The organism is Curtobacterium sp. NPDC090217, from assembly GCF_044746705.1.
Classification (GTDB): domain Bacteria; phylum Actinomycetota; class Actinomycetes; order Actinomycetales; family Microbacteriaceae; genus Curtobacterium.
Genome location: NZ_JBIVCR010000002.1, coordinates 285542 through 510862, shown reverse-complemented (window position 1 = coordinate 510862; position 225321 = coordinate 285542). Strand labels below are relative to the sequence as shown.

At 71.3% G+C, this 225321-nt stretch carries 217 protein-coding genes, 5 tRNA genes, 1 other RNA gene and 1 pseudogene (2 of these 224 only partly in view); 91 read left to right on the top strand and 133 right to left on the bottom strand.

Annotated elements, in window-relative coordinates; translation table 11 throughout:
* Positions 1 to 783: the 3' portion of a universal stress protein gene (locus tag ACIPJ2_RS10140; protein ID WP_402728716.1), read on the top strand. It extends 78 nt beyond the left edge of the window; 783 of the gene's 861 nt are visible here — the last part of the coding sequence; its start codon lies off the left edge, out of view; the stop codon is at positions 781 to 783.
* Positions 784 to 787: 4 nt separating this feature from the next.
* Here ACIPJ2_RS10140 and ACIPJ2_RS10135 read toward each other — a convergent pair whose 3' ends face one another.
* The 3 genes from ACIPJ2_RS10135 to ACIPJ2_RS10125 all read right to left on the bottom strand — a co-directional run bounded on the left by ACIPJ2_RS10135 (position 788) and on the right by ACIPJ2_RS10125 (position 3284).
* Entirely contained in the window at positions 788 to 1789 is a 1002-nt protein-coding gene (locus ACIPJ2_RS10135) for an SGNH/GDSL hydrolase family protein (RefSeq protein ID WP_402728715.1), read from the bottom strand.
* Positions 1790 to 1899: 110 nt separating this feature from the next.
* Positions 1900 to 2256 carry a PRC-barrel domain-containing protein gene (locus tag ACIPJ2_RS10130; protein ID WP_281264536.1) on the bottom strand — a complete coding sequence of 119 codons (357 nt, stop codon included), beginning with the start codon at positions 2254 to 2256 and terminating at the stop codon, positions 1900 to 1902.
* A 47-nt stretch (positions 2257 to 2303) separates the two neighbouring features.
* Positions 2304 to 3284 carry a glycosyltransferase family 9 protein gene (locus tag ACIPJ2_RS10125; protein ID WP_402728714.1) on the bottom strand — a complete coding sequence of 327 codons (981 nt, stop codon included), beginning with the start codon at positions 3282 to 3284 and terminating at the stop codon, positions 2304 to 2306.
* Positions 3285 to 3383: 99 nt separating this feature from the next.
* Here ACIPJ2_RS10125 and ACIPJ2_RS10120 point away from each other — a divergent pair, with 99 nt between their 5' ends.
* The 7 genes from ACIPJ2_RS10120 to ACIPJ2_RS10090 all read left to right on the top strand — a co-directional run bounded on the left by ACIPJ2_RS10120 (position 3384) and on the right by ACIPJ2_RS10090 (position 10167).
* Positions 3384 to 3932: a D-glycero-alpha-D-manno-heptose-1,7-bisphosphate 7-phosphatase gene (locus ACIPJ2_RS10120; protein ID WP_402728713.1), complete on the top strand. Its 549-nt coding sequence runs from the start codon at positions 3384 to 3386 to the stop codon at positions 3930 to 3932.
* 23 nt (positions 3933 to 3955) lie between these two features.
* Positions 3956 to 4999: a glycosyltransferase family 9 protein gene (locus tag ACIPJ2_RS10115; protein ID WP_402728712.1), complete on the top strand. Its 1044-nt coding sequence runs from the start codon at positions 3956 to 3958 to the stop codon at positions 4997 to 4999.
* Between the two features lie 129 nt (positions 5000 to 5128).
* The gene (locus ACIPJ2_RS10110) at positions 5129 to 6130 is read left to right on the top strand and encodes a glycosyltransferase (protein WP_402728711.1); all 1002 of its coding nucleotides are present in this window, start codon (positions 5129 to 5131) and stop codon (positions 6128 to 6130) included.
* Complete coding sequence (locus ACIPJ2_RS10105; protein WP_402728710.1) at positions 6127 to 7419, top strand: glycosyltransferase; 1293 nt, start codon at positions 6127 to 6129, stop codon at positions 7417 to 7419. The genes ACIPJ2_RS10110 and ACIPJ2_RS10105 overlap by 4 nt, the downstream gene beginning before the upstream one ends.
* The gene (locus ACIPJ2_RS10100; protein ID WP_402728709.1) at positions 7416 to 8039 is read left to right on the top strand and encodes an SIS domain-containing protein; all 624 of its coding nucleotides are present in this window, start codon (positions 7416 to 7418) and stop codon (positions 8037 to 8039) included. Before ACIPJ2_RS10105 ends, ACIPJ2_RS10100 begins: the two co-directional genes overlap by 4 nt.
* Positions 8036 to 9442 carry a PfkB family carbohydrate kinase gene (locus ACIPJ2_RS10095; RefSeq protein WP_402728708.1) on the top strand — a complete coding sequence of 469 codons (1407 nt, stop codon included), beginning with the start codon at positions 8036 to 8038 and terminating at the stop codon, positions 9440 to 9442. Before ACIPJ2_RS10100 ends, ACIPJ2_RS10095 begins: the two co-directional genes overlap by 4 nt.
* A 20-nt stretch (positions 9443 to 9462) precedes the next feature.
* A complete protein-coding gene (locus tag ACIPJ2_RS10090) occupies positions 9463 to 10167 on the top strand; it encodes an SDR family oxidoreductase (protein WP_281264528.1) in 705 nt (234 codons plus the stop codon).
* 18 nt (positions 10168 to 10185) lie between these two features.
* Here the strand turns inward: ACIPJ2_RS10090 and ACIPJ2_RS10085 are convergent, their stop codons facing one another.
* Positions 10186 to 11271, bottom strand: a complete 1086-nt coding sequence (locus tag ACIPJ2_RS10085) for a glycosyltransferase family 9 protein (protein WP_402728707.1) — start codon at positions 11269 to 11271, stop codon at positions 10186 to 10188.
* Between the two features lie 150 nt (positions 11272 to 11421).
* Here ACIPJ2_RS10085 and ACIPJ2_RS10080 point away from each other — a divergent pair, with 150 nt between their 5' ends.
* The 3 genes and pseudogenes from ACIPJ2_RS10080 to ACIPJ2_RS10070 all read left to right on the top strand — a co-directional run.
* Positions 11422 to 12897, top strand: a complete 1476-nt coding sequence (locus tag ACIPJ2_RS10080) for an aldehyde dehydrogenase family protein (protein WP_402728706.1) — start codon at positions 11422 to 11424, stop codon at positions 12895 to 12897.
* Positions 12894 to 14375, top strand: a complete 1482-nt coding sequence (gene rfaE2, locus ACIPJ2_RS10075; protein ID WP_402728705.1) for a D-glycero-beta-D-manno-heptose 1-phosphate adenylyltransferase — start codon at positions 12894 to 12896, stop codon at positions 14373 to 14375. Before ACIPJ2_RS10080 ends, rfaE2 begins: the two co-directional genes overlap by 4 nt.
* A gap of 3 nt (positions 14376 to 14378) precedes the next feature.
* Positions 14379 to 14561, top strand: a pseudogene (locus ACIPJ2_RS10070) (response regulator transcription factor); the annotation flags it as partial.
* A 38-nt stretch (positions 14562 to 14599) separates the two neighbouring features.
* On the opposite strand, the gene phoA reads toward ACIPJ2_RS10070, so the two are convergent.
* The 9 genes from phoA to ACIPJ2_RS10025 form a co-directional block, all read right to left on the bottom strand.
* Entirely contained in the window at positions 14600 to 16288 is a 1689-nt protein-coding gene (gene phoA, locus ACIPJ2_RS10065; RefSeq protein ID WP_402728704.1) for an alkaline phosphatase, read from the bottom strand.
* A 172-nt stretch (positions 16289 to 16460) separates the two neighbouring features.
* Positions 16461 to 16958: a Dps family protein gene (locus tag ACIPJ2_RS10060; protein WP_281264520.1), complete on the bottom strand. Its 498-nt coding sequence runs from the start codon at positions 16956 to 16958 to the stop codon at positions 16461 to 16463.
* A gap of 110 nt (positions 16959 to 17068) precedes the next feature.
* A complete protein-coding gene (locus ACIPJ2_RS10055; RefSeq protein WP_402728703.1) occupies positions 17069 to 17491 on the bottom strand; it encodes an SIP domain-containing protein in 423 nt (140 codons plus the stop codon).
* 22 nt (positions 17492 to 17513) lie between these two features.
* Positions 17514 to 18170: a TetR/AcrR family transcriptional regulator gene (locus ACIPJ2_RS10050; RefSeq protein WP_402728702.1), complete on the bottom strand. Its 657-nt coding sequence runs from the start codon at positions 18168 to 18170 to the stop codon at positions 17514 to 17516.
* Entirely contained in the window at positions 18167 to 20215 is a 2049-nt protein-coding gene (locus tag ACIPJ2_RS10045) for a CocE/NonD family hydrolase (RefSeq protein ID WP_402728701.1), read from the bottom strand. Before ACIPJ2_RS10045 ends, ACIPJ2_RS10050 begins: the two co-directional genes overlap by 4 nt.
* On the bottom strand, positions 20212 to 21978 hold the full coding sequence (locus ACIPJ2_RS10040) for a dipeptide ABC transporter ATP-binding protein (RefSeq protein ID WP_402728700.1): 1767 nt from the start codon (positions 21976 to 21978) through the stop codon (positions 20212 to 20214). The genes ACIPJ2_RS10045 and ACIPJ2_RS10040 overlap by 4 nt, the downstream gene beginning before the upstream one ends.
* Complete coding sequence (locus tag ACIPJ2_RS10035; RefSeq protein ID WP_402728699.1) at positions 21975 to 22856, bottom strand: ABC transporter permease; 882 nt, start codon at positions 22854 to 22856, stop codon at positions 21975 to 21977. Before ACIPJ2_RS10035 ends, ACIPJ2_RS10040 begins: the two co-directional genes overlap by 4 nt.
* Positions 22853 to 23884 carry an ABC transporter permease gene (locus ACIPJ2_RS10030; protein ID WP_402728698.1) on the bottom strand — a complete coding sequence of 344 codons (1032 nt, stop codon included), beginning with the start codon at positions 23882 to 23884 and terminating at the stop codon, positions 22853 to 22855. The genes ACIPJ2_RS10035 and ACIPJ2_RS10030 overlap by 4 nt, the downstream gene beginning before the upstream one ends.
* Entirely contained in the window at positions 23881 to 25494 is a 1614-nt protein-coding gene (locus ACIPJ2_RS10025) for an ABC transporter substrate-binding protein (RefSeq protein ID WP_402728697.1), read from the bottom strand. Before ACIPJ2_RS10025 ends, ACIPJ2_RS10030 begins: the two co-directional genes overlap by 4 nt.
* Positions 25495 to 25710: 216 nt before the next feature.
* Between ACIPJ2_RS10025 and ACIPJ2_RS10020 the strand changes: the two genes are divergently transcribed.
* The 3 genes from ACIPJ2_RS10020 to ACIPJ2_RS10010 are packed head-to-tail and all read left to right on the top strand — an operon-like array spanning position 25711 to position 27328.
* Positions 25711 to 26301 (top strand): molybdopterin-dependent oxidoreductase, encoded by a 591-nt coding sequence (locus ACIPJ2_RS10020; RefSeq protein WP_402728696.1) that lies wholly within the window; start codon positions 25711 to 25713, stop codon positions 26299 to 26301.
* Positions 26298 to 27083 (top strand): FAD-binding oxidoreductase, encoded by a 786-nt coding sequence (locus ACIPJ2_RS10015; RefSeq protein ID WP_402728695.1) that lies wholly within the window; start codon positions 26298 to 26300, stop codon positions 27081 to 27083. Before ACIPJ2_RS10020 ends, ACIPJ2_RS10015 begins: the two co-directional genes overlap by 4 nt.
* Positions 27080 to 27328, top strand: a complete 249-nt coding sequence (locus ACIPJ2_RS10010; protein WP_402728694.1) for a DUF6510 family protein — start codon at positions 27080 to 27082, stop codon at positions 27326 to 27328. The genes ACIPJ2_RS10015 and ACIPJ2_RS10010 overlap by 4 nt, the downstream gene beginning before the upstream one ends.
* A 126-nt stretch (positions 27329 to 27454) precedes the next feature.
* Here ACIPJ2_RS10010 and ACIPJ2_RS10005 read toward each other — a convergent pair.
* Positions 27455 to 27526: transfer RNA gene (locus ACIPJ2_RS10005), tRNA-Gly, on the bottom strand.
* Between the two features lie 97 nt (positions 27527 to 27623).
* Between ACIPJ2_RS10005 and ACIPJ2_RS10000 the strand changes: the two genes are divergently transcribed.
* Positions 27624 to 27839 (top strand): hypothetical protein, encoded by a 216-nt coding sequence (locus tag ACIPJ2_RS10000; protein ID WP_402728693.1) that lies wholly within the window; start codon positions 27624 to 27626, stop codon positions 27837 to 27839.
* A gap of 23 nt (positions 27840 to 27862) precedes the next feature.
* Here the strand turns inward: ACIPJ2_RS10000 and ACIPJ2_RS09995 are convergent, their stop codons facing one another.
* The 4 genes from ACIPJ2_RS09995 to ACIPJ2_RS09980 are packed head-to-tail and all read right to left on the bottom strand — an operon-like array spanning position 27863 to position 31604.
* The gene (locus tag ACIPJ2_RS09995) at positions 27863 to 28660 is read right to left on the bottom strand and encodes a hypothetical protein (RefSeq protein WP_402728692.1); all 798 of its coding nucleotides are present in this window, start codon (positions 28658 to 28660) and stop codon (positions 27863 to 27865) included.
* Positions 28657 to 29343, bottom strand: a complete 687-nt coding sequence (locus tag ACIPJ2_RS09990) for a hypothetical protein (RefSeq protein ID WP_402728691.1) — start codon at positions 29341 to 29343, stop codon at positions 28657 to 28659. Before ACIPJ2_RS09990 ends, ACIPJ2_RS09995 begins: the two co-directional genes overlap by 4 nt.
* A gap of 51 nt (positions 29344 to 29394) precedes the next feature.
* The gene (locus tag ACIPJ2_RS09985) at positions 29395 to 30930 is read right to left on the bottom strand and encodes a sensor histidine kinase (RefSeq protein ID WP_402728690.1); all 1536 of its coding nucleotides are present in this window, start codon (positions 30928 to 30930) and stop codon (positions 29395 to 29397) included.
* Positions 30927 to 31604 (bottom strand): response regulator transcription factor, encoded by a 678-nt coding sequence (locus ACIPJ2_RS09980; RefSeq protein ID WP_281264495.1) that lies wholly within the window; start codon positions 31602 to 31604, stop codon positions 30927 to 30929. Before ACIPJ2_RS09980 ends, ACIPJ2_RS09985 begins: the two co-directional genes overlap by 4 nt.
* Before the next feature lie 152 nt (positions 31605 to 31756).
* On the opposite strand from ACIPJ2_RS09980, the gene ACIPJ2_RS09975 reads away from it, so the two are divergent.
* Positions 31757 to 32338, top strand: a complete 582-nt coding sequence (locus ACIPJ2_RS09975) for a hypothetical protein (RefSeq protein ID WP_402728689.1) — start codon at positions 31757 to 31759, stop codon at positions 32336 to 32338.
* 61 nt (positions 32339 to 32399) lie between these two features.
* Here ACIPJ2_RS09975 and ACIPJ2_RS09970 read toward each other — a convergent pair whose 3' ends face one another.
* The 7 genes from ACIPJ2_RS09970 to ACIPJ2_RS09940 all read right to left on the bottom strand — a co-directional run bounded on the left by ACIPJ2_RS09970 (position 32400) and on the right by ACIPJ2_RS09940 (position 39213).
* The gene (locus ACIPJ2_RS09970) at positions 32400 to 33146 is read right to left on the bottom strand and encodes an FAD:protein FMN transferase (RefSeq protein WP_402728688.1); all 747 of its coding nucleotides are present in this window, start codon (positions 33144 to 33146) and stop codon (positions 32400 to 32402) included.
* Entirely contained in the window at positions 33143 to 33613 is a 471-nt protein-coding gene (locus ACIPJ2_RS09965) for an FMN-binding protein (protein WP_402728687.1), read from the bottom strand. The genes ACIPJ2_RS09970 and ACIPJ2_RS09965 overlap by 4 nt, the downstream gene beginning before the upstream one ends.
* Entirely contained in the window at positions 33610 to 35046 is a 1437-nt protein-coding gene (locus ACIPJ2_RS09960; RefSeq protein WP_402728686.1) for a ferric reductase-like transmembrane domain-containing protein, read from the bottom strand. The genes ACIPJ2_RS09965 and ACIPJ2_RS09960 overlap by 4 nt, the downstream gene beginning before the upstream one ends.
* A 105-nt stretch (positions 35047 to 35151) precedes the next feature.
* Positions 35152 to 36549 carry an ATP-binding protein gene (locus ACIPJ2_RS09955; protein ID WP_402728685.1) on the bottom strand — a complete coding sequence of 466 codons (1398 nt, stop codon included), beginning with the start codon at positions 36547 to 36549 and terminating at the stop codon, positions 35152 to 35154.
* Positions 36549 to 37229 carry a response regulator transcription factor gene (locus ACIPJ2_RS09950; protein WP_281264489.1) on the bottom strand — a complete coding sequence of 227 codons (681 nt, stop codon included), beginning with the start codon at positions 37227 to 37229 and terminating at the stop codon, positions 36549 to 36551. Before ACIPJ2_RS09950 ends, ACIPJ2_RS09955 begins: the two co-directional genes overlap by 1 nt.
* Positions 37230 to 37393: 164 nt before the next feature.
* On the bottom strand, positions 37394 to 38647 hold the full coding sequence (locus tag ACIPJ2_RS09945) for an MFS transporter (RefSeq protein ID WP_402728684.1): 1254 nt from the start codon (positions 38645 to 38647) through the stop codon (positions 37394 to 37396).
* The gene (locus ACIPJ2_RS09940; RefSeq protein ID WP_402728683.1) at positions 38644 to 39213 is read right to left on the bottom strand and encodes a winged helix-turn-helix domain-containing protein; all 570 of its coding nucleotides are present in this window, start codon (positions 39211 to 39213) and stop codon (positions 38644 to 38646) included. The genes ACIPJ2_RS09945 and ACIPJ2_RS09940 overlap by 4 nt, the downstream gene beginning before the upstream one ends.
* A gap of 160 nt (positions 39214 to 39373) precedes the next feature.
* Between ACIPJ2_RS09940 and ACIPJ2_RS09935 the strand changes: the two genes are divergently transcribed.
* Together ACIPJ2_RS09935 and ACIPJ2_RS09930 are read left to right on the top strand one after the other, a co-directional pair.
* Positions 39374 to 39676, top strand: coding sequence for a hypothetical protein (locus ACIPJ2_RS09935; RefSeq protein ID WP_402728682.1), 303 nt, complete (start codon positions 39374 to 39376; stop codon positions 39674 to 39676).
* A gap of 113 nt (positions 39677 to 39789) precedes the next feature.
* Positions 39790 to 40203, top strand: a complete 414-nt coding sequence (locus ACIPJ2_RS09930; protein ID WP_402728681.1) for a hypothetical protein — start codon at positions 39790 to 39792, stop codon at positions 40201 to 40203.
* A gap of 41 nt (positions 40204 to 40244) precedes the next feature.
* Here the strand turns inward: ACIPJ2_RS09930 and ACIPJ2_RS09925 are convergent.
* The 3 genes from ACIPJ2_RS09925 to ACIPJ2_RS09915 all read right to left on the bottom strand — a co-directional run bounded on the left by ACIPJ2_RS09925 (position 40245) and on the right by ACIPJ2_RS09915 (position 40563).
* Positions 40245 to 40319: transfer RNA gene (locus ACIPJ2_RS09925), tRNA-Val, on the bottom strand.
* A 16-nt stretch (positions 40320 to 40335) separates the two neighbouring features.
* Positions 40336 to 40409: transfer RNA gene (locus ACIPJ2_RS09920), tRNA-Cys, on the bottom strand.
* 82 nt (positions 40410 to 40491) lie between these two features.
* Positions 40492 to 40563: transfer RNA gene (locus tag ACIPJ2_RS09915), tRNA-Gly, on the bottom strand.
* A gap of 212 nt (positions 40564 to 40775) precedes the next feature.
* Here ACIPJ2_RS09915 and ACIPJ2_RS09910 point away from each other — a divergent pair.
* The 5 genes from ACIPJ2_RS09910 (at position 40776) to ACIPJ2_RS09890 (ending at position 47109) form a co-directional block, all read left to right on the top strand.
* Positions 40776 to 40848: transfer RNA gene (locus ACIPJ2_RS09910), tRNA-Val, on the top strand.
* Positions 40849 to 40930: 82 nt separating this feature from the next.
* Positions 40931 to 42445, top strand: coding sequence for a DUF3375 family protein (locus tag ACIPJ2_RS09905; protein WP_402728680.1), 1515 nt, complete (start codon positions 40931 to 40933; stop codon positions 42443 to 42445).
* A complete protein-coding gene (locus tag ACIPJ2_RS09900; protein ID WP_402728679.1) occupies positions 42442 to 43197 on the top strand; it encodes a DUF4194 domain-containing protein in 756 nt (251 codons plus the stop codon). The genes ACIPJ2_RS09905 and ACIPJ2_RS09900 overlap by 4 nt, the downstream gene beginning before the upstream one ends.
* Positions 43194 to 46571 carry an ATP-binding protein gene (locus tag ACIPJ2_RS09895; RefSeq protein ID WP_402728678.1) on the top strand — a complete coding sequence of 1126 codons (3378 nt, stop codon included), beginning with the start codon at positions 43194 to 43196 and terminating at the stop codon, positions 46569 to 46571. Before ACIPJ2_RS09900 ends, ACIPJ2_RS09895 begins: the two co-directional genes overlap by 4 nt.
* A gap of 220 nt (positions 46572 to 46791) precedes the next feature.
* Complete coding sequence (locus ACIPJ2_RS09890) at positions 46792 to 47109, top strand: hypothetical protein (RefSeq protein ID WP_281264481.1); 318 nt, start codon at positions 46792 to 46794, stop codon at positions 47107 to 47109.
* A gap of 162 nt (positions 47110 to 47271) precedes the next feature.
* Here the strand turns inward: ACIPJ2_RS09890 and ACIPJ2_RS09885 are convergent, their stop codons facing one another.
* Positions 47272 to 48741, bottom strand: a complete 1470-nt coding sequence (locus tag ACIPJ2_RS09885) for a peptide MFS transporter (RefSeq protein WP_402728677.1) — start codon at positions 48739 to 48741, stop codon at positions 47272 to 47274.
* Between the two features lie 222 nt (positions 48742 to 48963).
* Between ACIPJ2_RS09885 and ACIPJ2_RS09880 the strand changes: the two genes are divergently transcribed.
* From ACIPJ2_RS09880 to ACIPJ2_RS09870, 3 genes are all read left to right on the top strand, one after another.
* Positions 48964 to 51090, top strand: coding sequence for an acyl-CoA dehydrogenase (locus tag ACIPJ2_RS09880; protein WP_402728676.1), 2127 nt, complete (start codon positions 48964 to 48966; stop codon positions 51088 to 51090).
* 61 nt (positions 51091 to 51151) lie between these two features.
* Positions 51152 to 51751 carry a DNA-binding protein gene (locus ACIPJ2_RS09875; RefSeq protein ID WP_402728675.1) on the top strand — a complete coding sequence of 200 codons (600 nt, stop codon included), beginning with the start codon at positions 51152 to 51154 and terminating at the stop codon, positions 51749 to 51751.
* Positions 51748 to 52341: a hypothetical protein gene (locus tag ACIPJ2_RS09870; RefSeq protein WP_402728674.1), complete on the top strand. Its 594-nt coding sequence runs from the start codon at positions 51748 to 51750 to the stop codon at positions 52339 to 52341. Before ACIPJ2_RS09875 ends, ACIPJ2_RS09870 begins: the two co-directional genes overlap by 4 nt.
* Positions 52342 to 52395: 54 nt before the next feature.
* Here the strand turns inward: ACIPJ2_RS09870 and csrA are convergent, their stop codons facing one another.
* The 13 genes from csrA to ACIPJ2_RS09805 all read right to left on the bottom strand — a co-directional run bounded on the left by csrA (position 52396) and on the right by ACIPJ2_RS09805 (position 62928).
* A complete protein-coding gene (csrA, locus tag ACIPJ2_RS09865; protein ID WP_402728673.1) occupies positions 52396 to 52656 on the bottom strand; it encodes a carbon storage regulator CsrA in 261 nt (86 codons plus the stop codon).
* Between the two features lie 33 nt (positions 52657 to 52689).
* Positions 52690 to 53595, bottom strand: coding sequence for a hypothetical protein (locus ACIPJ2_RS09860; protein WP_402728672.1), 906 nt, complete (start codon positions 53593 to 53595; stop codon positions 52690 to 52692).
* The gene (locus tag ACIPJ2_RS09855; protein WP_402728671.1) at positions 53570 to 55624 is read right to left on the bottom strand and encodes a flagellar biosynthesis protein FlhA; all 2055 of its coding nucleotides are present in this window, start codon (positions 55622 to 55624) and stop codon (positions 53570 to 53572) included. Before ACIPJ2_RS09855 ends, ACIPJ2_RS09860 begins: the two co-directional genes overlap by 26 nt.
* Positions 55621 to 56811 (bottom strand): flagellar biosynthesis protein FlhB, encoded by a 1191-nt coding sequence (locus tag ACIPJ2_RS09850; protein WP_402728670.1) that lies wholly within the window; start codon positions 56809 to 56811, stop codon positions 55621 to 55623. Before ACIPJ2_RS09850 ends, ACIPJ2_RS09855 begins: the two co-directional genes overlap by 4 nt.
* A gap of 2 nt (positions 56812 to 56813) precedes the next feature.
* Positions 56814 to 57575, bottom strand: coding sequence for a flagellar biosynthetic protein FliR (locus ACIPJ2_RS09845; protein ID WP_402728669.1), 762 nt, complete (start codon positions 57573 to 57575; stop codon positions 56814 to 56816).
* Positions 57575 to 57850 carry a flagellar biosynthesis protein FliQ gene (gene fliQ, locus ACIPJ2_RS09840; RefSeq protein WP_402728668.1) on the bottom strand — a complete coding sequence of 92 codons (276 nt, stop codon included), beginning with the start codon at positions 57848 to 57850 and terminating at the stop codon, positions 57575 to 57577. Before fliQ ends, ACIPJ2_RS09845 begins: the two co-directional genes overlap by 1 nt.
* Entirely contained in the window at positions 57850 to 58626 is a 777-nt protein-coding gene (gene fliP, locus ACIPJ2_RS09835) for a flagellar type III secretion system pore protein FliP (protein WP_281267578.1), read from the bottom strand. The genes fliQ and fliP overlap by 1 nt, the downstream gene beginning before the upstream one ends.
* A 50-nt stretch (positions 58627 to 58676) precedes the next feature.
* A complete protein-coding gene (locus ACIPJ2_RS09830) occupies positions 58677 to 59213 on the bottom strand; it encodes a FliO/MopB family protein (RefSeq protein ID WP_402728667.1) in 537 nt (178 codons plus the stop codon).
* A gap of 6 nt (positions 59214 to 59219) precedes the next feature.
* Complete coding sequence (gene fliN / locus ACIPJ2_RS09825) at positions 59220 to 59930, bottom strand: flagellar motor switch protein FliN (RefSeq protein WP_402728666.1); 711 nt, start codon at positions 59928 to 59930, stop codon at positions 59220 to 59222.
* Positions 59927 to 60805 carry a flagellar motor switch protein FliM gene (locus tag ACIPJ2_RS09820; protein WP_402728665.1) on the bottom strand — a complete coding sequence of 293 codons (879 nt, stop codon included), beginning with the start codon at positions 60803 to 60805 and terminating at the stop codon, positions 59927 to 59929. The genes fliN and ACIPJ2_RS09820 overlap by 4 nt, the downstream gene beginning before the upstream one ends.
* Positions 60806 to 60873: 68 nt before the next feature.
* Positions 60874 to 61815 (bottom strand): flagellar motor protein MotB, encoded by a 942-nt coding sequence (locus ACIPJ2_RS09815; protein WP_402728664.1) that lies wholly within the window; start codon positions 61813 to 61815, stop codon positions 60874 to 60876.
* A 2-nt stretch (positions 61816 to 61817) separates the two neighbouring features.
* Positions 61818 to 62645 (bottom strand): motility protein A, encoded by an 828-nt coding sequence (locus ACIPJ2_RS09810; RefSeq protein ID WP_402728663.1) that lies wholly within the window; start codon positions 62643 to 62645, stop codon positions 61818 to 61820.
* 1 nt (position 62646) lies between these two features.
* Positions 62647 to 62928 carry a flagellar FlbD family protein gene (locus ACIPJ2_RS09805; protein WP_402728662.1) on the bottom strand — a complete coding sequence of 94 codons (282 nt, stop codon included), beginning with the start codon at positions 62926 to 62928 and terminating at the stop codon, positions 62647 to 62649.
* 235 nt (positions 62929 to 63163) lie between these two features.
* Between ACIPJ2_RS09805 and ACIPJ2_RS09800 the strand changes: the two genes are divergently transcribed.
* Both ACIPJ2_RS09800 and ACIPJ2_RS09795 read left to right on the top strand, forming a co-directional pair.
* Complete coding sequence (locus ACIPJ2_RS09800) at positions 63164 to 64279, top strand: DUF475 domain-containing protein (protein ID WP_402728661.1); 1116 nt, start codon at positions 63164 to 63166, stop codon at positions 64277 to 64279.
* On the top strand, positions 64276 to 65475 hold the full coding sequence (locus ACIPJ2_RS09795) for an MFS transporter (protein ID WP_402728660.1): 1200 nt from the start codon (positions 64276 to 64278) through the stop codon (positions 65473 to 65475). The genes ACIPJ2_RS09800 and ACIPJ2_RS09795 overlap by 4 nt, the downstream gene beginning before the upstream one ends.
* 69 nt (positions 65476 to 65544) lie before the next feature.
* On the opposite strand, the gene ACIPJ2_RS09790 is transcribed toward ACIPJ2_RS09795, so the two are convergent.
* Positions 65545 to 67134: a Na+/H+ antiporter gene (locus ACIPJ2_RS09790; RefSeq protein ID WP_402728659.1), complete on the bottom strand. Its 1590-nt coding sequence runs from the start codon at positions 67132 to 67134 to the stop codon at positions 65545 to 65547.
* Between the two features lie 169 nt (positions 67135 to 67303).
* Between ACIPJ2_RS09790 and ACIPJ2_RS09785 the strand changes: the two genes are divergently transcribed.
* Positions 67304 to 68059 (top strand): carboxymuconolactone decarboxylase family protein, encoded by a 756-nt coding sequence (locus tag ACIPJ2_RS09785; protein ID WP_402728658.1) that lies wholly within the window; start codon positions 67304 to 67306, stop codon positions 68057 to 68059.
* 19 nt (positions 68060 to 68078) lie between these two features.
* Here ACIPJ2_RS09785 and ACIPJ2_RS09780 read toward each other — a convergent pair whose 3' ends face one another.
* Positions 68079 to 68828: an ABC transporter permease gene (locus ACIPJ2_RS09780; protein WP_402728657.1), complete on the bottom strand. Its 750-nt coding sequence runs from the start codon at positions 68826 to 68828 to the stop codon at positions 68079 to 68081.
* 82 nt (positions 68829 to 68910) lie between these two features.
* Between ACIPJ2_RS09780 and ACIPJ2_RS09775 the strand changes: the two genes are divergently transcribed.
* The 3 genes from ACIPJ2_RS09775 (at position 68911) to ACIPJ2_RS09765 (ending at position 71438) form a co-directional block, all read left to right on the top strand.
* The gene (locus ACIPJ2_RS09775) at positions 68911 to 69573 is read left to right on the top strand and encodes a response regulator transcription factor (protein WP_402728656.1); all 663 of its coding nucleotides are present in this window, start codon (positions 68911 to 68913) and stop codon (positions 69571 to 69573) included.
* Positions 69570 to 70631, top strand: a complete 1062-nt coding sequence (locus tag ACIPJ2_RS09770) for a sensor histidine kinase (RefSeq protein ID WP_402728655.1) — start codon at positions 69570 to 69572, stop codon at positions 70629 to 70631. Before ACIPJ2_RS09775 ends, ACIPJ2_RS09770 begins: the two co-directional genes overlap by 4 nt.
* A gap of 111 nt (positions 70632 to 70742) precedes the next feature.
* A complete protein-coding gene (locus ACIPJ2_RS09765) occupies positions 70743 to 71438 on the top strand; it encodes a phosphatase PAP2 family protein (protein ID WP_402728654.1) in 696 nt (231 codons plus the stop codon).
* 103 nt (positions 71439 to 71541) lie between these two features.
* Here ACIPJ2_RS09765 and ACIPJ2_RS09760 read toward each other — a convergent pair whose 3' ends face one another.
* The 3 genes from ACIPJ2_RS09760 to ACIPJ2_RS09750 all read right to left on the bottom strand — a co-directional run bounded on the left by ACIPJ2_RS09760 (position 71542) and on the right by ACIPJ2_RS09750 (position 73777).
* The gene (locus ACIPJ2_RS09760) at positions 71542 to 72207 is read right to left on the bottom strand and encodes a DedA family protein (RefSeq protein WP_402728981.1); all 666 of its coding nucleotides are present in this window, start codon (positions 72205 to 72207) and stop codon (positions 71542 to 71544) included.
* A 100-nt stretch (positions 72208 to 72307) separates the two neighbouring features.
* Complete coding sequence (locus ACIPJ2_RS09755; protein WP_402728653.1) at positions 72308 to 72970, bottom strand: dihydrofolate reductase family protein; 663 nt, start codon at positions 72968 to 72970, stop codon at positions 72308 to 72310.
* A gap of 15 nt (positions 72971 to 72985) precedes the next feature.
* Entirely contained in the window at positions 72986 to 73777 is a 792-nt protein-coding gene (locus ACIPJ2_RS09750; RefSeq protein WP_402728652.1) for an SDR family NAD(P)-dependent oxidoreductase, read from the bottom strand.
* 75 nt (positions 73778 to 73852) lie between these two features.
* Between ACIPJ2_RS09750 and ACIPJ2_RS09745 the strand changes: the two genes are divergently transcribed.
* Complete coding sequence (locus ACIPJ2_RS09745) at positions 73853 to 74329, top strand: MarR family winged helix-turn-helix transcriptional regulator (RefSeq protein ID WP_402728651.1); 477 nt, start codon at positions 73853 to 73855, stop codon at positions 74327 to 74329.
* A 77-nt stretch (positions 74330 to 74406) separates the two neighbouring features.
* Here the strand turns inward: ACIPJ2_RS09745 and ACIPJ2_RS09740 are convergent, their stop codons facing one another.
* A complete protein-coding gene (locus tag ACIPJ2_RS09740; protein ID WP_402728650.1) occupies positions 74407 to 74916 on the bottom strand; it encodes a tetratricopeptide repeat protein in 510 nt (169 codons plus the stop codon).
* A gap of 9 nt (positions 74917 to 74925) precedes the next feature.
* Positions 74926 to 75621, bottom strand: coding sequence for an alpha/beta fold hydrolase (locus ACIPJ2_RS09735; protein WP_402728649.1), 696 nt, complete (start codon positions 75619 to 75621; stop codon positions 74926 to 74928).
* 45 nt (positions 75622 to 75666) lie between these two features.
* Between ACIPJ2_RS09735 and ACIPJ2_RS09730 the strand changes: the two genes are divergently transcribed.
* Positions 75667 to 76080, top strand: a complete 414-nt coding sequence (locus ACIPJ2_RS09730; protein ID WP_402728648.1) for an NUDIX hydrolase — start codon at positions 75667 to 75669, stop codon at positions 76078 to 76080.
* On the opposite strand, the gene ACIPJ2_RS09725 is transcribed toward ACIPJ2_RS09730, so the two are convergent.
* The 5 genes from ACIPJ2_RS09725 to ACIPJ2_RS09705 all read right to left on the bottom strand — a co-directional run bounded on the left by ACIPJ2_RS09725 (position 76072) and on the right by ACIPJ2_RS09705 (position 81054).
* Positions 76072 to 76410 (bottom strand): DUF402 domain-containing protein, encoded by a 339-nt coding sequence (locus ACIPJ2_RS09725; RefSeq protein ID WP_402728647.1) that lies wholly within the window; start codon positions 76408 to 76410, stop codon positions 76072 to 76074. The genes ACIPJ2_RS09730 and ACIPJ2_RS09725 overlap by 9 nt on opposite strands.
* 187 nt (positions 76411 to 76597) lie before the next feature.
* A complete protein-coding gene (locus tag ACIPJ2_RS09720; RefSeq protein WP_402728646.1) occupies positions 76598 to 77953 on the bottom strand; it encodes an MFS transporter in 1356 nt (451 codons plus the stop codon).
* Between the two features lie 76 nt (positions 77954 to 78029).
* Positions 78030 to 79826, bottom strand: coding sequence for a sulfatase (locus ACIPJ2_RS09715; RefSeq protein ID WP_402728645.1), 1797 nt, complete (start codon positions 79824 to 79826; stop codon positions 78030 to 78032).
* A 33-nt stretch (positions 79827 to 79859) separates the two neighbouring features.
* On the bottom strand, positions 79860 to 80471 hold the full coding sequence (locus ACIPJ2_RS09710) for a TetR/AcrR family transcriptional regulator (RefSeq protein WP_402728644.1): 612 nt from the start codon (positions 80469 to 80471) through the stop codon (positions 79860 to 79862).
* A gap of 55 nt (positions 80472 to 80526) precedes the next feature.
* A complete protein-coding gene (locus ACIPJ2_RS09705; protein WP_402728643.1) occupies positions 80527 to 81054 on the bottom strand; it encodes a hypothetical protein in 528 nt (175 codons plus the stop codon).
* A 26-nt stretch (positions 81055 to 81080) separates the two neighbouring features.
* Between ACIPJ2_RS09705 and ACIPJ2_RS09700 the strand changes: the two genes are divergently transcribed.
* Positions 81081 to 81770, top strand: coding sequence for a DUF402 domain-containing protein (locus ACIPJ2_RS09700; RefSeq protein WP_402728642.1), 690 nt, complete (start codon positions 81081 to 81083; stop codon positions 81768 to 81770).
* Positions 81767 to 82333 carry a GrpB family protein gene (locus tag ACIPJ2_RS09695; RefSeq protein WP_402728641.1) on the top strand — a complete coding sequence of 189 codons (567 nt, stop codon included), beginning with the start codon at positions 81767 to 81769 and terminating at the stop codon, positions 82331 to 82333. Before ACIPJ2_RS09700 ends, ACIPJ2_RS09695 begins: the two co-directional genes overlap by 4 nt.
* On the opposite strand, the gene ACIPJ2_RS09690 is transcribed toward ACIPJ2_RS09695, so the two are convergent.
* The 3 genes from ACIPJ2_RS09690 to ACIPJ2_RS09680 form a co-directional block, all read right to left on the bottom strand.
* Positions 82334 to 82975: a hypothetical protein gene (locus ACIPJ2_RS09690; RefSeq protein ID WP_402728640.1), complete on the bottom strand. Its 642-nt coding sequence runs from the start codon at positions 82973 to 82975 to the stop codon at positions 82334 to 82336.
* A gap of 117 nt (positions 82976 to 83092) precedes the next feature.
* The gene (locus ACIPJ2_RS09685) at positions 83093 to 84106 is read right to left on the bottom strand and encodes a family 16 glycosylhydrolase (RefSeq protein ID WP_402728639.1); all 1014 of its coding nucleotides are present in this window, start codon (positions 84104 to 84106) and stop codon (positions 83093 to 83095) included.
* Positions 84107 to 84318: 212 nt separating this feature from the next.
* Positions 84319 to 84954 carry a hypothetical protein gene (locus tag ACIPJ2_RS09680; RefSeq protein ID WP_402728638.1) on the bottom strand — a complete coding sequence of 212 codons (636 nt, stop codon included), beginning with the start codon at positions 84952 to 84954 and terminating at the stop codon, positions 84319 to 84321.
* On the opposite strand from ACIPJ2_RS09680, the gene ACIPJ2_RS09675 reads away from it, so the two are divergent.
* Positions 84953 to 85219, top strand: a complete 267-nt coding sequence (locus tag ACIPJ2_RS09675; RefSeq protein ID WP_402728637.1) for a hypothetical protein — start codon at positions 84953 to 84955, stop codon at positions 85217 to 85219. The two genes, ACIPJ2_RS09680 and ACIPJ2_RS09675, sit on opposite strands and share 2 nt — an antisense overlap.
* Before the next feature lie 130 nt (positions 85220 to 85349).
* Here the strand turns inward: ACIPJ2_RS09675 and ACIPJ2_RS09670 are convergent, their stop codons facing one another.
* The 17 genes from ACIPJ2_RS09670 to ACIPJ2_RS09590 all read right to left on the bottom strand — a co-directional run bounded on the left by ACIPJ2_RS09670 (position 85350) and on the right by ACIPJ2_RS09590 (position 99868).
* Positions 85350 to 86525 carry a flagellar hook protein FlgE gene (locus ACIPJ2_RS09670; protein WP_281264436.1) on the bottom strand — a complete coding sequence of 392 codons (1176 nt, stop codon included), beginning with the start codon at positions 86523 to 86525 and terminating at the stop codon, positions 85350 to 85352.
* A gap of 48 nt (positions 86526 to 86573) precedes the next feature.
* A complete protein-coding gene (locus tag ACIPJ2_RS09665) occupies positions 86574 to 87005 on the bottom strand; it encodes a flagellar hook assembly protein FlgD (protein WP_402728636.1) in 432 nt (143 codons plus the stop codon).
* 24 nt (positions 87006 to 87029) lie between these two features.
* Complete coding sequence (locus tag ACIPJ2_RS09660; RefSeq protein ID WP_402728635.1) at positions 87030 to 88493, bottom strand: flagellar hook-length control protein FliK; 1464 nt, start codon at positions 88491 to 88493, stop codon at positions 87030 to 87032.
* Positions 88490 to 89197, bottom strand: a complete 708-nt coding sequence (locus tag ACIPJ2_RS09655) for a C40 family peptidase (protein ID WP_402728634.1) — start codon at positions 89195 to 89197, stop codon at positions 88490 to 88492. Before ACIPJ2_RS09655 ends, ACIPJ2_RS09660 begins: the two co-directional genes overlap by 4 nt.
* The gene (locus tag ACIPJ2_RS09650) at positions 89194 to 89634 is read right to left on the bottom strand and encodes a flagellar export protein FliJ (protein WP_402728633.1); all 441 of its coding nucleotides are present in this window, start codon (positions 89632 to 89634) and stop codon (positions 89194 to 89196) included. The genes ACIPJ2_RS09655 and ACIPJ2_RS09650 overlap by 4 nt, the downstream gene beginning before the upstream one ends.
* A complete protein-coding gene (locus ACIPJ2_RS09645; protein ID WP_402728632.1) occupies positions 89634 to 90962 on the bottom strand; it encodes a FliI/YscN family ATPase in 1329 nt (442 codons plus the stop codon). The genes ACIPJ2_RS09650 and ACIPJ2_RS09645 overlap by 1 nt, the downstream gene beginning before the upstream one ends.
* Complete coding sequence (locus ACIPJ2_RS09640) at positions 90959 to 91576, bottom strand: hypothetical protein (protein WP_402728631.1); 618 nt, start codon at positions 91574 to 91576, stop codon at positions 90959 to 90961. Before ACIPJ2_RS09640 ends, ACIPJ2_RS09645 begins: the two co-directional genes overlap by 4 nt.
* Complete coding sequence (gene fliG / locus ACIPJ2_RS09635; RefSeq protein ID WP_402728630.1) at positions 91569 to 92603, bottom strand: flagellar motor switch protein FliG; 1035 nt, start codon at positions 92601 to 92603, stop codon at positions 91569 to 91571. Before fliG ends, ACIPJ2_RS09640 begins: the two co-directional genes overlap by 8 nt.
* Positions 92600 to 94270 (bottom strand): flagellar basal-body MS-ring/collar protein FliF, encoded by a 1671-nt coding sequence (gene fliF / locus ACIPJ2_RS09630; RefSeq protein ID WP_402728629.1) that lies wholly within the window; start codon positions 94268 to 94270, stop codon positions 92600 to 92602. The genes fliG and fliF overlap by 4 nt, the downstream gene beginning before the upstream one ends.
* Complete coding sequence (gene fliE / locus ACIPJ2_RS09625; RefSeq protein ID WP_281264427.1) at positions 94270 to 94599, bottom strand: flagellar hook-basal body complex protein FliE; 330 nt, start codon at positions 94597 to 94599, stop codon at positions 94270 to 94272. Before fliE ends, fliF begins: the two co-directional genes overlap by 1 nt.
* On the bottom strand, positions 94599 to 94994 hold the full coding sequence (locus ACIPJ2_RS09620) for a flagellar basal body rod protein FlgC (protein WP_194625857.1): 396 nt from the start codon (positions 94992 to 94994) through the stop codon (positions 94599 to 94601). Before ACIPJ2_RS09620 ends, fliE begins: the two co-directional genes overlap by 1 nt.
* The gene (locus ACIPJ2_RS09615; protein ID WP_402728628.1) at positions 94991 to 95335 is read right to left on the bottom strand and encodes a flagellar basal body protein; all 345 of its coding nucleotides are present in this window, start codon (positions 95333 to 95335) and stop codon (positions 94991 to 94993) included. Before ACIPJ2_RS09615 ends, ACIPJ2_RS09620 begins: the two co-directional genes overlap by 4 nt.
* A gap of 151 nt (positions 95336 to 95486) precedes the next feature.
* On the bottom strand, positions 95487 to 95819 hold the full coding sequence (locus ACIPJ2_RS09610; RefSeq protein WP_402728627.1) for a hypothetical protein: 333 nt from the start codon (positions 95817 to 95819) through the stop codon (positions 95487 to 95489).
* Entirely contained in the window at positions 95809 to 96243 is a 435-nt protein-coding gene (gene fliS / locus ACIPJ2_RS09605; RefSeq protein ID WP_402728626.1) for a flagellar export chaperone FliS, read from the bottom strand. Before fliS ends, ACIPJ2_RS09610 begins: the two co-directional genes overlap by 11 nt.
* Before the next feature lie 13 nt (positions 96244 to 96256).
* Positions 96257 to 97642, bottom strand: a complete 1386-nt coding sequence (gene fliD / locus ACIPJ2_RS09600; protein WP_402728625.1) for a flagellar filament capping protein FliD — start codon at positions 97640 to 97642, stop codon at positions 96257 to 96259.
* Positions 97643 to 97766: 124 nt separating this feature from the next.
* Positions 97767 to 98924, bottom strand: a complete 1158-nt coding sequence (locus ACIPJ2_RS09595; RefSeq protein ID WP_402728624.1) for a flagellin — start codon at positions 98922 to 98924, stop codon at positions 97767 to 97769.
* A gap of 125 nt (positions 98925 to 99049) precedes the next feature.
* Positions 99050 to 99868 carry a sigma-70 family RNA polymerase sigma factor gene (locus ACIPJ2_RS09590; protein WP_402728623.1) on the bottom strand — a complete coding sequence of 273 codons (819 nt, stop codon included), beginning with the start codon at positions 99866 to 99868 and terminating at the stop codon, positions 99050 to 99052.
* 428 nt (positions 99869 to 100296) lie between these two features.
* Here ACIPJ2_RS09590 and ACIPJ2_RS09585 point away from each other — a divergent pair, with 428 nt between their 5' ends.
* From ACIPJ2_RS09585 to ACIPJ2_RS09565, 5 genes are all read left to right on the top strand, one after another.
* Positions 100297 to 100782 (top strand): flagellar protein FlgN, encoded by a 486-nt coding sequence (locus ACIPJ2_RS09585; RefSeq protein WP_402728980.1) that lies wholly within the window; start codon positions 100297 to 100299, stop codon positions 100780 to 100782.
* A gap of 3 nt (positions 100783 to 100785) precedes the next feature.
* Complete coding sequence (flgK, locus tag ACIPJ2_RS09580) at positions 100786 to 102207, top strand: flagellar hook-associated protein FlgK (protein WP_402728622.1); 1422 nt, start codon at positions 100786 to 100788, stop codon at positions 102205 to 102207.
* A 2-nt stretch (positions 102208 to 102209) separates the two neighbouring features.
* Positions 102210 to 103091 (top strand): flagellar hook-associated protein FlgL, encoded by an 882-nt coding sequence (flgL, locus tag ACIPJ2_RS09575; RefSeq protein ID WP_402728621.1) that lies wholly within the window; start codon positions 102210 to 102212, stop codon positions 103089 to 103091.
* Positions 103088 to 103480, top strand: a complete 393-nt coding sequence (fliW, locus tag ACIPJ2_RS09570; protein WP_402728620.1) for a flagellar assembly protein FliW — start codon at positions 103088 to 103090, stop codon at positions 103478 to 103480. The genes flgL and fliW overlap by 4 nt, the downstream gene beginning before the upstream one ends.
* A 293-nt stretch (positions 103481 to 103773) precedes the next feature.
* Positions 103774 to 104703, top strand: a complete 930-nt coding sequence (locus tag ACIPJ2_RS09565; protein ID WP_402728619.1) for a hypothetical protein — start codon at positions 103774 to 103776, stop codon at positions 104701 to 104703.
* Here the strand turns inward: ACIPJ2_RS09565 and ppsA are convergent.
* On the bottom strand, positions 104675 to 107098 hold the full coding sequence (ppsA, locus tag ACIPJ2_RS09560; protein WP_402728618.1) for a phosphoenolpyruvate synthase: 2424 nt from the start codon (positions 107096 to 107098) through the stop codon (positions 104675 to 104677). The genes ACIPJ2_RS09565 and ppsA overlap by 29 nt on opposite strands.
* 156 nt (positions 107099 to 107254) lie before the next feature.
* On the opposite strand from ppsA, the gene ACIPJ2_RS09555 reads away from it, so the two are divergent.
* Positions 107255 to 108697 (top strand): helix-turn-helix domain-containing protein, encoded by a 1443-nt coding sequence (locus ACIPJ2_RS09555; protein ID WP_402728617.1) that lies wholly within the window; start codon positions 107255 to 107257, stop codon positions 108695 to 108697.
* On the opposite strand, the gene ACIPJ2_RS09550 is transcribed toward ACIPJ2_RS09555, so the two are convergent.
* Complete coding sequence (locus ACIPJ2_RS09550) at positions 108664 to 109461, bottom strand: hypothetical protein (RefSeq protein WP_402728616.1); 798 nt, start codon at positions 109459 to 109461, stop codon at positions 108664 to 108666. The genes ACIPJ2_RS09555 and ACIPJ2_RS09550 overlap by 34 nt on opposite strands.
* Before the next feature lie 39 nt (positions 109462 to 109500).
* On the opposite strand from ACIPJ2_RS09550, the gene ACIPJ2_RS09545 reads away from it, so the two are divergent.
* A complete protein-coding gene (locus tag ACIPJ2_RS09545) occupies positions 109501 to 110382 on the top strand; it encodes a hypothetical protein (protein WP_402728615.1) in 882 nt (293 codons plus the stop codon).
* A 99-nt stretch (positions 110383 to 110481) separates the two neighbouring features.
* Here the strand turns inward: ACIPJ2_RS09545 and ACIPJ2_RS09540 are convergent, their stop codons facing one another.
* Positions 110482 to 111450: a beta-ketoacyl-ACP synthase III gene (locus ACIPJ2_RS09540; protein ID WP_402728614.1), complete on the bottom strand. Its 969-nt coding sequence runs from the start codon at positions 111448 to 111450 to the stop codon at positions 110482 to 110484.
* Between the two features lie 133 nt (positions 111451 to 111583).
* Here ACIPJ2_RS09540 and ACIPJ2_RS09535 point away from each other — a divergent pair, with 133 nt between their 5' ends.
* Positions 111584 to 112555: an aldo/keto reductase gene (locus tag ACIPJ2_RS09535; RefSeq protein ID WP_402728613.1), complete on the top strand. Its 972-nt coding sequence runs from the start codon at positions 111584 to 111586 to the stop codon at positions 112553 to 112555.
* A 68-nt stretch (positions 112556 to 112623) separates the two neighbouring features.
* Here ACIPJ2_RS09535 and ACIPJ2_RS09530 read toward each other — a convergent pair whose 3' ends face one another.
* The 3 genes from ACIPJ2_RS09530 to zapE form a co-directional block, all read right to left on the bottom strand.
* Positions 112624 to 113274, bottom strand: coding sequence for a tyrosine-protein phosphatase (locus ACIPJ2_RS09530; RefSeq protein WP_402728612.1), 651 nt, complete (start codon positions 113272 to 113274; stop codon positions 112624 to 112626).
* Positions 113275 to 113593: 319 nt separating this feature from the next.
* On the bottom strand, positions 113594 to 114868 hold the full coding sequence (locus ACIPJ2_RS09525; protein WP_402728611.1) for an ammonium transporter: 1275 nt from the start codon (positions 114866 to 114868) through the stop codon (positions 113594 to 113596).
* 306 nt (positions 114869 to 115174) lie between these two features.
* Entirely contained in the window at positions 115175 to 116182 is a 1008-nt protein-coding gene (gene zapE / locus ACIPJ2_RS09520) for a cell division protein ZapE (protein ID WP_402728610.1), read from the bottom strand.
* 130 nt (positions 116183 to 116312) lie between these two features.
* On the opposite strand from zapE, the gene ACIPJ2_RS09515 reads away from it, so the two are divergent.
* Both ACIPJ2_RS09515 and ACIPJ2_RS09510 read left to right on the top strand, forming a co-directional pair.
* Positions 116313 to 117218 (top strand): sulfurtransferase, encoded by a 906-nt coding sequence (locus ACIPJ2_RS09515; RefSeq protein WP_402728609.1) that lies wholly within the window; start codon positions 116313 to 116315, stop codon positions 117216 to 117218.
* The gene (locus ACIPJ2_RS09510; RefSeq protein ID WP_402728608.1) at positions 117215 to 117682 is read left to right on the top strand and encodes a SufE family protein; all 468 of its coding nucleotides are present in this window, start codon (positions 117215 to 117217) and stop codon (positions 117680 to 117682) included. The genes ACIPJ2_RS09515 and ACIPJ2_RS09510 overlap by 4 nt, the downstream gene beginning before the upstream one ends.
* A gap of 67 nt (positions 117683 to 117749) precedes the next feature.
* Here the strand turns inward: ACIPJ2_RS09510 and ACIPJ2_RS09505 are convergent, their stop codons facing one another.
* Positions 117750 to 118973, bottom strand: a complete 1224-nt coding sequence (locus ACIPJ2_RS09505) for an alpha/beta fold hydrolase (protein ID WP_402728607.1) — start codon at positions 118971 to 118973, stop codon at positions 117750 to 117752.
* Positions 118974 to 118996: 23 nt separating this feature from the next.
* Between ACIPJ2_RS09505 and ACIPJ2_RS09500 the strand changes: the two genes are divergently transcribed.
* The 5 genes from ACIPJ2_RS09500 (at position 118997) to ACIPJ2_RS09480 (ending at position 124798) form a co-directional block, all read left to right on the top strand.
* Positions 118997 to 119593, top strand: coding sequence for a DUF3000 domain-containing protein (locus ACIPJ2_RS09500; RefSeq protein WP_402728606.1), 597 nt, complete (start codon positions 118997 to 118999; stop codon positions 119591 to 119593).
* Positions 119590 to 120837 carry an HRDC domain-containing protein gene (locus ACIPJ2_RS09495; RefSeq protein ID WP_402728605.1) on the top strand — a complete coding sequence of 416 codons (1248 nt, stop codon included), beginning with the start codon at positions 119590 to 119592 and terminating at the stop codon, positions 120835 to 120837. The genes ACIPJ2_RS09500 and ACIPJ2_RS09495 overlap by 4 nt, the downstream gene beginning before the upstream one ends.
* 108 nt (positions 120838 to 120945) lie before the next feature.
* Positions 120946 to 122181 carry a thiolase family protein gene (locus tag ACIPJ2_RS09490; protein WP_402728604.1) on the top strand — a complete coding sequence of 412 codons (1236 nt, stop codon included), beginning with the start codon at positions 120946 to 120948 and terminating at the stop codon, positions 122179 to 122181.
* On the top strand, positions 122178 to 124322 hold the full coding sequence (locus ACIPJ2_RS09485; RefSeq protein WP_402728603.1) for a 3-hydroxyacyl-CoA dehydrogenase NAD-binding domain-containing protein: 2145 nt from the start codon (positions 122178 to 122180) through the stop codon (positions 124320 to 124322). Before ACIPJ2_RS09490 ends, ACIPJ2_RS09485 begins: the two co-directional genes overlap by 4 nt.
* A 137-nt stretch (positions 124323 to 124459) precedes the next feature.
* On the top strand, positions 124460 to 124798 hold the full coding sequence (locus ACIPJ2_RS09480) for a hypothetical protein (RefSeq protein WP_402728602.1): 339 nt from the start codon (positions 124460 to 124462) through the stop codon (positions 124796 to 124798).
* Between the two features lie 109 nt (positions 124799 to 124907).
* On the opposite strand, the gene dxs is transcribed toward ACIPJ2_RS09480, so the two are convergent.
* The 5 genes from dxs to dut form a co-directional block, all read right to left on the bottom strand.
* Positions 124908 to 126836, bottom strand: a complete 1929-nt coding sequence (gene dxs, locus ACIPJ2_RS09475; protein ID WP_402728601.1) for a 1-deoxy-D-xylulose-5-phosphate synthase — start codon at positions 126834 to 126836, stop codon at positions 124908 to 124910.
* Positions 126837 to 127031: 195 nt separating this feature from the next.
* A complete protein-coding gene (acnA, locus tag ACIPJ2_RS09470) occupies positions 127032 to 129848 on the bottom strand; it encodes an aconitate hydratase AcnA (protein ID WP_402728600.1) in 2817 nt (938 codons plus the stop codon).
* A 128-nt stretch (positions 129849 to 129976) separates the two neighbouring features.
* Positions 129977 to 130747 carry a DUF3159 domain-containing protein gene (locus ACIPJ2_RS09465; RefSeq protein WP_402728599.1) on the bottom strand — a complete coding sequence of 257 codons (771 nt, stop codon included), beginning with the start codon at positions 130745 to 130747 and terminating at the stop codon, positions 129977 to 129979.
* A gap of 12 nt (positions 130748 to 130759) precedes the next feature.
* Positions 130760 to 131482, bottom strand: coding sequence for a DUF3710 domain-containing protein (locus ACIPJ2_RS09460; protein ID WP_402728598.1), 723 nt, complete (start codon positions 131480 to 131482; stop codon positions 130760 to 130762).
* Positions 131479 to 131943 (bottom strand): dUTP diphosphatase, encoded by a 465-nt coding sequence (dut, locus tag ACIPJ2_RS09455; RefSeq protein ID WP_281264396.1) that lies wholly within the window; start codon positions 131941 to 131943, stop codon positions 131479 to 131481. Before dut ends, ACIPJ2_RS09460 begins: the two co-directional genes overlap by 4 nt.
* A 65-nt stretch (positions 131944 to 132008) precedes the next feature.
* Between dut and ACIPJ2_RS09450 the strand changes: the two genes are divergently transcribed.
* On the top strand, positions 132009 to 132440 hold the full coding sequence (locus ACIPJ2_RS09450; protein ID WP_402728597.1) for a DUF3093 domain-containing protein: 432 nt from the start codon (positions 132009 to 132011) through the stop codon (positions 132438 to 132440).
* A 300-nt stretch (positions 132441 to 132740) separates the two neighbouring features.
* Here ACIPJ2_RS09450 and ACIPJ2_RS09445 read toward each other — a convergent pair whose 3' ends face one another.
* The gene (locus tag ACIPJ2_RS09445; protein WP_031263038.1) at positions 132741 to 133040 is read right to left on the bottom strand and encodes a DUF4193 domain-containing protein; all 300 of its coding nucleotides are present in this window, start codon (positions 133038 to 133040) and stop codon (positions 132741 to 132743) included.
* A 275-nt stretch (positions 133041 to 133315) separates the two neighbouring features.
* Between ACIPJ2_RS09445 and sepH the strand changes: the two genes are divergently transcribed.
* Positions 133316 to 134335 (top strand): septation protein SepH, encoded by a 1020-nt coding sequence (gene sepH / locus ACIPJ2_RS09440; protein WP_402728596.1) that lies wholly within the window; start codon positions 133316 to 133318, stop codon positions 134333 to 134335.
* A 19-nt stretch (positions 134336 to 134354) separates the two neighbouring features.
* Here the strand turns inward: sepH and ACIPJ2_RS09435 are convergent, their stop codons facing one another.
* On the bottom strand, positions 134355 to 135506 hold the full coding sequence (locus ACIPJ2_RS09435) for an alkaline phosphatase family protein (RefSeq protein WP_402728595.1): 1152 nt from the start codon (positions 135504 to 135506) through the stop codon (positions 134355 to 134357).
* Between the two features lie 25 nt (positions 135507 to 135531).
* On the opposite strand from ACIPJ2_RS09435, the gene ACIPJ2_RS09430 reads away from it, so the two are divergent.
* Complete coding sequence (locus ACIPJ2_RS09430) at positions 135532 to 138018, top strand: DNA topoisomerase (ATP-hydrolyzing) subunit A (protein WP_402728594.1); 2487 nt, start codon at positions 135532 to 135534, stop codon at positions 138016 to 138018.
* Between the two features lie 191 nt (positions 138019 to 138209).
* Here the strand turns inward: ACIPJ2_RS09430 and ACIPJ2_RS09425 are convergent, their stop codons facing one another.
* The gene (locus ACIPJ2_RS09425; protein ID WP_281264390.1) at positions 138210 to 140336 is read right to left on the bottom strand and encodes a type IIA DNA topoisomerase subunit B; all 2127 of its coding nucleotides are present in this window, start codon (positions 140334 to 140336) and stop codon (positions 138210 to 138212) included.
* 169 nt (positions 140337 to 140505) lie between these two features.
* Between ACIPJ2_RS09425 and ACIPJ2_RS09420 the strand changes: the two genes are divergently transcribed.
* Positions 140506 to 140730, top strand: a complete 225-nt coding sequence (locus tag ACIPJ2_RS09420) for a hypothetical protein (protein ID WP_281264389.1) — start codon at positions 140506 to 140508, stop codon at positions 140728 to 140730.
* 81 nt (positions 140731 to 140811) lie between these two features.
* Here the strand turns inward: ACIPJ2_RS09420 and ACIPJ2_RS09415 are convergent, their stop codons facing one another.
* From ACIPJ2_RS09415 to ACIPJ2_RS09390, 6 genes are all read right to left on the bottom strand, one after another.
* Complete coding sequence (locus ACIPJ2_RS09415; protein WP_402728593.1) at positions 140812 to 141240, bottom strand: hypothetical protein; 429 nt, start codon at positions 141238 to 141240, stop codon at positions 140812 to 140814.
* 68 nt (positions 141241 to 141308) lie between these two features.
* Positions 141309 to 142082 carry a type 1 glutamine amidotransferase gene (locus ACIPJ2_RS09410; RefSeq protein WP_402728592.1) on the bottom strand — a complete coding sequence of 258 codons (774 nt, stop codon included), beginning with the start codon at positions 142080 to 142082 and terminating at the stop codon, positions 141309 to 141311.
* Entirely contained in the window at positions 142079 to 143338 is a 1260-nt protein-coding gene (locus tag ACIPJ2_RS09405; protein ID WP_402728591.1) for a MurT ligase domain-containing protein, read from the bottom strand. The genes ACIPJ2_RS09410 and ACIPJ2_RS09405 overlap by 4 nt, the downstream gene beginning before the upstream one ends.
* An 8-nt stretch (positions 143339 to 143346) precedes the next feature.
* Positions 143347 to 144621: an RNA polymerase sigma factor gene (locus tag ACIPJ2_RS09400; protein ID WP_402728590.1), complete on the bottom strand. Its 1275-nt coding sequence runs from the start codon at positions 144619 to 144621 to the stop codon at positions 143347 to 143349.
* A gap of 210 nt (positions 144622 to 144831) precedes the next feature.
* Complete coding sequence (locus ACIPJ2_RS09395) at positions 144832 to 146151, bottom strand: nitrate/nitrite transporter (protein WP_402728589.1); 1320 nt, start codon at positions 146149 to 146151, stop codon at positions 144832 to 144834.
* Between the two features lie 146 nt (positions 146152 to 146297).
* On the bottom strand, positions 146298 to 147230 hold the full coding sequence (locus ACIPJ2_RS09390) for a proteasome assembly chaperone family protein (RefSeq protein WP_281264383.1): 933 nt from the start codon (positions 147228 to 147230) through the stop codon (positions 146298 to 146300).
* 75 nt (positions 147231 to 147305) lie between these two features.
* Between ACIPJ2_RS09390 and ACIPJ2_RS09385 the strand changes: the two genes are divergently transcribed.
* From ACIPJ2_RS09385 to sucB, 3 genes are all read left to right on the top strand, one after another.
* On the top strand, positions 147306 to 148784 hold the full coding sequence (locus ACIPJ2_RS09385) for a leucyl aminopeptidase (protein WP_402728588.1): 1479 nt from the start codon (positions 147306 to 147308) through the stop codon (positions 148782 to 148784).
* A 173-nt stretch (positions 148785 to 148957) separates the two neighbouring features.
* Positions 148958 to 150331 carry a dihydrolipoyl dehydrogenase gene (gene lpdA, locus ACIPJ2_RS09380; protein ID WP_402728587.1) on the top strand — a complete coding sequence of 458 codons (1374 nt, stop codon included), beginning with the start codon at positions 148958 to 148960 and terminating at the stop codon, positions 150329 to 150331.
* A 64-nt stretch (positions 150332 to 150395) separates the two neighbouring features.
* Complete coding sequence (gene sucB, locus ACIPJ2_RS09375) at positions 150396 to 151898, top strand: 2-oxoglutarate dehydrogenase, E2 component, dihydrolipoamide succinyltransferase (protein WP_402728586.1); 1503 nt, start codon at positions 150396 to 150398, stop codon at positions 151896 to 151898.
* 92 nt (positions 151899 to 151990) lie between these two features.
* On the opposite strand, the gene ACIPJ2_RS09370 is transcribed toward sucB, so the two are convergent.
* Positions 151991 to 152773 (bottom strand): hypothetical protein, encoded by a 783-nt coding sequence (locus ACIPJ2_RS09370; RefSeq protein ID WP_402728585.1) that lies wholly within the window; start codon positions 152771 to 152773, stop codon positions 151991 to 151993.
* Between the two features lie 127 nt (positions 152774 to 152900).
* Here ACIPJ2_RS09370 and ACIPJ2_RS09365 point away from each other — a divergent pair, with 127 nt between their 5' ends.
* Positions 152901 to 153614: a DUF4191 domain-containing protein gene (locus ACIPJ2_RS09365; RefSeq protein ID WP_281264379.1), complete on the top strand. Its 714-nt coding sequence runs from the start codon at positions 152901 to 152903 to the stop codon at positions 153612 to 153614.
* 424 nt (positions 153615 to 154038) lie between these two features.
* On the opposite strand, the gene ACIPJ2_RS09360 is transcribed toward ACIPJ2_RS09365, so the two are convergent.
* Positions 154039 to 154476, bottom strand: coding sequence for an RDD family protein (locus ACIPJ2_RS09360; RefSeq protein WP_402728584.1), 438 nt, complete (start codon positions 154474 to 154476; stop codon positions 154039 to 154041).
* Positions 154477 to 154617: 141 nt separating this feature from the next.
* Here ACIPJ2_RS09360 and glnA (ACIPJ2_RS09355) point away from each other — a divergent pair, with 141 nt between their 5' ends.
* Positions 154618 to 156042 (top strand): type I glutamate--ammonia ligase, encoded by a 1425-nt coding sequence (glnA, locus tag ACIPJ2_RS09355; protein ID WP_281264377.1) that lies wholly within the window; start codon positions 154618 to 154620, stop codon positions 156040 to 156042.
* A gap of 369 nt (positions 156043 to 156411) precedes the next feature.
* On the opposite strand, the gene ACIPJ2_RS09350 is transcribed toward glnA (ACIPJ2_RS09355), so the two are convergent.
* From ACIPJ2_RS09350 to glnA (ACIPJ2_RS09330), 5 genes are all read right to left on the bottom strand, one after another.
* Positions 156412 to 157830 carry a UDP-glucose/GDP-mannose dehydrogenase family protein gene (locus ACIPJ2_RS09350; protein ID WP_281264376.1) on the bottom strand — a complete coding sequence of 473 codons (1419 nt, stop codon included), beginning with the start codon at positions 157828 to 157830 and terminating at the stop codon, positions 156412 to 156414.
* Positions 157827 to 159347, bottom strand: a complete 1521-nt coding sequence (locus ACIPJ2_RS09345) for a glycosyl hydrolase (protein ID WP_402728583.1) — start codon at positions 159345 to 159347, stop codon at positions 157827 to 157829. The genes ACIPJ2_RS09350 and ACIPJ2_RS09345 overlap by 4 nt, the downstream gene beginning before the upstream one ends.
* A complete protein-coding gene (locus ACIPJ2_RS09340) occupies positions 159340 to 160983 on the bottom strand; it encodes a glycosyltransferase family 2 protein (RefSeq protein WP_402728582.1) in 1644 nt (547 codons plus the stop codon). Before ACIPJ2_RS09340 ends, ACIPJ2_RS09345 begins: the two co-directional genes overlap by 8 nt.
* Before the next feature lie 506 nt (positions 160984 to 161489).
* Positions 161490 to 164441, bottom strand: coding sequence for a bifunctional [glutamine synthetase] adenylyltransferase/[glutamine synthetase]-adenylyl-L-tyrosine phosphorylase (locus tag ACIPJ2_RS09335; protein ID WP_402728581.1), 2952 nt, complete (start codon positions 164439 to 164441; stop codon positions 161490 to 161492).
* A gap of 6 nt (positions 164442 to 164447) precedes the next feature.
* Positions 164448 to 165785 carry a type I glutamate--ammonia ligase gene (glnA, locus tag ACIPJ2_RS09330; protein ID WP_402728580.1) on the bottom strand — a complete coding sequence of 446 codons (1338 nt, stop codon included), beginning with the start codon at positions 165783 to 165785 and terminating at the stop codon, positions 164448 to 164450.
* A 61-nt stretch (positions 165786 to 165846) separates the two neighbouring features.
* Between glnA (ACIPJ2_RS09330) and ACIPJ2_RS09325 the strand changes: the two genes are divergently transcribed.
* On the top strand, positions 165847 to 167589 hold the full coding sequence (locus ACIPJ2_RS09325; RefSeq protein ID WP_402728579.1) for an NAD+ synthase: 1743 nt from the start codon (positions 165847 to 165849) through the stop codon (positions 167587 to 167589).
* 102 nt (positions 167590 to 167691) lie between these two features.
* Here ACIPJ2_RS09325 and ACIPJ2_RS09320 read toward each other — a convergent pair whose 3' ends face one another.
* Positions 167692 to 167871, bottom strand: coding sequence for an SPOR domain-containing protein (locus tag ACIPJ2_RS09320; RefSeq protein WP_281264370.1), 180 nt, complete (start codon positions 167869 to 167871; stop codon positions 167692 to 167694).
* Between the two features lie 74 nt (positions 167872 to 167945).
* Between ACIPJ2_RS09320 and map the strand changes: the two genes are divergently transcribed.
* The 3 genes from map to rnpB all read left to right on the top strand — a co-directional run bounded on the left by map (position 167946) and on the right by rnpB (position 170098).
* The gene (gene map / locus ACIPJ2_RS09315; protein WP_281264369.1) at positions 167946 to 168809 is read left to right on the top strand and encodes a type I methionyl aminopeptidase; all 864 of its coding nucleotides are present in this window, start codon (positions 167946 to 167948) and stop codon (positions 168807 to 168809) included.
* 16 nt (positions 168810 to 168825) lie between these two features.
* The gene (ppgK, locus tag ACIPJ2_RS09310) at positions 168826 to 169575 is read left to right on the top strand and encodes a polyphosphate--glucose phosphotransferase (protein ID WP_281264368.1); all 750 of its coding nucleotides are present in this window, start codon (positions 168826 to 168828) and stop codon (positions 169573 to 169575) included.
* A gap of 166 nt (positions 169576 to 169741) precedes the next feature.
* An RNA gene (rnpB, locus tag ACIPJ2_RS09305) (RNase P RNA component class A) lies at positions 169742 to 170098 on the top strand.
* Positions 170099 to 170165: 67 nt separating this feature from the next.
* Here rnpB and ACIPJ2_RS09300 read toward each other — a convergent pair.
* The 9 genes from ACIPJ2_RS09300 to ACIPJ2_RS09260 all read right to left on the bottom strand — a co-directional run bounded on the left by ACIPJ2_RS09300 (position 170166) and on the right by ACIPJ2_RS09260 (position 179538).
* Entirely contained in the window at positions 170166 to 170900 is a 735-nt protein-coding gene (locus tag ACIPJ2_RS09300) for a zinc ribbon domain-containing protein (protein WP_281264367.1), read from the bottom strand.
* Between the two features lie 2 nt (positions 170901 to 170902).
* On the bottom strand, positions 170903 to 171757 hold the full coding sequence (locus ACIPJ2_RS09295; protein ID WP_402728578.1) for a Nif3-like dinuclear metal center hexameric protein: 855 nt from the start codon (positions 171755 to 171757) through the stop codon (positions 170903 to 170905).
* A 36-nt stretch (positions 171758 to 171793) separates the two neighbouring features.
* Positions 171794 to 172816, bottom strand: a complete 1023-nt coding sequence (locus ACIPJ2_RS09290) for a hypothetical protein (RefSeq protein WP_402728577.1) — start codon at positions 172814 to 172816, stop codon at positions 171794 to 171796.
* Positions 172817 to 172945: 129 nt separating this feature from the next.
* The gene (locus tag ACIPJ2_RS09285) at positions 172946 to 173491 is read right to left on the bottom strand and encodes an RBBP9/YdeN family alpha/beta hydrolase (protein WP_402728576.1); all 546 of its coding nucleotides are present in this window, start codon (positions 173489 to 173491) and stop codon (positions 172946 to 172948) included.
* 35 nt (positions 173492 to 173526) lie between these two features.
* Positions 173527 to 174486: an AraC family transcriptional regulator gene (locus ACIPJ2_RS09280; RefSeq protein ID WP_402728575.1), complete on the bottom strand. Its 960-nt coding sequence runs from the start codon at positions 174484 to 174486 to the stop codon at positions 173527 to 173529.
* A 90-nt stretch (positions 174487 to 174576) separates the two neighbouring features.
* Positions 174577 to 175005 carry an ATP-binding protein gene (locus ACIPJ2_RS09275; protein WP_402728574.1) on the bottom strand — a complete coding sequence of 143 codons (429 nt, stop codon included), beginning with the start codon at positions 175003 to 175005 and terminating at the stop codon, positions 174577 to 174579.
* Positions 175002 to 175340 (bottom strand): STAS domain-containing protein, encoded by a 339-nt coding sequence (locus tag ACIPJ2_RS09270; protein WP_281264361.1) that lies wholly within the window; start codon positions 175338 to 175340, stop codon positions 175002 to 175004. The genes ACIPJ2_RS09275 and ACIPJ2_RS09270 overlap by 4 nt, the downstream gene beginning before the upstream one ends.
* Before the next feature lie 75 nt (positions 175341 to 175415).
* Entirely contained in the window at positions 175416 to 176618 is a 1203-nt protein-coding gene (locus ACIPJ2_RS09265; RefSeq protein ID WP_402728573.1) for a multidrug effflux MFS transporter, read from the bottom strand.
* A 262-nt stretch (positions 176619 to 176880) separates the two neighbouring features.
* Positions 176881 to 179538 carry a phosphoenolpyruvate carboxylase gene (locus ACIPJ2_RS09260; RefSeq protein WP_402728572.1) on the bottom strand — a complete coding sequence of 886 codons (2658 nt, stop codon included), beginning with the start codon at positions 179536 to 179538 and terminating at the stop codon, positions 176881 to 176883.
* Between the two features lie 284 nt (positions 179539 to 179822).
* Between ACIPJ2_RS09260 and ACIPJ2_RS09255 the strand changes: the two genes are divergently transcribed.
* Positions 179823 to 181427 carry a BCCT family transporter gene (locus ACIPJ2_RS09255; RefSeq protein WP_402728979.1) on the top strand — a complete coding sequence of 535 codons (1605 nt, stop codon included), beginning with the start codon at positions 179823 to 179825 and terminating at the stop codon, positions 181425 to 181427.
* 124 nt (positions 181428 to 181551) lie between these two features.
* Here the strand turns inward: ACIPJ2_RS09255 and ACIPJ2_RS09250 are convergent, their stop codons facing one another.
* Positions 181552 to 181857, bottom strand: coding sequence for a DUF2470 domain-containing protein (locus ACIPJ2_RS09250; RefSeq protein ID WP_402728571.1), 306 nt, complete (start codon positions 181855 to 181857; stop codon positions 181552 to 181554).
* Complete coding sequence (locus ACIPJ2_RS09245; protein WP_402728570.1) at positions 181854 to 182519, bottom strand: heme oxygenase (biliverdin-producing); 666 nt, start codon at positions 182517 to 182519, stop codon at positions 181854 to 181856. Before ACIPJ2_RS09245 ends, ACIPJ2_RS09250 begins: the two co-directional genes overlap by 4 nt.
* Positions 182520 to 182608: 89 nt before the next feature.
* Between ACIPJ2_RS09245 and ACIPJ2_RS09240 the strand changes: the two genes are divergently transcribed.
* The 3 genes from ACIPJ2_RS09240 to ACIPJ2_RS09230 are packed head-to-tail and all read left to right on the top strand — an operon-like array spanning position 182609 to position 185528.
* Positions 182609 to 183448, top strand: a complete 840-nt coding sequence (locus tag ACIPJ2_RS09240; protein WP_402728569.1) for a siderophore-interacting protein — start codon at positions 182609 to 182611, stop codon at positions 183446 to 183448.
* A gap of 53 nt (positions 183449 to 183501) precedes the next feature.
* A complete protein-coding gene (locus ACIPJ2_RS09235) occupies positions 183502 to 184908 on the top strand; it encodes an MFS transporter (RefSeq protein WP_402728568.1) in 1407 nt (468 codons plus the stop codon).
* Positions 184909 to 184967: 59 nt separating this feature from the next.
* Complete coding sequence (locus ACIPJ2_RS09230; protein ID WP_402728567.1) at positions 184968 to 185528, top strand: GIY-YIG nuclease family protein; 561 nt, start codon at positions 184968 to 184970, stop codon at positions 185526 to 185528.
* 124 nt (positions 185529 to 185652) lie between these two features.
* On the opposite strand, the gene ACIPJ2_RS09225 is transcribed toward ACIPJ2_RS09230, so the two are convergent.
* A complete protein-coding gene (locus ACIPJ2_RS09225; protein WP_402728566.1) occupies positions 185653 to 186660 on the bottom strand; it encodes a hypothetical protein in 1008 nt (335 codons plus the stop codon).
* A 113-nt stretch (positions 186661 to 186773) separates the two neighbouring features.
* Between ACIPJ2_RS09225 and ACIPJ2_RS09220 the strand changes: the two genes are divergently transcribed.
* Positions 186774 to 187064 (top strand): metal-sensitive transcriptional regulator, encoded by a 291-nt coding sequence (locus tag ACIPJ2_RS09220; protein WP_281264352.1) that lies wholly within the window; start codon positions 186774 to 186776, stop codon positions 187062 to 187064.
* Positions 187065 to 187115: 51 nt separating this feature from the next.
* Complete coding sequence (locus ACIPJ2_RS09215; RefSeq protein ID WP_402728565.1) at positions 187116 to 188084, top strand: acetylxylan esterase; 969 nt, start codon at positions 187116 to 187118, stop codon at positions 188082 to 188084.
* On the opposite strand, the gene ACIPJ2_RS09210 is transcribed toward ACIPJ2_RS09215, so the two are convergent.
* Positions 188077 to 188325 (bottom strand): DUF4287 domain-containing protein, encoded by a 249-nt coding sequence (locus ACIPJ2_RS09210; RefSeq protein WP_281264351.1) that lies wholly within the window; start codon positions 188323 to 188325, stop codon positions 188077 to 188079. The two genes, ACIPJ2_RS09215 and ACIPJ2_RS09210, sit on opposite strands and share 8 nt — an antisense overlap.
* Positions 188326 to 188468: 143 nt before the next feature.
* Between ACIPJ2_RS09210 and ACIPJ2_RS09205 the strand changes: the two genes are divergently transcribed.
* The 3 genes from ACIPJ2_RS09205 to ACIPJ2_RS09195 are packed head-to-tail and all read left to right on the top strand — an operon-like array spanning position 188469 to position 191879.
* Positions 188469 to 190055, top strand: a complete 1587-nt coding sequence (locus ACIPJ2_RS09205) for a GNAT family N-acetyltransferase (protein ID WP_402728564.1) — start codon at positions 188469 to 188471, stop codon at positions 190053 to 190055.
* Positions 190052 to 190816, top strand: a complete 765-nt coding sequence (locus ACIPJ2_RS09200; RefSeq protein ID WP_402728563.1) for an amino acid ABC transporter ATP-binding protein — start codon at positions 190052 to 190054, stop codon at positions 190814 to 190816. The genes ACIPJ2_RS09205 and ACIPJ2_RS09200 overlap by 4 nt, the downstream gene beginning before the upstream one ends.
* Positions 190817 to 190859: 43 nt before the next feature.
* Positions 190860 to 191879: an ABC transporter substrate-binding protein gene (locus ACIPJ2_RS09195; protein WP_402728562.1), complete on the top strand. Its 1020-nt coding sequence runs from the start codon at positions 190860 to 190862 to the stop codon at positions 191877 to 191879.
* Positions 191880 to 192866: 987 nt separating this feature from the next.
* On the opposite strand, the gene ACIPJ2_RS09190 is transcribed toward ACIPJ2_RS09195, so the two are convergent.
* From ACIPJ2_RS09190 to ACIPJ2_RS09160, 7 genes are all read right to left on the bottom strand, one after another.
* Entirely contained in the window at positions 192867 to 194009 is a 1143-nt protein-coding gene (locus ACIPJ2_RS09190; protein ID WP_402728561.1) for an LLM class flavin-dependent oxidoreductase, read from the bottom strand.
* Complete coding sequence (locus ACIPJ2_RS09185; RefSeq protein WP_402728560.1) at positions 194006 to 195367, bottom strand: NtaA/DmoA family FMN-dependent monooxygenase; 1362 nt, start codon at positions 195365 to 195367, stop codon at positions 194006 to 194008. Before ACIPJ2_RS09185 ends, ACIPJ2_RS09190 begins: the two co-directional genes overlap by 4 nt.
* Positions 195364 to 196575 carry an LLM class flavin-dependent oxidoreductase gene (locus tag ACIPJ2_RS09180; protein ID WP_402728559.1) on the bottom strand — a complete coding sequence of 404 codons (1212 nt, stop codon included), beginning with the start codon at positions 196573 to 196575 and terminating at the stop codon, positions 195364 to 195366. Before ACIPJ2_RS09180 ends, ACIPJ2_RS09185 begins: the two co-directional genes overlap by 4 nt.
* A 13-nt stretch (positions 196576 to 196588) precedes the next feature.
* Complete coding sequence (locus tag ACIPJ2_RS09175; protein WP_402728558.1) at positions 196589 to 196942, bottom strand: carboxymuconolactone decarboxylase family protein; 354 nt, start codon at positions 196940 to 196942, stop codon at positions 196589 to 196591.
* 396 nt (positions 196943 to 197338) lie between these two features.
* Positions 197339 to 198613 carry an NtaA/DmoA family FMN-dependent monooxygenase gene (locus tag ACIPJ2_RS09170; RefSeq protein WP_402728557.1) on the bottom strand — a complete coding sequence of 425 codons (1275 nt, stop codon included), beginning with the start codon at positions 198611 to 198613 and terminating at the stop codon, positions 197339 to 197341.
* Positions 198610 to 199341: an LLM class flavin-dependent oxidoreductase gene (locus ACIPJ2_RS09165; protein ID WP_402728556.1), complete on the bottom strand. Its 732-nt coding sequence runs from the start codon at positions 199339 to 199341 to the stop codon at positions 198610 to 198612. Before ACIPJ2_RS09165 ends, ACIPJ2_RS09170 begins: the two co-directional genes overlap by 4 nt.
* 169 nt (positions 199342 to 199510) lie before the next feature.
* Positions 199511 to 200782 (bottom strand): acyl-CoA dehydrogenase family protein, encoded by a 1272-nt coding sequence (locus ACIPJ2_RS09160; protein WP_402728555.1) that lies wholly within the window; start codon positions 200780 to 200782, stop codon positions 199511 to 199513.
* 184 nt (positions 200783 to 200966) lie between these two features.
* Here ACIPJ2_RS09160 and ACIPJ2_RS09155 point away from each other — a divergent pair, with 184 nt between their 5' ends.
* The 3 genes from ACIPJ2_RS09155 to ACIPJ2_RS09145 are packed head-to-tail and all read left to right on the top strand — an operon-like array spanning position 200967 to position 203284.
* Positions 200967 to 201194 (top strand): helix-turn-helix domain-containing protein, encoded by a 228-nt coding sequence (locus ACIPJ2_RS09155; protein WP_402728554.1) that lies wholly within the window; start codon positions 200967 to 200969, stop codon positions 201192 to 201194.
* Positions 201187 to 202557, top strand: coding sequence for a type II toxin-antitoxin system HipA family toxin (locus ACIPJ2_RS09150; RefSeq protein ID WP_402728553.1), 1371 nt, complete (start codon positions 201187 to 201189; stop codon positions 202555 to 202557). Before ACIPJ2_RS09155 ends, ACIPJ2_RS09150 begins: the two co-directional genes overlap by 8 nt.
* Before the next feature lie 10 nt (positions 202558 to 202567).
* Positions 202568 to 203284 (top strand): MgtC/SapB family protein, encoded by a 717-nt coding sequence (locus ACIPJ2_RS09145; protein WP_402728552.1) that lies wholly within the window; start codon positions 202568 to 202570, stop codon positions 203282 to 203284.
* Between the two features lie 15 nt (positions 203285 to 203299).
* Here the strand turns inward: ACIPJ2_RS09145 and ACIPJ2_RS09140 are convergent, their stop codons facing one another.
* The gene (locus tag ACIPJ2_RS09140; RefSeq protein WP_402728551.1) at positions 203300 to 204784 is read right to left on the bottom strand and encodes a reverse transcriptase family protein; all 1485 of its coding nucleotides are present in this window, start codon (positions 204782 to 204784) and stop codon (positions 203300 to 203302) included.
* Between the two features lie 38 nt (positions 204785 to 204822).
* On the opposite strand from ACIPJ2_RS09140, the gene ACIPJ2_RS09135 reads away from it, so the two are divergent.
* The gene (locus ACIPJ2_RS09135) at positions 204823 to 205383 is read left to right on the top strand and encodes a histidine phosphatase family protein (protein ID WP_402728550.1); all 561 of its coding nucleotides are present in this window, start codon (positions 204823 to 204825) and stop codon (positions 205381 to 205383) included.
* Positions 205384 to 205556: 173 nt separating this feature from the next.
* On the opposite strand, the gene ACIPJ2_RS09130 is transcribed toward ACIPJ2_RS09135, so the two are convergent.
* Together ACIPJ2_RS09130 and ACIPJ2_RS09125 are read right to left on the bottom strand one after the other, a co-directional pair.
* Positions 205557 to 206360 carry a DUF1684 domain-containing protein gene (locus ACIPJ2_RS09130; RefSeq protein ID WP_402728549.1) on the bottom strand — a complete coding sequence of 268 codons (804 nt, stop codon included), beginning with the start codon at positions 206358 to 206360 and terminating at the stop codon, positions 205557 to 205559.
* Positions 206361 to 206414: 54 nt separating this feature from the next.
* Positions 206415 to 207377: an SDR family NAD(P)-dependent oxidoreductase gene (locus ACIPJ2_RS09125; RefSeq protein WP_402728548.1), complete on the bottom strand. Its 963-nt coding sequence runs from the start codon at positions 207375 to 207377 to the stop codon at positions 206415 to 206417.
* 87 nt (positions 207378 to 207464) lie between these two features.
* Here ACIPJ2_RS09125 and ACIPJ2_RS09120 point away from each other — a divergent pair, with 87 nt between their 5' ends.
* Positions 207465 to 208481 (top strand): HD domain-containing protein, encoded by a 1017-nt coding sequence (locus ACIPJ2_RS09120; RefSeq protein WP_402728547.1) that lies wholly within the window; start codon positions 207465 to 207467, stop codon positions 208479 to 208481.
* Entirely contained in the window at positions 208478 to 208759 is a 282-nt protein-coding gene (locus ACIPJ2_RS09115; protein WP_281264330.1) for a hypothetical protein, read from the top strand. The genes ACIPJ2_RS09120 and ACIPJ2_RS09115 overlap by 4 nt, the downstream gene beginning before the upstream one ends.
* Before the next feature lie 21 nt (positions 208760 to 208780).
* On the opposite strand, the gene ACIPJ2_RS09110 is transcribed toward ACIPJ2_RS09115, so the two are convergent.
* Complete coding sequence (locus tag ACIPJ2_RS09110; RefSeq protein WP_402728546.1) at positions 208781 to 210049, bottom strand: ROK family transcriptional regulator; 1269 nt, start codon at positions 210047 to 210049, stop codon at positions 208781 to 208783.
* Between the two features lie 175 nt (positions 210050 to 210224).
* On the opposite strand from ACIPJ2_RS09110, the gene ACIPJ2_RS09105 reads away from it, so the two are divergent.
* Genes ACIPJ2_RS09105 through ACIPJ2_RS09080 form a run of 6 tightly spaced genes read left to right on the top strand, consistent with a single transcriptional unit; the run spans position 210225 to position 216967 of the window.
* Positions 210225 to 211214 (top strand): carbohydrate ABC transporter permease, encoded by a 990-nt coding sequence (locus ACIPJ2_RS09105; protein WP_281264328.1) that lies wholly within the window; start codon positions 210225 to 210227, stop codon positions 211212 to 211214.
* Between the two features lie 4 nt (positions 211215 to 211218).
* Entirely contained in the window at positions 211219 to 212145 is a 927-nt protein-coding gene (locus ACIPJ2_RS09100; RefSeq protein ID WP_402728545.1) for a carbohydrate ABC transporter permease, read from the top strand.
* Positions 212142 to 213545 carry an extracellular solute-binding protein gene (locus ACIPJ2_RS09095; protein WP_402728544.1) on the top strand — a complete coding sequence of 468 codons (1404 nt, stop codon included), beginning with the start codon at positions 212142 to 212144 and terminating at the stop codon, positions 213543 to 213545. The genes ACIPJ2_RS09100 and ACIPJ2_RS09095 overlap by 4 nt, the downstream gene beginning before the upstream one ends.
* A gap of 43 nt (positions 213546 to 213588) precedes the next feature.
* Entirely contained in the window at positions 213589 to 214575 is a 987-nt protein-coding gene (locus tag ACIPJ2_RS09090) for a Gfo/Idh/MocA family protein (RefSeq protein WP_402728543.1), read from the top strand.
* A 53-nt stretch (positions 214576 to 214628) separates the two neighbouring features.
* Entirely contained in the window at positions 214629 to 215648 is a 1020-nt protein-coding gene (locus ACIPJ2_RS09085) for a Gfo/Idh/MocA family protein (protein WP_402728542.1), read from the top strand.
* On the top strand, positions 215645 to 216967 hold the full coding sequence (locus ACIPJ2_RS09080; protein WP_402728541.1) for a glycoside hydrolase family 125 protein: 1323 nt from the start codon (positions 215645 to 215647) through the stop codon (positions 216965 to 216967). Before ACIPJ2_RS09085 ends, ACIPJ2_RS09080 begins: the two co-directional genes overlap by 4 nt.
* Here the strand turns inward: ACIPJ2_RS09080 and ACIPJ2_RS09075 are convergent.
* Positions 216909 to 217175: a Rho termination factor N-terminal domain-containing protein gene (locus ACIPJ2_RS09075; RefSeq protein ID WP_281264322.1), complete on the bottom strand. Its 267-nt coding sequence runs from the start codon at positions 217173 to 217175 to the stop codon at positions 216909 to 216911. The two genes, ACIPJ2_RS09080 and ACIPJ2_RS09075, sit on opposite strands and share 59 nt — an antisense overlap.
* 25 nt (positions 217176 to 217200) lie before the next feature.
* Complete coding sequence (locus tag ACIPJ2_RS09070; protein ID WP_402728540.1) at positions 217201 to 217536, bottom strand: DUF3140 domain-containing protein; 336 nt, start codon at positions 217534 to 217536, stop codon at positions 217201 to 217203.
* Between the two features lie 94 nt (positions 217537 to 217630).
* Between ACIPJ2_RS09070 and ACIPJ2_RS09065 the strand changes: the two genes are divergently transcribed.
* A complete protein-coding gene (locus ACIPJ2_RS09065; RefSeq protein ID WP_402728539.1) occupies positions 217631 to 218530 on the top strand; it encodes an SDR family oxidoreductase in 900 nt (299 codons plus the stop codon).
* Between the two features lie 22 nt (positions 218531 to 218552).
* Here the strand turns inward: ACIPJ2_RS09065 and ACIPJ2_RS09060 are convergent, their stop codons facing one another.
* Both ACIPJ2_RS09060 and ACIPJ2_RS09055 read right to left on the bottom strand, forming a co-directional pair.
* Positions 218553 to 218774: a hypothetical protein gene (locus ACIPJ2_RS09060; protein WP_281264320.1), complete on the bottom strand. Its 222-nt coding sequence runs from the start codon at positions 218772 to 218774 to the stop codon at positions 218553 to 218555.
* A gap of 135 nt (positions 218775 to 218909) precedes the next feature.
* On the bottom strand, positions 218910 to 220076 hold the full coding sequence (locus tag ACIPJ2_RS09055; protein WP_402728538.1) for an MFS transporter: 1167 nt from the start codon (positions 220074 to 220076) through the stop codon (positions 218910 to 218912).
* Between the two features lie 23 nt (positions 220077 to 220099).
* Here ACIPJ2_RS09055 and ACIPJ2_RS09050 point away from each other — a divergent pair, with 23 nt between their 5' ends.
* Genes ACIPJ2_RS09050 through ACIPJ2_RS09040 form a run of 3 tightly spaced genes read left to right on the top strand, consistent with a single transcriptional unit; the run spans position 220100 to position 222213 of the window.
* Positions 220100 to 220669: a TetR/AcrR family transcriptional regulator gene (locus ACIPJ2_RS09050; protein WP_402728537.1), complete on the top strand. Its 570-nt coding sequence runs from the start codon at positions 220100 to 220102 to the stop codon at positions 220667 to 220669.
* A gap of 33 nt (positions 220670 to 220702) precedes the next feature.
* Positions 220703 to 221566, top strand: a complete 864-nt coding sequence (locus ACIPJ2_RS09045) for a PHP domain-containing protein (protein ID WP_402728536.1) — start codon at positions 220703 to 220705, stop codon at positions 221564 to 221566.
* Entirely contained in the window at positions 221563 to 222213 is a 651-nt protein-coding gene (locus ACIPJ2_RS09040) for an HAD family hydrolase (protein WP_402728535.1), read from the top strand. Before ACIPJ2_RS09045 ends, ACIPJ2_RS09040 begins: the two co-directional genes overlap by 4 nt.
* Positions 222214 to 222225: 12 nt before the next feature.
* On the opposite strand, the gene ACIPJ2_RS09035 is transcribed toward ACIPJ2_RS09040, so the two are convergent.
* Together ACIPJ2_RS09035 and ACIPJ2_RS09030 are read right to left on the bottom strand one after the other, a co-directional pair.
* Positions 222226 to 222867 (bottom strand): hypothetical protein, encoded by a 642-nt coding sequence (locus tag ACIPJ2_RS09035; RefSeq protein WP_402728534.1) that lies wholly within the window; start codon positions 222865 to 222867, stop codon positions 222226 to 222228.
* The gene (locus ACIPJ2_RS09030) at positions 222864 to 224603 is read right to left on the bottom strand and encodes a CocE/NonD family hydrolase (RefSeq protein ID WP_402728533.1); all 1740 of its coding nucleotides are present in this window, start codon (positions 224601 to 224603) and stop codon (positions 222864 to 222866) included. The genes ACIPJ2_RS09035 and ACIPJ2_RS09030 overlap by 4 nt, the downstream gene beginning before the upstream one ends.
* Positions 224604 to 224720: 117 nt before the next feature.
* On the opposite strand from ACIPJ2_RS09030, the gene ACIPJ2_RS09025 reads away from it, so the two are divergent.
* Positions 224721 to 225321: the 5' portion of a TetR family transcriptional regulator gene (locus tag ACIPJ2_RS09025; protein WP_402728532.1), read on the top strand. The gene runs 8 nt beyond the window's last position; the window shows 601 of its 609 coding nt (coding positions 1–601); the start codon lies at positions 224721 to 224723; the stop codon falls past the right edge of the window.

Here is a 225321-nt window from a genome sequence, read left to right as displayed (position 1 = left end):
GCGCGAGCAGGGACCGGGATCCGGCAGGTCCGGGTCGTCGGTGTCGATCCGGCGCTCGAAGGCCGCGTCGGTACGGACGGCAAACGGGTCGCGGAGCACGTCGCGGACGAGACCAGGAGCGCGCTGCCCGGCGTCGATGTCGAGGTCGTCCGGCACGCCGGACCGGCCGCCGCTGCGCTCCTCACCGAGTCGGACACGACGGACTTGCTCGTGATCGGCACGTTCCGGAGCCGGCGCGGGTCCACGGTCGGGGGCGAGGCCGCGCGCGTCGCCGGACGCGCGGCGGTGCCGACCGTCGTCGTGCCGGACGGGCCGCACCCGATCGACGGGGACGTCGTCCTCGCGGTGGAGGATCCGCTCGACGAACGCGCGGTCGCGATCGCCGTCGACGAGGCCCGCCGCACGAACCGTCGGCTGACCCTGCTCCGGGCGTGGGAGATGCCCGTGCTCACCAGGACCGGCCTGACCGACTTCGCCGAGGACCCCGACCGCTGGCGGCTGCAGAACAAGGCGTTGCTCGCGCGGGCGTCGACGGAGATCGCGGGGCGGTACCCGGACGTCCGGTTGCGGTCGCTCCTGGTCGAGGGTCGGCCGGGTCGGGCGATCGCCGCGCACACCAGGCACGCGTCACTGGTCGTGCTCGGGCGGGGGCACGTCCGGGTGCTGTCGGGGTCGGTGCTGCGCGACGTGCTGCACGGGACGGTGTCGCCGGTGTGCGTCGTCCCGCCGTCGGCGCACGAGGCCGCAGCGGTGACCGCCGCGGCGGCCGAGGCGATCGGCTGACCGCTCAGCCGAGCTGGTCGCGGATCGCAGCCTCCGCCCGACGCGCCAGGTACGCGACGCCCGCCGTGTTCGGGTGCAGTGCGCCCGGCTCCAGGTCGATCCGCCGGAGCCCGTTGGTGGAGTCGAGCGTGACCCCGGAGACGTACGGCCGCTTCGTGGCGCAGGCCGAGCGCGCCTGCGTCGACGCGAACACGTCGACGTAGCGGACGCCCGCCGCGGCAGCAGCCGACCGGGCGACGTCGTTCAGTTCCTCTTGGACGCCGTGCAGGTAGCGGACGTCGGTGTTCGTGAACGGGTACGAGTTCGTCGGGAAGGACCCGGTGAGCGTCCCGATGTCGAGCGCCGACCGGAAGCACCCCTTCGCCGGGGTGTGGTCGGCGTCGGGGAAGATCGCCGGGTACCCGAGGAACACGATCTCGGCGTTCGGCGCCGCGTTCCTGATCGCCGCGAGGGTGTTCGCGATGCCCAGTGACACCCGCGCCTGGATCTTCGTGCCGAGCTGGTCCACGCCGTCGCGGACCAGGGTGCTCCGGCAGGACGGGGCGTCACGGCCGGAGAAGACCGGGCCCTTCGCCGAGAGCGCCAAGCACGACGCCGCGGTGCCGAAGAGGTCGGCGTCGTTCCCGCCGATGGTCAGCGTCACGAGCCGCGTGTCCGACGACAGCGCCTCGATCTGCGGCGGCACACCCCGGAACTGGTGCCCGCCGAGGACGTCGGCGCTGGTGGCACCGCCGCACGTGACGTCGTGCAGTGCGAGGCCGAAGCGGGCGGCGATCCGGTGCGGGTAGTCCTGGGCGGACTGCCCGCACGCGGTCGTCGGCAGCCCGGTCGGGTCGCCGAGCCCGTAGCCCGCCGAGTACGAGTCGCCCAGCGCGACGTACTCGCTGCCGACCGGCAGGTTCGCGAGGCGCTCCGGCGGCTCGGCCGACGAACGGTACGGCTGCGGCACGGGCCAGAGCGGCGCCGCCGACGCGGAGGGCGCGGCGATCGATCCGGCTGCGAGCACGACGAACACCGCCAGTGCGGCGACCAGCGTCGAACGGACGGAACGGAGCAGGGCGGGTCCCTCGGGTGTGCGTGGGGTCGGACGGAGGGAGCCAGGCTAGCCGGGCGTCCTCAGCGTCGGCCGAGTCGCCGTTCGCCGTTGCTGCCCGTGCGGTGCTCGAGTCCGTAGTGCGAGTACAGCTCCGGCTCGGTCGCCGCGTCGAGCTCGCCGTCGGTGGGGATCGACGGGGCGTCCTTGATGAGCTTCTTCGCGAACGTGACGTGCAGGTGCTTCGGGGTGACGGTCGCACCGGTGAGCGGGACGAAGACGAGCTTCTGGAAGCCGACGAGGCCGGTCTGCACGGCGCCGAACGCGGGTTCCGAGGTCGCGGTGTCGTAGTAGATGCTCTCGAGCGTCCCGACGCGGTCGTCGCCCTCGTCGACGACCGGCAGGCCGATCCAGTCCCGGATGTTGGCCGCTTCGAACACGGTGCTCCCTCCGCGGTCGCCGGTCGTTCCGGCACCGCTCCTCGACGCTACCGGTCGGCGCCCGCGTCCGCCCGGCCCCGGACGCCGAGCCCGTCGACCGCTGCGAGCACGTCGGCCGCGTGCACGGCGAGGATCGCCGGATCGGGTTCCTCGGAGAACACCTCGCCGCGACGGACCGACGCGTCCGTCAGCACGACGTGCGGTCCGGATGCCGGCGGCCCCCAGCTCTCGGGCGGTGCCGGTCCGAAGAGCACGACCGAGGGGATGCCGTACGCCGATGCGAGGTGGGCCGCCCCGGTGTCCACCGTGACGACGACGCGTGCCGCGGCGACCACCGCGGCGAACGCACGGAGGTCGAGGACGCCGACCAGCACCGCCCCCGGCGGCAGGCCGGCCCCCTCCGCGACCGCGGTGGCGCGCTCGACGTCAGCCGGGCCTCCCGTCAGGACGACGTCGTGTCCGCGCTCGCGCAGTCCGCGCACCACCTCGGCGAAGCGGTCGACCGGCCAGTGCCGGGCGCCGTGGAACGCACCGACGTGCACCACGGCTGCCCCGTCGACGACGGGGGGATCGTCCGGGCGGTCGATCGCGACGTCGTCGGCGTCCGCGTGGAGGTCGTACGCACGGAGGAGTGCGGTCCACCGCTCGCGTTCGTTGACGATGCCGGTGTCCCACGTCGGTCCGCCGGCGCCGTGGTGGAGGACCCGGCGCGCGCCGAGCGCGGCGACGAGGTCCTCGGACTCCGGACCGGCGCCGTGGAGGTTGACGGCCACGTCGGTCACGCCGGAGGGCACCCCGATCGGGTGGTCGAACCCCTGCTGCGCGAGGTGCACGTCGACGGACGGGATCAGCTCGACGAGCGGCGCCAGCCACGCCGTCGTCGCGAGGCTGATGCGGTGATCGGGGAACGCGCGGCGCAGAGCGTGGAGGGCCGGGACGGCGACGAGGAGGTCGCCGAGCTTGATCGCGCGGAGCACGACGAGTTCCGGTCGGCCGTCGGACGGGGGCAGGCGATCGAGAGCGGTCACGAGCGGGACGGTAGCCGAACGTGGCCGACGGGCTCCCCAGGACGCGCTCTGCGGCCTTCCTGCCCGCGCACGCGGCACCCGGTGCGTAGAACTCTGGGCATGGCCCTCTCTGTGGACCGCCCCGTCGGCGGGATCCTGTTCGACCGGGACGACACCCTCGTCATCGACGTGCCCTACAACGCCGACCCGCACCGCGTCGTCCCCGTCCCGGGTGCGCGAGTCGCCGTGCAGCGCGCCCGAGCGGCAGGTCTCCGCGTCGGCGTCGTGACGAACCAGTCCGTGATCGCCAGGGGCGGGGCCACCCGCGCCGAGGTCGACGCCACGAACGCCCGCGTCGACGAGCTCGTCGGGCCCTTCGCGGTGTGGTGCGTCTGCCCGCACGGCCCCGACGACGACTGCGCGTGCCGGAAGCCCCGCCCAGGGCTGGTCCTGCGGGCGTCCGAGGCGCTCGGGGTCTCCGCCGAGGAGCTGGTCGTCATCGGTGACATCGGTGCGGACGTCGGCGCCGCTGCCGCCGCCGGTGCACAGTCGATCCTCGTACCGACGCGCTCGACCCGTCCGGAGGAGATCGCCGCGGCACCGACCGTGGCCGTCGACCTCGCGGAGGCGGTGGCGCTCGTGCTCGCGCACGCGGTCGAACGCCCGTGACCCGCGCTGGTGGTGGGGCGCCCGTGACCCGCGTCCTCGTGGCGCGGCTCGACTCGTTCGGTGACGTGCTCGTCGCAGGACCCGCCGTCCGTGCCGTCGCCGCCGGGGCGTCGCACGTCACGATGCTCTGCGGGCCCCAGGGCGCACCGGCCGCCGAGCTGCTGCCGGGGATCGACGCCATCAGGGTCTGGGCGGCACCGTGGGTCACCGAGACCCCAGGTGCCCTCGACGACGACGCACTCGCGTCCTTCCGCCGGCTCGTCGACGAGGCCGACGTCGACGAAGCCGTCGTGCTCACCTCGTTCCACCAGTCGCCGCTCCCCCTCGCCGTCCTGCTCCGACTGGCCGGCGTCGCCAGGATCACCGGCGCGTCGGTCGACCACCCCGGCACCCTGCTCGACGTGCGGCTGCGGCCGGGAGAGGACCTGCCAGAGGACCTCCCCGAGCCGGAGCGCGCCCTGCGGATCGCGGCGGCTGCCGGGTTCCGGCTGCCGCCGGACGACGACGGGAGGCTCGCGGTGCGTCACGACGCCGTCGCACCTCCGGACGTGCTCGGCCTGGGCCGTTACGTCGTCGTCCACCCGGGAGCGAGCGTCCCGGCGCGTTCGTGGCCCGTAGGTCACCACCGCGCGCTCGTCGCCGCGTACGCGGCACGCGGGACCCCGGTGGTCGTCACCGGGTCGCCGAGTGAACGGGCGCTCACCGCGGAGGTCGCCGCCGGCGGGGCGGGGTACGACTCCCCCGTCCTGGACCTCGGCGGACGGACGAGCCCCGGCGAGCTCGCCGCGGTGCTGGCCGGGGCGGAGGTCGTGGTCGTGGGCAACACCGGGCCGGCGCACCTGGCCGCTGCGGTGGGGGTACCGATCGTCAGCCTGTTCTCGCCGGTGGTGCCAGCGGTGAAGTGGGCGCCCGCCGGGCCGCACGTCGAGGTGCTCGGGGACCAGACGGCGGCGTGCCGGCTGAGCCGTGCGCGGGAGTGTCCGGTGCCGGGACACCCGTGCCTGACCTCGGTGACGGTGTCGGACGTGCTGGCGGCGCACGACCGGCTGCTCGCTGCGCTGGGCTGACGGGGCTGCGGGCTCTTCGCTGCGCTCCGTGGATGATCCGGGGGCAGTCTGCGAAGCACGTCATCTGCCGCTGCGTAGCGTCCTGCTCCTGCTCCACCCCTCGCCACCCGACCGCATCGAAGGGACCGCATGCGCATCCTCCTCTGGCACGTGCACGGCGGCTGGATGGACGCCTTCGTCCGTGGCCGACACGAGTACCTCGTGCCGACGACCGACGCCCGCGACGCCTGGGGGCTCGGGACCGGCGGCCGCGACTGGCCGAACGTGACCGAGATCGACCCCGCCGCGCTCCGCGAGACCGACATCGACGTCGTCGTGCTGCAGCGGACCGAGGAGGCGGCCGCCGTCGCCGAACTCCTGCCCGGGCGCGACCTGCCGACGGTCTTCGTCGAACACAACGCCCCGAGGGTGGACGTGCCGAACTCGCTGCACCCGTTCCGGGACCGCGACGACCTGACCATCGCCCACGTCACGCACTGGAACGCCCTGATGTGGGACTGCGGAAGCACGAGGACGACCGTCGTCGAGCACGGCGTCGTCGACCCGGGTCCGCTGTGGACCGGCCGACTGGAACGGTTCGGCGCCGTCATCAACGAGCCGGTCCGACGCGGCCGTGTGGTCGGGACCGACCTGCTCGAGACGTTCGGGACGGTCGCGCCGGTCGACGTCTGGGGCATGGGTACCGAACACCTCGTGGGCCTCGATGCCGTCTCCGGGCTCGGTGACGTCGCGCCGGACCCGATGCACGCCGCGCTCGCGGAACGACGCGCCTACCTGCACCCGAACCGGTGGACGTCCCTCGGGCTCTCGCTGATCGAGGCGATGCACATGGCCATGCCCGTGCTGGTGCTCGCGACGACCGACGCCGCGCGCACGGTCCCGCCGGAGGCCGGTGCGATCTCCACTGACGTGACGGAGCTGACGCGCGCCGCCCGGCTGCTCGCCGACGACCCGGACGAGGCACGGCGGAGGGGGCTCGTCGCCCGTGAAGCCGCGCTCGCACGCCATTCGCTCACCCGGTACCTGCGGGACTGGGACGACCTGCTCGACGACACCGTCACGCGCCACCGCCGTACCCGTCCCACACCGGCTGGTCTCGCCGGTCACGCCGTCGGAGGGAACGCTCGATGAGGATCGCCATGGTCTCCGAACACGCCAGCCCGCTCGCGGTGCTCGGCGGCGTCGATGCCGGCGGGCAGAACGTGCACGTCGCCGCCCTGTCAGGCGCGCTCGCCGACCGCGGCCACGAGGTCACGGTCTACACCAGGCGGGACGACCCGACACTGCCCCAGCGGGTCGTGCTGCGCCCGGGTGTCGAGGTCGTGCACGTCGACGCCGGGCCGCCCGAGCACGTGCCGAAGGACGACCTGTTCCCCTGCATGGCGGTGTTCGCCCAGGTGCTCGCCGCCGAGTGGTTCGTCGACCGGCCGGACGTCGTGCACGGGCACTTCTGGATGTCCGGGCACGCCGCGCTCGACGCCGTCACCCAGGTACAGGCCCGCACGGGCGGCGTCCGGATCCCGATAGTGCAGACGTTCCACGCCCTCGGGGTCGTCAAGCGTCGGCACCAGGGCGCCGCGGACACCAGCCCGGCGGAACGGGACTGGATCGAGCCCTCCGTCGGACGCGGCGTCGACCAGGTCGTCGCGACCTGTTCCGACGAGGCGTTCGAGCTCAAGGCGCTCGGCGTCCCCCTCCGCGCGATCTCGGTCGTGCCGTGCGGGGTCGACGTCGACCGGTTCCGACCGACGGGTGTCGTCGAGGAACGGGGGCGGACATCGAGGATCCTGACCGCGTCCCGGCTTGTCCGACGGAAGGGCGTCGGGACGACGATCGCCGCGCTGGCCCGGCTCGTCGCAGACGGGCGGGACGTCGAACTCGTCGTCGTGGGCGGAGCCGGCACGGCCGGTGCCGACCTGCCGGACGACCCCGAGTACCAGCGGCTCGACACGCTCGCACGGCAGCTCGGCGTCCGTGACCACGTGCACTTCCGAGGCCAGCTCGGGCAGGACGAGATGCCGTCCGTGTACCGGAGCGCCGACGTCGTCGTGTGCGCGCCGTGGTACGAGCCGTTCGGCATCGTGCCGCTCGAGGCGATGGCCTGCGGCCGACCGGTCGTCGCGTCGCGCGTCGGGGGTCTCATCGACACGGTCGTCGAGGAGTCCACGGGCATGCACGTCCCGCCCCGCGACGAGGACGCCGTCGCCGCAGCGGTCGCCGAGCTGCTCGACGATCCCGGGAAGGCCGACGCGTACGGCGAAGCCGGCCGTGCACGCGTCGAGAACCGGTACTCGTGGACGCGCGTCGCGGCGGACACCGAGCGCGTCTACGAACGGCTGATCGGTCGCACGATCAGCACTCCCGAGCACACCACGCGTTCGGCCAGAGCCGCGCGCGACACCGAGAGGACGGCACGATGACCATCGACCGGCACGGCATCGAGACGACCGAGCGGACGAGCGGCAGTGCCCGTGCGGTGCTCGACCACGTCGCCGCCTCCGTTCCCGTCATCGCATCGCTCGTCGAGCACGGCGACCACATCGCGGCCTGGGCGGACGACGTCGCCGCGCGGCTCGTGTCCGGCCGCCGGCTCCTCGCAGCGGGCAACGGCGGATCGGCAGCGGAGGCGCAGCACCTGACGTCGGAGCTCACGGGCCGGTTCGACGGCGACCGCCCCGCGTACTCGGCGATCTCCCTGCACGCGGAGACCTCGGCGGTCACGGCCATCGGGAACGACTACGGGTTCGACGAGGTCTTCGCCCGTCAGGTCCGTGCACATGCCAGGGCGGGCGACGTCGTCGTGCTGCTGAGCACGAGCGGGAGGAGCCCGAACCTCCTGACCGCCGCAGCAGCCGCCAGGGCCGTCGGTGCCCGGTCGCTCGCCCTGACCGGTCCGCGGCCGAACCCGCTCGCGGACGCCGTCGACGACGCGATCTGCATCGACGGTCCGTCCGCCAACGTCCAGGAGGCGCAGCTGGTGCTCGTGCACGCGCTCTGCACCGCGATGGAACCGGCGCTCCGCCGTGGGGGCCGAGCATGACGGGCAGCGTCCCCGGCGCCGCACCGCTCCGGATCGTGGTCGTCGGGGACACCCTGCTCGACGTCGACGTGTCCGGCACGAGCGACCGCCTGAGCCCCGACGCACCGGTCCCCGTCGTCGACGTCCACACCGACGACCGACGCGCGGGCGGTGCAGGCCTCGTCGCGACGATGCTCGCGCGGGACGGGCACGACGTCACGCTCGTCACCGTCCTCGGCGACGACGCCCGTGCCGCGGAGATCACCGCGCTGCTGCCCGACGTCCGGGTCGTCGCCGGTCCGTCCGGCGCCCCGACGCCCGTGAAGACCCGCGTGCGGGTCGGTGACCACGCCCTCGTGCGCATCGACGAGGGGTGCGAGACCCCGTCCGTGCCCGAGGCGACCCGGGCGATGACCGATGCGCTGCTGGACGCCGACGCCGTCGTCGTCGCCGACTACGGTCGCGGTGTCCCGGCCTCCCCCGCCGTCCGGGACGCGATCGCGGCCGCCGCGCGGTCGACGCCGGTCGTCTGGGACCCGCACCCCAAGGGAGCGACGCCGGTCGCCGGCATCACCGTGGCCACGCCGAACGCGGCCGAGGCCCGACGGTTCACCGGACTGGGTGGCACCGGCATGCCCTTCGCCACCGACGCTGCCGAGGCGTTGCTCGGTGCGTGGGACGTGCAGGCCGTCGCCGTGACGCTCGGCGACCGCGGCGCACTCGTCGGTCGCCTGAGCGGCGACCGGCTCGACAGCCGGTTCGTCCCGGCGACGTCCGTCACCGCCGGGGACCCGTGCGGCGCCGGTGACCGGCTCGCCGCAGGGGTGGCCGTCGCGCTGGCGTCCGGTGCGGACGTGGCAGACGCCGTCGCCGCCGGGGTCGCGGACGCGTCCGCCTACCTCGCCGCCGGCGGGGTGACCTCGCTCCTCACCGACGTCGGCCGCCCACCGGTGGACGTCCCGGGAACCGACCGCGACGCCGTGCGGGTCGTGCACCGCACCAGGAGCGCCGGCGGTGTCGTCGTCGCGACCGGCGGCTGCTTCGACCTGCTGCACGCCGGACACGCCAGGACCCTCTCCGCAGCGCGCGCCCTCGGCGACTGCCTCGTCGTCTGCCTGAACTCCGACGACTCGGTCCGACAGCTCAAGGGGCCGGAGCGGCCGATCATGAACCAGGACGACCGCGTCGAGCTCTTGCTCGCACTCGACTGCGTCGACGCCGTCGTCGTGTTCGACGAGACCACCCCGGACGAGGCGCTCCGACGCTTCCGTCCCGACGTCTGGGCCAAGGGCGGGGACTACACCGCCGACGCCCTCCCCGAGTCCGACACGCTCGCCGAGTGGGGCGGACGGGTCGTCACCGTCCCGTTCCACCCCGGACGCTCCACCACCCGTCTCGCCGCGGCGCTCGCGCACGTCGGCTGAGGCCCACCGAAAGGAACCACATGCCCGTCCCCACCACCCCCATCGGCCGCGTCCTCGTCACCGGCGGTGCCTCCGGACTCGGAGCGGCCGTCGTCGATGCCGTCCTCGAAGCAGGCGGCACCCCGATCGTCCTCGACCTCCGCGTCGACGGCGTCGCCGACGGGATCGACGCCGTGGCGGTCGACGTCACCGACACGGCGGCGACCGAGCAGGCTGTGCGGGACGCCGCCGAACGGCACGGGGGGCTCGACGCCGTGGTCACCGCCGCCGGCATCGACAAGCCGGCGCCGATCGGGGGGCTCTCCGCCGCGGACTGGGAACGGATCGTCGGCGTGAACCTGCTGGGGACCGCCGCCGTGGTCCGTGCGGCACTCCCCTCGCTCGAGCAGAGTCACGGGCGGGTCGTCACCGTGTCCTCGTCGCTCGCACTGCGCGGCGTGGGCGACGGCACCGCCTACTCCGCGTCGAAGTTCGGCGTCCGCGGGTTCTCGCAGGCGCTCGCCGCAGAAGCAGCAGGCAGCGTCGGCGTGACGAACGTGATCCCGGCTGGCATGCGGACCAACTTCTTCGCGGACCGCACCGAGCAGTACAAGCCGGGGCCGGACGCGCAGCTGATCGAACCGTCGTACGTCGCCAATGCGATCCTGTTCGCACTCGCCCAGCCCGCCGGGTGCGAGATCCGGGAGCTCTCGATCATGCCGGCCACGGAGCCGAGCTGGCCCTGACACCCGGGCCGCAGGCCGTCAGCGTGTCCTGAGCAGGTCCTCCACCTCGGTGAGGACCTGCTCGGGCGTGACCTCGTCGACGTAGGACGGGTCGTGCTCGCACCGATCGGCGGTCCAGCCCACCTGGGTCACGTCGACCCCGCAGACCGGGCACCGGGTGACGAACGCCATGAGCACCCGGTGTCGGCCGCGGTCCAACGGCCCGGCGTTGATGACGTTGCCGAACCAGAACACGCCAACCGTCCGCGTGCCGACCGCCACGGCGAGGTGCCGGGGACCGGAGTCGTCGCCCACCATGACGTCGGCAGCAGCCAGCACCGCAGGCAGTTCCCGGAGCGGCAGCGTGCCGACGAGGTCGTGCAGCCGGGATGCGCGGTCCGTGCCCACCGCCGCCACGATCGCATCGGCCGCTGCACGGTCGGAGTGGTCCCCGACGAGGACCACGTCGTCGCCGGCGTCGATCCGCGCCGAGGCGACGGCGGCGAACCGGTCGGGGCTCCAGCGGCGCCGCGGGTCCGTCGCGCCCGGGTGCATCGCCACGAGCGTCCCGACCACGCCGAGCCGCGACCTGACCGCCTGCCGCTCGTCCTCCGACACCGTCAGGCGCGGATCGAGTGTGACCGGTTCGGCCCCGGCGAGTGCGACCACCTCGAGTCCCCTGAGCACCTCGTGCTGGTAGTAGACGTACCGGACCCAGCGCTCGAGGACCTCAGCGTCCTCGGTCGCGGTGCCGACGGTGTGCCGCGCCCCGAGCCGGAGCAGGAACGGGTTCGAGTTGCGGCCGCCACCGTGCAGCTGCACGGCGAGGTCGAACCGGCCGCGGAGCCGGTGGTCGAAGTCCTCGAGGGACGGGGCGTCCACGCCGCGGTCGCGCACGCCCGGCGAGACGGGGAGCTCCTCGAACGCGTGCACCGATGCGGTCCGGCCGACGAGCAGCTCCGCAGCGGCCGGCGTGCCGAGGAGCGTCACACGCGCATCGGGGTAGGCGGCGGCCAGCGCATCGATCGCGGGCATCGCGAACATCAGGTCACCGAGTCCCCCGCCACGGAGCACCGCGATCTCGCGGACCCCACCGAACCGTCGTCCGCCGTCACCGATGCGCACCGAGTGCCTCCCGTTCGTCGATGCCCCTGTCTACCGATGGCACTCCGAGAACACGTCCGGTCAGCCACGGAACGCGTTGCCGTGACCGCGCCCAGGAACCGGGGCGGACCGTCGGAGACCCGCACCGTCCGCGTCCCTGGAAGGACCCGCATGACGCTCGAAGCCCCCACCACGACCGACCGGATCGTCGTCCTCGACCCCGTGACCGGATCGGTCGCGTCGACGACCACCACGGCGACCCCCGACGAGGTCCGGGACGCGGTCGCCAGGGCACGCGCGGCGTTCCCGGCATGGTCGAGGACCGCCCCTGCCGACCGTGGTGCGCTGCTCCGCGATGCCGCCGAGCACCTCCGCGCGCACGCCGTCGAGCTCGCCGAACTCAACACCCGCGAGACGGGCAAGGTCCCCGGCGATGCGCTCGGCGGCGTGCAGGCCGGCATCGGCACCCTGCTCCAGTACGCGGAGCTCGGTCCGCTGCACCGCGGCGAGTCCCTGCGGGGACAGCACGGCGCGGCGGACTGGACCGTGCCGCATCCCCGCGGCGTCGTCCTCGCCCTCACCCCGTGGAACGACCCCGTCGCCGTCGCGCTCGGCATCGTCGGCGCTGCGGTCGTCACCGGCAACACCGTCGTGCACAAGGGCAGCGAGCGGTGCCCGGCCACGATCCAGCGTCTGAACGCGCTCCTCGCCGAGGTCCTGCCCGACGGTGTCCTCGTCGGGGTCGACGGCGACGCGACGACCGGCGAGGCGCTGCTCGCCGAGGACGGCATCGCGGTCTACGCGCACGTCGGGTCCACCGCGACCGGGGACCGGCTCACCGCGGTCGCCGCCACCACACGCGCCCACGTGATCCGCGAGAACGGCGGCAACGACGCGCTCGTGGTCGACGCCGGCGTCGATCCGACGTGGGCGGCCGCGCAGGCAGCGCTCGGGGCGTTCGCGAACACCGGCCAGATCTGCACCAGCGTCGAGCGCATCTACGTCCACCTGGACGTCGCCGAGGCGTTCGTCGCCGCGCTCGTCTCCGAGGCGGACGCCCGCACGGCCGCCCCCGCGTCCGAGTTCGGTCCCCTGGTCGACGAACGACTCCGCGTGCTCGTCCAGCAGCACGTCGACGACGCGGTTCGTCGTGGTGCGACCGTCAGGACCGGCGGCGTGGTGCCGGACGGCGCCGGCTCCTCCTACCCGGCCACCGTGCTCACCGACGTGCCCGACGACGCGCTCGCCATGACCGAGGAGACGTTCGGACCGATCGCGCCGGTGCGCGTCGTCGACAGCTTCGCCGAGGGGCTCCGCCTCGCCGCCGCCGACCGGTACGGCCTCGCGGCGACCGTGCTCACGCCCGACACCGGCAACGCCCTGCTCGCCGCCGCGACCCTCCCCGTCGGGACCGTGAAGATCAACGCGGTCTTCGGCGGAGCACCCGGTGGCAGTGCCGAGCCGCGCGGGGCGTCCGGATCCGGGTTCGGCTACGGTCCGCACTTGCTGGACGAGATGACCACGACGACGGTGGTCCACCTCGAACCTGCCCCGCGCGTCACCCGCGCCGACGAGCGCCCCGCCGATGAACACCTCGCCGACGAGCGGCCCGCCGACACCGCCGCAGCCGAGGGGTACGACCGGTGACCGCCGACGTCCGACTCATCCGCGACGTCGTCGCCAGGATCGACGACCGCGATCCCCTCGTCGTCGTGATCGGCGACCCGATCCTCGACCGCTGGACGATCGGCGAGGCGGAACGCGTCTCGCGCGAGGCGCCGGCACCGGTCGTCCGCGTCACCGAGACGATCGCGGTCCCCGGCGGTGCCGCCAACACCGCCGTGAACGCCCGGGCGCTCGGTGCCCGCGTGGTCTTCGTCGGGATCATCGGCGACGACGAGGCCGGCTCGGTCCTCCGCGCGCGCCTCGACGTCGCCGGGGTGGACACGACGCACCTCCTCTCCGTCCCCGGCGCGACCACGACCACGAAGACGCGCGTCGTCGGAGGCGACCGCGTCGTCGTCCGGGTCGATGAACTCGCCGCGGCGCCGACCACCGCCCACCGCGAGCAGCTCGCCACTGCGACCGCACGCGCGCTGGACGGTGCCGACGCCGCGATCGTCTGCGACTACGGTCTCGGGGTCTCTCCCGAGACCGTCCTGCCCGTGCTGGACCGCGATCGCCCCACTGTCGTCGTCGTGGACGCGCACGACCTCCGGGGCTGGCACGACCTGCACCCGGACCTCGTCACGCCGAACGCGGCGGAGACCGCGGCGCTGCTGGGATCCGACCTCGGCCAGGGGGCCGATCGCGCCGGCTCCGTGACCGCCGCCCGCGCCGACGTGCTCCGGGTGACCGGAGCGCGCGCCGCTGCCGTCACCCTCGACCGCGACGGATCGGTCCTCCTCGTGGCGGGTGACGCCACTGGGCACCGCACCCGCGCCACGCCGGCGTCCGAGCAGCAGGCGTCCGGCGCCGGGGACACGTTCTGCGCCGCGGCGAGCGTCGCCCTCGCCGCCGGCTGCGACGCCCGGGCGGCGGTGGCGTTCGCGCAGGCCGCTGCGGACGTCGTCGTCCGCGAGGCCGGGACCTCCACGTGTGACACCGCCGCCCTCCTCACGTCGGTCGAGGCGCCCGCGGAGACCGTCGTCGACCACGACGAACTCGCCGCCGCGGTCGGACTCGCCCACGAGCAGGGAAAGCGGGTCGTGTTCACGAACGGCTGTTTCGACGTCGTCCACCGCGGCCACACGACGTACCTGCGACAGGCCAAGGAACTCGGTGACCTGCTCGTCGTGGCGCTCAACGACGACGACTCGGTGCGGCGGTTGAAGGGCCCTGAGCGGCCGATCAACACCGCAGAGGACCGCGCAGGCGTCCTCGCTGCCCTCGCCTGCGTCGACCTCGTGACCGTCTTCGCGACGGACACCCCGATCCCGCTCCTCGACCGGGTCCGTCCGGACGTCTACGTCAAGGGCGGCGACTACTCGCCGGAGATGCTGCGCGAGACCGAGGTCGTCCGTGCCTACGGCGGCGAGGTCGTGATGGTCGACTACGTCCCGGAGCACTCCACGAGTGCGGTCGTCCGACGGATCCGGGAGACCGCCAGGGGCGAGACCGACTGAACCGAGCGCGACGTCTTCATGCTCGTCGCCCGCGGCCGGTCGAACACCGAGATCGCCGGCGACCTGTACATCGCCGAGCAGACGGTGAAGACCCACGTGGGCCGGATCCTCGCGAAGCTCCAGCTCCGCGACCGGGTGCACGTGGTGGTCCTGGCGTACGAGTCCGGCCTGGTCGGTCCCGCCTGAGCGGACACCGGCCAGACCGGACCATGCGCATCGCAGGATCAGCGCACGCGGACCTGCTTCGACGCCTGCTTCCCGGACTGCACGCCCGTGAACGTCACGGTCGAGGACCCCTTCGTCGCCTTCCACGCGACCGTCGCGGTCCCGTCGATGACGTCCACCGTGCCCAGGTCGGTCGACCCGACGGCGACCCGCACCTGGCGGTCACCGGCGAACCGGCTGCCCGTCAGCACGACCCGCTGGTTCGGTCGTGGCGCACCGACGGAGAGGTCGATCCGCGCACCGCGGCTCAGCGCCGCCAGGTCGCCGTTCAACCGGAGCCCGTCGGAGATCGTGAAGAACGTGTCCGTCTGGTCGGTGAGTCCGACGACGTTCGCTGCACCGGGACCGAAGGCCGCGATCCGGACCTGCGTGCCGGTGTGCTGCTGCGACGCACCGGCGCCCGCCGTGCCGTAGGAGACCTTCATCGTCGTGCCGTCGGCCGTGACGAGCGCGGTGGACAGCGAGGCCGGCGGGGTGTTGTCGACGATCTGGCTCGAGTGCGCGTGGTCCGCCGTCGCGATGACGAGGGTGTTGCCGTCCTTCTGGGCGAACGCGAGCGCGGCCTGCACCGCCTCGTCGAAGTCGATCGTCTCGCCGATCTGGCCGCACGCGTCGGCGGCGTGGTCCTGCTTGTCGATGCTCGCGCCCTCGACCTGGAGGAAGAAGCCCTTGCCGTTCGACGCGCCGCGGTTCAGCAGCCCGATCGACTTGTTCGTCAGCGACTGCAGCGAGAGGCCGGTGTCGAGGCGAGCCGGGTTCGGCGTGCAGCGCACCGCTGCCTGGTCGGCTCCGCCCACCGTGGCCGTCGTCGGCGCGTACCGGGTCGGGAAGTTGCCCGGCGTGAAGAGGCCGAGCACCGGCTGCTTCTGGTCGGCCTTGCGCACACCGGCGAGCCCCGCGGCGTCGTTGACGACCTGGTAGCCGCGCGCACCTGCCTGGTCGAAGAGCGTCTTCCCCGCGTACTGCCCGGCCTTGGCGGTCTGGGTGAAGCTCGCCGAGCCACCGCCGAGCGTGACGTCGGGGCGGGCGTTCAGCAGCTGCTCGCTGATCGATCCGAGCCCGCCGTTCTGCAGCGCGTCCGACCCGCACGACGCGGTGTCCGGTCCGTAGCAGCTCCGCGCGCCGACGTGGGCGACCTGCACGGCAGGGGTGGCGTCCTGGATCTCCGCCGTCGACACGTTGCCGGTCCGCAGGCCGTTCGCCTTCGCCAGCTCCAGGAGGGTCTGCTGCGGTGCACCGTCGATGTCGACCGAGATCGCGCCGTCGTAGGTCTTGGTGCCGGTCGCCCAGGCGCTGCCGGATGCTGCCGAGTCGGTCACGTAATCGGGCTTGCCCTTGTCCGCGCCGTCCTTCACGAGCGAGTACGTCGTGTACGACCCCGTCAGCGGGAGCGCGTCGAGCCCGGGCAGACGACCGGCGGCGCCGTACTCGTAGTTGCGCGCCACCGTGATCTCGGAGTCACCCATCCCGTCGCCGATGAGCAGGATGACGTTCTTCGCGTTCGCGTTCTTGATCGCCTGCCGGACGGCCTGCGTCTGGTCGCCTGCTGCCCGTTGCGCGCCGCCGTGCTGGTTGAGTGCCAGTTGGTTGACGGCCTCGGCGGTGCCGGGAAGCGCGATCGCGCCGGCGACGACGACGGCGCCGATCGCGAGTGCCGCGCGGCGGCGCTTCGGTGTGTGCTGTTCCATGTCGGTTCCCCTCGTCATGTGCCCCGAACGGGTGCCATCCGAGGATGGCTGTACAGGGGTACAGGCGGGTGAACCCGCGGGGTCCGGTGCGTGAACGGGACGGGGCCACACGCATGACAGGAGGCCCGGTGCCAGCTGGCACCGGGCCTCCTGTCCGGGAGATCGCTGGGTCTCAGGCCGCGAGGTGCGCCTGCAGGAACCAGCGGTCCTTGGTCAGGCCGCGCTCGATCTCGATGACCACGTCCTGGCTGTTCAGGTCGACCTCGTCGAGTCCCTCGACCGCGCGACGGACCTGCGCGAGCGCGGCGTCGATGTCGGCGATCACCTCGGTGATGGTGACGTCGGAGTTCTGGAAGCCCTCGGACAGCGCCGGGATCGTGGTGTTCGCGGCGACGGTCGCGATGCGCGAGTCGACCGGCAGGCCGAGGGCGACGATGCGCTCCGCGGCGAGGTCGGCGTACTCCTGCGCGTGGGCGACGATGTCGTCGAGGAGCTCGTGGACACCGACGAAGTTCCGGCCGCGCACGTGCCAGTGCGCCTGCTTGCCGTTGACGACGAGCGCCTCGAGGTCGATGACGACCGGCGCGAGGAACTGTGCGACACCGGCTGCGAGCTCCGGCGTCGTCGAGAACGGGGACGTGGTGTTCGGGGTGGTCGTGCTCGTGGTCATGTGCTGCTTCCTCCTACCTCGTGAGCGCGAACGGAGCTCGCGCTCCGGTCGTGCCGATGGAACAACCCTGCTCCGCTTTCTTGAACGGCGCAAGGAAGCACAGGCTGACCTTACCCGCCGTACTCCACCTGGACCTGCTGGCCGGCGTCGGTCAGCTCGAGCTGCACCGCCGCACGCGCCTGCTCGACCCACGGGCTGTCCGCGCAGCCGATCCAGACCGTCGTCCGCGGCTCGCAGTCGGCGACGCACCACTCGGCCGCCCAGCCGATGACGGCCGCTGCGAGGGCCTCCCCGTGGTCGGCGAAGACGAGCGGGGCGACAGCGGACGCACGGGCGCTCCGGACCAGCCAGGTGACGGTCACGCGCGGAGGCGCCGGGAGGATGCGGACCTGCTCGTCGAGGGCGACCTCGACGAAGACCTGGCCGTACGCGTTCTCGGGGAGGTCGAGCAACAGGCGGTGGATCTCGACGAGGTCGTCGGAGCTCCCCGCGATGAGGATGCGCTCGCTGGGATGTCGACGGGTCCTGGCCATGGACCCAACGGTAAGGGAAGCCTTACCTCAGTACAACCCCGAGGTGCTGTGCGAGGAACTCCCACATCCAGGTCAGCGCCACCGCGTTGGTCAGTCCGGGGGCGTTCTGGGCGATCTGCGTCGCCACGCCGTCGCTGTAGGCGGCGAGCTTGAGCGCGACGACCGACGGGTCGATGCCGTCCGACGCCACGTCGAACGTGCCCGCGTCGACCCCGCGTCGGATCACGCGGACCAGGCAGGCCTCCCAGACACGGATGCGTTCCGCGTACTCTTCGGCCACCTCTGGACGACGTGCGACCGCGGTCCAGTAGTCGGACCAGATCCGCCAGTGCTGCCGGACCTCCTCGCTGTCGCCGAACAACGGCTCGACGAGCATCCGCAGCGCCGTCGCCGGATCGGGTTCCGCGTCGACGGCGGCGACGATCGCCCCGTAGAAGCGCTCGGTCTCGAGCACGACGACCTCGTTCAGGATCTCCGCGACGCTCCCGAAGTGGTAGGTCACGGTCCCGACGGAGACACCCGCCTCCGCCGCGATGTCACGGAGCCCGGTCGCGCCGAGACCGTTGCGGACGATGACGCTGCGCGCGGCGAGGACGATCATCGCGCGGCGGACCTCGGGTCGCTGGCGCGCCCGTGGCCTCGGCTGCGCCGGGTCCGGTGCCTGCTGCTCGGCGCTCACGCGGACGTCCTCGGCACCTCGTCACGGAACGTGTGCTCGGCGACGAGGTGCTCCTCGGTCCCGACCGCTCCGTCGCGTGCCCACGCGCGGACGGTGTTGACGAGGTGGAACGCCTCGGCGTCCGCCGTCACGTGCGACGTCGTCTCCAGCCGGGCGGCCCAATCGGCGTGCTCGAGACCGATCGCCCAGCGCGAGTCCGCGGTGGCCGACGTCGGGTCGTCCGAACGGATCCGGTAGGTCTCGCGCGCGTCCTCGCTGAACACCAGTCCGTCCGGGTAGACCCGGCCGCCGCCGTACCCGGGGTCGACGTCGAGCGTCCACGTAGCGGCCTCCACGTCGTGGGTCACGGTGCGCTGCGGGAGCGGGTCGCTCGGTTCCACCCGGGTGATCGCGAGCGGGGTCGACCGCTCGGGCGCCTCGAAGCGGATGTCGTCGTCGTCCGACCGGGTCCACACCGGGAGGGTCACCGAGCTCTCCGACGGATCGAGCACGAGGGTCGCTGCGGTCCCGTGCGGCCACACCCACGGCCAGTACGACGTCGACACGGCGACCCGGAGTCGGTGTCCGGCGACGAAGCGGTGCCCGGTGGACACCAGTCGGACGGGCAGCACGGTGGGCGCACCCGGCTCGAGCGGATCGGTCCGGTCCATGCCGTGCCGGCGGGCGGCGTTCAGCACACCACGGGTGACGAGCGTCGAGCTGCCGTCAGGGGCCACATCGCACAGCCGCACGGTGACCGTGGCCCTGGGCTCGTCGCTCGTGACGGCGAGGTCGACGAGGACGTTGCCGAGCAGGTCGAACGACTCGTCGACGAGCAGGTCGAAGCACGCCGAGCGACCGTCCTCCGCGCGCTGGTCCGGCGGCAGGTCGGTCGCGTTGCCGAACGGGAAGAACCGTCCGGCGTCCGTGCCGGTCTCCTGCGGGGAGGAGACCACGACGTCGCCGTCACGTCCGCCGCGCAGCGTGTCGAGCGTGTGCGACACGGTCGCGGTCGTGGTCGACGGCCACGACGTCGCACCGACCCACCGCCCGGTGCGCGACGCGTGGTACGTCGCGGGCGGTTCCGGGTCGTTGATCCACGCGCGCAGTGCCGGATCGGCCTCGACCCCGGTGTCGACCCTCTTGAGCCACCGGTCCCACCAGCGCAGCGTCTCCTGCAGGAACCCGATCGACGGTCCCGGCGCGAGCCCGCGGTCCGGGTACTGGTGCGACCACGGCCCGACGATCCCCTTGACCGGCGCGTCGACGTGCTCGACCAGGCGCAGGACGGCGTCCCGGTACGGGTCCGCCCAGCCGCCGACGGCGAGGACCGCTGCGCCGATGTTCCCGTAGTCCTCCGCCGCGCTGCCGTGCCGCCAGTAGTCGTCACGGGACTGGTGCGACAGCCACACCGGCGTCATCGGCCGGTTCGCGTCGAGCCGCTCCTTCCAGCGCGCGACCCAGGAGGACCCGACGACCTCGGGCCGCGGCGGACGGGAGTTGAACGCGAACATCGTCGCGCCCCACGCCGCCATGTCGATCCCGAGCACCGCGCCGCCGACGTAGTGCACGTCGTTGTCGTAGCGGTCGTCCGTCGAGCACACCGTGACGATGGCCTTGAGCGCCGCCGGTGCCCTGGCCGCGAGCTGCAGGGCGTTGAACCCGCCCCACGAGATGCCGAACATCCCGACCGCGCCCGTCGACCACTCCTGCGCGGCGAGCCACGCGATCACGGCTTCGCCGTCGCGCAGCTCCTGCTCGCTGTACTCGTCGTCGAAGAACCCCTCCGACGACCCGGTCCCGCGGATGTCGACGCGCACCGAGGCGTACCCGTGCGCCGCGTACCAGGGGTGCCGCTCGGAGTCCCGCGGCGCCGTCCAGTCGTCGAGCCGGTAGGGCAGGTACTCCAGCAGCACCGGCACACGGGCATCGGCGGACACGTCCGCGGGGGCCCAGATCCTGGTGTGCAGCCGCACGCCGTCCGGCATCGGGATCCACTCGTCGCGGACGGTGACCCCCTCCGGCAGTCCGGTCGGCACCCCGATCGCCGTCAGCCCGTCCGTCATGCGTCCTCCCAGTTCCTGATCCGGTGTCCGTCCCCGTGGTCGGTCCAGCCGTCGACGTGCCGCCAGCGCTGCACACCGTCGTCGACCTCGGGCAGCGTCGTCACGCCCGGCTCGAGCGTGGCCGCGAGCAGCGTGCTCGTGTACGGGTGGTTCGGGCCGGTGAACACCCGTCCGGTCGGGCCGATCTCCACGATGCGGCCGCCGGTCATCACCGCGACGCGGTCGGCAACACCCCGCACCACGGCGAGGTCGTGGCTGATGAACAGGCAGCTCAGGCCGTTCTCGCGCTGCAGGTCGGCCAGCAGCGACAGGATGCCGGCCTGGACCTGCACGTCGAGCGCGGTGGTGATCTCGTCGGCGATCACGAGTCGCGGCCCGGCGGCGAGGGCCCGTGCGATGCCCACGCGCTGCCGCTGGCCGCCGGACAGCTGTGCCGGCAGGCGGTTCGCGAACTCCGGTCCGAGGCCGACCTGCGTGAGGAGATCGGCGACGCGCTGGCGCGAGGACGAGCCGGTGAAGAGCCGCAGCGGTCTGGCGATCGCGGCACCGACGGTCCGACGCGGGTTGAGCGAGGTGTCGGCGTTCTGGAACACCAGCTGCACGGCGCGGCGGAGCGCGGCGGACCGGGCGGCGACGGGGTCGCGGAGGTCACCCGTCACCGTGTCGTCGGTGTAGTCGAAGCTGCCGGACTCGGCGGGCACCAGCCCGGCCAGTGCCGTCGCGAGCGTCGACTTGCCGCTGCCGGACTCGCCGACGACGGCGAGGGTCTCGTGCGCCGCGATCTCGAAGGAGACGCCGTCGACCGCGGCCGGCAGGCCGCGCCCGTACCGGACCACCAGGTCCCGTGCGGTCACGACGGGACGGACGGGAGGCACGGTGGGCGTGGCAGTGGAGCGGACCGTCCCCGGGACGGTCGCCTCCAGACCGTCTGGACCCGCGCCTCCAGACCGTGTCCCGGCCGTGCTGGTCCCGTTCGGCACCGCGGCCAACAGGGCCCGCGTGTACTCGTGCTGCGGGTCGGCGAAGAGGTCGGCGGTCGCGCGGTGCTCGACGATCTCGCCGTGCCGCATCACGGCGATCTCGTCGGCCATCGCCGACACCACCCCGAGGTCGTGGCTGACGAGGAGGACGGCCATCCCGAGCTCCCGGCCGAGGTCCGCGACGAGGTCGAGGACCGCCGCCTGCGTGACCACGTCGAGCGCGGTGGTCGGCTCGTCGAGGACGAGCACGCGCGGCCTGGCCGCGACGGCCATGGCGATGGCGACGCGCTGCTGCTGGCCGCCCGAGAGCTGGTGCGGGTACCGACGGACGATGGTGTCCGGGTCGGGCAGCCGCACGAGCCGGACCAGTTCGGCGACCCGCTCCGGGCCGTCCGGCTCGCCGTGGGCACGGAGGGCCTCGCGGATCTGCTCCCCGATCCGCATCGACGGGGTCAGCGCCTGGCCCGCGTTCTGCGCGACGACGGACGCGGTGCCGCCGCGGAGTGCCCTGGTCTCGGCGGGCGACAGGGCGAAGACGTCCTGCTCGGCGACCGTGACCGTCCCGCCGACGATGGTCGATCCGGTCCGGAGGTGGGCGAGGAGCGTCCTGGCGACGGTGGACTTGCCACTGCCGGACTCCCCCACGAGACCGAGCGTCCGGCCGGCGTCGATCGTGAACGAGACGCCCCGGACGACCGGGACCCAGGTGCGACCGGCGGCGTAGGAGATGGCGAGGTCGTCGACGCGGACGGCCTGCGTGGTGGTCGTGTCGATGACGGTCATGCGCTCGTTGCTCCCTGCGTGGCGCGGTCGACCCCGAGCGACTTGCTCAGTCCGTCCGCAGCGAGGTTGAGGCCGATCACGAGTGTCGCCAGTGCCACGATCGGCGCCAGCGTGCCGAGCGGCACGACGGTCAGTGCGGTGCGGTTCTCCTGCACCATGAGCCCCCAGTCGGGCGTCGGTGGGTTCGCTCCGAACCCGAGGAAGGACAGCGACGCCACGATGAGCACGATCCACGACGCCCGCATCGCATACTCGACGAGCACGACGTCGAGGACGTTCGGCAGGATCTCGCGGAACACGATCGACAGGGGCTTCTCGCCGCGGGCGCGGGCCGCGGTGACGTAGTCCTGCGTGATCACGGTGCGCGCGGCCCCGCGGACCACGCGGGTGACGGCTGGGGCGTAGACGATCGTCACGGCGAGCACGATCACCCAGAGACCGGCGTCGAAGACCGTGACCACGACGAGGAGCGCCAGGATCGACGGCACGCTGAGCAGCGCGTCCACGACCCGCATGACGACCTCGTCGAACCAGTTGTCCGCGTACGCGGTGACAGCGCCGAGGAACGTGCCGACGGCGACCGCGATCGTCGTCGCGAGGAACGTGACCAGCAGGGCGTACCTGCCACCGTTCAGCGTGCGGGACAGGATGTCGCGGCCGTACTGGTCGGTGCCGAGCCAGTGCGTCCACTCCGGGCCGGCGAGCACGTTCGTCGAGTCGGTCGCGACGGGGTCGTGCATGCCGATGACGGGTGCCAGCACCGCGAGGACGAGGTGCAGCGCGATCAGCCCGAGGCCGATGGCGAGTGCCGTGGAGCTGCGGAGCGGCGCGACGGCGGCACCGATCACGTTGCGCGAGCGCGGGGCGATGGCGGTCATGCGGTGGCCTTCCGTTCGGTGCGCTCGACGCCGGTGGACGAGCGGCGCCTGGTGGTCGGCCGGATCCGCGTCCGTCGCTGCCGGGTGCGGAGCTTCGGGTCGAGGGCGAGCGCGACCAGGTCGGCTGCGAGGTTGCAGACGACGTAGATGAGGGCACTGAGGAGTGCGATCGCCTCGATGGTGGGCAGGTCCCGGTTGAACACCGACTCGAGCATGAGCTTGCCCATGCCCGGGTAGTTGAAGACGTTTTCCACGACGACCACACCGCCGAGGAGCCACGCCACGTTCAGCGCGACGACGTTGAGCGTCGGCAGCAGCGCGCTCGGGACCGCGTGCTTCCACACCACCCGGCGCATCGTCAGGCCCTTGAGCTCGGCGGTCGTGACGAACTCGGACGCCATCACGTCGATCGTCGAGGAGCGCGCGGTGCGGACGATGTACGCGGCCATCGCGAGGGTGAGCACGATGATCGGGAGCCAGATCGTCGGCAGCAGCTCGGCCACGGTGGCGTCGCTGCCGCGCAGGACGACGGCCGGGAAGAGCGGGATGCCGATCGCGAAGAGCAGCACCAGCACGGTCGCGACCATGAACTCCGGCACGCTCATCACCACGAGGCTGACGATCGAGATGACCCGGTCGGTCGGGCGGCCGCGGCGCACGCCGGCGACGACCCCGAGCGTCAGGGACAGCGTGACCCCGACGAGCATCGCGGGCACGGCGATGAGCATGCTGTTCCGGAACGCCGTGAACAAGGTCGGCGCGACCGGCTCGCCGCTGACGAGCGACGTGCCGAAGTCGCCGTGCGCGGCGCCGACGAGCCACTGCCCGTAGCGGAGCCAGACGTTCTGGTCGAGACCGAGCGACTCGCGGAGCTGCTCGACCGCTTCGGGCGTGGCGTTCTGCCCGAGCAGCTGCTGCGCGACGTCACCCGGGAGCGCCTGCACGGCGAGGAACACGAACAGCGAGGCGAGCACCACCGTGAGGAGGGCGATGCCGACCCGGCGGAGCACGGGGAGGAGGACGTTCATCGGCGCAGTCCGATCCGGAGGTAGTCGAACTCGAAGCCGAACTCCGAGTAGTTCACGACGTCACGGGACAACCCCACCAGGCGGTCGCCGAACATCGGGGTCATGTCGGCACCGTCGGCCACGACGAGTCGCTGGGCGTCCTGGTAGAGCGTCTTCCGCTTGGCGTCGTCCATCTCGGCACGCGCCTCGTCGAGGAGCTGGTCGAACGAGCCGTTCGACCACGCGCTCTCGTTGTACGACGACCCGGAGCGGAAGATCTGGTTGAGCAGCTGGTCGATCGGCCGGCCGGTGAACCAGTAGCTCACCATCAGCGGCTTCTGCATCCAGATCTGCGTGTAGTACGAGTCCGAGGAGGCGTTCCGGACCGTGAGGTCGATCCCGGCGTCTGCGACCTGGTCGCGGTACGCGACCGCGAGCGGTGTGAAGACCGACTCGTAGCTGGACGTGTAGATCGACGCGCGCAGTCCCTCCCGGTCGGCCCGCTTCAGCAGGCTCCTGGCCTTGTCGGGGTCGTACTCGCGCGGTTCGTCGAGGAACGCGGCGAGCTGTGGCGGGACCGGGTTGTCCCAGCCGGGCGAGCCGGTGCCCTGCAGGGCGGTCTCGACGATCCGCTTCGGGTCGTAGGCGAGCTTCATCGCCTGGCGCACCGTCGGGTCCGAGAACTCGGCGCTCGTCGCGAGCATCGGGATCGTGTACCACTGCGCGTTCACGGAGCGCGCGACCGTCGCCCGGTTCGATGCCGCGACCACACGAGCCGTCGCGAAGTCGAGGTTCGTCTGCGAGATGAGGTCGATCTGTCCGGCGAGCAGCGCGTTCACGCGGGCCGTGGTGTCCTGGATCGAGAAGAAGTCGATCCCGTCGAGTGCCGGACGACCCGCGAAGTGGTCGTCGAACGCCTCGACGCTGCCGGCTCCGGCCGGGGTGAACGAGGACAGCTTGAAGGGCCCGGTCCCGATCCCGGTGCTGCCGATCGTGCCAACGGCCGACGCCGGGACGATGTAGCACTGGTAGGCGGTCAGGAGCGACGGGAACTCGGCGTTCGGCTTCGTCAGGTCGAAGCGCAGCGTGTACCGGTCGACCGCGCGCATCGAGTTCGCGTCCATCACCTCGCCGAGGACGCCGGCCTGCGGGGAGCCGGTCTTCTCGTCCAGGATGTGCCGGATGCTGGCGATCGCGTCGTCCGCGCCGAACCGGGACCCGTCGTGGAACCGGACACCCTGACGGAGGTGGAACGTCCACACGGTGCCGTCGGCGTTCGCGGACCACTCCCGCGCGAGGTCGGGCACGGTCTCCCCCGACTCGTCGAGCTTCACGAGCCGGTTGTAGAGCGCGCCGAGGTACTCGTACGCGGAGAGGGAGCTCGCGGAGTCGAGGGTCTCGGCGGCGGATGCGGCGGGGCGGGCGATGCGGAGACGGCCGCCGCGCCGGGGGGTGCCGGTCGCGGCCTGCTCGGGGATGCTGACCGTTCCGGCGCTCGCTCCGGAGCTGCATCCGGTCAGGGTGAGCAGACCGAGGCCGGCGAGACCGGCGGCGCCGGTGAGCAGGGCGCGGCGGCTCGGGCGACGGTCCGCTGGGGCGCGGCCGTCTTCGGGTTGGACGATGGGTGGCATTCGGGGTGACCCCTCCTGGTAATCGTTCCGGTGAACGATAGAGGTGCTGCCGCGTGCGATCCAAACGTGTGACGCGTCGGCGGTTCGCGTCTGCGGTGCCTCGATCCGCGGGAATCCGCGGATGCGGCGGCGGATCGGCGGTTTCCGAACGTTTACGAATCCGTTACACAGCGCGGGTCCGACGGGGCCAGGATCGTCTCGAGGCGAGGAGCACCGATGGCGACGTTCACACGCGGATTCGGCGGACGACGACGTGACGAAGACGATCGATTGCCACCCGGTCAGACCCTTGTGCGCGACTGGCCCGTACTGTCCGCCGGCGACACCCCGGACGTCTCCTCCACGGACTGGACCTTCTCGATCCGGACCGAGACCGCGCTGCACGAGTGGACGTGGGACGAGGTGCACGCGCTCGGGGTCGAGGACGTCACCGTCGACATCCACTGCGTCACGCACTGGTCCAAGCTCGCGATGCCGTGGCGCGGCGTCCCGCTCGACCGGTTGTTCGAGCAGGTCGAGACGTCCCTGGACTTCTGCATGGTCCACAGCGTCGGCGGCTACACGACCAACGTGCCGCTCGACGAACTCCTCGACGGACAGGCCTGGATCGCCTTCGAGGCGGACGGCGCGCCACTCGAGGCCGAGCACGGCGGGCCCGCGCGGCTGCTCGTCCCGCACCTGTACTTCTGGAAGAGCGCGAAGTGGGTGCGCGGGATCGTCATGCAGGCCGACGACGAGCCCGGCTTCTGGGAGAACGCGGGCTACCACCTGCACGGGGATCCGTGGAAGGAAGAGCGGTACTGGTGAGCGGCCTGGAGGCACGGGTCGGCACGGTCGCGCCGCCAGCGAACCGCAGACGGCCGGCCTGGCACGACGCGACGGTCGCGGCCGTCCGAGCGGAGACGCCGACGGCGCGCAGGATCGTCCTCGACGTCCCGACCTGGCCGGGCAACGACGCCGGACAGCACCTCGACCTCCGGCTCACCGCCGAGGACGGGTACCAGGCCACCCGCTCGTACTCCATCGCGTCGCAGGGCCCCGGCACCCGTGTGACCCTCGCAGTCGACCGGGTCGACGACGGGGAGGTCTCCCCGTTCCTCGTCGACGCGATCGACGTCGGCGACGCGCTCGAGGTGCACGGGCCGCTCGGCGGGTGGTTCGTCTGGCGCCCGACGTCGGGCGATCCCCGCCCCGTGCAGCTCATCGCGGGCGGATCCGGCATCGTGCCCCTCGTCGCGATGGTGTCCGCGCACGCCGACGCGGGCGACCCGGCCCCGTTCCGGCTGCTCGCGGCCGTGCGGACCCCGGACGACGTCTTCTTCCGCTCCGAACTCGACGCGGCCCTTGCCGCGGCGGCCCCGCTCGAGGTGACCGTCGTGTACAGCCGTCGGGCGCCGGAGGGCGCGGCGACACCGGTGGGACGGCTCACCCGTGCGGTGCTCGCCGAGGCGGTGTTCCCGCCGGACGCGGGCGCGCTGACGTACGTGTGCGGCTCGACGTCGTTCGTGGAACAGGTCCTCGGGTGGCTCGGCGAGCTCGGGCACGACACCGCGGACCTCCGCGCCGAACGCTTCGGAGGCACGTCGTGAGCGTCGTCGACGGCAACGTCCTCGCCGGTGACCTGGCCGACGTGCTCGGGGACGACCCGACGGCGGCCCGGCTCCGCTGCGCGGGATGTGGTTCGTCGGGCCCGCTCGGCGAGGCCCGTGTGCACCGGAGTCCGATGGGGTCCGTCGCACGCTGCCGAGCATGTGGCACGGTGCTCGTGACGGTCGTGCTCGTCGGGGATCGTCGCCGGGTCGGCATGCCGGGGGTCAGGGCCGCCGAGGTCTGAGGCGTCTTCGTCCGCGCACGAGCACTGCGCCCGCTGCGTCCGCGGTAGACCCGGACGGCCCGGAAACCAGAGAACCCCGACCGAGGTCGGGGTTCGTGGGGGGCCGGGTGGAGCCGGCGGTTCCCGAGCGGATGACGAGATTCGAACTCGCGACCCTCACCTTGGCAAGGTGATGCGCTACCACTGCGCCACATCCGCATGCATGACCAGACGGTCGCACAGGGCAAGCATACCCGGGTTCGACCGATCTCCCGACTCCCGGCCGGTACCGGGCGTGTCCGTGTTGGCTGGGCGCATGAGCGACTTCGTGAAGGACACCACCGACGGCACGCCTGCCGAACCCGACTCCCATGGAGTCGACCTCGTCGACGGGGACGCTCCGGCGGTCCGGATCCTGGTGCGCGGCGACCTGCCGCCGACCATCGAGCACGACGGGCGCATGTGGGCGGCGACGGACGAGACACACGACGCCGGTGACGCGCCTGCGATCAGCGTCTACCGGCCGGCCTGACGCCTGACGCCTGACGCTCGGGGTCAGCGTCTCGCCCGGTCGAGGTTCAGCGTCTCGCCGGCCCGCAGGTCGTACGCCAGACCGAGCGCCTGCCGTGCACTGAGGTACCGGAGGTCGGCGACGGTCACGCCGAAGCGGTGTCCGATCGCGTCGAGGGTGTCGCCATCGGCGACGTGGTACCACCTCGGCATGCCGTCGATGCTCTCGACGGTGCCCGTCGCGCCGGGCCGCTGACCGGAGTCGTGCACCGTGAGACCCGGGTGCCGGTCCGGCACGTGCCAGTCCAGCCGCGCGACGCCGAGCACCGTCCACGGGGAGGTCTCCGGCCGGTCGACCAGCACCGCGGTCCTGAGGAAGCTGGGGTCGTCGCCTGCTTCCTGCAGTCGGAACTGCTGATCGGGGACCTGCGCCGTCTCCCCCGGCGCTCCCCAGGCGTCGTAGCCGAAGCTGACCCCGTCGGAGATGGTGTCACCGACCCGCTCGTCGAACTGGCGGAAGAAGATCGCGAGGGGCTGTCCGAGGGTCGACCGGTACGCCGAGGTCTGCACGACGTAGTCGTCGTTGCCGGTGGCGACCACCTGCAGGTGGATCGACGCGCGACCGTCCGCGGTGGCCAGGTCGGTGTCGAGGACGACGGTCCCCGCTGCCGGTGCCGGGCCGGCCGGGTCCGCAACAGCCGTCGGGGTCGCGGACGCGGTCGGACTCGCCGTGGCCGGTCGTTCGTTCGTCGCGGCGTGGTGCGCCGAGCCCGCGGTCGCGCAGCCCGTCACCGTGAGCACGGCGGCGAGACCGAGTGCCGCGACACCCGTTCGGCGGATCACCGCGTCGTCCCGGGCAACGGCGTCTCCTGACGCACCCCGGCGGCGACCGCGACCGAGCGCACCTGGGCTTCGAGCGCCTCGCCGTGCAGGTGCTTCGCGAAGCCGATCACGGTGCGGTAGAGCGGCAGGTCGATGGTCGTCCACTGCCCGTTGTCCACGATGACCCGGAGGGCGTCGACGGTGCCGAAGGTGTACCGGCCTGCGGCCTTCGTCTCGCCGGTCGAGACCGCGCGCACCTGGTTGCGCGGGATCCCGAGGACGAGCCGCGGCGTGGCGCCGCCCACGTAGATACCGATGCCGTTGTGGTCGGCGACGACCGTCGCGTGTCCACGACGCGGGACGTCCGGACCGGGCTCGGCGCCGAGCATCGCGGCGGTGCGGCGGACGTCGGTCGCGAGGTCCTTCGTGAAGAGCGCCGGAGCGAGGTGCGCACCGGGATGGGCGCGGGCGAGTGCAGCCTCCCGTCGTCGGGTCGACGCGTTCTGCACCGCCAGGACGATCTCGATGATCGCGAAGATCGCAGCGGCGTAGAGGAACAGCGTCCCGATCACGGCTCCCGTCGACATGCCGGCCTCGTGCTCGCGCCACGCCAGCACGCCGAACCGCAGCACGAGGTACGCCGCCACGACGATGATGCCGATCAGCCCGCCACGACGCCGACCCGTTCCGTTGCTGTTCCCCACCCGGACACCGTAGCGAGTGCACGCCGCTCGACGGGCAGTCTGGACGATTGCTCAGGTCACGATCCCGCATCCTCCGGTCGGCAAGCCGATCGGCTGCAGACCACCCTGCCTGGTCGGTGTGTGCTGGTCGGTCGTTGCCGGGATCGTGAGCACGAACACGGTGCCGACTCCCGGCGGGCAGACGAGCTCGCCGCCGTGCGCCCGAGCGATGCCCCGTGCGATCGGCAGGCCGAGCCCTGCTCCCCCGCCGCTCGCCGCCCGAGCAGCGTCGAGCCGGACGAGCCGGTCGAAGACACGCTCACGGTCGACCGCCGGGATCCCGGGCCCGTCGTCGGCGACGCGCACACGGCCCACGTCGCCCAGCCGGTCGATCTCGACCACGACGTGCCCGGCGCCGTCGGTCGCCCTGGCGGCGTTCTCCAGGAGGTTGGCGAGGACCTGGCCGATCCGGTCGCCGTCCGCGGACACGACGACTGCGCCATCCGTCTCGGCGACCTGGACGGTGAGGCCCGGCGAGCGGAGCCGTGCACGGTCGGCCTCACTCCTCGCGATGGCGCCGAGGTCCACGGACGCTGGCTCGAGCGCGAGGCCGCCGTCCACCCGCGCCATCAGCAACAGGTCGTCCACGAGCCGCGCCGCCCGACCGGCCTGCCGGACCACGTGCACGGCGAGCTCTTCACGCTCCACCACGTCGGGGCGTGCACGCACCAGGGTGTCGGCAGCAGCGGTGATCCCGGCCACCGGCGTCCGCAGCTCGTGTGCGGCGTCCGACAAGAAGGACCGCATCCGGGCCTCCGCCGAGACGGCCTGTCGTTCCGCACCCTCGACGGCGTCGAGCATCTCGTCGAAGGCCACCGCGACGCGACCGATCTCGGTTCCCTGGCGGGCCGGACGGAGGCGCCGCCCGCGGTCACCGTGCGCGATCGAGCGTGCGGCGTTCGTCATCACGTCGAGCGGGCGCATCGTCCGCCGCACCACGATGACCAGGCCGACCGCCGCCACGAGCATGAACCCGACGGACGCGGCGAGCATCACCCATCGGAGTTCGCCGAGGACCTCGTCGACGGGGCCGGTTCCGGCGGTGAGCCGGATCCGCGAGCCGTCGCTCAGGGTCGACACGAGCGTGACGATCCGGTCGCCCTCGGTGAGCCGCGAAGACCTGATCGTCACGTGCGACGCCGCGCCGGTCTCGGTCGTGGAGGGGTCCGCCGTGGAGTCGCGCGCGGGAGCGGCCGCCGGCGCGGGGAGGGTGCCGGGCTCCGGTGGACCGTGCCGCAGCTGGTCCGGGCTGGGACCGGCCTCCACGGAACCGCCGTCGGCGGCCGTGATCGTCACCGAGAGGCCCTGCATCGACAGCCGGTCGGCGAGGTCCGTTGCGTCGACCGTCCCGACGAGGGCGGCCGCCGCCGAAGCACGGTCGCGCAACCGGTCCTCGACCTGGGCGCGGAGCCGGTCGCCGAGGGTTGCCTGCACGACGACACCGAGCGCGCCGAGGAGGACCGCCAGCAGGACCAGGACCGCGACGACGGTCCGCATCCGGAGCGACCCGGTGCGGAGGACCGACGCGCTGGGCGCCTCGCCGTTCACGCGGCCACCGCACTCAACCGGTACCCGAGACCGCGCACCGTGTGGACGAGTCGTGGGCCGTGCACCTCCATCTTCCGCCGGAGCGCGCTGAGGTGGACCTCGACGAGGTTCGGGTCGACGCTGTCGTACCCCCACACCTGCGTCAGGATCTGCCCCTTCGACAGGGTCCGGCCGCGGCTCTCGGCGAGGAAGGCGAGCAGTCGGAACTCGGTCGCGGTGAGCTCGAGCACGACACCGGCACGACGGGCGACCGCGGCGTCGGGGTCGAGGACCAGGTCACCGACCTCGATCACGGCGGGCACCCGACCACGACGGCGGAGGACCGCGGTGACCCTGGCGACGAGTTCCGCGATCGCGAACGGCTTCACGACGTAGTCGTCAGCGCCCTCGGCGAACCCCCTGAGCCGGTCCTCGACGTCGTCCCGGGCGGTCAGCATCACGATGGCAGCGTCCGACGAGGTCCGCACGCTGCCGGCGAGCTGGATCCCGCTCGCACCGGGGAGCATCCAGTCCAGGACCACGAGGTCCGGGACGAACGCCGCGAGGTCCCGGTGGAGCCCGGAGCCGTCGGGTGCGTCGAGCACGACGAGGCCCTCGTCGCGGAGGGAGCGTGCGACGGAGACACGGATGGTCTCGTCGTCGTCGATGAGCAGGACGCGGGCTGGACTGGGCACGGCGGACACCGTACGTCCGTGATTCGATCACGAAGCCTGGAACGACCTGGGGAGGACCTGTGCTTCAGTCATGCTTCAGATTCGACTTCGACCGTGGTCCACGTCGGCAGCACAGCCGACCCGGCACCGCCGGACGACGAAGTGGAGACACCATGGCGAACGAGAACGAGAACCAGAACCAGCACGACGAACCGACACGGGAGTACCCGCGAGGCGGCTTCGGCCAGGGCGCGCAGCCGACCGAGCAGTTCGCCGCCGCCGAGGCCCCGGCTCCGGCGTCCGCCACCGACCGACCCCGTCGTCTCGGGCGGCGGATCGGGATCGGCGCGGCGATCGTCGCCGTGCTGATCGGCGGCGTCGGGGTGACCGCGGCGGTGGCGGCCGGTGGCGACGGCGGGAGCACGCCGGTGGCAGCCCCGTCCGGCGCACCCTCGGGCAAGCCGTCGGGCGCTCCATCCGGCGCACCGACGGGCGCACCGACGCCGGGTGTAGCAGGACCCGGCGCGGCGGGACCCGGTGCGGCGGGACCCGGTGCTGCGGGCGGACCGGCCGGTACCTGCGCTCCGGGTGCCGGCGGAGGACCGGCAGCTGCAGCACCCACCCCGCCGAAGGACGGGCCCGCACCGGACGGCGCCGCTGCCGCTCCGAACCCGACCGATGCCCCGAAGCCGCCGAAGGACGCCCCGAAGCAGTCCACGGATGCGCCGAGCGCTTCGCCGACCAGCGGTTCCTGACTGGTCGGCAGCCCCTGCCGGACGACGGTCCGTCGGGGCTGCCGTCGGCTCCGCGGGCCGATCAGGGCACCTGTGCCGCACCGGTGGTGACCCAGGAGGACGCACCGGGCGTGGCCCAGACCCTCCCGTCCGCCCCGAAGGCCAAGACGTCGACGTCGACGTCGCTCGTGAACCGACCGAGGTCCTCCTCGTCGCCGGCGACGATCGCGGTGGCGAGCACGTCGGCGGTGACGACGTCGTCGGCGACCACGGTCGCCTGCACGAACGTCGGAGCCGTGCGTCGCCAGATGTGCTCGCCGCGTTCGGCGGTCCCGGAGGTCGCGACCGCACGGCGGGGCGCGTCGAGACGGACGACGCCGACGACCGTGTCGCGGTGCGCCGGGTCGACCACCCCGACGCTCCACGGCTCGACACCGCGGTGCATCCCACGGACGAGCACGTCGCCGCCGGCGCTGATCATCCAGTCGGCACCCGCCTCGTCCAGCACCGCTCCCGCGTCGCGGATGGCGAGTGCCTTCACGACCCCGGAGAGGTCGACCACGCCGTCGGGGCGGTGCGGAGTGAACGCGCCGCCGGTCCGCTCCCGCCAGTCCAGAGCAAGTGCGTACACGTCGCGGACCTGCTCCGGGGTGTCGGGGAGCCGGATCGTGCCGTCGGCCACCCGACTGAGGACCGATGACGGGTCGTAGAGGCTGTACCGGCGGTCGTAGCCCGCGAACACGGCGCGGACCTCGGACGCAGCCGCCGCGGTCGCTCCGCGGAGACTGACGACGGTCCCCATCGTCTCGAAGGTCAGGACGTCGTTCACAGTCCCGCCTTGTCGATCGCGGACTGGAGCGAAGTCGTGTACCCCTCGCTGGTGAAGGTCGCGCCGCTCACGGCCTGGATCGAGGCGGACTGTGCGGCGAGGGCCTCCTGCCGGAGGATCGGTGCCGCCTGCTGGCTGATCTGCACGGATCGACCGTCGTGGTCGGTGAGCTGCAGGGCGGTGACGTCGGTGATCTTGCCATCCGCGACGGTGATCCGGACCTGCACGGGGCCGTACCGGGTCTGGGTGGCATCACCGGTGAACGTGCCCGAGACGGACGACCCGCCGGTGCCCGACGCCGTGCTGCCGGACGACCCGCTCCCCGATGATCCGCTCCCCGACGCGGAGCTGCCGGACGTCGTGCTCTGCGACGGCGCGGTGACGGCAAGCTCGCCGCCGAGCTGCCAGCCGATGACGAGGACCGCGATCGACGACACGATCCCCCCGACGACGGCGCGCGCCCTCATGACTCGAACCGTTCCTGGTGGATCTGGTGTTCGGGGACCCCTGCGAGCCGGGCCTCGCGGACGACGAGGTCCGACCAGGCGCGGGGCCCGCAGACGTACAGGTCCGACTCGAGCAGCCGCGGGAAGACCGACAGCAGGGTGACGCCGCGACGGAGGTCCTCCTCGGGCATCCAGGTCGCTCGGGACCGAGCACGGTGTCCGACCATCGCGAAGAGCCGGCTGCCCGTCGTCGCCGCCAGGTCGGCGGTCTCCCGCCAGAGGTACTGCTGCTGCGCATCGCGTCCTCGCAGGAGCACCGTCGCCTCGCCCGGTCGGAGGTCGGTGTCCTCCAGCAACGCTCGGACGGGCGTGATCCCGATCCCCGAGGCCACGAGCGCCAGGTACGGCGCCGTCCGGGCGCGGCTCGTGAAGAGGCCGTACGGACCCTCGAGCGAGACGAACGCCCCCGGCCGGATCCGACCCAGTCGCGACGACCCCGCGCCGAGGTCCCGGACGGTGATGCGGGCCCGGTCACGTCCGGGCACCGCCGAGAACGACACCGGGTGGGCGTGCCACCAGGTCGTCGCCGTCCAGAACCGCCAGACGCCGTACTGTCCGCCGCGCGCGCCGAGTCGGTCGAGGTCGCGCCCGGCGAGGTGGATCGACACGACACCGGGGGCGATGGGCTCCACGCCGACGACGCGGATCCGGTGCCGGACGGTCACGACGAACGGCACCGCGAACCGGTACACGGCGATGAGGCCGAGCGCGAGGACGTACAGCGCGATCCAGTACGCCCGCTGCCATGTCCCTGCCGCGAGCACGCTGCCCGCGCTCAGCATGTGCGGCAGCGCGACGAGCACCGCCGCGTAGCTGAGCAGGTGGATGACGTGCCAGGCCTCGTACGGCAGGCGCCGACGCACGGCGACGAGCGAGGACACCACGACGGCGACGAACAGGCCGAGCCCGAGGTACGCCAGCGGCATGTCCGGTGTCGAGAAGAGCGCGATCGTCTCGGCGATCGGCCCGGTGCCCGCCGACGCGCCGTAACCGAGCGTCAGGAGCGCTCCGTGCGCCAGCAGCAGGTACAGCACCGGCTTGCCGAGCGATCGGTGGACCGCGATCGCCGTGTCCTGCCCGAAGGTGCGGTCGATGAGCGGCACCCGGGCGGCGAGCACCAGCATCACGAGGACGAGGTCGGTCGCGATCAGCCCGGCGACGATGCCTGCGTCGGTGAGCCACCCACCGATGCCGACGACCGAGTGCGATCCGGGTGACGCGAGCCAGAGCGCCACGGCGACCGCGGCGGAGACCCAGGCGAGGATCCCGAGCAGGTCGGTGGTCGCACTGCGACGACGTCGGGACCGGTCGCGGCGACGCGCCGCGACGGCGAGGGGTTCGGTGGCCGGGGGCGCGGTGAACGGATGGGCCGTGGGCCGAGCGGTGTCGATCATCGGCTCGTTCCTCTCCAGCATGTGATCGGGTGACGCTCAGCATCGACACCGGCCCTTGGGAGGAACCCGGAACGGGACGTGGACTTCGTTCGAGACTTCGAGTGATCAGGCTCGCCGTGGATCGGCGTCGGTGCTGGGCAGCACGACCGTCGCGACCGCGCCGCGCTCCTCGCCGTTCCGGAGCGACGCGGTCCCACCGGCCCGCTCGGCGATCCCACGGACGAGCGCGAGCCCGAGACCGCTCCCGGCGGCGTGCCCGGTCGACGCCGTCCGACGTGCGGTGTCGGCTCGGGCGAACCGCTCGAAGGCCTGTGGCAGGAAGCTCTCCGGGACCCCGTGGCCGTCGTCAACCACGCGCAGCTCGAGCCGACGAGACGGGTCCTGTTCGAGCTGCACCCGGACCACGCCGCGGGCGTCTCCGGCGGCGACGGCGTTGGCGACGAGGTTGTCGACGACCCGCGCGAACGCTGCCGGTTCGACCCCGTACCGCTCGTCCGGAGCGTCGACGGCGACCGAGAAGTCGATGTCGCGGTCTCCCGCGCCGTGTGCCGCCCGCGCCCGGTCGATCGAGCCCATCAGCTCGGTGACGAGGTCGGCGGCGGCGGTCGGCGGCGCCGGCTCCGCCTCGTCGAGCCGGCTCAGCTCGAGCATCGTGTTCGCGAGGGCCACCAGCCGCGCGGCGTCGTCCTCAGCGGCCTGCAGCTCCCGGGCGAGCGCGTCCGCGTCGCCTGCCGACCGGTGCGCCAACTCCAGCCGTGCGGTGAGCGCGGCCAGCGGGGTCCGGAGTTCGTGGCTCGCGTCCGAGATGATCCGGCGCTCCCGCTCGGCGTACTCCCGCTGCCGGTCGATGAAGGCGTTCAGCGTCCGCGCGAGCGCCGCGAGTTCGTCGGCGGACGTCCCGACCGGCAGGTGCCCGCTCGTCCTGCCTGCGCTGAGGTCCTCGGCGGCGCGGCGCATCCGCCCGACGGGTCGGAGTGCGAGGGTCGACAGGAGCCACGCGGCCGCGCCGAACGCGAGCAGCGCGAGGACCGTCCCGACCGCGAGCGACCGGTCGACGCGCGCGACCGTCTCCTCGCCGGCGCGACCGTCGTGCGCCGCCCAGACCACGAAGGCCCCGTCGTCGTTCACCACCGGGGTGCCCACCACGGTCATCACCCGGTGCCCGGCTTCCGTGCGGAGCGTCACTCCGCCTTCGGGGACGTCCGTGGGCAGCACGGACCGCACGTCAGCGGGGAGCGAGTCGACCACCCACCGTCCCGATGCGGAACGGATGCCGACGAGGACACCCTCGGCGGGCCGGTCAGGTGGCTCGTCCGGGTTGTGGAGGAGGTCCGACACGAACGGGGCGGCGTCGCCGGACGCGAGCGACGCGTCCGACGCCAGCGACGCGCGCTCGATCTGCACGTGCAGCACCACGGCGACGCCGCACAGGACGACGGCCCCGACGAGGAGGCTCCCGAGTGTGATGCGGGCGCGGATGGACAGTCGACGGAAGACGTTCATCAGGACGCGACGACCTCCAGCGCGTACCCGACGCCGCGGACCGTGCGGATCGCGACGTCGGCCCCTGCTGCGTGCAGCTTCTTGCGCACGTAGCTGACGTACTGGTCGACGATCGTGGGGTCGAAGTGCTCGGCGCTCCCCCACACCTCCCGCAGCACGTCCGCTCGCGTCCGCGGCGACGGCGACCCCTGGACGAGGAACCGGAGCAACGAGAACTCCTTGACGCTCAGGGGCATGTCACGGCCGCGGACAGACGCCCGGACCGCGACGGTGTCCAGCCGGACCGTCCCCGCCTCCACGATCGTCGCGGTCCCGGCAGCTCGCCGCCGGAGGTGGGCGCGGATGCGGGCGTTGAGTTCGGCGATCGCGAAGGGCTTCGTCAGGTAGTCGTCGGCACCGGAGTCGAGTCCGAAGACCCGGTCGTCCACGGCGTCACGTGCGGTGACGAGCACCACCGGGAAGTCCTCCCCGAGCTCTCGGAGTCGTCGGCAGACCTCGAACCCGGTCATCTCGGGCAGCATCACGTCGATCGCTGCCGCGTCGAACGACTGTGCGCGCGCGGCGACGAGCGCGGCGATCCCGTCGCCCACGACGGTGACCGTGTGCCCCTCGCCGGTCAGCCCTCGTTCGACGAGCGACCGCATCTCCGGGTCGTCCTCGACCACCAGGATGTTCGCCACGTCAGACCCGAGCGTCCCGCTCGACGCCCGTCCCTCCGGTGATCGCCACACGCATACCAGCGATCGTAGGCCCGCATCCGCCGGACGGGAGGCACGGTGCGGGCCGGCACCGAGCCTCCCGTCCGGCGGATGGCCGCGCCGGTCGGCCACCGCGATGCCGGTCGTCAGCCGGGAGGGCTGCGGAACCGCCGTGGGAGCAGGACGAACGCCAGCACCGCGGTGATCGCGTAGGCGGCGGCTTGGACCTCCAGCAGCGGCAGGGTGCCGAGCGGTTCCTGCAGGAGACCGGCGACGGTGATCCCGATCGCCTGACCGACCGCTTGCCCGAGCCCGAGCGCAGCGAACGCCGACCCACGGCCTGCGCCGTCGACCGCCCGCTGCAGCAGACTCGTGAGTCCGGCGCCCATGAACACCGCCGGCACACCGATCGTCGCGAAGAGCACGGCGTAGACCGGCACGGCGTGGGTGACGAACGACGCGTTCCACACGAGGACGGTGATCACCGTGAACGTGCTCGCACCGATGAGGGCGAGCCGGAGCGCGTCGATCCTCGCGCCGAGGACCCCCAGTGCGAGGCCGGCGCCGATCGCCCCGATCGCCTGTACTCCGCGCAGCAGGCCGACGTCTGCCGCGTCCCCACGGATGACGTCGGTCACGAAGAAGACGAACAGCACGAGGAAGAGCCCCTGCGCGATCGACGCGACCGTGCTCACCAGGACCAGGTGCCGCGTTGCACGGTCGCCGAGGGCACGGAGGACGCCGCCGGTGTTCGGTCCGATCGGGATGGGGGAAGCAGGCGGAGCCGGATCGACGCGTCGCCCGTGCGGCACGCTGAGGACGAGGGCAGCGGCGACGACGTACGAGGCCATGTCGACGAGCGCCACCGTGCCGATGGACCCGACCGCGAGCAGCACGCCGCCGAGCGGGCCACCGATGATCCGGCCGAGGTCGTTGTTCAGCCCGACGAGGGCATTCGCCGAGTTCGCCCGATCGAGCCCGACGAGCGTCGGGAGGAGCGCGTTCTTGGCCGGCAGGAAGAACGCGCCGAACGACGCCTGGGCGACGATGACGGCGTAGACGAGCGGCAGCTCCGACCGGTCGTGCACGAGGAGCAGCGGCAGGAGGGTGAGGGCCTGACCGAGCATCGCGACGACCATCACGCGCCGGTGTGGCAGCCGGTCGGTGACCCGCGCGACGACCGGGGCGAGCAGCACGGGCGGGGCGAGTTCGAGGAGGAACGCGAACGACGTCCCGACGGCCGATCCGGTGAGTCGGAGGACGACGAGCGGCAACGCGATGAACATCAGCCAGTCGCCGGTGTCCGACACGAGCCCCGCGAGCCAGAGCCGTCGGAACGCCGCTACCGCCATCGCCGAGCCTGCGAAGCCACGGCGCGTGGCCGGCGGCGTGCTCGTCATCGGTCGGGGCCGAACCCGAGCCGCGGGAACGCGCTGAGTGAGAGGTGGACGTGTTCGGCGTCACCGGGGGTGTTCGCCCGCGTGGCCTGGATGTACGGCCGGACGACGGCATCGAGCCGCGCGACGACCTCGGCGAGTTCGGTCGGTGTCAGCGCGAGCCCGTAGCTGGCGTGGACGTCCGCTGCCTGCCAAACCCCCGGGACCGCGTCCCGACCGCGGAGGTACTCGCGCAGGAGGTGGTGGTCGAGCTCGACCGACGCCGCCAACATCCGGTCCAGTCCCGCCACGTCCGCCGGATCGACGTCGTCGGTGGTGAAGCCGGTGATGCTCGTCCGCCACGGCCTGGACCGGCCGTCGCCCGACGGGTCCGGTTCGACCAGTCCGTGGGACGCGAGCACCCTGAGGTGGTAACTGCAGTTCGACGGCGTGTCGCCCACCGCCCGGGCGCATTGCGACGCCGTCGCGGGGCCCGATGCCGCAAGGTACCCCAGGACGTCGAGCCGTACCGGGTGCGACAGTGCGTCGAGGACGCCGGGATCGGCGAGGTTCGGACGGTTCTCCTGCACGGGGACTCCTCGATCTGAAGTGGATTTTCAGATCGTACGTCCGGTTGTCGCGATCTGCAAATGTCTTTCAGGTCCAGCCTGGGCGATGATCGTTCCTGGACGAAGGGAACATCGTGGACACCATCCCCACCGTCGGCGCCGATCATGCCGAGGACCGCACGTGAACGCCCTCCTCGTGGCCCAGCTGGTCCTCGTCGGGTTGCTCGCCGGCGAGGAGCTGATCGTCCGGTGGGGTGTCCAGCCGGCGATGGCCGCCCTGCCCGACGACGCGCACGTCCGCACGCGCATCGCACTGGTCAAGTCCCTCAAGGTCGTCGTGCCGATCCTGATGATCCCTGCGGTCCTGGCATCCATCGCCGTCCTCGTCGTCGGTGGAACAGGCGACGGGCTCGCGTGGCGGATCGCCGCGGTGATCGCGTTCGTGGCGTCCGCCATCGCCGTCGTCCAGGCCGCGAGCACGTGATGCCCGCGAACCGCCGTCTTCCCCGTCGCGCGGACGATCGCCGGCGGGCGGTGGTGACCCGGTTGCCCTTGTGGCGGACCCCGTGGTGGCATCCCCGCCGGTGGGAGGCCCGGATGTGGGTGGTGCTCACCGCCGCTGCGGCTGGTGGAGTCGCCCGTGAGATCGTGCACCCGTTCTACGAGGACGCCGCCGACGCGCTCGTGCACTGGCTCGGGCTGCTGCCGTTCGCGGTCCTGCTGACGTACGTGCTGGTCGGCCGGTGGAAGAAGGGCATGACGGTGCTGTGGCGGCCGACGTGGCCCGAGTGGCGCCGCCTGCTCGTCGTCGCGCCGCTCGCTCTACTGGCGGCACGGCTGCTCATCGAGGACGACGCATCGTGGAGGTGGCTCTTCGCGGGAATCGCCGCGGTCGTGGTCGCGCTCGCCGTGGCACGCGGCATCTGCGTCGTGCGTGACCGACGCCGACGAACCGACGTGTACGGGAACGTGGCCACGGATCCGTACGCGGCGACGTCGCCGACCCGGTAGCAGGAACGACGAAACCCCCGGCCGAGGCCGGGGGTTTCAGGTGGTGGGCGATACTGGGATCGAACCAGTGACCTCTTCCGTGTCAGGGAAGCGCGCTACCGCTGCGCCAATCGCCCAGAGAGAGTTGAATTCTGGAGGTGGGGACGGGATTCGAACCCGCGTGGACGGCTTTGCAGGCCGCTGCCTAGCCTCTCGGCCACCCCACCATCGAGGTTCACGTCTCCGTGAGTACCCGAACGGTGGGATACCCTCTGGTGAGAAACCGGATCCCGAGGGAACCAGTACTCGAGCGGATGACGAGATTCGAACTCGCGACCCTCACCTTGGCAAGGTGATGCGCTACCACTGCGCCACATCCGCATGTCTGACCCGCTCTCGCGGCGACTCGTAAACTGTATCCGACTCCGACGCGTTTCTCCAAAATCCTGGGTGTTCACCGGGCGTGTCCCCCGAGTTCATGCGGATCGAGGGGCATCGGGTGCGGCTCGGACCGGCACGACGCGCGCGGAGGCACCGTCGTGTTCGGCACATGCCGCGACATCCGCTACTATCGATCCGCACGCAAGTGCAGGGGGCGATTGGCGCAGTTGGTAGCGCGCTTCGTTCACACCGAAGAGGTCATCAGTTCGAGTCTGGTATCGCCCACAACCAAGAGAGCCCGACGCAACCGCGTCGGGCTCTTTTCGTCCCCCAACCGGACACGACCGATCACCAGAGCAAGGGCAGCATGACCGACGTCGACCTCGAGTACGCACGCGTGCGCGCGGTGCTCGACCGCCCGACGCTGCGCCTCATGTCCCGCCCGACGAGCGCCGTCGTGCTCGCGGTGTTCCGCACGGTGTTCGACCGCGACGTGCAGTACGTCCCCGCCGACCGGATGCACCTGCAGGTCGAGGAGCACGTCGCACGACTGCAGGCGACCGGCGCCAGGGTCCCGGCGAGCGAGAACCCGCAGGACGACGACAAGCGCCCGAACGGCCGAGCCCTCTGCCGTGAATGGGTCGCGGCGCAGTGGCTCGTGCGGTCGAACTCCCCCGACGGCGACGAGCAGTACTCCCTCACGAGCCACGCCCTCGAAGCACTGAGCCTCGTCGACGCCCTGTCCGCCGACCGGGCCCTGATCAGCGAGAGCCGTCTGGCGATGATCGTCGACGCGGTGCACCGGTGGGCCGCCAGGGCGGAGCCGGACCCCGACGTGCAGATCCGCCGCATCGACGCACAGATCGCTGAACTCCAGGCAGAGCGCGACCGGCTGGCGACGGGTGACGCCCCGACCACCGTCGACGACGACCGGATGCGCGACGGCTACACGAACATCACCGACCTCATCCGCCAGCTCCCGAGCGACTTCAAGCGCGTCGAGGAAGCCGTCGCGTCGATGCACCGCGAGATCGTCGAGGACTTCCGGAACGAGGTCCGTCCGATCGGCGAGATCCTCGACGACTACCTCGCACGCACGGACACGCTCATGGAGGCCACGCCGGAGGGCCGGGCGTTCGAGGGTGCCTTCGAGCTCCTCCGCGACGACGCACTGCTCCTGCGCCTCCGCGACGACATCGCGACGATCCTCGAGCACCCGTTCGCCGAGTCCCTCAACGCCGCGGAGCGCCGGGCCTTCCGCAACACCGTGAGCATCCTCCGGCAGGGCATCGAGGACGTCCTCGCCCAGCGTCGCCTGCTCACCGGGACGCTGCGCGACCAGATCGTCGCGCACGACGTCGTCCGTGACCGCGAGCTCGACGCGGTCCTGCGGAGCGTGAACCGACGGCTCGCGACGCTGATGGGCGACGGCAGCACCCGCGGCACCCTCCCCCTCGAGCTCCTGCCGCCGGTCGCCGAGATCGGCACCCTGCGCGAGCGCTTCTACGACCCGGACACCGAGGCCGTCCCGCCGCCCATCGAGGAACCGGACGACGACGTCTTCGACGAGATCGACGTCGACTCCCTCCGACGTCACGGCGGCCCGCTCCTCACCGAACTCCGCGCGGCACTGCGGTTCAGCACCGCGGCCACCAGCGACGGCGCGTTCCACGAGCTCCCCCCTGAGCAGCGGCGTCCCGTCGAGCTGTTCGGTCTGGCGCACCTGCTGACCGGTCGGGACGACTTCGAGACCGCAGCCGCAGCCGTCGCGCACGAGACCGTGCGCCCGGACGGCACGGCGGTCGCCTTCACCATGCCGACGGCCGCGTTGACCCCGCGGGATCCGTCCGCAGACGACGACACCACCCTGGAGGCTCGGTGACCGACACGACGTCAGCTCCCGTCGACGAGACGGACGAGTACGACGACCCCACTCCCGTGGAGCACGACGACGAGCGTGACGAGTCCAGCTTCGCCCTCTTCGAGGGCGACGAGGGCCGGCTCGACGAGCTCCAGCGTCGCGCCTTCGTCGCGCTGCTCCGGCACTCGTACATCAGCGCGCGCACACACGCGGACGAGTGGCGCGCGGTCCTCGACGCCGAGTACCAGCTCCGGTCCCGGCTGAACGACCTGTTCCTCGAACTGCACGTCGACCGGGACCGCGAGGTCGCGTGGAAGCGCCAGGCCCGGTCGGAGAGCCAGCGTCGCGGCTTCCCGACGCTGCTCCGGGACGTCCCGTACACGCGCGAGGAGACGATCGTCCTCGTCTACCTCCGCATGCGACTCCGCGCCGACGCCCGACCGGGGCCCGACCAGGTCGTCGTCGACCGGTCGGAGATCCTCGGGCACGTCGCCGGGTTCCGGCCCGCCACCGCGACCGACAGGACGCGCGACGAGGGCCGGGTCGCGAAGGCCATCGACCGCCTCGTGACCGCACGGGTGCTCCTCAAGACGAGCGACCCCGACCGCTTCCGCATCGCGAGCGTGGTCGAGGTCCTGCTCCCGCTGGAGCGACTCCTGGAACTCGATCAGTGGCTGGCCAACGTGACCACCGCAGAACGTGGGCCGGATGACGGCGACGAGCCGAGCCTCCAGACCGACAGCGACGAGACGGAAGACGAGGACGAATCGTGACCGACTTCCGGATGGACACCGCCGGCATGCCGGCGCTCTTCGACACCGTCGCGCAGTGGCGCGCCGAGTCCATGCAGGTCGTCAACTGGGGCGGCTTCCACGGCCACCGCCGGGTCGAGCTGTCCGGTGCCGCGACGCTCATCTCCGGCGCATCGGGAACCGGCAAGTCGACCCTCATGGACGCGTACCTGGCCGTGATGATGCCGTCCGACGTGCCGTTCAACGGCGCCTCGAACGACGCGACCACCGGACGGGCGCGGAGTGCGGACCAGCGCAACCTGCTGACGTACCTGCGCGGCAAGGTCGACTCCCGGCGAGACCCGGAGTCCGGGGCGCTCCGCGACGTGAACCTCCGCGGTGACGAGACGGCGACGTGGGGTGCGGTCGCCGTCACGTTCCGGAACGACGACGAGCGGCAGTTCACGGTGCTGCGCGCGTACATCGTGCCGATGCGTGCCCGTGGTGTCGGCGACATCCAGATGACCATGGCGACCGTGGACGACGACTTCGACCTGCGTCGGCTCGAGGACTTCGTGCCGTCCCGGTTCAGCCACCTCGAGCTCACCGGACGCGTCCCGGGGCTCGTCATCCGCGACACCTACCAGGAGCTCGCGTACACGCTGCAGACGCGACTCGGGATCGGCGACTCCGGCGGCGGGAACCGGGCGATGCGGCTCCTCGCCCGCATCCAGGCCGGGCAGCACATGCCGACGGTCGACTCGCTGTACAAGTCGCTCGTGCTCGAGACCCCCGGCACGTACGAGGCCGCCGACCGGGCGCTCGCCCACTTCGCCGCGCTCGACGAGGCGTACGAGGCGATGGACACCGAAGAGCGCAAGGTCGCGATCCTCTCCCCCATCACCGAGCTGCACCTGGAGATCGAGCGGTCCCGCGCCGCCGCCGAGGCCCTCGACGGCATCGCCACCGGGTCCGAGGTGTCGCCGTTCGCGCACTGGACGGCCACCAGGAAGCGTGCGCTGCTCGACGACGAGGTCTCGCGCAACTCGCGCGCCCGGACCGTCGCACGAGCCGAGGTCGAGGCGGCATCCGCTCGCCACGCCGCGGTCGAGATCGAGCTGCGGGAGGCCGAGGCTCGACTCCGGGACTCCGGCGGCAACGCCCTCGCCCAGCTCGAGGACCGCATCGACCGCGGCACGCGTGAGCGCGAGGTCGTGCTCCGTGCGCGCGAGGCCTTCGAATCGCGGACGGCGCTGCTCGGGGAGGTGCCGACGACCGAGACCGCCTTCGGCACGGCCCAGCGGGACTCGCACGAGTTCCTCGGCACGTTCGGTGCCACCCGCGCAGCGCTCGACGAGCGTCGGGACGCCCTGACGCGGGAGGAGTACCCGCTCCTCGACCGTGAGCGGTCGCTGCGCCAGGAGCGCCAGTCGCTCGAACACCGGCAGGGCGCGATGCCGCTGCCGATGCACGAGGCACGGGTGGCGATGGCGAACGCCGCCGGCATCGACCCGTCGTCGCTGCCGTTCGTCGCCGAGCTGCTCGACGTCCTCCCCGGTGAGGAACGATGGCGCACGGCGATCGAGTCGGTGCTCGCGCCCGTCGCCCGCACGCTGCTCGTCGACCAGGACCAGCTCGACTCCTTCAGCGCCGCGATCGACTCGCTGCGCATCGGGGTGCGGGTGCAGTTCGAGGGCGTCCCGTCCGGTCCGCACCTGGACCTCGACGGCGACCGGTCCATGGTGTCCGGCAAGCTCGCGATCAAGGACTCCCCCTTCAGCACGTGGGTCCGCTCGCGCATCGAGTCCGACCGGATCGACGCCCGCTGCGTGTCCTCCGCCGCCGAGCTGGGTGGTGGCGGCCGCCGCGTGACCGAATCAGGGCAGCTCCGCGACGGCCGACGTGGCGCGCACGGCGACCGCCGCCAGGCGAACGTCATCGGCTTCACGAACGAGGCCCGCGTCGTCGCCGTCGAGACCGAACTCGCCTCCATCGCCGAGGACCTCACCACGCTCGAGGCCCGCCGGACCGACGTCGCGCAGGACATCGCGGCACTCGAGGCCCTTCGCGCCGCCCACCAGCACCGGGTCGACACGACGTGGGAGAGCATCGACGTCGCCGGGGTCGACGCGTCGCTGACGCGCCTGGCCGAGGAACGGGAGGCCGTGCTCGCCGCCGACGACGGGCTGCGGACGCTCCGGGCGTCGGTCGCGAAGCTGCGTGCGGCCCTCGACGAGGCCTCCGACCGTCGATCGGCCGCGCGGCTCACGGTCACACGGCTCGAGGAGCGCCACGCGGTGCTCGTCGACGGGCAGGACGCCGCCGCCGAGATCCTCGAGCGGTTCGAGTCCACGCCGACCGCGGTGCCGGACGAGGAACAGGCACACCTGCTCGAGGAGACGTTCGAGGAGGTCGGCGCACCGGACACCGTCGACGGGTTCGACGACGCGACGAAACGACTGCGCCGACGACTCGAGGAACGACTCTCGCAGGCCCTCGACGGGGCGGCGTCGGCGTCCAACGCCATGACGCTGACCTTCCAGCGCTACCAGGACGCGTGGCACGACCCGAACCTCGGCACCGGCGTCGCGTCGTACCCCGACTACCGCGCGATCCTCGACCAGATCGTGGCAACGGGGCTGCACGCGCGGCGCAGCGAGTGGCGTCGACGCCTGTCGCAGTGGAGTGGCGAGGACCTGGTCCCGCTCGCCGGGGCGTTCGACCGTGCGGTCGTCGAGATCGAGGAGCGGCTGGAGCCGGTCAACGAGATCCTCCGCGACCTGCCGTTCGGTGCGAACCGGGACCGCCTGAAGATCGTCATCCGCCGGGTCACGCGCGAGGACGTCTCGCAGTTCCGTCGCGAGCTCCGTGCGCTGTCGGCCTCGGTCGACGCCGAGCTCACCGACGACGTGCTCGAGACCCGGTTCCGGCGGCTCCGGCGCTTCATGGCGGTCATCCGCGTCGACGCGGATGCGCCGCGAGGACGGACGACCCAGCGCGATGCCGTGCTCGACGTCCGTCGGCACATGGAGATCACGGCCGTGCGGTACGACACCGACGGCAACGACCTCGGCGTCTACTCCTCGCTCGGCGACAAGTCCGGCGGTGAGACGCAGGAGCTCGTCGCGTTCATCGTGGGGGCTGCGCTCCGGTACCAGCTCGGCGACGAGACCCGTCCCCGACCCCGGTTCGCACCGGTGTTCCTCGACGAGGCGTTCATCAAGGCGGACTCGGAGTTCGCCGGGCGTGCCGTGACGGCGTGGCTCCGGCTCGGGTTCCAGCTCGTGGTCAGTGCGCCGCTCGACAAGGTCACGGCGCTGGAGCCCTCGATGGAGCGGCTGCTGTCGATGCGCAAGCACCCGGAGACCGGCCACTCGTCCATCACCGAGATCGTGCGCGTCCCGTCTGCGTCCTGAGCCCGCCGCGGCCAGGTGCGTCGACCGGTCACGACACCCCGCTCACCGCTGCCGAGCGGTCGCATCCCGTCGGAACGAAGCGCCGCGGGCAACACTTCGTGACCACTCGGCGCACCGCGCACGGGGTGTTGCGGCCACTCGAGGCGGGCGGGCGGGCAGGCGGGTGCGGGCAGCACGCACCTGCAGGTGCCGTCCGGGGGTGGCACGGTACGGTGACGGCGTGATGTGGAACCGGAAGCGGCGACCGAGCGACGGCGACTCCGACGGCGGCCGCGGGGCCGGGCTCGGGATCGGGGCACTCGTCCGCGTGGTGGACACCACCGAGGGCGGCGAGCAGTGGGTCGAGGCGGACGGGAGCCCGGAACCGATCGGCCTCATCGTCGCGCCGGGCGGCAACCAGATCGTCGGGTACCCCGGTGTCGGCGAGCCCCTGTCGTGGACCGTCGCGTTCGACGAGCCCGTGTACACGAAGGACGGCCGCGGCCCCTTCGAGCGCGCGACCGTCCTGAGTCGTCAGCTGGTGCCGGTGGAGGCCTAGTACTCCTCGGAACCGCTCTTCATCATGGCGCTGATGGCCATGCACGTGAACACACCACCGACGACGCCGATGCCGATGACGACTGCTCCGACGAGCTCCAGCATGTGATCTCTCCTCGTTCAGGGGGCCGTTGTCCAGCGCGTCGCTGTGGCCACGTCCAGGCTATCGGATCCCGCGCATCAGGCGGAGCACCGGGCGGGCGGACACGAGGAGCAGCACACCGACCGCGACGGCGACGAGGCCGAGGATCGCGAAGTACGGCGCCTCGTGCTCCGGGTCGTAGTACTTCGACAGCACACCGGTGACGGCCGTGCCGAGCGACACGGACAGGAAGAACAGCGCGACCATCTGCGTCTGGAACTTCGGCGGTGCGAGCTTCGTCGCGACGGACTGCCCGATCGGCGACAGCAGGAGCTCGGCGATCGTGAAGACGAGCAGGATGCCGACGAGTACGAGCACGGGCGTGCCGTTCCGCCCGGTGCCGACGAAGGGCAGGAAGAGGAGGAACGCGACGCCCATGATCCCGGTGCCGAGCGCGAACTTCGTCGGGGTGGACGGCTGGCGGTCGCCCAGCTTGGTCCACATCGCCGCGAAGACGCCGGACAGGACGATGATCATGATCGGGTTGATCGACTGCACCCACGACACCGGCATCTCCCACCCGAAGATGCTCCGGTCGAGGCGCTGGTCGGAGTAGATCGTCACGACGGTGAACTGCTGCTGGTAGAGCGACCAGAACACGGCGCTGCCGATGAACAGCGGGATGAAGGCGAACACCCGGGAGCGCTCGTCCTTCGTCAGCCCGCTCGACAGGATCACGACGAAGTAGACGATCGTGGCGGCGATGACGATCCCGACCACGACGAGCGGCAGGTTGTCGACGTTGAGCAGCCCCGTCAGGACGGCCACGACGACGATCGCGAGGCCGACGAGCACGAGCACCCCGACCATCGGGTAGCGGCGCTTCTCGAGTGGGTTCGTGACGTGCCGGACGCTGTCGGGCAGCTTGCCGCGGCGGATGCCGTACTGGATCAGGCCGGCTGCCATGCCGACGGCGGCCAGACCGAACCCGAAGTGGAACCCGAGCGACGACTGCAGCAGGCCGGTGAGGATCGGACCGAAGAACGCGCCGATGTTGACGCCGAGGTAGTACAGCGAGAACCCGGCGTCGCGACGCGGGTCCTCCTTCGAGTACAGCCCGCCGACGATGGTGGTCGCCGTGGCCTTGAGTCCGCCGGACCCGAGCGCGATGAGCACCAGACCGACGCCCACGCCGGTGACGCCTGGCAGCACGGCCAGGGCGATGTGTCCGCACATCACGACGATCGCGCTGGCGAACAGCGTCCGGTCCGCTCCGATCAAGCGGTCGGCGATCCACGCCCCGATGATGGTGAAGAGGTACACGGCGCCGCCGTAGGCCCCCATGATCCCGGCCGCGACGTGCTCGTCGATGCCCAGGCCGCCCCGCGAGACGGTGTAGTACATGTAGATGAGGACGATGCCCTGCATCCCGTAGAACGAGAACCGCTCCCAGAGTTCGACCGCGAACGGTGTGGACAGTTCGAAGGGCTGACCGAAGAACGTCCGTTTGCGCTGCTGCGTGTCGTGCCCGGGGGCGGAGGTGCCTGACATGGCGGCCAGTCTGCCCCGCATCCGGGGGACGCGCCCAATCGTCGAGTGGTCCTCAGAGCACGCGGTTGCGATGCGATTGGAGGGTTCCCACCACCCCGCCGCTCCGTCACCTGCGCCGCGTTGTCGGCCGCGCACGGCTCTCGTGCGGCACTCGGCGTGGGTGCCTAGGTTGGAACAGCAACACCGGCAGCACGAGGACAGAGCAGTTCAGGAGAGCGCAGGATGGTCGACACCGCACCCGTCAGGAACACCGGCAGCACCGGCAGCGCAGGCAGCACCGGCAGCGCAGGGATCCCGAAGGCCGACGCCACCGGAGACCCGGCAGCCGGTACCCCGGAGGTCGGGACCGACACGGACGTGCGCATCGACGTCGACCTGCTCGCGGAGCACCTGCTCGGCCGCTGGGCCGAGGACCGCCGCATCTCCCGCCGTCTGGTCCGCGATCCCGCCCTGCACAAGGTCGAGGGGCTCACGATCGCTGAACACCGTGCCCGCGCGTTCGACCAGCTCCGCATCCTGCAGGAGAACGGCGCCATCCAACGCCCCTACCCGCCGGAGCTCGGCGGCCAGGACAACCACGGCGGCAACCTCGCGGCCTTCGAGGAGCTGACGACCGCGGACCCGTCGCTCCAGATCAAGGCTGGCGTGCAGTGGGGGCTGTTCGGCTCCGCGGTCCACCACCTCGGCACCGAGCGGAACCACCGCGAGTTCCTCCCCGGCATCATCGGGTTCGACGTGCCCGGGTGCTTCGCCATGACGGAGACCGGCCACGGCTCCGACGTGCAGAACATCGCGACGACGGCGACGTACGACGCGGACACGCAGGAGTTCGTCGTCCACACGCCGTTCCGCGGTGCGTGGAAGGACTACATCGGCAACGCCGCGCTGCACGGCAAGGCAGCCGTCGTGTTCGCGAAGCTCGTCACCCAGGGCGTCGACCACGGCGTGCACGCCTTCTACGTGCCGCTCCGCGACGACGACGGCGAGTTCCTGCCGGGTGTCGGCGGCGAGGACGACGGCGTCAAGGGCGGGCTGAACGGCATCGACAACGGCCGACTGCACTTCGACCACGTCCGGGTCCCCCGCACGAACCTGCTGAACCGCTACGGCGACGTCGCCGAGGACGGCACGTACTCGTCGCCGATCGAGTCTCCCGGTCGTCGGTTCTTCACGATGCTCGGCACCCTCGTGCAGGGCCGTGTCTCGCTCGACGGCGCAGCGGTGGTGGCGCAGAAGATCGGTCTGCAGATCGCCCTGACCTACGCGATGCAGCGCCGGCAGTTCCCCACCGGCGGCGGCGAGGAGGGCGTCCTGCTCGACTACGGACGCCACCAGCGCCGGCTCATCCCCCGACTCGCGACGGTGTTCGCACAGTCGTTCGCGCACGAGAAGCTCCTGCGTACCTTCGACGACGTGTTCAGCGGCCGACTGGACACCCCGGAGCGCCGCGAGGACCTGGAGACCGAGGCGGCCGCCTTCAAGTCGATGTCGACCTGGTACGCGCTCGACACCCTGCAGGAGTGCCGCGAGGCGTGCGGCGGTGCCGGCTTCCTCGCCGAGAACCGGCTCACGAGCCTCCGCGCCGACCTCGACGTCTACGTGACGTTCGAGGGCGACAACACCGTGCTCCTCCAGCTCGTCGGCAAGCGGCTCCTCACCGAGTTCCGCAAGCAGGCGCCCCGCGACGCCGCCTCGACCGCGAAGTTCGTCGCCGCCCAGGTCGGTACGAAGCTCGCTGACGCGAGCGGCATCCGTCGCCTCGGGCAGACCGCGAAGGACCGCGGGTCGCTCGCCGCCAGCGTGGCCGACCTCCGTGACCCCGCGACGCAGCGCGACCTGCTCAGCGGTCGCGTGGACACGATGGTCGCCGAGATCGGCATGCGTCTGAACACCGCGGGCAAGGACCGCGCACGGCAGGCCCTGCTCCTCAACCGGTCGCAGCACGAGCTCATCGAGGCGTCCAAGGCGCACGCGGAACTCATGCAGTGGGAGGCGTTCACCGACGCCATCGAGGAGGTGCCGGTCGGCGACACGCGCCGCGCGCTGGTCTGGCTCCGCGACCTGTTCGCGCTCGGGCTGCTCGAACAGCACCTCGAGTGGTACCTGCTGCACGGACGGCTGTCCGCACAGCGTGCCCGTGCGGTGTCGGCGTCCATCGACCGGCTCATCGCCCGGATCCGTCCGCTGGTCCCCCAGCTCATCGAGTCGTTCGGCTACGAGCCGGAGCACGTCCGCGCGCCGATCGCCCTCGGCGCGGAGCAGCGGCGCCAGGACGAGGCCCGTGCGTGGTTCGCCGCAGAGCGCGCCGCGGGACGGCTGCCGGAGCAGGAGAAGAAGCCGCGTCCGTGATCAACCTCAGCGGGTTGATTTCGGCATTATCAACCTTGTATGGTTGATCGCGGAGGTGGCCATGTACGCACTCACCGTCGATCAGGTCGACAGTCGGAACGGCGACGACCGCGTCGAGGGGACCATGCGCGAACTCCTCGGCGCGCTCGACGACGTCGTGCTCGCACCCGAACGCACCGCAGGTGACGAGTTCCAGCTGCTGACGAGCTCGCCGGAGACCACCCTCGACGCGCTGCTGCGCCTGACCCGAACCGGCGGGTGGAGCATCGGGATCGGCATCGGCGACGTGGACGAGCCACTGCCCGCCTCCACCCGGGCCGCCTCCGGTTCCGCGTTCATCCGCGCACGCGACGCCGTGGAGCGGGCGAAGCGCAACCCCGAGCACCTCGCGGTCGAGATCGACCCGGATCGGCGATTGCGGGGGAACGACGTGGAGCCGATCCTCCGACAGACCGTGCGGCTCCGTGCCCGACGATCACCGGAGGGCTGGCAGCTGGCCGACCTGCTCGCGCAGGGGGTCTCGCGTCCCGATGCCGCCGAGGAGCTCGGCATCACCCCCCAGGCGGTCGCGAAGCGGTTCGCCGCCGCAGACCTGCGCGACGAGGACGTCCTGCACGCGGCCCTCGTCCGGCTGCTCGCGGACGCGGACGAGCCGGCATGATCGGCGTGGAAGCAGCCTGGGTCGGCTTCGTGGTCGTCACCCTCGCGGCCGCCGTGTTCTCCGTGCTCCCCCGGCTCGGCCCCGTGGTCCGCGCGGTCCCCGCCGCGGTCATCGTGCTCGGCGCACTCGCCCTCACGGCGTTCGACGTCCGGCCGGAGCCGCCGTCCACCGTCCTCGGCACCCTCGCCGGGTTGAGCGTCGCGCTCCTCGGCATCGTCGCGGGCAGCGCCGTCACGAACGCCGCGCTCCGGCTCTCGACGCGGACCACGATCCCCGCTGGGACGCACGGCGGCATCCTCGTGGTCGCGTCGAGCGGTCCCGCCGCGCGCGGTGCCACCGCGACGGGAGCGACGCCGACGACGAAGGAGGTCCTCCGCGGTGGTGCCGCCATCGGGGACCTCGAGCGCTTCGCCGTGATCGGCGCGGCCGCGATCGGTCACCTGGAGCTCATCGCGGCGGTGATCGCGATCAAGGGGCTCGGCAGGTTCTCCGAGCTCGACAGTGCCGAGGCGCGCGAGCGCTTCATCGTCGGCACCCTGACGAGCATGCTCTGGGCCGGCGCGGCAGCGGCGGCGGTCCTGCTCCGCTGACCCTCAGTCCGAGGTGGCCCTCAGTCCGAGGTGGCCCTCAGTCCGAGGTGACCCTCAGTCCGAGGACGGAGAGGACGGACCGGCTCCGCCGCCGAGTGCCTCGCGCAGTCGCGCCTCGGCATCGTCGGACGCGGTCCGCGTCGCCTCGACGTTGGCCTCGGCCACGGCACGGACGACCTCTTCGCGCTGGATCTTGACGCCGCGGGGCGCATCGATCCCGATGCGCACGCCGTCGCCGCGGGAGTCGAGCACCGTGATGACGATGTCGTCCCCGATGAGGATCCGCTCGCCGACCTTCCGCGTGAGTACCAGCACCCGGACAGCCTAGCGACCGCCGGAAGCAATCCGTCAGAGCACGCGGACCGGCAGGCCGAGTTCGTGCACGGAGTCCGGCGTCGCGGTCTCGGACGCCCCGATCGACAGCACACCGGCCACGGTCACCGCGGACGCCACCGCCGACACCATGGCGCGGCTGTCCTCGGTCTTCCGCCCGGCGTCGACGACGACCCACACCTGGTCGGGCACGAGACCGTCGAGCGTGCGGCGGTCGTCCCACGTCGCGACACCGAGCAGCGCGTACCCCTCGCGGACGCCGTCGGCCCTGGCGAGGATCCCGCCCCGGCGATCGCTGGCGTCCGTCGGGCGCAGGTCGTGCCGCGCCGCGAACAGCCCGGCGGCGGCGTCGACGTCCCCGGCGCGGCCGACGAGCACGACGAGGTCACCGTCGGCCGACAGCACGGCCGGCACCGACGGCCGCCCCGCGGCCAGGACGCGTCGCGACGCGGCCGCGTCGACGTCGGTGACGGTGGACGGGCCTCCCGGCATCACCGCAGCACCGGTCTGGAGGCTCGGATCGGCGCCCACGGGACCACCCGCGCCCGCCACGGGGCCGGGTGCGATCCCGTCGGCGACGAAGCCGTCGAGCACCGACGCGAACGCGTCGGCACGCGTCGACGACGTGCCGTCGGCGGCGGCGATGCGGGCCTCGGCCTCGTCGGCGTCGGCCAGCAGGGCGGCGATCCCGACGCGCACCGCCGGACCGTCGGCGATCGCGACCCGCGCCGTCGGCACGTCGGTGGTGTCGAGCACCTCGACGGTCGCCTCCACGTGCGCACGGCGGAACAGCCCGCCGATCCCGCCGCTCGTGACCTTCTCGGCCGAGACGATCCTGGCGGCGGGGCCGAACTCGGCGCGGACGGCGTCGCGGACGTCGTCGAGCGTCGCGGCGCTACGCTGCAATCGGGTCGGCGGCACGGACCACTCCCACGGTCTCGATGGTGGATCCCGCTGCCGTGGCCTCCTGGTAGGAGAGCACGGGCAGGCCGTTCGACTGCGCGGACACCATCCGGTGCACGGCCGGGCGGAGCTGCGGTGCGCAGACGAGCACGGCGGAGAGGCCCTGCTCCTCGACGTTCCGGACGGCGTCGCGCACGGAGCCCAGGACCTGCTCGATGCGGTGCGCGTCGAGGACGATCTGGGTCCCCTGCTCGGACGGCCGGAGCCCCTCGAGCATCGACTGCTCGAGCAGCGGGTCGATCATGATGACGCGGAGCACGCCTTCCTCGAGGTGGCGTGCAGGCAGCGCCGGGCCGAGCGCGGCACGAGCGGCCTCGACGAGCCCCTCCGGGTCGGTCGAGACCTTCGCCCGGAGGGTCAGCGCCTCGCAGATCCGGCCGAGGTCGTTGATCGGGACGCGCTCGACGAGCAGCCCCTGCAGGACGCGCTGGAGCTCGGCCATCGAGAGCATGCCCGGCACGAGTTCCTCGACCGCGGCGGGGTTGACCTGCTTGACGCCCTCCGTGAGGACCTTGACGTCCTCGCGGGTGAGCAGGCGCGCGGCGTTGTCTCCGATGACCGCCTGCAGGTGGGTGACGAGGACGGAGACACGGTCGATCACGGTGGCGCCGGTCATCTCCGCGGCGTGCCGGAGCTCGGCGGGGACCCATTTGCCGGCGAGCCCGAACACCGGCTCGACGGTGGCGTCTCCCGGGAGCCCGTCGAGCTGGTCGCCGAGCGCCAGGACGCTGCGTGCCGGAGCCGTGCCACGACCGGCCTCGACGCCGGCGATCCGGATCGCGTACGTCGACGGCGGCAGATCGATGCTGTCCCGGGTGCGGACCGGCGGCACCACGACGCCCATGTCCATCGCGATCTTCCGGCGGAGTGCCCGGACCCGGCCGAGCAGGTCGTCCGACGCGCCGGACACCATGTCGACGAGGTCGGGCGCCAGCAGGATCTCGAGGGCGTGCACGCGCATCTGCTCGACGAGGTCCTCCGGGGAGTCGCCGGCGGGTGCAGCGGCTTCGAGTGCCTGCTGCTGCTCCGCCAGCTGTTCGGCGCGGGCGGCGTTCCGCCCGATGCGCCAGCCCGTGAAGAGGAGCGTCGCACCGACGAGCAGGAACGGCAGGATCGGCATGCCGGGGATGAACCCCATCGCGATCGCTGCCACACCGGCGATCATGAGCGCGTTCCTGGACTGTCCGAGCTGCGTCGCAGCCGACGAGCCCATCTCGGACTCGGCACCGGACCTGGTCACGATCATGCCGGTCGAGACGGCCATCAGGAGCGCGGGGATCTGCGTGACGAGCCCGTCGCCGATCGTCAGGATGCCGTACTTCGACAGCGCGTCCGTGATCGAGAGGCCGTTCTGCAGCATCCCGATCGCGATGCCGCCGATCAGGTTGATGACGATGATGAGGATGCCGGCGATCGCGTCGCCCTTGACGAACTTCGACGCACCGTCCATCGCGCCGTAGAAGTCGGCCTCGGCGGAGACCGCGGCGCGACGCTCCTTCGCCTGCACGTCGGTGATGAGGCCGGCGTTCAGATCGGCGTCGATCGCCATCTGCTTGCCGGGCATCGCGTCGAGGGTGAAGCGTGCCCCGACCTCGGCGACGCGCTCGGCGCCCTTCGTCACGACGACGAACTGGATGACGACGAGGATCAGGAAGATCACCGCGCCGATGATGATCGAGCCGGAGACCGCCACGTGACCGAACGCCTGGATCACGTCGCCGGCGAAGCCCTCGCCGAGCACGAGCCGGGTCGACGCGACGTTGAGCCCGAGCCGGAACAGCGTGGCGACGAGGAGCAGCGACGGGAACACCGAGAAGTCGAGCGGCTTCTTCACGAACAGCGTCGTGAGCAGGATCACCAGCGCCAGCAGGATGTTGCAGATGATCAGGAAGTCCAGCAGGAAGGACGGCACCGGCAGGATCAGCAGCAGGATGATGCCGACGATGAAGACCGGGACGGCGAGCTTCGGCAGGTCCTTGCGGTTCATGCTGGCACCTCTTCGGGAGACGGGTTCGTGCGGGGCGTGCGGAGCTTGCGGGGGCGGAGGTCCCCGGTCAGGGTCGCCGGGTCGAGGACGGTGGCGACCTCGTCCGGCGTCGTCGGCCGCGGTGGTGCGTGCGTCCCGGCGGCGGCGCCCTTGGCCTTGAGCGCCATCACGAAGGAGAGCACCCGGGCGACCGGCGTGTAGAGGTCGACGGGGACCTCCTGCCCGAGCTCGCACGCCGCGTGCAGGGCACGGGTCAGCGGGACGTCGCGGACGATCGGCACCCTGGCCTCCAGCGCTCGGTCGCGGATGAGCGACGCGACGGGACCCGCGCCCTTCGCGACGACGCGTGGCGCGGACTTGCCCGGCTCGTACCTGAGCGCGACGGCGTAGTGCGTCGGGTTCGTCATCACGACGTCCGCGGTGCCGATGGACTGGATCATCCGGTTCCGGCTCATCGCGAGCTGCCGGGATCGCCGCTGGCCCTTGACGAGCGGGTCGCCTTCTGCGGTCTTGTTCTCGTCCTTGACCTCGCGCTTGGTCATCATGGTGCGTTTCCGGTTCCGGCGGATCACGACGAACACGTCGAGCGCTGCGAGCACCAGCCCGGCGGCGATGGCGGCGCGCAACAGGGTCCCCGCGCCCTCACCGGCGGCGGAGAGCACGGCGGACAGGGGCAGCGATCCGCTTGTCATGAGCACGGGGACGAGCCCCTGGACGGCGAACCAGAGCACGAGGCCGACGACCGCGGTCTTCACGAGGGCCTTCACGCCGTTCCAGAGCGCCTGGGTCCCGAACACCCGCTTGATGCCCTGCACGGGGTCGAAGTGCTCGGGCGTCGGGGCCAGGGAACGGAAGTGCACGCCGCCCTGTGCGACGGCGGCCGCTGTGACGCCGACGAGCACCACGAGGAGCATCGGGCCGAGCGTCGCCGCGAGCGAGCCCATCGCCTCGTCGAACACCCCGCGCATCGTGCCGATCGTCGGGTCGGCGATGACGACGCGCACGGCGTCCATCTGCGCCTGCCCGGCTGCGGCTGCCTTGCCGATGGTCGCCGGCACCATGAGCGCGGCGACGGCGATGCCGATCCACGCGCCGAGGTCCTGGGAACGGCCGAGCTGGCCTTTCTTGTGGACCTCCTTCATCCGCTTGGCGGTGGCCTTCTCGGACTTCTCACCGGAGTCGGACACGCTCACCCCTTCCCCGTGATCGCCTGCACGGCGTCACCGGTCAGCGACGAGACGATCGACGGCAGCGCCATGAAGAGCGCGCCGGCGAAGATCACGGTCAGGCCGATCTTGATCGGGAAGCCCATCTGGAAGGCGTTGAGCGCCGGTGCCACACGGGTCAGGAGCCCGAGGCCGACGTCGGCGAGGAACAGGACGACCACGAGCGGGCCGGCGATCTGCAGCGTCGCGAGGAACATCTGCGACAGCGCGGTGACGAGCACGGACGCCACCCCGCCGAGCGCGAAGGACCCGTCCACGAGCGGCACCGCGTCGAACGACCGGACGAGTCCGGCGACGATGAGCTGGTACCCGCCCGATGCGAAGAGCAGCGCGAGCGCGGCCATCTGGAACAGCCGGGTGAACTGCGCCCCGTTCACCTGCGACTGCGGGTCGTACGCCTGCGCGAGCGTGAACCCGCCGAACAGGTCGATGAGTGCGCCGGCGGACTGCACCGCCGCGAACACGAGGTACACCAGGAAGCCGAGCACCAGGCCGACGACGAGCTGCGTCACGAGGGCGATGACGAACGCCCCGGTGTCGAGCGACTCGTACCCGGCGGTGACCCGTGGCGCGACGCCGACGGCGAGGCCGAGCGCGAGGATCACCTTGACCGTCGCGGGGAACGCCTTGTACGAGAACGGCGGCGCGATCACGAAGAACGCGATCATCCGGACGCCAGCGAGCATGGTGCCCTCGAGCGAGTCGAAGTCGATGGCGAGTTCCATCAGCCCACCCCGAGGAGCTTCGGGATCTGGTCGAACGCGAAGTGCGTGAACGCGACCATCTCCGAGATCATCCAGTTGCCGCAGACGACGAGCGCGACAGCGACGGCCAGGGCCTTCGGGACGAACGAGAGCGTGACCTCCTGGATCTGGGTGACCGACTGGAACAGCGAGATCGCGAAGCCCACGACGAGCGACGTCACGAGGACGGGCGCGGCGAGCTTGCCCGCGACCATGAGGGCCTGCAGGACGAGGTCGATGACGGCTTGCTGGTCCATCAGTGCACCACCTGGTAGCTCTCGATGAGCGACTTGATGATGAGCCCCCACCCGTCGACCAGCACGAAGAGCAGGATCTTGAACGGCAGCGAGATCATCACCGGCGGGAGCATCATCATGCCCATCGACATCAGCGCCGCGGAGACGACGAGGTCGATGACGAGGAACGGGATGAAGATGACGAACCCGATGATGAACGCGCTGCGGAGCTCGGAGATGATGAACGCCGGGATGACCGTCGTCATCGGCACGTCGGCCATCGTCTTCGGGTTGTCCTGACCGGCAGCGCGGGTGATGAGCGCGACGTCCTCCTCGCGCGTCTGGTGCAGCATGAACGTCCGGAGCGGCTTCGTGCCGATGTCGACGGCCTGCTGGAAGTCGATGTGCCCCGCCAGGTAGGGCTGGAGCGCGTCGTCGTTGATGTGCCCGATCACCGGCGCCATCACGAACAGGGACAGGAACAGCGCCAGGCCCGCGAGCACCTGGTTCGGCGGGATCGACTGCAGCGCGAGCGCGTTCCTGGTCATCGCGAGGACGACGAAGATCTTCGTGAACGACGTCATCATCAGCATCAGCGCCGGGGCGACGCTCAGCAGCGTGATCCCGATGAGCGTCACGACGGCGGAGGACGGCTGCCCGTCCGGCCCGTTCACGCTGACGGAGAACCCGCCGGTGGACGGCGACGCCGGGGCGGACGGCGTGGCCGGAGCGGTGGGCTGGACGACCCCGGTCGCGTGCGCGCCGGTCGCGGTGAGCATGAGGAACCCGGCGACCATCGCCAACCCGAGCAGGACCAGCAGGACGACTCGCCCGGTGCGCGCGGCCGTCACCCGGCCCGCCGGGAACGGAGGGCGGCGGCGGCCTGCCGCCAGGTGTCCGCGGACAGGATCGAGCCCTGCAGCTGCGCCGACGTCGGGACGACCGTGCGCTGGGCGCGACGGTTGCGCGGGCGCATGGGCAGCGGCTCCGCCGCGTCGGACGGGAGGCTCGTGGCGGCGTCCGTCTGCACGGCCAGTTCCTGACGGAACTGCTCCGCCGACGGGGTCGGACGCACGGGCAGCGTGACGGGACCGGTCACGATCGTCAGTTCCGGTGCGGGTGCCGCACCGCTCGTGAGCAGGCTGACGCCGTGCTCGGTCACGCCGAGCACGAGGCGCTCCCCCTCGACGTCCACGACGACGACGCTCGCCTTGCCGCCGATGCCCTGTCGGGCGACGACCTCCACCGCGGCGGAACGACGTCCCCGCGGCTTCTTCCCCGCGCCGAACTGGCCCTTCGACACGCGGCGGTGCAGCACCCACATCAGGGCGAGCACGACGCCGAGCGAGAGCGCGACGCGGAGGGTGATGACGAGCGTGTCCACGTCGGGTCAGAGGCTTTCGGCGACGTCGAGGATCTTCGTGATGCGCACGGCGTAGTCCTGGTCGACGACGACGACCTCGCCGTGCGCGATGAGCCGACCGTTGAGCAGCACGTCGGCCGGGGCACCGGCAGAACGGTCGAGCTCGACGACGGCGCCCGGCTCCATGCCGAGCACGTCGCGGACGGACATCCGGGTGCGACCGATCTCGACGGTCAGCGTCATCTCGACGTTGTTGATCCGGCCGAGGTTCCCGGCGGGGATCGACACGTGCTGCACCGGCGCGGCGCCGACGGTGCCGTTCTCGCGGATGCGGATGCCGAACCAGCCGCCGGGCAGCCCGCCGGCGGTGAGTTCGAACACCACCGTGTCCGGGTCGGCGAACAGCGAGGCGGCGGACTCACGACGGGCCTCGCCGAGGACACCGACGCCGAGCGCCGACACCGCGGCCTCGAGCGACGGACGGAGCACGTCGGTGACCGCCACGAGGCCGTGGTCGGTGCCGCCGGCGGCGGCGATCTGGTCCAGGTCGGTCAGGACCACCGCGAGGTCAGCGGACAGCCCGCCGACGAAGGACGCGACCACACCGTCGACCGCAGCCTCCAGGACGGAGGCGGTCGAGCCTCCAGGCAGTGCCAGCGCGCGGAGGGGCGCCGCCGTCGGGAGCTGCGCGACGAGTGCCTCGGCGGCACCGGTGTGGAGGGTGGTGGTGGCGGTCATGCGGGGAGCTCCGATGTGGTGGTGACGACGATGCCGGCGAGGCGCGAGCCGTTCGCGCCGACGGCGGCGGTGCCGACGGGCTCGCCGTCGACCGCGATGGTGAGGGGACGGTGCTGCGGGTGCGGCAGCGGCAGCAGGTCGCCGACGGCGAGGCGCAGGACCTGCGACGGCAGGACGGCGGCCGGGGCGAAGCGCAGCGAGACGCCGACGGGGACGCTCGCGAGCTGGGCGTCGAGGAGCACACGGGCGTCGGCGGACGACACGGTGGCCGCAGCCTCGCCGAGCTGCGGGAGCACGGCCTCGGCCGGCAGGGCGAGGGTTCCGGGGGCGATGCGGTCGCCGACACGGATCTCGAAGGACGCCACGATCATCAGGTCGCCCTTCTGCGCGGCCTGGGCGAACTGCGAGTTGTACTGGAACCCGCCGACGGTGACGTCGTGCGTGAGGAGTCCGCCGAACGAGTAGCGGAGGTCGTCGAGGGCGTCCTCGATGATCTTGCGGACCAGGGCCTGCTCGATCGGTGTGAAGGTGCGGTCGGGCGTGGGCAACGGCTTCGAGGCGCCGAGCGCGTGCGACACCCACGTCAGGGCGGCGTCGAGCGGGACCTGCAGCACGCCCTTCGGGGTCGTGTCGGCGATCGGCAGCAGCGCCATGCCCGTGAGCGCCGGCAGGGACGCGGCGTACTCGTCGTACGTCATCATCTGGACCTGCTCGCACGTGACCTGGCTGACCACGCGGACCTTGGCGGTCAGCTGGGTGCCCCACTGCCTGGCGAAGGTCTCGAAGGCGAGCTCGAGGACCCGCGCGTGCTCGCGGGCGAGCGTCGACGGGCGCGCGAAGTCGTACACCTCGGGCGCTGGCAGGGTCTCGGTCACGGGTGGGTCTATCGGGTGGACCCGTCCCACCCGTCAGTGCTGTGCCCACTTCTGGGGGCCGGAGGGCGTCAGCCGGATCGCGCCCCGTCCTGCGCCTTCGCCAGCGCCGGCATCAGTGCGCTGACGTCCTGGTCGGCGTTCGACAGCACCACGATGTCGACGCGTCGGTTCAGCGCGAGGTCCTGGTCGGTGCTCCCCTTCGCGAGCGGCCGGCTCGACCCGAACCCGACGCTCTGGATCCGGTCGGCCGGCATCCCACCGCGCTCGACCAGGTCGCGGAGGACCCCGGTGGCGCGGGCGGCACTGAGCTCCCAGTTCGTCGCGTACGGGGCGGTCGAGTTCCGCTGGTCGGCGTGGCCCTCGACGCTGACGTCGTGGTCCGCCGTCTTCAGCACCGGTGCGATCGCGTCCATGATGGCCTTCGCCTGGTCGGACAGGTCGGCGCTGTTGGTGCCGAAGTACGTCTCACTGCCGACCAGCCGCACGGTCAGCCCGCGGGCGTCGACGGTGAACTGCACGTTGGTGGTCTGCCCGGCCTTGTCGAGGTTGGCCTTGATCGCCGCCTCGATCGCCTTCAGGTCGTCGAGCTCCTGCTTCGCGGCGGCGACGTCCTGCTTGGTCGCGCTCGCCGGGACGGCCGGGACCGCGGCCGACGCGGGATCCGTGTTGGTGTCCTTGCTGCCAGACGCCGCGGTGGAGTGGTCGGCCTTCGCGTTGTCGACCGAGTACCCCTTGCCGTCGGTGACCTCGTTCTTCTTCACGACGGTGCCGCTCGCGGTGTCGATCTTGTCCGTCTTGACCTCGCCGAACCCGGTGGCGAGCGAGGTCTTCAGCGCGATGTACTTCTGCTGGTCGACCGTCGACATCGCGAAGAGCACGAGGAACATGCACATCAGGACGGTGATCATGTCCATGTAGGACGCCATCCAGCGCTCGTCGGGGTGCTCGGCCTCGTCGTGACCGCCCTTCTTCGACCGTCCACGACCGCGTCCACGGGGGTTCGCGCTCATCGTCAGGCCGCCAGCTGCTGGTCGTCGACGGACTCGCCCTTGCCGGACTTGCCCTTGCCCTTCGCCGCGGCGGCGTCGCCCCTGGCAGCCGGCGGGACCATCGCCTTGAGGCGTTCGCCGAGCAGCCGCGGCTGGCTGCCGGCCTGCACCGCGAGGAGTCCCTCCATCAGGAGCGTCTGACGGTCGGACTCGAGCTGCGCGAGCTTGCGGAGCTTCCCGCCGATCGGCAGCCAGAGGAAGTTCGCGGTGAGGAGGCCCCACAGCGTCGCGACGAAGGCGCTCGCGATCAGCGGGCCGAGCTCGTCCGGCTTGCCGAGGTTCGCGAGCACGTGGGTCAGCGACACCACGGTGCCGATGATGCCGACGGTCGGGGCGAAGCCGCCGAGGCCCATGAAGAACGAGCTCGCGCTGCGGACCGGCGCGGCGTTCGACTCGATCTCGTCCTCGAGCAGGATCCGGAGCTCGTCGCCGTCGGTGCCGTCGGCGATGTTCTGCAGCGCCTTCTTCATGAACGGGTCCGAGTGCTTGTCGGCCTCCTGCTCGAGCGCGAGCAGGCCGTTGGCGCGGGCGACCTCGGCGAGGCCCACGACGTCGTCGATGACCGACGCCGGCGGGGTGACCTTGCCGGTGAACGCCTTCGGCACCGACTTGAACGACGCGATGGCGTCCTTCAGCGTGGTGCTCGCGATGCCGCAGCCGATGGTCGCGCCGAACACGAGCAGCATCGGCGCGGGGAGGAACAGGCCGGCGAGTTCGACGTGCTCCATCTCGACCATGCCGAACAGTGCGCCGAAGGCGAGCAGGATCCCGACGATCGTTGCGATGTCCACGTCAGCGCTCCCCGTGCAGCGGTGCGACCGGCGCGAGGACCGGCTGCGGGCCGGTGGCACCGCGCAGTTCGGAGGCACCGCGCGGCTCGGTGCCGTACGCCATCGTGACGATGCGGGCGCGGTACGCGGCGATCCGGTCGATCACCTCTGCCATGGACTCGCGGACGATGTACTTCGCGCCGTCGACCATGATGAGCGTCGTGTCCGGCGTCTCCTGGATGCGCTCCACGAGATCGGGGTTGACAGCGAACCCGCTGCCGTTGAGTCGTGTGACGACGATCATGGCCCGTCCTTGGTGTGTCTCGTCCCCGCCGCCGTCCGTGGGGCAGGGTGTGCGACCGCCCTTCCGTGGGTGGTCAGCGGTGTCTATCGGCCGCACGGCGGCGCGCGTTAGGAGCGCGGGCGTCCGCGCAAGTGGGGACCGGCCGTCACCCGATCTCGGGAACGCACGCCGAGCCTCCAGGCCGTGCCCAGGCCGAGTGCACGACCAGCGCAGGTTCGGAGCGCTCCATGGGGTGATGGCCAGATCCCTGCTGACCGTCCCCCTGCTCACCACGACCGCCGTCGCCGCACTCGCCTGGTTCACGCTCGGCCCGGCCGCGGCACTCGCGTTCATCGCGCTCGCCCTGCTCGAGATCGCGATGGCGGCCGACTCGTCGGTCCCGATGGCTGGCATCGCCGGCCGGCTGCACTCCCCGGCGCGACGCCTGTTCCTGTCGCTCGGGATCGTCGCCGGCGTCCTCGCGATGCGGCTGCTGCTGCCGCCGGCCGCCGTCGCCGTCGGCGACGCCTCGGACCCGGCGTCCGCCGTGTCCGAGGCGGTGTTCGCACCGGGCACCTTCGCGGCGCACCTGCAGGACGTGCGTCCCGCACTCGCCGCGTTCGGAGCGTCGTTCATCTGGCTCGTCTTCGCCGAGTACCTGTTCAACACGGACCGTGCGTCCCGCAGGTCCTGGCTCGGCGGACTGGAGGCCCGGCTCGCCGCCGTCGCACGGCCGCGCGTCTGGTCGCTGGTCACCGCTGGGACCGGTGTGGTGCTGACCTCCGTGCTCGTCGGGTCCGCCTCCTCGTGGGAGCCCGTCTCGGTGGTGCCGGCGGTCCTCGGTGGCGTCGCGGGCACCGTCGGCTACCTCGGGTCGAAGGCCGTGGCGAAGTGGGCGCTCCGCTCCCCCGCCGGGACCACGGACACGTCCTCGATCGGGACCGGGCGGGACGCCTGGCGGATCCACGCGTACGCGTCGACCGTCGTGTTCGAGCGCGGGCTCGTCGTGTTCATGCTGTTCGAGATCCTGGACGGGGTGTACTCGCTGTCCGGGTCGGGCCCGCTCGGGTCCGACGGCATCGGTGCGCTCGAACAGGCGGCCGTCGCGGGTGCGGCGATCGCGGTCGGGGCGGTGTTCCTCGCTCGCCTGACCTCGCACCTGGACCAGGCGGCCGGGCTGCAGCGGCTCCGGTACCTCAAGGCCGGGGCCGCGTACGTGCTCGGCGTGCTGTCGGTGCTGCTGTGGACGAGCCTGCTCGTGCCGATCCCCGGCACCGTCGTCGGGTGGTTCGGCTCGGTGGTCATCGGACTGGCACTCGCGACGTCACTGCCGTGGCGGGCGTGGGTCCGCCGTGCGAGAGTTGGCGCGTGAGCACAGCGACGGCGCCGACACCCACCCGACTCCACCGGCTGGCGCTCTTCGCGGTGTCCACCATGACGGGGTTCGGCATCGCGTCGTGGGTCACCCGCACCCCGGCCGTCCGGTCCGACCTCGGCGCGTCGATCGAGGCGATGGGCATCGTCCTGTTCGGTCTGTCGATCGGGTCGATGATCGGCATCCTCGGCGCTGGAGCGCTCGTCCGCGTCCTCGGGACCCGCCCGCTCGTGCTCGTCGGCGCAGCGCTGCCGGTGCTCGGCATGCTGCTCGTCGGGGTCCTGGCACCGGCGCAGTTCGCCGTCGGGGTCTGGGGCGGACTGTTCCTCATCGGCTTCGGCGCGGGCGTCGCCGAGATCGGCCTGAACGTCGAGGCCGCTGCGCAGGAGCGTGCGACCGGCCGCCCGGTCGTGCCGATGCTGCACGCGTGCTTCAGTCTCGGCACCGTCGCGGGCGGAGTCGTCGGGATCGCGATGACCGCCGCGCAGACTCCCGTCGTCGTGCACCTGACCATCGCCACGGCCGTGATGGCAGCGCTCGCGGTCTTCGCCGCGACGAACCTCCGGCCGCTGCCCCGGGCCGAGGTCCCCGCCGCTGACGACACCCGACCCGTTCGTCGCCGCGGTGTCGTCACCGTGCAGCTGCTCCTCATCGCGGTGATCACGCTCGCGATGGCGTTCGCCGAGGGTTCCGCGAGCGACTGGCTACCGCTCCTCATGACGAACGAGCACGACGCTCCGGAGGTCCTCGGCTCCCTCGTGTTCACCGGCTTCGCGCTCGCGATGTTCATCGGCCGGTCCGCCGGGACGCCCCTCGTCACCCGCTTCGGGCGCGGCACCGTCATCCGGGCGTGCGCGACCGTCGGTGCGATCGGGGTGCTCGGTGTCGTCGTAGCGCCGACCCCGCTCCTCACCGCCATCGCGGCGGTGGTCTGGGGCCTCGGCATCGCGCTCGGGTTCCCGCTCGCCGTCTCCGCGGCGGGTGACCACCCCACCGACGGCGACCGCCGCGTGTCCGTCGTCGCCGCAGCTGGCTACATCGCGTTCCTCGTCGGGCCGCCGGCGCTCGGCTTCCTCGGGGAGCACCTCGGGCTGCAGCTCACCATGCTCGTGCCGGCTGCGCTGCTCGTCATCGCGGTCGTCATCGCGCCGGCAGCCGGGGTGCAGCGGACCGCGGCGCGCTCGGCCGGGTAGCCGCGGGTCAGGCGCGCTCGGCCGGGTGGCTGCGAGTCGGGCGCGCTCCGCTGAGTCGTCGGCTGCTGGTCAGTCGCGCTCGCCCTGGCGGAGCAGCCGGGTCTCCTCGGCGTCGTACTCCGCCCGGACCTGGCGCAGCACCAGGTCGTCGATGTCGCCGTCGTCCCGCATCCGGAGCACGGTCGCCGACTTGTGCCGGACGAGCTCGAGTTCGAGCTCCACCGCATCGCCGCGCTTCGCGAGCAACGGGTGGTCGGACTCGTCGCTCTGCTCCGCCCGGACGAGCGCCAGGTGCCCCTCGTAGTCGCCGCGGATGCGCTCGACCACCTCGTCGTCGGCGCCGAGCCGCTTGGCCAGGCGCGGCAGGGCGTCGAGCGCCTCCTCGATCGCGGTCCGTTCGGCGTCCCGACGCTCGTCGGCCACCTCGTCGCGACCGCCGAAGTCCGCCCACCTGACGACCGCGGGGAGGACGAGCGACTGCCCGACGATCGTGACCACGACGACGCCCGCCGTGACGAACACGATGAGGTCGCGGTCCGGGAACGCCGCACCGCTCTCGACCATGCGCGGCACCGCGACGGCCATCGCCAGCGACACCGCCCCACGGAACCCGGTGAAGCCGCTGACCACACGGTCACGGTGTCCCTCTCGTGGCGTGCCGCCGGTGCGCAGCGTGACGAGCTTGACGGCGCCCCACGACGCGTTGAGGAAGGCGAAGCGGAGCACCACGACCGTCACCGAGACCAGTCCGATGAGGCCGAGGCCGAGCCACAGTTCCCGGACGCCGAGCGCGCGGACCGCGATGGTCGCCTCGATGCCGACGAGCACGAACAGCGCGCCGTTGAGCAGGAACGTCGCGAAGGACCAGAACGACCGCACCTGTTGGCGGGTCTCGGCACGGTCGAGCTTCGGGGCGACCTGGCTGACGACGAGCCCCGCCACGACGACGGCGAGGACGCCGGACGCACCGATCGCCTCTGCGGCCAGGAACGCCACGAACGGGACGAGCAGCGTGAGCAGGTTCTCCAGCACGACGGCGTGCACCCGCCGGAGGACCTGCATGCCGAGCCAGGACACCGCGAGCCCGGCGGCGATGCCGCCGACGTAGGACAGCAGCAGCATCCCGCTGACGTTCCACGCCGTCAGAGTCTGCTCGCCCGCCGTCACCGCCACCGCGATCCCGTAGACGACGAGCGTCGTCCCGTCGTTCACCAGGCTCTCCGCGCGGAGCACCGTCGTGTTCCGGCGCGGGAGGGAACGGGTCAGCGCGCCGACGGCCGTCGCGTCCGTCGGGGCCACCGCGGCACCGAGCACCCACGCCGGGCCCCACGGCATGCCGAGCAGGTGCAGGAGCGTCGCCACCCCGCCCGCGGTGACCACGACGAGGAGCGTGCCCATCAGGACGATGCCCCGCAGGTTCGCGCGGATCTCCCGCAGCGAGATGGTCAGGCTCTCCCAGTACAGGAGTGCGGGCAGGAACAGGAGCAGCACGGCGTCCGCCGGGAGCTCCAGTCGGCCGAACACCGGGATGAAGGCGATCCCGGCGCCGAAGACGAGCAACAGCACGGGCGGTGCGATCCGGATGCGCCCGGAGACGGCGGTGGCGACCGCGATCGCCGTGGCGAGCACGACGACGAGTTCGGGTGCGATGAGTTCCATGGGCCTCAGAGCATGGCAGGCGGTGCCTGTGCGCGACTCGCAGCAACGCTGCCGACGATCCTGCCCGAGGCGCGAACCGCGCGCTCCTGACGTCGCCGGAGGGTGTTCCCGGCTTCCGTGTACTGGCAGTGCCTCCTCCCGGCGCCGATCGAGCCCTAGCGTCGAGGGCATGCCAGCTGACGACACCGCCCGCGCGGAGCACGACACCCTCTTCCCGGACCACGTCTCCACCCTCGCGGAGACCGACCCCGAGTTCGTCGCGTTCTTCGACGACTTCGCCTTCGACGAGACGCTCCGTGCCGCGTCGATGAACCGGCACGATCGGCTGGTCGTCCAGCTCGGGGCGATCATCGCGGTCGGTGCGCAGACCGAGTTCCGCACGATGCTCGGCGCCGCGCTCGACAACGACGTCACGCCCGTCGAGGTCAAGGAGGTCGTCTACCAGGCCGTCGCCTACGTCGGCATCGCGCGGGTGGTCGACTTCCTGCGGATCACCAACGCGGTGCTCACCGAGCGCGGCGTCGAGCTGCCGCTCCCCGGCCAGTCGACCACGACGCCGGATGACCGCTTCGAGGTCGGCAAGGCCAAGCAGACCGAGATCGTCGGTGACCGCGTGGAGGCGATGTACGCGAACGCACCGGACGACGCCCTGCACTTCCAGCGCTTCCTTTCCGCGAACTGCTTCGGCGACCACTACACGCGCACCGGTCTCGACGTCCGGATGCGTGAACTGCTGACGTTCGCGATGCTCGTCGGCCTCGGCGGCGCCGACGGTCAGGTGAAGGGGCACGTCGCGGCGAACCTGCACGTCGGCAACTCCCGCGGCGACCTCCTCGACGTGCTCACGGTCCTGCTGCCCTTCGTCGGCTACCCCCGGACGCTCAACGGCCTGGCCGCGGTGAACGAGGGCGCGCCCGCCGCCTGACCGTCGATGCGGTCGGCGGTCAGTCGAGTGGCGCCGGCCGGGTCCTGACGGGTGCGAGGAAGGCCGTGAGCACCGTCGCGACGATCGCCCCGGCAGCGATGATCGCCGCGAGCACGACGATCTGGAAGCGGCCGGCATCGAGCGGTGACACACCACCGAAGATCGCGCCGACGAACGCACCGGGCAGCGTGACGAGGCCCGTCGTCCTGGTCTGGTCGGTCGTCGGGACCATCGCGGCGTGGACCGCGCGGCGCACGAGGTCCGCCGTGGACCGTCGCGGGGTCGCCCCGAGCGCGAGCCACCCCTCGACCTCGTCCCACCGGTCGTCGGCGAGTTCGACGAACCGCCGACCGGAGAGCGTCGCGATGGTCATCGCGTTGCCGATCACGATCCCGCCGACCGCGAGCACGTAGCGCGGTGCGAACGCGACCGCGCCGGTGGCGAACACGACACCGAGCGACACGACGATGCCAGCCGCCATCGCGAGCGCGACCGGCCCGATCCGCTGCCGGAACGCGCCGAGCCGACGGGCCGACGTCGTCGCCGCGACACTGAACATCACCACCAGGGCGATCGCGATCCAGACCGGATCCCGGATGACGCCGGCGAGGACCAGGCTGATCGCGGCGAGCTGCGCGGTCCCACGGAGCACGGCGAGAGCGGGTGCCCACGGAGACGGTGCACGGGTGACGAGCAGGAGCGTCGTCGCGACGGCGACGAGCACGAGGACGCCGACCAACGTCCACACGACGGCGCTCCACTCGATCATGAGTCGACCTTGCCACGTGCCGACAGCACAGTGATCGGCGCGTGTGGCAACCTGTGGAAGACATCGACCTTCCGGAGGCCACGTGACGACCGCGTCCCGACTGCTGCTCGTCGAGGACGACCCGCGACTCGGACCCATCGTCGCCGACGTCCTCGGTGAGGATTGGGACGTGACGCTCGCCACCACCGGAGAGGACGCGCTCCGTCTGGCAGCGGAGCGGATGTTCGCCGTGATGGTGCTCGACCGTCGTCTGCCGGGGATCGACGGCGCCGAGGTCATCGCCAGGCTCCGGGGCCGTCGTGACGCGACCCCGGTGCTCATGCTCACCGCGCTCGGCACCCTCGACGACCGGGTGTCGGGTCTCGACGCCGGCGCGAACGACTACCTCGTCAAGCCGTTCGAGTTCGAGGAGCTCTCCGCACGGCTCCGGGCACTCACGCGTGACTTCTCGTCCGAGGGTGACCCCGTGCCGATCGGCGAGTGGACGTTCTACCCGGCGACGGCGACCGTCTACTCGCCGTACTCCGGGCGGATCCAGCTGACCGACCGCGAGAACGCCCTGCTCGAACTGCTCGCCAAGTCACCGACGACCGCGTTCTCCAGGTCACACATCCTGTCCAGCGTGTTCGGCGCGAGCGAGGTCGAGGGCACCGTCGACACATACGTGCACTACATCCGCCGGAAGACCGACCGTGAGCTCATCACGACGATCCGCGGCATCGGCTACCGGATCGGGTCGCCGTGAGCGGGCCGTGGCCGCGCCGGACCGGTCCGGACCACGACCCCGACCGCACCGCCGTCCGACGGTCGGCGATCCGGATCGGCTGGCAGGTGGCCGCGGTCTCCGCCGGGCTCGTCGTGCTCATCATCGGGCTGGTGCTGGCCTTCGTCCTCTGGCAGTCGACCCCTCGTGAAGAGCTGGAGCAGCACGCCGAGAACGCCACGCGGATCTTCGTCGACAGCGACGAACTCGTCGTCGCGTTGGCGGTGATCGGGGCCGGTGCCGTGCTCCTGGCCGGGGTCGCGACGTGGGTCATCGCGCGCCGGGCCGTCGTCCCGATCGGCGAGGCGCTCCGTCTGCAGCGCACGTTCGTCGCGGACGCCGGCCACGAGCTCCGGACCCCGCTCACCGTCATGGACGCCCGAGTCCAGCAACTCAGCCGGAAGACGTCGGCGGACGACCCGAACCGCGAGGTCGTCGACGCGCTGCGTGACGACACCCGAGCGCTCGTCGACATCGTGAACGACCTGCTGCAGGCGGCGACCTCCACGGACGACGGGGAGACCAGCTCCACACGCGTCGGTGTCGAACTCGACGCGGCGATCAGCGACCTGCAGGTCCTGGCCGGCGACCACGGCATCCGCATCGAGCACGCACCGACCGACGCGAGTGTGACGGTTCCCGCTGTGCCACTCCGCCGGTGCATCGTCGCGCTCGTCGACAACGCGGTCGGTCACGCACCGGCGGACAGCGTCGTCCAGGTCGGCGTCCGGGAACGTGGCCGGTGGGTGGACATCAGCGTCACCGACCACGGTGGCGGGATCCGAGGCGTCGACCCGTCGCGCGTGTTCGACCGCTTCGCCCACGGGACGCCGAACGTCGGCGCCGCGCCCACGCCAGCCGCCCAGTCCACCAGCGCATCGACCAGCACGCCGGGCGGTGCGCCGGTCCGACGGACCGGCTACGGCATCGGCCTGGCGCTCGTGCGGGAGATCGCCGTCCGGCACGGCGGTGCCGTCCGGGTGCAGGAGACCGGGCCGGCCGGGACGACGTTCCTGCTCACGCTGCCGTCGGCGCGCTGACGACGACGTCCGTCACCCGCACACCGGACATCGACACCATGACGGCGGAGAGCGACGAATGCGATCCGGGTTCTTGGAGCCGTCTGGGAACCACCACGCGACGATCGACGCGTGACTCCGCAACTGACCCGCCCGCGTCGCTCCGAGCGGACGCGTACCGGCATCCTCCGTCCCGCCTCCGTCGCCCGCACCGGCATCGTCGCGGCAGCAGCCGTCATCGCCGTGCTCGTCGCCGGGGTGGCGCTCCACGACAGCAGTGCCGACCTGTCGGTGGTGATCTGGTTCAACGCGCTGCACACCGGGTTCGTCGGCGTGGTGACGAACACCGTCTACGAACTGTTCAGCCCTGTGCCAGCGATCCTGCTGACCGTCGTCGCGACCGCTGTGATCTGGACCGTGCGTCGCGACGTGCGGCCCGCAGCCGCGTTCGCCGTCGTGATCGCCGGCACCTGGTTGCCGTCAGCGGTCGTGAAGCTCGTCGTCCACCGCGCCCGCCCCGACGCACTGCACCTTCCCCACCCGTTCTCCCCCGCGCAGGTCGACGCGTCCTACCCGAGCGGACACTCCGTGTTCGTCGTCGCCGCGGCCGTCGCGGTCGTGCTGCTGCTGGCCGACACCCGGGCCGCCGGAGCCGTCCGCGTCGCCGTACCGCTCGTCGTCCTCGTCGTCCTCTGCTCGCTGCTCGTCGACGGGGTCCACTTTCCGACGGACGTCCTGGCGTCGGTCGTCTGGGCCCTCGGCGTCGCGCCGTTCGTCCGGGCGGTGTGGATCCGCGGCATCGCGCCGCGGGTCCGGTTCCTGGCCTGAGCGCGGCGGGTCGCGTCCGGAACGCGGCCACGTGCGGACGGGAGGCAGGGCGCCAGCCGGCACCGAGCCTCCCGTCCGCAACCGGGTGACGCAATCGGTCTCGTCACCCGATCACCCGCTGCTCGTCCTGCGACGTGCGATCGCGCCGCGCGGCCGCGCGACGCTTCTGCCGTGTGCGGAGTGCACCGATCACCACCGGCAGGACGGAGACCACGACGATCACGATCGCGAGGACGTCGATGTGGTCGGCGACGAACGGGATGCCGCCGAGGAGCACGCCGACCATCGTCATGACGACCACCCAGGTCGCCGCACCGACGACGTTCCAGAGCGTGAACCGGCGCCAGTGCAGGTCGGCGGTGCCCGCGGCGAGCGGGACGTACGTGCGCACGACGGGTACGAAACGACCGAGCACCAGGGACAGTGCCCCGTACTTCGTGAAGAACGCCTCGGCCTCGCGGAGGTGCGACGTCTTGAGCAGCCGCGCGTCGTCCCGGAACAACCGCCGGCCGAACTCCCGACCGAGCCAGTACCCGACCTGGTCCCCGGCGACCGCGGCGAGGATCCCGACCACGATGATCTGCCACGGCGCGACGCCGAGCGGCGTCGCCAGGATCGCGGCGGTCACGAGCAACGAGTCGCCCGGCAGGAACGGGAACAGCACCCCGGACTCGATGAAGACGACGACGCCGATGCCGAGCAGCACCCACGGCCCGAAGGAGTGGAGCAGCGAGGAGGCGTCGAACAGCGGGATCGCGAGCGGGAGCATCATGCCGGCGACTGTTCCCGACCACTCCCAAGGAACCTCGAAGAATGCGGTGGGGCAGCGCGGACTCCGCAACGCCGCATGTCCGTTCCGATGACGCGGTTCACCCGGCGGGGGTGGTCTCCCGGCGCTCGAAGGTCAGGTGGACGACACCGGACGGCGACGGGGTCGCCTCGATCGTGAAGCGGTCCTCGAGTCCTTCGAGACCGTCCCAAAGCCGCTCGCCCCGTCCGAGCACGATCGGGACGATGACGACGTGCATGCGGTCGATGAGGTCCGCTGCGAGGAACGCTCGGACCGTCTCGACGCCGCCCCCGATCCGCACGTCCAGCCCGGGCGCCGCAGCGCGAGCCTGTGCGAGTGCCTCGGACGGGCTCGCGTCGACGAAGTGGAACGTCGTCCCGCCCGCCATCGACAGCGGTTCCCGGGGGTGGTGCGTCAGCACGAAGACCGGGGTGTGGAACGGCGGGTCCTCGCCCCACCAGCCCGTCCACGACTCGTCCGGCCAGGGCCCGCGGACAGGCCCGAACTTGTTCCGGCCCATGATCTCGACACCGATGCCATCGCCCCACGTGCGCGCGAACCGGTCGTCGAGGTCGGTGCTCCCGCCCGACGCCCCCTGCATCGCGCGGAACGTCTGCGTCCCGAAGAACCACTGCATGAGCCGTCCGTCGGCGTGGCCGAACGGCTGCTCGAGCGACTGGTCGGCGCCCGCGCCGTAGCCGTCCAGCGAGATGGCGAAGTTGTGCACCCTGACGATCGACACGCAGCAACCATACGACTAGAGGGTCGTCGTGAGCACCCCACCGTCGACCCGGAGTGCGGCACCGTTCGTCGCCGACGACCGCGGGCTCGCCAGGTAGGTGACCATGTCGGCGATCTCGGACGGCTCGATGAACCGCTCGAGCAGCGTGGTGCGGTTCTGCGCGATGACGGCGGCCTTCACCTCGTCGACCGTGGCCCCTTGCGACGAAGCGATTGCCTCGACCGCGCTCGCGACGCCGTCCGAGTAGGTCGGGCCGCCGAGCACGGTGTTCACGGTCACCCCGGTCCCCCGCGTGGTCTTCGCCAAGCCGTTCGCGAGCGCGATCATCGCTGCCTTCGTGGTGCCGTAGTGGACCATGTCGGCCGGCACGGCGACACCGGACTCGCTGCTGACGAACACGATGCGACCCCGGCCCCGCGCGAGCATGCCGGGGAGCAGGTGCCGGGACAGCCGCACGCCGCTCATCACGTTCACGTCGAAGTACCGCTGCCACTCGTCGTCGTCGATGTCCGGGAACGCCGTGAGCCCGAACAGGCCGACGTTGTTGACGAGGACGTCGACCTCGTCGAGTTCCGCGAGCAGTCGCTGCACCGACGCCGGGTCCCCGAAGTCCGCGACGATCCCGCGGGGCGACGAGTCCGGCCACGCGGCACGCAGACGGTCGACCGCCGCATCGACGCGGGTCGCCGACCGTCCGTTGACGATGACCCGGACCCCCTCGGCACTCAGCGCGGACGCCACGGCGAACCCGATCCCGCCCGTCGATCCGCTCACGAAGGCCGTCGTGCCGCGCAGCTGCATGTCCATGTCACTCCCGTCGATGACTTGCTCAGGCAAGTCACCGTAGCGAGGCTGACTTGCCTGAGCAAGTACTATCGAGTCATGGAACATGACCAGGCCGTGTGGGCGGCGTTCGCCACCGTCCTCGAGCGCCTCCCCACCGCGCTCGACGCACAGCTGCAACGGGACAGCGGACTCACGCACTTCGAGTACGGCGTGCTGTACGCCCTCGACACCGCCCCCGACCGGACCCTCCGGATGAGCATCCTCGCCGGGTACGCCAGCTGCACGCTGTCACGGCTCTCCCGCGCCGTCACCCGGCTCGAGGGCAAGGGCTGGGTGCACCGGCGACCCGACCCGGGCGACGGCCGGTTCACCCTGGCCGTGCTCACGGACGACGGGCACGCCGCCGTCGCGCAGGCCACCCCCGGCCACCGCGCGCTCGTCGACGAGGTCGTCTTCGGCGCCCTCACCAGCGCGCAGGTCCGGCAGCTCGGTGTGATCAGCCGCCGCATCGCGGCGGCCGTCGGCCCGGAGCCCGTCTGGACCCCACCAGACCAGGGTGACCAACGGCCCTGAATCGGTCGCGATGACGGACTGGAGGCTCCCCACCGGCCCGCACCGAGCCTCCCGTCCGTCGACTGGTGGTTCGTCGACTAGTGGTCCGTCAGGGCCGCCGCGTACGCGCGGACGGAACGGTTGTAGCGCGGGAGCGTCGGCTCGAGCGCCTCGATCACGACACGGAGGGCCTCGTCGTGGCGGCCGGCGCTGTGCAGCGCGAACGCCAGGAACACCCGAGGTGCCGTGCCGGTCGATTCGTGTTCGGGGGCGTCCCGCAGCATCGCGATGGCGTCGTCGAGCCGGCCGAGGTTGCGGAGGGTCGACGCGTACTGCACGACCATCCGGGCTGCGCGATCCGGGTCGACCTCCGCCAGGCCGGCGTCGGCCGCGGCGGCGTACTGCTCGGCTGCCTCGGCCTCGTGCCCGGAGGAGTCGTAGGCGCCGCCGAGCTCGAACGCGCCGAGCGCGGGGTGCGGTGCGGAGCCGGCGAGTTCGCGCATCAGGGCCACGCGGGACTCGGGATCGACGGCTTCGTCGGCCCAGAGCGCGTCGACCAGGTGCTCCCACTCGACGTCGGCGGGCACGGCATCGGGGATGATCGGCATCGCGCCAGGCTACCGAGGCGAAACCGCTCGCACGAAGTCGAGCACGACCCGCGTGGCGTCCTGGTGCTCCTGCGGACGGTGTCCGAGGCCGGCGAGCAGCACGTGCGCCGCCCCGTCGACGTGCGCGGCGATCGTCTCGTACTCGTCGTTCCACCCACCGGTGACGACGAGCGTCGGGACACCCGTGTGCTCTGGGGTGTCGAGCGTCCACGGGCCGGGGAGCATGCGCTGCCGTTCGGCCGCGAGCAGACCCTCGGGCGTGGTCGGCGCCGACGCGTCGGACCGGCCCGACACCGCGTCCCCGAAGGCCACCGCGAAGCTCGCGGCATCGAGCGACCCGGCACGGTCGAGCACGGGCTGCACCCGTCGGACGTGGTCCTCCACCGCGGGGGTCCCCCGTGCGAGTGCGTACGCCGCCGGTTCGAACAGCACGAGCGCCCGCACCAGATCGGGGCGCCGGGCGGCCGCACGCATCGCGACCGGCCCACCGAACGAGTGCGCGACGACCACGGCGCCGTCTGGGCATGCTCGGAGGAGCCGTGACTCCCACGCGTCCTGGTCGAACGGTACGGCCGGGGCCGACTCGGTGTCGTAGCCGGGCATCCGCGCGAACCGCTTGTCCGGCAGACCGGACGCGACCGGCCACGCCCGATCCACCGTGCGGTTCGAGGCGTGCAGGAACACGAACGCGCCGGTCTCCGCCATGGCACGACCCTAGCGAGACCGCAGATGCGCTGACAGGGTGGGACGATGTCGTCCATCCGGAACATCGCCGTCGGACTCCCGGTCCGTGACGGCCACGTGCTGCTGTCCGAGAACCACGACCGCGTCCGAGACCTCCGGTTCCACCGGCCGGTCGGGGGCGGGATCGAGTTCGGCGAGACCGCGGAGGAGGCACTCCGCCGGGAGTTCCGGGAAGAGCTCGACGTCGACCTGGATGTGGTCGAGCCACTCGGCGTCCTGGAGAACATCTTCACGTTCGAGGGACACCCGGGGCACGAGTTCGTGCACGTCTTCGCGGTCGGCTCCCCCGGTCTCGACTCCGTGCCGCTCGACGCCTCGCTCGTCGTGCTCGACGAGGGCAGTCCCGTGCGGTGGGTCCCCCTCGACACGGACGACCAGGTCTACCCCGAGGGCGTGCTCGACCTCCTCCGCTCAGCCTGACGCCGGGGCGTCCCACCCGTCCGGCAGCGCGAGCGGGCGATCGAGTCCGGGCGCGGGCCGGAAGCCCTCCCAGTGGCCGATCGCGTCGACGAAGCCCTCGGGGTCCCGCGCGATCGCCTGTCCGGTCTCCCGTGCAGCCTCGAGGTCCCGCTCCCGGAGGTACTCGGTCTGCACGGCGGCAGCCGCTTCGTCCTCGTCCTTCCACGTCACGACGAAGTCCGGCGAGACGCGCAGGTCGAGGTGCCAGTCCACCGACGTCACGCCGAGGTGGTCGCGCTGCTTCTCGGCCTCGAGGTTCACGTACCACCCCGAGTCGGACCCGACCGGCAACAGCCGACGAACCGTTCAGCGGTCTCCTCGATCCGTCGCAACGGGAACGCGGCCTGCAGCCGACCGTCTGGGTAGCGGTACCGCAGGAGCGTGACGTCGTCGTCCATGGGACCGCAGCCTACGGACCCGGCGCGGCCAGGAGCCGGACTGGAGGCTCGGTGACGGCCGGCACCGAGCCTCCAGTCCGCTAGTGAGTCGCCACCGAACCGGTGCGCGCCTGCAGGAGCGCGTCGAGCCGGTCCACGTCCCGCGGGTAGGTCCGGTAGAGCAGCGTCACGAACGCCGCGTTGACCAGCATCAAGACGCCGGGGATCCAGAACATGACCGCCTTCAGGCCGATCGCCTCGGCCAGGAACCCCGCCGAGAGGTTGAAGAGCGCGTAGGCCAGCCCCTCGAACACGGAGAGCATGAGCGCGAACGCGGCACCGCGGAGCTCCGGCGGCACGACGGACGCGACGATCGGCCGGTTCACACCGGGGTTCAAGCCCTGCATGAACCCCATCACCGACCACAGGCCGGCGAACACCCAGATGGTGCCCCAGTCGAACTGCGTCGCGATCAGCGAGGCGACCGCGAACCCGAGCTGCGCGAACTGCAGCACGGCGATCCGGCCCGCACGCGGGAACCGCCGTTGGAGGGCGTCCGTCACGATGCCGCCGCCGAACGTCCCGACGAGGTAGCCGAGACCGAACGGCAGGGTGACGACCGCTGCGACGGCCGTGCTGAAGCCGTACGTCTGCACGAGGAAGAGGATGCCGAACGACCCGATCAGCAGGTGCCCGGAGATGAGGCGCTGGACGAGCATGAGCGTGAACGTCGGGATCCCGAACATCCGTCGCACCTTCGCCCACGTGATGCGCTCGTTCTCGGCGCGCTGCTCGACCGTCATCATCGCCGTCGTCGGCTCGCTCGCGCCGAGGCCGGGATCCGTGAAGCAGAACAGGAGCACGAGCGAAGCGACGATGGTCAGGCCGCCCCAGATGAAGAAGCCGTAGCGCCACCCGTCGTGCACGTTCGCGAGCTGCCCGATGAGCGGACCCGCGATCGAGCCGAGCAACGAGATCGCTCCCCAGGTGTAGCCGGAGGCGCGGCCGCGGCTCTTCTCGTCGAAGAGGTCGGTCGTGATCTCACTCACGATCGGCAGCGCGGCCGCGATGAACACCGCGGACAGGCCGTAGAACAGGATGATGTGCGCGTAGTTCTGCGCCAGGCCGGTCAGCGCCGTGAGCACACCGGTGATGGCGGTCGTGATGACGAAGGTCGCCTTCCGGTTCGTCTTCCGGGCAACGAACGCCCAGAACGGGCCGAAGAGGATGCTGATGAACTTCGCGATCGAGGTCAGGACGCCGACGGCGGCGAGCGGCAGCGAGATCGCCGCGATGATGACCGGCGCGAGGGTGCTGAGGATGCTGCCCTCGTTGTTGTCGGCCCAGAGCGGGGCGACGACGGCAGCGAGTCGTCGCCACCGCCTCGGGACGATGACGGACGGCGGTGTCGCTGGTGCGTCGGTCGGGGTGGCGGCGTGTGGTGCCTGCTGTGCCATCGGAACTCCTCGTCGAGATACCTGGTGCTGGGGTCGGGTGGTGTCGGGCCGGGGCCCTGGGTGGTTCGGCTGCCGGTCAGGAGATCGCCGCGAGGCGCGCGTCGATGCGCCGGATCGCGGCGGCGCGGAGCGCCGGGGTGAACGGGGCGAGGTCGAGCAGGGTCGACGAGCCGGTCTGGGCGGCGAGCTGGCCGACGACCGGGCCGAGCGCGTCCTCCAGGACGGCACGTGCCTGCGGGACGGACAGGAGGCTCGTGATCGGGGTGCGCACACTCGGCCGGTCCGTCGGGAACTCGCCAGCCGCCGGGATCGGCTCGAGTGCGGCACGGTACCGGTCGAGCTGGGCGCGGGCGAGCAGGTGCGAACCGTCGGCAGGGCCCGCCTGCGGCAGGCCGAGGCGTTCGTACTGCGACGGCGGGGCGTCGTTGGCGCGCATGGCGTCGAGCAGCAACCCGACCATGCGGAGCTCGAGCGCGTCGTCGATGACTGGGTGTTCCTGCTCAGGGTCGGTCGCGAGGTCGAACAGGACGGTCCCGAAGGACGACGGGTCGCCGAACGCCGAGCCGGGGACACGGAGGACCGGCACACCGCGGGTGAAGTCGAACGGCGGGACGAGTTCGGCGTCGCGCAGCTCGGCCGGGGTGAAGCGCGAGTTCATGTGGGTCGGCATGAGGGTGTGTTCGTGGAGCGGAGCGTTCTGGGCGGCGGCGGCACGCATGTAGACGTACCGGCCGTCGGTGATGTTCACGTGGCCGCCGAACGAGCCGAACATCGCGGTGGTGCGGACCGAGTCGTCGCGGTCGGCATCCGCGGGGTCTGCGCTCGCGCGGACGATCGGCAGGATGGAGCGGCCCTGCATGCGCTCGGTCCGGTCGACGCCGAAGAGGTCGAGCAGCGTCGGGCCGAGGTCGATCGTCTGGACGAGGGCATCGGTGGCGGTCCCGGCGGCGCGGGACACCGGGTCCCAGAGGAACAACGGCGTGTGGATGTTCTCGTCGTACCAGGGCTGGATGTTCTTGCCCCACCAGCCGTGCTCACCGAGCAGGAAGCCGTGGTCGGTGCACACCATGAGCAAGGTGTCCTCCCAGAGACCTTCCTCGTCGAAGCGGTCGAGCACCCGGCCGAGGGACGCGTCGCACATCGACAGCAGCGCCGCGTACTCCTCCCGGGTCCGCTCGATCACCTCGGGGGTCTCGTCCGCGCGCTTGTAGTCGGGCCAGTCGACCGTCGCGGTGCCGGGTTCGTCGAGCGAGCCGTAGTGACGGCGGTACTCGCGGTACGAGAAGTACGGCTCGTGCGGGTCGAAGCACTCGATCTGCACCATCCACGAGTCCTCGTCACGGTTCGTCGCCATGAACTCCAGGCCGGCGTCGACGGTGAGTGTCTGGGGGTGGTCGGCCTCGTCCTGCAGGTACTGCCGGTTCACCAGGTCCTGCCGCCAGAGCGCGTGACGGACGCGTCGGGTGCTCGCCGGGACCTCGGGTTCGGCGACGTGCCCCTTCCACGCGTCCCCCTCCTGCCCCCGGAAGAACTCGAACGTGTCGAAGCGGTTGTGGTACGTCGCTCCCCCGTCCTCCCAGTAGTGCGGGTGGTCCGTGACGAGGTGCGTGTACACACCGGCGTCGGAGAGCATCGCGGGCACGGAGTCGTCGAACGGCTCCAGCGGCCCCCAGGACCGGTGCAGGAAGTTCGGGCGGCCGGTGTGCAGCTCGCGCCGGGCGGGCATGCACGGCATGCTGCCCGCGTAGCAGTTGTCGAACCGCACCGTCTGGCGTGCCAGACGCTCGAAGTTGGGGGCGTGCACCCAGTCGGCCCCGTAGGGCGGGAGGAACTTGCGGTTCAGGCTGTCGAACAGCACCATCACGGCTCGCATGCCGTGACTCTAACCTACTAAGTACTTAGTAAGTCAAGCCGGGTCATCCCGTCGGTACTGCTCGAGCATGCCGACGAAGGCGCGCACCGACTCGATCCGGTCGACCGAGCCGGGGTTGAGGAGTTGCTGCAGCCGGAGTCCGTCCGCCAGTCCGACGAGCCACTGACTGACGGTCGTCGCTGTCACCCCCGGCGGCAGCTTCGCCGGGTCGAGGAGCCGGTCCATCTCGTGCGATGACGTCTCGGCCAGCACGCGGTAGCGCTCGACGAACCAGTCGTGACCTGGGTGGTCGCGTGTGATGCTCTCCGCGGACAGCAGCGCGAACAGCTGCACGAGCGCCGGGTGGTCCTCGTTCTGTTCGAGCCGGCCGACGAACGTCTCGAGCCAGTCCTTGCCCTCGGCCCGCAGGGACTCGTCCACCTGTCCGTTGCGGGTCTCGCGTTCCTGCAGCACCGCGATGAGCAGGGCGTTCTTCGTCCCGAAGTGGTGCAGGAGCCCGGCCGTCGTGATGCCGACCTCTCCCGCGACGTCGGCGACGCTCACGTCGGTGAAGCCCCGCTCGGCGAACAACCGCAGCGCGACGTCGAGGATCTGACGGCGGCGTTCGTCGCCTCGTGGTCGAGTCGGTCGGCCCTGAGCGTTCACCCGACCACCCTAGCCAGTCGGTACCGGCCCGCTCTCGTGGGCAGGGGCCTCCGGATCAGCGGGCTGCGGCCGCGACGCGGCGGACGACTGCGGCGGACACCCACTCGACCGTCGCGTCCGCCGTCTCGTCGATGCCGTGGAGCGACGTGTCGAAGGTCGCGAACCGGTGCGGCGCCCGTGCCGCGGCGTCGCGGAGCTCGCGATCGACGGCGACGTGCTTCTCGGGGTGCTGCCACGCCCCGCCGTACCCGCGCTCGACGACACGGTGACGGATCGCGTCCGGGTCGCACACGAGCGCGAGCATGTCGACGCGGAGCCCGGCGACGTCGGCAGCGGGGAACACCTGCCCCGGCATCCCGATCCCGCAGATGACGGGGACGAGCCCGTTCCGGAGCACATCAGCGCAGACGCGCATCGTGAAGGCCCAGTACTCGTCGTAGTCCCACGGGCGCCGAGCCGACGAGAGCGTGTCGCCGTCGATCGCGCACGCACCGGGGACCCGTCCGGCGATGGCCACGCACGCAGTGGACTTGCCGGCGCCGGCCGCTCCCGACAGCACCAGGACCTCGGACGTCGTCGTCATCGCGTCAGCGTACCGACCCTGTCGACATGGCATGCTCGAACACGATGGACACCGCACGAGCACCCCGCGACGACGCGGGTCGATTCGAACCAGGGACACCGGTCGCCCTCAGGAGCATCAACGAGTACGGACACCACGGCCGCGCCGTCGGGTTCACCGTCGCCGGAACGGTCGTCGTCGACTCGGACGAGTTCTCGGTCGTCGCCACGACGCCCGACTCCGAGGTCCGCAACCGCGCAGGGGTCGGCAGCGGCCCGAACGGACGACTCGTGCTGCCCGACGACTGGGACGGTTCGTACCGGGAAGCGACGTGGTTCGGATCCACCGTGGTCCGGGTGCACCAGCGAGACGTGCCGTGGTCCGTGTGGCGCTGGCACGACGGCGTGCAGTGGGAGCCGGACTGGTACGTGAACCTCGAGACGCCGTGGGTCCGATCGGACGTCGGGTTCGACACGCAGGACTGGACGCTGGACGTCGTCGCGCGGCAGGCGGCCGACGGCTGGCAGGTCTCGTTCAAGGACGTCGACGAACTCGCGTTCCTGGAGTCGTCGGGGTTCTGGTCCGCGGAGCGCGCCACGAGCATCCGGGCGGCGGGCGAGGCGGCCCGCGATGCAGCGTCCGCACGGTCGTGGCCGTTCGACGCCGAGTGGGAGGCCTGGTTGCCGAGGGACAGCACCCCGGTCGCCCTCCCGACGGGTTGGGAGCGGGTGGCGTGACCGCCCGACGAGCTCGACGCCGACCGGACGTGACGACCGTCGAGATCGTCGGCGGGCCGGAGGCGATCGAGGTCTCCCTCCACGACGCTGACCCCGCTTGGGCCGACCGCTACCGCGAGCACGAGCGGCGCATCCGACAGGTCCTGCCCGGGCCGGAGACGGGGATCGAACACATCGGTTCCACTGCGGTGCCCGGCCTCGCGGCGAAGCCCATCATCGACGTGCTGGTCACGGTCGAGGACATCACCGCCGAGGAGGACTACCTCGACCAGCTCCTGGCCGCCGGCTACGAGCTCCGCGTCCGTGAACCCGGGCATCGGCTCGTGCGCACGCCGGCTCGGGATGCCCACGTGCACGTCTACGAGCACGGTGCGCCCGCGGTCGACGAGTACCGGCTCCTGCGCGACCACCTGCGCGCCGACGCCGCGGACCGGGCGCTCTACGCCGAGACGAAGCGTGCACTGCTCGACCGGCAGTGGGACGACATGAACGACTACGCCGATGCCAAGACCGAGGTGATCACCGCGATCAAGGCGCGAGCCCGGGCAGCCCGCGGCTGGTGATCACGCGAACGAGCTGAGCGCTGCCGCGTAGCCGTCCGGCTCGCTCCTGGTCTCGGCGGTCACGAGGAGACCGTATGGCCCCACCCGTCTGGTGAACGTCCCCCGGCACGGGATCTCGACGATCGTCGTCAACCCCGCTCGCCACGCTGGGACGAGCTGCTCGAGACGCTCGCGTTCCGGTGACCGTCGCAAGACCTCCGGCGAAGTGATCTCGTCGAACCGTGCCGATGTCCACTCGTCGTACCGCCGGGTGAACGCAGCATCGCCGAACTCGTCCCGCCACGACGGTCCGGACACCTGTTCCAGCAGGGCACGACGCTCGGCCTGTGGGATCGACGGGTCGTGCAACCGCTCGATCGCTCGCGGATCGGGCTGCGAACCGGCATGGGCGAGGCATGCGCCCCACAGCGCGGGCCACGCCACCGACCACCTCGCGCGATCGGCTCCGGATCCGCCAGTCTCCCGATCCGGCGTGTCGACGAGCACCGGCGGCAGATCCTCACCGACCGGGTCGAGCGCCCACGCCTCTCGGACCCAGAGCAGATCGAGCAGCGTCTGCGCGCCGTTCTCGATCGTGAGGAGCATGTCGCGCGGCCACGGGTTCCCCGGGTCCGGCGTCGTCGAGATCACTGAGTCCCCCATCCGTCCGGTCCAGCGAACCACGCAACCGTCGCCGCCGTAACGGGGACCGGACGACGGACGGGAGGCTCGGCGCCAGCTGGCACCGAGCCTCCCGTCCGGCCCGTGTCCGGGCCTGCATCACTCGGTCGTGGAGACCCAGTCGATGAGGAGGTTGCCGTCGTCGCCCCAGTTGCCGGTCTGGAACATGAAGCGGTGCGCGGTCGTCGGCACGTCCTCGGTGAGGGTCTGGAGGACCTGGCCGTCGACGCTGTAGGTGACCGACTCGCCGGGGACCCAGTCGATCGTGTACGTGTGCCAGTCACGCCACGAGACGCCGGTGCCGACCTGGACGCGCTCGTCCTCCTGCCCCGGGGTCATCGAGTGCTGGAACGCGGACGGACTCGACTCGAAGTTGCCCTCGGGGAAGTCGATCTCGCCGTCGGACCAGACGTTCGAGCTCGGCCAGAGCATGAACGCCGCACCGTTGCCGTCGCCGCCCGTGGCCTTGGCCCGGACGGAGAACGAGCCGCCGACGTGGTCCCACGCGCCGTCCTTGGACCCGAAGGTGCCGGCAGCGCCCGCACCGCCGAGCTGGACGTCCATCACGCCGTCGTGGACGGACACCGTCTTGCTCGGCTCGTAGATGCCGGACGTGCCGTCGGGGTAGGGCTGCCACGACTGCGGGTACAGGGACTGGACGAGGCCGGTGACCGCGGACGTCGTGAAGTTCTCGACGAACGACGAGTCGGGTGCGACGGCTGCGTCGTCCGCGACGGGCTCAGGCGCGGCCTGCTCGGGGGTCGCGGAGGGGGCGGGCGTCGGAGCGTCGGTCGGCCCAGCCGTCGGGGTCTTCGTCGGGGTCTCCGTCGGGATGTCCGTCGGATCGCCGGACGGCTCGTCGCTCGATGTGCTCGTCGGCTCGTCGGACGGTGTGCTCGTCGGCTCGTCCGACGGGGCGGGCGACACGACGGGCGGTGCGTGGTGCCACCGGCCGCCCCAGCCCCACGCGTGTGCGGAGGCAGCGGTCGGGATCCCGACCAACAGGACGGAGGCGGTGGCCGCCGCGAGGACGATGCGCCCGCGCTTCACCGCTGGTGCCGATCGATGGTGGGCGTGCTGGACGTGGAGGTCGTGCCGCGCATGGGCGTGCACGTGATTCGGGTGTGGATGTCGTGCTCCTCGAGGGCTTCGGGTTGGGGAGTCGTCAGGGGCGGACGCACGTCCCGAGGGGAATCGGTGACGTGTCCGCGAACATCCTGCATCATCCTGTGCCCCGTTTGGGGGTCACCGCGAGATCGTCCCCCGAATTCCCCGCTCGGAGCGCGGAGCGGCCACTCGTGTACCCCGAGGTGCTCGGTCGACGTTCAGCGCCCCATCGCCCCGGTGAGCACGTCGACGAGGGCCATCAGCCCGAGGACGACCACGACCACCGACAGCAGCCAGACGAACCCGAGCGCGTACTCGCCCACCGCACGGAGGAACGTCCCGTCGGCACGACGGCCGGTCAGACGGTCGAGACGTCCACGACCTCCTGACCACAGCGCGGGAACGAGCGCGACGACATGCAGACGCCGATCGATCACGAGCCCACCGTGGACGACGCCCGTCTGATCGAGCAGGCGGAACGGGAGCACGAAGGCGCCGGGCACCAGGATCCGCCGGTCACCGAACACCGTCGGCGCGACGAGTGTGTCCCCGTCCCGCCAGCATGCGTCAGGCGAAGCGGCGAGTCCACTGACCCACTGCCAGGCGATCCCGACGACGAGCACGAGCAGGAGCGTCGTGTTCGGCACCCAGCTCACCGGGAACCCGTCGGCGTCGTAGCCCTGTGCGGTCCACTCCGCACGCGTCGCCCGGGTGAAGACGACCGCCAGGACGGTGACGACGAGCAGCAGTCGTCCGGCCCAACGCGCCACCGTGAGCCACGGCGTCGGGCGTTGCGCCCCTCCGGCAGGCAGCACCGAGTCGTCCCGGTGACGCGGAGGAGTCGTGGTGTCCATGGCAGTCGTCATCATCCCCCAGCCCGGTTCGGGCCGCGTGCCCCAGCGGAGGGCACGGTGGCCGTCGCGCTCCCTCGTCCACGGCCGTCCCCCGGTCGAGGACCGGGCGAAGTGCACTGCCCTCGCTGAATGGGCACGAGCGGTGCCGGACTCACCGGCGGTCCTCACGGCCAACGCCGAGGAGGACACCCACATGCTCGCGGTGAACACGTCGATCGGGTTCGAGCCGGCCTGGTGGTCCGGCGCGTGGCAGAAACACGTCTGACCGATCTCGCGGCATGGAGTCGCGTCCCACCGCACAACCGGGAGCAGTCCGCACCACGGCGAATCGTGGTGCGGACTGCTCCCGGGTTGGTCGAACGGCGGCGCCCGACGCCACGGCGCCGCCGAACGGCTCAGCGCTTCAGGTTCGTCAGCTCCTGCAGGACCTCGTCCGAGGTGGTGATGATGCGCGCGTTCGCCTGGAACCCGCGCTGCGCCACGATGAGGTTCGTGAACTCCTGCGACAGGTCGACGTTGGACATCTCGAGCGTGCCGGACGCCAGCGACCCCACACCGGCGGAGCCGGGCGCACCGACCGTGGCCTGGCCCGAGTTCGCCGTCGCGCGGTAGCCGGACGCACCGGTCTTCTCGAGGCCAGCCGGGTTCGCGAACGTCGCGAGCGCGATGCGGCCGATGGCGAGCGAGGACCCGTTCGAGAACGTGCCGACGACGGTGCCGTCCTTCGAGATCGAGTAGCCCTGCAGCGACCCGGCCTCGTGCCCGTTCTGCGACGAGATCGATGCGGTGTTGAGCGCCGCGAACCCGGACAGCTGGGTCATGTCGACGGTGATGCCGCCGACCGCGAGCGTGCCACCGGACGCGACGGAACCGTCCGCGGCGAAGGTGATCGCGCCGGTCGCCGAGGTCCCCTGCCCGTTCGACGCCGTGACGCTCCACCCGGTCGTGGTCCGCGTGTACGCCAGGGAGAGCGTGTGCTTGCTGCCGTTCTGGTCGAACACGGTGGCGTCACGGTTGAGTGTCTCACCGACGGCGGTGTCGGACGGCAGGTTGCCGGTGACGGTGGCCGAGGAGGTCGCGGTCGCCGGTGCGGCGGCGTCGAGCGGCAGGACGATGTCGGTGAGCTGCCCACCGTCGTTGATCACACCGTTCGTCGCGGAGTACCCCTGGACGATCTTGCCGTCGGCGCTGACGAGTCGGCCGTTCGCGTCGAAGTCGAACGCGCCCGCACGGCTGTAGATCGTGTCGTTGCCGAGCCGCGTGACGAAGAAGCCGTCGCCCGAGATCATCAGGTCTGTTGCCTTGCCGGTGGCCTGCGCCGACCCCTGGGCGAAGTTGGTGGACACGCCGGCGACCTGCACGCCGAGTCCGATCTGCGCCGGGTTGGTGCCGCCGATGCCGGTCTGCGGCCCGCCGGCGCCCTGGGTCATCTGCGACAGGGTGTCCTGGAAGACCGTCGACGAGGCCTTGAACCCGACGGTGTTGACGTTGGCGATGTTGTTGCCCGTGACGTCGAGCATCTCCTGGTGGGAGCGGAGTCCGGAGATACCGGAGTAGAGCGAGCGGAGCATGGTGTGTTCCTTTCAGAACGAGACGGAGGGAGAAGCGGAGGGAGCGGGTCAGGCGGTCTTGATACCGGAGATCACGTCGAGATCGACCTCCTTCCCGTTCACGGTCACGGTCGGCACGCTGTTCGCGTACGACACGGCGCTCGCGGTCCCGCTGACCGAAGCGCCGGAGGACGCGTCCGTGTAGGTGACCTGCTTGCCGACGAGGTTCGCCGCGGCGATGCGCATCTGCAACGAGAAGTTCTCGTTCCCCGTCGTGGTCTGGTTGGTGATCTGCTCCATCATCGCGAGCTGCGTCTGCTGGCTGATCATCTGGTTCGTGTCCATCGGCGAGGACGGGTCCTGGTTCTGCAGCTGCGTGACGAGCAGCTTCATGAACACCTCGGAGTCCATCGTCTGTGACTTCTTCGAGGCGGCGTTCGCGGCGAGGGCTGCGGCCTGCGTGGCTTGGTCCACACTGCCGGTGATCGAGTCGATCGGCATGGTTCTTCCTTGTCGTGGAGCGGCTCAGGCGAGGACGTCGAGTCCCGCGGTGCGGACGGTGGAGGGGACGGACCGGAGGGTCCTGGCGGAGGCGGGTCGGGCCTCCAGGTCGTCGCCGACCGGCGGACCGGCGGCCGGCCGCCCGTCGCGACCGGCGGACTCGCCCGCCTGGCGATCCGGGTGGTTCTGCGACGACAGGTCGAGCGTCGTCGCCACGCCGGTGGTGGCCGCGTCGCGCCGGAGGTCGGGCAGGACCTGCCGCACGGCGTCGCGCCCGGCGTCGGAGGCGGCGAACAGCTCGACGTGCATCCCCTGCGCCGTGACGTGCGCGCGGACGGTGACCGGGCCGAGCGTGTCCGGCACGACCTGGACGGTCACCACGTGATCCCCGTGGCCGGCCTGCGCGAGCGTGAAGACAGGCCGCGCGAGCTGCTGTGCGAGCGGTGCCGGCTGGGCAGCGGGTGCGGCGGTCGGTGCGGTGGTGGTCGGTGCGGTGGCCGTCGGTGCCGGGAGCGCGAAGGTCGCCTCCGGCGTCCGTCCGGTGGGGCTGGCCTGGAGGCTCGGCTCGCCCTGGGTGCGGACGATCGCGTCCGCCCCGTGCTGCGGCGCGGTCGTCGGCCCGGCCGCGGGAGTCGGTGCGGTCGGTGCGGTCGGTGCGGTGACCGTGGGCGAGACTCGGGCTGCGCGACCGTTCTCGGCGTGCGCGGCCCGAAGAGTGTCGCTCGGCACGAGGCTCGGCGCGCCGGTGGCCGGAGTGGCCGGGAGGCCGCCAGCGACAACCGGCGCCGGGTCGCTCGGCGCCGTGCCGGCCGCAGCCGCGCTGACGGCCGCAGCCGCGCCGCCGGGCGAGACTCGGGCTGCGCGACCGTTCTCGCCCTGCGCAGCCCGATGGGTGTCGCCCTCCGCGAGACTCGGCTGCGCGGCGCGCCCGGACGCCGGCATCGCCGCACCCGCCAGCTCCGCGGCCGAGTCTCGGGCCACGCGACCGTTCTCGCGCTCCCGAGCCCGAGAACCGTCGCCCACCGCGAGACTCGGGGCGTCGGCCGCGAGACTCGGGGCGGCGTCGGCCGCGAGACTCGCGGCGCCGTCGGCCGCGAGACTCGGGGCAGCGGCGGCCGACGGCGCCGCGGCGGGCGCGGCGACCGGGAGACCGAGGAGCGCGGCGAGGGCACCGGCATCCGCGGCTGCGGGTGCGGGTTGCCCGGGCACGGGCTGCGTCGGCACGGTCTGCGACGGTACGGGCTGGCCCGCGGAGAGCTGCGTGGCGTCGGCGGCAGCACCGGACTCGGCACTGGTCGTGCTCGCCGTCGGACGTCCGTCCTCGCCCCTCGCCGGACCACGCCCGGCGGCAGGCGCTGCGGCGTCCGCGGCGGTCAGCGCGGCGGCGAACCCGGTGCTCGCTGCGGGGTCGTCCTTCGCGGACGAGCCGGCACGGGCGGGCGCCGCAGCGATGGGCGCACCCTGGGCGGTGGGCAACGTCATGGTCATGCGGCGGCGCTCCCGGACTGCAGCAGGGACATCAGGGCAGCGGTCTGCAGGTCGGTCCCGGACGAACCGGCCCCGGCAGCGGAGGCGGCCTTCGTCGCGGCGGCGTCCTGGGCCGACGGCACGATGCGCCGGATGGTCGCGATGTCCGAGTCCTTGTACCAGTTGTCGACGATGCGGACGTCCTTGCCGGGGCGGGGCGCGTGCAGCACCTTTCCGTCGCCAACGTAGATGACGACGTGGCCCTCGCCCTTCGGGATGATCAGGTCGCCCGGCTGCGCCTGCGCGAGCGACGGCACCGCGACGCCCATCTTCGCCTGGTCCGGCACGACGCGCGGCATGGTGACGCCGAGGTCCTTGAAGACGGTCTGGACGAGTCCGGAGCAGTCCATGCCCGAGGTCGTCGTGCCACCGAACACGTAGGGCACGCCGAGGTACTTCTTCGCGTCGGCGACCACGTCGTCCCCGGTCGCACCGCTGCCGGTGGCGACGGTCCCCTTGCCCGCGTCGACCGACGTGGCCGGGGCGGTCGTCGGTGCGGCGGTGCCCGAGGCCTCGGCGAGTGCCGATGCGAAGGCCGTCGACGACGCCGCCGAGTCGGCCGAGGACGTCGACGTGGCCGCCGTCGACGTGGCGGTCCCGCTCTGCAGCGTGTCGATCTGGGAGCGGATCTCGGAGATCCGGCTCAGCACGGTGTCGAGGCTCATCGGCCGTCTCCGTTCCCGAGGTCGCGCGGGCTCCGTGCCGCGATCTCGTCGAGGGTGGTCTGTTCGGTGCGCAGATCCTCGGCCGCGACACGGGAGTCGTGCTGCGTCTCGAGCTTCTCGAGCCCGAGCGCCGCGCGACGGGCGGCGTTGTACGACCCCTGCGCGGCATCGGCGTCGGCGCGACGGTGCTGCACCACGGCGTCGAGTTCCTCGAGCATCCCGCGGGTCGCGGCACGAGCTGCGGCGACCGCGCTGAGGGTCGCGGCGTCCTCGATCGGCATCGCGGCCTCCTGGTCGCTCAGGTTCCGGCGCGCGGCGATCCGGGCGTCGGCGGCGTCACGGACGCGTTCGTTCGCGGCGGCGAGGACCGCTGCGGCCTGGTCCTGTTCCGCGTGCCGGAGTCGGAGGAGCCCGGCGAGCGGGAAGCGGCGCGCCATCAGACACCCCCGAGCTGCTGGACGAGTGCTCCGAGGCGATCCCACGACGAGTCCGCGGTCGCACGCTCGTCCATGCCCTGGCGGAGGAACGCGTCGATCGCGTCCTGGTGGTCGACAGCCGCGTCCACGAGCGGGTTCGTCCCGCGCTGGTACGCCCCGACGTCGAGCAGGTCCTGCGCGGCCTTCCGTGCGGCCATCACCTTCCGCAGGCCCGTCGCAGCGGCGCGCTGGTGGTCGGTGGTGACCTTCGACGCCACGCGGGAGATCGACCCGAGGGCGTCCACGGACGGGAAGTGCCCCGTCACGGCGAGTTTCCGGTCGAGGACCACGTGCCCGTCGAGGATGCTCCGCGCGGAGTCGGCGATCGGCTCGTTGTGGTCGTCACCGTCGACGAGCACCGTGTAGAGCCCGGTGATGCTCCCGACGCGGTCGGTGCCGGCGCGTTCGAGCAGGCCGGCGAGGACCGAGAACGTCGACGGCGGGTAGCCCCTGGTGGCTGGCGGCTCCCCCACCGAGAGCCCGATCTCACGCTGCGCCATCGCGACACGGGTGAGCGAGTCCATCATCAGCACGACGTCCTGCCCGGCGTCGCGGAACGACTCCGCGATGCGGGTGGCGACGAACGCGGCACGCAGACGCATGAGTGCTGGTTCGTCCGAGGTGGACACGACGACGATCGAGCGTGCGAGGCCCTCGGCACCGAGGTCGTCCTCCAGGAACTCCCGGACCTCGCGGCCGCGCTCCCCGACCAGTGCGATGACGTTGACGGCCGCGTCACTCCCCCTGGCGATCATCGACAGCAGCGACGACTTGCCGACGCCGGACCCCGCGAACAGGCCCATGCGCTGCCCGCGCCCGACGGTCGTCAGGGTGTCGAGCACCCGGACCCCGAGCTGCATCGGCGTGTCGATGCGCGTGCGCGCCATGGCGTTCGGCGTCGCGTGGTCGAGTTCCACCCAGTCGTCGGCGTCGAGCGGGCCACGATCGTCGATCGGGCGGCCGAGGCCGTCGAGCACCCGTCCGAACAGGCCGTGTCCGGTCGGCACGAGCACCGGGCGCCCTGTGGGTCGAGCCGGCGTCCCGGCGGTGATCCCGGTGAGGCGCCCGAGCGGCATGCAGCGGACGGCCGTCGCGTCCGTCGCGACGACCTCCACGGCGGTCTGCGGTCCGTCGTCGTGCCCGACGAGGACGACCTCGCCGATGCGCGCGTCGAGTCCGGCGATCGTCAGCCCGAGGCCGACGGCGCTCGTGACGACGCCGACGCGCTGCGGTGCGGCGAGGGCCACGGCGGCGTCGAGGCCGCGCGGACGGAGGAGCGTCGCGGTCATGCGGTCACCCCCAGCGCGTCCTTGGCGCGGGCGAGTGCGACACCGATGCGGGCGTCGAGGATGCCGTCCGGCAGGTCGACGACCGCGTCGCCGTCGGCGAGGGTCGCGTCCGCGCGCACCGGGACCGGCAGGTCCAGTCCGGCGACCGCCCCGGCGTCGGCCGGGCTGAGCCGCACGGCGGTCGCGACCGTGTGGTCGACGGACGCGAGCGCACGGCGGACCGTCGCCTCCGCGCCGGAGTCGACCCCGGCCTCCAGGACCGGACGGGAGGACCGGATCGCGTACCCGACGGCGGCGTCGGCCAGTTCGACGGCGGCTTCCACGACGGATCGCTCCGCCGACTCCAGCACCGGCACCGTGCGCGCGACGAGCGCGTCGGTCATTGCGCCGAGCACGGCCAGCCGCCTGGCCGTCTCGGCCTCGAGCTGCGCGGCGCGGTGGTCGTGCGCTGCAGCGAGCTCGGCGCGCAGTGCGTCCGTCTCGGCCTGCGCGGCCCGGAGCCCTGCTGCGTACCCGGCGGAGTGCCCGCGGACCTCGGCGCTGGCGACGCGGTCACGGAGCCCGGCGTCGGCGACGACGGGGAACGCGACCCGTTCGAAGGTGGTGTCACTCAACGAGCTCGTCCTCCTCCGCGCGGTGGACGGTGATGACGCCCTGCGCCTCGAGCTCGCGGACGGAGCGGACCACCTCGGCGCGCGCCTCCTCGACCTGCGAGACGCGGACGGGGCCCATCGCCTGCAGTTCGTCGTCGAGCAGTTCGCGGTTGCGCTCGGAGACGTTGGCGCGGATGGTCTCGACGACCGGTCCGGCAGCGCCCTTCATCGCGGTGGCGAGGATCTTCGAGTCGATGCCGCGGAGCACCTGCTGGATGTCCCGCGCCTCGAGCTTGACGATGTCCTCGAAGGTGAGCATCCGGGAACGGATGTCCTCGGCGAGCTCGGGGTCGCGCGCCTCGAGACCGTCGAGCACGGCCTTCTCGGTCGCGACGTCCGATCGGTTGATGATGTCCACGAGCGGCTGGATGCCTCCGACGACCTCGATGCTCTCGCGCGGCGACACGACGGCGCCGGCGCGCTGCCGGAGGACGCCCGCGACGATGCCGACCGCCTCGGGGGTCGCCGACCCCATCGTGGCGAACGCCTGCGCGACGTCCGTGCGGGCGCGCTCGTCGACCCCGGCGAGCACGGCGCTCGCCTGGGCGGGCTTGAGGTGTGCCAGCACGAGGGCGATGGTCTGCGGGAGCTCGCCCTCGAGGAGGGTGATGATCTGGCCTGGTTCGGCGTCGTCGAGGAAGTCGAAGGACTGCCCGGCGAGGTTCGAGGCCAGCCGGTCCATGACACCCGCGGCGCGCTCGGCACCGAAGGACGCCTCGAGGAGCCCGAGCGCGGTCTCCTTGCCGCCTCGACGCTGTGTGCGGCCGGTCAGCGTCATCCGGTGGAACTCGGTCAGCGTCTTGTCGACGACGGTGTCCTCGACCCGGCGCATCCGGACGATCTCGGCGGAGATCTCCTCGGCCTCGAGCTCGGAGAACTGCTTCATCACCTCGGCGGCACGCTCGGTCTCCATCTGCATGAGGATGAGCGCGACCTTCTGCGCACCGGTCAACGCGCGGTCGCCGGACGCTGGGGCGGCGGCGTTCACACCGTGGTCCGGTCGTCGAGGAGCCCGCGGAGGAGCTCGGCCGTGCGCTTCGGGTCGCGCTCGGCGAGGGCGGAGATGTCCTGACGGCGGCGCTCGGCGGTGATCTCGTCGGTCGTGAGGACCTCGGTCGGGGCGTCATCGTGCGGCAGCGTCGGCAGCGCGACGGTCGGGGCGTCGCCGGCGGACGAGAGCCCGGCGCGCTGCTCGGCTGCATCGACCGCCAGCGGCAGTTCGAACGCGCTCCCGAATGCGTCGAGCTCGCCGACGTCGACGCTCTCGCGCTCCTGCCGCCGACCGCGCTTGACCAGCACGATGATCAGCGCGATGAGGGCCAGAGCGATGCCGATGACGATGCCGGCGGTGCGGATCGCCGACCACATCGCCTCCTGCTGGTCGGCCTCCTGCTGTGCCTTGAGCGCCTTCGCGGCCTCGTCGGCGGTGCTCGTGTCGAAGTCCATCATCGCGACCTTCACCTGGTCCCCACGGGCGGTGTCGGCACCAGCAGCGGCGGACACGAGGTCGTTGATGCTCTGCAGGTTCGCGTCCTGCACGGACGTCGCCTTGCTGTTCAGCGCGACCGACACGGTCTGGCGCTGCACGCCACCCGACGGGATCTGCGTCGTCTCGGTGGTGTGGTCGACGGCGTTGTTCTTCGTCGCCGACTCGTTCGTGTAGCCGCCGTCACCGGTGCCGCTCGTCGCGGAGCCGTTCGGGACGGCGATGTTGTCCGGGCCGAGGACGCCCGTCGCGCCGCTGGACGCTCCGGCGCCGGAACCGTACTGCTCCTTCGTGGACGACTCGTTGAGCGCGACCGGTCCGGAAGTCGGCGTCGTGTACGACTCCGACGTGCGCGTCCCGGTGTTCTGGTTCATCGTCGCGGACACGACGACGCTGGCGTTGCCGGCTCCGAGGGTCGTGTCGAGCAGGTCCTGGATCTTCTTCGACGTCGACGCGTCGTAGTCCGCTGCCTGGTCGGCACCCGATCCGGTCGCGCCGGTGCCGACGGCGGACAGGGTCTGGCCCTTCGCGTCGACGACGGACACGTCGGTGGGCTGCATGCCCTCGACCGCGGCGCTCGTCAGGTGCACGATCGACTGCACCTGGTCGGTGGTGAGCTGGACGCCGTTCTTCGTGGCGATGAACACCGACGCCGTCGGGTCCTTCTCCTCGGACACGAACACGGACTTCTCCGGGATCGCGAGCTGCACGGTGGCGGTCTGCACGCCGTCCATCGCCGAGATCGTCTTCGCGAGCTCGCCCTCGATCGCGCGCTTGTAGGTGACGTCCTGCTGGAACTCGGAGCTCGTCACGCCCATCTTGTCGAGCAGCGAGTATCCGCCCTCGTTCGACGACGGCAGGCCGTTCGACGCCGCCTTGAGCCGCTCGGTGTACACCGCGGACTGCGGCACGAGGATGGTCGCCCCGCCGTCGGTGAGCTGGAAGGGCACACCGTCGGTGGTGAGCTGGTCCGTGACCGAGCTCGCGTCCGCAGCGGCCAGCCCGGTGAAGAGCGGCGCGTACGACGGCTTGCCGAGCCAGGACGCGAGCGCGATGCCGCCGAGGACGAGCGCCGCGACGCCGAGGATCGCGATGGTGCGCTGGGCGGCGGAGAAGCCCTTGACGTAGGCGCCGAGGCGGCCGAAGACGTTCTGCAGTGCGGCGGGCATCAGGCCTGCATCCTCATGATCTCGTTGAAGGCGTCGACGCCCTTGTTGCGCACGGCTGCAACGAGCTCGAGCGTGACCTGCGCACGGGTGGACGCGATGGTGGCGTCGTGGATGTCGTCGAGGTTGCCGGTGACGGCCTTGAGCGCGAGCGTCTTCGACGTGCTCTGCAGCTCCTGGAGTCCGTCGACGGCGTTGCCGAGACTCGCGGCGAAGGACCCGTCGGTACCAGTGGTGGGCTCGGCGGTGGTCGCGGGCGTGGTGGCCTGGTTCGTGCCGAACACCCCGGAGAGGGCGTTCGTGGTCACACCGTTCACGGCGTCGATGGGCATCAGTTCTTCCCGATCTGCAGTGCCGCTTCGTAGGCGGTCTTGGCACGGTCGACCACGGCGGCGTTCGCCTGGTAGCCGCGCTGGGCCATGATGAGGTCCGCCATCTGCGTGCCGAGGTCGATGTCCGGCATGCGGACGTACCCCTCGGCGTTCGCGAGCGGGTTGTCCGGGTCGTAGGTCACCCGGCCGGCGGCGCTGCCGAACGCGGCGCCCTTGACGTAGGCGCCGGAGACGCCGTTGCCCTCCTGCACCTCGACGTACCGGGCCTGGAACGCGGTGTCGTCCATCGACTTGACGGTGTTGACGTTGGCGATGTTGTCGGAGATGGCGTCGAGCCACTTCCGGTGCACGGTGAGGCCGGTGCTCGCGATCCCGATCGCGTCGAAGGTCGTCACGAGTTCGTCCGCATCGCCGCACGGACGCTGGTGAGCTCGGAGTTCATCGCCTGCGTGGCGAACTGGTACCGGAGCACCGTGTCGATGTTGGAGAGCGTCTCCTCATCGAGGTTGACGTTGTTGCCGTTCGTGTTCGTGGGCTCGAGGCTGCGCGCGATGGTCGGCGTCGTGCTGCCGTTGCCCTCGACGACGGACTTGGCGAGGGCGTCCTCGAACTGCACCTTCTCGGCGTGGTAGTTCGTGGTGTTGATGTTCGCGATGTTGTTCGCGATCACGCGCTGGCGCATCGAGAGCCCGTCGAGCGCGCTCTGCAGCGCCGCCGACGTCACGGAATCGAACACGGAGGTTCCCCTCGTCAAGGTGCCGTCGTCCTGTGCGACGACACCGTGCGGTGGTGGCCGATCCGTGGCCGGGTGGTCGAGCGATCCGTGCTCGTCGGGCGCTATCGGAGCGCGGGTCCCGGGGTGTTAGCGGTTGCCCCGAACGGGGGGCTCAGGCGGAGGCGTCGAGGTACACCGAGCGCTGCGGCTCGCGCGTCGCGTCGACGGCGCGGAGCGCCCCGAGGTGCTCGAGCGTGCTGCGTCGTTCCTCTTCGAGGACGGCGATGCGGTCGCGCTGCGCGGCGAGCAGCCGGGAGGCCCGCCCCACCAGGTCCCGCGGCACCGGTCCCAGCCCGGCCGGCTCGTGCCACGGGGCCGGGTCGTCGGCGACCGCCGCCTGTTCCAGGGACGTGAGCACGGCCTCCCAAGCGGCCCGCTGCTCGTCGCGCGTGGTCTGCTCGTCTGGCCCCGTCTGCTCGTCGTCCGTGGTCTGCTCAGGCGACACCGAGCGCTCCGCCGATCGTGTGCTGCGCCGGTGCCGGCGTCGCCGGCAGGGCGGCCGCGGCGTCGTGCCAGGACTGTCGCAGGGGCTCGAGAATCCGGATGCAGTCGCGGGTCGCCTGGACGTCCCGGTGCACGTTCGCCGTGATCAGCGAGGTGGACGCGTAGTTGTAGATCGCCAGGAGTCCCTCGCCGCCGTCCCACGCGTCGATGCGGAGGGTCGCGGACAGCTCGCCGACGATCGCCTGGGCGTGCAGGAGCTGCTCGCGCGCGGCGTCCCAGTCGTTCGTGGTCTGCGCGGCCTCTGCACGGTGCAGGTCGAGGAGCAGCCGGTCGTAGAGCATCGTGACGAGCTGTGCCGGCGTCGCGGAGAGGACGGCCTCGCTGGTGTACTGCGCGCGGCGGCGCACGGTGTTCTTGTCGTACATGGTGTCTCCTCGCTCAGCTCGACGTCGACAACGTGGAGAGCTGGCTGGTGAGCCAGCTCGACTGCGACTTCAGGGAGCTGAGGCTGGTCTCGAGCGCCGTGTACTGCGCCTGCAGCGTCGCTCGACGCATGCTCAGGCGGTCCGTCCAGGCATCGATCTGGTCGTTGAGGTCCTTGACCACGGACTGCTGCCCGGTGATCGAGGTGGTGATGGAGCCGGTGTACTTGTCGCTCGCCGCGTTGGCTGCGTCGGCGACGTTCTGCGCGACCCCGGACAGGATGGCCTGCGTCCCTGCGGGGTCGGCGGCCAGGGCCTTCTGGAACACGTCCTGGTCGAAGTCGAACGTGCCGTCCTTCTGGATGACGATGCCGATCGTCGACGGCGACGTGCCGTTCACCGGGGTCGACATCGCACTGCCCACCCGCTGCATCGCGGAACGGGTCGTGGCGTCCCCGAGGAGCACCCCTGCGGTGGTGGTCGTCGTCCCCGTGGTGGGGCTCGTCGTGCTCGTCACTCCGGTGTTCTGGGAGTAGTACGACGAGATCGCGGTGAAGGCGTCGACGAGACCGGAGGCGACCGACTGCGCCTTGGCGGCATCCCGGCCGATCGTGACCGTGACGGGGTCGGCGGACGTCGTGCTGACGCTGACCGACACGCCGGGGAGCAGGTCGGCGAAGCTGTTCGACGCACTCGTGATCGTCTGCGCGGCGGCGGTCCCCGTGTACAGCGTCACCGCGGCGTCGGTGGCCTGACGGACCACGGCGGCCCCGGGCTGCGTGAACACGTCGATCGCGGTGCCGGCCTCGACGTCGGCGGCGCTCCCGCGGAACAGCGAGAAGCCGTTCGCCGCACCCGTCGCGTTGGACGAGACCTGGAGGCGGTAGAGCTTCGTGCCGTCGGCCGCGGTGCCGGATGCGACCTTGGTCGCCGTGACGCCCGCCGCAGCTTTGTTGATCGCCGACACCGTGTCGTCGAGCGAGCCGGACGCCGGAGCGAGTTCGACCTGCGTGCCGTCCGGCTTGACGAGTGTCAGCGGTGACGCCTGATCGGACCACGTCGCCATCGCGGCGGTGACGCCCACCTTGGCGGCGGCCGTGGCGTCGACGGTGAAGGACACCGAGCCGGTGGCGGCCCCGTTTCCCGTGCTCGCCGTGACCGAGGACGACGAGCTCGTCGCCGTGAACAGCGACATGGACGTCGGTGCTGCGGCCGCGGTGGCCTTCGTCGCCAGGCTCTGGAAGAGGCCGTTGATCGTCTGCAGGGACGAGATGAACGAGTTGGTCGAGGTGACCTTCGTCTTGAGCAGGGTCTGCGGGACCTGCTCGATGGTCATCAGCGAGTTGATCAGGTCGGTCGTGTTGAGGCCGCTGACGAGGCCGTCGATCCCGAGACTGGACATCGCCGGGGCTCCCTGCTGGCTGCTGGTGGACGGGACGAGGGGTGCTCCGCCCCGACCGGCACCCGAAGGGCCGGCGGGGGCGGAGCGTGCTGCGACGAGACGGGCCCGTCAGAGCGTGTTGCGACTAGCGGAGCAGCGACAGGACGCCCTGCGTGCTCTGGTTCGCCTGCGCGAGCATCGACGTGCCGGCCTGGCTGAGGATGTTGTCGCGCGTGTACTTGACCATCTCCTCCGCCATGTCGACGTCGGTGATGCGCGAGCCGGCGGCGGTGAGGTTCTCCTTGGCCACGTTCGTCACGTTGATGGCGTGGTCGAAGCGGTTCTGGATGGCACCGAGGTCCGAGCGAGCCGCGGACACCTTGGCGATCTGGTCGTCGATCGTCTTGATCGCCGCCTGCGCCTCGGCTGCGGAGCCGAAGCTGATGCCCTTGGCGGTGCTCGCCACGCCGTTGTCCAGGGCGGCGTCGTCGGACGTGACCGTCCCGCCGTCCTTCGCAACGATGGTGATCGCCGTGCCGTCGTCGCTCGCCGTGGCCGTGAAGGCACCGGAGAACTTGCTGTCGGCGTTGAGTGCGGCCGCGTACTCCTTGGTGTCGGCGTACGCGCCACCGGTCCCCGTGCCGGCCGCGAGGGTGCCGGTGGTGACCGCGGTGCTGACGCCGTCCTTCGCCGAGGTGAAGGTGGCGGAGGTCGCGAGCGCGGTGGTGTCGGTCGGCGTGAAGGTCTCGCCGTTCGGTGCGGAGAGGGCCTTCGCGATGTTCGCGACGTTGGCGCCGGACAGGTCGACCGCGATCTGGCTGCTGGCGTCACCGTTCGCACCGACCTGGAACAGCAGCTTGCCGTCCTTGGCCGTTCCGGCGGAGCCGTCGAGCAGGTTGATCCCGTTGAAGTTCGTCGACTGCGAGATGCGGCCGAGTTCCTTCTGCAGCTGCCCGACCTCGGTGCTGATCGCTTCGCGCGACGTCGCGTTGTTCGAGTCGTTGCCGGCCTGCACGGCCAGGTCGCGCATGCGCTGGAGGATCGAGTGGGTCTCGGTGAGGCCACCTTCAGCGGTCTGCACGACGGAGATGCCGTCCTGCGCGTTGCGGGCGGCGACCGTGAGGCCACCGACCTGGGACTTCAGCCCCTCGGAGATCGACAGACCGGCCGCGTCGTCGGCAGCACGGTTGATGCGGAGACCCGACGAGAGCTTCTCGAGGGACTTCGACAGGTCGTTCTGCGTCGAGTTGAGGTTCCGGTACGTGTTGAGTGCCGAGAGGTTGGTGTTGATGGACATACCCATGGTGGTTTCCTCCGTGAAATCTGGGTCTTCGTCAGCCCGTCCGTGGGCTGACATGGTGTCCTCTCGGCCGGGCGGCCGGAGGCGTTAGGGAAACCGTCCGGATTTCTCCGAGCGGTTCCCACGGCTCAGCTGGCGACCACGTGGTGGCCGGTCGCGGCGTCCTGCACCGCACGGGCGACACCGACCGCGGCGTTCGCGGCGACCTTCGCCAGGTACGCGCTCCTGCGAGCCGCGGTGGTACGGGACACGGGCTCCGGGGTCTCGCCGCCGTCGCCGTAGTGCGTGGCCAGACCGTCGCGGAGCAGCCGCATCGCCTCGGAGCGCTGCTGGGACACGGCGGAGTGGGTGATGCCGAGCTCGGCGGCGACGTCTGTGACCGAGCGGTCCCCGAAGTAGACGGCCTCAACGACGAAGCGCATCCGCTCGGGCAGTGCCTCGACGGCAGCACGGAGGTAGCGGCGCCGCTCGGCCTCGACGAGGTCCTCGCCGGGGAGCGGCAGGTCGGCGGCGACGGTGTCGTGCACGGTCTCGTCGATCGGCGTCACGACCCGGCCGGCGTCGCTCATCGCGTCGGCGGCCGTCTGGCGGTCGACACCCATCACGTCGGCGATCTCCTGCACGGACACCGTGCGACCGAGTCGGGAGGACAGCGCCTCCTGCGTCGCGAGGGCCTCGCGGATGCGCTTCCTGGTGCCGCGGCTCGCCCAGTCCGCCGAGCGCATGTCGTCGGCGATCGCGCCGGTGATGCGGGTGCGAGCGTACGCGCCGAACGGCACGCCGAGGGTGGGGTCGAAGGCGTCGGCGGCCGCGACGAGCGCGAGCGAACCGACGGCGGCGAGGTCGTCGCGGTCGAGGTGGGTGGCACGTGCCCGGACGTCGGACACGATGTAGCCGACGAGCGGGAGGTGCTCGACGATCATCGCGTTGCGTTCGGTGCGGTCCATGCTGATCCCCTGGTCGTCTCGACTGGTGTGACCCGTCCGTGGGCGCGGCGATGACCGGCCGCGTGGAGGCCGGTCGGTACGCCGAAAACCCGCCCGGATCCTCCGGGCGGTGCACCCGCGTCCCTGCGACGCGTTCCGGTTTGTCCCCCGGGGTGCGTTCTGAATGTATCGGCTGGCAAAGCCCTGAACACCCCCTCACACGTCCCCAAAGCGGGGGGACACGGGGTGTTCCCCGGTCGGCATTTGGGGGGACCCGAGTGCGGGAACGGTCGTTCCTGTCCCCCGGAGTGGAGGCACCGGGAGGAGACCGTGCCGACTCGTGCCCCGCCGCCGCCGGAGTCGCGCTTACGGGGCACCCCGGGCTGCCGATAGTCCCCGCTGTCCGCAGGATGACCGACACACAGTCGGACCGACACCGGGAGGAGATGATGAGCGTGAACGACCTGTCCGCCGTGCTCTGGCGCGAACGAGAACTGCTCGAACTGCTCACCTTCAAGCTCGAGGAGGAGCAGCTGCTGCTCGCCGCCGGGCGCTCCCGCTGGGTGTCGCACGCCAGCCGCGAGGTCGAGCAGGTGCTCGAACGGCTCCGCGCCACCGGACTCGAACGGAGCGCGGAGAGCGCCGCCGTCGCCGAGGAGTGGGGCGTGGACCCCGACGCTCCCCTGCGCGAGGTCGTCGCCGCGGCGCCTGGTGGCCCGTGGGGCGAGATCCTCGCGTCGCACCTCAACGCGATGGTCGAGCTGACCACGCAGATCGGGGCCCTGCGGGACGAGAACGACCGCTTCCTCCGGACCGCGGCGCAGGCCACCGAGGAGACCCTCGCCGGCACGGTCGGCGACACCGCGACGTACGACGCCACCGGGACCTCGGGCCACGCGACGGGCGAGGCCCGACTGTTCGACGGGACCCTGTAGAAGATGGTCAGCACCTTCGGCTCGCTCGCCACCGCGTACTCCGGCCTCGCCGCAGCACGTGCCGGCATCGACGTCACCGGGCAGAACATCGCGAACGCGGGCACCGCCGGGTACACCCGCCAGCGCGTCACGCAGACGTCGATCCCCGCGGCGCAGACCGGCTTCATGCGCGGGACGGCGGCCCTCGCCGGACAGGGCGTCTCCGTCGACGGCATCGCACGACTCGGCTCCCTCACGCTCGACGCCGGCGTCCGCGCCGCTGCCGGGTCCTCCGCGTACGCCACGGCCAGGGCAGCCGGACTCGACCAACTCGAGACCGGGCTGAACGAACCGGGCGACGACGGGCTCTCCGCGAAGCTCGACGACTTCTGGTCAGCGTGGGGCGACCTCTCCACGCATACCGACGACCCGGGTGCGTCCACCGCGCTGCTCGGTGCCGCGAAGACCGTCGCGTCCACCCTGGCCGCCGGGTCGAAGGCCGTCGACGCACAGTGGACCAGTGTGCGCGGCACCGTCGCCGGACAGGTGTCGCAGCTCAACGACGCGGCGAAACAGGTTGCCGACCTCAACGGCCGCATCCGCACCGCACTCGCCGGTGGCGGTAACGCGAACGAGCTCATCGACCAGCGTGACCAGCTCACCGAGCAGATCGCCTCCCTCGCCGGGGGCACGACCCGCGCGAACGCCGACGGCACCGTCGACGTGCTCATCGGCGGCAACCCGCTGGTGCAGGGCTCGGATGCCCGCTCGGTCGCGCTCGGCGGCGGGACCCGGCTCGCGGACGGCGCGCCGGTCACCCTCAGCTGGACCTCAGGTTCCGGTTCGGCCGTCGCCCTCGACGGCGGATCGATCGCCGGCAACGTGTCCCTGCTGGCACCGGCGAACGCGAACGGCACCGGCGGTGCGCTCGCGCAGGCGTCCGCCGCGTACGACGCGATCGCGACGACGATCGCCACACAGGTGAACGCCGTGCACGCCACCGGTACGACGGCGAACGGGACCACCGGTGCCGCCTTCTTCGCGCTCACCGCCGGCGTCCCGGCAGCGCAGGGCCTCACCGTCGTCCCCACCGACGCCGGCGGCATCGCGACGCGGAACGCGGCCGGCGAGTACGACGGCTCCGTGGCGGACGCCCTCGGCGAGCTGGGGAAGGCCGCGGACGCACCCGACAAGGCGTGGGCGACGTTCGTGGCGGGCGTGGGCACGGCCTCCCGTTCGGCGACGTCGGAGGCGACGCTCACCGGCCTCGCCCTCACCAACGCGCGCACCCAGCAGCAGTCGGGCGCCGGCGTCGACCTCGACGAGGAGAACGTCAACCTGCTCAGCTACCAGCACGCCTACCAGGGCGCGGCACGTGTCCTGACGGCCGTCGACGAGATGCTCGACACCCTCATCAACCGCGTCGGCCTCGTCGGGAGGGGATGACCGTGATCACCCGTGTGACCACCCAGATGTCCATGGCAGCGGCCACGAGCCGGCTGCAGGCCGGTGCCGCCAAGCTCGCACAGCTCACCGAGCAGGCCACCACCCTGAAGAACATCGGGAAGCCGTCGGACGACCCGGTCGGCACCGCGTCGTCGATGCAGGTCCGCAAGGAGCAGGCCGCGAACGCGCAGTACACCAGGAACGCGAACGACGCGGTCGGGTGGCTGGCGAACACCGACAGCGCGCTCGGCGACGTCTACTCGGTCCTCTCGAAGGTGCGGGACCTCACCGTGCAGGCGGCGAACTCCGGCACCATGAGCGACACCGACCGCGACGCGTTCGTCACCCAGTTCCAGGCGCTGTCGTCGGACCTCGCCGCGAGCGCGAACGCCACGTACGGTGCCCGGTCCGTCTTCGCCGGGTCCTCGACCTCGTCGACGGCGTACGACCCCGCCGCCGGGTGGGCGCCGTCCACCGCGACCGTCGACCGGCGCATCGGCGACGGGACCACGGTGCGGGTCGACACCTCCGGGGCTGCGGTGTTCGGTTCCGGGTCGACCTCCGTGTTCTCGATGATCGACTCGATCGTCGGTGACCTGCAGAACGGCGTGAACGTGAACCCCCGCATCAACGACGTGGACGCGCACCTCCAGACGGTGCGCGGCGCGCAGGCGGACGTCGGTGTCCGGCACGCAGCCGCGATCGCCGCGCAGGACTCCCTGAAGTCGTCGTCGACGACGCTCGAGGGACGCCGCTCGTCGATCGAGGACAAGGACCTCGCGAAGGCCGTCCTCGACCTGCAGGTGCAGCAGACCAACTACCAGGCAGCCCTCGCCGTCACCGCGAAGGTCCTGCAGCCGACTCTGATGGACTACCTCCGATGAACATCGACCTCACCTTCGCCGTCGCACCGTTCGGTCTCGAGCCCCTCGTCGCGTTCACGCTGACGCCGGTCTCGGGTGCCGACGGGCTCTTCACGCTCGTCGGTGCGGGGACCACCGCGTCCGGCGTGTCCGCGCCGAAGATGTTCCTGCTCGACGCAGCGGTGCACCTGCCCGACTACGCGCCGGCGCTGTCCGACGAGCAGGCGGCGACGATCGGGCTGACCGCGCCGTCGGACGCGATGCTCCTCGTCGTGGCGACCCCGGGTGACGCCGGCACAACGGTGAACCTGCTCGCGCCGGTCGTGGTGAACGCGCGGACGTCGGTCGGCGCGCAGTTCATCCTCGAGGACCAGGACCTGCCGTTGCGCGCGGAGCTCGCCCGGCGGTAGGGGGGCTGCTCCTGGCTCCCCGCTCCTGGCTCCCGGCTCCCCTGCCCGGATTCCGACTCGGAACGACAGGATCGCTGTCGTACGACAGCGATCCTGTCGTTGGGCGGCGTGCGCAACAGTTGCACACGCGGGGTTGCGACAGAGTCGCTGTCGTACGACATCGACGTTGTCGCAGGTTGCGCACGCACGAACCCTCCACAGCCTGGAGGCTCGGCTCGTCGTCCACAGATCGACTCGCCTCCGCCCCGTGGGCAGGTCACGAGCGGGATCGTTTCCGCATGCACGATCACGTCATGCAGACACCACTGATCCGCACCGCAGACCACGACAGCGCCGAGCGACGCGCGCTCCAGCGTCGTGCTCGCCGTGGCGAACTCGTCGCGGTGCGCCCGGGGGTCCTCGTCGAACCCGACGCCCTCGACGCCCTCAGACCGGAAGCGCGGCACCTGCTGCTCCTCCGCGCCACCGCCTCGATGATCCGCCCACCGCGGGCGATCTCGCACGCGTCCGCGGCGGCGGTCCACGATCTGCCCTTCGTCTCCCCACCTCCGGCAAAGGTGCAGGTCACGGATCCGCGACGGACCCACGCCGACGCGACACGGTTGACCAGCGTGCACGTCGAAGCCGATCGGACCGGCCCGGTTCCCCGGTACGCCGGCAGCCCACCGACGATGCCGACGGAGTTCTGCGGCGCGCACGTGACGGCGCTCGTCCGGACGCTCGTCGACGTCGCTGCGACCGAACCTGCATTCGTGTCGGTCCCCATGCTCGACGCGGCATTGGCTGCACGTCAGGTGTTCCCGGAGATGCTCCTCGACGAACTCGCGGCGGCGCCGCCGAACGCCGTGCACCGTGCCCGCGTGGCCATCGAGATGGCGTCGTCATTGTCGGACTCCCCCGCGGAATCCATCGCACGGGTCCGGTTCCGGCAGCTCGGGACACCGGAACCGGTCCAGCAGCACGTCTTCGCACGACCAGGTGTTCGGCGCGCCGTCGTCGACTTCTGGTTCCCGGCGCAGGGCGTCGTCGTCGAGGTGGACGGGCGTGCCAAGTACGGGGACGGAGCTGCCGCCGCCGAAGCGCACTGGGACGAGAAGCGTCGAGAAGACTTCGTGCGCTCCTTCCCAGAAGTTCGAACGGTCATCCGGTTCAGCTGGGCCGATCTCATGGACCCGGAGGTGATCCGTGCCGCGCTCATCCGTGCTGGCGTTCCACTCCGGTAGCCAGACGCTGCCACGTCTCGACGACGCTGTCGGGGTTGAGCGACATCGAGCTGATGCCGCGCGCCATGAGGTGCTCGGCGAGGTCAGGGTGGTCGCTCGGCCCCTGCCCGCAGATGCCGACGTAGGCGCCGCGAGCACGGCAGGCATCGATCGCCATGTCGATCAGGCGCAGCACGGCCGGGTTCCGCTCGTCGAACGACTCCGCGACGATGCCGGAGTCCCGGTCGACGCCGAGGGTCAGCTGCGTCAGGTCGTTCGAGCCGATCGAGAAGCCGTCGAAATGGTCCAGGAACCGGTCTGCGTCGAGCGCGTTCGAGGGGATCTCGCACATCATCACGACCTGCAGCCCGTTGCGTCCACGGACCAGTCCGTTCGACGCCATGCGCTCGACGACGCCGGACGCTTCCTCGACCGTCCGGACGAACGGGATCATCACCCGCACGTTCGTGAACCCCATCACGTCCCGCACCGTCCGGATCGCCTCGCACTCCAGCGCGAACGCTTCGGCGAAGTCGTCCGACAGGTACCGGGCGGCGCCGCGGAACCCGATCATCGGGTTCTCCTCGTCCGGCTCGTACGCCGCGCCACCGAGCAGGTGCGCGTACTCGTTCGATTTGAAGTCCGACAGCCGCACGATCACCGGCTTCGGGTCGAACGCCGCCGCGAGCGTGCTGATGCCCTCGGCGAGTCGGCGCACGAAGTAGTCTCGCGGCGCCCCGTACGCCGCGATGCGGTCCTCGATCTGCTCGCGCAACTCGGTCGGCTGATCGGCCAGGTGCAGGAGCGCCTTCGGGTGCACACCGATCTGCCGGTTGACGACGAACTCCATCCGCGCGAGCCCGACGCCCGCGTTCGGCAGCGCCTGGAACCCGAACGCCTGCTCCGGCGACCCCACGTTGAGCATCAGGTCGACGCCGAGGTCCGGCAGGGCATCGACCTCGACCCGTTCTGTGACGACGTCGAGCATCCCGGGGAACACCCGCCCGGTCTCGCCCTCCGCGCAGGACACCGTGACGGCGTCCCCGTCGGTGAGCACGGACGTCGCGGAGCCGGTCCCGACGACGGCGGGGATGCCGAGCTCACGGGCGATGATGGCGGCGTGGCAGGTGCGCCCACCGCGGTTCGTCACGATCGCGGACGCTCGCTTCATCACCGGCTCCCAATCCGGATCGGTCATGTCGGCGACCAGTACCTCGCCCTCCTCGAACTCGTGCATCTCGTGCGGGGATGCGAGCACTCGCACCGGGCCGGCACCGATCCGCGCGCCGATCGCCCGGCCCTCCAGCAACGGTGCCTCCGTTGGCGCCGCGGCAAGGCGGTGCCGCTCGACGACACCGGCGAGGGACCGGGACGCCACCGTCTCCGGCCGGGCCTGCAGCACGTAGAGCTGTCCGTCGAGTCCGTCCTTGCCCCACTCGATGTCCATCGGGCGGCCGTAGTGCCGCTCGATCGCCACGGCCGTCCGCGCGAGTTCGGTGACCTCGGCGTCGGTGAGCGAGAATCGTCGACGGTCGAGCGGGTCGGTGTCGACGAACGCGGTGGTCCGTCCGACGGCGGTGTCCTCGGTGAAGACCATCCGTGTCGCCTTCGCTCCGACGAGCCGGGAGAGCACGGCCGGTCGGCCCGCCGCGAGCGCCGTCTTCGACACCGTGAACTCGTCCGGGTTCACCGCGCCCTGGACCACGCCCTCACCGAGTCCGAACGCGCTCGTGACGAAGACGGCCCGGTCGAAGCCGGTCTCGGTGTCGAGCGTGAACATCACCCCGGATGCGGCCAGGTCGGACCGCACCATGCGCTGCACACCGACGGAGATCGCGACCTCGTCGTGCACGAACCCGCGGTGCACGCGGTAGGCGATGGCCCGATCGGTGTACAGCGACGCGAACACCTGCCGGATCGCTTCGAGCACCGACTCGACACCGCGGACGTTGAGGAACGTCTCCTGCTGCCCGGCGAACGACGAGTCGGGCAGGTCCTCGGCGGTCGCGCTCGACCGCACCGCGAAGCTGACGCCGTCCGGCATTCCTCGAGTCAGGCGTTCGAAGGCCGCGCGGACGGACAGCTCGAACGCGATGCCGAGATCGGTCGTCGCGATCCGTTCCCGGACGGCCCGGCCGACACGCGCGAGCGCTCGGGTGTCCTCGACGTCCAGGCCCTCCAGCTGCCGTGCGATCCAGTGCTCGAGCCCGGACGTCGCCAGGTGCCGGCGGAACGCGGCGGCGGTCGTCGCGAAGCCGTCGGGGACGCGGATGCCGGCGGAGGAGAGCGAGCGGATGAGCTCCCCGAGCGACGCGTTCTTGCCGCCGACCGCCGCCAGGTCCTCGAGACCGACTGCGTCGAACGACACGACGTCCACGGTCGTGGCGGTGGTTCGGGGTGCTTCGGTGATGGTCATCGGTGGCGCCTTTCGTCAGGTCGTCGTTGCACCGCCCGGTCGTCAAGACCGCGCTGTGGAAGCAGTCTCACGGCCGGACAGCACCCAAGAGTCTCGAGAACGCTGTCAAGATCGGCACTTCTTGCCGGAACGTGGAGCCGCGCGTACCGTGAGCCCATGGACGACGACCTGGACCGCGCCGGCCTCCTCGGCGCCCGGATCCGCCACTACCGGACGACGGCGGGTCTGACGCTCGATGCTCTCGGCGCCGTGCTCGGCATGAGCGCGAGCCGCCTCTCCCTCATCGAGAACGCACGGCGCGAACCACGCGTGTCCGAGCTCCAGGCGTTCGCGGATGCCCTCGGCGTCGGGGTGACCGACCTGCTCCGTGACGAACCGCCGAACGACCGTGCTGCCCTGGAACTGGAACTCCGTCGGGCGCAGGCCGCCCCCGTCTACGCGGCCACCGGCCTCCCGACCGTCCGCCCCGGGCGGAGCCTCGGCGACGATGCCCTGCGGGCGCTGGTCGGCCTCCATCGCGAGCTCGAACGGCGGGCGTCCGAGGCCATCGCGACACCGGAGGCAGCACGGCGCGGGAACACCGAGCAGCGTGCCCGGATGCGTGAACGAGACAACCACATCGCGGAGATCGAGGCCATCGCCGAGGAGTGCGTGCGCTCCGTCGGCCACTCGTCCGGTGCCCTCACCCACCGGGAGGTCAGCCGGATGGCAGAGACCATGGGATTCGACCTGTTCTTCGTGGACGACCTCCCCCGATCGGCCAGGAGCGTCACGGACATCGCGAACGGCCGCATCTACCTACCGCCGTCGTCGATCCCCGGCGGACACGGCCTCCGCTCGATGGCGCTGCAGGCGATGGCGCACCGGATCCTCGGGCACCGGCCGCCGCACTCGTACGCCGATTTCCTGCAACAGCGGCTCGAGATCAACTACTTCGCGGCGTGCTGTCTGATGCCCGAAGCGCAAGCGGTGGCGTTCCTCGGGCAGGCGAAGCGCGCGAAGGACCTGGCGGTGGAGGACTTCCGCGACGCGTTCGGCGTCACGCACGAAGCCGCGGCGCTGCGGATGACGAACCTCATGACGCGGCACTTCGACATGCGCGTGCACTTCCTCCGCGTCGGTGACGACGGCGCGGTCTACAAGGCGTACGAGAACGACGGACTCCCGCTGCCCGTCGACGTCACCGGTGCCGTCGAGGGCCAGGTCGTCTGTCGTCGCTGGGGTGCACGTCGCGCGGGCGACCGGGCGAACCGGACGACCGAGTTCCACCAGTACACGGACACCCCGACCGGCACGTTCTGGTGCTCGACGCAGACCGGATCGACACCGGAGGGTGGGTTCTCGATCACGTTCGGCGTGCCGTTCGACGACGCGAAGTGGTTCCGCGGGCGGGAGACGACGCATCGGGAGACCTCGCGCTGCCCGGACGAGCAGTGCTGCCGGCGGCCGTCACGAGCGCTCGAGGACCGGTGGGCGGGGTCGGCGTGGCCGAGCGCGCGGCTGCACGCGCAGATCCTCGCGCCGCTGCCGTCCGGCCGCTTCCCCGGGGTCGACGACGGGGAGGTCTACGCGTTCCTCGACCGGCACGCCGCATCTTGAGACACGGCGACGTCACCAGCCGCAGCGGCGCCCGCGTCAGCAGCCGTACCCGCGTCAGCAGCCGTACCCGCGCCCGCGCCAGCAGCCGCACCCGGGTCGCCAGCCCCACCCGAGTCGCCAGCCCCACCCGGCTCGCCAGCCGCACCCGGGTGGTACGCCCGCTGCCGCTCCACCACCCACGGCCCCGCCCCGACCGCCACGACCTCACCGACCGCCAGCCGCGCACCGTGCACCCGCCCCGCCCCCTTCACCACGGCCCCCCGACGGTCCGGATCGGGCTCCGCGTGCGTCCCGCCCCCGTCGAGCACGACGTCCCGCACCGCCACCGAACCGAGCACCTGCGCGCCGTCACCGATCTGTGCCGGTCCCTCCACCTGCGCACCGCCGAGGACGCGGCCCCCGGCCCCCACCACCACGTCGGCACCCTCCGAAGCGGTGATCGTCACGGCACCCGGCCCGATCTGCGCATGCGCACCGATGCGTACCGTGCCGCCGTCCGCGACGACACCGACCGCGCCGGGTCCGAGCCGGGCTCCTGCCCCGACCTCGACACACCCGGACCCGCGGGTCTCGAGCACCACGCCGGGGTACAGCACGACGTCGTCGGCGAGCACCACGCCGCGGCCGACGAGCACCGACCCAGGATCGAGCACCGCGACGCGGGGCGCGAGCGCAGCGGTCTCTCGCACGGTGAGGAACCCTGCGGCACGACGGACCTCGTCGAGCGCGTGTTCCGGAGACGAGGCAGGCACGAGATGGTCCACCCAGCGAGCCTCCCACATGCCCGGCGTAGCGTGGCGGCCATGGCCCCGAAGCAGAACCACCAGTCGGACCAGGCGATCGTCCCGCTCCCCCAGGCCCCGGTCGACCGGACGACGAGCGCGGAGGTCTCCACGACGACGAGCGCGAAACTCCCCACCACCGCGAAGGGCTGGGAGCGCTGGCTCGATCGCCTCCTCGACGTGCAGCGTCCCGTCGTCGTCGCGCACGTCAACGGTGTCCGACGCCGCCACCCCGACGCCTCTCCCGCAGAGGTCATCCAGATCCTCGAGCGGCACTACCTCACCGCTGTGACCTCCGGTGGCGCTGCCGTCGGTGCGAGCGCGGTGATCCCGGGCATCGGCGTCGCCGCGAGCTTCGGGCTGACCGGCGTGGAGACGATGGGCTTCCTGGAGACGACGGCACTCTTCGCACAGTCGGTCACCGAGGTGCACGGCATCGCCCTCGACGACCCCGAGCGCTCACGCACCCTGGTGATGGCGATGATCCTCGGCACGCCGGGCACGCAGCTCATCAAGCAGCTCGCCGGACAGGCCGCCGGTGGCCAGGCACGCACGGCGTTCTGGGGCGAGATGGTCACCTCGTCGATGCCCAAGCAGGTCGTGAGCGGGATCGGCGGGCAGGTCCGGGACATGTTCATCAAGCGGTTCGCCGCACGACAGGGCACGTCGATGCTCGGTCGGGCGCTGCCGTTCGGCATCGGCGCTGCTGTCGGGGGGCTCGGCAACCACGCGCTCGGCCGTCGGGTCATCCAGGCCTCGCGGACCGGCTTCGGTCTGCCGCCGGCGCACTTCCCGATCGTCCTGCAGCAGCAGGAGCCGAAGCAGCGTCAGCTGCCGTGGCGCCGCCGCGGCGGGAGCACGGACGGGCAGCAGGACAGCAAGCGGCCCGACACCGCGCTCTGAGCGCGACCGGACGGCGGACGGGAGGCTCGTGGCGACCCCGCCACGAGCCTCCCGTCCGCCGTCCGCGCGAGCCCGGTCAGCGCGCGCGGACCGGCGTGATCACGACCTGGTCGGGGTCATCACGACCTGCCCGGCGTGGGCGAACCCGCCGCCGAACCCGAACAGCAGCGCCGGGACGCCCTCGGGGAGGTCTCCGCGCGCCCAGGCCTTCGACAGGCCGAGCGGCACGCTCGCGGCCGAGGTGTTCCCCGACTCGACGACGTCCCGGATCACGAACTTCGATTCGCCACCGAGTGCTGCGACGAGCGGCTCGATGATCCGCAGGTTCGCCTGGTGGAACGCGAACACCTGGATGTCGTCCATCGTCAGTCCAGCCTGCTCGACGACCCGGCGGGCGTGTCCCTCGGCCTCGGTGATGGCCCAGCGGTAGATGGAGCGGCCTTCCTGCGAGAAGCGCTCCGGCGTGCCGGACACGAGCACGGCCTGCTCCAGGTGCGGCACGCTTCCCCAGGACACGGGCCCGATCGACGGCGTGTCGGAGACACCGACGACCGCCGCACCGGCTCCGTCGCCGACGAGCACGCAGGTCGACCGGTCGGTCCAGTCGACGATCCCGGACAGCAGCTCCGACCCGATGACGAGCACGGTGTCGGCCGAGCCGGTGCGGATCGCCTGGTCGGCGAGGGCCATGGCGTACTCGAAGCCGCTGCACGCGGTGTTGATGTCGATCGGCGCGGGTCCGTTCGACATGCCCAGCGCCGCGGCGACCCGACCGGCCGTGTACGGCGCACGGTCGCGGTGCGTGGTCGACGCGACGATGACGAGGTCGACGTCGGTGGGGTCGATCCCGGCGTCGGCGAGGGCGGCACGACCGGCCTCGGTCGCCATGGACGTGACGGTGTCGTCGGGCCCGGCGATGTGTCGCGTGCGGATCCCGGTCCGGGTCACGATCCACTCGTCGTTCGTGTCGACCATCGTCGAGAGTTCGTCGTTGGTGAGGACGCGCGAGGGCTGGTGGTGGCCGAACCCGAGGATCCGGCTGCCGCGCAGCGGTGCAGGGGTGATCATCTCCCGCACGTTACCCCTCCCCGCGACCTCCGCATTCCCCCGCCGGAATACACGTGGAGAACCCGGGACGGGGTCCGTGACCGGTACTCGCAGGGCCTCTCACGGTCCGGCCGTGGCGGCGTAGACACGACCCATGGACTACACACACCTCGGACGGACAGGGTTGTCGGTGTCGCGAGCAGTGCTCGGCACGATGAACTTCGGACCGGAGACCAGCGAGGACGACTCGCACGCCATCATGGACCGGGCGCACGAGCTCGGCGTCAACTTCTTCGACACGGCCAACGGCTACGGCGGCTCGGTGGGCAAGGGTGCCACCGAGGAGATCATCGGCCGCTGGTTCGCGAAGGGCGGCGGCCGACGCGAGAAGACCGTCCTCGCCACGAAGGTCTACGGCGACATGATCGACTGGCCGAACGGCGGGAAGCTGTCGGCGTACAACATCCGCCAGGCCCTCGACGCGTCGCTGCGACGTCTGCAGACCGACCACATCGACCTCTACCAGATGCACCACGTCGACCGTGACACCCCCTGGGACGAGATCTGGCAGGCGATGGAGATCGCGGTCGCGCAGGGCAAGGTGCTCTACGTCGGCTCGTCGAACTTCGCCGGGTGGCACATCGCGCACGCGCAGGAGGCCGCGAAGCACCGCAACTTCCTCGGACTCGTCAGCGAGCAGTCGATCTACAACCTCGTCGTCCGCGACGTCGAGCGCGAGGTCCTGCCGGCCGCCCGCCACTACGGCCTCGGCGTGATCCCGTGGTCGCCGCTGCAGGGCGGTCTCCTCGGCGGCATCATCGAGAAGACCGAGCAGGGCTCCCGGCGGCTGAGTGGCCGGAGCGCCGAGTACGTCGAGGGGCACCGCGACCAGCTGACGGCGTACGAAGCGCTCGCGAAGGAACTCGGCCACACCCCCGGCGAGCTCGCACTCGCCTGGCTGCTGCACCAGCCGGGCATCACGGCGCCGATCACGGGACCGCGCACGATGGAGCAGTGGGAGTCGGCCGTCAACGCCGTCGACATCCGTCTCGACGAGTCGGCGCTGACGCGCCTCGACGAGATCTTCCCGGGGCACAAGACCTCGCCGGAGGACTACGCCTGGTGAGCTGAACCACGGACGGGAGGCTCGGTGCACGTCGGACGCGCACCGAGCTTCCCGTCATGTGGTCGCGTTCAGAGCGCGCGGATCTCGTCCTCCGTCAGCCCGATCCACCGCAGGTAGTCCTCGACGCTGCCCCAGCGCCGCTCCAGGTGCCCGATGACCGTCGTCATGACCTCCGGGACGCATCGCTGCGCCACGGCCGTCGCCTCGGGGTCGGTGCTCACCGCGCGTTCGGCGGCGAACCGCTCCGCGAGTCCGTCCGCGCTCGCTGCGTAGTCCTCGCCGACGCGGTCCATGGACGCTCCCCACAGCCGGGCCAGCAGCGCGCTGATGACCCCGGTGCGGTCCTTCCCCGCTGAACAGCAGACCAGCACGTCCCCGTCGGTGTCGGCGATCGCCCGGAGTGCGTCTGCGATCCCCGTTCTGTGCCGGGTCAGCCAGTCGACGTACTGCTCCTCGAGCTGCACGGCGTCCGCCCCTGACTCGACGGTGGACGGGTCGAAGAGCGGCACGCCCCGGTAGCCGGGATCGCTCGCGAGGGGATGCGGGACCCGCGCGATCTCGTCGTCCCGCCGCAGGTCCACCACGGCGACCCCGGTCGGGTACACGCTCGCGGGGAGGTCCGGCTCGGTGTTCGCGCGGTACACCCGGCGCGCGCGGCCGTCCTGGAACCCAGCTCCCCCGACCTCGCGGAGGTTGGTCAGCATCGACGTCGTCGTCATGCTCCCACCCTCCCACAGCACGCGCTGGCGCCCGCCCGCCCCCGCGCCCGCCCCGCGCGCCGCCCGCGCCGCCCGCCCCACCAGCACCCGCGCCGCCCGACTCGGAACGACGAAGTCGCTGTCGTACGACGACGATCGTGTCGCTCCTTGCGCACGCCGTCATCCGCGGGTGCGAACCGACGACAACGCCGATGTCGTACGACAGCGACGATGTCGTTCCGAGTCGACAAACGCCCGCACCCTCGCCCGCACCTCGCCCCCCCCACGCACGACGACGGCCCCCGCGCGGACGCGGGGGCCGTCGTTCGAGAGGGTCGAGCTAGCGCACGGAGACCGGGGTCTCGTCGCGCTCCTCGTAGAGGACGTAGCCCTCTTCGCCGTGGACGGCCGTGTCGATGCCGGCGACCTCGTCCTCGGTCTTCACGCGGAAGCCCATCGTCTTCTCGATGATCCAACCGATGATGAAGGCCAGGACGAAGGAGTACGCACCGACCGCTCCGGCGGCAGCGGCCTGCTTGCCGAGCTGCGCGAACGAGCCCGAGTAGATGAGGCCGGTGTCGTTGGCGAAGAAGCCGAGGTACAGCGTGCCGACGATGCCGCCGACCAGGTGCACGCCGACGACGTCGAGCGAGTCGTCGAAGCCGAGACGGTACTTCCAGTCGATCGCGAAGCAGCAGATGATGCCGGCGATGAAGCCGAGCAGGATGCCCCAGCCGGGGGTGAGCGCTGCACATGCCGGGGTGATCGCGACGAGACCGGTGACGGCGCCCGATGCGGCACCGATCGACGTGGCCTTGCCGTCCTTGAGCTTCTCGACGAGGAGCCAACCGAGGATGGCGGCAGCCGGGGCGGCGAGGGTGTTCACCCAGGCGATCGCGGCGATGCCGTCAGCAGCACCCTCGGACCCGGCGTTGAAGCCGAACCAGCCGAACCAGAGGATCGCGGCACCGAGGAGGACGAAGGGCGGGTTGTGCGGCTTGTGCGCGCCCTTGGCGAACCCGACGCGCTTGCCGAGGACGATCGCCAGCGCGAGACCCGCCGCACCGGCGTTGATGTGCACCGCGGTCCCACCGGCGAAGTCGATGACGCCCCACGTGGCGGCCCAACCGGAGGTGAGGTTGAAGACCCACGAGGCGACGGGGAAGTAGACGACCGTGACCCAGACGCCGGCGAAGACCATCCACGCGCCGAACTTGGCACGGTCGGCGATCGCGCCGGAGATGAGGGCGACGGTGATGATCGCGAACGTGGCCTGGAAGCCGACGAACGCCATCGAGGGGTACGCGGCGTGGATCGTCGAGGCCTTGGCCTCCTCGAACGCCTGCCCGAGGCCGATCTGGTTCCAGTCGATGCTGAAGAAGCCGACGACGCCGGAGACCGCGGTGCCGTCACCGTGGTTGGCGAAGGCGATCGCGTAGCCGTAGACGACCCAGAGGACGCTCACCAGTGCGATCGCCCCGAAGGACATCATCATCATGCTGATGACGGACTTGGCCTTCACCAGTCCGCCGTAGAAGAACGCCAGGCCGGGTGTCATGAACAACACCAGCGCTGCCATCACCAACACGAAGGTCGTGTTGCCTTGATCAAGCATGTCTCACCTCTCGATTGCAGTGCGGTCACCACGTCGGCGGTGCTTGCTGTGCATCGGGGCACCGACGTGTCCGCCTCGGGTAGGACAGAGTCTGGCGACGTGACGTTTCGCGAGGGAGCACGATGTGTTTCGCGGGTGTAACGCGACGGGTTGCTTTGTAAACGTCGTGTTACCGGGGCCTCTCGACCCCCTGGACGGGGGCCAGGAGTTCGCGCAGTCCGTCCGGACGGTGCCCGACAGGCGTCGCGCAACCCGCCCTGGAGGCCCGGCGCGGCCCCGGTGTGACCGTTCTGCTGAGCGGGTGGCTCAGTCCACGGCGCGGGTCAGGGCAACCACGCGGCTCGCGGCACGCAGGTACTTCTTGCGGTACCCGCCGTCGAGCATCGACGAGGGGTACACGGCGTCGAGCGGCGTCCCCGACGCGACGATCCGCACCTGGGCGTCGTACAGCCGGTCGACGAGCGCGACCCACCGGAGCGCGTCGGTCTGGTCGGTGAACGCCGCGACGTCGGTGAGGCCGACCGCGTCGAGCCCGTCCACGAGCGCGACGTACTTCGACGGGTGCACGGTCGCCAGGTGCGCCACGACGGCGCGGAAGTCGTCGAGCGTGACCTCGCCGGACGACGGCAACGACGACGACACGTCCGACACGACCGCGGCGGACTCGTCGACCGCGCGTCGGCGGTAGTCGAGGCCGTCGATCCGCATCGTCTCGAACCGGTCCGACATCGCCTGGATCTCGCGGAGGAAGTCCTGCGCGGCGAAGCGCCCCTCGCCGAGGGCCCCTGGTGGCGTGTTCGACGTGGCGGCGAACCGCGTGCCGGACTCCGTCAACTCCTTGATGAGCCGCGTCATGACCATGGTGTCACCAGGGTCGTCGAGCTCGAACTCGTCGATGCACACCAGCGAGGTCCCGCGGAGCAGGTCGACCGTGCCCTGGAACCCGAGCGCACCGACCAGCGCGGTGTACTCGATGAACGTGCCGAACGTCTTCCGACCGGGTTCCGCGTGGTAGGCCGCGGCGAGCAGGTGGGTCTTGCCGACGCCGAACCCGCCGTCGAGGTACACGCCCGACTTCGGCGCCTTGTCCGTGGTCGCAGCGCGTCGGCGTCCGAACAGCCCCCGCTTCGCCGGTTCCGGTCGGGTCGCGACGAACGACTCGACCGCGTCGCGGACCGCTGTCTGCGACGGGTAGTCCGGGTCGGGGCGGTACGACGCGAACGACGCGTCCGTGAACTGGGGTGGGGGCACCAGCGCCGCGGCCATCTGCTGTGGGGAGACCGATGGGTCGCGGTCGACCAGGTGCTGGGGCATGCAGTGCCTTCCGGGAAGCGTGTCGTGCGGTGTCACGTTGCATCGGGGACGAGGTACGTCCGCGTACCGTTGCTCCCGACGCCGAGCACCGATCCTAGTCCGGCGCCACCGCACCCAGGAGGTAACCACGATGACCGCACCGGTCGACCCGTCCGCCGAGTTCCGCGCCTACGCCCACCCCGAACGACTCGTGTCGACGGCATGGCTGCAGGAACAGCTCGACGCCGGAACGCAGGACCTCGTGGTCGTCGAGTCAGACGAGGACGTGCTGCTCTACGAGACGGGGCACATCCCCGGCGCGGTGAAGATCGACTGGCACACCGACCTCAACGACCCGGTGCAGCGCGACTACATCGACGGCGAGGCGTTCGCCAGGCTCGTCGGCGGCAAGGGCATCGGCCGCGACACCACCGTCGTGGTCTACGGCGACAAGAACAACTGGTGGGCCGCGTACGCCCTCTGGGTCTTCGAGCTGTTCGGCCACGAGGACGTCCGCCTCCTCGACGGCGGCCGCGCGAAGTGGATCGCCGAGGACCGTGCACTCACGACCGACCGCACCGAGGCCGCACCGGTCGTCTACCCGGTCGTCGAGCGCGACGACACCGTGGTCCGTGCCTTCAAGGAGGACGTCCTCGACCACCTCGGCAAGCCGCTCGTCGACGTCCGCAGCGCACCGGAGTACAGCGGCGAGCGGACGACCGCACCCGACTACCCGGAGGAGGGCGCCCTGCGCGGCGGGCACATCCCGACCGCGGTGAACATCCCGTGGGCGACCGCCGCGGCTCCGGACGGCACGTTCAAGCGCCGTGACGACCTCGACGCCGTGTACCGCGACGGCGCCGGCATCGGCGCCGACGACGAGGTGATCGCCTACTGCCGCATCGGCGAGCGGTCGAGCCACACCTGGTTCGTGCTGCGGTACCTGCTCGGGCACGAGAACGTCCGCAACTACGACGGCTCCTGGACGGAGTGGGGCAGCGCGGTGCGCGTGCCCATCGTCCAGGGAGCGGAGCCGGGTACCCTTCCGAACCGATGAGCACCGAACTCCCGGAACCCACACTCCCCCGTGCCCTCGCCGAGATCCGCGACGACTTCCTCGAACTGTCCCAGGCTGACCGGCTTCAGCTGCTCCTCGAGTTCTCGAACGAGCTCCCGGCACTGCCCGAGCGACTCCGAGGACACGAGGACGAACTCGAGCGCGTCGAGGAGTGCCAGTCCCCCGTCTTCATCACGGTCACCGTGGGCGAGGACGGCGACGCACCCGACGTCGCCCGCATGCACGCGACCGCACCGCGCGAGGCCCCGACGACCCGCGGCTTCGCCTCGATCCTCGCGCAGGGTCTGTCCGGCCTGACGGCCGAGCAGGTGCTCGCGGTGCCGTCCGACTACCCGCTGACGCTGGGCCTGTCCGAGGCGGTCAGCCCGCTGCGGATCCGCGGCATGGTCGGCATGCTCGGCCGGGTGCAGCGCCAGGTGCGCGCGCAGGTGGCGGTGCGCTGAACGCGAGCGAGCGCGGACAGGAGGCCCGGTGCCGCTGGCACCGGGCCTCCCGTCCGTCTCGGGCCGACTACCGGGCGGTGGTCGCGCCCTGCGGCCGGACCACCTCGGTGAGCCACGCGAGGATGCGGGCGTCGAACCAGTCGGCGTCGTGGTTCCAGAGCTTGGTGTGCCGCGCGACGTGCGCGACCTCGAGCCGGACCAGGTCCGGCCGCGCCCGCGCGAGTGCGTGCGAGGCGGACGACGGGACGAAGCCGTCGTCGTCGCTGTGCAGCAGCAGGATCGGGACGGTGAGCTCGTCCGCTCTCGCGACCATGTCGAGCTCCCGGAGGTCGACCGGGTGCTTGAGGCCGGCGAGCCGGTGCAGGACCGGCGTCCGGAGCACGCGCTGTGCGACCTTCCGGACGACCCGCGGCAGCCGCATCGCCTGGCTCTGCGACTTGAGGACCGCGTGCCAGTCGACCACGGCCGACTCGAGCACGACGCCGTCGACGAGCCGCGCGAAGGACGACCGGAGCAGCGTCTGCAGGACGACCGCGCCGCCCATCGACCAGCCCATCAGCACGACGCTCGTCGCCCCTTGGCCGTCGACCCAGCGGAGCGCGGCGTCGATGTCCTCCCACTCGGTGCTCCCGAGGCCGTACCGACCGTCGTCGCTCTTCGGGGCGACGCCGTCGTTCCGCCACGAGGCGAGGAGGACCGAGTAGCCGGCGGCGCGGAACACCGGGACGGCACGGATGGTCTCGGCACGGGTGACGCCGCGACCGTGCACGAGGACCGCCCACGGCGCAGCGGGGTCGTCGGCGCGGACGACCCACGCAGGTGCCGGACCGTTCGGTGTCGGGACGTCGATGTCCTCCACGGGCACGTCGAGCTCGCCGGGGGTGAGGTAGAACCAGCCACCCCATCGACCGCGACGGGCGCTCGTGGGGTCGCCGGCGTCGACGGCGATGATGCTGCGGGTGACCGTGGTCGGGGTCGTCCCGAGGACGTCGCCGACGCGCATGTGCCCGGTGCCGCCGCCGAACCAGAGGCTGTAGCGCCCCTGCAGCTCGGTGTCGGGCGTCCGCTCCAGCGTCACGGTCTTCCGGACCGGGTCGACGGCCACGATGGGCACTCGTTCGGTGCGCTTGCGGTCGGGAGTGACGACCATCCGGGCGATCGCGGCGACGAAGCCCCCGACCACCGCGGTCCCGACGGCGGCGGCCGCGATGCCGGCTCCGAGGGCGACGAGCCCGGCCGACCTGGCGGTGTCCTGGACCGGCTCATCGGCGGGTCGCGCGGAACGGGACATGGTCCGGAGCCTAGTCTGCATTCGTGTCCGAAACCCGAGAGCCCGAGGCCTTCGCGCAGCTCCGCGCGTTCGTGTCCTCGGGCGGGACCCGCACCGAGACGACGGTCACCGAGATCCCGTCCCCGAGCCGCATGGCCCCGTTCTCGATCGCCCTCGCGGCGGACGTCTCCGGGGCGGCGCACGGGGTCGACTCGGACCTCGGCACCGGGCGGTTCATCGCGCTGTACGACCCCGCCGAACCGGAGGGCTGGCACGGGCCGTTCCGCATCGTGACCTTCGCGCAGGCCCCGCTCGAACCGGAGATCGGCGTCGACGAGTTCGTCGCCGACGTCACCTGGAGCTGGCTCGTCGACGCACTCGAGGCGCACGGCGCGGCGTACGACCACGCTTCGGGCACCGCTACCAAGATCATCTCCCGCGGCTACGGCGAGCTCGCCGCCCAGGGCGACGGCGCACAGCTGGAGCTCCGGGCATCGTGGACCCCGCACGTCACGGACGTCGACGGCACCGACCTCGTCGCGCACGTCGAGGCGTGGGAGGAGATCGTCGCCATGCTCGCAGGACTGCCCCCGTCGTCGGACGGCGTGACGCTGCTCGGCCCCAGGAGGCTCGCGAAGTGACTGACCCCGTACCGAACCCCGTCGTCCCCTCGTTCGAGGAGGGACACGACGCGGTCAAGGTCATCGAGTCGCGTCCGGACTACCTCGACGCGGTCGCCACGATCGCTTCCGGTCACGGCCCGGTCGCCGTCGACGCCGAGCGCGCCAGCGGCTACAAGTACTCGCAGCGCGCCTACCTGATCCAGGTCTTCCGCCGGGGCGCTGGCGCGTTCCTCTTCGACCCCATCGCGATCGGCTCGTTCCAGGAACTGCAGGACGCGATCGTCGACGAGGAGTGGCTCTTCCACGCCGCGTCGCAGGACCTGCCGTGCCTCCGCGAGGTCGGACTCGACCCGTCGCGCATCTTCGACACCGAGCTCGGTGCCCGCATCGCCGGGTTCCCCCGCGTCGGCCTCGGCGCCGTCGTGGAGCAGCTCCTCGGCATCACGCTCGCGAAGGCCCACTCCGCGGCCGACTGGTCCACCCGACCGCTCCCGCAGTCCTGGCTCGTCTACGCCGCACTCGACGTCGAGCTGCTCCCCGACCTCCGCGACGCCCTCGCCGCGAAGCTCGAGGAGTCCGGCAAGACCGAGATCGCCCGGCAGGAGTTCGACGCGGTCCTGCACCGGGCGCCGAAGCCCCCGCGTGCGGAGCCGTGGCGCCGCCTGTCCGGCATGCACGCCCTCCGTGGACAGCGGGCCCTGGCGATCGCCCGCTCGCTGTGGGAAGCCCGTGACGCCTTCGCGCAGGAGACCGACGTCTCGCCGGGTCGCACGATCCCGGACTCCGCGATCGTCGCCGCCGCCGCAGCCGCTCCGGAGACCCGCAAGGACCTCGCCGCACTGAAGGCGTTCACCGGCCGCGCCAGCCGCTCCGAGCTCGACCGCTGGTGGGCCGCCGTCGACGCCGGGCGCACGACCGACGACCTCCCGCGACTCCGGGGCAAGGGGGAACCGACCCTCCCGCCGCCGCGTGCGTGGGCCGATCGCAACCCGGAGGCCGACCGCCGGTACAAGGCAGCGCGCGCCGCGATGACCGCCCGCGCCGAGGAGCTCGACCTGCCGCTCGAGAACCTGCTCACGCCGGACACGCTCCGCTCCATCGCGTGGGAGCCGCCCACACCGGCCACTGCCGAGTCGGTCGCGGCGGCGCTCGTCGCGCTCGACGCACGGCCCTGGCAGGTCGAGGAGTCCGCGTCGCGGATCGCCGACGCCTTTGTCGCAGCCGGACAGGAGTCGTCCACCGAGGATCCTGCCTCGTCGTAGGAACCGACCAACCGAGGTGCGTCTCCTCAGCCGTGGGGCATAGCGTCGGTTGCGTCGTCGGGGTGCGCCCCGACCAGGGCGGGACGACCCGATCGTCCGGCTCGATCGATGTTGATCTTCTGGAGGCCAGCTTTGCCAAAGGCATCAGACGTCGTCTTCGTTGACGGCGTGCGGACACCGTTCGGACGTGCCGGGGAGAAGGGGGTGTTCTGGCGGACCCGCGCCGACGACCTCGCGGTGCACGCGATGCGCGGTTTGCTCGATCGGAACGCCTCACTCGACCACGCGGCCGTCGACGACGTGGCGGTCGCTGCGACGACGCAGCAGGGCGACCAGGGCCTGACCCTCGGACGCACCGTCGGCATGCTCGCCGGCCTGCCGAAGTCCGTGCCCGGCTACGCCATCGACCGCATGTGCGCCGGCGCGATGACGAGCGTCACGACCCTCGCCGGCGCGATCGCGTTCGGCGCGGCCGACATCGCCATCGCGGGTGGTGTCGAGCACATGGGACGCCACCCGATGGGCTTCAACTCCGACCCGAACCCGCGGTTCATCGCCGAGCGCATGGTGAACGCCGACGCGCTGGTGATGGGCAAGACCGCCGAGCGGCTGCACGACCGGTTCCCGGCGATCACGAAGGACCGCACCGACGCCTACGCCGTGCAGTCCCAGCAGCGGTACGCCGCCGCGTGGGCCGCCGGCAAGCTGCAGCCCGACCTGGTGCCCGTCGAGGTGAACACCGGCGAGGGCTGGGACATCGTCTCCAGCGACGAGCCGCCCCGCCCGGGGACGACGCTCGAGGCACTCGCGGCGCTCAAGACCCCGTTCCGACCGCACGGCCGGGTCACCGCAGGGAACGCCGCCGGTCTCAACGACGGCGCGACGATGAGCCTCCTGGCCTCCGACGCCGGCGCGAAGCAGTTCGGGCTGGAGCCGAAGATGCGCATGGTGTCCTTCGCCTTCGCGGGCGTCGACCCCGAGGTGATGGGCGTCGGTCCCGTCCCCGCGACCGACAAGGCACTCGCCAAGGCCGGGCTGTCGATCGACGACATCGGCCTGTTCGAGATCAACGAGGCGTTCGCCGTGCAGGTGCTCGCCTTCCTCGACAACTACGGCATCGCGCAGGACGCCACGAACGTGAACGCCTGGGGCGGTGCGATCGCCGTCGGGCACCCGCTCGCATCGAGCGGCGTCCGCCTGATGACCCAGCTCGCGGCGCAGTTCGCCGAGCGTCCCGACGTCAAGTACGGCATCACGACGATGTGCATCGGGCTCGGCCAGGGCGGTACCGTCATCTGGGAGAACCCGCACTTCAGCAAGTCAGCGGCACGGAAGGCGGCATGACCATGACCCTCGTCGACAACGACCGACTGCTCGCCCTCTCCGAGGACGAGGTCGTCACGCACTCGTACCTGAAGCACGTCGCGCTGCCGTCCGGCGGCACGCTCGGGCTCATCACGCTCGACAACGGCAAGGACTACAAGCGTCCGTCGACCCTCGGGCCGCGCACCCTCCAGGAGCTCTCGGGTGTGCTCGACACGCTCAAGACGGAGGCGGCCGCCGGCACCGTGCAGGCCGTCGCCGTCACGGGCAAGGAGTACTGCTTCGCCGCAGGGGCGGACCTCTCCCAGGCGGCGTCCGTGCCGTCGCGGGACGTCGCCCACGACCTCGCGGCGCTCGGGCACGCCACGCTCCGGAAGTTTGGCGACCTCGGCGTCCCGTCCTTCGCCCTGATCAACGGCATCGCGCTCGGCGGCGGTCTCGAGATCGGACTGCACTGCACCTACCGCGCGTTCTCCTCGGCGGCGCAGGGCATCGGCCTGCCCGAGGTGTTCCTCGGCATCATCCCCGGCTGGGGCGGCGCGACGCTGCTCCCCCGCCTGATCGGTCCGGAGAAGGCGCTCCGCGTCATCGTCGAGAACCCGTTGAAGAACAACCGGCTGATGGACGGGCCCGCCGCGGTGGAGCTCGGCATCGGCGACGCGCTCATCCCGTCGGTGACGTTCCTGCCGTCCGCCGTGGCGTGGATCGACGGCGTCGTGTCCGGCACCACGAAGGTCGCCAGGAAGAACGAGCCCGGCGTGCTCGAGAAGGCCGCGTGGGGCACGGTCGTCAAGGTCGCCCGCTCGCAGGTGGCGTCGAAGATCGGCACGGTGCCGAAGTCGCCGTTCCGCGCGCTCGACCTGGTCGCTGCGGCGAAGTCCGGCTCGCTCGACGAGCGGTTCGCCGGCGAGGACGACGCCCTCGCCGACCTCATCTCGGGCGACCAGTTCGCGGCGTCGATGTACGCGTTCGACCTCGTGCAGAAGCGAGCGAAGAAGCCCGTCGGCGCACCGACCGACGTCGAACCGAAGAAGATCACGAAGGTCGGCGTCCTCGGCGCCGGGCTCATGGCGTCGCAGTTCGCGCTGCTCTTCGCCCGCCGTCTCGGCGTCCCCGTGGTCATCACCGACGTCTCGCAGGAGCGCGTGGACGCCGGCGTCGCGCGTATCCGCTCCTCCGTCGACGAGCTGCTGGCGAAGGGCCGGGTCTCGCAGGACGACGCCAACCGGATCAGCGCGCTCGTCAGCGGTTCGGTGTCGTACGACGCGTTCGCGGACGCCGACTGGGTGATCGAGGCCGTGTTCGAGGAGATGTCCGTCAAGCAGGAGGTGCTCGCCGCGATCGAGAAGGTGGTCGCCCCCGATGCGATCCTCGCCACGAACACGTCGTCGTTGTCCGTCGGGTCCATGGCGAGCGTGCTCGAGCACCCGGAGCGCCTGGTCGGGTTCCACTTCTTCAACCCGGTGGCCGTGATGCCCCTGGTCGAGGTCGTCCGCGCGTCGCAGACCTCGGACGAGGCCGTCGCCACGGCGCTGGCCGTCGCGAAGACGCTCAAGAAGACGGCGATCGTCACGGCCGACCAGCCCGGCTTCGTCGTGAACCGAGTCCTCGCCCGTGTTCTCGGCGAGGCCATGCGCGGCGTCGAGGAGGGCACGCCGTTCGAGGTCGTCGCCGAGGGTGCTGCACCGCTCGGGCTGCCGATGTCTCCGTTCGAGCTGCTCGAGCTCGTCGGCCTGCCGGTCGGTGCGCACGTGCTCGACTCGCACCACGCTGCCTGGCCGGAGCGCTTCTACCCCGGCGACGGACTGAAGCGGATCGCCGAGTTCGGACACATCCTGACGCGGGACAAGAAGGGCAACGCGACGGGCTACGACCCCGCTGCCGTGAAGCTCGTCGCACCCGCGAAGAAGGACGCGAACGCCGTGGACGCAGGCACGATGCAGCAGCGTTTCGAGGACGCTCTCGCCGACGAGCTGCACCGCATGCTGTCGGACGGTGTGGTCGAGCACGTCGAGGAGATCGACCTCGGGCTGATCCTCGGCGCTGGGTACCCGTTCCAGGCCGGCGGGATCAGCCCGTACCTCGACCGCTCCGGTGCGTCCGAGCGCGTCTTCGGCGGCACGTTCCACGACCCCGCGATCGTGGGCCCGGCGTCCCGCTGACGCGGCGGTAGCGGCCGACCGCACCCCTTCACGAACATCGCGCCCCGTCACGACGGGGCGCGATGTTCGTAGAGGGGCGCCACGCCGCCAGGACCCACGCCGATGACGGCAACGACCTGCGGCGTACCGTCCGGGACATGCAGGACTGGTGGGCACCTCGGACGAGCGGCGGTCCGTCCGTGGTGCTGTCCGTACCCGTCGCCGACGTCCCAGCGCTGTTCAACCAGGCCGTCGAGGCCGTCCCGGGTGCCGCCGCGATGGAGGTCCGAGCCGACGGCGCGGTCGTCGGCCGACGGACGTCCTTCGCACTCCGCGCGGAGAACATCGTCCTGTCCTTCGAACGGGTCGACGCCACCCACTCCCGCGTGCGGATCCTCCGCGAAGGCCGCGACGGAGTGGACCTCAGACGGGCGCTGTTCTTCAGTCCGATGGCCCGCGCGCTCCTCGCCGCACTGCGGGAGCAGTCGCCGACCTAGCGAGCACAGCACGTCGCGCCCCTGGGCGAACATCGCGCCCCGTCACCAGGGGGCGCGACGTTCGCACGGGGGCGCGATGCGTCAGCGCTCCGCGCTCGGCGCTCGGCGCTCAGCGCTCGGCGGACTCCCGCGACCGCGCCGGCTTCGCCTGGGGCAGCTTCGTCCCGACGACCTGGTCGATGACGTCACGGGCGATCGCCTGCGCCGTGAGCCCGGCGTCGTCGAGGATCTGCGTGCGTGTGGCGTGGTCGATGAACTCGTCCGGTAGCCCGAGCTCGTTCACCCCGGTGTCGACACCAGCCGCGCGGAGGTCCTGCCGCAGGCGCGTCCCGACACCGCCGACTCGGACGCCGTCCTCGATCGTGATGACGAGCCGGTGGTCGCGCGAGAGGTCGATGAGGGACGCCGGGATCGGCACGACCCACCGGGGATCGACCACGGTGACGCCGATGCCCTGCGCCTCGAGCAACGCGGCGGCTTCGAGCGCGACGGGCACCATCGACCCGACGGCCACGATCAGCACGTCGTCCGACGCAGCAGCCGCGTGCAGCACGTCGACGCCGTCCGACAGCCGTGCCACCGCGGGGATGTCCGGCCCGACCTGCCCCTTCGACCAGCGGAGCACCGTCGGCGCGTCGTCGATCGCCACCGCCTCGCGGAGCTCCTCGCGGAGGGTCGCCGCATCACGCGGTGCCGCGATCCGGATCCCCGGGACGACCTGCAGCAGTGCGAGGTCCCACATCCCGTGGTGCGACGGCCCGTCCGGACCGGTGACTCCGGCGCGGTCGAGCACGAACGTCACTCCGGCGCGGTGGAGCGCCACGTCCATCAGGACCTGGTCGAACGCGCGGTTGAGGAACGTGGCGTAGAGCGCGACCACCGGGTGCAGGCCGCCGTACGCGAGTCCCGCGGCACTGGTGACGGCGTGCTGCTCGGCGATCCCGACGTCGATCACCCGCGAGGGGTGCCGCTGCTGGAACAGGTGCAACCCGGTCGGCCGGAGCATGGCCGCCGTGATCGCCACGATGCGCGGGTCCTCGTCGCCGAGGTCCGCGAGCGACGACGCGAACACCGAGGTCCACGACGGACCCGATGCGGTGTCGAGCGACTCCCCCGTCTCCGGGTCGATGTGCCCGACGGCGTGGAACTGGTCCGCCTGGTCACGGAGCGCCGGCTCGAAGCCGTGGCCCTTCTCGGTGATCGCGTGCACGATGACCGGGGCGCCGTACTCCTTGGCCTGCCGGAGTGCGCTCTCCATGGCCTGCTGGTCGTGTCCGTTGACCGGGCCGATGTACTTGATGTCGAGGTTCGAGTAGAGCGCCTCGTTGTTCGTCAGCCGGGACAGGAAGCCGTGCAGACCGCCGCGCATCCCGCGGTACACCGCACGCCCCGGAGCACCGAAGCGAGCCGCAGCCGCCTGGGTCTTCTCGTACAGGGCGCGGTACTCGCGACGGGTGCGCACCGAGTTCAGGTAGCGCGCCATGCCACCGATCGTCGGGGCGTATGACCGGCCGTTGTCGTTGACCACGATCACCAGGCGGCGGTCGTTGTCGTCCGAGATGTTGTTGAGCGCCTCCCACGTCATCCCGCCGGTGAGCGCACCGTCACCGACCACGGCGACGACGGTCCGGTCGTGCTGCCCGGTCTGCCGGAAGGCCCGGGAGATCCCGTCGGCCCAGGAGAGCGACGACGACGCATGCGAGGACTCGACGATGTCGTGCTCCGACTCGCTCCGTTGCGGGTAGCCGGCGATGCCGCCGCGCTCCCGGAGGTGCGAGAAGTCCTGCCGCCCGGTGACGATCTTGTGCACGTACGACTGGTGGCCGGTGTCGAACACGAACGGGTCGTTCGGCGAGTCGAACACCCGGTGCATCGCGAGCGTCAACTCGACGACGCCGAGGTTCGGCCCGAGGTGCCCACCGGTCTTCGCGACCTCGGCGACGAGGAACCGCCGGATCTCGGCGGCCAGTTCCGTCATCTGTGCGTCGGAGAGACGCTTCAGGTCGCGCGGTGACGTGATGCTGGCGAGCAGACTCACGGGCGCTCCTTTCGTGCGGCGAAGGCCCCATGCTATTCCGGGCACATGCACCCGGCCTCGCAGGCTCGGTCGGCGCGTTTTCGCGTGCCGCTGGCGCGTCACGAAGCAAACAAACGCGCTGGAGGCTCGGTGCGGGTCGCGCAACGAGCCTCCAGTCCGTCGTGTGGTCGCGTCAGCGACCTGTGGTCACCTCGCTCAGACGAGCGAGCGGAGCACGTACTGCAGGATGCCGCCGTTGCGGTAGTAGTCGGCTTCACCGGGGGTGTCGATGCGGACGACCGCGTCGAACTCCACGGTCTCCTTGCCAGCGGGCGAGTGCTCGCTCGGCGTCGCGGTGACGTGGACCGTCTTCGGCGTGCGGCCCTCGTTCAGCTCCGTGAGGCCCGAGATCGAGACGACCTCGGTGCCGTCGAGCCCGAGGGACTCGATCGACTCGCCGACCGGGAACTGCAGCGGGACGACGCCCATGCCGATGAGGTTCGAGCGGTGGATGCGCTCGAAGCTCTCGGTGATGACGGCCTTGACGCCGAGCAGGTTCGTGCCCTTCGCCGCCCAGTCGCGCGACGAGCCGGAGCCGTACTCCTTGCCGCCGAACACGACGAGCGGGATGCCCTGCTCCTGGTAGTGCTGCGATGCGTCGTAGATGAACGACTGCTCGCCGTCGGGCGTGGTGAAGTCACGGGTGTAGCCGCCCTCCACGCCGTCGAGGAGCTGGTTGCGCAGGCGGATGTTCGCGAACGTGCCGCGGATCATGACCTCGTGGTTGCCGCGGCGCGAGCCGTAGGAGTTGAAGTCCTTGCGGTCGACACCGTGCTCGGCGAGGTACTTGCCGGCCGGGCTGTCGGCCTTGATCGAACCGGCTGGCGAGATGTGGTCGGTCGTGACCGAGTCGCCGAGCTTCGCGAGGACGCGGGCGCCGGAGATGTCGGAGACGGCGTCCGGCGTCATCGTCATGCCCTCGAAGTACGGGGGCTTCCGGACGTAGGTCGACTCGGTGTCCCACTCGAAGGTGTCGCCCGTCGGGGTCGGCAGGTTCTTCCAGCGGTCGTCGCCCTCGAACACGGAGCCGTACTCGTGGGTGAACATGTCGGTGTCGATCGACGCGTCGATGACCTGCTGCACCTCGGCCGTGTCGGGCCAGATGTCGCTCAGGTAGACGTCGTTGCCGTCCTGGTCCTGCCCGAGGGCGTCCTTGTCGAAGTCGAAGTGCATCGACCCGGCGAGGGCGTACGCGATGACCAGCGGCGGGGAGGCCAGGTAGTTCATCTTCACGTCGGGGTTGATCCGGCCCTCGAAGTTGCGGTTGCCCGAGAGCACCGCGGTCACGGCGAGGTCGTTGTCCTGCACGGCCTGCGAGATCTCCTCGGGCAGCGGGCCCGAGTTGCCGATGCAGGTGGTGCAGCCGTAGCCGACCGTGTAGAAGCCGAGCTGCTCGAGGTAGGTGGTGAGACCGGCCTTCTCGTAGTAGTCGGTGACGACCTTCGACCCGGGCGCGAGGGTGGTCTTGACCCACGGCTTCGCGGTCAGTCCCTTGTTCGCGGCGTTCCGGGCGAGGATGCCCGCCGCCATCATGACCGACGGGTTCGACGTGTTCGTGCACGACGTGATCGCGGCGATCGCGACGGCGCCGTGGTCGATCGTGAACGGGTCGGAGCCGTCCATCGCGACCTTGGTCGGCTGCGACGCCGTGGACGGAGCGCTCGAGACGTAGACGTGCTCGTGCGTCGTCGTGTCCTCGCTCGTGGAGCCCGCGGCGATCGGGTCGGACGCCGGGAAGGTGTCCTCGACCGCGTCGTCCAGGTCGGTCTGCACGGCCGGGTCGGTGTAGGTGGCGAGGTCGACCTCGAACTGGTCCTTCGCCTTCGACAGCTCGATGCGGTCCTGCGGGCGCTTCGGGCCGGAGATCGACGGGACGACGGTGGAGAGGTCGAGCTCCATGTACTCCGAGTACGCCGGCTCGACCGAGGCGTCGTGCCAGAGGCCCTGCGCCTTCGAGTACGCCTCGACCAGGGCGATCTGCGCCTCGTCGCGGCCGGTCAGACGGAGGTAGTCGAGCGTGACGTCGTCGACCGGGAAGATCGCCGCGGTGGAGCCGAACTCCGGCGACATGTTGCCGATCGTGGCGCGGTTCGCGAGCGGCACGGCGCTGACGCCCTCGCCGTAGAACTCGACGAACTTGCCGACGACACCGTGCTTGCGGAGCTCCTGCGTGATGGTCAGCACCACGTCGGTCGCGGTCACGCCCGCGGGGATCTCACCCGAGAGCTTGAAGCCGACGACCTTCGGGATGAGCATCGACACGGGCTGGCCGAGCATCGCTGCTTCTGCCTCGATCCCGCCGACGCCCCAGCCGAGCACTCCCAGGCCGTTGACCATCGTGGTGTGCGAGTCGGTACCGACGAGCGTGTCGGGGTAGGCGTAGGTCTCGCCGTCGAAGTCACGCGTGTAGGTGACCTTCGCCAGGTACTCGATGTTGACCTGGTGGACGATGCCGGTTCCCGGCGGGACGACCTTGAAGTCCTCGAATGCGGTCTGACCCCAGCGGAGGAACTGGTAGCGCTCACCGTTCCGCTCGTACTCGAGGTCGGTGTTGCGCTGGAGTGCGTCCTCGCGGCCGAAGAGGTCGGCGATGACGGAGTGGTCGATGACCATCTCGGCCGGCGACAGCGGGTTGATCTTGTTCGGGTCGCCGCCGATCGTGGCCATCGCCTCGCGCATGGTGGCGAGGTCGACGATGCACGGCACGCCCGTGAAGTCCTGCATGACGACGCGCGCCGGCGAGAACTGGATCTCGGTGTCCGGGTCGGCCTCCGGGCGCCAGTTGCCGAGCGAGCGGATCTGGTCCGCCGTGACGTTCTTGCCGTCCTCGGTGCGGAGGAGGTTCTCGAGCAGCACCTTCAAGCTGTACGGGAGCTTCTCGTGACCGGGGACCGAGTCGATCCGGTGGATCGCGTAGTCGACACCCCCAACCGACAGTGTGTCCTTCGAGCCGAAGCTATTGACTGCAGCCACCGTGCCGCCTCCCTACTGATCGGTTTGCCCTCATCCTCGCGGGCCGTGGACCGTCCCACCAGCAAGGCAAACCTAAACCCCCGACGCTGCGGTGCCCCGGGGAAAACTATCTCGATGTCGAGATAACTCTACACCGTGGCCGGGTCGTCGTCGTGCTGATCACGCCGGTCGTGCCGGAAGACCGTCCGGACGAGCAGCCACGTCACCCAGAGCAGTGCGGCGTAGAGCGGGACACCGGTGATGAGCTTGATCGCCGCGAGGAGTTCCACCTGTGCTGCGAGGTACAGCGGGATCTCGATGACCAGTCGGAGCGCGAAGAGCCCCACCCACATCCACGTGGCGACGGTGAGCACCCGGCGCTTGGCGGGGTCGGCACGCCAGTCCATCGGACCGCCGTCCTCGCCCTGCGCGAGCAGCCCGACGATCAGCCCGATGAGCGGACGCCGGATCGCCAGCGTCACGAGGAGCACCAGCAGGCAGACCAGGTTGATGATGATCCCGGGGATGAAGTTGCTCTCGGCCTTGCCCGTGATGAGCGCGAGACCGGCGGAGACGGCGACGCCGAGGATGCCGGCGAACGACATCGCGAGGGACTGCCGCTGCAGCAGTCGGAGGACGACGAACACGAGCCCGACGACCACCGGGATCACGACGCTCGGGACGAGTTCCTTCGTGATCGCGTACACGACGAGGAAGGCGAACCCGGGCAGCACCGATTCCGCGAGCCCCCTGGCACCGCCGACGGCGCCGATCAGTGCCCTGCCGGACGGTGCCTCACCGGGAGCCACCTTCGCGATTCCGGCGTTCCGGACGGCGTCGCGGAGCTGGGCGTTCAGCGACAGGGGTTGCTCGCGCTCGTCAGCGAAGCGGTCGTCACGGTCGTCGTGCTGCTCGGGCAACGGTGCTCCGGATCAGATGGCCGACTGCGTCGACTTCGGCATGTGCAGCGGGATCAGGTCGCGCGGCGGCATCGGCGTGGTGCCACGGACCACCACGACGCTGCGGAACAGGTCCTCGATCTCCTCGGCGTCGTCCGGCTGCTCAGCGGCCTTGCCCGCGATCACGCCGCGGAGGAACCAGCGGGGGCCGTCGACGCCGATGAACCGCGCAGGACGAGCGCCGGCGGCACCGCCGTCACCGTCCACCACGACGGGCACCGATGCGCGCAGCTCGGGACCGAACGGCCCGTCGACCTCGGTCACGGAGCCGCCCTGGCGCTCGATCTGCTCGGCGATCTGCGCGCGGATCTCGTGCCAGAGACCGGTCGACCGCGGCGCGGCGAACGGCTGGACCTGGAGCGTGGACTCGTCGTAGTCGAGCCCGACGGCGACGACGCGCTGCGAGCCCTCCTCGACCTCGAGCCGGAGGTGCAGGCCCTCGCGCGGCAGGATCCTCACGCCGCCGAGGTCCACGTACGGCCGGACCGGGTTCGCCTCGGTCTCGTCGAGCGGACCCGCTTCCTCGCGGTCGTCGGGAGCGGACTTGCCCGTCGGGGCGAACTCCACGACCTCGTCGAGTCCCGAGTCCGCCTCGTCGGCGAGCTCGACCTCGGGTGTCGTCTCAGCGACCTCGACGTCGGCGGCGACCTCTGCGGCCACCTCGACCTCGTCGCGCTTGCGTCGGCCGATCCTCATGCTCGCGTTCCTTCCTGCTGGTTCGTGACACCGTAGCCCGACGAGCCGAAGCCGCCCTGGCCACGGACGCTGTCCGGGAGCTCGTCCACCCGCGAGAACGTCACGCGCGGCACGGGCATCACGATCATCTGGGCGATGCGGTCGCCGACGTGCACCTCGTACGGCTCGGCGACGTCGGTGTTGAGCAGGGAGACCTTGATCTCGCCGCGGTACCCCGAGTCGACGGTCCCCGGCGAGTTCACGATGGTGATGCCGTGCTTCGCCGCGAGACCACTGCGCGGGACGACGAACGCCGCGTACCCCTCCGGCAGTGCGATCGAGAGCCCCGTCGGCACGAGGCGTCGCTCGCCCGGCGCGAGCACGAACGCCTCGGTCGAGACGAGGTCGGCACCGGCATCACCGGGGTGGGCGTAGCCGGGGGCGTTCTCCCCGGTCCAGAGCACGTCGACTGGTTCGGTCACGTGTCGAGGGTAGTGCAGACCGTGACCGTTCCGTGACCTGCCCCGAGTCGTGATCGAATGGGGTCGTGACCCTGTACCGCGAGCGCCTCTGGGCGCCACCGATCCTGTACCTGGCGACGGCGCTCGTCATCCCGGCGAGCCTGCTCGTCTTCCTGCCGATCAACATCGCGACGGGCATCATCGTCGCGGCGTGCATGGAGATCGCCGTCCTGGTGCTCCTGTGGGTCCTCGCACCCGTGATCGAGGTGACGGAGACCGAGTTCCGGGCAGGACGCGCACACCTGCCCCGCACGCTCGTCGGCGAGGTCGCCGGCTACACCGGTGCCGAGGCGACGACGCAGCGCGGCCCGAAGCTCGACGCGCGTGCCTGGACGCTCTTCCGCGGCTACGTGAAGGGCGTCGTCAAGGTCGAGGTCCTGGACGACGCCGACCCCACGCCGTACTGGCTCGTCAGCGTGCGGAACCCGCAGAAGGTCGCCGCCGCACTGCAGTCCTGAGACGCGCCCGCCCGGATCGAGTGCGCAGAAACGGGCCTCCGTTCCCACCCCGCGTCGCCACATCTGCGCACTCGTCCTGCCGCCGCCACCGGACTGGAGGCACGGTGCCGGCCCGCCACGCACCTCCCGTCCCGCGGCCCGCACGTCCGGCGGCCAGTCCGCCGGATCGAGTGCGCAGAAGTGCCGCTCTGGCCCCGCCGCGCGTCGCCGCATCTGCGCTCTCGCGGGGCGAGGCCGCCCCGCAGACGTCGAACGGCCCGCATCCCCTCGGGGATGCGGGCCGTCCTCATCTGCGTGTGACTAGAGCGCCGCGCACTCCGCACAGACCGGGCCGAGCTTCGACTCGTGGTCGAGCTGCGAGCGGTGCTTCACGAGGAAGCACTCCACGCACGTGAACTCGTCGACCTGCGGGGGGAGCACGACGACGTCGAGGTCGACGTCGCTGAGGTCCTGACCGGCCAGCTCGAAGCTGCCCGGGTTGTCGGAATCATCATCGACGACCCCCGACATCTTGTCGGGCACGCGCTCCTTGAGGGCCTCGATCGACTCCGAGTCGGAGTTGTCGTCGGTCTTCCGGGGGGCGTCGTAATCGGTGGCCATGCCCATCCATTTCTCGTATCGAGAGGTCGTCGCCGGAGATCGGCGGCGACAGTATCCAACACGCGCCGCCCTGATGCAAACTGAACGTCGGGTGGCTCGTCGTGCCCGTGCAACCAGGCATTGGCCCGATCCATTCCCGTCGGCCACGAAACGCGCGGCGACATCCACGATCCGATGACGGCGCGCGGCGCGCGCCTCCCCGGAATCCGGTCCGACGCGCTGCATACTTCCCGGGTACGAGGCACGACCGTACGCGACGCTGGGAAGGCGGAACCATGCAAGACGTGAGAGTCATCGGGGTGGAATCCGGGGCACTCCTGCTCGCGACCGACGGCGGCAGCGAGTTCCGGTTGCCCGTCACCTCGTCGCTGGCGGGGCAGGTCCGGCAGGCGAACCCGGACGGCACGCCGCAGAAGCGCGTGTCCCCGAAGGACGTCCAGGCCCGCATCCGCGGTGGTGCCGACGCAGCAGAGGTCGCCGCAGCGCTCGACGTCGACGTCGAGTACGTCCGCCGCTTCGAGGGACCCGTCCTCGCGGAGCGCGCGTTCATCCTCGATGCCGCGCACCGCGTCCCGGTCACGCCGGTCGACGACACCACCCCGGACACCTTCGGCGAGGCGATCACCGCCAGGCTCGAGTCGGGCGACGCAGCCGGGGTCGCGTGGTCGAGCTGGAAGCACGCGGAGAACGGCTGGCAGGTGCAGGTCCGCTACACCGCTGCCGAGGTCGAGCACGACGCCCAATGGCACTTCGACCCGAAGACCTCGACGCTGACGCCGGACAACGGCGACGCGCACCGGCTGTCGCACACCGAGGACGAGGGGCTCGCACCGCGGCTCCGCGCCGTCGAGTTCGACCAGCAGGACACCGACGGCACCCGGTTCGACTCCGGCGCGTTCCGCGTCGACGAGCCGGACGAGGACGTCACGAACCCGGAGGTCGCCGAGCGCGCCCCGCTCCGGGCGCCGCTCCCCCGCATCGGTGCGGCCCAGATCGAGGAACGCGCGCCAGGCAACGAGACCGCCGACCTGCTCGAGGCGCTCCGCCGTCGCCGCGGAGAGCGCGAGTCCGTGTCGCTCGCCGACCAGCAGCAGGACGAGTCGCGCGGGTCGATCAGCGTCGTCGACATCCCGCTGCAGGGCTTCGAGGACCAGTCGGACACCGCACCGCAGGCAGACCAGCGTCCGTCCTCCGCACCGGAGTCGGAGGGACGGCAGGAGCGCAAGAAGCGCAACCGCCGATCGATGCCCAGCTGGGACGAGATCGTGTTCGGCACCCGCCCGGAAGAGGACTAGCCCTCCCGCCGCGGACTGTCTAGCCGGCGAACGCCCCTGCGAGGCGCAGGGGCACGCCGACCTCGTCATCGGTGAGCGCGCCGTGCTGGCCGATCATCCGCTTCGGGTCCTTCCGCGGGTCGAGCTCGCGGTCGTCGTTGAACGCCCAGGAGCCGCGTGCGACGACGACCACGTCGCCGATCCGCGGCCGGACCTCGTCGGCGACGGCGCCGAACCAGTTCGCCGCGATCGCCTCGTCCTTGCTCGCGACGTACGCCCGCTTGCCGTACTTCGTGCGCCAGGCCTCGACGAGGGCCGACACGTCGGTGCCGGGCGCCACGGTGAGCTGCCGGCAGCGGGGGTCTCCTGCGACGCCGATGACGTCCACGAGCAGGTCGGGGTCGATCGCGATGTTCGACTCCTCCGGCACGTCGAGGATGCCGTGGTCCGCGGTGACGACGATGCCGACGTCCGCCGCGACGCGTGCGCCCAGTCGTGCGAGTTCCCCGTCGAGTGCCTCGAGCGACGCGGTCCATCGATCGGACTGCCACCCGTGCTTGTGGGCGATCGAGTCGAGCTCCGGGACGTAGAGGTACACGAGCGACCTGCCGACGAGGGTCTCCTCGATCGCGGCGTCGACGCGCTGGGCGATCGTGTCGGCGGGGACGTAGCGCGCGCCGCCGAGCACGTTCGCCGTCATCCCGGACGACCGGTACCGCGCAGGGCCGACGACGACGGGGTCCACGCCGACCTCCGACGCCGCGGTGAAGAGGGTCGACGACCGGAGCCAGCCAGCCGGGACCTCGTCGTCCCACCCGCCGAGCATGTTCATGACCACCTCGGCGTCGGGGTTCCACCCGCTGTACCCGACGACGCCGTGCGTGCCGGGAGACCGACCGGTCGTCAGGGTCGACAGCGCGGCTGCGGTCGTCGTGGGGAACCCGCTCCGCAGGCGCTTCCGGGAGGCCGCGAGGAACCGGGCGTGCCCGGCACGCGCGCCGAGCGCACCGGCGCCCAGACCGTCCACCAGGACGACGACCGCGGAACGGGCGGGACGGAGGGTGATCCGGGCCTCCAGTCCGTGCTCACGCACCCATGCGTCGTCGACCGCACCGAGCGCCACCAGGCAACTCGGGAGCACGTCGGCGAGGTTCGCGGTGTCGTCGGGGGCCGTCGGTAGGCTTTGGGGCACCCCCCGATCCTCCCAGAAAGGTCCCATGGCACGCACGGACGCAGTCGGTCTGCCCGACGGTGAGCGCATCGAGGACGTCGACGTCTCCGAGGAGATGCAGGGCTCCTTCCTCGAGTACGCGTACTCCGTCATCTACTCGCGCGCGCTCCCGGACGCCCGCGACGGACTGAAGCCGGTGCAGCGCCGGATCCTGTACCAGATGGCCGAGATGGGCCTCCGGCCGGACCGCGGCCACGTGAAGAGCGCCCGCGTCACCGGTGAGGTGATGGGCAAGCTGCACCCGCACGGCGACGGCGCCATCTACGACGCCCTGGTGCGGATGGCGCAGCCGTTCACGATGCGTGTGCCGCTGGTGGACGGACACGGCAACTTCGGGTCCCTCGACGACGGCCCGGCCGCTGCCCGGTACACCGAGGCGCGCCTGGCGGAGCCCTCGATGGCGATGACCGAGGGCCTCGGGGAAGACGTCGTCGACTTCGTCCCGAACTACGACAACCAGATCATGCAGCCGGGTGTGCTCCCGGCCGCGTTCCCGAACCTGCTCGTGAACGGCGCATCGGGCATCGCGGTCGGCATGGCCACCAACATGGCGCCGCACAACCTGGGCGAGGTGGTCGAGGCCGCCAAGCACCTGCTGATGAACCCGCAGGCCACGCTCGAAGAGCTGATGGAGTTCGTGCCGGGCCCGGATCTCCCCTCCGGCGGCACGATCGTGGGGCTCACCGGCGTGCGCGATGCCTACGCCACGGGGCGAGGGACGTTCCGGACGCGCGCCAAGGTCGCCGTCGAGAACCTCACCCCGCGGAAGACCGGCCTCGTCGTCACCGAGCTGCCGTACCTCGTCGGCCCGGAACGCGTGATCGAGAAGATCAAGGACGGCGTCCAGTCGAAGAAGCTCGTCGGCATCTCCGACGTCAACGACCTCACCGACCGCAACCACGGGCTCCGGCTCGTCATCGGCATCAAGTCCGGGTTCAACGCCTCCGCCGTGCTCGAGCAGCTGTACAAGCACACCCCGCTCGAAGAGGGCTTCGGCATCAACAACGTCGCGCTCGTCGGCGGGTCGCCGCGCACGCTCGGGCTGCGCGAGCTCCTCGACGTGTACGTGCAGCACCGGCTGGCGGTCGTCACGCGGCGCTCGGAGTACCGGCTTGCACGCCGGCGTGAGCGACTGCACCTCGTCGAAGGCCTCCTCGTCGCGATCCTCGACATCGACGAGGTCATCGAGGTCATCCGGTCCTCGGACGACTCGGAAGCCGCGCGCTCCCGTCTGCAGGACGTCTTCGACCTGTCCGAGGTGCAGGCCGAGTACATCCTCGAGCTCCGCCTCCGCCGCCTGACGAAGTTCTCGCGCCTCGAGCTCGAGGGCGAGCGCGACCAGCTCCTCAGCGAGATCGCGGCGCTCGAGGAACTGCTGGCGTCCGACGAACGACTCCGTGCCCAGGTCGCGCTCGAGCTCACCGAGGTCTCGGACAAGTTCGCGACGCCGCGCCGCACGCTCCTGACCGAAGCCGACGCTCCGGTCCGCGGTGGCAAGAAGGCGGTGGTGAACCCCGAGGACCTGCAGGTCGCGGACTCCCCGTGCCGTGTGCTGCTGTCCACCACCGGCCGGCTCATCCGGGTCGACATCCCGACGTCGGAGCTCGGCATCGTGCGGGTCCCGAAACGGTCCAAGCACGACGCCGTCCTCGCCACCGTGGTCAGCACGGTGCGCGGGCAGGTCGGCGCGCTGACCTCGACGGGACGCATCGTGCGGTTCTCCCCCGTCGACGTCCCGGCCGTCCCCCCGGCAGCGGTACGACTCGACGCGGGTGTCCGGGTGAACGACTACCTCGGCATCCCGCGGAACGAGGCCGTGGTCGCGATCGTCGACCTCTCCGGCGCCACCGAGCACTCGCTCGCGATCGGGACCGCGCAGGGCGTCGTGAAGCGCGTCGTCCCGGGGGCGTGGCCGGACAAGCCCGAGTTCGTCGCCATCGGCCTGAAGCCAGGGGACGCCGTGGTCGGTGCCGCCCAGTCGCCGGAGTCCGACGACCTGGTGTTCATCACCTCGAACGCCCAGCTGCTGCGCTTCGGCGCGTCCGTCGTCCGCGCGCAGGGGCTCCCGGCGGGCGGTGTCGCGGGGGTCTCCCTCGCTGCCGACGCCCGGGTCATCTGGTTCGGAGCCGTCGCCCCGTCAGAGGATGCCGTCGTCGCCACGGTGTCCACGTCGTCGTCGGCGCTGCCCGGTACCGACACCGGGCGCGCCAAGGTGTCGTCGCTGTCGGAGTTCCCGTCCAAGGGCCGCGCGACCCAGGGCGTCCGGGCACATGCGTTCCTGAAGGGCGAGGACGGACTCAGCGTCGCGTGGGCGGGCATCGCTCCCCCGCACGCCGTGGGGGCGGACGGGGCTGCGCGGACCCTGCCGGACTGGCTGTCGAAGCGGGACGGGTCCGGGAGCCCGCTCGAGGCCGTCATCGGCTCCATCGGCGGCAGCGCGGCGACGCTCGACGGCACGCGCGGCGAGGCGTAGGCGCCGCGCGCCCGGCGCCGCGCGCCCGACGCCGCGCCACGCGCCGCTGCCGCGCCTCGGGCCGGTTGGTGCCGGCAAGGCGACGCTGTCCCGTCAGGCTGCGCGGATTGTGCCGCGAGAGCGACAGGGTGTTGCCGAAAGAACGCGGGGCGCTGTCGCTTTCGAGGCGCGCGCTGGACAGTCCCGCGCCGCTACACGTCGATGCGGTCGTGGTCGAGGCCCTCGCCCGCCAGGATGAACTCCTTGCGGGGGGCGACGTCGTTGCCCATCAGCAGCTCGAACACCTTCGCGGCACCCTCGGCATCGGACACGTTCACCCGACGGAGCGTCCGGTGCGCACGGTCCATGGTCGTCTCCGCCAGCTGGTCCGCGTCCATCTCGCCCAGGCCCTTGTAGCGCTGGATCGGCTCCTGGTACTTCTTGCCCGACTTCTCGAGCTTCTTCAGCACCGACTGGAGCTCCTGCTCGGAGTAGGTGTACAGCGTGTCGTTCGGCTTGCCGCGGTTCACCACGACGACACGGTGCAGCGGCGGGACGGCGGCGAACACGCGACCCTGCTCGATCATCGGCCGCATGTAGCGGAAGAAGAGCGTGAGCAGCAGCGTGCGGATGTGCGCGCCGTCGACGTCGGCGTCCGACATGATGATGACCTTGCCGTAACGGGCCTGGTCGAGCTCGAACGTCCGGCCGGAGCCGGCGCCGATCACCTGGATGATCGACGCGCACTCGGCGTTCGAGAGCATGTCGGAGACCGACGCCTTCTGGACGTTGAGGATCTTGCCGCGGATCGGCAGCAGCGCCTGGTACTCGCTGTTGCGCGCGAGCTTGGCGGTGCCGAGCGCGGAGTCGCCCTCCACGATGAAGAGCTCGGTACCGGCGACGTCGTTCGAGCGGCAGTCGGCGAGCTTCGTCGGCAGCGACGAGTTCTCGAGCGCGTTCTTCCGGCGCTGGGTCTCCTTGTGGGCGCGCGCGGAGATGCGGGACTTCATCTCCGAGACGACCTTCTCGAGCAGCGTCGCCGCCTGGGCCTTCTCAGTGCGCTGTGTCGACGTGAGGATCTCCGTCATGCGTTTCGACACCACTTGGTCGACGATCTTGCGGACCGCCGGAGTGCCGAGGACCTCCTTCGTCTGTCCTTCGAACTGCGGTTCCGGCAGCCGGACGGTGAGCACGGCGGTCATGCCGGCGAGCACGTCGTCCTTGTCGAGCTTGTCCTGGCCGACCTTGAGCTTGCGGGCGTTCGCCTCGACCTGGGCCCGGACGGCCTTCATCACGCCGCTCTCGAAGCCGGCCTGGTGGGTGCCGCCCTTCGGGGTCGCGATGATGTTGACGAAGCTCCGGAACACCGTCTCGTACCCGCCGCCCCAGCGGAGTGCGAGGTCGACCTCGCACGAGCGTTCGACGTCGGTGGAGACCATGTGGCCCTTGTCGTCGAGCATCGGGACGGTCTCGGTGAACGTGCCGGTGCCCTGAACGCGCCAGACGTCGGTGATCGCGGAGTCCGGCGCGAGGTGCTCGACGAACTCGCTGATGCCGCCCTCGTACCGGAAGCGCTCGACCACGGGACCGGCCGTCGCTTCGACACCGGTGGCCGACGCACGCGCCGCTGCGGCCTCGATCGCGGCTGGGCGTTCGTCGGTGATCGTCAGCCCGAGCCCGGGGACCAGGAACGCCGTCTGGCGCGCCCGGTTCACCAGGTCGGACATGCTGAACGCGGCGTCCTTGGTGAAGATCTGCCGGTCGGCCCAGTAGCGGATCCGCGACCCGGTCACGTTCTTCTTGACCTTGCCGACGACCTTCAACTCACTGCCGGAGGTGAACGGTGTGAACGGCGCGTCCGGTCCGATCCCGGCGGCGTCGTCGAACACGCCGGGCTCACCCCGGTGGAACGACATCGCGTAGGTCTTCCCGTCACGGTCGACCTCGACGTCGAGGCGCTCCGACAGCGCGTTCACCACCGAGGCACCGACGCCGTGCAGCCCGCCGGAGGCCGCGTACGATCCCGAACCGAACTTGCCGCCGGCGTGCAGCTTGGTGAAGACGACCTCGACACCCGTCAGGCCCGTCTTCGGTTCGACGTCGACCGGGATGCCACGAGCCGTGTCCGAGACCTGCACGGATCCGTCCGGGAACAGCCGGACACCGATCTCGTCACCGTGCCCGGCGAGGGCTTCGTCGACGGAGTTGTCGATGATCTCCCACAGGCAGTGCATCAGCCCGCGGGAGTCGGTCGACCCGATGTACATGCCGGGACGCTTCCGTACTGCCTCGAGCCCTTCGAGGACGGAGAGATGGCGTGCGGAGTAGTCGGAGCTCACCTCCTGAGCCTACCGAGCACCCCGGACAACGCCGTCCGGACACTCGGACTGGGGACAGTCGATCCGCGCTGAGCGAAATGGGGGGTCCGCAATGCGACGTATCCAGGCAGCACGTGTTGAAATGGGTGGACCATCAAGGCACCACCTGCGATCCGTGAGGAGCACAGCAATGACCCAGACCGTGCAGGACCCCTCCATCGACGAACTCAGCAGCCACCAGCTCACGGCTGCCGACCGCTGCGACAGCTGCGGGGCGCAGGCCTACATCCGAGCCACCATGGCCAGCGGTGAACTGTTCTTCTGCGCCCACCACGGCGCCGAGTTCAAGGACAAGCTCGCCGCGACCGCGATCGAGTGGCACGACGAGAGCAGCCGACTCTACGAGTCGAAGTAGGTCGTGTCCGACGCGACCGCACAGCGAACGGGAGGCCCGGTACCAGTTGGTACCGGGCCTCCCGTTCGTCGCATGGCCGCTTCAGAACGCGCGGTTCAGCGCCCAGGCAGCGCCGCGGTAGCTGTTCGGGCCCCAGATGCCGTCGATCGGACCGCTGTACTGGCCGTGATCCGCCGACCACCGCTGGAGCGCAGCGATGGTCAGGGGATGCTCGGATCCGTAGAACGAGCCCGATTGGTAGTAGCCGCCGACCGCCAGGCGCTTCGCGACGAAGAACCAGGCGTCGGACCGCATCTTGCCATCGATCTCTCCTGAGTAGCCCGCCATGCTGCCGAGACACTGCAGGCGCTTGGAGAAGATCGTGCCCGGGACGCCGTCGAACTCGGTCGTGGTCGTCGGGACCGATCTGCAGGCGTCGGCGATCCGTGTCGTCGCGGCTTCGGCGGCCGCTGGCTGGATGACTGCCCCCGCGGTGGTCAGGGTCACGACGAGAGCGCCGACCGTTGCCATCGGGAACGACGGAAGGCCGAGCCCGATCGGCCCGGCCTTCCGTCGTCAGCTTCGATGACGCACCATCGTCACGCGATGCGCTTGAACGCCTTGTCGACGTAGCGGTCGACGGTCGCACGCGCCTCGCGCGCGTAGCGGTCGATCGTCGCGGTGCGTTCCGTGTCGGGGGCGTACTCCCGCCCGACACGTGCGGTCGCCGCAGCGAGGACGGCATCCGTCAGGTCCGGGTTGAGCGGCAGGAGCGGTCCCTGCGTGTGCGTCCCGAACGACGTTCCGGTGATCGCGCCCTCCACCGCGGAACCCGCCTGGTTGCCACCGCCCGAGACGACGTCGGCGAACGGTGTGACACCGGCGCCGAGCTCGATCCGGGTGGCGTGGTCCTCGAACCCGGCGAGCCGCTTCGCGGCACCGGGCAGGAGCGGGTAGCGCGTCTCGAGCACGAAGTAGTTGACCCGACGCTCGGCACCGCGGACCGCCCGGGCGTCGAACACGCCGAAGCCCGCGAGCGGCGAGCCGTCGGTCGGGACGATCTCGTTCGTCGCCAGGTCGAACCCGCCACCGACGGCCACGACCGGCACACCGGCAGCCGCGAACTCGCGGAGCGGGGCACCGATGCGCGCCACGTCGTCGCCGAGGGAGCGCATCGCGCTGAGCGGACCGTTGCCGATCACCACGACGTCGGCCGCGGTCGGCAGGGCGTCTCCCGGTGCGTACTCGAGCACCTCGGTGGGGATGTCAGCGGCGTCGGCACGGCGGGTCAGGGCCACGACGTTGCCGCGGTCCCCCGACACCCCCATCTGGCGCGGGTAGACGTGCAGGATGGTCAGGCGATCGGCCGTCATGCGGTCTTCTCCATGTCCGGGTGGCCGAGGGCCTTCCGGGCGATCATCATGATCTCGTAGTTGACGATGAAGTTCTTCGTGCCGCTGGTCGTCGCACCGAGGCCCTGCATGAGCGCGATGGCCGCTTCGACGTCGGGCTCGACGGTACCGATGCGGACACCGGCGTGCTCGAGCGCGATGGCGATCTGCCACGCCTTGTCACCGGAGACGACGTCCACGTGGTCGAGCTTCGAGAAGTCGATGTCGTAGATCCAGGAGATGTCCGGCGTGCCCTCGTCGATCGCCATGAGCACCTGCTCGGGGTGGTCCGGCAGCGCGTCGAGGTTCAGCTGGAGACTGGCCGCGTTCTTGAACATGGTGAACTCGGCCGACTCGCCCGCGATGGGGAGTCGTTCGCCGCGGCCGTACGCCGGCTTCATCGTCGTGAAGGCCTTCGTGACGGCGTCCGCGCGGAACTGCGTCCCGAGCGCGGCGCTGGCCGTCGCGGTGGCGGCAGCGGCGTCGACCGCGTAGTGCAGGCCGCGCGCCGGGAGCCGGACCGGGATCGTCGCCCCGTCGAACGCGATGGTCGCCGCGTCGCCGCGGTTCTCGACCACCTCGGCGTCAGCCGAGGTCGCCGCACGATCGGCCGATGCGAAGTCGTCGGCGTTCTGCAGGCCGTTCGGCGCAGCCGCCACGACCTCGGCGCTCGCGCCGAAGCGGAGCACACGCTGGCCGTCGACACCGGTGTAGGCGTCGAGGAACTGGTCGTCGTGGTTCGTGATGACGTTCGCGGAGGACAGCGCCGCCGTGTCGAGCATCATCGTCGCGACGCGCTCGGTCTCGAAGAACCGGTACAGCTGGTCGACCTGGACGTTGAGCATCGTGACGGTCGACGGCGACAGGATCCCGGCGAGCTCGACGGCGAAGGCCTCGTCGACCTCGAGGATGCCGATGTCCGCCTTGAGCCGGCCGGTCAGCGACACCTCGGACAGCAGCGCCGACGCGATACCCTGCGGCAGGTTCGCGCCGGAGGGGTTCGTGAAGACGCGCAGGCCGTGGGCGCGCACGATCTCGGAGATCATGTGCGTCGTCGTGGACTTGCCGTTCGACCCGAGCACGAAGACGACCCCGTTCGGGAACTGCTTCGTGACGTGCTGCAGGAAGTCCGGGACGAGCTTCAGGACGATGAACCCGGGGTACGCGGATCCCCCGCCCCGCGCACGAGCGAGGGCACGGAGGATCCGCCCGATGAGGATCGGGATGAAGAAACGCACCTGACGGCCTACTCGAGGTAGTCGCGCAGCGACTGCGACCGCGACGGGTGGCGGAGCTTCGCCATCGTCTTGGACTCGATCTGGCGGATGCGCTCACGCGTCACGCCGAACGTGTCACCGATCTGGTCGAGCGTCTTCGGCTGGCCGTCACCGAGACCGAAGCGCATCCGGATGACACCGGCTTCGCGCTCCGACAGGGAGTCGAGGAGGCTCTCGAGCTGCTTCTGCAGCATCGTGAAGCCCACCGCGTCGGCCGGGACGACCGCCTCGGTGTCCTCGATGAGGTCACCGAACTCCGAGTCGCCGTCTTCACCCAGCGGGGTGTGCAGCGAGATCGGCTCGCGGCCGTACTTCTGGACCTCGACGACCTTCTCCGGGGTCATGTCGAGCTCGCGGGCGAGTTCTTCCGGAGTGGGTTCGCGACCCAGGTCCTGCAGCATCTGCCGCTGGACGCGCGCGAGCTTGTTGATGACCTCGACCATGTGCACCGGGATGCGGATGGTGCGGGCCTGGTCGGCCATGGCGCGGGTGATCGCCTGGCGGATCCACCACGTCGCGTAGGTCGAGAACTTGAAGCCCTTGGTGTAGTCGAACTTCTCGACCGCACGGATGAGGCCGAGGTTGCCTTCCTGGATCAGGTCGAGGAACTGCATGCCACGACCGGTGTAGCGCTTGGCGAGGGACACGACGAGACGCAGGTTCGCACCGAGCAGGTGCGACTTCGCGCGCTGACCGTCACGAGCGACCCAGCGGAGCTCGCGCTCTTCCGGCTTCGACAGGCCCGTCGAGTGCTGCAGCTTGTCCTCGGCGAACAGGCCGGCCTCGATGCGCATCGCGAGCTCGACCTCCTGCTCCGCGTTGAGGAGCGCGACCTTGCCGATCTGCTTCAGGTAGTCCTTGACCGGGTCGGCGGTCGCACCCGTGATCGTGGTCGAGTAGACCGGCGCTTCGTCGTCGTCGGACTGCGAGATGACGAGCGCCCCGGCTGCGACCGCGTTGGCGGCTTCGGCCGCGGCGGTCGCCGGCTTCTCCTCGGCGTCGTCCTCGGTCTCGTCCACGTCGACCGGTTCGACGGTCTCCTCGTCCTCGACGTCGTCGTCAGCGGCCTTCTTGGTCGCCGGCTTCTTGGCCGCCGCCTTCTTCGCGGGCGCCTTCTTGGCGGGGGCCTTCTTCGCCGCAGCCTTCTTGGGCGCGGCGGTTCCGTCGGTGTCCTCGGCCGCAGCCTGGTCCACCGTGTCGGCGTTGTCCTTCGTGGGATCGATCGTCGTGCTCCGGGCAGCCATGCGATCACCTCTCTCCTCGTGCCACGTTCCTGGGGTCGTGGCGCCCCTCGCCGCTCAGGGCTTGCGCCGCAGTCCCCCGCGTCGCCGGCTCAGTCGTTCCTGGCGGCACTGCCTCTCCGGGCAGCACTAGGACCCATGTCAAGTCCCCCAGCGAATCCGGCGCTCCGGAAGAGCACCTGTACACGGAGGACCCGAACGGGTCCGGGTTCATTATTGCACGGTCCGCTTCCGCAGGCGTGCAACCAATGCAACCCACAGCGGGGCCACCCGTATTCCGTCCTCGGCGTGCATCACCGCGCGGGTCCGTCGACGGGCGTGCAACAGCATCCCCACGCCGATCCCGACCACGACGTACTGCACGGTGAGGGCGATCCGGAAGTTCGACCACGCGAAGACCGTGTCGCCCGTGACCCGCGAGACGGCGTCGAGCAGGGTCCCGATCAGGAACATCATCACGAAGGCCGCCAGGAAGCCGCCGACGTTCACGACGCCGTTCGCCGAACCCAGTGAGCCCATCGGGTTGAACGACCGCGCGAAGTCGAACCCGATCAGCGACCCTGGCCCGCCGATGCCCATCGCCACGACGAGCAGCACGAGCAGCCACGTCGGCGGGTGATCAGGCCAGAGCAGCACGGCGGTCCACACCACACCGAGCACGACGACCACGCCGAGGACCAGGTTCGACCTGCGGAACGGGAACCGGGCACACAGCACGCCGAGGATCGGACCGACGACGAACCCCACGACGACGATGACGGTCAGGAACGCAGCGGCCTCGGTCGCGGAGTAGCCGAGCCCCCGGAGCATCGGGACGCCCCAGAGCAGGCTGAAGACGGTGCCGGAGGACTGCGTGACGTAGTGCGACCAGAAGCCGAGCTGGGTACCCGGTCGACGGAGCGCGTGCCAGAACGTCCGGAACGCGCCGCCCCACGAGTGCGGCAGCGGGATCGTGTCGGTGCGCACCGGCACGGGTCCGTTCCGGACGAACACGAACGCCAGGACCAGCCCGACGGCGCTGGCGGCCGCGGCGACACCGAACGCGATCGACCACCCGGCGGTGTGCAGGAGCAGGGCGAACGGGAACGCGGAGGCGATCTGCCCGACCTGCCCGAGGTTGCCCGTCCACTGCGAGATCTGCGGCAGGATGCGCCCGCTGAACCACATCGGGAGCAGTCGGATCACCGAGATGAAGGTCATCGCGTCCCCCGCACCGACGAACACCCTGCCGACGATCGCCGGCCCGATCGTCGGTGAGACCGCCACGATCGCCTGCCCCACGACGAGGAGCAGTGCCCCGAGCAGGACGAGTCGGCGCGGGCCGATGCGGTCGAGCGCGATCCCGACCGGGATCTGCAGCCCCGCGTAGACGGCGATCTGGACGACCGCGAGCGTGGAGAGGACCGCAGCGGAGACCGCGAAGCGGTCCTGCGCGTCGACGCCGGACACACCCAGCGAGGACCGCTGGACGACCGCCAGGACGTACGCGAGCACCGCGACGCCCCAGACGACGAAGGCACGGCGGGAGTTCACCCGACCAGGCTATCGGCGCGGCCCCGCCGCCAGGACGGGCTGTGGAGAACGCGCGATGCGCGCCCGACGGGTGCACAGCCTCCAGGACGGACGGGAGGACCGGTGCACGATCGCGACGTCCGTCGCGGACCGCAGCTGGTCCGGTCTCAGTCCTCGCTCGCGTCGCCGTCGACACGACGGTCCGCCAGGAAGCGTTCGAGCTCTGCCGCGATCGAGTCCGCCGTCGGCACCTCGCCGTCGACGTTGGTCAGCGGCGACGAGACGGAGTTGCCCTCCATGTACGTGTCGTGACGCTCCTCGAGCGCACTGACCAGACGCTGCAACTCGGCGTTGCCCGCCACCTGCTCGTCCACCCGCGCGATGAACTCGCGCCCTTCCTCGCGGAGGGCGTCCGTCGGGAAGATCAGCCCCGTCGACGCGGAGATGCCGGACAGCGCCGCGACGGCCGCGTCCGGGAACTCGGTGTCGGACAGGTAGTGCGGGACGAGGAGGACGAGGCCGGTGACCTGCTGGTCGAGCTCGGTCAGCCGGTGCTCGACGAGGTGCAGCACGTTCGCCGGCGCCTGCGTCTGCGGCTTCCAGACACTCATGGACTCGATGAGGTCGGCCCGCGTGCCGGACACCGTCAGGCTGATCGGCCGGGTGTGCGGCACCGGCATCGGGATCGACTGCACCCACGTGGTGTCGACTACCCGGAGCTCGGCGGCGAGTTCGGTGACCGCGCGCACGAACCGGTTCCACTGGAAGTCGGGCTCGTACCCGGAGAGGAAGAGGAAGGGCTGGCCGAGCTCGTCACGCACGAGGTGCAGGGCGAGGCGCGGCGGTTCCACGTCGCTGATGTGGTCGTGTTCGAAGGTGATGACCGGCCGACGCGCGCGCCAGTCGAGCAGGACGTCTGGGTCGAACTCCGCGACCAGGCGGGTGTCCAGCCGCTCGAGGATCGACGTCGTCACCTGGGCGACGGCCGAACCGGCGTCCGCGAACCCGGTGAGCCCGGCGACGAGGTGCAGGCCTGCTGGCACCGTCGGGGCGGACTCGTCGAACGTGTAGAGGTCCTCGGGGTGGTTCACCGTCCCCATGCTAGGCGGGCGGTTCGTCCACACCTGCCGTGCAACCCACGCCGACAGCGAACACCGCGTGGATAGGGTTGGAGCATGGTCCGACCGACGCTCTCCACCGACAGTTCATCCCCCTCCTCGATCGCCGCCGACGTGCTCGTCGTCGGCGTCCGTCCGGGCACCGACGGCGCTCCGGCGACCGTCGTGTCGCCCACCACGGGCGCGGTCGCCGCACTCGACGGGCTCGACCTCGCCGCGATCGGCGCGACGGGTTCCAAGGACCAGCTCGTCCGCATCCCCGCGACCGGTGTCGAGGCGTCGAGCATCGCGCTCGTCGGTCTCGGTTCCGGCACCGACGCCGCGGCCCTCCGTGCCGCAGCGGGCAGCGCCGTCCGCCAGCTCCCCCATGCGTCGTCGATCGTGCTCGCGCTGCCGACCGACACCGACGAGCTCGTCGCCGCCGCGTTGGAGGGTGCTGCGCTCGGCGCGTACTCCTTCACCCGGCACAAGGGCACGGGGACGACCGGACCGCAGCGTGGCGACCAGTCGATCACCGTGCTGGCCACGTCGGCATCGGCCGATGCCGCCGTCCGTCCGGCGATCGTCGCCGACGCGGCCGCGCTGGTCCGCGACCTCGTCAACACCACGGCGGGCGACCTCGGCCCGTCCGAGGTGGCAGACGTCGCTGCGTCGTTCGCCGAGGACCTGCCGCTCACCGTCGAGGTCCTCGACGAGACCGCGCTGGCCGAGCAGGGCTTCGGCGGCATCCTCGGCGTCGGCGCGGGGTCCGTCCGTCCGCCGCGACTCGTCGTCGTCCGGTACGCGCCGTCGACCGCGTCGAAGCACCTCGCGCTCGTCGGCAAGGGCATCACGTTCGACTCCGGCGGCCTCTCCCTGAAGCCCGCAGCCTCGATGCTCGGCATGAAGACCGACATGACCGGTGCCGCCACCGTGCTCGCCACCACCGTCGCGGCCGCGCGCCTGGGCCTCGACGTCAAGGTGACGGCCTGGCTCTGCCTCGCCGAGAACATGCCGTCCGGTTCGGCCACCCGCCCCGGTGACGTGCTCACGCTCAAGAACGGCAAGACGGTCGAGGTGACCAACACCGACGCCGAGGGCCGCCTCGTCCTCGGTGACGGTCTCGTCGCCGCCACGCTCGAGCAGCCGGACGCCGTCGTCGACATCGCCACGCTCACCGGCGCGCAGGTCGTCGCACTCGGCGACCGGACCACCGGCCTGATGGGCACCGACGCGCTCGTCGCGCAGCTGCAGGCGGTCGCGGCGTCCGTCGCGGAGCCGATCTGGCCGATGCCGCTCCCCGAGGAACTCGACGCGCGACTCGCCAGCGAGGTCGCCGACATGGTGAACGCCACGGTCGGCAACCCGGCGGGCGGCATGCTCCTCGCCGGCAAGTTCCTCGAGCGGTTCGTCGAGGGGGACGTGCCGTGGGCGCACCTCGACATCGCCGGCCCGTCCGAGAACAAGGGCGGCGGCTACGGGTGGCTCGGCAAGGGCGCCACCGGCGTCATGGTCCGGACACTCATCGCACTCGCAGAAGAGCTCCAGTCCAAGTAGTAGGTTTGGTTCCGGCGGGGCGGGCGTGTTCTGCGCGTCCCCCGTCGGAACGGACGGGACGGGACCGGAACCATGCGGTCCGACCGTCGGGCACCGCCGCCGCGGTGTCCATGCACGGGCTCGAACCCACCAGAACCGGGCCCGGGCTCACACGCACGAGGGAGTTGCACCAGGTGACGGAACAGACTTACGACGTCGTGGTCCTCGGTGGCGGCAGCGGCGGGTACGCCGCAGCGCTGCGGTCGGCCGAGCTCGGCATGAGCGTCGCGCTCATCGAGGGGGACAAGCTCGGAGGGACGTGCCTGCACCGCGGCTGCATCCCGACGAAGGCCCTCCTGCACGCGGCCGAGATCGCCGACGGCACCCGTGAGGCCGAGAAGTACGGCGTCATCGCCGAGTTCGCCGGTGTCGAGGTCCCGAAGGTCATCGAGTACCAGCAGGGCGTCATCAACTCGAAGTACAAGGGTCTGCAGGGCCTCATCAAGGCCCGCGGCATCACCGTGGTCGAGGGCTGGGGCAAGCTCACCTCGCAGAACACCGTGCAGGTCGGCGACCAGACCATCACGGGCAAGAACGTCGTCCTCGCGACCGGCTCCTACTCGAAGTCCCTCCCCGGGCTCGAGATCGGCGGCCGCGTGATCACCTCCGAGACCGCGCTCCGCATGGACTACGTCCCGAACAAGGTCGTCATCCTCGGCGGCGGCGTGATCGGCGTCGAGTTCGCGAGCGTCTGGAAGTCCTTCGGCGCCGAGGTCACCATCGTCGAGGCGCTCCCCCACCTCATCCCGGCCGAGGACGAGTCGATGTCGAAGCAGCTCGAGCGGGCCTTCCGCAAGCGCGGCATCGAGTTCTCGCTCGGTGTCCGCTTCCAGGGTGTCGAGCAGCACGAGAACGGCGTCGTCGTCACCCTCGAGGACGGCAAGACCTTCGACGGTGACGTGCTCCTGGTCGCCGTCGGCCGTGGCCCCGTCACGCAGAACGTCGGCTTCGACGAGGTCGGCGTCACGATGGACCGTGGCTTCGTCACCACGAACGAGCGCCTCGCGACCAACCTGCCGAACGTCTACGCCGTGGGCGACATCGTCCCCGGCCTGCAGCTCGCCCACCGCGGGTTCCAGCAGGGCATCTTCGTCGCCGAGGAGATCGCCGGCCTGAACCCGGTGATCATCGAGGACAAGAACATCCCGAAGATCACGTACTCCGACCCCGAGGTCGCGTCCGTCGGACTCTCGCAGGCCAAGGCCGAGGCCGAGTACGGCGCCGACAAGGTGGACTCGTACGAGTACAACCTCGCGGGCAACGGGAAGAGCCACATCATCGGCACCTCCGGGTCGATCAAGGTCGTCCGCGTCATCGACGGTCCCGTCGTCGGCGTCAGCATGATCGGCGCCCGAGTCGGCGAGCTCATCGGTGAGGCACAGCTCGCCGTGAACTGGGAGGCGCACCCCGAGGACGTCGCCCCGCTCATCCACGCGCACCCGACGCAGAACGAAGCGCTCGGCGAGGCGTTCCTGCACCTCGCGGGCAAGCCGCTCCACGCACTGTGAGCGCGCGCACCGTGACAACGACACCAACCACCACGAATCACCCCTGCGAAGAGGAGTCCCACCGATGAGCGAATCCGTCAACCTCCCGGCGCTCGGCGAGAGCGTCACCGAGGGCACGGTGACCCGATGGCTGAAGAACGTCGGTGACCGGGTCGAGGTCGACGAGCCGCTGCTCGAGGTCTCGACCGACAAGGTCGACACCGAGATCCCGTCGCCGATCGCCGGCGTCGTCGAGGAGATCCTCGTCCAGGAAGACGAGACCGTCGAGGTCGGCACCGCGCTGGTGAAGATCGGCGACGGCGCGTCCGACGGCGGGTCGTCCGACGGCGGCTCGTCCGACGCCGGATCGTCCGAGTCGAACGAAGAAGCTGCCGAGGAGGCCGAGCCCGAGGCCGCCCCGAGCACCGAGCAGGAGTCCGAGACGCCCGCTCCGCAGCCGACCGAGCCCGAGCCGGCCCCCGCCGGTCAGACGCAGCCCGCCGCCCCGGCGGCTCCGGCAGCGCCGCCCGCAGCAGCCCCGGTCCCCCAGGCAGCTCCGGTCCCGCCGCCCGCGGCAGCCCCGGCCCCGCCGGCAGCCGTCCCGGCTCCGGCCGCCGCAGTCGCCAGCGCGCCCACCGCCTCCGCTGCGGTCCCGAACCCGACGCAGACGGGTGCCGCCTCCGGCTACGTCACGCCGCTCGTCCGCAAGCTCGCGAACGAGCAGGGCGTCGACCTGTCCACCGTCACCGGCACCGGTGTCGGCGGTCGCATCCGCAAGGAGGACGTGCTCGCCGCCGTCTCGGCCGCTCCGGCAGCCGGTGGCTCGGCAGCACCCGCTGCCGCGTCCGGCCCGTTCGTCGCGGAGGTGTCGCCGCTGCGTGGCACCCGCGAGAAGATGACCCGCCTCCGCAAGGTCGTCGCCGAGCGTGCCGTGCAGTCGATGACCTCGACCGCGCAGCTCACCAGCGTCGTCGAGGTGGACGTCACCAAGGTCGCCCAGTTCCGGGACGCCAACAAGGCGCAGTTCCTGGAGAAGACGGGTTCGAAGCTCTCCTTCATGCCGTTCTTCGCCCTGGCGGCATCCGAGGCGCTGAAGGCCCACCCGAAGATCAACTCCACGGTGGAGGGCGAGGAGATCGTCTACCCGGAGACCGAGAACGTCTCGATCGCGGTGGACACCGAGCGCGGTCTGCTCACCCCCGTGATCAAGGACGCCGCGTCGCTGAACCTGGCGCAGTTCTCGCAGTCGATCGCGGACCTCGCCGAGCGCACGCGGAACAACCAGCTCAAGCCCGACGAGCTCGCCGGCGGCACGTTCACGCTGACCAACACCGGTTCGCGCGGCGCGCTGTTCGACACCCCCGTCGTGTTCCTCCCGCAGTCGGCCATCCTCGGCACCGGCATCGTCACGAAGCGCCCGGCGGTCGTGAAGGTCGACGGGCAAGAGGCCATCGCGATCCGTTCGTTCGTGTACCTGGCGCTGTCGTACGACCACCGGATCATCGACGGTGCGGACGCCTCGCGGTACCTCGTCGCGGTGAAGAACCGCCTCGAAGAGGGCAACTTCGGTCCGAACCTCGGGTACTGACCCGCGGCTCCGGCCCGACCGACGGCCCCGTCTCCCCTCGTGGGAGCCGGGGCCGTCGGCGTTCGTGTGCGGTTGCCTCCCGCGCTGTCCGCTCACGGGCTCGAGACCGCGAACACACCGGCCACGGCGAGACCGGTCGCGACCACCAGTCCGACGACCGCCCGCCGCACCGGGAGCTTCCCGCCACCTGGTACCGGGACGCCGTCGACGATCCAACCGCGGAGACGCGCGACCACGTCGTCACCCGGCGGCGGGGTGGGCTCGACGAAGTCGAAGTCGTCACGGGGCGGATCCCATCGCACCGGTCGCGGCGCCGCCGTGCTCCTGACGACGCGCAACAGCTCCCGGGCTTCTGCGACACCCCCGCCGATCGCGTCCGCCATCGCGGCGTCGAGGACCGCACGACACGGAGCGCGCGGGTCGACCCGCTCCCAGACCGTCCGCGCCGCGTGCAGGAGCGCGGTCGCGCCCGCGGCCTCCGAGGTCCGGACGATCCCGCTGCCCGTCAGGTCCACGGCGTCCGGCGGATGGTCGACGAGCACGGTGGCACCGGCGTCGTCCACGAGGACGTCGTCCGCGCGTGCGACCCCGAGCACGATGGCCCCGGAGACGGCGTCGACGACGAGGTCGAGCAACGGCACCGTGAGCGTCACCGCGACGCCGACGGTCGGCTGCCCGATCCGTTCCAGCGCATCGGGCAGCGGGGCCCCGCGGACGGGCCCGGTGTGCACGACGAGCCGCCCGTCGGCACCGCGTCCGACCTCAGTGACGCGGACACAGTGGACCGGGTCGGCCGCGGAGCGGTCGGCGACCCATGTCGCGAAGGGACCGGAGTCGGGTCCGGTCCACCAGTGTTCGAGCGTGATCGCGTCCATGGTGACCAGCGTCGCGGAGGCGGGACGGGCCTCCAGGCCGGGTCTTGGCGTCTGTGGAGAACCCCGTTCGCCCACAGCCTGATCACGGGCGGTCCACGGGAAGCCCGTCAGGCCGTATCCTGGGAGCATGGCACGCAGCAGTTCGACGGACACGAAGGCGAAGGAGCCGGGGCGTCTCAAGCAGATGTTCCAGGTCTTCCAGATGACGCGTCGGGCAGACCCGACGTCGATCTGGTGGTTCGCAGCGGCGTTCGTCGTGCCCGTCGTGCTCGGTGTGCTGCTCGCACTCCTGCTGCCGGGGCAGAACTGGCTCGCGGTCGTCCTGTGGATCGTCGCCGGGGTGCTCCTCGGCGTGCTGCTGTTCCTCATCGTGCTCGGGCGTCTGGCGGAACGCGCCGCGTACTCGCAGATCGACGGGCAGCCGGGTGCTGTCGGCGCCGTGCTCTCGAACTCCCTCCGTCGCCAGTGGCGCTCCAGCGAGATGCCGGTCGCGGTCCACGGTCGTTCGCAGGCCGCCGTCTACCGTGCCGTCGGTACCCCCGGCGTCGTGCTCATCACCGAGGGCCAACTCGGCAACCTGACGCGCCAGGTCGACGAGGAGCGTCGGAAGGTCCAGCGCATCGTGCCGAACGTCCCGATCCACGTCGTCCACGTCGGCGACGGCAAGGACGCCGTGACCCTGCACAAGCTCCCCCGTGCGATGAACAAGTTCAAGAAGTCGCTCAACCGCAACGAGGTCCTCGCGGTCGCGAACCGTCTCGACTCGCTCACGCAGAACCCGGCGTCCGCGATCCCGAAGGGCATCGACCCGACTCGGGTCCGCGCTGGTCGCCCGCGTTGAGTCGTACCCCACACACCACGAACGCCCCCGGCCGCAGCGGCCGGGGGCGTTCTGCGTGTGGAGGCGGGCAGCGCGGTCACGGACCGCCCTTCGTCAGCGCGGTGTCGCCCACCAACCGTCCTCGGCGCGGTCCCACACGCGCACCGGCACCGGCACCGGCACCCGCACCGGCACCCGGCGATCGGCACCGGCACCCGGCGATCGGCACCGGCACCCGGCACCGGCACCGGGCGATCGGTCAGAACACCCCGCTCACGTTCGTCGATCGGTCGCAAGTAGTTGGTCGCGCGTGTCCGGCCCGACGGCTTGTGACCGATCGACGGCGAACCGGCGGGATGTCGTGACCAGTCGTCCCCGGCAGGACGCGACGGTGCAGACCGCAGCGCGGCGCAGCGCGGCGTAGCGCAGCGCGGCGCAGCGCGCGTCAGCGGCGGACGAGCACCGTGCCGGCCGCGGCGTCGTGCAGGGGCCGACCGTCCTTCGCGTGGATGAGGACCGGGATCACGACGCACAGCAGCACCGTGCGGACCACCGGGCGCCAGACCCCGACGTAGCCCCCGCGGATCGGGACGACCCGGAGCCCGACGCACACGTGCCCGAACGAGCCGGACAGCAGCGCGATGAACAGCACCTGCAGCACGGCGAAGATCCCGAGCGTCACGAAGTTGCCCGCCGCGCCGTACGTCCCGATCGCGAGCGAGATGACCGATGCGAGCGCCCAGTCGATCGCGAGCCCACCGAACCGCCGACCGAACCCGCCCATCGAGCGGGGCCCGGATTCCGGCAGCCCCAGGACCTTGCCCGGCCAGTCCCCCGCACCGTGTGCGGCGGCGGCTGACGAGGACGGAGTGGAACGGGCCATGCTCCAAGGGTAGGCGACAGCAGGCGCGTAACACGCCGGAAACAACGCAGTCACGTCCGGGAAACCCCGTGTCAATAGCCTCGTCGGAGAGTGCACCCGCTGCACCTCCACATCACCCAAACCCCCAGGAGATCGACACACATGTTCAGCGATTCCTCCGAGGTCCTGGCCTTCATCAAGGACACGGACGTCAAGTTCCTCGACATCCGATTCACCGACCTGCCCGGCGTGCAGCAGCACTTCAACATCCCGGCTTCCACGGTCGACGAGGACTTCTTCTCGGTCGGTCAGCTCTTCGACGGCTCCTCGATCCGCGGCTTTGCGTCGATCCACGAGTCCGATATGCAGCTCATCCCTGATGTGACGACGGCGTACATCGACCAGTTCCGCGCCGAGCGCACGCTGATCATGATCTTCGACATCTACAACCCGCGGAACGGCGAGATCTACGGCCGCGACCCGCGCCAGGTCGCCAAGAAGGCGGAGAAGTACCTCGCGTCGACGGGCATCGCGGACACCGCGTTCTTCGCCCCCGAGGCCGAGTTCTACATCTTCGACGACGTGCGCTACTCGGTCACCCAGAACAAGTCCTTCTACTCGGTCGACTCCGAAGAGGGCGCCTGGAACACCGGCCGCGAGGAAGAGGGCGGCAACCTCGCCAACAAGACCCCGTACAAGGGCGGCTACTTCCCGGTGTCCCCGGTCGACAAGACCGCTGACCTCCGCGACGACATCACCCTCAAGCTGATCGAGGCGGGCTTCGAGCTCGAGCGCTCGCACCACGAGGTGGGCACCGGCGGCCAGCAGGAGATCAACTACAAGTTCGACACGATGGTCCACGCCGCGGACGACATCCTGAAGTTCAAGTACATCGTCAAGAACACGGCCGACCAGTGGGGCAAGGTCGCCACGTTCATGCCGAAGCCGCTCTTCGGTGACAACGGGTCCGGCATGCACACCCACCAGTCGCTCTGGAGCGACGGCAAGCCGCTGTTCTACGACGAGAACGGCTACGGCGGTCTCTCCGACGTGGCGCGCTGGTACATCGGCGGCATCCTGAAGCACGCGTCGGCGCTGCTCGCGTTCACGAACCCGTCGATCAACTCCTACCACCGTCTGGTGAAGGGCTTCGAGGCCCCGGTCAACCTGGTCTACTCGGCCGGCAACCGCTCGGCGGCGATCCGCATCCCGATCACGGGCACCAACCCGAAGGCCAAGCGCATCGAGTTCCGCGCGCCCGACGCCTCCGGCAACCCGTACCTCGCCTTCGCGGCGCAGCTCATGGCTGGCCTCGACGGCATCCAGAACCGCATCGAGCCGCACGAGCCGGTCGACAAGGACCTCTACGAGCTCCCCCCGGAGGAGGCCAAGGGCATCCCCCAGGTCCCCGGCTCGCTCGACGAGGCGCTCGACGCACTCGAGGCCGACCACGAGTTCCTCACGAAGGGCAACGTCTTCACCGAGGACCTCATCCAGACCTGGATCGACTACAAGCGCGAGAACGAGATCCTCCCGCTCGCGCAGCGTCCGCACCCGTTCGAGTACGAGCTGTACTTCGGCGTCTGAGTTCTGCTCGTCAGGCACTCGCGCTGTGCGCACGGGCGTCTAGTCCGGCCGCACACGAAGGGCCCCGCACCGTCAGGTGCGGGGCCCTTTCGCGTGGTGTCCGAGTCTCGCGTCGCGCTGTGGACGCGACCAGCCTGGAGGCCCGGTGCCGGTCCGGCGGACCGCCACCGGGCCTCCAGGCTGTCGCGTTTCGACCCATGGCGGCTGCGCTGGAAAGCGGAAACGCGCGTAGGTGGCCCGGAGTTCGGGCCTCCTACGCGCGTTTCGACCTCCTACGCGCGATCCGGCCCACGACGGGGGGCGGGCGGGGGCCGCGCGCGCGAAACGGGGTCCGTGCCGCCCCGGCACGGACCCCGTCTGCTGCGGCGACTAGCGGCTCGTGGCCAACGTGTCGTTCGTCCCCGCGGCGACGCTCACGGGTGCACCCGCGATCGGAGTGGGCCGTCCCAGGGAACGGACGGTCCAGCCCGCCTTGACCCAGTTCTCGACCGGGAGGCAGTTGCGCGCATCGATGACGACCTTGCGTCCGACGAGCTCGCCGAGCACCGCGGGATCTGCGCCGATGATGTCGTCCCACTCGGTGAGCACGAGCACGATGTCCGCACCCTCGAGGGCCTCGGGCATCGACGCGGTGTAGCTGAGCGTCGGGAACGACCGCTTGGCCGTGTCCATCGCCTCGGGGTCCCACAGCGTGACCTGAGCGCCACGGAGGTGCAGTGCGGCGGCGACGTTGAGCGCCGGCGAGTCCCGCACGTCGTCGGTGAGGGGCTTGAACGCTGCGCCGATGACCGCGATGCGACGGTTCAGGACCGAGCCGCCGGCGGAGTCGATCGCCATGTCGATGACCCGCTGGCGCTGGCCCATGTTGATCTCGTCGACCTGCTGCATGAGGCCGACGACCTGCCCGGCACCGATCTCGTTCGCGCGGTACATGAGCGCACGGATGTCCTTCGGCAGGCAGCCGCCCCCGAAGCCGAGCCCGGCGTTCAGGAACTTGCGACCGATGCGGGCGTCGTGCCCGAGGGCGTCCGCGAGCGTCGTGACGTCGGCACCGGTGATCGCGCACATCTCGGAGATCGCGTTGATGAACGAGATCTTCGTGGCCAGGAACGCGTTCGCGCTGACCTTGACGAGCTCGGCGGTGGCGAGGTCCGTCGTGATGACCGGGGTGCCCTCGCTGATCGGTGCGGCGTAGACCTCGCGGATGACGGCGTCGGCCGCGGCGGACGCGCCGCCCCAGACCAGGCGGTCCGGGTGGAGCGTGTCCTCGACGGCCTTGCCCTCGCGGAGGAACTCGGGGTTCCAGATGAGTTCGGCGGTGATCCCGCTCGGCGTGAACTCGCGGACGATGCCACGGAGCCGCGCTGCGGTGCCGACGGGGACGGTCGACTTGCCGACGATCAGGCCGGGGTGGGTGAGGTTCTCCGCGACGCCACGCGTGGCGCTCTCGACGTAGGCGAGGTTCGCGGCGTGCGAGCCGGCCTTCTGCGGGGTGCCGACGCACACGAAGTGGACGTCGGCAGCTGCCACGGCCTCGGCGATGTCCGCCGTGAACCGGAGCTTGCCGCTCGCGACGTGCTTCGTGATGAGCTCGGGCAGCCCGGGCTCGTAGAACGGGACCTCGCCGGCGGACAGCGCCGCGAGCTTGGCGGGGTCGACGTCCACGCCGATGGTCTCGAAGCCCATCTCGGCCATGGCGGCCGCGTGGGTGGCGCCGAGGTAGCCGGTGCCGATGACGCTGATGACGGGGGCCGGGCGGCTGTCCGCGTTCTTCTTGGGAGCACTCACTGGGTTACCTCCTGCAGGTCGAAGTCGATGTCGGTGCGCTTGATGCCGTCCACGAAGGCCTGGAGGCTGTCGGAGCGCGAGTTGAGTCGCCAGTCGTTGGTCGAGCGGACACCGTCGACGACGGTCGTGGCGGTCTCGCTGAAGTACGAGAAGCCGATGATGTCGTCGTTCGCGGGATCGGCCAGCGCGTCGAACAGGGACGTGATCCACTTCGACTTCTGCCCGTTGGACACGGTCGTGCCGGTCTCGGTGGCGCCGATCTCACTGAGGAGGATCTTCTTCCCGGGTGCCACCTGACGGAGCTGCCCGACGGTCGCACCGAAGGTGTTCGCGAAGGACGGCGTCTCCGAGGCGGTGCGGTAGTAGCCGGACATGCCCACCCAGTCGACGTAGTCCGCGCCCGGGTAGTAGTTCTTCATGTAGTCGAGCGTCTGGTACTTCGCGTTGCCGAGCTTGTCGATGCGGCTCGGCGCCCAGTTCCACACCACGTAGTCGTTCGCGCCGTTGGCCTGGAACACGTCGTGCACGTGCTGCCACATCTTCACGTAGGAACCGGCGGCGTTCTGCTGGGCGTCGCCCTCGGACCAGTTGTACCAGGAGCCGTTCATCTCGTGGTCGAGACGGATGACCATCGGTTGCCCGTTCGCCTTGAGCGCCTGGGCGTACTTGGTCAGGTACGCGTCGAACTTGCCGGAGATGATGTCCTGGTTGGTGTAGCCGGCGACGTACTTCTCGTCGTTGCCGGTCTGCGCGGGGGCCGACTCCCACGTCATCATCGGCAGGCGACCGTTGGCCCACGAACGCTGGACGGCGTTCGCGTTGAAGTCCTGGTCGAAGCCCTGGAAGAACCCGACCATGTTCGTGGCCTTGCCGACCTGCTGGGACACCTGGTCGTACTCGGACCAGTTGAAGGGCGACTGCGCGGTGTAGAGGCCGTACCAGCGCGTCGGCTGGTTCAGGATGTCCGCCTTGGACGGGACCGCGACCGGGGTCGTCGGGTTCGGGTCCTTCGAGGGACCGGTGTTCGGGTTCGTGACGCCGTGGCCGGTCGAGGCGTTGTGCGTGCCGGACCCGGAGGAGCCGGAGGAGCCCGAACCGGACGAGCCGGACCCGGTCGACCCGGAACCGGACTTCGACCCGGCTGCCGCCTGAGCCTTCGCGGACCCGAGCTCGGACTGCAGCGAGGCGATCTGCGCCTTGAGCTGCGCGACCTGGTCGCCGCGGGAGCCGGACTGGGCGGTCGAGGACTTGAGCTGCCCCTCGAGCTTCCAGATCTGCTTCTGGGCCGCGGTCAGTTTGGCCTGCAGCGCCTCGGCGTCGACGGCCTTCTCTTGGGAGGTCTTGACGCCGAGGGCGTGGTGCACCGCCGTCGAGACCGGGCTGGACGGCGAGATCCACACCGACCACGTGATGAGGCCGAGCGCCACCACGATCGCGGTCGTCCCCACGGCCGTGCGCTTGGCGTGCTTGCTCGATGGTGCCCACCACGAACTGGTGGAACGGAAGAGGTCAGACAATGGTGAGAGCCTCCAGGGCGAAGATCGCGATCCCGATGCAGTACGGGATCGCCGCGTAGGGGTTGTACCGACGGACCTTGGTGGGCTTCGCCGCTGCGGCCGGAGCCGTCGGCGCTGCCGCGGCTGCCGCAGGCGCTGCCGCGGCGGCTGCCGAGCGCCGGGTCGCCAGGACCGTCGAGGTCGAGTTGGTGGTGACGTCGAGGCCGTCGAGTCCACGGGCGTTCGGCCCGAAGAGGTCGTCGAAGGCCCGGTCCGCCGCCAGCTGGTCGTCGGTCAGCGCGGCATGCGCCCCGGCGTCCGCCGTCGTGTACCCGGCAGCACGGTCGATCGGGCTGACCGGCGTCTGGGTGGCGACGGCCTGCGGCTGTGCCGGGTCGGTCTCCATCGGTCCACCGGCGTAGGCCCCGGCACGGGTCCCCCAGCCACTGGCGTGGGCGAGCCGGAAGAAGCCGATGAGGCGGATCGGCATGAGGAAGAACGTCGACACGATGATGAACATCGGCAGCCGGAAGAAGTCGCTCGGCTTCTCGGCGAGGTGCCGCATCTGCCGGATCGCCATGCTCAGGACGCTGGACACGACCATGAGTGCCGCGACGTAGATGAATCCCGTCGAGAACCCGTACTGGTGCAGGATCCCCTGGTAGAGGTTCTCTCCCTGACCGGTGAGCGCGCGGTAGATCCAGCCGGCGATCACGCCGAAGAGCATGAACGGCAGGATGATGTCGGTGATGAAGAACAGCGCCAGCACGGGTGCGTGACCGAGCATCCACGGCATCATGCGCAGCGTGTTGTACTGCGAGCCACGGGCCCAGCGGAGCTGCTGCTTGAAGAGCTTCTTCACCTGCAGCGGAGCGTCCGTGTACACGAGCGACGTGTACTGGTAGACGGTCCGGTAGCCCTCCTTGAGGGTGAGGTTCGTCAGCGTGCGGTCGTCCGAGACCTCGAGGAAGACGCCCATGAACTTCTCGTGCATGAAGCGGTCCATGACGCGCATCAGGATGTTCCGGCGGAACGCGATCGTGCGGCCTGGCAGGCAGCCGATCTGTCCGAGGACGCTCTGTGCGGGCATCGAGTAGAGCGCACGCGAGTTCTCGAGCCAGTCCGCCCAACGGGTGATCCACGAGCGCTCCGGCTCGAGGATGCGCTGCCGGGTGGTGACACCGCCCACGGACTCGTCGGCGAACGGCTTGAGGAGCTCCTCGAGCGCACCTGGGGTCCACACCGTGTCGGAGTCGACGAGGACGGTGATGTCCCCGTTCGACATCTCGGTGCCGACCTTGACGGCGTTGCGCTTGCCGGGGATCGGCGTGTGGGTCCAGCGGACGAGTGGGGCGAACTCCTCGCAGACCTCCTCGAGCGCTTCGTTCCTCTTGCCGTTGATCACGACGATGATCTCGCCGGGGCGCTGCTCGACCATGCGGCCGATGACGTCCCGGAAGAGGTCCAGTGGCTCGTCCACGACGGGGACGACGACACTCGTCGTCCCGACGTAGGTGCCGGTGAAGGGGCGGTAACGGGCGGACAGGACGACCTTGAGCAACCAGAGCAACCAGATCACCGCGGAGTACACGGCGAAGAGGTAGAACTCGGGGTGTCCGTCGACCATCTGCCTGATCTGCAGAATGAAGGTGAACATCGATCCCTGCTTCAACGTTCGGGGTGGTGATTCCGCGCCATCGGGAAATCGGGGGTCGGTTCGGGTGAGACCCATTGACGCATCTCCGAGGCGACCGCTGCAACATGACCCCCGTCCGGGGGCGTTACGAGCACGTTACGGGGTACACCGAAGTCCCCCGCCGGGCGCACTCCTCCTGTCCCCTCGGTTGCTGTCAGCACATGTGCGGACTGCTTTCACCCCGCCGGTCACCCCGACGGGGTGGACGAGCAGACGGGAGGCCCGGGTCGCGTCTCCGTGAAAGCCCAGTTCAGAGCATGGTCACCGGGCGGGTCGCGGGCCGACCCCGCGGGGCGCGCTGCGGTCTTCCACATGCTTCGTCACAGCACGGTAACGGCGCAGCATCCGTTGCTGAGAGGGGTACAGGACGTCCGATTTCGGGGGACGACCTGCGACACGAGGAATTAACCTTCGACGACATGTCACCTTCGCGACGAGAACGACATCCCGGGCGTGTCGGGTCTGGGTCAGGCGCCGTAGAACTCGCGCTCGAACACCTGTCGGGCACGTCGGGTGACGCCGAGGTAGTCCTCTTCGAGCTGCGTCGCCGACCCCGGCGGGTACTCCATCAACCGCGCGACACCCTCGAGCTGGATGCGGTCGACCGGGAGCACGTCAGTGGTCTTGCCCGACCACAGCACGAGCGCGCTGCGGGTCCTCGATGCGAACCGCCACGCTGCGGCGAGACGTTCTCCGTCCTCCGCCGCGACGAGTCCCTCGGCGACGGCTCCGTCCAGGGCGTCGAGCGTCGACGTCGTGCGGAGCGCCGGCACGGAGAGCGCGTACTGGAGCTGCAGGAGCTGGACGAACCACTCCACGTCGCTGAGCGACCCGCGACCGAGCTTCAGGTGGCGCGCCGGATCCGCACCGCGGGGCAGCCGCTCAGACTCCACGCGGGCCTTGATGCGACGGACCTCGCGGACCTCGCGCTCCTCGATGTGCTCAGGGTACCTGGTGCGGTCGGCGAGGTGCTCGAAGTCGCGGAGGAGCTGCTCGTCCCCGACGGCACCCCTGGCACGGAGGAGCGCCTGTGCCTCCCACGTGAGCGACCAGCGGGCGTAGTAGGCGCCGTAGGACTCGAGGGTGCGCACCACCGGGCCGTTCTTGCCCTCCGGACGCAGGTCGATGTCGAGGTCGAACGGGTAGATGGCGTCGTCGGTGAGGCGGTTGAGCTCGCGGACGATCACCTGTGCCGCACGGGAGGCGGTCTCGCCCGTGCCCTCGGGCGCGCGGTAGACGTAGAGGACGTCGGCGTCCGACCCGAACCCGAGTTCGCGCCCGCCGTACCGTCCCATCGCGATGATGCCGAACTCCAGGTCGTCCGGAGCGTCGCGTCGTGCCAGGTCGAGCGCGCCGGTCAGCGTCGCCTCGGTGATGTCGCTGAGTGCGGGCCCGAGCTGGTCGACGTCGAGCCTGCCGAGCGCGGCCGCCATCCCGAGCCGCAGCGTCTCGCGCCGGCGGATCGACCGGATCAGGGACGACGCCGCTGCCACGTCGTCGCCGTGCCGCGCCGTGGTCGCGCGCACCTCGGACAGCAGGGATGCGATCGGTCGCGGCTGCAGGAGCGACTCGGGTTCGTCGAGCCAGGCCACCGCCTCTGGGAAGCGCTCGAGGAGCCCGGACAGGAACGCGGACTCGGACAGGACGGTCGTCAGGCTGTGCGCGGCGCCTGACGAGTCGCGGAGCATGCGGAGGAACCAGCTGGACTCCCCCAGGGTGTCGCTCAACCGGCGGAACGCCAGGAGCGCGCGATCGGGTGCCGGGCCCTCTGCCATCCACCGGAGCAGCACCGGCAACAGGTTCCGCTGGATGGTCGCACGACGCGACGTGCCAGGCGTGAGCGCGCGGATGTGCGCCAACGCACCGTCCGGGTCGACGAAGCCGATCGCGCCGAGGCGGTCCCGCGCCTGGTCGTTGGTCAGGACGATGTCACCGTCGGACGCGGCCACGGCGGACAGCAGCGGGCGGTAGAACAGCCGCTCGTGCAGGCCGCGGACCTCGAGCTTGACGGCGCGCCAGCGGGTCTCCAGCGCGCTCGCGGACGTCGCGACGCCGCTCGAGCGCGCGAGGACCCGGAGTTCGTCCTCGTCCGCGGGCATCATGTGCGTCCGCTGCAGCCGCCGCAGCTGGATCCGGTGCTCGAGGACCCGCAGCAGGGCGTAGTCGGGACCGAAACGTGCGGCTTCCGGTCGTCCGACGTACCCGGCCGCGGTGAGGGCGTCCATGGCCTCGAGCGTCGACCGCACGCGGACGCTCTCGTCGTCGCGCCCGTGCACCAGCTGCAGGAGCTGCACGGTGAACTCGACGTCGCGCAGGCCCCCCGGACCGAGCTTGAGCTGCCGGTCGACCTCGGCGTCCGGGATGTTGTCGGTCACCCGCTCGCGCATGCGCTGCACGGACTCGACGAACCCGGGACGCTTCGACGAGTTCCACACGAACGGCGCGACCGCAGCGACGTAGCGCTCCCCGAGGTCCGGCGTCCCCGCGATCGCGCGGGCCTTCAGCAGCGCCTGGAACTCCCACTCCCTGGCCCAGCGCTCGTAGTACGCCACGTGGGAGTCGAGGGTGCGGACGAGCGCGCCGTCCTTGCCCTCTGGCCGGAGGTTGGCGTCCACCTCCCACAGCGCCGGCTCGACGGCGAGGTCGGTGATCACGTGCGTCGCGGCGATCGCGATGCGGGTGGAGATCCGGACGGCCTTGTCGGTGTCGACAGTGTCCGTCGCCTCGGTCACGAAGATGACGTCGACGTCGCTGACGTAGTTGAGCTCGCGCGCACCGGCCTTGCCCATCGCGATGACGGCGAGCGGGGTGGCGGCGACGTCGGCCTCGGAGAACGGGACCTCTCGCCTGGCGACGTCCACGGCGACGTCGAGCGCAGCGCCCGCGAGGTCGGCGAGCCCGGCGGCGACGGCCGGGAACGCGCTCGTCGGGGACGGGTGCAGGACGTCGAACAGGGCGATCTGCGCCAGGTGCCGTCGGTAGCGCACCCGGAGCCGCAGCCGGGCGTCCTCACCCGTGCCGTCGTCGACCGCCTCGGTCAGGGACGCCGTGTACTCCTGCTGCGACCACGGTGCGGTGACCGGGTCGAGCAGCAGTGCGAGCTCGGCGGGTCGGCGCTGGAAGAAGTCCCCCAGGCCGACCGAGGCCCCGAGCAGGCGGACGAACCGCTCGGTGGCGTCGTCGTCCGCCAGGACGATGCTGACCTCGTCCGGGTGGGCCTCCATGAGCCGTTCGATGCGCCGGAGCGCGCCGTCAGGGTCGGCCGTGGACTCCCAGAGCCCCGGCCGCTCGCTGACCGGCAGCCGCATGTCGGAGCCGAACCGGGCCTCCAGGTCGGCCAGACGCTCGAGCGTCTCGGAGAGCTCCGCGAAGCCCAGCCGGGCCAACTCGGAACGCGACGTCTTCGTCCTGCCGGTCATCTCCTGCTAGAGCATCCCCAGGTTGGTGTCGAGCTCGAACGGCGTGACCTGGTCGCGGTACCGCTTCCACTCCTGCCGCTTGTTGAGGAGCACGTAGTTGAACACCTGCTCGCCCAGCGTCTCGGCGACGAGCTCGGAGTCCTCCATCAGCGACAGTGCGTGGTCGAGGCTCGCCGGGAGCTGCGCGTACCCGAGGGCCTTGCGCTCCGAGTCGGTCAGGCTCCAGACGTTGTCCTCGGCCTCGGCCGGGAGCTCGTAGCCCTCCTCGATGCCCTTGAGCCCGGCGGCGAGGATGAGCGAGTACGCCAGGTACGGGTTCGCCGCCGAGTCGATGCCGCGGTACTCGACGCGCGACGACTGGCCCTTGTTCGGCTTGTACAGCGGGACGCGCACCAGGGCCGAGCGGTTGTTGTGGCCCCAGGTGACGAACGAGGGGGCCTCGTCGCCGCCCCAGAGCCGCTTGTACGAGTTCACGAACTGGTTCGTGACCGCCGTGATCTCCGGCGCGTGCTTGAGCAGGCCCGCGATGAACTGCTTCGCCGTCGGGGAGAGCTGGTACTCGCCGCCGGGCTCGTAGAACGCGTTCTGGTCGCCCTCGAACAGCGACACGTGCGTGTGCATGCCCGAGCCGGGCTGGCCGGAGATCGGCTTCGGCATGAACGTCGCGTAGACGCCCTGCTCGATCGCGACTTCCTTCACCACGGTGCGGAACGTCATGATGTTGTCCGCCATCGTCAGCGCGTCGGCGTAGCGGAGGTCGATCTCGTTCTGGCCGGGGCCCGCTTCGTGGTGGCTGAACTCCACCGAGATGCCGAGGTCCTCGAGCATGCGGACGGCGCGGCGACGGAAGTCGTGGGCGCTGCCGCCGGGGACGTTGTCGAAGTAGCCGGCCTGGTCGACGGGCTTCGGGCCGCCGTCCTTCCAGTCGCGGTCCTTCAGCAGGTAGAACTCGATCTCGGGGTGCGTGTAGAACGTGAACCCGCGCTCGCTCGCCCGCGCCAGCGTGCGCTTGAGGACGTTGCGGGGGTCGGCGACGGCTGGCTGGCCGTCCGGCGTCGCGATGTCGCAGAACATCCGCGCGGTCGGGTCGATCTCCCCGCGCCACGGCAGGATCTGGAACGTCGAGGGGTCCGGGTGTGCGAGCACGTCGGCTTCGTAGGAGCGGCTGAGGCCCTCGATCGCGGAGCCGTCGAAACCGATCCCCTCGGCGAACGCGCCCTCGACCTCTGCCGGGGCGATCGCCACCGACTTCAGGGTCCCGATGACGTCCGTGAACCAGAGTCGGATGAACTTGATGCCCCGCTCCTCGATGGTGCGGAGCACGAAGTCCGTCTGCTTGTCCATGCACGCCCTTTCCGCGTTCCACCACGGCCGTACGACGACCGTGGTCAATAGGCTAGTGGTCATGCCCCGTCTCCGCTTGGCACTCGCCCAGACGAACCCGGTGGTGGGCGCGTTCGCCCGGAACACCGCCGGGATCGTCGACGCCGTCCGCTCCGCAGCTGCACGGGGTGCCGACCTCGTCGCGGTCGGCGAGATGGCGATCTCCGGCTACCCGATCGAGGACCTCGCGTCACGTCCGTCGTTCCTGCGGGCCGCGCGTGCCGCGGTGGTCACGCTCGCCGCACGGCTCGCGGACGAGGGACTCGGTGACGTCGCCGTCGTCGTCGGGCACCCGGACGGGCCGTTCGAGCCGCGGGCCGTCGACGTCAGCACGGCCCCGACCGCGATCGCGAAGAACTGCGCGAGCGTCCTGCAGCACGGACGCGTCGTCGCCACCACCGCGAAGTACCACCTGCCGAACTACTCGGTGTTCGACGAGTACCGGGTGTTCATCCCCGGTGACGACCTGCTCGTGGCCAGGATCGCGGACGTCGACGTGGCGATCATCATCTGCGAGGACCTCTGGCGCGACGGCGGCCCGGTCGCGCGGGTGCTCGACGCCGACGCCGGGCTGCTGCTCGTCGTGAACGCGTCGCCGTGGGTCGCGGACAAGGACGAGGTCCGGCTCCCGCTCGTGACCCGTCGTGCGACCGAATCCGACACGATCGTCGCGTACGTGAACATCGTCGGCGGCCAGGACGACCTGGTCTTCGACGGCGACTCCGTCGTGGTGGACGAGCAGGGCACGATCCTCGCCAGGGCCCCGCAGTTCGAGCCGCACCTGCTCGTCGTCGACATCGACCCGGCACCCGCCACGGACCCCGTCGAGACCGACCACGTCCAGCGCATCGTCCTGGACACGCCGAACACGACGCCCGGCGAGCTCCCCGGGCGCCCGGCGCTGCCCCTGGACATCGCGGCACCACTGGACGACACCGCCGCGATCTGGGACGCGCTCGTGCTCGGCACCCGGGACTACGTGCAGAAGAACGGGTTCCGCTCGGTGGTCCTCGGGCTCTCCGGCGGCATCGACTCGGCGGTGTGCGCCGCCATCGCCGTGGACGCCATCGGCCCGTCGAACGTCTTCGGCGTCTCGATGCCGTCGCGGTGGTCGTCTGACCACTCGAGGTCGGACGCGGACGACGTCGCCGGCCGGCTCGGCCTGCAGTACCGCACGGAGCCGATCGCCGACCTCGTCGCACCCTTCGACGAGCAGCTCGCCCTCACCGGGCTCGCGGCGGAGAACATCCAGGCCCGGGTCCGTGCGCTCATCCTGATGGGGCTGTCGAACCTCGACGGGCACCTCGTGCTGACGACGGGCAACAAGACCGAGCTCGCCGTCGGGTACTCCACCATCTACGGCGACTCGGTCGGCGGGTTCGCCCCGATCAAGGACGTCGCGAAGACGATGGTGTGGGAGCTCGCCCGCTGGCGGAACGCGGTCGCCGCGTCACGTGGCGAGACCGAACCGATCCCGGAGAACTCGATCACGAAGCCGCCGTCGGCCGAGCTCCGCGACGGGCAAGAGGACCAGGACTCGCTGCCGCCGTACGAGGTCCTGGACGCGATCCTCGACCTCTACGTCACGCAGGCGCAGGGCGCGGCGGACATCGTGGCGCGTGGGTTCGACGCGGCCACCTTGGCCGAGGTCACCCGCCTGGTCGATCGGTCCGAATGGAAGCGCCGACAGGGCGCCATCGGTCCGAAGATCTCCGGCATGGCGTTCGGTCGTGACCGGCGGCTGCCGATCACGTACCGCCCCTGACCGTGCTTCCCGTCCGTCAGCGATCACGTCCGGATCGCGCCCCGCTGCGCACAACGCGCCCCGTCGTGACGGGGTGCGGTGTCTGCGCCGGGGTGCGACGCGTCACGCGTCCTCGTCGTCCCACTTCTCGTTGTTGGCCTTGATGCGCTCCAGCGCGTGTTCGGCCGCTTCGCGGGTCTCGAACGGGCCGATCCGGTCGCGCTGCGGGGACTGCGGTCCCTGCTCGACCGCGTGGGTCTTGTCGTTGAACCACCACTGGGACTCGATGCGCTCGTCGCTCATGCCGCCAAACGTACCCTCGCCGTCCGCGGCACGGGCGGCACGGGTCGTCGTCCGCCGCGGCTAGAGTGGTCCGCATGCCCCGGGACGAACACGGACACCTGACCGCCGGCCGCATCTCCCCCCAGCGGCCCGTCCCGAAGGACATCGAACGCCCCGAGTACGTCGGCAGGGTCGAGCCCCACGAGCACGGGCTCGGCGACACGTACTCCGCGTCCGAGATCGAGCTGATCCGCACCGCCGGGCGCATCGCGTCCCGGGCGATCGACGCGGTGGCCGCCGCGATCCGCCCAGGTGTCACCACCGACGAGCTCGACCGCATCGGGCACGAGTACGTCGTCGCGCACGGTGCCTACCCCTCGACGCTCGGCTACCGGGGCTACCCGAAGTCGCTGTGCTCGTCGGTCAACGAGGTCATCTGCCACGGCATCCCGGACGACACGGTCCTGCAGGACGGCGACATCGTGAACATCGACATCACCGCGTACAAGGACGGTATGCACGGCGACACGAACCGCACGTTCGTCGTCGGGCAGGCAGCGCCAGAGGTCGCGGACCTGGTCGAACGCACGCGGATCGCGATGGAACGCGGCATCAAGGCCGTCGCCCCGGGTCGGCAGGTGAACGTCATCGGCCGCGCCATCGAGTCGTACGCGAAGCGCTTCGGCTACGGCGTCGTCCGCGACTACACCGGGCACGGGGTCGGCCGGGCGTTCCACTCCGGCCTGATCATCCCCCACTACGACGCGCCCCAGTACGACACCGTCATCGAGACCGGCATGGTGTTCACCATCGAGCCGATGCTCACGCTCGGCGGCATCGAAGCGGACATCTGGGCCGACGACTGGACCGTCAGCACCCGCGACAAGTCCTGGACCGCACAGTTCGAACAGACCCTCGTCGTCACAGAACGTGGCGCCGAGCTCCTCACCGTCTCCTGAAAGGCAACCGCTCCTCATGACCTCACTCGCAGTCGGCGTCGACATCGGCGGTACGGGCATCAAGGGCGCGATCGTCGACACGACGACCGGTGAACTGACGACCGACCGGATCAAGAAGGCCACCCCGGAGGGCGGGAAGCCGCACGACATCGTGTCCGTCGTCGTCGAGATCCTCGACGAGCTCGGCCCGGACCAGGACGTCCCCGTGGGGGTGTGCTTCCCCGCCATCGTCCGCGACGGCAAGACCATGTCCGCGGCGAACGTGTCGAAGAAGTGGATCGGCTTCGAGGCCGAGGCGCTCTTCGAGAAGGAACTCGGCCGCTCCATCCACTTCGTCAACGATGCCGACGCCGCCGGGTTCGCCGAGCAGCAGTTCGGCGCCGCCAAGGGTCGGGACGGCCTCGTCATCATGACGACGCTCGGCACGGGCATCGGCACCGCGCTCATCAACGACGGCGTGCTCATCGTGAACGCGGAGCTCGGCCACCTGGAGATCGATGGGGTCGACTACGAGACGAAGGCCTCGTTCGCGGCGAAGGAGCGGGACGACCTCTCCTGGAAGCACTGGGCGAAGCGTCTGCAGAAGTACTACTCGCGGCTCGAGGCCCTGCTCTCGCCCGAGCTCTTCGTGGTCGGTGGCGGCGTGTCGAAGCAGTACGACGAGTTCCTGCCGCTCCTCGACCTGCAGGCGGACATCATCCCCGCGACGCTCCGCAACAACGCCGGCATCATCGGTGCCGCGACCCTGGCGTTCAACTCGAAGTAGCGCCCGGCGCGAGTGTGCCGTCGAGCGGTCGCAACACGCCGTTGACGCTTCGCTGAGTGGTCACGAACCGTCGTCCGGCGAGTCTGGGAGCGACAGTTCAGGACCGCTCGACGCCCGCACGCGGCGTGTCGCGACCACTCGGCACCGGTAGACTCGGCACTGCGAACGGGTCGGTGAGACGGTCGCGTCACTCCCCCGGGAGTGCCGAGGAACGTCCGGGCTCCACAGAGCAGGGCGGTGGGTAACACCCACCCGGAGCAATCCGCGAGACAGTGCCACAGAAAGCAGACCGCCGGCGGCGACGTCGGTAAGGGTGAAACGGTGGTGTAAGAGACCACCAGGGGTCCGGGTGACCGGACTCGCTCGGTAAACCTCGCCCGGAGCAAGGTCAGACAGAGGACGTCGAGGCTGCTCGCCGAGTCCTCGGGTAGACCGCTGGAGGCCGACGGCAACGTCGGTCCGAGAGAGATGGCCGTCACCGCTGCGAGGCGGGACAGAACCCGGCGTACGGCCGGCCCGTTCGCACCACGTCACGAACGGGAGGCCCGGTGCCAGCTGGCACCGGGCCTCCCGTCCGGTTCGACGTGCGTCTAGAGGCCGGACTCGGCCGTCCGGACCAGGATCGCCTCGCTGTCGGGGCAGAGCACGACGTCGTCGGGCGCGGCCGCACGGACCGCCTGCAGGTCGGCGCCGGTGAGCGTGACGCCGGACGCCGTCGACACACCGCCCTGCAGGAGCGACGCCCCGAACCCGTACCGCGCACGCTGGCGCTCGTACAGCGCGAGGAGGTCGTCCGGGACCTTCGCCGCGACGTCGGCGCGGCTCTGGGTCGCGGAGACCCGGTCGCCCTCGAGCCGCTCGATCTCGGTGTCCCGCTCCGCGACGAGGGCGGTGCGCTGCGCCTCGACGTCGGCGAGCTTCGCCTCGACGTCGCCGACCCGCGCACGGAGGACGTCGAGCGTCTCCATGATCTCCAGCTCGGACGTCTCGAGGTCCCCGATGCGGCGCTGCAACGAGTCGAGTTCGTTCTGGAGCCCGGCGGCGTCCTTGGCGCTCGACACGTTCTGCAGCATGGTCGTGTCGCGCTCGACCCGGGCCTGGGCCGTCGCGGTGTCCGACTCGAGTCGGGCGAGGTCGCGCTCGGCGTCCTCGACCTTGCCGGTCGCGGCGACGAGTTCGCTCCGGAGACCCGCCGCCGTCGTGCCGAGCTCGGTCAGCTTGGCGCCCTCCTGCAGCGAGCTGATGCGGTGCGCGATGCGGGTGATGTCGTTGTCCAGACGCTGGACGTCGAGGAGGATGGCCTGGTCCTCGGGTGCTGCCTTCATGATCAGGCTCCTTCGTTGTGGTGCTCGGTGGTGGGGGCGGAGGCGTTCGGCAGGACCGCGAAGTCCCACGGGTCGGTCCGGAGGTCGCTCACCGTCACGTGGACACCGGCGGCGCGACGGAGTTCTTCGGCGGCGACGTCGAGCCAGAGCCACTCGGTGGCCCAGTGGGACGTGTCGATGAGTGCCGGGCCGCCTGCGAGCATCGCCTGCTCGCGGAACTCGGATGCCGGGTGGTGACGGAGGTCGCTCGTGACGTACACGTCGGCGGCCTGCACGAGCGGGTTGCCCAGCAGGGAGTCCCCGGCGCCGGCGCAGAGCGCGACGGTCCGGACGGGCTGGTCGTACGCGCCGGACACGCGGACCCCCGACGCGGTGGCGGGCAGCACGTCGACGATGCGCCGTGCGAGCGCCCCGAGCGTGACGGACTCCGGCAGGACGCCGACCCGGCCGATCCCGGTGTCCGCTGCCGCACCGGACTCGAGCGGACGCAGGTCGGTGAGCCCGATCCGGTCGGCGAGCACGGCAGAGGTGCCGGAGCGCACGACGTCGGCGTTGGTGTGTGCGGCCACGAGCGCGCAACCACCGCGGACGAGCGTGGCCAGCACGGACCCCTTGTAGGTCGACTCCGCGATCGTGGTCACGCCGCGGAGCAGCAGCGGGTGGTGCGTGAGGAGCAGGTCGGCACCGACCGCGACGGCTTCACGCGCCGTGTCCGGCACGGCGTCGACGGCGAGGTGCACGTGCTCGACGACCGCGTCCGGGTCCCCGGAGACGAGGCCGACGGCGTCCCAGGACTCCGCGCCGTCGACCGGCCAGAGGGACTCGATCACGGCCTGGAGATCGCGGAGCGTCGGCATCCGGTCAGTCTACCGAGGAGCGGCAGTCCACCGGGCTCAGCGGCGGACGAGCCGGAGCACCGCGGCGACGACCCGGGACCACCAACCGGACCGCGCCGGCGCATCGGTGGTCGCCACGGGCTGCGACTCCGGTGACGGTGCGACCGCCGGGAGCTCGGCCGCGTGCTCCGCGGCGAACACGACCGGCGTGCCGGCCGTCTCCACGCGGTGCGCACGGAGGACGGCGGCGAAGGCGTCGCGGTCCACGACGGTCGGACCGGTGGCGGGCTGGACGAGCGGGGTCGGGCGGGTGTTCGCGGACACCGGCGACACGGCCGGGAGGCGCAGCACGGGTCGTGCGGGCTCGTCACGCTCCGTGGACTCGACGTCCAGGTCCTCGACCCGGTCCGCGGTGACGGGCGCCGCTGCAGGCTCGACCAGGGCCGGCGCCGCGGTCGGCGTCGTCACCACGGCGACCGAGCCCGTGGTCACGACTGCGACCGCGCCCGTGGCCGCTGCACGGCGGGCGGCGGCACGGTCACGGCGGTCGTTCTCGTCGGCGGCGTCGGCGAGCAGGTCGGCGAAGACCGAGTGCGCGTACGCACGAGCGGCGTCGACCTCGGGGTCCGCGAGGTCGGCGACGACTGCTTCCCAGGCGGACAGGCGGGCGAGGTCCTCGTCGCGACGGCGGACCTCGTCCTCGAGGATCACGATGCGCTCGATCACCGGACGGCCGCTCTGCGCGGACACCTCGACCTCGAGCTCGTCGATGCGGAGCGCGAGCCGCTCCGGGGGTTCGGGGAAGGACGGCGCGCAGACCGAGGCGTGACGCCCACGGTCGCGGGGGCGACGGAACGCCGTGTCGTCCGAGGGTGCCGACGACGGCTCCTCGGTGGCGTGGTCGCGCTCGGGTGCGGCGTCCGTGGTGGCGTCCGGTCGCTGCACCGGGCCCGTGACGGGTGGGACCACGAGGTCCGACACGTACGGTGACCGGGTCGCCGGTGCGTCACGGAGCCACTCCTCGAGCTCGCGACCGAAGGGGTCGACGAGGGGGGTGCGTGCACCGGACTGCGTTTCCATGAGGGAAGTATGAATATCGCGCGCTCGATCCCGTCGGACATCCGCGGAGTGTCGCGGCATCGCGTGCCATATCGCCCCGAACGTGAACGGCGTGTCGTCCGGGCCTGCACCGCTCGGCTGCGACCGGTCCTACAGGCCCGCGGCGAAGTCCTCGAGCAGGGTGCGCCCGGCGTCCCAGTCCCCCACGCCGCTCGCCACGTTGACGTGCCCGGAGGCGCCGATCCGCTGCACCCCCGCGCCGAGCGTCGAAGCGATCCCGAGCGCACGGTCAGCGGTGCAGTACGGGTCGTCGTCGCTCACCACGAGGACGGTGGGCGTCCGCACGCCCTGCGTCGGCACCGTGAAGCCGGCCGCGGCGGCGGGGAAGCCGGGGGCGTCCGGGTCCGGCGGCGCCACGAGGAAGGCGCCGGCGACGCGGCCGTCGTCGTGCGCCGCGAGCCACGCCGCCACCGCCAGCACGCCGAGGCTGTGCGCCACGAGCACGGGCGGTTCGTCACAGGCCGCCACCGCACGGTCGATCGCGGCCGACCAGTCGTCGGGATCCGGCTCGGACCAGGACGTCGGCGCGATCCGCACGGCGTCCGCTCCGCGGGACTCCTGCCAGTGCGACTGCCAGTGCTCGGCGTCGGAGTTCCAGATGCCGGGGACGATCACCCAGGGTCGAGGTCGGCTCACTCCTGCAGCGTACGGGGATCGTCCGCCGCGGTCGATCAGGCCTGCAGCGTGTCCCGCGGGTACTCGCCGAAGCGCGAGGCGTACGCAGCCGAGAACCGCCCGAGGTGTGCGAACCCCCACTTCACCGCCACCGACGCGACCGTCAGCTCCCCAGGCGATCCCCGGCGGAGCTCCTCCCGGATGCGGTCCAGTCGGATCCCGCGGAGCATGGCGTTCGGGGCCGTGCCGATCTGCCGCTGGAAGGCCTGCTGCAGACCGCGGACGCTCAGGCCGACGTGTTCCGCGACGTCGGTCGTGGAGATCGGCGTGTGTGCGAAGGCGTGCATGTACTCCACCGCCCCGCGGACCCTGCCGGTCGCGCCCTGCGGCAGCGGGACGTCCGGCGTGAGCAGCCGGTGCGGGAAGGTGCGGAGCAGCGTCGTCGCGGTCTCGCGGGCGGTCTCCGCCAGCACGAGCGGCGAGACCGGTGCGCTGCCGAGCACCGTCGCGGCGGCGGCCTGGACCTGCCGGTTCCACACCCGCACGTCATCGGCTTCGAGGGCGGCGGCGTGGTCGAACACGAGCGGCCCCGGCTGCGCGCCGTGGAACTCCGCCGCGACGCCCTCCAGGTAGCTGCGCTCGAACTGCACCAGGCTCTGCCGGATGTCGGCGAGGTCGAAGACGTACGGGCGTCCGGTCGGGAACATCATCGGCGTCCCCGGGACGAGTGTCACCTCGTCGCGGCCGATGTCGACCTGACCGCCGCCCTCGGCCGTCCACATCACGACGTACTCGTCACGCACCTCGACCTCGCCGGACACCCGGGCGTCGAAGCGACTCGACCGGAAGGACATCGTGTCGTCACCGACCACGCGGAACCGGTACGAGAAGTCGCGCTCCGTGTACTGCGCGACGAAATCGGTGCCCTCGTACGCGTCCTCGTACATGCGGAGCGCCGCGCCGAGGTCGTCACCAGACGTCTCGAAGCTCATCCTGGGGTCGGACTCGACTGTCATCGACCGGATCGTGACACGCGCCGGTGACCCCGACGGAATCGCCGTCGGAGCCTTGCGGGTTCCGGCTCACCCAGTGCGCGTTCTGGACAGTCAGGCGGTGCTGGAGGACCGGCCGCGGCGTACTGTCCAACGGTTGCGGTCGCCCTCGCGTTCGTACCGCAGCTCGTCGACGACCATGCCGACCAGCGCCAGACCGCGACCGCTCTCCGCGGACCCGTCCGGCAGCACGGCGGCCGCGGGGTCGACGGACGCAGGCCGACCGTCGTCGGTGAGCCGTGCCTCCAGGCCGTCACCGGTGACCGCGAGGGCCAGCGAGCACGCGACCCGGTGGCCGCCACCCGCGTGCTCGACGACGTTGGACGCGAGTTCGACGAGCGCCAGCTCGAATGCCATGCGGTCTTCGGCACCGACCGACGGCTCGGTGCCCCACACCTCCGCGAGGAAGTCGTGGACCGCGTTCACGTCGTCCGGCGGGGACGCGAACTCGAGGCGGTGCTCGCCCACTGCGGGCCCGCTCATCCCCAGTTGGACACCGCGGCGTCCCCGTCCGGGTACGTCCGCAGGATCTTGTCGATGTTCGAGAGCTTCAGCACCATCGAGACCTGGTCGGACGGCGCCGCGATCCGCAGGTCGCCGCCCGCCTGCCGCGCGGTCTTCAGGCATCCGACCAGGGCGCCGAGTCCGGACGAGTCCATGAAGTCCACGGCGGAGAGCTCGACCACCACACGGTGCCGACCGTCCCCGACCACCTTGGCGACGGTCTCCCGGAACGCGGGGGCCGAGACCATGTTGAGTCGCCCCTTGCACTCCAGGACCGCCGCGTCCGCCTGTGCCTCGTGTACGACGATCTCCATGCCGGTGGTCCTCCTCAGGTCGGTGCGCGTGCTCCACGGACCCTATCGGTTCGACTCCGCCCACCGTCGGTACGGTCAGCGAGTTCTCCGTGTCGCCACCGTCTGCACGACCACCGCCGCTGCCATCAGCACGACCATGACCGCACCCATCGCGAGCGCGGTCCCGCCGAGCACCCCCGCGAGGGGCGTGCCGAGGCCACCGAGCCCGAACGACAGTCCGCCCTGGAGCGCCGCGGCCGTCCCCGGGTGCGCGGCGCCGACGTGCTGCGTGCGGGTCATCGCGGCCGGCAGGACGAACCCCCATGCGCCCGTCACCACGGCGAGCGAACACCAGACCGGGACGGGACCGAGGCCGAGCAGCGCCGAGGCCAGCACCCCGGCCCCACCGATCGTCCCGACGACGAGCCCGAACGTGAGCAGGCCGTCCTCGGAGAAGCGCCCGACGACCCGCCGGAACACGAGGGTCGTGATGATCATCATCGTCGCGTTCGTGGCGAACACGATCGTGTACAGCCCCTCCGAGAACCCGAACTGCGTCTGGAACACGAACGAACTCGTCGCGATGTACGCGAAGAAGCCGATCGTCGAGAGGACCCCGGAGAGCAGGTAGGCGCGGAACCGCGGGATCGCCAGGAGCTCGCGCATCCGGTGCCAGCTCGCGCCGAGGCCGATGCCGCCGCGTGCCTCCGCGCGGAGGGTCTCGGGGAACCGGGCCACCACCATGGCGAAGAACACCGCGCCGAGGACCGCGAGCACGACGAACATCACGCGCCATGTCCCGACCGTCAGGACCGCTCCCCCGACGAGCGGCGCCACGACCGGCCCGATCGCGTTGATCGCCGCGAGGGTGCCGAACACCTTCGCCATGACCGCCCCGTCGGTCACGTCGGACACCATCGCCCGCCCGGCCACGGCAGCGGCGGCTCCGGCGAGGCCCTCCACGACCCGGGCGACGACCAGCGTGACGACGTCGGGCGCGAGGGCGCACCCGAGCGAGGCGACGGCGAAGAGCGCGGTGCCCCAGAGGAGCATCGGCCGGCGACCGATGCCGTCGCTGACCGGGCCGGCGAGCAACTGCCCGACCGCGAACGCGACGAGGAACGCGGTCAGGGAGAGCTGCACGGCGCTCGGCGTGGTCCCGAGGTCGCGGGCGATCGCCGGCAACGCGGGGATGTACATGTCCGTCGCGAACGGCGAGACACCGACGATGAGGGCCAGCGGGACGATCGGCGGCAGGGTCGTCGAGATGGTCCGGGTCCGCATGCGCTCCGTCGTCACCCGCGCAACGCTACCCCGGACCGAATCGATTCGACAGTGCGGACTGGCTGGTCACGAAACCCCGCTCGCGTTCGCCGAGTGGTCGCGGGACGTCGGGTGTCTTTCGGCCGGACGACCATCCGTGGCCGGTCGGCGTCGGGCTGGCGGGGTGTCGCGACCACTCGAGGAGGGTCACCGGCCGGTGACGGGTCGCGCCACGCGATCGACGGGAGGCGCGGTGCCAGCCAGCACCGCGCCTCCCGTCCGCCGGTGCGTTCGGGGGTCAGCCCGTGTTCTGCAGGCCGGCGGCGATCCCGTTGACCGTCAGGAGCAGCAGCCGGTGGTCGGCGTCGGCCGGATCGGTGCTGCCGGTGCTGCGGATCGCACGCAGCGCGCGGAGCTGCAGGTGCGACAGGGCGTCGACGTACGGGCTGCGGAGTCGCACGGCGCGGGCGAGCACCGGACGGTCCTCGAGCACGTCGGCACCGCCGGAGACCCGGAGCACCCACTCCCGCGTGCGGAGCATCTCGTCGAGCACCTTCGCCGCGAGGTCGTCGCGGTCGGCCAGCTCGAGGTATCGGCGGGCGATGTGCTCGTCCGTCTTCGCGAGCGACATCTCGACGTTCTTGATCATCGCGCCGAAGAGCGGCCACTCGGCGTAGGCGGTGCGGAGGAGTTCCTCGTCGCCCACAGCCTGGAGCGCGGAACCGAGGCCGTACCAGCCGGCGAGGTTGATCCGGGCCTGCGTCCACGAGAAGACCCACGGGATGGCGCGGAGGTCCTCGAGCGACTCGACCGACAGTCCACGGCGCGCCGGACGGGATCCGAGCGGCAGCAGCCCGATCTCCTCCATCGGGGTCACCGTGGCGAACCACGGCGCGAACCCGTCGGCCTTCACGAGGTCGTAGAAGGCGTCGCGGGAGACGTCGTCGAGCTGCTGGGCGAGGTCGGCGAACCGATCGGCAGCGGCCTCGGTGAGCGCCTCGTTCGACGGCGACGACGCGAACAGCGTCGCGGAGGCCATCTGCTCGAGGTGCCGGGCGGCGATGTCCTGGTCGCCGTACTGGGCGAAGATGACCTCACCCTGTTCGGTGAGCTTCAGCCGACCGTCGATGGACCCTGGTGGCTGAGCGAGCACGGCCTCGTTCGCGGGACCGCCACCGCGGCCGAGCGACCCGCCGCGTCCGTGGAACAAGGTGAGCTCGACGTCGTTCCGCCTGGCCCACTCGGCGATCTTCGCCTGCGCGTCGTAGAGCGCCAGGTTCGCCGACACGGGGCCGACGTCCTTCGAGGAGTCCGAGTACCCGAGCATGACCTCGAGCTTGCGACCGGTCGCGGCGAGGCGTCGCTGGAACGCCTCGGTCCGGACGGCCTCGTCGAGGATGCCGACGCTCGCGTGCAGGTCGGCGAACGTCTCGAACAGCGGGATGACGTCGAGCACCGGCGCCGCCTCGGCGGACCCGAGCGCGGCGGCGGCGAGTTCGTGGACGTTCGCCAGGTCCTCCGCCGACTGCGTGAACGACACGATGTACCGGTTGGAAGCGCGCACGCCGTACCGACGCTGCAGGTCCGCGATGGTCCGGAAGACGGCGAGGACCTCTTCGGTCGTCTCGCTGAGCTCGCCACCTGCACGGATCTCGGCGAGGGCGTTCCGGTGCACCTGCGAGTGCTGCCGGACCTCGAGCTCGGCGAGGTGGAACCCGAAGGTCTCGACCTGCCAGATGAGGTTCTGCAGCTCGCCGTACGCGGGACGCGCCGCGCCGGCCGCGACGAGCGATGCCTGGATGGTGCGGAGGTCCGCGAGGAACGCCTCTGGTCCGTCGTACGCGAGCGCGGCGTCGCCACGACGGGTCGCGTCGATCCGAGCGGCGGTGAAGAGCAGCGCACGGCGGTGCGTCTCGTTCGGCGCGCGGATCCCGATGCGCTCGGCGATGCCGGGGTCGAGGGTCTCCTGCGCCGCCACGAGCGCGGTCAGTCCGGCGTCCGCCGGGGTCTCGCTGCTGTCGAGGGTCAGGGTGCTGCCGATGCGGGTCGCCGCGCGCATCAGGCCGAGCAGGATGTGCTCCGCCGCGATCTCGGCCGCCTGCCGGGTCACGTCGGCCGTGACGTGCGGATTGCCGTCGCGGTCGCCGCCGATCCACGTGCCGAACCGGACGAACGCCGGGGCCTTGGCCGGAGCGCTGCCAGCGGCGTCACCCTGGAGCCGGTCGTCGAGCAGGCGGTAGACCTGCGGGACGATCTCGAACAGCGTCTGGTCGAACACGCTCATCGCCGTGCGGACCTCGTCGAGCGGGGTCGGCCGGGTGGTGCGGAGCGGGGACGTGCGGAGGAGGTTCGTGATCTCCTCGAGCAGCCGCCGTTCGTTCTCCACGAGCGCCGTCGAGTTCTTCGCCCGGTCGCGCTCGTCGATGAGGTCCGTGATGCGGCGGACGGCCGTGGTCACCGCGCGACGGCGGGCCTCCGTCGGGTGCGCGGTCAGGACCGGGTGGAAGCGGAGCGCGTCGAGTCGCGTGGCCGCCTGCTCGGCGCCGACCTCGTCGACGAGCTGGGCGTACGTCGCCGGGAACGAGTCCCCGGCGACACCGCCGTCGTCCCCGCGCAGCCGGAGCACGCGCACACGGTGGTGCTCCTCGGCCAGGTTCGTCAGGTGGAAGTAGGTGGTGAAGGCACGTGCGACCTCTTCGGCGCGTTCCGCCGAGAGTCCGGACACGACCGCCTCGGCACGCGCCGCGCCGTCCGCGTCGGCGCCCTCGTACGCCTCGATCACCGCGGCACGCAAGGCCTCGACGTCGCGCAGCAGGTCGTCGCCGCCGCTCTCGCGCAGCACGCGCCCGAGCAGCTTGCCGAGGTAGCGGACATCCGAACGCAGGTCGCTGTCGACCGCTCCGCTCACATCGTCGCGCGCGCTCCCGAAGCGCGTCGATCCGTCGATCGCCGTCATCTCGTCCTTTCGGGTCGGCCCGGTATACCGCTTCCGGGTCCAGAGCAGCGTATCGGCAGCCGGGCTCCGGTGACGACGACCGTCCGGACGGGCGGCGTGGATTCGCATCGCGTCCGGACGCACGTCGGGGTCCGTTCGTAGAATCCGGGGGTGTGAGCGACACTGCGGAACCGGCCGAGGGCGCCGAAGCGGCCATCGACGAGACGGGGGCCGCCCAGGTGGCGCACGACGAGCCTCCTGTCCTGGAGGGCGACGACGGACGGGAGCCGCCCGTCAAGCGCTGGGTGTTCTGGCCGGCAGCCGGCCTGGTGCTGGCGTTCGTCGTCGTCGCACTCATCGCGCCGAAGCAGACCGAGGCCGTCTTCGCCACGGTGCAGGACGCGATCGTCCGCGACTTCGGCTGGTACTACGTCATCGTCGCCGCAGGGTTCGTCCTGTTCGCGATCTGGATCGGGTTCAGCCGGTTCGGCGACATCGTGCTGGGCAAGGACGACGAGCAGCCCGAGTTCTCCACGATGTCCTGGCTCGCGCTGCTGTTCGCCGCCGGGATGGGCATCGGTCTCGTCTTCTACGGCGTCGCCGAGCCGCTCAGCCACTACGCCTCCCCGAGGCCAGGCGTCACCGGCAGCGACGAGCAGCTCGCCCAGCGCGCGATGTCCCAGACGTTCCTGCACTGGGGGTTGCACGCGTGGGCGATCTACGTCGTCGTCGGGCTCGCGCTCGCCTACGCGATCCACCGCCGCGGTCGCCCGGTGTCCATCCGCTGGGCGCTCGAGCCGCTCCTCGGCAAGCGGGTCACGGGCGGCTGGGGCAACCTCATCGACGTGGTCGCCCTCGTCGGGACGCTGTTCGGCGTCGCGACGTCCCTCGGCCTCGGTGTCCTGCAGATCGGTGCAGGACTCGACTACACGGACATCGCGGCGAACACCCGCGGCCTGCAGATCGGGCTGATCGTCGTCGTCACGCTGATCGCCATCGGGTCGCTCTTGAGCGGCGTCGGCAAGGGCATGAAGATCCTGTCGAACATCAACCTGCTGCTCGCTGCGGCGCTGCTCCTCGTCGTGCTCGTCTTCGGGCCGACCCAGTTCCTGCTCGGCGAGTTCGTGCAGTCGATCGGGCAGTACCTGCAGGGCTTCGTCGGGCTCGCGTTCGACACGAGTGCCTTCGCGGGCAGGGCCGGGCAGGAGTGGCAGGGCGCTTGGACGACGTTCTACTGGGGCTGGTGGATGTCGTGGGCCCCGTTCGTGGGGATCTTCATCGCCCGCATCTCCCGCGGTCGGACCGTGCGACAGTTCGTCCTCGGCGTGCTCTTCGTCCCGACCCTGCTGACCTTCCTCTGGTTCTCGATCATGGGCGGGAGCGCGCTGTGGGACCAGCTCAACGGGAACGGGGACCTCCTCGGCGCCGGCGGGACCGTGAACGTCGAGCAGGTGCTCTTCCAGATGCTCGGGGACCTGCCGGCCGGGTCGGTGCTCGTCATCGGCGCGATCGTCCTGATCGGGGTGTTCTTCGTGACCTCTGCGGACTCGGGGGCACTCGTGATGGGCATGATCGCGACCGGCGGGCAGATCGAGCCGAAGAACTGGATCCGGGTGTTCTTCGCCGGGGTCACGGCGCTCGTCGCCGTCGCGCTGCTGCTCGCCGGCGGGTTGAACGCGCTGAAGACGGCCGCGATCACCACGGCACTGCCGTTCAGCGTCGTGATGGTGCTGATGTGCTGGTCGACCGTCGTCGCGTTCACCCGGGAGCGTCGGGCGTACCTGCGCGCGGAGCGCCGGGCGATGATGGTCGACTTCGCGGACTTCTACCAGCAGGAGGTCGAGGACCCGTCCGAGCGCGCACCCCGGACCGGCCCGATCCAGAAGCTGGCGCGGCGCATCCGGCGGTAGGCGCCGCGCACTCGTCGAGACACGTTCCGGTCCGCGAGACGCCGCGGATTCCGACGGCGTCGCAGCGGGACAGCGGCGTCTCAGCGGGACAGCGGCGGGACAGCGGCGGCGGGAGCCCTGGCGGCTAGCTCGGCTCGGAGAGCTGCGCCTGCGCGGCGGTGTGCACCTCGACGATCTGCACACGGGCGGATCGTCGATCGGTGAGCGGCGTCGTCCACGGCACGATGACCTGTTCCACGTCGCCGCCGTCGAGCTGGGCGATCCACACCCCGGCGATCGCGTCGATCTCGGTCATCGTGGCGGCGACGGCGGTGGCGGCGCCGTTCGCCCGGACGATCACCAGGTTGTCGCCGGCGTGGTCGCCGTTCATGTGGTGCAGGATCGCCGCTCGGGCATCGTCGTCGAAGGGCTCGGAGGCGCCGGCGCTCACGCGGTCACCGCCACGTCCGAGCGACGACCGGCATCGAGCTCCGCGAGGAGTCCGTTGTTCAGCTCGTACGCGAGCTCGACCTCGGCGATCACCCGCTCGCGCTCGTCGTCGTCCCACGGCGCGGCGTCGAGCTGGCCGCGGTAGGTGTCCTTGAACGCGGCGGGGTCGGCGACCTGGTCGAAGATGTAGAACAGCACGCCGTTCGTGTCGAACCCGAACTGCTCGGAGAGCATCCGGCCGATCATCTGCCCGCCGGACAGGTCGCCGAGGTACCGCGTGTAGTGGTGCGCGACGAACCCACCCGGCCACTGGGCGGCGACCTCGTTGAGCCGTCGCACGTAGGCGGTCGTCGCCGGCAGCGGACAGACCAGCTCGGACCAGTCCGAGCCGATGAGGTACTCGAGGTCCGATCGGATCGCGGGCATCCGGGTCAGCTGCGCGGTGACGAACGGACTCGCGACGGGGTGGTCGGCCATGCGCGCGGCGGCACGTTCGAGAGCGTCGTAGACGAACGAGTACTGTCCGAGCAGCGCGGCGTAGTCGGCGACGTCGCACTTCCCGCCGAGCAGGTCGTCCATGAAACCGTTCCCCGCCGAGGAGCCGTGCGAGCGACGGGTACGCTTCCGCAGCAGCTCAGAGAACGGGATGACGGGACTGTCCATGAGGTAAGGCTAACCTTACTGAGCCGGACGTCAAGCACTCCGTCGGACTTCCAGGCGATTGCGATCCCCCGAGAGGAAGCTCCACCACGATGAGCAAACCGAACCGCCCCCAGCACGTCTTCGTCGTCGAGCGCACCGAGCGCCTCTCGCCGCACATGGTCCGGGTCCACCTCGGCGGCCCCGCGTTCGAGGACTTCGTCCACGCGGCCGACCCCGAACGCCTCGAGACCACGGACAAGTACGTGAAGCTCCTGCTCGCGAAGCCATCGCTCGGGCTGCAGCCGCCGTACGACCTCGAGGCACTGCGCGAGACCCTCCCGAAGCAGGACCGTCCGGCACGCCGCACGTACACGGTCCGGGCGATCGACCACGATGCCCGCACGATCGCGATCGACTTCGTGGTGCACGGTGACGAGGGACTCGCCGGTCCGTGGGCGGCCGCGGCGGAACCGGGCGACACGCTCGCACTGTCCGGCCCGGGCGGCGGATACGCACCGAGCACCGATCCGGCCGTCGCGCACGTGCTGCTCGGTGACGACAGCGCACTGCCCGCGATCGCGTCGGCACTGGAGGCGATGGACGACTCCGCGACCGGTGTCGCCCTGGTCGAGATCGCCGGCCCCGACGACGAGCAGGACATCCCGCACCCTGCGGGGATCGCGCTCCGCTGGCTGTACCGCGACGCCGCCGGCGCCGAGCCGGGCACGCTCCTGCTGGAGGAGGCCAGGAAGCTGCCACGAGCCTCCCGTCCGGTCCAGGTCTTCGCGCACGGCGAGCGGACCGCGATGAAGGCGATCCGTCGACTCCTGCAGGACGAGTGGGAACTCGAGAAGTCGGACATGTCCCTGTCGGCGTACTGGGCGCTGGGTCGCGCGGAGGACCGCTTCCAGGAGGAGAAGCGCGAGCCGATCGGCGTGATCTTCGACTGATCCTGTTGTACAGCATGGTTGTACAACTGCGCTGAGGAGCGTACGGTGGCGGCATGTCCGCCAGCACTGCCGCGCGCACCGACCGGTTCGACCGGCGGCTGCTCGCACCGATGATGCTCGGGTCGATCCTCAACCCGATCAACTCCTCGATCATCGCCGTCGCCCTCGTGCCCATCGCGTCGGCGTTCGGCGCTCCCCCGTCGCAGACGGCGTGGCTCGTGTCGGCGCTCTACCTCGCGACGAGCATCGGGCAGCCGCTCGTCGGACGGCTCGTGGACACCTTCGGGCCGCGACGGCTGTTCCTGATCGGAGCCGCACTCACCGGCATCGCGGGCGTGCTGGGTGTGTTCGCGCCGAACCTCGGGGTCCTCATCGCCGCACGGGTCGTGCTCGGGTTCGGCACCTGCGCCGGCTACCCGGCGTCGATGTACCTGATCCGCTCGGAGGCGGACCGCACCGGGATCGCCTCCCCCGCCGGTGTGCTCACGGCGCTGTCCGTCGCCACCCAGACCATCGCGGTCATCGGGCCGACACTCGGCGGGCTCCTCATCGGGCTCGGTGGGTGGCGTGCGACGTTCGCGGTGAACATCCCGCTCGCGGTCGCGTGCCTGGTGCTCGGGGCGCTGGTCCTGCCGCGCACGGCGCCCGCGACCCCTGGTGCCGGCCGGCTCCGGATCGACCTGCTCGGCATCGTGCTGTTCGCCGGCACGCTCGTCTCGCTCCTGCTCTTCCTCATGTCGATCGGTGTCGAGACGCTCTGGCTGCTCGGGCTCGCCGTGCTGTTCGGCGCCGCCTTCGCGTGGCGCTCCCTGCGCGCGCCCGACCCGTTCATCGACGTGCGGGTCTTCGCCGGCAACGTGCCGTTGCTCGTCACCTACGCCCGCGGCGTGCTGGCGGCCACGGTGTCGTACTGCTTCCTCTACGGGTTCACGCAGTGGCTCGAAGGCGGTCGCGGTCTCTCACCGTCGCAGGCGGGGCTCGTCCTGCTGCCGACGTTCGCGACGGGGATCCTGGTCGCGACGCTCACCGGCCGACGTCCGGAGATCCGCGGCAAGCTCGTGGTCGGTGCGGCGGCCCAGGTGGTCGGGTGCGTCGTCGTCCTGTTCGCGGGGTCCGCCTCGCCGATCGCGCTGCTGCTCGTCGTCGCGATCGTGCTCGGCATCCCGCAGGGGCTCGTGAACCTGGCCGTGCAGAACACGCTCTACCACCAAGCGGACCCCGCGCGCGTGGGTGCCTCCGCAGGGCTCCTCCGGACGTTCATGTACCTCGGCGCGATGATCGCGTCGTCGGCCAGCGGGGCGTTCTTCCACCACGGGACGACGGACGCGGGACTCCACGACCTGGCGTGGTTCATGGCGGGGACGGCGGCACTGTTCCTCGTCATCACCCTGGTGGACCGGTCGCTCGCGCGGGTGGACCGCGCGGCACAGGGGTCGTCCGAGCCGGCCGCGGCGTCCTGACGGCGGTCCCCCGACGGGAGGCAGTGGGAGCGTCGGACGTCGCCGGTAGCGTTCGGCGCATGGTCCAGTCCTGCTGCGTCCCGGGCTGCGCGGGCCCGATCGCGTCCGGCGCGCCGGTGCCGCTGTGCGAGTCGCACGTGGGGCTCGTGGCCGACTTCGCCGCTTCCGCCCGTGGGACCGAGGACCGCCTGCCCGGCCCGTGTCTCGTCTGCGGATCGCGGCTCGGCGTGCGGTGGCCGTCGGGATCGGTGTGCGCCGTGTGCGAGTGGCCGTACGGGGACGTGCCCGACGGCGACCTCGCTCCCCCGCGGGTCGACGTCGTGTACTACCTGCGGCAGCGGGACGACGTCGGCGACCGGATCAAGATCGGCACGACGGCGAACCCGCGGCAGCGGCTGGGGCGGATCAGCCACCAGGACCTGATGGCGTTCGAGCGGGGCGACCGGGTGCTCGAACGGCGTCGGCACGGGCAGTTCGCAGCGACGCGGTACCCGGGGACGGAGTGGTTCCGCACCACGCCGGCGTTGCTGGCGCACGTCGAGGTCGTCGCCGCCGGCGTGCCGGATCCGTGGGCGGCGCACGCGCGGTGGACGAGCGAGGCCCTGGCGCTCCGCGGGTGAGGGGTGCGGCGGGCGTGGCCTGCCCGGCCGTTCGCGCCCCCGCGTGGAAATCGCGCCCGGTCACGGCGGGGCGCGATGTCCACGCGGGGGCGCGATGTCGGCGGCCCCGGGCGGCCGCGGGCGATCAGCGCGCGTAGGCGTCGACGAAGAGCGCGCCGCGGACGTCACGGAGCGTGTCGACCAGGCTCGCGATGGTCCTGCCGGAGATCCCCGACACCTGCAGGTCGTGGGGGCCGAGTGCAGGCAGCCGACCGGTCCGGATCCGGATCACTTCCCACCCGACACCGCGGATCGCCCGGTCCTTGCGGCGGTCGGACGCTTCGCGGGGCCCCACGTGCTCGAGGCCGTGCCGTCCGGTGGAGTCGTACTCGATCGCGACGCGGAGCTCGGGCAGGATGATGTCCGGCCACGCCTCGACGTGGTCGTGGAACGGGCGGTCGAGGCGGATCGCGTTGCGGTCGAACGTGAAGTCGAAGCGGTCGGACAGCGCCTGGCGGAGTTCGGCTTCCACCGCGGAGGCCGTCGCGGGCGCACACACGCTGACGAAGGCGTCGCCGGAGGGCAGTCGCGGGGTCTTCTGGCAGATGCGACGAGGAGCCGCCGAGCGAGAGGGAGCCGCCGAGCGAGAGCCGGACGACCGGACCGCACCGGGCCGACGGACACGCTCGGACGCCACCGCGCCGGTCGGCATGCCCGACGACGTCCCGGGAGCGCCGATCCCACGGCCGGGCGCGGCCGGCAGGGTCTGGCGACCGGTCAGCGGCACCGCACGTTGGGGTGCGGGAACGGCTTCGGGCCACTCGTCGGGCAGGGTCGGCCAGCGTTGCGGCTTCGCCATCAGCGCGCACTCGGGGCACCAGACGGAACGACGACGCTCTCGCCCGGGCCGCCCGCGCTGTTCCGCCGGGGTCGCGACGAACACGTGGCCGACGTCGCACTCCCAGGTCAGGAGCACGTCGGCCGCCGGTGGGATCTGGGTGAGGACGATGCCGGCGTTCCACTCCGGGTGGTACTGCCGGACGAGCACCGGGTAGGACGCCCAGGCGGCACGGAACTCGCCGACGGCGTACGGCATCGGCACACCGCGCGACCACTGCCGGCGGCGCCACCACGCGTCGACGGGTTCCACCACGACGGTCACGGTAGGGCGCACCACCGACAGTCGACCGCGAGCGGACCGGCAGTCGTGGGGCGGCCCCGGCCGCATGACATACCCTGGTGGGGTACCACTCGACAGGAGGCGCCATGACCGAGCACCACCACGGTTACATCTCGTCCAAGGACGCGTACCTGAAGCGTCTCCGGCGCATCGAGGGCCAGGCTCGCGGGCTGCAGCGCATGGTCGAGGACGAGCAGTACTGCATCGACATCCTCACCCAGGTGTCTGCGATGACGAAGGCCCTGCAGTCGGTCGCACTGGGCCTCGTCGAGGACCACCTCAGCCACTGCGTCGCCGATGCGATGGCGGACGGCGGCGACCCCGAGGCGAAGATCAAGGAAGCGTCCGAGGCGATCGCACGACTCGTCCGCTCCTAGCCAGACCCCGCTCCTAGCCAGACCCGGCGCCGCCGTGCCAGGGTCGGTGTCGTGTACACGGACATGACCGGGCCCGAGCTCCTCGCCTACCGCGGGAGCGTCGTCGAGCCCGATGACTTCGACCACTTCTGGACCACCACCCTCGCCGACGCCCGGCAGCACCCGATCGACGTCGCCGTCGACCGGGTCGCGACGGGCCTCACGACGCTCGACACCTACGACGTGAGCTTCGCCGGCTGGGCCGGGCAGCGGATCCACGCCTGGCTGACCGTCCCCGCCGGCACGAGCCCGGACGCGCCGCTCCCCGCGGTGGTCGAGTACATCGGTTACGGCGGCGGGCGGGGCCTCGCGACCCAGCAGCTGCTGTGGGCGTCCGCCGGGTACGCGCACCTGCTCATGGACACCCGCGGGCAGGGGTCCGGCTGGTCCGTCGGCGACACCCCGGACCCGGACGGCTCCGGCCCGGCGGTCCCCGGGGTCATGACGCGCGGCATCGAGTCGCCGGAGACCTACTACTACCGTCGACTCACGACCGATGCCGTCCGTGCCGTCGACGCCGCGCGGGCGATCGACCTCGTCGACCCCGCCCGCATCGCCGTGCTCGGCGTCAGCCAGGGCGGCGGCATGGCGATCGCGGTGTCCGGTCTGGTCGAGGGACTCGCCGGGGTGTTCCCCCGCGTGCCGTTCCTCTGCGACTTCCCGCGGGGCACGACGATCACCGACGCGTACCCCTACCGCGAGATCGCGCAGTACCTCACGGTGCACCGCACGAAGCGTGACCAGGTGTTCGGCACGCTGGCGTACTTCGACGGGGTCCTGCACGCCGCCCGCGCGACGGCTCCGGCCTGGTACTCGACCGCGCTGATGGACCCGACATGCCCGCCCTCGACCGTCTACGCCGCGTACAACGCGCACGCGGGCCCGAAGGAGATGACGGTGTGGGAGTTCAACGGCCACGAGGGCGGCGGCGCGCACGAGGACGTCGAGACGCTCCCACGGCTGCGGTCCGTCCTCAGCTGAGGGCGTTCTTCACGTACCCGACGAGGGCGTTCGCGTGACCGTGCCCGAGTCCGTGCTCGGACTTCAACCACGCGACGACCTCCATGTGCCGGTCGGTGTCGAGCCGGTCGGCCACGAGGTCGAGCCACTCCTGGACGGGGCGGCCGTAGGTCTTCTCGATGCTCGGGAAGTACGACGCCGGTCCCTTGGGCTTGCTGCCGTCGGCCGGTGGCTCCGGTGCGGTGACGCGATGGGCGCTCATGGGCTCACCATAGCGAGCCGCGCACACCGCTGACGCGTCACGGAAGGTCATCCACCACGCCGACGTGACGTTGGGTTCCGTTCCGTGCCGCTGTGTTGCGCAGGGCGTTGTCGGGCGGCACGGACCCCTCGTACGGTCACGCCATGACCGACACGGCACACGCGACGGGGCACCGGCACGGCGCCCTCGCGTTCCGCACCGTCCGCCCCGACGATCCGGCAGCGGCACCGATGCTCGCGGACCTCGAACGCGAGTACGACGCCCGCTACGGCGACCACTTCGGTGAACCCGCCTCCACCGAGATCAACCGGTACCCCGTCGAGCACTTCACCGCGCCGCTCGGCACGTTCGTGCTGCTGTACGAGGACGAGCAGCTGGTGGCCGGCGGCGCGTTCAAGCCGTACGACGCCGACACGATCGAGCTGAAGCGGATCTGGACGGCTCCCGAGGCGCGCGGCCGTGGCCTCGCCGGGGTCGTCGTCGAGGAGCTCGAGGCCGAGGCCGGACGACGTGGGTTCGGGCGCGTGTACCTGACGACCGGGCCACGCCAGCCCGAGGCGGTCCGGCTCTACACGCGGCTCGGCTACACCCCGCTGTACGACGTGACCAAGTCGTCGGAGGAGGTGGGGATCCACCCGTTCGAGAAGACCATCAGGACCGACGCGGCGGAGCCGACCCGAGCCTCCCGGCCGACCGGAACCGACACCACGAACCGAACCGACGCGAAGACGGCGACCGACGCGACGGCAGCCGCCGGACGCGCCGCCCTCGACCGCCCCGTCATCCCGCTCCGCCACCCGCTGCGGTGGATCGCTGCGGCGGTCGTGCTCGTGCTGCTCGCGAACCTCGTCGAGACGCTCTTCACGAACCCGTCCTGGGAGTGGCCGCGGGTCGGGAAGTGGCTGTTCAGCCCGGCGATCCTGACCGGCCTGCAGCTCACGCTCGTCGCGACGGCGCTCAGCGCCGTGATCAGCTTCGCCGGCGGCATCGTCGTCGCGATCGCCCGCCTGTCGCGCAACCCGGTGCTGTCGAGCCTGGCGTGGGGGTACGTCTGGCTGTTCCGGTCCGTGCCGCTGATCCTGGTGCTCGTCTTCCTCTACAACCTCGGCAACCTGTACCCGACGATCGGGATCGGCGTGCCGTTCGGCCCGCACGTCGAGGTGCCGACCGCGAACGTGCTCGGTGACCTCGCGATCGGCGTGATCGGGCTGAGCCTCAGCGAGATCGCCTACGCGTCGGAGATCGTCCGCGCCGGGGTCCTCGCCGTGGACCACGGGCAGCACGAGGCCGCGCAGGCACTCGGGCTCCCCCGGCACCGGCAGTTCCTCCGCATCGTGCTGCCGCAGGCGATGCGCTCGATCGTCCCCGCGTTCGTGAACCAGATCGTCGGGCTGCTCAAGGCGAGCTCGCTGCTGTTCTACGTGTCGCTCCTCGACCTGTTCGGGGTCGTCCAGAACCTGTCGAGCACCTACCCGACGGACATCATCCCGCTGCTCGTCGTCGCGACGCTCTGGTACCTCGCGCTGACCAGTGCCGTCTCCATCGTCCAGTACTACGTCGAGCGGTGGACGTCCCGCGGTTCGGTGCGCACGCTGCCGCCGACGCCGTTGCAGCGGGTCCGCGCCGCCTGGCGGCGGATCCGGACAGGAGGCTCGGCTCCGGTCCGGTCGTCGGCGCCCGCTGGCCGTCCGGTCACCGCAGACAACAACGACGGAAGGGTCATCTCGTGAGCGCGACGATCAGCATCCGCGGGGCCGTCAAGGCCTTCGGTGACAACCGGGTCGTCGACGGGATCGACCTCGACCTGGCGGCCGGGAGCGTGACCGCCGTCCTCGGGCCGTCCGGGTCGGGCAAGTCCACGCTGCTCCGGGCGATCAACCACCTCGAGCCGCTGGACCGCGGCGTCGTCACGATCGGCGACGAGACGATCGGCGTGCGGCTGGTGCCGGGGAGCGGTCGCTACAAGGAGCTGCCAGAGCGAGCGATCCTCCGGCAGCGCGCCCGGATCGGGTTCGTGTTCCAGCACTTCAACCTGTTCCCGCACCTGACCGCGCTCGAGAACGTCATCGAGGGGCTCGTCGCCTCCGGTGTCCGTGTCGCGCCCGCCCGGGTCCGCGGCATCGCCCTGCTCGAGCAGGTCGGACTGGGCGACCGCGTCGACGCCCGTCCGAGGCAGCTCTCGGGCGGCCAACAGCAGCGCGTCGCGATCGCCCGTGCCCTGGCCCTCGAACCAGAGGTGCTGCTGCTCGACGAGCCCACCTCGGCGCTCGACCCCGAGCTCGTCGGCGAGGTGCTCGGCGTCATCCGGTCCCTCGCCGCGTCCGGCACGACCCTCGTGATCGTCACCCACGAGGTCGCCTTCGCCCGCGAGGTCGCCGACCACGTCGTGTTCCTCGACCACGGCCGGATCGTCGAGCAGGGTCCGCCGTCGCAGGTCCTCGACGCGCCCCGCCACGACCGGACCCGCGCGTTCCTCAGCCGCCTGCGCTGACCCCGACTCCCCACCCCCCACAGCACCCGACCCCAGGAGAACCATGGCCATCACCACCCTGTCCCGCTGGCGCAGCACCGGCGCCCTCGTCATCGCCGCAGGCGCCGTCGTCGCCCTGGCCGGCTGCGCCGCGGGAGCGAACGCCGGCACCGGCTCCGGCTCCTCCGCCAACGGCACGGTCACCGTCGGCGCCGCCTCGAACGGCGCAGCGAAGGAGACGACGCTCACCGTCGCCGAGGACGAAAAGCTCCACGACGCGCTGCCGTCCGACGTCAAGAAGTCGGGTGAGCTCGTCATCGGCATCGGGGCACTGCCCTCCGGGTTCCCGCCGCTGGCCTACACCGGCGACGACCAGAAGACGCTCACGGGTGCCGAGCCCGACCTCGGTCGGCTCGTCGCCGCGAAGCTCGGGCTCGACGCGCAGGTGAAGAACTCGACGTGGGACAACCTGTTCGTCGGCATCGACAGCGGCTCGGTCGACGTCGGGTTCTCGAACGTGACGGACACCGAGCAGCGCAAGGAGAAGTACGACTTCGCCTCGTACCGCGAGGACAACCTGGCCTTCCAGGTCCTGAAGTCGAGCGACTGGACGTTCGACGGCGACCCCTCGGTGCTCGCGGGCAAGACCGTCGCCGTCGGGTCCGGTACGAACCAGGAGAAGATCCTGCTCGAGTGGAAGGACCAGCTCGAGGCCGCCGGCAAGACCCTGACGGTCAAGTACTACCCGGACACGAACTCGACGAAGCTCGCGCTCGACTCCGGCAAGATCGACGCGTCCTTCGGCCCGAACCCGAGCATCGCCTACCAGAACACGCAGAGCGCGGGCAGCGCGAACCCGACCAAGACCGCGGGGACGTACTCCGGTGCGGGTGGGTCGTTGCAGGGGCTCATCGCCGCGACGACGAAGAAGGACAACGGACTCGTGGAGCCGGTCCAGAAGGCGATCAACGAGCTCATCGAGGACGGCACGTACGCCAAGTGGCTGCAGGCGTACAACCTGTCGAACGAGGCCGTGCAGCAGTCCGAGATCAACCCGCCGGGGCTGCCGCTCGACAACAGCTGAGCCGGGTCGGTCGGCTCGCCGTGTCGGTCGGCTCGCCGGGTCGGTCGGCTCGCCGAGCCGGTCGGCTCGCCGGGCCGACTCAGAACGACACCCTCGACGTCGTACGACGTCGAGGGTGTCGTTCATTGCGGACGCAACACTTGCACGCGCGGCACAGCGACAGGGTCGCTGTCGTACGACAGCGACCCTGTCGCTCCTTGCGGACGCAACCATCGGCGGCGGACTCGGCACGCATCGGACGGGAGGCTCGTGGCCAGGCCGCCACGAGCCTCCCGTCCGGCGTGTGGCCGGCCCCGGATCCGCGCGACGAGTGCGCAGGGGCGGTGCGCGATCCAGCCGGGCCCGCCAGCGGACGGGACGAGTGCGCACGAAAGGCGGTTCCCGGGTCGGGTGCGACGCCACGTCCGCGCACTCGACGCCGGACGGGAGGCTCGGGTCCGGCCGGCCGAGCGCGCAGAAGGTGCGATCCGAGACGCGGACCAGCCACCACTTCCGCGCACTCGACGCCGGACGGGAGGCTCGTGACCGGACCGTCACGAGCCTCCCGTCCTGCATGTGGCCGGGCCGGGCATCATGCGACGAGTGCGCACAAAGGCCGATTCCCGGGGCGGGTACGACACCGCGTCCGCGCACTCGGCCGGGCGGTCGGCCGGTCGGCCGGTCGGCCGACGGCCGAGTGCGCAGAAGGTGCGATCCGAGACGCGGACCAGCCACCACTTCCGCGCACTCGACGCCGGACGGGAGGCTCGGGTCCGGCCAGCCCTGAGCCTCCCGTCCGGCATGTGGAGGGCCGGCCCTCATGCGACGAGTGCGCACAAAGGCCGCTTCCCAGGTCGGGTGCGACGCCACGTCCGCGCACTCGGCCGGGAGGTCGGTCGGCCGACGGCCGAGTGCGCAGAAGATGCGATCCGAGACGCGGACCAGCCACCACTTCCGCGCACTCGATGCAGCCGACGCCCGGCGCCGAGCGCGCCGAGCGCGGCGCGCTCAGCGCGCGGCGACCGCCTCGGGGGCGGACTCGTGCGCTGCCCACGCCTCGGCGAGGAGCTCGTACGAGCGCACGCGGTCGGCGTGCTCGTGCGTGATCGTCGTGACGAGCAGCTCGTCCGCTCCCGTCACCCGGCGGAGCGTCTCGAGCCGCGAGACCACCTCCGACGGCGCGCCGACGAACCGGGTCGCCAGCCGGTCACCGACCGAGGAGGCGACCTCGGCGTCGAGCACCGCCCCGTCGGCCGGCGACGGGTACGCGATCGCTCCGACGCCCGAGCGGATCGAGTGCACCCACGCCGCGTAGCCCGAGCCGAGGCGCGCGGCCTCGGCGTCGGTGTCCGCGACGACGACATCAGCCGACACGACGACGTGCGGCGCCGGCAGGACCCCCGGCCGGAACGCCGAACGGTAGGCCTCCACCGACGCCAGGACCGTGCCCGGCGACGTGTGGTAGTTCGCGCCGTAGGGCAACCCGAGCGCGCCGGCGATCCGCGCGCTCTCCCCACCGGTCGACCCGTGCACCCAGAGCTCGACGTCGGCGCCGGCAGCGGGCGTGGCGTCGACGACCGACCCGCCGTCCGCGCCACCGGGCTCGTAGGTGCCCGCGAGGAAGGCCCTGAGGAGCGACACCTCACCCTCGAACGCGTCGACGTCGCCGGGGACCCGCCCGAGCAACGTCCCCTGGAGGGCGAACCGGCTGTTCGGCGCGATCCGGAAGTCGAACGGCGCGGGGACGAGCAGCCCGTCCACGACCTCGTCGGACCGCGGGGCGAGCGACGGCGGCTTCGGGGCCCCTGGTGCCGGAGCACCCGACCGGCCGAGCCCGAGGTCGAAGCGCGGGCCGTACAGCCCCGTGAGCGTGCCGAACGTCTCGGCGATCTGCAACGCGCGCTGGTTCCCGACGAGGGTGGCGGCGCTGCCGACGCGGATCGTGGACGTCGCCGCGGCGATCGCCCCGATCACGACGTTCGGCGCGCTGCCGGCGACCCCGGGGTTGAGGTGGTGCTCCGCGAGCCAGTACCTGGCGTACCCGGCATGTTCGGCGCGCTGGGCGAGGTCGAGGGTGTTGCGGAGCGCCTCGGCGGGGGTCGAACCGGCGCCGACCGGGACGAGGTCGAGGACGGCGAGGGGAGTGGTCACGCGAGGACCTCCCGCCCCGTCCGGATGCCGGGCAGTCCGAGGGTCTCGCGCAGGGTGGCACCGTCCTCGTACGACGAGCGGTACACGCCACGCTCCTGCAGCAGCGGGACCACGCGGTCGACGAAGTCGTCGAGCCCGTAGGGGTTCGTGTGCGGCACGACGACGAACCCGTCGGTCGCGCGCTCCTGGACGTACCGGTCGATCTCCGCCGCGATGTGCGACGGCGTCCCGACGAACCCGCCGCGGGTCGAGACCTCGATCACGAGGTCCCGGATGGACAGTCGCTCGGCCTCGGCACGGTCCCGCCAACCCTGCACGAGCGCGGGGACGTCCCGGGTGTGGCGTGCGCGACCACGGGTGATCGCGGCGCCGTCGAGGTCCGGCTCGACGTCGGGCAGCGGGCCGTCGACGTCGTAGGAGGACAGGTCGCGGTTCCACACCTGCTCGAGGAACGCGATCGCCGTTGCCGGGCTGACCTGCGCCCGTCGGATCGCCCAGGCTCGTTCCTCGGCGTCCGCCGCGGTGTCGCCGAGCACGAAGGTCGCGCCGGGCAGGATGAGCAGCTCGTCCTCCGAGCGGCCGACGCGTTCGAGCCGAGCGGCGATGTCGCGGTAGAAGCCCTGCGCGTCGGCGAACTCGGTGTGCAGCGAGAAGATCACGTCGGCCCGGCTCGCGGCGAGGTCCCGGCCCTCGTCGGAGTCACCGGCCTGCACGACCACGGGGTGCCCCTGCGGGCTCCGCGGGACCGGGAAGGTACCGCTGACGTCGAACTGCGGGCCGTGGTGGTCGACGTCGCGGATCCGGGACCGGTCGGCGAACCGTCCGGCAGCGCGGTCCGCCACGACCGCGTCGGTGCGCCACGAGTCCCAGAGCTCGCGGGCGACGTCGACGAACTCCGCGGCCCGCGTGTACCGGTCAGCCGGGTCGAGGAAGCCGCCGCGACGGAAGTTCGCGCCGTGGAAGGCATCGGAGCTCGTGACGACGTTCCAGCCGGCGCGGCCCCCGGTCAGGTGGTCGAGGGTCGCGAGCTGCTTCGCCAGTTCGACGGGTTCGTTGAACGTGGTCTGCAGCGTGCCGACGAGCCCGATGTGGTCGGTCACCCCGGCCAGGGCGGCGAGGATCGCGAGCGTGTTCGGTCGACCGACGACGTCGAGGTCGTGGATGCGGCCCTTCTGCTCGCGGAGCCGGAGCCCCTCGGCGAGGAACAGGTAGTCGAAGAACCCGCGCTCGGCGTTCGTCGCGAAGTGCTCGAACGACGAGAAGGCGATCTGGCTCTCGGCCCGGTCGTCGCTCCACACGGTGGTGTTGTTGACGCCGGGGAAGTGCGCGGCGAGGTGGACCTGACGCTTCGTGGTCATGCGGAGACCCCTTCGGTGCTGAGCGTGCGGGACGTGCGGACCGTGCTGTGACGGCTGACGGCCGGGGCGATCCCGAGCCGGGTGCGCAGGTCGGCCGCCGGCCGGGAGGCGACGTCGGCCCGGAGTCCGGCCGTGACGAGCGCCGGGACGAGCTGCCGGGCGATCGCGGTGCTGTCCGTCGGGATGCGCAACGGGCGGAGCCGCACCCCGGCGTAGCCGAGTTCGCGCAGCCCGGCGATCCGCGAGACCAGGTCCGGGACCGTGGTCGCCAGCACCGACGTGTCCGAGACGTACGGGGTCCCGGCCAGGTCGTCGAGGGCGGCGAGTTCGTCGGCGGCGGCAGCCGACGACGAGCCGATGAGCACCGCGAGGTCCGCGAGGACCGGGCGCGGGGCGGTGGACCCGGCCACCTGTTCGAGGTGACGGACCTCGGCGAGCAGTTCCCGGTCCTCCCGTCCGTCGAAGCCGGGCGTGACCAGCACGACGTCCGCGACGTCCACGGCCAGTGCGGCCGCGTCGGACCGGTGGGCCAGCGAGAAGACCGGCGGCCGGCCCTGCGGTGACCGCGGGACGATCGACGCCCCGTGCACCGAGACGTGCTCCCCCACGAACTCCGCGTTGTGGATCCGGTCCCGGTCGATGAACCGCCCGGTCGTCACGTCGCGGATGATCGCGTCGTCGTCCCAGCTGTCCCAGAGGCGGTCGACGACCTCGGCCACCTCGCGCGCCTCGGCGAAGAGTTCCGCGACGGTGGCGTCGTCCGGCGTGGCCGGCAGGGTCCTGCGCCCGAAGAGTGCGGCCTCCCGCGCCGTCGGGCTCACCTGGAGCCGCCAGCCGGCACGTCCGAGCGACACGTGGTCGAGTGTCTGCAGGCTGGTCGCGACGTGGAACGGCTCGGTGTGCGTGACGCTCACGGTCGGTACCAGGCCGATCTGCCGGGTGGCGGGAGCGACCGCGGCGGCGATCAGCAGGGCGTCCAGGCGGCCGACGACGGTGGTCGTGTCCAGGTCGCCATCCCGCTCGGGTCCTGCGGTGAACGAGTCCTCGATGGTCACGGCGTCCACGCCGAGCCGGTCCTGCTCGACGACGATGTCGCGCCAGTGCCGGAGCGAGGTGAGCCGCTCCGCGTCGGAGTCGGCGGCACGCCAAGCGGCAGGATGCCACCCGGCACCCTGCAGCGCGGTGACGAGGGTGATGCGATCGGGCACGGTGGGCTCCGTCTCAGTGGGTGTGTGCGGGGGACGCTTCGGATCCGAACTTGAAGCCGAGGCGGCCGTGGGCGAAGCCGCCGCCGGCGCGGATCGCGGTCGCGACCCACGCGGCCTCGGCGAGTTCGGCCTCGGTCGCGCCGGCCTGCACGGCGCGCTGCGAGTGCGCGTCGATGCAGTAGACGCACTGCGTGGTGATGCCGACGGCGACGGCGATGAGCTCGCGGAACTTGAGCGGGATCGCCCGGTTCTCTGCCTGGAACACGGCACCGTCGAACTGCGCGAACGCGGCGAGGATGTCGGGCGTCTCACGCTTGTAGACGGCGGTGTAGGTCTTGTCGTGCTCGCGGTCGAGGAAGTCGGTCATGGCTGCGACGCTATGGCGGCTCGCGCCGATCAGCGACGGGTGTTGCAGTCCGTGACCGGGGATTTCGTCACGTGACGTCGGCCGGCGGGGCGCGCGTCACGTGGCGTCACGCGGCGGGGGCGGGCGCGGGGCGGGGCGGGGCGGGGCGGCGGGCCCGACTCGGAACGACAGCGCCGCTGTCGTACGACATCGGTCTTGTCGCTCCTGCGCGCCTGCAACAGTTGCACACGCGGCGAAGCGACAGGGTCGCTGTCGTACGACAGCGACCCTGTCGCCGGTTGCAGACGCAACGACAGGCGGACGGGAGGCACGGTGCGGGCCCGACCCGCGCCTCCAGTCCGGCGCAGGCGGACGGGAGGCACGGTGTGGGCCCGACCCGCGCCTCCCGTCCGGCGGTCACGCGGCGCGACGGCGCGCGGCCAGGCGGCCGCGCAAGGTCACGTCCTCGTACTCACGGTGGAACACGCCGCGGCGCTGCAGGATCGGCACGAGCTCGTCCACGACGGTCTCGAGCCCTCGGGGGAACTCGTCGATCATCAGGTTGACGCCGTCCGCGGCACCGGTGCGGTACCAGTCCTCGATCGTGTCCGCAGCCTGCTCCGGTGTGCCGACGACGATCCGCGCGCCGTACCCGCCGAAGCCCCGCAGGACGTCGCGGAGGCTCGTGTTGTTCGCGCGGACCCAGCGGACGACGGTCTCGTGGTAGCCGAGCGACGGGCCGTACGCGACGGGGTCGACCTCTCGGTCGAGGATCGACGACGAGATGGGGGCCGCCGGGTCGAGACCGCTGAGGTCGGCGTCGAGGTGCGTGCCGAGCGCCCGGAGTGCGTACCCGTCCGGCGCCAGGGACTCGAGGTGGTCGAAGCGGGCGTGGGCCTCGGCCTCGGTGCTGCCGAGGACGAGCGAGAGCCCGGGGACGACCGTGACGTCGGAGGACCGCCGGCCGTACGTCTCGGCGGCGCGCTTCACGGCGCGGAGGTGCTCCCGAGCCGGCTCCGGGGTGAGCTCGACGGCGAAGACGCCCTCGGCGACCCGGGCGGCGAGGTCGCGGCCGTGCGGCGATCCACCTGCTTGGAAGACGACCGGGTGCCCCTGCGCGGACGGTGGTGTCCGCAGCACACCGTCGTGCGTGAGGAACTCGCCGCGGTGGTGCACGGTCGCCCCGGTGGCGGCGGACGCCCACAACGCCTGGACGAGGTCGACGAACTCCCCCGCGCGGGCGTAGCGCTCCGGCCGGTCGGGGTTCCGTGCGACGCCGAAGTTCCCGGACACCGAGGGGTCGTACGTCGTCACCGCGTTCCAGCCGACCCGCCCGCCCGAGACGGTGTCGAGCGACAGGGTCCGCTCGGCGAGCTCCACCGGGTCGTTGTACGTCGTCGACGCGGTGCCGACGAGCCCCAGGTGCGTCGTCGCGCCGGCGATCACTCCGAGGGCGACGAACGGCTCGAGCAGCCCGTACGCCCGGACGTTCGGGTCGCTCCAGGCGGGGTGGTCGGCGAGGAAGACCATGTCGAGGAGGCCTCGTTCGGCGGTGCGCCCGAGGTCCTCCCAGAACGCCGCGGTGAGGAGGTCGGTGGCCGCGACGTCCTGGGTCCGCCACGCGGCCGGTCGCTGCCCGAAGCCCTGCAGGTTCACGCCGAGGACCAGGCCGGCGTCGGCGTCGCGGCTCATGGGGCGGTCGCCGAGCCGGGACGCGCAGCGTCGGCCTGCGGGACGTCGTTCGCCGACAGGACGTCGTTCGCCGGCAGGACGGGGGTCGCGGCGGAGAGGCGCAGGTCGGCGTCCGGCAGGTCCACGTCGTCCCAGACCGCGAGCACGGGTGAGCCACCGGGACGCGACGGCGTGGTCAACGGGCCACGCACGCGGTATCCGTCGGGGCCGCCGTCGTGGTCGAGCGGCCGGACGCGGTCGGTGTGCGCGAACACCCCGGTCGAGCGGTCCCCCACGATGCTTTCGAACGGCCACGTCGCCCAGAGACCGCGGACGACCCGTGCGAACTCGGCGGGGTCGTGCGAGCGTTCGTCGTCAGCAGCGGGGTCGTGCGCGCCGTGGTCGTGGGCACCGACGAGCAGCCCCACGCGACCGCCGAGCACGTGGTCGAGGGAGAGCACCCGACGGGCGACGTTGTACGGGTGGTCCCGTGTCGGGGCGACGGCGATCAGGAACCGGTGCGCCGGCAGCGCACGGCCGAGGGCGAGCGCCGCCGACGTCGGGTCGACCCGAGGTCCGTCGGCGTGTTCCTGGACGAAGCGGTCCGCACCGAGGACGACCGTGTCCGCGTCGGTGCGCCGGATCCGGTCGGCGAGTCCGGCGATGCCTCCGGGCTCGTGGACCGCGGTCGCGAGGTCGGGGTCTGGCACGCGGATCGGCGATGCGATGCGTGTGCTGGTGTCCGTCATCTGTCCTCCGGGAATCGGGAGCGGCCCGCCACCGTCGCCTCCCCAGCGCCGGGTGGCGGGCCGTTGCGGACGACCGTACGGGTCGCGACGAGCCCGCTGCTCGTGGGCGTCACCGCGTTGCGCGGGATGACGGGGCATTACGCCTCGGCCGTCGCAGCGCGACCGGACGTTACGCGGACGCGGCGTCAGCGGTCGACGGGGCGGCGGCTGCCGTCGGGTCCCGGCGGTCGAGCGGGCTCGCGCCGTTCACCAGGTGGTCGCCGACGATCCGCCGCTTGTGCACGCGCGGGTTGTGCGACGACAGGGTGCGCGCGTTCCGCCAGTGCCGGTCCAGGCCGATCGATCGGAAGGTCCCCGACGACCCGAGGGCGTCGAACACCACGGTCGTCGCGTCCAGCACCGAGTCGGTCACGACGGTCTGCGCCTGGGCGACCGTGATCCAACTCCGCTCCAGCAGCCCGGTCAGCGTCTCGTCCCCCGCCGGTTCCGCTCCGGCTGCGCGCAGTTCGGCGTGGCGGTCGACGGTGTCGTCGATCGACCGGAGGCTCGCGACGAACGCCGCATCCGCCGCGTACACGCGCGCGGCGACGGTCCCGACGACACCGAGGAGCTCCGGGTCGTGTGTGGGACGGGCCTCGGTCCCGTTGTGGTGTCCACGGGCACGGGCGCGCAGGGCGGCGACACCGTCGCGGAGCGCCGCACGCCCGATGCCGACGAGGATCGCGTGCATGAAGGTCTGGTAGTACTGCTCCTGGTACGGGTACCGCGTGGCGAACGGGTGCACGCGCTCGTCCGGGACGTGCACGTCGGTGTACCGCACGCTGCCGCTGCCGGTGATGCGCTGCCCGAAGCCGTCCCAGTCGTCACCGACCACCACGTCGGGGTCCTCGGCGTCGACGAGCGCCACGACCTGCTCCCCCGCCTCGTCGATCGCCATCACCGTGATCCACCTGGCGTAGACGCTGCCCGTCGAGTAGAACTTCGCGCCGCTGATCCGCCAGCCGCCGTCCGGGTCCCGGCGCGCGGTCGTGGTGATGCGCTCCCCGCTGGCGTTCGGCGTCTCGCTCCACCCGCCCCCGACGACCTCGCCGCCACCGAGCCGCCCGACGAGCTCCCGGTCCGCGGCGCCGCCGTCCGCGTGCACGCGGTCCTCCACGAACGAGAAGTGGTTCCGCCACACGTGCGCCAGGTTCGGGTCCACCTCGGCGATCTCGGCGACGGCGCGGAACAGGTCGGAAAGCCGAGCGCCGACGCCGCCCCAGTCCTCCGGGGTCCGCCACCGCGCGAACCCGGCGTCGACGAGCCACCCGAGCTGCTCCGTCGCGAGGCGCTCGTCACGCTCCCGCTCGAACGCGTCGAGTCCGATCCGCTCGATCACGGGCCGGAGCGGCGCGATGAGCTCGTCGTACCGGTCGTCTGCTGGGATCTCACTCGGGCACATGCGGCGCACGCTACCGACCGCGCGCACAGCCGGACACCGCTGCCGCAACCTCGTGCAACGCGGCGAAACCGGGCGTCACACCGGAGCGGCACGTCGTTCGTGTCAGCGTTGACGGACACGACGACCGATGTTACGTTCGACGGACACGCCGCCCCATGTCACCCTCGACGGACACGGAGACCTCATGATCGCAGATCGCGTCATCGACTGGGCGAACATCGTCCGGGAACGACGGACTATGCTCGGCGCGACCCAGGCGGACGTCGCAGCCGAGTTGGGGACGAGCCGGCAGTGGGTGTCGAACTTCGAGAACGGTCGATCCACCTCGGTCGCCGAGCTCGCCACCGTCTTGCGACTCCTCGCGGTCCTCGACCTGACCGCCTTGCTCACCTCGGAGCCGGCCGATGCCTGACATCGACCTCGGCGTGTACCTGGGGGGACGACGCATCGGGTCCGTCGCCGAGTCCGACGGTGCACACCGACTGACCTTCGACGACGAGTGGAGACGGTCCTCTGGCCGGCTCGAGTTGAGCGCAGGACTCGTGAAGTCACAGCGCGTGCACGAAGGTCCGCGGGTGTCGGCGTACCTGCAGGGGCTCCTCCCCGACGACGCGCGGGTCCGCAGCCGCTGGGCAGCCCGGTTCCAGACGGCGAACACGCCGCTCGGCCTGCTCAGGCACATCGGCCTGGACTGCGCGGGCGCCGTGCAGTTCTCGACCACGACGAGCGACGACCTCGATCTCCCCGGCGGTCTCGAACCCGTCGACGACGCCGACGTCGCCGAGCATCTCGCGGCCCTGCGCGGTGATCCGTCGGCCTGGGCGATGCCAGCGGACCACGGCGGCTACTTCTCGCTCGCCGGGATGCAGTCGAAGTTCGCCTTGCGACGCACGGATGACGGGTGGACCGTCCCGTGGGGCAGCGAGCCGTCGACGCACATCCTGAAGCCCGGGATCTTCGGCCTTCCACACCAGGGGGTCGTCGAGCACCTCACGCAACGGGCAGCGCGTGCCGTCGGGATCGACGCTGCGGCGACCACGATCGAGCGCTTCGGCGACGAGGTCGTGCTCGCCGTGGAGCGGTACGACCGGGTGCGTCGCCCCGACGGCACGGTCGAGCGTGTCCATCAGGAGGACCTCGTCCAGGCGCTCGGCATCGACCCGGAGACGAAGTACGAGTCCGACGGCGGGCCGGGCATCCGGAGCTGCGCAGGCCTCCTCCACGACGCCCTGCGCGGCCGGGCAGCCACCGAGGGCATCATGCGGTTCATGGAAGGCGTGGTCTTCCACTGGGTCGCCGTCAGTACGGACGCGCACGCCAAGAACTCCTCGCTCCTCCACACCGCGCGGGGAAGCGACCTGGCACCGATGTACGACGCGGCGTCGGCCCTCGCGTACGAACGTGTCGACGGCATGCACCCGAAGCAGGTCAAGCTCGCGATGAAACTCGGTTCCGACTACCGGGTCGACTCAACACAGGCGCGGCACGTCGCCCGGACGGCGGCAGAAGTCGGCGTGGACCCGCAGTGGGTCGTCGAGCGCGCCCGTTCGATCGCGTCGGCGTTCCCCGACGCGATCTCCGACGGGTTGCGCGCGCTCGCGGGCGCCCAGGTCGGCGTCGACGACTCGTTCCGCACCGCCTTCCTCGACGCGGCAGCACGCCGCTCGGCTGCGGTCATCCGATCGATCGATCAGATGGGGTCGCTTCCCGCTGCGGGGACGCAAGCCGCGGCCCGAACCGCTTCCGGGCGGTTCGCCGCGAAACGGGGAGAGTAGCGTCGACGCGATGACCATCCACGACCTGACCGCGCCGTTCGCCGGACAGGGGCTGGTGCAGATCGGCGAGGTCCTGCTCGCGTTCGCCCTCGCGTCGCTCATCGGACTCGAACGGCAGCTCCGGTCGAAGAGCGCGGGCATCCGCACGCAGACCATCGTCGGCACGGCCTCTGCCCTGATGCTGCTCGTCAGCAAGTACGGCTTCAGCGACGTCCTGCTCGCCGGCCACGTCGTCCTCGACCCGTCGCGCGTCGCGGCCCAGATCGTCTCAGGCGTCGGGTTCCTCGGCGCCGGGCTGATCCTGACGCGCCGTGGAGCCGTCCGCGGGCTCACCACCGCGGCGTCCGTGTGGGAGACCGCGGCGATCGGCATGGCCGCCGGCGCCGGACTCTGGCTGCTCGCCCTCGTCGTCACCGCCCTGCACTTCGTGGTGGTGTTCGGCTACACGGCACTCATCCGCGCGCTCCCCCGTTCAGCGGAGTCGTCGTTGACGCTCGACGTGCTGTACGACTCGGGCCGAGGCGTGCTGCCGAAGGTCCTGACGCTCGTCACCGCCAGCGGCTGGCACGTCGGCCGGCTCGTCCAGCAGGAGAGCGACCGTGACGAGACGACCGCGGTCCGGCTGGAGGTCACCGGACCGCGGGACTCCGGCATGCTGCTCGCACAGCTCGGCGAGGTCGACGGCGTCCGCGCGGTCGACCCCACCGCGGCCGACGACCTGGAGTGACCTGCCGAGGACCAGTCACCACGAGATGCGTGCGAACTCCTCCCGGAGCCGTCGCGCCCGCCCCGGGTGCACCTGCTCGACCCATCCGATCCGCCCGAGCAGGTGTTCGCGGAAGGCGGGGTGCCCTGATCGGTTCTGCGATGTCGGACCGTGCACGACGCAGTTGTGCAGTTCCGCGTGCAACCGATCGACCTCTCGCCGACCGGGTGCGGTCCGTGCGTTCACGACCACGCCCGTGACCGACTGCCGCACACCGTGTCGGCGGACACGGGTCTTCCGTGGGTTCAGTCGATGGCCCTGTTCGCGGACGATCCTGTCGACGCCGCGGAGGAACGCATCCGTCCGGCTCGCCAGGCGATCACCACCGCTGAACACCAGATCGTCCGCGTAGCGGGTGTAGGTCGCGTCCACCGCCGTCGCCCAGCCGTCGAGCCGCGCGTCCAGGTGCCGGAGCGCCAGGTTGGCCAACGCGGGGGACGTCGGTGCGCCCTGCGGCAGGTGCGCTTCGGCGAGGGATCGTCGGAGCGCCGCCCGCTCGTCCGGGTCGCCGCCGTCCGGCATCGCCGTGAGCACGTGGGGCGGGACCCGGTGCGTGCAGATCCCCGTGAGGACGTGGGCGAGGGGTTCGGCGAAGCCCGCCGCACGGAACACGCCGTAGACGGTGGGAGCGCGGACCGACGCGAAGAACGAGGTGAGGTCCGCGGAGACGACGACCTCCCGTCCCACGTGCGCCCTCGCACCGGAGAGCACGCCCCTGCCCGCGACGAACCCGTGCGCGGCGCCGTGGACGGGCAGCGCGACGAGCAGCTCGTCGAGGATCGTCCGTTGCGTCCGCTTGAGCATCTCCATCGGCTTCTCGAGCAACCGAGGCGCGCGTCCAGGACGTCGCACCCACTCGTGCCGGTGGTGGTGCAGTGGGCTCGACGGCCCACGGCTCCGGTTCCACCCTCTGGTGTCCGCGAGCCACAAGAGCCGCCCGACGGTGAGGTCCAGCGCCCGGGCCAGTTCCGGCAGCGTGTCGACCAGCAGCCGACTCGCCGTCTCGGGCCGTGCCCGCACCGGGACCGCCTGCCGTGCGAGGACCCGAACGGGCCGCACCTGCTCCCGCGACCGGTGCAACGTCGCCAGTCGGGGCGCACGGGCGAGCACCGCCGCGAGCTGCCGCGGTGCGTCCACCGGTGGCCGTGGGTACGCGTCGAGCGCGGCGGCGACCGACAGGCCGACGTACGCCCGCTCGACACCGAGGACGTCGTACCCCGCGACGGTCAACGCGTCCGCGGTCCACTCCTCGGCAGCCAGGAAGGCGTCGGCCAGCGCGGCGGCGACGACGGCGAGGGGCGTGGCGTTCCCGGGGGACCTGTCGGTGCCTCCGTGAGGATGAGCGCGCGGAGCGCGCCGTGCCTCTCGGGGCGTGTCGTCCTGCTGGTCCTGCGTGCCCCGGGGTGACCCCGGAGAGGTCGACGCGTCACGCGCGCCGTCCGCCTCCCCCGGGAACTCCACGCAGTCACGATACGACAGCCCACTGCCATGATCGACGGATGCCGTCGTTCTTCCTGACCCATGCCGAGGTCGTCGTCGATCCCGCTGCGCCGATCGAGTCGTGGCACCTGTCCGACACCGGTCGTGCCCGCGCCGCTGCTGCACACCGCCACGCGTGGCGTCCCGGCACGGCACGGATCGTCTCGAGCGGGGAGCGCAAGGCCCTCGAGACCGCCGACCTCCTCGCCCGGACCGTCGGCCTGGCCACGACGGTCGACCCACTCCTCGGCGAGATCGACCGGAGCGCGACCGGCTACCTGCCGCCGTCGGAGTTCGAACCGGTCGTCGACGCCTTCTTCGCCCGCCCCGCCGAGTCGGTCCGGGGATGGGAGCGCGCAGTCGACGCGCAGGCCCGCATCGTCGATGCCGTCCGTCGGCACACCGCGGACGGGGCCGACGTCACGATCGTCTCGCACGGCGCGGTCGGCGCGCTCCTCCTCGCAGACCTCACCGGGGCGGCGATCTCCAGAGACCTCGACCAGCCGGGCATGGGCAGCGTCTTCACGTTCGATCCGCGCGCGTGGCGCGCGACGTCCGGATGGACGCGCGTGACGCACTGAAGGTACCCACCCACCGGACTGGAGGCTCCCCCTCGGCCCGCCCCGCGCCTCCAGTCCGACCGGTGGTCGGTTCCCCCCGTGCCACGTCGCGAGCTTACGGTCGCGGCCCCGCCGGCAGCGTCCTGGTCCGGGCGGATGTGTCCGGAGACCCACTCGGGTGTCCGCCGACCCGCTCAGGCCGGGAGCTGCTCGCCCGCCTCGACCGCGACGTCGAGCCGGTTCTCGGCCGGTGGCAGCGGGCAGGTGGCGTGCGCCGTGTAGGCGCACGGCAGGTTCGTCGCACGGTTGAAGTCGATGCGGGTGCGGCCCTCGGCATCAGGGGCGTCGATGTTGAGGCTCCGGTTCGCCGCGGACGTCGTGACGCCGCTCGTCCGGTCGGTGAACAGCACGTGCAGCCCGGCGCCGTGCCCGTTGAACGCCAGCAGCGTCCGCGGCCCGTCGAGGTCGAACGACAGGGTCCCCGGTGCGGCGTACACGTGCTGGAGTCCGTCGACGACGGAACCGACCGTGACCTCGCGCGGCTCGTCGAACGGGGTGAACCGGGCGTCGACGACGAAGCGCTCGTCCGGTGCGTACGCCGGTGTACCGCGGTACCCGGTGCGGATCGGGCTCGACGGGTGCCTCGGGCGGACGATGTCGCTGCCGCCACGGCGGGCCACCTCGACGACGGTCGTCTCGTCGTCGGTGCGCCACACCACGGTGGTGGACGAGCGCTCCGCGAGCGGCCCGAACCGGTGCGTGCCCGTGACGACGGCGCCGTCGACCTCGAGCGACTCCCCGTCCGCGAGCACCACGACGGGGCCGTCGTCACTCGTCGACCACTCGCCGGGGGCGTCGTCGAAGCGCTCGGGCGTCCACGTCAGCCAGTGGATGCTCGTGACGGCGAGGAAGCCGTGCTCGTCGGCACGAGCGGCCTCGTGCGCGTCGTGCCACGCACGCCAGTCGGCTGCGAACGCGGTCTCGGTCGTCGTGGTCATGCTCCAGACGCTACGTCGTCCCGGGCCGCGCGGCGACCCGTCCGACATCCGGCGTCACCGGCGGCGGCTGCCAGCGACCAGGGCCAGCACCGCCCCGACCGCGCCGACGACGAGCAGCGGGCGCGTGACGCGCCGTCGCTTCGCGACCCACCCGCCGTCGGTGGCGTTGCCGGACTCGGCCGGCTGCCACAGGTTGCCGTCGGTGGGCTCGCCCTTCCCGCGTAGCGCGAAGGTCTCCACCATCGGTCCCGTGATCGCGTGGAACAGGCCGGGGAAGACGTACTGCAGCGGCACGAGCGACGCCTGGATCCGTCCGACGAACCGGTACCGCTTCGGATGGGCCGCTGCACGCAGCACGGCCCGCCCTGCCCGCTCGACGGACACCGTCGGCGGCAGCGGGTGGGACCGCTTGCCCGTGTAGTTGGCGCCGTTCTGGTAGATCGGCGTGTCGATCGTCGAGGGCATCAGCGTGGTGAACTCGATGCCGGTGTGGGCGAACTCGTCGCCGAGCACGTCGACCAGTCCGAGCGCCGCGTGCTTGCTCGTCACGTACGCGGACTGGTACGGCGCGGACAACAGCGACTGGATGCTCCCGACGAAGACGTAGGTGCCGCGGCCACGCTGCCGCCAGTGCGGCAGGAGGTGCGTGATCGCGTTGAGGTGCCCGTACAGGTTGGTGTCGACGACCCGCTTGAACGACTCGGTGGGGGTCTGCTCGAACAGGCCGTAGACGAACAGGCCCGCGTTCCCGACGAAGACGTCGATCCGTCCGAACCGGCTCGTGACGGTGCCCACGAGGTCCGCCACCTGCTGCTCGTCCGCGACGTCCGTCGTGATCGCGAGGGCCTCGGCACCCAACCGTCGGCACTCCTCCGCGGCGGCCTCGAGACTCTCGTGGCTGCGCGCAGCGAGGACCACCGTCGCGCCCGCTCGTGCGAACTCGTGTGCCGCCGCTCGCCCGATGCCGCTCGAGGCTCCGGTGACGACGACGACCTGACCGCGGAATCGATGTGCCATGTGCCCGTTCGTACGCGCACGGCGCTGTCCATCGACCGTGCGGGCCGTCCCCCGGTAGCGTGAGGTCGGCAGGGTCGAGGAGGTCACGTGCACGGCGACGCAGTGGACACACTGGGCATCGACAGTGTGTGGTTCGACCCGCTCTGGCGCATCGAGGTCCGGCTGACGCCCCTCGAACGGACGGTCCTCACGACGTGGCCGGTCCGGCGGCTCGCGTTCATCGCCCACGCGGGCGCGGCGTCGATCACCACGACGCAGACGTACACGCGCCTCGAGCACTCGCTCGGGGTCCTCGCCCTCGTGGCGCACTTCGCCCCGGACGATGCGCTCGCCCGGGTCACCGGTCTGCTGCACGACGTCGGGCACCTGCCGTTCAGCCACACGCTCGAGGGGCTCGGCGGCCTCGACCACCACACGCTCGGTCGCGCGGCGGTCCGCGGGCTCGCCGACGTGCTGCACGACGGCGGCATCGATCCGGAGGCCGTGATCAGCACGGACGACGGCGCACTGCCGTCCCCGCTGACGAACCGGCGCGGCGGCCTGAAGCTCGACCACCTCGACTCGTTCCTGCGCAGTGGTCAGGCGCACGGCCGGACGACCTCGCCGCCCGCGGAGCTCCTCGGCCGGCTGCGGCTCGTCGACGGCACCGTCGACACCGACGCCGCGACCGCCGCCGCGGTGGTGGACCTCGCGGTGCGCGAGGCCCGGGCGCAGCGGTCCGAGGCGAACATCGTCCCGAACGTCGTGCTCCGGTCGCTGGTGACGCGCGTGCTCGACGCGGGGACGCTCACCCCCTCCCGGTTCGCCGGGCTGACCGACGACGAGCTCTGGGCGGTGCTGCTCGCCGACCCGGCCACGGTCGACGAGGCCGTCGAACTCCGTCGGAACCCGGAGCACTGGCAGTTCGCCGACGGACACACCCCGCCGTCGGACGACGCCCTCGCCCATGTGGTCCGACGGACCTACCTGGACCTGCCGACCGTCGACGGCGCGGTCATCACGAGCGAGGACGTCATCGAGCTGCAGCGCGGGATCCCCCTCGACCTCGCCGTGCAGCGCACCCGTGTGCCGAGCGCGCTCCGGAGTGGGACGATGACGTCATGACCGGTCCCGGGAGCACGAGCGACGGGCTGTCCCTGGACGAGGCAGCCGCGATCGCCGAACACGCGCGCGAGGGCCGTCTCGACATGGACGACCCGCAGATCCGGCAGCTCGTCGGCGAGGCGAACCGGATGATGGTCCGCACGCAGATGTGGGGCGAGCAGCCGGCGACGCCGAGGCGGCGCTGGAAGCGACGCGGCCTCGCGATCGGCGCCGCCGCCATCGTCGCGATCTGGGTGATCGGCTTGCTGGGCCCGCTCCTCCTCCGCCTCGGCGTCTGAGACGGACGCTTCCGCGACCGCCTACCAGGGGTGGGCGATGTCCCGGGGCCGAGCCGGGCCTCCCGTCCGGACCTGCCGCACCGCGGGGGCGACGGGACCGGCCGGGGCGGACGTGAGCAGCACGGCGCACGCCGCGCCGCGGGCGACGACGTCCTCACCGAGCGCCGTGAACGCCACCGCTGGCGCGCGACGCGAACCCAGGCGTTCGAAGAGCCGCGCGTGCAGTGCGTCGAGGAGGGTCGCGCCGCCGGCGAGTGCTGCGCTTCCGCCGACGACCACGCGCTGCACGTCGAGGAGCTCGACGACGTGGACGAGTGCCGACCCCAGCGCCGCGCCGGCCTCGGCGAGGAGCGGCCGTGCCGCAGGCAGCGCGCACAGCTGTTCGAACGCGGCCCGGACGGACGCCGGGTCCTCGGCGACCGGTGGGAGCAACCCGGCGCCCACCCCGCGCCGGACCTGCTGGAGGGGCTGACAGGCCTCCCAGAGCTCGGTCCAGCCGCCGTGCGCGTGCACGGGGATGCCGCCGAACTCCCCCGCGTTTCCGGTACTGCCGCGGACGACCTCGCCACCGACCACGATGCCCGCTCCGACGCCGTGCCCGAGGTACACCGACACCAGGTCCTCGGTCGACCGCGCCGTCCACCACTCGGCGAGGGCACTCGCGACGACGTCCTTCTCGATGCGGACGGGGAGCCCGGTGCGCTCCGCGAGTTCGGCGGCGATCGGGACGCCGGACCACGAGGCGAGCTGCACGGGAGCGCCGAGCGCCGCGCGGTCCTGCTCGATGGGGCCGGGTGCCGCGACACCGATGCCGGCCACGCGCGCGCGGTCGATCCGAGCGGCTGTCACGAGGTCGTCGACCGCGCCGGCCATCGCGTCGAGCGTCGACGAGGGATCGTCGACGTCGGCCGCGCCGAGGTGCTGCTCGGCGACGAGCCCGCCTGCGAGGTCCAGGAGCACCGCGGAGACCTGCGCGGGGTCGAGGTGGACGCCGACGGCGAAGCGACCGTCCGGCGCGAGTTCGAGGCGTCGGCCGGCGACCGGGCCGGCAACCCGGACCGCCGCGCCGGTCTCCCGGACTGCTGCGCCGGTCTCTCGGACTGCGGTGCCGGTCTCCCGGACCAGGCCGTCGGCGAGGAGTCGGGCCGCGATGTTCGACACGGTCTGGGCGGTCAGTGCCGTCCGGGTGGTCAGCGCCGACCGGGTCACGGGACCGTCGCGACGCACGACGTCGAGCACCACGGCGCGGTTGTGCGCCGCGATGTGGGTCGCGTTCTGCCCTGCAGACATCTCAGCGACCCGGTGCTTGACGAAGCTCGTGCATGGTCCCTAGCATTCCTGACCAAGCGAATTTGTCAATCAATTGGATTGAACCCATCCGGACGGGCAGATCGCCGAGTGACCACACCGAGGTGGTCGCGCCCGTCGTCACACCGCTGTGCGACGGGAACTCGAAGGGACGCCCGTGACGACGACCGCTCGCCCGGCCACCACAGCGCGACCCGCTCCACCGACCGAGCGCACCGGTCGACGAGCGGGGAAGAAACACCCCTGGACCGCGGCGGAGAAGCGACGCCTCCGCATCGGTATCGCCTTCATCTCCCCCTGGATCGTCGGGGTCCTCGTGTTCATCGCGTACCCGCTGATCTACTCCTTCGTGATCAGCCTGACGCGGTACTCCGGCATGAACGCCGCGACCTTCGTCGGGTTCGGCAACTACATCGCCGCGTTCATCGACCCGCTCGTCCACACCGCCGTGGGCAACACGCTGTTCTACGCGGTGATCGCGGTGCCCGTCGGCATCGTCGTGGCGATCGTGATCGCGCTGGCGATGAACCAGGACGTCAAGGAGATCAGCTGGTACCGGACGGCGCTGTACATCCCGTCCCTCATCCCGACCTTCGCCCTCGCGTTCATCTTCGTCGTGCTCGTCAACCCGCAGACCGGCATCGTGAACCAGGCGATGAAGCTCGTCGGGATCCCGGCGACGAACTTGCTCGGCGACCCGACGACCGCGAAGCTCGTGATCGTCGCCCTCGCGCAGATGGGTGCCGGCAACGCGGCGCTGGTGTTCCTCGCCGGCATGCGCGGCATCCCGAAGACCCTGTACGAAGCAGCACGCGTCGACGGCGCCGGTCCGGTGCGGCAGTTCTTCGCGCTGACGCTGCCGCTGATCTCCCCCGCGATCCTGTTCAACCTCATCACGGGGATCAGCAACGGCCTGCAGGTGTTCACCGAGGCGTACGTGATCTCGTCCGGCACCGGCGGACTCGGCTCCCCGGACAACGGGACGTTGTTCTACATGCTCTACCTCTACAAGAACGCGTTCAGCTACGCGCAGCTCGGGTTCGCGAGTGCGATGGCCGTGCTCCTGTTCCTCGCCGGGATGATCCTCTCCGGACTCGTCTACTGGCTGTCCAAGCGGTTCGTGAACTACGACGTGAGCGGGGAGTGACGCCATGACGATGCAGAAGGACCGACCGACCGTCACCAGCTCCCTGGAGACCGTCCGCCCGAAGAAGCGCGCCGGCGAGCGCTCGCGCAACGCCGACGGCTCCGTCCGCTCCCCGTGGTCGTCGATCGGTGCCCGTGTGGTGCTCATCGCGATGAGCCTGCTGTTCCTCATCCCCATCTACTGGATGGTGATCTCCGCGCTGAAGAGCAACAGCGAGCTCGGCGCGTTCCCCCCGACCTGGTTCCCGCAGTGGCTGGACTGGTCGAACTTCGGCGAGGCCGTGAACGCGATGCCGTTCTTCACGTTCTTCCGGAACACGCTGATCATCACCGTGCTCGTGACGCTGTTCTCGATGGTGTCGAACCTGATCATCGCCTACGGGTTCTCGTGCATCGAGTGGCGTGGCCGCGACCGGATGTTCTACGTCGTGCTCGCGACGCTGTTCATCCCGTTCCCGGTGACGCTCATCCCGATGTTCGACCTGTACGCGCGGCTCGGCTGGATCAACACCTTCCTGCCGCTCGTCGTCCCGAGCCTGTTCGGGTCCGCGTTCTACGTGTTCCTCCTCCGACAGTTCCTGCTGCAGATCCCGAAGGACCTGCTCGACGCCGCACGCATGGACGGCGCGTCCGAGTGGCGCATCCTCTGGCGGATCGTGTTCCCGCAGGCCAAGGCCGCGCTCGTCACGGTCGGCATCTTCGCCGCGGTGGGTGCCTGGAACGACTTCCTCGGCCCCCTCATCTACCTGCAGGACGAGAACGTGCAGACCCTGTCGATCGGCCTCCAGGTGTTCCGCCTGAACAACAGCGCGGACTTCCAGTTCAACCAGCTGATGGCGGCATCGATCCTCATCATCCTGCCGCTCGTCATCCTGTTCTTCTTCTTCCAGCGGACCTTCCTCAAGGGCATCCAGATCGGGAGCTTCAAGTGAACGCGCGACACAACGGCGCCGCCTTCGACCGCCGGACCTTCCTCCGTGCCGCCGCCGCGACGGGCGGTGCCGGTGCCCTCGCGTTGCTCGCCGCCGGGTGCGCGACGGGCGGTGCCGGCAGCAACCCGAACTCGGTCTCGATCTGGGGCGTCACTGGCACCTTCGTGCCGTTCCAGACCAAGGTCATCAACCAGTTCAAGCAGCTGCACCCGGAGATCGACGTCCGCGTCAACCAGGTGCCATCGCAGGGCACCGGCGACGCCACCAGCGTCATCACGGCCGTCCGCGGTGGGACAGCTCCCGACCTGTGGCTCCTCGACCGGTTCAGCGCGGCGCAGTACGCGGCGATCGGGCTCATCGAGCCGATCGACGAGCTGATCGCCGAGTTCGAGGACGTCTCCAAGGAGGAGTTCCTGTCCTCCTGGCTCGGGTTCACCGTCGGCGAGCTGACCTACCAGGGCAAGACGTACGGCCTGCCGCACGACACCGACGCCCGCGGGATGTTCGTGAACCGCACGATGCTCCGCGACGCCGGGCTCGACCTGGACGAGTTCGACTGGGAGCAGAACGGCCCGGTGACGATGGACCGGATGGCCGAGGTCAGCGACAAGCTCACGGAGAAGGAGGGCGGCAACTACAGCAAGATGGGCCTCCTCCCCTGGTACGGCGAGGGCTGGCCGTTCACGTGGGGGCTCGGACTCGGGGCGTCGTACTTCGACCAGGCCGACTCGCAGATGACGATGGACTCCGGCAGCGTCAAGAAGATCTACGAGTTCTACGACGAGTGGGCGCAGCGCTACGGCTACCGCGCCGCGGACACGTTCATCGCCACGTACGAGCCCACGGGACACCCGCCGGGGCAGACCGCGTTCCTGGCGAATCGCATGGCGTTCATGGTCAGCGTTCCCTCGACGATCCAGACGTTCGACAACTACGGGCCGAAGGACCTCGACTGGAACATGGCGTACCTGCCGACCCAGGCCGCCGGTGACGACAAGTACACCTGGTCCGGCGGCTTCGCGCTCTGCCTGCCGAAGGGCTCCAAGAAGAACAAGGCCGTGTGGGAGCTGATGAAGTACTTCACCGGCAAGCGCGGCCAGGAGACCTACATGGTCCCCGCCACGAGCGTCCCGTCGAACATCGCCGCACTGAAGGACCCGAAGGGCTCCGCGAAGTCGATCCGCTTCTTCGTCGAGTCGATGCCCGACTCCACCTGCCGCCCGCCCCTGCCCGTCGGGGGCGCCTGGTGGGACTCCCTCGCGGACGCCAGGTCGAGCGTGCTCCTCGGCACCGCGTCGCCGCAGGAGGCGGTCGAGCGCGCACAGGCGCGGGTCAACCCGATGATGCAGACCTACTCCCCGTTCAAGCTGCCCAAGGACTACGACAAGGTCCGGGTCTAGCTTCCCCGGGCCGGATCACGCACCACCACCACGAAAGGCAACCATGCCCAGCACCACCACCCCGATCCGCGTCGCCGTCCTCGGCTTCTGGCACGTCCACGCCGGTGACTACGCCCGCCAGACCGTCGAGCACCCGGGGACGGAGCTCGTCGCCGTGTGGGACGACGACGTCACCCGTGGGCGCGAGGGCGCCGAACAGTTCGGTGTCGAGTTCACCGACGACCTCGACACGCTGCTCGCCCGCGACGACATCGACGCCGTCACGATCACGACGTCGACCGACGTGCACCGCGACGTGATCACGCGCGCCGCCCGGGCCGGCAAACACGTCTTCACCGAGAAGCTGCTCGCCCCGACGGTGGAGGAGTGCGAGGAGATCATCGCGACCTGCGACGCCGCCGGCGTCAAGCTGATCGTCTCGCTCCCCCGGCTGTACCACGGGTACACGCAGGCGATCCTCGAGGAGATCCGGTCCGGCCGCCTCGGCGAGGTCAACCACGCCCGCGTCCGCCTGTCGCACGACGGCGCGGTCCGGCCGTGGCTGCCGGAGCGCTTCTTCGATCCGTCGACCGCGATCGGCGGCGCGTTGACCGACCTCGGCTGCCATCCGGTGTACCTCACGCAGCTGTTCCTCGGCGCCCGCCCGGACTCGGTCGAGGCCGTCTACCGCTCCGTCACCGGCCGCGCCGTCGAGGACCACGCGGTCGTCACGGTCGGCTACGCCTCCCAGGCGATCGGCATCATCGAAGCCGGCTTCGTCGCGGGCACCCCGTTCACGATCGACGTGGCGGGCACCGGCGGGTGGCTCGCGTTCTCCGACCAGGAGGCCCGGCTCACCGCCGGCGGGTCGGCGTACGGCGACGAGCCGGTCACCATCCCGGTCCCCGAGGACGGTCAGGACGCCTTCGGACAGTGGGTGGACCACATCACCTCCGGCACGCGTGCCGACGACAACATCGCCCGCGCCGTCGAGCTCACGAGGCTCGTCGTCGCCGCGAACGCCGCTGCGCGCACCCCCGTCGCGGCCTGACCGGCCGCGCGATCGACCGACACCAGCAACCCAGCACGAAACCAGGAGTCACCATGTCCAACGACACCATCCGCGTCGGACTCATCGGCGGCGGCGGCATCGCGTCCGCACACATCGCCGGCTACGCCCAGCACCCGGACCTCATCCGCATCGCCGCGGTGGCCGATGCGTTCGCGTCGACCGCCGAGGCCCGCGGCGCCGAGCTCGGCGTGCCCCACTTCACCGACTACCAGGAGATGCTCGACCGCGCCGACATCGACGCCGTCGACATCTGCCTGCCGCACCACCTGCACCGCGACGCGATCGTCGCCGCGGCACGGGCCGGCAAGCACGTCCTCTGCGAGAAGCCGCTCTGCCTCACCCCGGAGGAAGCGCGCGACGTGCAGGCCGCCGTGAGCGAGGCGGGCGTCACGCTGATGTGCGCGCACAACCAGCTCTTCATGCCGGCGGTCGCGAAGGCGAAGGAGCTCATCGAGACCGGCGTCCTCGGCACCGTGTACGAGGTCCGCACGACGGACAGCTTCCGCAACGACTTCGACCCGGAGAACATGGGCTGGCGTGCACACGCGTCGAAGAGCGGCGGCGGCGAGCTCATCGACACCGGCTACCACCCGAGCTACCTGCTCATGCACCTCGCCGGTGGTGTACCCGTCCAGGCGACGGCGCTGCTCTCGACCCACCGCCTGACGTTCATGGAGGGCGAGGACTCGGCGCAGGCCTTGTTCCGCTTCGACAACGGCGCCGTCGGCCAGCTCGTCACGAGCTGGGCGTACGAGCCGGCCGCCGGCACCGAGCGCTTCAGCGCCGTCGGTGAGCTCGGCTCGCTGACGAGCGACGGCACCACGCTCCGCTGGGACCTGCTCGACGGCACCAGCGAGACCGTGACCTACGAGGACGTGGACACGTTCGCGGCGGAGATCGGCGCGTTCGGCGCGTGCCTGCGGGACGGCATGCGTCCGATCCACACCGAGCGGGAGGGCATCGCCGTGCTCGGCATGATCCTGGCGGCGTACGAGGGCGCCCACAGCAGCACGATCGCGTCGGTGCTCCAGCTGGAGCCGGTCTCCGCGTGATCCTCGACGACGAGACCACCTCGGTGCTCCGGGCCGCCGCTGACGCGGTCCGGGGCACCGCCGGTGTCGGTGTCGGCGACCGGGTCGAGGAAGCCCTCACCCGCACGCTGACCGACACCATCACCCTCGACGACGACGGCACCGCGTTCGTCATCACCGGCGACATCCCCGCGATGTGGCTCCGCGACTCGACGACGCAGATGCTCCCGTACCTGCGGTTCGCCGCCGACTCCCCCGCGATCGCCGACGTCCTGACCGCGGTCGTCCGGCGGCAGTTCCGGTGCATCGACCACGATCCCTACGCCAACGCCTTCAACCGCTCGGCCACCGGCGCGCACCACGATGCCCGGGACCTCTGCGACGACCCGTCGGTGTGGGAGCAGAAGTACGAGGTCGACAGCCTCGCCTACCCGGTCCAGTTCGCCCACCGGCTGTGGACCGCGACCGGACGCACCGACCTGTTCGACGAGCGCGCCCACCGGGTCCTCCGCACGATCGTGGACCAGTGGCGCGCCGAACAGGACCACGACGCGTCCGCGTACCGGTTCGTCCGGGACGTGGGCATCGCGACCGAGACGCTCGAACGCGACGGTCGCGGCACCCCGGTCGCCGTCACGGGCATGACCTGGTGCGGGTTCCGGCCGTCGGACGACGCATGCACGTACGGCTACAACGTCCCGGAGAACCTGCACGCCGCGCAGGCGCTGCTCGACCTCGCCGAGATCGCCCGCGACGTGTACGGCGACGAGCGGCTCGCCGACGACGCCGACGCACTGCGGTCGGCCGTCCTCGGCGGGGTGCGTCGGCACGGCATCGTCGAGCACGACGGCGAGCAGGTCTACGCGTACGAGGTCGACGGGCTCGGCGGCGTCGTGCTCATGGACGACGCGAACATGCCGTCGCTGCTCTCACTGCCGTTCGACGCGCCCGACGTCATCGACCCCGAGGTCACCGCCGCGACCCGACGCCTGGTGCTGTCACCGGCGAACCCGTACTGGTTCAGCGGAACGGCGGCCGAGGGCATCGGGAGCCAGCACACCGAGCCGAACCGGGTGTGGCCGATCGCGCTCTGCGTCGAGGGCATCACCGGGACGCCGGAGCGCCGACGGGAGCTCCTCGCCGTGCTGCTCGCGACGGACGCCGGGACCGGGCGCATGCACGAGTCGTTCGACGTGGACGACCCCGCCGCGTTCTCACGGGAGTGGTTCTCGTGGGCCGACGCGATGTTCTGCGAGCTCGCGCTGACCGTCGCGGATGACCTCAGTGGTCGCGGAGCGCCTCGATCAACTCGCTCTTCCGCTTCGACGAGTACCCGGTGAGTCCGAGCTCCTTCGCACGCTTCCGGAGATCGGCGACGGTCCAGTCGTCGTAGGAGCCGGACTCCCCGCCCTTCTTCCCGACCGCCCGCTTGCCCTTCGCGGCCGCGGCGTTGCTGATCCGCGCGGACTTCTCCTTCGAGTTGCCCGCTGCGCGGAGTTCCTCGTACATCTCGGGGTTCTTCACGCCCCGCATCTGCTGGTTCGGCATGGCCGAGACCGTACGCCGCCGAGCCTCAGTGCTTCTCGGGGTCGTTGCCCCAGTTCATCAGCGAGTACCGCCATGCGGTGTCGTGCACGTCACCCTTCGGCCGCTGCTTCGCGTGCCGCGCGACGTACCCGACGACCTTCCGCATGTGCGCGTAGTCGGCGTCCGTGTAGTCGGCCTGCTTCTTCTCGAGGATGCGGACGATGTGCCGTCCGCTCTCGTGCCCGGTGGACTCGGTGCTCCCGCCGGACTTCTGCCCGACCTCCTTGGACTCGTCGGTGTCGAGCCACTTGCGGAGCTCGGACGCGGTCATGTTGACCGCGTCGGCGAAGTCGGCCCTGGTCTGCTGGTCGTCGTCACTCATGGCACCACCATCGTCCGGATCGCTGAGCGTCCGACGAATCCGGATCACGCACGCTCCTGACCACCTCTCAGGCGTCGACGGGTTCGGTGGGTGCATGCCGCACGACCAGTACGAACCCGCTGACCCACGCACCCGCTACCCCGACGTCTCGCCCGAGCCGCAGACGCAACCCGAGCCGGGCCTGCAGTCCCGGATGACGCCCGTCCCGGACCTCGGCGAGGACACCTACCGCGGGACCGGCCGCCTCGCCGGCCGCAAGGCGCTCATCACCGGTGCCGACTCCGGCATCGGCGGCGCCGTCGCGATCGCGTTCGCCCGCGAGGGAGCCGACATCGCACTCGCGTACCTGCCGGAGGAGCAGGAGGACGCCGACCACGTCATCGAGCAGGTCCGCGCCGCCGGATGCACCGCTGTCGCGATCCCCGGTGACCTCCGCGACCGCGAGTACGCCGGACGCCTCGTCGCCGAGGCGGTCGAGGGGCTCGGCGGCATCGACGCGCTCGTCAGCGTCGCGGGCAAGCAGGTCTGGCAGCCCGATCTGCTCGACATCACCGACGAGCAGTTCGAGGCCACGTTCGACGTCAACGTGTTCGGGTTGTTCCGGCTCGTGAAGGCTGCGCTCCCCCACCTGCACCCGGGATCGACGATCACCACGACGGCGTCGATGGAGGCGTACAAGCCCGCACCCGACCGGCTCGACTACGCGGCGACGAAGGGCGCGATCAACAACTTCTCGAAGGGCCTCTCGCAGGCACTCATCGAGCAGGGCATCCGCGTGAACGTCGTCGCGCCCGGTCCCACCTGGTCGGTGCTGCAGGTCACGAGCGGCGTCGACCCCGAGACCCTGCCGGAGTTCGGCAGCAGCGAGTCGCCGATGGGCCGCGCGGGTCAGCCCGCCGAGCTCGCGCCCGCGTACGTGTTCCTGGCGTCGCACGAGTCGAGCTTCGTCGCCGGCGAGACGCTCAACGTGAACGGCGGCATGGTCACGCCCTGACGAAGGGCCGTGTCGGACGGTCTCAGCGGCTGTCGCGCTCGTACCGCGCCGTGTACACGAGGAACGTGATGTGCCCGAGCAGCGCGATCCCGAAGAACACCAGTGCGACGGCCCACACCCGGTCCAGGCTGCCGTCGCCGACGAAGAGCATCACGATGCACGCGATGACCGCCGCGGAGAGCAGACCGACCTGCACGGTCGACCAGGTCTTGCGCCAGCGGGGCTGCTGCGGCTGTGGGTTCACGAGACACCATCTTGCCGCACCGCGCGTGGCTCGACCTGGACACCGGACGTGCGCGCGGCTCGCGACGCGACCACGGGACGGACGGGAGGCTCGGTGCGGGCGCGCACCGAGCCTCCCGTCCGGCGGTGCGTACGTTCAGTGCCGCGGCCCGGCCGCCGGAGCGGAGACGAGTCCGACCAGGGCCGCCAGTGCGAACGCCGTCACCGCGCCGGCGACGCCGATCACGGCGCCGGCCGCGGCGGCACCCAGGGCCTGCCCGAGCACCAGGGTGACGAAGAGCATGGAGGTCCCCGCCGACGCACGGTCCGGATCGATCTCGGTCGTCCAGGCGATCAGCGCCCCGGTCGCCGCGGTGTAGCCCCACCCGAACACCAGGCAGGCGACGAGCGCGACCTGGACGGTACCGGGCACCACGGCGAGCGCGAGGGATCCGACCACGACCGCGGTCACGCTGATCCCCCAGAGCCGAGCGGGTCGCATGCCGCCCGTCCACCGGCTCGTGACGACGACCGCAGCACCTCCGAGGCCGAGGGCGATCCAGGCGGTGATGGAGGCCTCCCGATCGACACCGGCGTCGACCAGGACCGATCGGCCGTAGTTCCAGACCGCTGCGGAGCCGGCGCCGAGCAGCAGTGCCGCGAGGAGGAGCCGGCGGTGCGCGAGGAACCACGACCCCGTCGGTCGATCTGCTCGGTCCACTCGTCCCGTCGGGTCGTCGTGACCGTGTTCCGTCGTGTCGGCGTGACCGCGGTGGTCGGTGAGGAGCACGGCGGCCCCGGCCAGCACGGAACAGGCCGCGGCGACGAACCAGGCGGTGCGCCACTCGGGCAGGACCGCGAGTGCGAGGAGCCCGGCGGCGACGAGCCCGGGTCCGGTCCCCGCGTTCACGACCGCCTGTGCGCGAGGCACCCGATCCTGTGCCGTGTTCCGCGCGACCAGCCGGACGAGCGCCGGCGATGCAGCGCCGGCGCCCGTCGAGCTCAGGATCGCCGCGACGCCGAACGTGGTCGCGTCGTGGCTCCACGCCATCCCGGCAGCACCGACCGCCGCGGTGCTCGCCGCCATGACCACGAGCGAGCGCGGGTGCCTCGTCGCCGCGAGGAACCCGATCACCGCGCCGACGCAGTACATGGTCGACGCCCCAGCGGAGATCCACCCGGCGAGCGCCGCGCCGAGCCCCAGGTCCGCCTGCACGTCCGGCAGCACCAGTCCGTACGCGAGGCGGACGAGCCCGTAGGTCACCGCGACGAGGGCTGTGCCGGAGGCGGCGAGCCCGGTTCCTTTCGAAAACGATCGTTTCACTTTTCGGAGTCTAGGGTGCTGACATGGCCATGCGTGCAGGAACCGAGCAGAAGCTCCTCGACGCCGCCGAGGACCTGTTCTTCACGCAGGGCATCGCGGCGACCTCGGTGGACGCGGTCCTGGAGCGTGCAGGGGTCTCGTCAGCAACGCTCTACCGGGGGTACCCGAGCAAGGAGGCGCTCGTCGCCGCGACCCTCGAGCGGCGCCGGCTGGACTGGGAGGCGACGTGGACTGCCGCGGTCGAGCGGCAGACCGGTGATCGTGCCCGGCTCCTGGCGGTCTTCGACGCACTCGACGACTACCGCACCCGCTCGGCGGCGTCACGGTGGTGCGCGTTCCTCGGCACCGCGTCCGAGTTCGCCGATGCGCCGTCGGAGATCCGCGTCGTGCTCGATGCCGAGTCGTCGGGCCTCCGCACGCGGCTCACGGAGCTGGCGGTGCCCCTCGTGGGTGATCGGGCAGGGACGCTCGGTGAGCAGTTGACGCTCGTCGTCTCCGGCGCGCTCGCCATGCGCCTCCGGGACGCCGATGCCGACACCGGTGTGGCACGGGCGGTCGCGTCGAGCCTGCTCGACGGGCGCGGCATCGAGTGACGCGGACGTCGGCCTCCTGGCAGCATGGCCGGCATGAGGCTCACCGCGGATTCCCACGTGCACAGCGAATGGTCGTGGGACGCCGCGACCGACCCGGCGTCCGTCGGGCTGATGGAGCGCACGTGCGCCCGGGCCGTCCGGATCGGCCTGCCCGCGCTCGTCTTCACCGAGCACCTGGACTTCGAGGACCGATGGCGGGTCGAACCAGGGGACATGGGCGACCACGCGCAGGCGTTGGTCGACGAGACGAACCACGTGCGCCTGCCGCCCTTCGACCTCGACGGCTACCTCGAGTCGATCGACCAGTGCCGCCGGGCGTTCCCCGCGCTCCGGATCCTGACCGGAGTGGAGTTCGGGCAGCCGCACGTCTGGGACGCGGCGGCGGCCGACGTGCTCCGGTCGGGGACGATCGACCGGGTCAACGGGTCGTTGCACATGCTGCCGTTCACCGACGGTGACCGGACCGAGCCCGTCACGCTCTACCACCGTCGCGATCCCGACGAGGTGATGTGGGCCTACCTCGACGAGATCCCCCGCATGGTCGCCGGCTCGGACTCGTTCGAGGTCTTCACCCACATCGACTACGCGGTGCGCTCGTGGCCGTCGGAGTCGGCCGGGCCGTTCGACCCGCGGCGGTTCGAGGAGGGATTCCGGGCGGCGATGCGCGCGATCGCCGGGTCGGGGCGCGCGCTGGAGATGAACACGAGGCGGTTGTGGCCGTGGGTTCCCGAGTGGTGGCGTGACGAGGGCGGTCGCGCCGTGACGTTCGGGAGCGACTCGCACGCGGAGGGGACGCTCGCGGCGCACTTCCCGGAGGCGATGGCGATGCTCGAGCACTTCGGGTTCCGCGAAGGGACACGACCAGAGGATCCCTGGACGACGGGAGCGACGCCGTGACCGGCCCGGGCGCGGTCCTCCTCGACTTCTTCGGCACGACCGCGGTGCACCGGTCAGTCGACGACTGGATCGACGCCGCGGCGACGGGCGATGCGCCGTCCGACGCCGAGCGAGCAACGGCGCGGGAACGGTTGGGCTCGGTGTGGGCGGATGCTGCTGAGTCGTTCCCCGCAGGGTCCTGGGACCTCGACCCGGACACCCATCGCCAGGCCTTCGTCCAGACGATCACGCGGACCGGCGGGGTCGGAGCAGACTTCGCGACCAGGCTCTACGAGGCGATGCCGGACCAGGTCTCACCGAACGAGGGCGTCCTGGAGTTCGTGGCGACCGTTGCGGGACACGGAGTCCCGCTCGCCGTGGTCTCGAACACCGGGATCGACGTGCGACCGATCCTGCGCCGGTGGGGCATCGAGCGGTCCTTCGAGGCGGTGGTGCTGTCGTTCGAGGTGGGGTGCGTGAAACCGGACCCGCGGATCTTCCGACTCGCAGCCGATGCGCTCGGGGTGCCGGCGTCCGGTTGCGTGATGATCGGCGACTCCGTCACGGATGACACGGGAGCCGTGGCGGTCGGCATGCAGTCGATCACCGCGCGACCCGGGGACATGTGGCGCGCGTTCGACCTGGTCGCGAAAGCCGTCCGACCGTAGTCGACCGCTCGGTCAGGCCTCTCCGGACTCCGCCGCCGCCCGGAGGATCCACGTCCGGAACTCGACTGCGAAGTGTTCGAGGTGCTGCTCCACCACGTCGGGTGCGCACGTCACCGGGAGGGTGACCGACAGGCGGACCGTGAAGCCGTCGTGCTCGTCCTCGAAGACGTTCGCGATCGAGCCGACGACCGTGCCGTCGCCCAGGAGCATGTGCGAGCGGCGGCCAGCTGGGACGTCGTCGATGCTGTCCGCCCATGGCCGCATGAAGAACGAGCAGACCTGGTCGTCGAGCGTCTCGACGATGTTCACGAGCCGACCGGGTTCGGCGTGGATCGCGTAGTGCTCCGGGTGGCCCGCGAGCATGACGTCCTCCCGTGCGAATGCGGCGCCGAGCCACCGGCCGAACGCCGCGGCGGTCATGCCGGATGCGCGGAGGGTGGTCGTGCCGGTCGCCTCCGCCCCGGCCGATCGGGTGAGGTGGTCCCGCAGGAACGCCTCGCCCTCGGCGGTCTCGTCCCCGAGGAGCTCGAGGAGTCCGTCGCGGCCGACCTTCCGCTTGAGGAGCTCGAGCGCCCGGCGGGCGGAGAACAGCTCGTACCCGTCGATCGTGACGTCGGTGTCCTCGTCCGCCAGGCGGACCGTCGCGGCGGTCACCGGGCGGTCCGGACGGGGAGCTGGAGGTACGAGGCACGTTCGCCACCGGTGTGCACGACGTGCGTCCCCGCGTTCGCGCCGACGTACTCGCGGATCGCAGGCATGAGCGTGCCGAGGAGGTTGCGGGAGCTCACGACGAACCGCAGCTGCTCGCCGGCGTGGAAGCGCAAACCGATCGGCGACAGGTCGATCTCGATCTCGGCGATCTCGCCCGGGGTGAGCTTCTCGACGCGATCGAAGGTGTGCGCGGGCACGTCGACCGTCGTCAGCTGCTCGTCGAGGTGCCGGGCGGACACCCGGAGCCGTCCGTCGGAGCCCTTGTAGCGGAGGATCGTCGCGCCGTGGTCGGTGAGGTCATGGGCCATCGCGCCCTGGTTCGGCACGGTGAAGGCCTGCAGCGGAGTCCCCCAGCGGTCCAGCTTCTGGACGAGGACGAACAGGTCCATGTCGTCGGCGCCACGTGCTTCGACGAACAGGTGTGCCTTGGGGTAGCCGACCAGGACGGTCTCCTCGTCGAAGCGGGTGAGGAAGGAGACGGCGTCCGGGTTCGCGGCGACCGCGTAGGACGCCTCAGTCGCGTCCGAAGGCGCGGTGGTCGCGAGCGTCCGGGTGCGCGCGTCGAGGAAGTACTTCGTCGACGTGGCATCCGCCGGCGGGAACGAGTCCGCGGGGATCGCCACCTCGTCGCCGCCCTCGAGGTCGAGGACCGAGTACCGGACGGTCGGCGTGGTCTCCCACCCGTTGTCCGCTCCCTTCAGGAAGTGGTCGAAGAACCGGCGGAGGTCCTCCACGTTCGCCTCGTCGTAGTAGTCCGGCCATTCCTGGCTGTTGTGGATCCGGAGCCACTTCTCGGTGCTCGCCATACGCCGCCAGGCACGGAACGTCCCCGCGGTGTGCAGGGTGTTCGAGTAGCTGGCCACGACGTACGCGGGCACGGTGATCTTCTCGAAGTCCGGGATCTTCTGCTCCCACAGGTCGGTCATCAGCGGGAAGGCGTCGACCTCGGCGAGGACGTCCTCCTTCTGCCCGTTCCCGAAGAAGCTGCCCTCCTGGAGTTGCCGCGCGAACCCGGTGTCGGGCATGCCGCCGCGCATCACGAGGTCGCGGTAGACGTCGCTGACCCCTTCCCACGGGTTGATCGCGACGAGGTGCGGGGGCTGCTCGGCGGCGGTGAACCACTGCGACACGGCGAGGTAGCTCGTGCCGCTCATCCCGACCTTGCCGTCGCACCACTCCTGCTCGGCGAGCCACTCGATCACGTCGTACGCGTCCCGACCGTCCTGACGATCCCAGAGGACGCTGTCACCCTCGGACTGGTCGATGCCTCGGTGGTCGACGTTGCAGATCGCGTAGCCCCGCTCGACCCAGTAGGCCGGGTCTGCTCCCTCGAACTTCTCCAGCCCGGACACCGTGCTGTTCGGCAGTCCGACGAGCCCGAAGACCCCCATCACGCTGATCGACGTCCCCTGCGCCTTGCCGTAGGGGCTCCAGGCGACGATCACCGGCACCGGTTCAGTGCCGACCGGGCGGAACACGTCGAGGTGGATCGTCGTGCCGTCGCGCAGTCGCATCGCGACGTCCTTGTCGAACACGGTGTCCACCGTCAGCGGCCGGAACTGCGGCGCGACCCGGAACCCGGCCTCGAGCGTGCGGGTACCGGGCTCGAACGGCGTGAGGACACCGGTGCGCGCTGCGGGCAGCGGCGTGGAGGGGACGTACTTCGTCTGGTCGGCCATCGTGTGCTCCTTCGTCCCGGAGTCCTTCGCGGGCTCGTCGTCGGGCCGAGCGTACGTCGATCTCCACCATAACTCAACACGCGTTGAGAAATTGCCGACGTCGGGTAGATTCGGGCCATGGCAGCGCAGGACGACACGATCACGACCCCGCGCGTCGGACGGCGCCCCGGGTCCTCCAGCACCAGGACGACCGTCCTCGCCGCCGCCAGCGCCCGCTTCGCCAGCGACGGGTTCGCCGCGACGACCATCCGCCGCGTCGCCACGGACGCGGGCGTGGACCCGTCCCAGGTGATGCAGTTCTTCGGCTCCAAGGACGGCCTCTTCGCGGCGGTGATGGCCGTCCCGGACACGGCGCTCGCCCGGTTCGACACCGCCTTCGACGGGCCGGACGAGCACCTCGGCGAACGTGTGGTGCGCGCCTACCTCGACGCCTGGGAGGGGCCTCCGGCGGAGTCCGAGCCCCTCATGGCGATGTTGCGCGGCGCGATCGCGAACGACAACGCCACCACCCAGCTCCGCGACTTCATCCAGTCGCGGCTCGAGCACGGCGCCTCCGGTCGCGACGGCGCGGACACGACCCTCCGAGCGGGTGCCGCCGCCGCGATGCTCGTCGGCATCGTCACGGCCCGTCGCATCGTCGGGGTCCCGGCCCTCGTCGACGCCGACCGCGAGGCCCTCGTGGCGACGATCGCCCCTGCGATCCAGGCCGTCCTGGTCA

Excerpts from the sequence above, each read along its gene's own strand:
- ACIPJ2_RS10120 (WP_402728713.1), top strand. The coding sequence starts at position 3,384 with ATGGCCCTCTCTGTGGACCGCCCCGTCGGCGGGATCCTGTTCGACCGG.
- ACIPJ2_RS10110 (WP_402728711.1), top strand. The coding sequence starts at position 5,129 with ATGCGCATCCTCCTCTGGCACGTGCACGGCGGCTGGATGGACGCCTTC.
- ACIPJ2_RS10105 (WP_402728710.1), top strand. The coding sequence starts at position 6,127 with ATGAGGATCGCCATGGTCTCCGAACACGCCAGCCCGCTCGCGGTGCTC.
- ACIPJ2_RS10100 (WP_402728709.1), top strand. The coding sequence starts at position 7,416 with ATGACCATCGACCGGCACGGCATCGAGACGACCGAGCGGACGAGCGGC.
- ACIPJ2_RS10095 (WP_402728708.1), top strand. The coding sequence starts at position 8,036 with ATGACGGGCAGCGTCCCCGGCGCCGCACCGCTCCGGATCGTGGTCGTC.
- ACIPJ2_RS10090 (WP_281264528.1), top strand. The coding sequence starts at position 9,463 with ATGCCCGTCCCCACCACCCCCATCGGCCGCGTCCTCGTCACCGGCGGT.
- ACIPJ2_RS10080 (WP_402728706.1), top strand. The coding sequence starts at position 11,422 with ATGACGCTCGAAGCCCCCACCACGACCGACCGGATCGTCGTCCTCGAC.
- phoA (WP_402728704.1), bottom strand. The coding sequence starts at position 16,288 with ATGGAACAGCACACACCGAAGCGCCGCCGCGCGGCACTCGCGATCGGC.
- ACIPJ2_RS10060 (WP_281264520.1), bottom strand. The coding sequence starts at position 16,958 with ATGACCACGAGCACGACCACCCCGAACACCACGTCCCCGTTCTCGACG.
- ACIPJ2_RS10055 (WP_402728703.1), bottom strand. The coding sequence starts at position 17,491 with ATGGCCAGGACCCGTCGACATCCCAGCGAGCGCATCCTCATCGCGGGG.
- ACIPJ2_RS10045 (WP_402728701.1), bottom strand. The coding sequence starts at position 20,215 with ATGACGGACGGGCTGACGGCGATCGGGGTGCCGACCGGACTGCCGGAG.
- ACIPJ2_RS10040 (WP_402728700.1), bottom strand. The coding sequence starts at position 21,978 with ATGACCGTCATCGACACGACCACCACGCAGGCCGTCCGCGTCGACGAC.
- ACIPJ2_RS10035 (WP_402728699.1), bottom strand. The coding sequence starts at position 22,856 with ATGACCGCCATCGCCCCGCGCTCGCGCAACGTGATCGGTGCCGCCGTC.
- ACIPJ2_RS10030 (WP_402728698.1), bottom strand. The coding sequence starts at position 23,884 with ATGAACGTCCTCCTCCCCGTGCTCCGCCGGGTCGGCATCGCCCTCCTC.
- ACIPJ2_RS10025 (WP_402728697.1), bottom strand. The coding sequence starts at position 25,494 with ATGCCACCCATCGTCCAACCCGAAGACGGCCGCGCCCCAGCGGACCGT.
- ACIPJ2_RS10020 (WP_402728696.1), top strand. The coding sequence starts at position 25,711 with ATGGCGACGTTCACACGCGGATTCGGCGGACGACGACGTGACGAAGAC.
- ACIPJ2_RS10000 (WP_402728693.1), top strand. The coding sequence starts at position 27,624 with ATGAGCGACTTCGTGAAGGACACCACCGACGGCACGCCTGCCGAACCC.
- ACIPJ2_RS09975 (WP_402728689.1), top strand. The coding sequence starts at position 31,757 with ATGGCGAACGAGAACGAGAACCAGAACCAGCACGACGAACCGACACGG.
- ACIPJ2_RS09965 (WP_402728687.1), bottom strand. The coding sequence starts at position 33,613 with ATGAGGGCGCGCGCCGTCGTCGGGGGGATCGTGTCGTCGATCGCGGTC.
- ACIPJ2_RS09960 (WP_402728686.1), bottom strand. The coding sequence starts at position 35,046 with ATGATCGACACCGCTCGGCCCACGGCCCATCCGTTCACCGCGCCCCCG.
- ACIPJ2_RS09955 (WP_402728685.1), bottom strand. The coding sequence starts at position 36,549 with ATGAACGTCTTCCGTCGACTGTCCATCCGCGCCCGCATCACACTCGGG.
- ACIPJ2_RS09945 (WP_402728684.1), bottom strand. The coding sequence starts at position 38,647 with ATGACGAGCACGCCGCCGGCCACGCGCCGTGGCTTCGCAGGCTCGGCG.
- ACIPJ2_RS09930 (WP_402728681.1), top strand. The coding sequence starts at position 39,790 with ATGTGGGTGGTGCTCACCGCCGCTGCGGCTGGTGGAGTCGCCCGTGAG.
- ACIPJ2_RS09905 (WP_402728680.1), top strand. The coding sequence starts at position 40,931 with ATGACCGACGTCGACCTCGAGTACGCACGCGTGCGCGCGGTGCTCGAC.
- ACIPJ2_RS09885 (WP_402728677.1), bottom strand. The coding sequence starts at position 48,741 with ATGTCAGGCACCTCCGCCCCCGGGCACGACACGCAGCAGCGCAAACGG.
- ACIPJ2_RS09880 (WP_402728676.1), top strand. The coding sequence starts at position 48,964 with ATGGTCGACACCGCACCCGTCAGGAACACCGGCAGCACCGGCAGCGCA.
- ACIPJ2_RS09875 (WP_402728675.1), top strand. The coding sequence starts at position 51,152 with ATGTACGCACTCACCGTCGATCAGGTCGACAGTCGGAACGGCGACGAC.
- ACIPJ2_RS09870 (WP_402728674.1), top strand. The coding sequence starts at position 51,748 with ATGATCGGCGTGGAAGCAGCCTGGGTCGGCTTCGTGGTCGTCACCCTC.
- ACIPJ2_RS09855 (WP_402728671.1), bottom strand. The coding sequence starts at position 55,624 with ATGAACCGCAAGGACCTGCCGAAGCTCGCCGTCCCGGTCTTCATCGTC.
- ACIPJ2_RS09845 (WP_402728669.1), bottom strand. The coding sequence starts at position 57,575 with ATGGAACTCGCCATCGACTTCGACTCGCTCGAGGGCACCATGCTCGCT.
- fliQ (WP_402728668.1), bottom strand. The coding sequence starts at position 57,850 with ATGGACCAGCAAGCCGTCATCGACCTCGTCCTGCAGGCCCTCATGGTC.
- fliP (WP_281267578.1), bottom strand. The coding sequence starts at position 58,626 with ATGGTCGCCGGGTTCCTCATGCTCACCGCGACCGGCGCGCACGCGACC.
- fliN (WP_402728666.1), bottom strand. The coding sequence starts at position 59,930 with ATGACCGCCACCACCACCCTCCACACCGGTGCCGCCGAGGCACTCGTC.
- ACIPJ2_RS09815 (WP_402728664.1), bottom strand. The coding sequence starts at position 61,815 with ATGAGCGCGAACCCCCGTGGACGCGGTCGTGGACGGTCGAAGAAGGGC.
- ACIPJ2_RS09805 (WP_402728662.1), bottom strand. The coding sequence starts at position 62,928 with ATGATCGTCGTCACACGACTCAACGGCAGCGGGTTCGCTGTCAACCCC.
- ACIPJ2_RS09800 (WP_402728661.1), top strand. The coding sequence starts at position 63,164 with ATGGCCAGATCCCTGCTGACCGTCCCCCTGCTCACCACGACCGCCGTC.
- ACIPJ2_RS09790 (WP_402728659.1), bottom strand. The coding sequence starts at position 67,134 with ATGGAACTCATCGCACCCGAACTCGTCGTCGTGCTCGCCACGGCGATC.
- ACIPJ2_RS09785 (WP_402728658.1), top strand. The coding sequence starts at position 67,304 with ATGCCAGCTGACGACACCGCCCGCGCGGAGCACGACACCCTCTTCCCG.
- ACIPJ2_RS09780 (WP_402728657.1), bottom strand. The coding sequence starts at position 68,828 with ATGATCGAGTGGAGCGCCGTCGTGTGGACGTTGGTCGGCGTCCTCGTG.
- ACIPJ2_RS09760 (WP_402728981.1), bottom strand. The coding sequence starts at position 72,207 with ATGCTCCCGCTCGCGATCCCGCTGTTCGACGCCTCCTCGCTGCTCCAC.
- ACIPJ2_RS09750 (WP_402728652.1), bottom strand. The coding sequence starts at position 73,777 with ATGGACATGCAGCTGCGCGGCACGACGGCCTTCGTGAGCGGATCGACG.
- ACIPJ2_RS09745 (WP_402728651.1), top strand. The coding sequence starts at position 73,853 with ATGGAACATGACCAGGCCGTGTGGGCGGCGTTCGCCACCGTCCTCGAG.
- ACIPJ2_RS09740 (WP_402728650.1), bottom strand. The coding sequence starts at position 74,916 with ATGCCGATCATCCCCGATGCCGTGCCCGCCGACGTCGAGTGGGAGCAC.
- ACIPJ2_RS09735 (WP_402728649.1), bottom strand. The coding sequence starts at position 75,621 with ATGGCGGAGACCGGCGCGTTCGTGTTCCTGCACGCCTCGAACCGCACG.
- ACIPJ2_RS09730 (WP_402728648.1), top strand. The coding sequence starts at position 75,667 with ATGTCGTCCATCCGGAACATCGCCGTCGGACTCCCGGTCCGTGACGGC.
- ACIPJ2_RS09720 (WP_402728646.1), bottom strand. The coding sequence starts at position 77,953 with ATGGCACAGCAGGCACCACACGCCGCCACCCCGACCGACGCACCAGCG.
- ACIPJ2_RS09715 (WP_402728645.1), bottom strand. The coding sequence starts at position 79,826 with ATGCGAGCCGTGATGGTGCTGTTCGACAGCCTGAACCGCAAGTTCCTC.
- ACIPJ2_RS09705 (WP_402728643.1), bottom strand. The coding sequence starts at position 81,054 with ATGACGACGACGTCCGAGGTCCTGGTGCTGTCGGGAGCGGCCGGCGCC.
- ACIPJ2_RS09700 (WP_402728642.1), top strand. The coding sequence starts at position 81,081 with ATGGCATGCTCGAACACGATGGACACCGCACGAGCACCCCGCGACGAC.
- ACIPJ2_RS09690 (WP_402728640.1), bottom strand. The coding sequence starts at position 82,975 with ATGGGGGACTCAGTGATCTCGACGACGCCGGACCCGGGGAACCCGTGG.
- ACIPJ2_RS09675 (WP_402728637.1), top strand. The coding sequence starts at position 84,953 with ATGGCAGTCGTCATCATCCCCCAGCCCGGTTCGGGCCGCGTGCCCCAG.
- ACIPJ2_RS09680 (WP_402728638.1), bottom strand. The coding sequence starts at position 84,954 with ATGGACACCACGACTCCTCCGCGTCACCGGGACGACTCGGTGCTGCCT.
- ACIPJ2_RS09670 (WP_281264436.1), bottom strand. The coding sequence starts at position 86,525 with ATGCTCCGCTCGCTCTACTCCGGTATCTCCGGACTCCGCTCCCACCAG.
- ACIPJ2_RS09665 (WP_402728636.1), bottom strand. The coding sequence starts at position 87,005 with ATGCCGATCGACTCGATCACCGGCAGTGTGGACCAAGCCACGCAGGCC.
- ACIPJ2_RS09660 (WP_402728635.1), bottom strand. The coding sequence starts at position 88,493 with ATGACCATGACGTTGCCCACCGCCCAGGGTGCGCCCATCGCTGCGGCG.
- ACIPJ2_RS09655 (WP_402728634.1), bottom strand. The coding sequence starts at position 89,197 with ATGAGCCTCGACACCGTGCTGAGCCGGATCTCCGAGATCCGCTCCCAG.
- ACIPJ2_RS09650 (WP_402728633.1), bottom strand. The coding sequence starts at position 89,634 with ATGGCGCGCCGCTTCCCGCTCGCCGGGCTCCTCCGACTCCGGCACGCG.
- ACIPJ2_RS09645 (WP_402728632.1), bottom strand. The coding sequence starts at position 90,962 with ATGACCGCGACGCTCCTCCGTCCGCGCGGCCTCGACGCCGCCGTGGCC.
- fliF (WP_402728629.1), bottom strand. The coding sequence starts at position 94,270 with ATGCCCGCCGCACTGCAGAACGTCTTCGGCCGCCTCGGCGCCTACGTC.
- fliE (WP_281264427.1), bottom strand. The coding sequence starts at position 94,599 with ATGCCCATCGACGCCGTGAACGGTGTGACCACGAACGCCCTCTCCGGG.
- fliS (WP_402728626.1), bottom strand. The coding sequence starts at position 96,243 with ATGTACGACAAGAACACCGTGCGCCGCCGCGCGCAGTACACCAGCGAG.
- fliD (WP_402728625.1), bottom strand. The coding sequence starts at position 97,642 with ATGTCCAGTCTCGGGATCGACGGCCTCGTCAGCGGCCTCAACACGACC.
- ACIPJ2_RS09595 (WP_402728624.1), bottom strand. The coding sequence starts at position 98,924 with ATGGGTATGTCCATCAACACCAACCTCTCGGCACTCAACACGTACCGG.
- ACIPJ2_RS09590 (WP_402728623.1), bottom strand. The coding sequence starts at position 99,868 with ATGGACCGCACCGAACGCAACGCGATGATCGTCGAGCACCTCCCGCTC.
- ACIPJ2_RS09585 (WP_402728980.1), top strand. The coding sequence starts at position 100,297 with ATGAGCGTGAACGACCTGTCCGCCGTGCTCTGGCGCGAACGAGAACTG.
- flgK (WP_402728622.1), top strand. The coding sequence starts at position 100,786 with ATGGTCAGCACCTTCGGCTCGCTCGCCACCGCGTACTCCGGCCTCGCC.
- fliW (WP_402728620.1), top strand. The coding sequence starts at position 103,088 with ATGAACATCGACCTCACCTTCGCCGTCGCACCGTTCGGTCTCGAGCCC.
- ACIPJ2_RS09565 (WP_402728619.1), top strand. The coding sequence starts at position 103,774 with ATGCAGACACCACTGATCCGCACCGCAGACCACGACAGCGCCGAGCGA.
- ppsA (WP_402728618.1), bottom strand. The coding sequence starts at position 107,098 with ATGACCATCACCGAAGCACCCCGAACCACCGCCACGACCGTGGACGTC.
- ACIPJ2_RS09555 (WP_402728617.1), top strand. The coding sequence starts at position 107,255 with ATGGACGACGACCTGGACCGCGCCGGCCTCCTCGGCGCCCGGATCCGC.
- ACIPJ2_RS09545 (WP_402728615.1), top strand. The coding sequence starts at position 109,501 with ATGGCCCCGAAGCAGAACCACCAGTCGGACCAGGCGATCGTCCCGCTC.
- ACIPJ2_RS09540 (WP_402728614.1), bottom strand. The coding sequence starts at position 111,450 with ATGATCACCCCTGCACCGCTGCGCGGCAGCCGGATCCTCGGGTTCGGC.
- ACIPJ2_RS09535 (WP_402728613.1), top strand. The coding sequence starts at position 111,584 with ATGGACTACACACACCTCGGACGGACAGGGTTGTCGGTGTCGCGAGCA.
- ACIPJ2_RS09530 (WP_402728612.1), bottom strand. The coding sequence starts at position 113,274 with ATGACGACGACGTCGATGCTGACCAACCTCCGCGAGGTCGGGGGAGCT.
- ACIPJ2_RS09525 (WP_402728611.1), bottom strand. The coding sequence starts at position 114,868 with ATGCTTGATCAAGGCAACACGACCTTCGTGTTGGTGATGGCAGCGCTG.
- zapE (WP_402728610.1), bottom strand. The coding sequence starts at position 116,182 with ATGCCCCAGCACCTGGTCGACCGCGACCCATCGGTCTCCCCACAGCAG.
- ACIPJ2_RS09515 (WP_402728609.1), top strand. The coding sequence starts at position 116,313 with ATGACCGCACCGGTCGACCCGTCCGCCGAGTTCCGCGCCTACGCCCAC.
- ACIPJ2_RS09510 (WP_402728608.1), top strand. The coding sequence starts at position 117,215 with ATGAGCACCGAACTCCCGGAACCCACACTCCCCCGTGCCCTCGCCGAG.
- ACIPJ2_RS09505 (WP_402728607.1), bottom strand. The coding sequence starts at position 118,973 with ATGTCCCGTTCCGCGCGACCCGCCGATGAGCCGGTCCAGGACACCGCC.
- ACIPJ2_RS09490 (WP_402728604.1), top strand. The coding sequence starts at position 120,946 with ATGTTGATCTTCTGGAGGCCAGCTTTGCCAAAGGCATCAGACGTCGTC.
- ACIPJ2_RS09485 (WP_402728603.1), top strand. The coding sequence starts at position 122,178 with ATGACCATGACCCTCGTCGACAACGACCGACTGCTCGCCCTCTCCGAG.
- ACIPJ2_RS09480 (WP_402728602.1), top strand. The coding sequence starts at position 124,460 with ATGCAGGACTGGTGGGCACCTCGGACGAGCGGCGGTCCGTCCGTGGTG.
- ACIPJ2_RS09460 (WP_402728598.1), bottom strand. The coding sequence starts at position 131,482 with ATGAGGATCGGCCGACGCAAGCGCGACGAGGTCGAGGTGGCCGCAGAG.
- ACIPJ2_RS09445 (WP_031263038.1), bottom strand. The coding sequence starts at position 133,040 with ATGGCCACCGATTACGACGCCCCCCGGAAGACCGACGACAACTCCGAC.
- sepH (WP_402728596.1), top strand. The coding sequence starts at position 133,316 with ATGCAAGACGTGAGAGTCATCGGGGTGGAATCCGGGGCACTCCTGCTC.
- ACIPJ2_RS09430 (WP_402728594.1), top strand. The coding sequence starts at position 135,532 with ATGGCACGCACGGACGCAGTCGGTCTGCCCGACGGTGAGCGCATCGAG.
- ACIPJ2_RS09420 (WP_281264389.1), top strand. The coding sequence starts at position 140,506 with ATGACCCAGACCGTGCAGGACCCCTCCATCGACGAACTCAGCAGCCAC.
- ACIPJ2_RS09415 (WP_402728593.1), bottom strand. The coding sequence starts at position 141,240 with ATGGCAACGGTCGGCGCTCTCGTCGTGACCCTGACCACCGCGGGGGCA.
- ACIPJ2_RS09410 (WP_402728592.1), bottom strand. The coding sequence starts at position 142,082 with ATGACGGCCGATCGCCTGACCATCCTGCACGTCTACCCGCGCCAGATG.
- ACIPJ2_RS09400 (WP_402728590.1), bottom strand. The coding sequence starts at position 144,621 with ATGGCTGCCCGGAGCACGACGATCGATCCCACGAAGGACAACGCCGAC.
- ACIPJ2_RS09390 (WP_281264383.1), bottom strand. The coding sequence starts at position 147,230 with ATGGGGACGGTGAACCACCCCGAGGACCTCTACACGTTCGACGAGTCC.
- ACIPJ2_RS09385 (WP_402728588.1), top strand. The coding sequence starts at position 147,306 with ATGGTCCGACCGACGCTCTCCACCGACAGTTCATCCCCCTCCTCGATC.
- sucB (WP_402728586.1), top strand. The coding sequence starts at position 150,396 with ATGAGCGAATCCGTCAACCTCCCGGCGCTCGGCGAGAGCGTCACCGAG.
- ACIPJ2_RS09370 (WP_402728585.1), bottom strand. The coding sequence starts at position 152,773 with ATGGACGCGATCACGCTCGAACACTGGTGGACCGGACCCGACTCCGGT.
- ACIPJ2_RS09365 (WP_281264379.1), top strand. The coding sequence starts at position 152,901 with ATGGCACGCAGCAGTTCGACGGACACGAAGGCGAAGGAGCCGGGGCGT.
- ACIPJ2_RS09360 (WP_402728584.1), bottom strand. The coding sequence starts at position 154,476 with ATGGCCCGTTCCACTCCGTCCTCGTCAGCCGCCGCCGCACACGGTGCG.
- glnA (WP_281264377.1), top strand. The coding sequence starts at position 154,618 with ATGTTCAGCGATTCCTCCGAGGTCCTGGCCTTCATCAAGGACACGGAC.
- ACIPJ2_RS09340 (WP_402728582.1), bottom strand. The coding sequence starts at position 160,983 with ATGTTCACCTTCATTCTGCAGATCAGGCAGATGGTCGACGGACACCCC.
- ACIPJ2_RS09335 (WP_402728581.1), bottom strand. The coding sequence starts at position 164,441 with ATGACCGGCAGGACGAAGACGTCGCGTTCCGAGTTGGCCCGGCTGGGC.
- glnA (WP_402728580.1), bottom strand. The coding sequence starts at position 165,785 with ATGGACAAGCAGACGGACTTCGTGCTCCGCACCATCGAGGAGCGGGGC.
- ACIPJ2_RS09325 (WP_402728579.1), top strand. The coding sequence starts at position 165,847 with ATGCCCCGTCTCCGCTTGGCACTCGCCCAGACGAACCCGGTGGTGGGC.
- ACIPJ2_RS09320 (WP_281264370.1), bottom strand. The coding sequence starts at position 167,871 with ATGAGCGACGAGCGCATCGAGTCCCAGTGGTGGTTCAACGACAAGACC.
- map (WP_281264369.1), top strand. The coding sequence starts at position 167,946 with ATGCCCCGGGACGAACACGGACACCTGACCGCCGGCCGCATCTCCCCC.
- ppgK (WP_281264368.1), top strand. The coding sequence starts at position 168,826 with ATGACCTCACTCGCAGTCGGCGTCGACATCGGCGGTACGGGCATCAAG.
- ACIPJ2_RS09300 (WP_281264367.1), bottom strand. The coding sequence starts at position 170,900 with ATGAAGGCAGCACCCGAGGACCAGGCCATCCTCCTCGACGTCCAGCGT.
- ACIPJ2_RS09295 (WP_402728578.1), bottom strand. The coding sequence starts at position 171,757 with ATGCCGACGCTCCGCGATCTCCAGGCCGTGATCGAGTCCCTCTGGCCG.
- ACIPJ2_RS09290 (WP_402728577.1), bottom strand. The coding sequence starts at position 172,816 with ATGGAAACGCAGTCCGGTGCACGCACCCCCCTCGTCGACCCCTTCGGT.
- ACIPJ2_RS09280 (WP_402728575.1), bottom strand. The coding sequence starts at position 174,486 with ATGACAGTCGAGTCCGACCCCAGGATGAGCTTCGAGACGTCTGGTGAC.
- ACIPJ2_RS09275 (WP_402728574.1), bottom strand. The coding sequence starts at position 175,005 with ATGAGCGGGCCCGCAGTGGGCGAGCACCGCCTCGAGTTCGCGTCCCCG.
- ACIPJ2_RS09270 (WP_281264361.1), bottom strand. The coding sequence starts at position 175,340 with ATGGAGATCGTCGTACACGAGGCACAGGCGGACGCGGCGGTCCTGGAG.
- ACIPJ2_RS09260 (WP_402728572.1), bottom strand. The coding sequence starts at position 179,538 with ATGACGGCGATCGACGGATCGACGCGCTTCGGGAGCGCGCGCGACGAT.
- ACIPJ2_RS09245 (WP_402728570.1), bottom strand. The coding sequence starts at position 182,519 with ATGGACAGTCCCGTCATCCCGTTCTCTGAGCTGCTGCGGAAGCGTACC.
- ACIPJ2_RS09240 (WP_402728569.1), top strand. The coding sequence starts at position 182,609 with ATGAGCAAACCGAACCGCCCCCAGCACGTCTTCGTCGTCGAGCGCACC.
- ACIPJ2_RS09235 (WP_402728568.1), top strand. The coding sequence starts at position 183,502 with ATGTCCGCCAGCACTGCCGCGCGCACCGACCGGTTCGACCGGCGGCTG.
- ACIPJ2_RS09230 (WP_402728567.1), top strand. The coding sequence starts at position 184,968 with ATGGTCCAGTCCTGCTGCGTCCCGGGCTGCGCGGGCCCGATCGCGTCC.
- ACIPJ2_RS09220 (WP_281264352.1), top strand. The coding sequence starts at position 186,774 with ATGACCGAGCACCACCACGGTTACATCTCGTCCAAGGACGCGTACCTG.
- ACIPJ2_RS09210 (WP_281264351.1), bottom strand. The coding sequence starts at position 188,325 with ATGAGCGCCCATCGCGTCACCGCACCGGAGCCACCGGCCGACGGCAGC.
- ACIPJ2_RS09205 (WP_402728564.1), top strand. The coding sequence starts at position 188,469 with ATGACCGACACGGCACACGCGACGGGGCACCGGCACGGCGCCCTCGCG.
- ACIPJ2_RS09195 (WP_402728562.1), top strand. The coding sequence starts at position 190,860 with ATGGCCATCACCACCCTGTCCCGCTGGCGCAGCACCGGCGCCCTCGTC.
- ACIPJ2_RS09185 (WP_402728560.1), bottom strand. The coding sequence starts at position 195,367 with ATGACCACGAAGCGTCAGGTCCACCTCGCCGCGCACTTCCCCGGCGTC.
- ACIPJ2_RS09175 (WP_402728558.1), bottom strand. The coding sequence starts at position 196,942 with ATGACCGACTTCCTCGACCGCGAGCACGACAAGACCTACACCGCCGTC.
- ACIPJ2_RS09170 (WP_402728557.1), bottom strand. The coding sequence starts at position 198,613 with ATGAGCCGCGACGCCGACGCCGGCCTGGTCCTCGGCGTGAACCTGCAG.
- ACIPJ2_RS09165 (WP_402728556.1), bottom strand. The coding sequence starts at position 199,341 with ATGACGGACACCAGCACACGCATCGCATCGCCGATCCGCGTGCCAGAC.
- ACIPJ2_RS09160 (WP_402728555.1), bottom strand. The coding sequence starts at position 200,782 with ATGTGCCCGAGTGAGATCCCAGCAGACGACCGGTACGACGAGCTCATC.
- ACIPJ2_RS09155 (WP_402728554.1), top strand. The coding sequence starts at position 200,967 with ATGATCGCAGATCGCGTCATCGACTGGGCGAACATCGTCCGGGAACGA.
- ACIPJ2_RS09150 (WP_402728553.1), top strand. The coding sequence starts at position 201,187 with ATGCCTGACATCGACCTCGGCGTGTACCTGGGGGGACGACGCATCGGG.
- ACIPJ2_RS09145 (WP_402728552.1), top strand. The coding sequence starts at position 202,568 with ATGACCATCCACGACCTGACCGCGCCGTTCGCCGGACAGGGGCTGGTG.
- ACIPJ2_RS09135 (WP_402728550.1), top strand. The coding sequence starts at position 204,823 with ATGCCGTCGTTCTTCCTGACCCATGCCGAGGTCGTCGTCGATCCCGCT.
- ACIPJ2_RS09130 (WP_402728549.1), bottom strand. The coding sequence starts at position 206,360 with ATGACCACGACGACCGAGACCGCGTTCGCAGCCGACTGGCGTGCGTGG.
- ACIPJ2_RS09125 (WP_402728548.1), bottom strand. The coding sequence starts at position 207,377 with ATGGCACATCGATTCCGCGGTCAGGTCGTCGTCGTCACCGGAGCCTCG.
- ACIPJ2_RS09115 (WP_281264330.1), top strand. The coding sequence starts at position 208,478 with ATGACCGGTCCCGGGAGCACGAGCGACGGGCTGTCCCTGGACGAGGCA.
- ACIPJ2_RS09110 (WP_402728546.1), bottom strand. The coding sequence starts at position 210,049 with ATGTCTGCAGGGCAGAACGCGACCCACATCGCGGCGCACAACCGCGCC.
- ACIPJ2_RS09100 (WP_402728545.1), top strand. The coding sequence starts at position 211,219 with ATGACGATGCAGAAGGACCGACCGACCGTCACCAGCTCCCTGGAGACC.
- ACIPJ2_RS09090 (WP_402728543.1), top strand. The coding sequence starts at position 213,589 with ATGCCCAGCACCACCACCCCGATCCGCGTCGCCGTCCTCGGCTTCTGG.
- ACIPJ2_RS09085 (WP_402728542.1), top strand. The coding sequence starts at position 214,629 with ATGTCCAACGACACCATCCGCGTCGGACTCATCGGCGGCGGCGGCATC.
- ACIPJ2_RS09075 (WP_281264322.1), bottom strand. The coding sequence starts at position 217,175 with ATGCCGAACCAGCAGATGCGGGGCGTGAAGAACCCCGAGATGTACGAG.
- ACIPJ2_RS09070 (WP_402728540.1), bottom strand. The coding sequence starts at position 217,536 with ATGAGTGACGACGACCAGCAGACCAGGGCCGACTTCGCCGACGCGGTC.
- ACIPJ2_RS09065 (WP_402728539.1), top strand. The coding sequence starts at position 217,631 with ATGCCGCACGACCAGTACGAACCCGCTGACCCACGCACCCGCTACCCC.
- ACIPJ2_RS09050 (WP_402728537.1), top strand. The coding sequence starts at position 220,100 with ATGGCCATGCGTGCAGGAACCGAGCAGAAGCTCCTCGACGCCGCCGAG.
- ACIPJ2_RS09045 (WP_402728536.1), top strand. The coding sequence starts at position 220,703 with ATGAGGCTCACCGCGGATTCCCACGTGCACAGCGAATGGTCGTGGGAC.
- ACIPJ2_RS09030 (WP_402728533.1), bottom strand. The coding sequence starts at position 224,603 with ATGGCCGACCAGACGAAGTACGTCCCCTCCACGCCGCTGCCCGCAGCG.